The sequence below is a fragment of the Polaromonas sp. P3_B4 genome (assembly GCF_056402835.1).
This window is the reverse complement of the sequence record NZ_JBFUGQ010000001.1, coordinates 1,123,694-1,352,779: the sequence shown is the minus strand read 5'-3', so window position 1 is coordinate 1,352,779 and position 229,086 is coordinate 1,123,694. Positions and strand designations below refer to the sequence as shown.

Annotated in this window: 205 protein-coding genes and 2 tRNA genes (2 of these 207 only partly in view); 94 read left to right on the top strand and 113 right to left on the bottom strand. The window is 59.3% G+C overall.

The window, feature by feature from the left end; translation table 11 throughout:
- The 14 genes from AC1DVV_RS06515 to AC1DVV_RS06450 form a co-directional block, all read right to left on the bottom strand.
- Positions 1-287 carry the 5' end (the start) of a methionine adenosyltransferase gene (locus AC1DVV_RS06515; RefSeq protein ID WP_477707157.1) on the bottom strand. It extends 916 nt beyond the left edge of the window, so 287 of the gene's 1,203 nt are visible here — the first part of the coding sequence; its start codon is at positions 285-287; its stop codon lies beyond the left edge, outside the window.
- A 63-nt stretch (positions 288-350) separates the two neighbouring features.
- Positions 351-836, bottom strand: a complete 486-nt coding sequence (locus AC1DVV_RS06510; protein WP_477707156.1) for an NUDIX domain-containing protein — start codon at positions 834-836, stop codon at positions 351-353.
- 26 nt (positions 837-862) lie between these two features.
- Positions 863-1,897: a hypothetical protein gene (locus tag AC1DVV_RS06505; protein WP_477707155.1), complete on the bottom strand. Its 1,035-nt coding sequence runs from the start codon at positions 1,895-1,897 to the stop codon at positions 863-865.
- On the bottom strand, positions 1,875-2,789 hold the full coding sequence (locus tag AC1DVV_RS06500) for a phosphotransferase (protein WP_477707154.1): 915 nt from the start codon (positions 2,787-2,789) through the stop codon (positions 1,875-1,877). The genes AC1DVV_RS06505 and AC1DVV_RS06500 overlap by 23 nt, the downstream gene beginning before the upstream one ends.
- A gap of 68 nt (positions 2,790-2,857) precedes the next feature.
- Positions 2,858-4,837, bottom strand: a complete 1,980-nt coding sequence (locus tag AC1DVV_RS06495; RefSeq protein WP_477707153.1) for a carbamoyltransferase C-terminal domain-containing protein — start codon at positions 4,835-4,837, stop codon at positions 2,858-2,860.
- A gap of 173 nt (positions 4,838-5,010) precedes the next feature.
- A complete protein-coding gene (locus AC1DVV_RS06490) occupies positions 5,011-6,114 on the bottom strand; it encodes an inositol-3-phosphate synthase (RefSeq protein WP_477707152.1) in 1,104 nt (367 codons plus the stop codon).
- Positions 6,115-6,593: 479 nt separating this feature from the next.
- A complete protein-coding gene (locus AC1DVV_RS06485) occupies positions 6,594-7,592 on the bottom strand; it encodes a hypothetical protein (RefSeq protein ID WP_477707151.1) in 999 nt (332 codons plus the stop codon).
- 18 nt (positions 7,593-7,610) lie between these two features.
- On the bottom strand, positions 7,611-8,363 hold the full coding sequence (locus AC1DVV_RS06480) for a DUF6065 family protein (RefSeq protein ID WP_477707150.1): 753 nt from the start codon (positions 8,361-8,363) through the stop codon (positions 7,611-7,613).
- 18 nt (positions 8,364-8,381) lie between these two features.
- Positions 8,382-13,019: a non-ribosomal peptide synthetase gene (locus AC1DVV_RS06475; RefSeq protein WP_477707149.1), complete on the bottom strand. Its 4,638-nt coding sequence runs from the start codon at positions 13,017-13,019 to the stop codon at positions 8,382-8,384.
- A gap of 12 nt (positions 13,020-13,031) precedes the next feature.
- On the bottom strand, positions 13,032-14,291 hold the full coding sequence (locus AC1DVV_RS06470; protein ID WP_477707148.1) for an HlyD family secretion protein: 1,260 nt from the start codon (positions 14,289-14,291) through the stop codon (positions 13,032-13,034).
- Between the two features lie 99 nt (positions 14,292-14,390).
- Positions 14,391-18,971, bottom strand: a complete 4,581-nt coding sequence (locus tag AC1DVV_RS06465) for a type I polyketide synthase (protein WP_477707147.1) — start codon at positions 18,969-18,971, stop codon at positions 14,391-14,393.
- A gap of 43 nt (positions 18,972-19,014) precedes the next feature.
- Positions 19,015-22,293 carry a non-ribosomal peptide synthetase gene (locus tag AC1DVV_RS06460; RefSeq protein ID WP_477707146.1) on the bottom strand — a complete coding sequence of 1,093 codons (3,279 nt, stop codon included), beginning with the start codon at positions 22,291-22,293 and terminating at the stop codon, positions 19,015-19,017.
- Positions 22,294-22,319: 26 nt separating this feature from the next.
- A complete protein-coding gene (locus AC1DVV_RS06455; RefSeq protein ID WP_477707145.1) occupies positions 22,320-24,542 on the bottom strand; it encodes a peptidase domain-containing ABC transporter in 2,223 nt (740 codons plus the stop codon).
- A gap of 80 nt (positions 24,543-24,622) precedes the next feature.
- Positions 24,623-25,360, bottom strand: a complete 738-nt coding sequence (locus AC1DVV_RS06450; protein WP_477707144.1) for a 4'-phosphopantetheinyl transferase family protein — start codon at positions 25,358-25,360, stop codon at positions 24,623-24,625.
- Positions 25,361-25,897: 537 nt separating this feature from the next.
- Here AC1DVV_RS06450 and AC1DVV_RS06445 point away from each other — a divergent pair.
- Both AC1DVV_RS06445 and AC1DVV_RS06440 read left to right on the top strand, forming a co-directional pair.
- Positions 25,898-26,350 (top strand): helix-turn-helix domain-containing protein, encoded by a 453-nt coding sequence (locus AC1DVV_RS06445; RefSeq protein ID WP_477707143.1) that lies wholly within the window; start codon positions 25,898-25,900, stop codon positions 26,348-26,350.
- On the top strand, positions 26,347-26,496 hold the full coding sequence (locus AC1DVV_RS06440) for a hypothetical protein (RefSeq protein ID WP_477702940.1): 150 nt from the start codon (positions 26,347-26,349) through the stop codon (positions 26,494-26,496). Before AC1DVV_RS06445 ends, AC1DVV_RS06440 begins: the two co-directional genes overlap by 4 nt.
- An 818-nt stretch (positions 26,497-27,314) precedes the next feature.
- Here the strand turns inward: AC1DVV_RS06440 and AC1DVV_RS06435 are convergent.
- From AC1DVV_RS06435 to AC1DVV_RS06420, 4 genes are all read right to left on the bottom strand, one after another.
- Entirely contained in the window at positions 27,315-28,079 is a 765-nt protein-coding gene (locus AC1DVV_RS06435) for a hypothetical protein (protein ID WP_477702878.1), read from the bottom strand.
- Positions 28,080-28,815: 736 nt separating this feature from the next.
- Positions 28,816-29,823, bottom strand: a complete 1,008-nt coding sequence (locus AC1DVV_RS06430; protein WP_477707142.1) for an ATP-binding protein — start codon at positions 29,821-29,823, stop codon at positions 28,816-28,818.
- A gap of 50 nt (positions 29,824-29,873) precedes the next feature.
- Positions 29,874-31,991: a hypothetical protein gene (locus tag AC1DVV_RS06425; protein WP_477707141.1), complete on the bottom strand. Its 2,118-nt coding sequence runs from the start codon at positions 31,989-31,991 to the stop codon at positions 29,874-29,876.
- Complete coding sequence (locus tag AC1DVV_RS06420) at positions 31,948-32,616, bottom strand: hypothetical protein (protein ID WP_477707140.1); 669 nt, start codon at positions 32,614-32,616, stop codon at positions 31,948-31,950. The genes AC1DVV_RS06425 and AC1DVV_RS06420 overlap by 44 nt, the downstream gene beginning before the upstream one ends.
- A gap of 689 nt (positions 32,617-33,305) precedes the next feature.
- Between AC1DVV_RS06420 and AC1DVV_RS06415 the strand changes: the two genes are divergently transcribed.
- Positions 33,306-34,466, top strand: a complete 1,161-nt coding sequence (locus AC1DVV_RS06415; protein ID WP_477707139.1) for a hypothetical protein — start codon at positions 33,306-33,308, stop codon at positions 34,464-34,466.
- A gap of 217 nt (positions 34,467-34,683) precedes the next feature.
- Here AC1DVV_RS06415 and AC1DVV_RS06410 read toward each other — a convergent pair whose 3' ends face one another.
- Positions 34,684-36,831, bottom strand: coding sequence for a response regulator (locus AC1DVV_RS06410; RefSeq protein WP_457280950.1), 2,148 nt, complete (start codon positions 36,829-36,831; stop codon positions 34,684-34,686).
- Between the two features lie 32 nt (positions 36,832-36,863).
- Entirely contained in the window at positions 36,864-42,620 is a 5,757-nt protein-coding gene (locus AC1DVV_RS06405; RefSeq protein WP_477707138.1) for a HAMP domain-containing protein, read from the bottom strand.
- A gap of 200 nt (positions 42,621-42,820) precedes the next feature.
- Between AC1DVV_RS06405 and AC1DVV_RS06400 the strand changes: the two genes are divergently transcribed.
- The gene (locus AC1DVV_RS06400) at positions 42,821-43,639 is read left to right on the top strand and encodes a hypothetical protein (RefSeq protein WP_457282793.1); all 819 of its coding nucleotides are present in this window, start codon (positions 42,821-42,823) and stop codon (positions 43,637-43,639) included.
- A 111-nt stretch (positions 43,640-43,750) separates the two neighbouring features.
- Positions 43,751-44,656, top strand: coding sequence for a hypothetical protein (locus AC1DVV_RS06395; protein ID WP_477707137.1), 906 nt, complete (start codon positions 43,751-43,753; stop codon positions 44,654-44,656).
- 38 nt (positions 44,657-44,694) lie between these two features.
- Here the strand turns inward: AC1DVV_RS06395 and AC1DVV_RS06390 are convergent, their stop codons facing one another.
- Genes AC1DVV_RS06390 through AC1DVV_RS06380 form a run of 3 tightly spaced genes read right to left on the bottom strand, consistent with a single transcriptional unit; the run spans position 44,695 to position 45,678 of the window.
- Positions 44,695-44,880, bottom strand: a complete 186-nt coding sequence (locus AC1DVV_RS06390; protein ID WP_457282791.1) for a hypothetical protein — start codon at positions 44,878-44,880, stop codon at positions 44,695-44,697.
- A gap of 22 nt (positions 44,881-44,902) precedes the next feature.
- Complete coding sequence (locus AC1DVV_RS06385) at positions 44,903-45,256, bottom strand: hypothetical protein (protein ID WP_457282790.1); 354 nt, start codon at positions 45,254-45,256, stop codon at positions 44,903-44,905.
- Between the two features lie 11 nt (positions 45,257-45,267).
- Positions 45,268-45,678, bottom strand: coding sequence for a response regulator transcription factor (locus AC1DVV_RS06380; RefSeq protein ID WP_457282789.1), 411 nt, complete (start codon positions 45,676-45,678; stop codon positions 45,268-45,270).
- 343 nt (positions 45,679-46,021) lie between these two features.
- Between AC1DVV_RS06380 and AC1DVV_RS06375 the strand changes: the two genes are divergently transcribed.
- Entirely contained in the window at positions 46,022-46,291 is a 270-nt protein-coding gene (locus AC1DVV_RS06375; protein WP_477667352.1) for a hypothetical protein, read from the top strand.
- A 108-nt stretch (positions 46,292-46,399) separates the two neighbouring features.
- Positions 46,400-48,574, top strand: a complete 2,175-nt coding sequence (gene katE / locus AC1DVV_RS06370; RefSeq protein WP_477707136.1) for a catalase HPII — start codon at positions 46,400-46,402, stop codon at positions 48,572-48,574.
- Between the two features lie 15 nt (positions 48,575-48,589).
- Here katE and AC1DVV_RS06365 read toward each other — a convergent pair whose 3' ends face one another.
- The 3 genes from AC1DVV_RS06365 to AC1DVV_RS06355 all read right to left on the bottom strand — a co-directional run bounded on the left by AC1DVV_RS06365 (position 48,590) and on the right by AC1DVV_RS06355 (position 53,773).
- Positions 48,590-51,160, bottom strand: coding sequence for a penicillin acylase family protein (locus tag AC1DVV_RS06365; protein WP_477667355.1), 2,571 nt, complete (start codon positions 51,158-51,160; stop codon positions 48,590-48,592).
- Positions 51,161-51,258: 98 nt separating this feature from the next.
- Positions 51,259-52,191: an FHA domain-containing protein gene (locus AC1DVV_RS06360; protein WP_457282786.1), complete on the bottom strand. Its 933-nt coding sequence runs from the start codon at positions 52,189-52,191 to the stop codon at positions 51,259-51,261.
- Positions 52,192-52,333: 142 nt separating this feature from the next.
- Positions 52,334-53,773 (bottom strand): aldehyde dehydrogenase family protein, encoded by a 1,440-nt coding sequence (locus tag AC1DVV_RS06355; protein WP_457282785.1) that lies wholly within the window; start codon positions 53,771-53,773, stop codon positions 52,334-52,336.
- A 318-nt stretch (positions 53,774-54,091) separates the two neighbouring features.
- Between AC1DVV_RS06355 and AC1DVV_RS06350 the strand changes: the two genes are divergently transcribed.
- On the top strand, positions 54,092-54,397 hold the full coding sequence (locus AC1DVV_RS06350; protein ID WP_477660535.1) for a hypothetical protein: 306 nt from the start codon (positions 54,092-54,094) through the stop codon (positions 54,395-54,397).
- A gap of 158 nt (positions 54,398-54,555) precedes the next feature.
- Here the strand turns inward: AC1DVV_RS06350 and AC1DVV_RS06345 are convergent, their stop codons facing one another.
- The gene (locus AC1DVV_RS06345; protein WP_477689123.1) at positions 54,556-55,500 is read right to left on the bottom strand and encodes an LD-carboxypeptidase; all 945 of its coding nucleotides are present in this window, start codon (positions 55,498-55,500) and stop codon (positions 54,556-54,558) included.
- Positions 55,501-55,577: 77 nt separating this feature from the next.
- Between AC1DVV_RS06345 and AC1DVV_RS06340 the strand changes: the two genes are divergently transcribed.
- The gene (locus AC1DVV_RS06340) at positions 55,578-56,186 is read left to right on the top strand and encodes a trimeric intracellular cation channel family protein (protein WP_457282782.1); all 609 of its coding nucleotides are present in this window, start codon (positions 55,578-55,580) and stop codon (positions 56,184-56,186) included.
- Here AC1DVV_RS06340 and tadA read toward each other — a convergent pair.
- From tadA to guaB, 6 genes are all read right to left on the bottom strand, one after another.
- Positions 56,170-57,573 carry a tRNA adenosine(34) deaminase TadA gene (tadA, locus tag AC1DVV_RS06335; protein ID WP_477689122.1) on the bottom strand — a complete coding sequence of 468 codons (1,404 nt, stop codon included), beginning with the start codon at positions 57,571-57,573 and terminating at the stop codon, positions 56,170-56,172. The two genes, AC1DVV_RS06340 and tadA, sit on opposite strands and share 17 nt — an antisense overlap.
- Positions 57,574-57,637: 64 nt before the next feature.
- A complete protein-coding gene (locus AC1DVV_RS06330) occupies positions 57,638-57,865 on the bottom strand; it encodes a hypothetical protein (protein ID WP_457282780.1) in 228 nt (75 codons plus the stop codon).
- A gap of 1 nt (position 57,866) precedes the next feature.
- Positions 57,867-58,505 (bottom strand): FMN-binding negative transcriptional regulator, encoded by a 639-nt coding sequence (locus tag AC1DVV_RS06325; RefSeq protein ID WP_477667347.1) that lies wholly within the window; start codon positions 58,503-58,505, stop codon positions 57,867-57,869.
- Positions 58,506-58,585: 80 nt separating this feature from the next.
- The gene (locus AC1DVV_RS06320; protein ID WP_457282778.1) at positions 58,586-59,170 is read right to left on the bottom strand and encodes a 2'-5' RNA ligase family protein; all 585 of its coding nucleotides are present in this window, start codon (positions 59,168-59,170) and stop codon (positions 58,586-58,588) included.
- A gap of 13 nt (positions 59,171-59,183) precedes the next feature.
- Positions 59,184-60,803, bottom strand: coding sequence for a glutamine-hydrolyzing GMP synthase (guaA, locus tag AC1DVV_RS06315; RefSeq protein WP_457282777.1), 1,620 nt, complete (start codon positions 60,801-60,803; stop codon positions 59,184-59,186).
- 71 nt (positions 60,804-60,874) lie between these two features.
- Positions 60,875-62,344 (bottom strand): IMP dehydrogenase, encoded by a 1,470-nt coding sequence (gene guaB, locus AC1DVV_RS06310; RefSeq protein ID WP_477667345.1) that lies wholly within the window; start codon positions 62,342-62,344, stop codon positions 60,875-60,877.
- A 166-nt stretch (positions 62,345-62,510) separates the two neighbouring features.
- Here guaB and AC1DVV_RS06305 point away from each other — a divergent pair, with 166 nt between their 5' ends.
- Positions 62,511-63,050 (top strand): DUF4124 domain-containing protein, encoded by a 540-nt coding sequence (locus tag AC1DVV_RS06305; protein ID WP_457282775.1) that lies wholly within the window; start codon positions 62,511-62,513, stop codon positions 63,048-63,050.
- A gap of 45 nt (positions 63,051-63,095) precedes the next feature.
- Here the strand turns inward: AC1DVV_RS06305 and AC1DVV_RS06300 are convergent, their stop codons facing one another.
- Entirely contained in the window at positions 63,096-63,455 is a 360-nt protein-coding gene (locus AC1DVV_RS06300; protein WP_457282774.1) for an RnfH family protein, read from the bottom strand.
- Positions 63,442-63,888, bottom strand: a complete 447-nt coding sequence (locus AC1DVV_RS06295; protein WP_457282773.1) for a type II toxin-antitoxin system RatA family toxin — start codon at positions 63,886-63,888, stop codon at positions 63,442-63,444. The genes AC1DVV_RS06300 and AC1DVV_RS06295 overlap by 14 nt, the downstream gene beginning before the upstream one ends.
- Before the next feature lie 79 nt (positions 63,889-63,967).
- Here AC1DVV_RS06295 and smpB point away from each other — a divergent pair, with 79 nt between their 5' ends.
- Complete coding sequence (gene smpB, locus AC1DVV_RS06290) at positions 63,968-64,501, top strand: SsrA-binding protein SmpB (protein WP_457282772.1); 534 nt, start codon at positions 63,968-63,970, stop codon at positions 64,499-64,501.
- Between the two features lie 131 nt (positions 64,502-64,632).
- Positions 64,633-65,007, top strand: coding sequence for a COG4315 family predicted lipoprotein (locus tag AC1DVV_RS06285; RefSeq protein ID WP_457282771.1), 375 nt, complete (start codon positions 64,633-64,635; stop codon positions 65,005-65,007).
- Positions 65,008-65,016: 9 nt separating this feature from the next.
- Here AC1DVV_RS06285 and AC1DVV_RS06280 read toward each other — a convergent pair whose 3' ends face one another.
- The 12 genes from AC1DVV_RS06280 to AC1DVV_RS06225 all read right to left on the bottom strand — a co-directional run bounded on the left by AC1DVV_RS06280 (position 65,017) and on the right by AC1DVV_RS06225 (position 81,949).
- Positions 65,017-66,132, bottom strand: coding sequence for an enoyl-CoA hydratase/isomerase family protein (locus AC1DVV_RS06280; RefSeq protein WP_477689121.1), 1,116 nt, complete (start codon positions 66,130-66,132; stop codon positions 65,017-65,019).
- Positions 66,129-67,004, bottom strand: a complete 876-nt coding sequence (locus AC1DVV_RS06275) for a DMT family transporter (protein ID WP_477667342.1) — start codon at positions 67,002-67,004, stop codon at positions 66,129-66,131. Before AC1DVV_RS06275 ends, AC1DVV_RS06280 begins: the two co-directional genes overlap by 4 nt.
- Positions 67,005-67,225: 221 nt before the next feature.
- Positions 67,226-69,052: a translational GTPase TypA gene (gene typA, locus AC1DVV_RS06270; protein ID WP_457282768.1), complete on the bottom strand. Its 1,827-nt coding sequence runs from the start codon at positions 69,050-69,052 to the stop codon at positions 67,226-67,228.
- Between the two features lie 35 nt (positions 69,053-69,087).
- Positions 69,088-70,143, bottom strand: coding sequence for a tRNA pseudouridine(55) synthase TruB (gene truB, locus AC1DVV_RS06265; RefSeq protein ID WP_477667341.1), 1,056 nt, complete (start codon positions 70,141-70,143; stop codon positions 69,088-69,090).
- Positions 70,144-70,233: 90 nt separating this feature from the next.
- Complete coding sequence (rbfA, locus tag AC1DVV_RS06260; RefSeq protein ID WP_457282766.1) at positions 70,234-70,602, bottom strand: 30S ribosome-binding factor RbfA; 369 nt, start codon at positions 70,600-70,602, stop codon at positions 70,234-70,236.
- 61 nt (positions 70,603-70,663) lie between these two features.
- Positions 70,664-73,561 (bottom strand): translation initiation factor IF-2, encoded by a 2,898-nt coding sequence (infB, locus tag AC1DVV_RS06255; RefSeq protein ID WP_477649399.1) that lies wholly within the window; start codon positions 73,559-73,561, stop codon positions 70,664-70,666.
- 27 nt (positions 73,562-73,588) lie between these two features.
- Positions 73,589-75,115 carry a transcription termination factor NusA gene (gene nusA, locus AC1DVV_RS06250; protein ID WP_457282764.1) on the bottom strand — a complete coding sequence of 509 codons (1,527 nt, stop codon included), beginning with the start codon at positions 75,113-75,115 and terminating at the stop codon, positions 73,589-73,591.
- A gap of 32 nt (positions 75,116-75,147) precedes the next feature.
- A complete protein-coding gene (gene rimP, locus AC1DVV_RS06245; protein WP_457282763.1) occupies positions 75,148-75,750 on the bottom strand; it encodes a ribosome maturation factor RimP in 603 nt (200 codons plus the stop codon).
- A 458-nt stretch (positions 75,751-76,208) separates the two neighbouring features.
- Positions 76,209-77,852, bottom strand: coding sequence for an ABC transporter ATP-binding protein (locus AC1DVV_RS06240; protein WP_457282762.1), 1,644 nt, complete (start codon positions 77,850-77,852; stop codon positions 76,209-76,211).
- Entirely contained in the window at positions 77,852-79,006 is a 1,155-nt protein-coding gene (locus AC1DVV_RS06235; RefSeq protein ID WP_477667340.1) for an ABC transporter permease, read from the bottom strand. The genes AC1DVV_RS06240 and AC1DVV_RS06235 overlap by 1 nt, the downstream gene beginning before the upstream one ends.
- Positions 78,972-80,006, bottom strand: a complete 1,035-nt coding sequence (locus AC1DVV_RS06230) for a microcin C ABC transporter permease YejB (RefSeq protein ID WP_457282760.1) — start codon at positions 80,004-80,006, stop codon at positions 78,972-78,974. Before AC1DVV_RS06230 ends, AC1DVV_RS06235 begins: the two co-directional genes overlap by 35 nt.
- 140 nt (positions 80,007-80,146) lie before the next feature.
- Entirely contained in the window at positions 80,147-81,949 is a 1,803-nt protein-coding gene (locus tag AC1DVV_RS06225) for an extracellular solute-binding protein (protein ID WP_477667339.1), read from the bottom strand.
- A 107-nt stretch (positions 81,950-82,056) separates the two neighbouring features.
- Between AC1DVV_RS06225 and fabI the strand changes: the two genes are divergently transcribed.
- On the top strand, positions 82,057-82,866 hold the full coding sequence (gene fabI / locus AC1DVV_RS06220) for an enoyl-ACP reductase FabI (protein WP_457282758.1): 810 nt from the start codon (positions 82,057-82,059) through the stop codon (positions 82,864-82,866).
- A gap of 344 nt (positions 82,867-83,210) precedes the next feature.
- Here the strand turns inward: fabI and AC1DVV_RS06215 are convergent, their stop codons facing one another.
- A complete protein-coding gene (locus AC1DVV_RS06215) occupies positions 83,211-83,951 on the bottom strand; it encodes a GNAT family N-acetyltransferase (RefSeq protein WP_477667338.1) in 741 nt (246 codons plus the stop codon).
- Between the two features lie 163 nt (positions 83,952-84,114).
- Positions 84,115-84,474 (bottom strand): GFA family protein, encoded by a 360-nt coding sequence (locus AC1DVV_RS06210; RefSeq protein ID WP_477667337.1) that lies wholly within the window; start codon positions 84,472-84,474, stop codon positions 84,115-84,117.
- Positions 84,475-84,624: 150 nt separating this feature from the next.
- Here AC1DVV_RS06210 and AC1DVV_RS06205 point away from each other — a divergent pair, with 150 nt between their 5' ends.
- The gene (locus AC1DVV_RS06205) at positions 84,625-85,554 is read left to right on the top strand and encodes a DNA ligase (RefSeq protein ID WP_477667336.1); all 930 of its coding nucleotides are present in this window, start codon (positions 84,625-84,627) and stop codon (positions 85,552-85,554) included.
- Between the two features lie 148 nt (positions 85,555-85,702).
- Here AC1DVV_RS06205 and AC1DVV_RS06200 read toward each other — a convergent pair whose 3' ends face one another.
- The gene (locus tag AC1DVV_RS06200; RefSeq protein WP_457282754.1) at positions 85,703-86,128 is read right to left on the bottom strand and encodes a DUF3592 domain-containing protein; all 426 of its coding nucleotides are present in this window, start codon (positions 86,126-86,128) and stop codon (positions 85,703-85,705) included.
- 60 nt (positions 86,129-86,188) lie between these two features.
- On the bottom strand, positions 86,189-88,477 hold the full coding sequence (locus tag AC1DVV_RS06195) for an Orn/Lys/Arg family decarboxylase (protein ID WP_457282753.1): 2,289 nt from the start codon (positions 88,475-88,477) through the stop codon (positions 86,189-86,191).
- A 199-nt stretch (positions 88,478-88,676) separates the two neighbouring features.
- Here AC1DVV_RS06195 and AC1DVV_RS06190 point away from each other — a divergent pair, with 199 nt between their 5' ends.
- From AC1DVV_RS06190 to AC1DVV_RS06175, 4 genes are all read left to right on the top strand, one after another.
- Positions 88,677-89,102 (top strand): NfeD family protein, encoded by a 426-nt coding sequence (locus AC1DVV_RS06190; protein ID WP_457282752.1) that lies wholly within the window; start codon positions 88,677-88,679, stop codon positions 89,100-89,102.
- Between the two features lie 10 nt (positions 89,103-89,112).
- A complete protein-coding gene (locus tag AC1DVV_RS06185) occupies positions 89,113-90,030 on the top strand; it encodes an SPFH domain-containing protein (RefSeq protein WP_348045061.1) in 918 nt (305 codons plus the stop codon).
- Between the two features lie 25 nt (positions 90,031-90,055).
- On the top strand, positions 90,056-90,430 hold the full coding sequence (locus tag AC1DVV_RS06180) for a DUF2237 family protein (protein WP_457282751.1): 375 nt from the start codon (positions 90,056-90,058) through the stop codon (positions 90,428-90,430).
- A gap of 69 nt (positions 90,431-90,499) precedes the next feature.
- Positions 90,500-90,589: transfer RNA gene (locus AC1DVV_RS06175), tRNA-Ser, on the top strand.
- Between the two features lie 170 nt (positions 90,590-90,759).
- On the opposite strand, the gene AC1DVV_RS06170 is transcribed toward AC1DVV_RS06175, so the two are convergent.
- From AC1DVV_RS06170 to AC1DVV_RS06155, 4 genes are all read right to left on the bottom strand, one after another.
- Positions 90,760-91,890, bottom strand: coding sequence for a branched-chain amino acid ABC transporter substrate-binding protein (locus tag AC1DVV_RS06170; protein ID WP_457282750.1), 1,131 nt, complete (start codon positions 91,888-91,890; stop codon positions 90,760-90,762).
- 222 nt (positions 91,891-92,112) lie between these two features.
- Positions 92,113-92,457: a hypothetical protein gene (locus AC1DVV_RS06165; protein WP_457282749.1), complete on the bottom strand. Its 345-nt coding sequence runs from the start codon at positions 92,455-92,457 to the stop codon at positions 92,113-92,115.
- Positions 92,454-92,891 (bottom strand): DNA polymerase III subunit chi, encoded by a 438-nt coding sequence (locus AC1DVV_RS06160; RefSeq protein WP_477702604.1) that lies wholly within the window; start codon positions 92,889-92,891, stop codon positions 92,454-92,456. The genes AC1DVV_RS06165 and AC1DVV_RS06160 overlap by 4 nt, the downstream gene beginning before the upstream one ends.
- The gene (locus tag AC1DVV_RS06155) at positions 92,888-94,447 is read right to left on the bottom strand and encodes a leucyl aminopeptidase (RefSeq protein WP_457282747.1); all 1,560 of its coding nucleotides are present in this window, start codon (positions 94,445-94,447) and stop codon (positions 92,888-92,890) included. Before AC1DVV_RS06155 ends, AC1DVV_RS06160 begins: the two co-directional genes overlap by 4 nt.
- Positions 94,448-94,517: 70 nt before the next feature.
- On the opposite strand from AC1DVV_RS06155, the gene lptF reads away from it, so the two are divergent.
- The 6 genes from lptF to AC1DVV_RS06125 all read left to right on the top strand — a co-directional run bounded on the left by lptF (position 94,518) and on the right by AC1DVV_RS06125 (position 99,780).
- Entirely contained in the window at positions 94,518-95,642 is a 1,125-nt protein-coding gene (lptF, locus tag AC1DVV_RS06150) for an LPS export ABC transporter permease LptF (protein WP_457282746.1), read from the top strand.
- The gene (lptG, locus tag AC1DVV_RS06145) at positions 95,639-96,781 is read left to right on the top strand and encodes an LPS export ABC transporter permease LptG (RefSeq protein ID WP_457282745.1); all 1,143 of its coding nucleotides are present in this window, start codon (positions 95,639-95,641) and stop codon (positions 96,779-96,781) included. The genes lptF and lptG overlap by 4 nt, the downstream gene beginning before the upstream one ends.
- Positions 96,782-96,796: 15 nt before the next feature.
- Complete coding sequence (locus tag AC1DVV_RS06140; RefSeq protein ID WP_457282744.1) at positions 96,797-97,174, top strand: sirohydrochlorin chelatase; 378 nt, start codon at positions 96,797-96,799, stop codon at positions 97,172-97,174.
- A 90-nt stretch (positions 97,175-97,264) separates the two neighbouring features.
- Positions 97,265-98,209 carry a CysB family HTH-type transcriptional regulator gene (locus AC1DVV_RS06135; protein ID WP_457282743.1) on the top strand — a complete coding sequence of 315 codons (945 nt, stop codon included), beginning with the start codon at positions 97,265-97,267 and terminating at the stop codon, positions 98,207-98,209.
- Positions 98,210-98,320: 111 nt separating this feature from the next.
- Positions 98,321-99,496 carry a pyridoxal phosphate-dependent aminotransferase gene (locus AC1DVV_RS06130; RefSeq protein WP_477702602.1) on the top strand — a complete coding sequence of 392 codons (1,176 nt, stop codon included), beginning with the start codon at positions 98,321-98,323 and terminating at the stop codon, positions 99,494-99,496.
- 125 nt (positions 99,497-99,621) lie between these two features.
- Positions 99,622-99,780, top strand: coding sequence for a DUF3309 family protein (locus tag AC1DVV_RS06125; RefSeq protein ID WP_457282741.1), 159 nt, complete (start codon positions 99,622-99,624; stop codon positions 99,778-99,780).
- 171 nt (positions 99,781-99,951) lie between these two features.
- Here the strand turns inward: AC1DVV_RS06125 and hrpA are convergent, their stop codons facing one another.
- Together hrpA and AC1DVV_RS06115 are read right to left on the bottom strand one after the other, a co-directional pair.
- Positions 99,952-103,932, bottom strand: coding sequence for an ATP-dependent RNA helicase HrpA (gene hrpA, locus AC1DVV_RS06120; protein ID WP_477702601.1), 3,981 nt, complete (start codon positions 103,930-103,932; stop codon positions 99,952-99,954).
- Between the two features lie 119 nt (positions 103,933-104,051).
- On the bottom strand, positions 104,052-105,272 hold the full coding sequence (locus tag AC1DVV_RS06115) for a sensor domain-containing diguanylate cyclase (RefSeq protein ID WP_477702600.1): 1,221 nt from the start codon (positions 105,270-105,272) through the stop codon (positions 104,052-104,054).
- 238 nt (positions 105,273-105,510) lie between these two features.
- On the opposite strand from AC1DVV_RS06115, the gene argA reads away from it, so the two are divergent.
- The 5 genes from argA to AC1DVV_RS06090 all read left to right on the top strand — a co-directional run bounded on the left by argA (position 105,511) and on the right by AC1DVV_RS06090 (position 110,159).
- Positions 105,511-106,860: an amino-acid N-acetyltransferase gene (gene argA / locus AC1DVV_RS06110; protein WP_457282738.1), complete on the top strand. Its 1,350-nt coding sequence runs from the start codon at positions 105,511-105,513 to the stop codon at positions 106,858-106,860.
- A 71-nt stretch (positions 106,861-106,931) separates the two neighbouring features.
- On the top strand, positions 106,932-107,180 hold the full coding sequence (locus tag AC1DVV_RS06105) for a DUF1272 domain-containing protein (protein ID WP_457282737.1): 249 nt from the start codon (positions 106,932-106,934) through the stop codon (positions 107,178-107,180).
- Positions 107,177-107,809, top strand: coding sequence for a LysE family translocator (locus AC1DVV_RS06100; protein WP_477667326.1), 633 nt, complete (start codon positions 107,177-107,179; stop codon positions 107,807-107,809). The genes AC1DVV_RS06105 and AC1DVV_RS06100 overlap by 4 nt, the downstream gene beginning before the upstream one ends.
- 167 nt (positions 107,810-107,976) lie before the next feature.
- A complete protein-coding gene (locus AC1DVV_RS06095; RefSeq protein WP_477702599.1) occupies positions 107,977-109,683 on the top strand; it encodes a PAS domain-containing hybrid sensor histidine kinase/response regulator in 1,707 nt (568 codons plus the stop codon).
- Positions 109,680-110,159, top strand: a complete 480-nt coding sequence (locus tag AC1DVV_RS06090; RefSeq protein WP_477702598.1) for a response regulator — start codon at positions 109,680-109,682, stop codon at positions 110,157-110,159. Before AC1DVV_RS06095 ends, AC1DVV_RS06090 begins: the two co-directional genes overlap by 4 nt.
- Before the next feature lie 55 nt (positions 110,160-110,214).
- On the opposite strand, the gene AC1DVV_RS06085 is transcribed toward AC1DVV_RS06090, so the two are convergent.
- Complete coding sequence (locus AC1DVV_RS06085; protein WP_477702597.1) at positions 110,215-111,126, bottom strand: LysR family transcriptional regulator; 912 nt, start codon at positions 111,124-111,126, stop codon at positions 110,215-110,217.
- 124 nt (positions 111,127-111,250) lie between these two features.
- Between AC1DVV_RS06085 and gstA the strand changes: the two genes are divergently transcribed.
- Both gstA and AC1DVV_RS06075 read left to right on the top strand, forming a co-directional pair.
- Positions 111,251-111,859: a glutathione transferase GstA gene (gstA, locus tag AC1DVV_RS06080; protein WP_477667324.1), complete on the top strand. Its 609-nt coding sequence runs from the start codon at positions 111,251-111,253 to the stop codon at positions 111,857-111,859.
- Positions 111,856-112,953, top strand: a complete 1,098-nt coding sequence (locus tag AC1DVV_RS06075; protein WP_477702596.1) for an NAD(P)H-dependent flavin oxidoreductase — start codon at positions 111,856-111,858, stop codon at positions 112,951-112,953. The genes gstA and AC1DVV_RS06075 overlap by 4 nt, the downstream gene beginning before the upstream one ends.
- A 76-nt stretch (positions 112,954-113,029) precedes the next feature.
- On the opposite strand, the gene AC1DVV_RS06070 is transcribed toward AC1DVV_RS06075, so the two are convergent.
- The 5 genes from AC1DVV_RS06070 to AC1DVV_RS06050 form a co-directional block, all read right to left on the bottom strand.
- Complete coding sequence (locus tag AC1DVV_RS06070) at positions 113,030-116,218, bottom strand: error-prone DNA polymerase (protein ID WP_477702595.1); 3,189 nt, start codon at positions 116,216-116,218, stop codon at positions 113,030-113,032.
- A 7-nt stretch (positions 116,219-116,225) separates the two neighbouring features.
- Positions 116,226-117,671, bottom strand: coding sequence for a Y-family DNA polymerase (locus tag AC1DVV_RS06065; protein ID WP_477702594.1), 1,446 nt, complete (start codon positions 117,669-117,671; stop codon positions 116,226-116,228).
- Positions 117,631-118,476 carry a translesion DNA synthesis-associated protein ImuA gene (imuA, locus tag AC1DVV_RS06060; RefSeq protein ID WP_457282728.1) on the bottom strand — a complete coding sequence of 282 codons (846 nt, stop codon included), beginning with the start codon at positions 118,474-118,476 and terminating at the stop codon, positions 117,631-117,633. The genes AC1DVV_RS06065 and imuA overlap by 41 nt, the downstream gene beginning before the upstream one ends.
- Before the next feature lie 194 nt (positions 118,477-118,670).
- On the bottom strand, positions 118,671-119,471 hold the full coding sequence (locus tag AC1DVV_RS06055; RefSeq protein WP_457282727.1) for a hypothetical protein: 801 nt from the start codon (positions 119,469-119,471) through the stop codon (positions 118,671-118,673).
- 221 nt (positions 119,472-119,692) lie between these two features.
- Positions 119,693-120,199 (bottom strand): disulfide bond formation protein B, encoded by a 507-nt coding sequence (locus AC1DVV_RS06050; RefSeq protein ID WP_457282726.1) that lies wholly within the window; start codon positions 120,197-120,199, stop codon positions 119,693-119,695.
- A 246-nt stretch (positions 120,200-120,445) separates the two neighbouring features.
- On the opposite strand from AC1DVV_RS06050, the gene AC1DVV_RS06045 reads away from it, so the two are divergent.
- From AC1DVV_RS06045 to AC1DVV_RS06025, 5 genes are all read left to right on the top strand, one after another.
- A complete protein-coding gene (locus AC1DVV_RS06045) occupies positions 120,446-120,856 on the top strand; it encodes a VOC family protein (RefSeq protein ID WP_457282725.1) in 411 nt (136 codons plus the stop codon).
- 87 nt (positions 120,857-120,943) lie between these two features.
- On the top strand, positions 120,944-121,219 hold the full coding sequence (locus AC1DVV_RS06040; RefSeq protein WP_457282724.1) for a DUF2277 domain-containing protein: 276 nt from the start codon (positions 120,944-120,946) through the stop codon (positions 121,217-121,219).
- Between the two features lie 168 nt (positions 121,220-121,387).
- On the top strand, positions 121,388-121,873 hold the full coding sequence (locus AC1DVV_RS06035; protein ID WP_457282723.1) for a low molecular weight protein tyrosine phosphatase family protein: 486 nt from the start codon (positions 121,388-121,390) through the stop codon (positions 121,871-121,873).
- A 6-nt stretch (positions 121,874-121,879) separates the two neighbouring features.
- A complete protein-coding gene (locus AC1DVV_RS06030; RefSeq protein WP_457282722.1) occupies positions 121,880-122,317 on the top strand; it encodes a T6SS immunity protein Tdi1 domain-containing protein in 438 nt (145 codons plus the stop codon).
- A 364-nt stretch (positions 122,318-122,681) separates the two neighbouring features.
- Positions 122,682-123,212, top strand: a complete 531-nt coding sequence (locus AC1DVV_RS06025) for a hypothetical protein (protein WP_457282721.1) — start codon at positions 122,682-122,684, stop codon at positions 123,210-123,212.
- Between the two features lie 8 nt (positions 123,213-123,220).
- On the opposite strand, the gene AC1DVV_RS06020 is transcribed toward AC1DVV_RS06025, so the two are convergent.
- The 7 genes from AC1DVV_RS06020 to AC1DVV_RS05990 all read right to left on the bottom strand — a co-directional run bounded on the left by AC1DVV_RS06020 (position 123,221) and on the right by AC1DVV_RS05990 (position 129,826).
- A complete protein-coding gene (locus AC1DVV_RS06020; protein ID WP_477648612.1) occupies positions 123,221-124,309 on the bottom strand; it encodes a sulfate/molybdate ABC transporter ATP-binding protein in 1,089 nt (362 codons plus the stop codon).
- A gap of 11 nt (positions 124,310-124,320) precedes the next feature.
- The gene (cysW, locus tag AC1DVV_RS06015; RefSeq protein WP_477667321.1) at positions 124,321-125,331 is read right to left on the bottom strand and encodes a sulfate ABC transporter permease subunit CysW; all 1,011 of its coding nucleotides are present in this window, start codon (positions 125,329-125,331) and stop codon (positions 124,321-124,323) included.
- The gene (gene cysT, locus AC1DVV_RS06010; RefSeq protein ID WP_457282718.1) at positions 125,328-126,221 is read right to left on the bottom strand and encodes a sulfate ABC transporter permease subunit CysT; all 894 of its coding nucleotides are present in this window, start codon (positions 126,219-126,221) and stop codon (positions 125,328-125,330) included. Before cysT ends, cysW begins: the two co-directional genes overlap by 4 nt.
- 11 nt (positions 126,222-126,232) lie before the next feature.
- A complete protein-coding gene (locus AC1DVV_RS06005; RefSeq protein ID WP_477702749.1) occupies positions 126,233-127,240 on the bottom strand; it encodes a sulfate ABC transporter substrate-binding protein in 1,008 nt (335 codons plus the stop codon).
- The gene (locus tag AC1DVV_RS06000) at positions 127,237-127,836 is read right to left on the bottom strand and encodes an RBBP9/YdeN family alpha/beta hydrolase (RefSeq protein WP_457282716.1); all 600 of its coding nucleotides are present in this window, start codon (positions 127,834-127,836) and stop codon (positions 127,237-127,239) included. Before AC1DVV_RS06000 ends, AC1DVV_RS06005 begins: the two co-directional genes overlap by 4 nt.
- Before the next feature lie 19 nt (positions 127,837-127,855).
- A complete protein-coding gene (locus AC1DVV_RS05995; RefSeq protein ID WP_477671701.1) occupies positions 127,856-128,506 on the bottom strand; it encodes a peroxiredoxin in 651 nt (216 codons plus the stop codon).
- 387 nt (positions 128,507-128,893) lie between these two features.
- Positions 128,894-129,826 (bottom strand): LysR family transcriptional regulator, encoded by a 933-nt coding sequence (locus AC1DVV_RS05990; protein WP_477702748.1) that lies wholly within the window; start codon positions 129,824-129,826, stop codon positions 128,894-128,896.
- Between the two features lie 183 nt (positions 129,827-130,009).
- On the opposite strand from AC1DVV_RS05990, the gene AC1DVV_RS05985 reads away from it, so the two are divergent.
- From AC1DVV_RS05985 to AC1DVV_RS05935, 11 genes are all read left to right on the top strand, one after another.
- On the top strand, positions 130,010-131,521 hold the full coding sequence (locus AC1DVV_RS05985) for an ABC transporter substrate-binding protein (protein ID WP_457282795.1): 1,512 nt from the start codon (positions 130,010-130,012) through the stop codon (positions 131,519-131,521).
- Positions 131,522-131,597: 76 nt separating this feature from the next.
- Positions 131,598-132,515: an ABC transporter permease gene (locus AC1DVV_RS05980; protein WP_457282713.1), complete on the top strand. Its 918-nt coding sequence runs from the start codon at positions 131,598-131,600 to the stop codon at positions 132,513-132,515.
- 9 nt (positions 132,516-132,524) lie between these two features.
- Positions 132,525-133,436, top strand: coding sequence for an ABC transporter permease (locus AC1DVV_RS05975; protein ID WP_457282712.1), 912 nt, complete (start codon positions 132,525-132,527; stop codon positions 133,434-133,436).
- Positions 133,437-133,448: 12 nt separating this feature from the next.
- Positions 133,449-134,435 carry an ABC transporter ATP-binding protein gene (locus AC1DVV_RS05970; protein WP_477702747.1) on the top strand — a complete coding sequence of 329 codons (987 nt, stop codon included), beginning with the start codon at positions 133,449-133,451 and terminating at the stop codon, positions 134,433-134,435.
- Positions 134,432-135,292, top strand: a complete 861-nt coding sequence (locus tag AC1DVV_RS05965) for an ATP-binding cassette domain-containing protein (RefSeq protein WP_477702746.1) — start codon at positions 134,432-134,434, stop codon at positions 135,290-135,292. Before AC1DVV_RS05970 ends, AC1DVV_RS05965 begins: the two co-directional genes overlap by 4 nt.
- A gap of 55 nt (positions 135,293-135,347) precedes the next feature.
- Positions 135,348-136,751, top strand: coding sequence for a M20 family metallopeptidase (locus AC1DVV_RS05960; RefSeq protein WP_477667315.1), 1,404 nt, complete (start codon positions 135,348-135,350; stop codon positions 136,749-136,751).
- Complete coding sequence (locus tag AC1DVV_RS05955; RefSeq protein WP_477707135.1) at positions 136,748-137,935, top strand: M20 family metallopeptidase; 1,188 nt, start codon at positions 136,748-136,750, stop codon at positions 137,933-137,935. The genes AC1DVV_RS05960 and AC1DVV_RS05955 overlap by 4 nt, the downstream gene beginning before the upstream one ends.
- A gap of 779 nt (positions 137,936-138,714) precedes the next feature.
- Positions 138,715-139,116, top strand: a complete 402-nt coding sequence (locus AC1DVV_RS05950; protein ID WP_477667313.1) for a hypothetical protein — start codon at positions 138,715-138,717, stop codon at positions 139,114-139,116.
- A 47-nt stretch (positions 139,117-139,163) separates the two neighbouring features.
- Positions 139,164-139,547, top strand: coding sequence for a hypothetical protein (locus AC1DVV_RS05945; protein WP_477667312.1), 384 nt, complete (start codon positions 139,164-139,166; stop codon positions 139,545-139,547).
- A 191-nt stretch (positions 139,548-139,738) separates the two neighbouring features.
- Positions 139,739-140,521, top strand: coding sequence for a hypothetical protein (locus AC1DVV_RS05940; protein WP_477667311.1), 783 nt, complete (start codon positions 139,739-139,741; stop codon positions 140,519-140,521).
- Between the two features lie 866 nt (positions 140,522-141,387).
- On the top strand, positions 141,388-147,093 hold the full coding sequence (locus AC1DVV_RS05935; RefSeq protein WP_477707134.1) for a calcium-binding protein: 5,706 nt from the start codon (positions 141,388-141,390) through the stop codon (positions 147,091-147,093).
- A gap of 341 nt (positions 147,094-147,434) precedes the next feature.
- On the opposite strand, the gene AC1DVV_RS05930 is transcribed toward AC1DVV_RS05935, so the two are convergent.
- Complete coding sequence (locus AC1DVV_RS05930; RefSeq protein ID WP_477702712.1) at positions 147,435-148,340, bottom strand: LysR substrate-binding domain-containing protein; 906 nt, start codon at positions 148,338-148,340, stop codon at positions 147,435-147,437.
- 244 nt (positions 148,341-148,584) lie between these two features.
- Here AC1DVV_RS05930 and AC1DVV_RS05925 point away from each other — a divergent pair, with 244 nt between their 5' ends.
- Entirely contained in the window at positions 148,585-149,235 is a 651-nt protein-coding gene (locus tag AC1DVV_RS05925; RefSeq protein ID WP_457278534.1) for an FMN-dependent NADH-azoreductase, read from the top strand.
- A gap of 208 nt (positions 149,236-149,443) precedes the next feature.
- Positions 149,444-150,367, top strand: a complete 924-nt coding sequence (locus tag AC1DVV_RS05920) for a TauD/TfdA dioxygenase family protein (protein WP_477702713.1) — start codon at positions 149,444-149,446, stop codon at positions 150,365-150,367.
- Positions 150,368-150,678: 311 nt separating this feature from the next.
- Here AC1DVV_RS05920 and AC1DVV_RS05915 read toward each other — a convergent pair whose 3' ends face one another.
- On the bottom strand, positions 150,679-151,227 hold the full coding sequence (locus AC1DVV_RS05915; RefSeq protein ID WP_477702714.1) for an NADPH-dependent FMN reductase: 549 nt from the start codon (positions 151,225-151,227) through the stop codon (positions 150,679-150,681).
- Between the two features lie 332 nt (positions 151,228-151,559).
- On the opposite strand from AC1DVV_RS05915, the gene AC1DVV_RS05910 reads away from it, so the two are divergent.
- The 6 genes from AC1DVV_RS05910 to AC1DVV_RS05885 are packed head-to-tail and all read left to right on the top strand — an operon-like array spanning position 151,560 to position 157,576.
- On the top strand, positions 151,560-152,588 hold the full coding sequence (locus AC1DVV_RS05910) for an ABC transporter substrate-binding protein (RefSeq protein WP_477702715.1): 1,029 nt from the start codon (positions 151,560-151,562) through the stop codon (positions 152,586-152,588).
- Positions 152,585-153,439: an ABC transporter ATP-binding protein gene (locus tag AC1DVV_RS05905; RefSeq protein ID WP_457278541.1), complete on the top strand. Its 855-nt coding sequence runs from the start codon at positions 152,585-152,587 to the stop codon at positions 153,437-153,439. Before AC1DVV_RS05910 ends, AC1DVV_RS05905 begins: the two co-directional genes overlap by 4 nt.
- Entirely contained in the window at positions 153,432-154,271 is an 840-nt protein-coding gene (locus tag AC1DVV_RS05900) for an ABC transporter permease (RefSeq protein ID WP_477702716.1), read from the top strand. The genes AC1DVV_RS05905 and AC1DVV_RS05900 overlap by 8 nt, the downstream gene beginning before the upstream one ends.
- A gap of 28 nt (positions 154,272-154,299) precedes the next feature.
- Positions 154,300-155,652 carry an LLM class flavin-dependent oxidoreductase gene (locus AC1DVV_RS05895; RefSeq protein WP_457278543.1) on the top strand — a complete coding sequence of 451 codons (1,353 nt, stop codon included), beginning with the start codon at positions 154,300-154,302 and terminating at the stop codon, positions 155,650-155,652.
- A complete protein-coding gene (locus AC1DVV_RS05890; protein ID WP_477702717.1) occupies positions 155,652-157,253 on the top strand; it encodes an FAD-dependent oxidoreductase in 1,602 nt (533 codons plus the stop codon). Before AC1DVV_RS05895 ends, AC1DVV_RS05890 begins: the two co-directional genes overlap by 1 nt.
- The gene (locus AC1DVV_RS05885) at positions 157,250-157,576 is read left to right on the top strand and encodes a 4Fe-4S binding protein (RefSeq protein ID WP_477670794.1); all 327 of its coding nucleotides are present in this window, start codon (positions 157,250-157,252) and stop codon (positions 157,574-157,576) included. The genes AC1DVV_RS05890 and AC1DVV_RS05885 overlap by 4 nt, the downstream gene beginning before the upstream one ends.
- Before the next feature lie 201 nt (positions 157,577-157,777).
- On the opposite strand, the gene AC1DVV_RS05880 is transcribed toward AC1DVV_RS05885, so the two are convergent.
- From AC1DVV_RS05880 to AC1DVV_RS05855, 6 genes are all read right to left on the bottom strand, one after another.
- Positions 157,778-158,716, bottom strand: a complete 939-nt coding sequence (locus AC1DVV_RS05880) for a TauD/TfdA dioxygenase family protein (protein ID WP_477670795.1) — start codon at positions 158,714-158,716, stop codon at positions 157,778-157,780.
- A 198-nt stretch (positions 158,717-158,914) separates the two neighbouring features.
- Complete coding sequence (locus tag AC1DVV_RS05875; RefSeq protein WP_477702718.1) at positions 158,915-160,051, bottom strand: sigma-54 interaction domain-containing protein; 1,137 nt, start codon at positions 160,049-160,051, stop codon at positions 158,915-158,917.
- A gap of 24 nt (positions 160,052-160,075) precedes the next feature.
- Positions 160,076-160,870, bottom strand: coding sequence for a MetQ/NlpA family ABC transporter substrate-binding protein (locus AC1DVV_RS05870; RefSeq protein ID WP_477707133.1), 795 nt, complete (start codon positions 160,868-160,870; stop codon positions 160,076-160,078).
- Entirely contained in the window at positions 160,867-161,028 is a 162-nt protein-coding gene (locus AC1DVV_RS05865; protein WP_477707132.1) for a hypothetical protein, read from the bottom strand. The genes AC1DVV_RS05870 and AC1DVV_RS05865 overlap by 4 nt, the downstream gene beginning before the upstream one ends.
- 12 nt (positions 161,029-161,040) lie before the next feature.
- Complete coding sequence (locus AC1DVV_RS05860) at positions 161,041-161,706, bottom strand: methionine ABC transporter permease (RefSeq protein WP_457278549.1); 666 nt, start codon at positions 161,704-161,706, stop codon at positions 161,041-161,043.
- Between the two features lie 3 nt (positions 161,707-161,709).
- Positions 161,710-162,771: a methionine ABC transporter ATP-binding protein gene (locus AC1DVV_RS05855; protein WP_477702786.1), complete on the bottom strand. Its 1,062-nt coding sequence runs from the start codon at positions 162,769-162,771 to the stop codon at positions 161,710-161,712.
- Positions 162,772-163,024: 253 nt separating this feature from the next.
- Here AC1DVV_RS05855 and AC1DVV_RS05850 point away from each other — a divergent pair, with 253 nt between their 5' ends.
- The 10 genes from AC1DVV_RS05850 (at position 163,025) to AC1DVV_RS05805 (ending at position 170,155) form a co-directional block, all read left to right on the top strand.
- Positions 163,025-163,624, top strand: coding sequence for a DUF2239 family protein (locus tag AC1DVV_RS05850; protein ID WP_477707131.1), 600 nt, complete (start codon positions 163,025-163,027; stop codon positions 163,622-163,624).
- 188 nt (positions 163,625-163,812) lie between these two features.
- Positions 163,813-165,144, top strand: coding sequence for an MATE family efflux transporter (locus AC1DVV_RS05845; protein WP_477702787.1), 1,332 nt, complete (start codon positions 163,813-163,815; stop codon positions 165,142-165,144).
- A gap of 28 nt (positions 165,145-165,172) precedes the next feature.
- Positions 165,173-166,267 (top strand): acyltransferase family protein, encoded by a 1,095-nt coding sequence (locus tag AC1DVV_RS05840; protein WP_477702784.1) that lies wholly within the window; start codon positions 165,173-165,175, stop codon positions 166,265-166,267.
- Between the two features lie 168 nt (positions 166,268-166,435).
- The gene (locus tag AC1DVV_RS05835; RefSeq protein ID WP_457278553.1) at positions 166,436-166,942 is read left to right on the top strand and encodes a putative immunity protein; all 507 of its coding nucleotides are present in this window, start codon (positions 166,436-166,438) and stop codon (positions 166,940-166,942) included.
- 64 nt (positions 166,943-167,006) lie between these two features.
- A complete protein-coding gene (gene yidD / locus AC1DVV_RS05830) occupies positions 167,007-167,348 on the top strand; it encodes a membrane protein insertion efficiency factor YidD (protein WP_477707130.1) in 342 nt (113 codons plus the stop codon).
- Positions 167,349-167,419: 71 nt separating this feature from the next.
- Positions 167,420-168,064, top strand: coding sequence for a glutathione S-transferase (locus AC1DVV_RS05825; RefSeq protein ID WP_477667296.1), 645 nt, complete (start codon positions 167,420-167,422; stop codon positions 168,062-168,064).
- A gap of 74 nt (positions 168,065-168,138) precedes the next feature.
- Positions 168,139-168,561 carry a VOC family protein gene (locus AC1DVV_RS05820; protein WP_477689085.1) on the top strand — a complete coding sequence of 141 codons (423 nt, stop codon included), beginning with the start codon at positions 168,139-168,141 and terminating at the stop codon, positions 168,559-168,561.
- Positions 168,562-168,598: 37 nt separating this feature from the next.
- Complete coding sequence (locus AC1DVV_RS05815; RefSeq protein WP_457278557.1) at positions 168,599-169,219, top strand: HAD family hydrolase; 621 nt, start codon at positions 168,599-168,601, stop codon at positions 169,217-169,219.
- Between the two features lie 112 nt (positions 169,220-169,331).
- Positions 169,332-169,829, top strand: coding sequence for a hypothetical protein (locus AC1DVV_RS05810; protein ID WP_477667294.1), 498 nt, complete (start codon positions 169,332-169,334; stop codon positions 169,827-169,829).
- A gap of 59 nt (positions 169,830-169,888) precedes the next feature.
- Positions 169,889-170,155 (top strand): hypothetical protein, encoded by a 267-nt coding sequence (locus AC1DVV_RS05805; protein ID WP_477702908.1) that lies wholly within the window; start codon positions 169,889-169,891, stop codon positions 170,153-170,155.
- Between the two features lie 197 nt (positions 170,156-170,352).
- Here the strand turns inward: AC1DVV_RS05805 and AC1DVV_RS05800 are convergent, their stop codons facing one another.
- From AC1DVV_RS05800 to AC1DVV_RS05780, 5 genes are all read right to left on the bottom strand, one after another.
- Positions 170,353-170,985 (bottom strand): HAD-IA family hydrolase, encoded by a 633-nt coding sequence (locus AC1DVV_RS05800; RefSeq protein WP_477707129.1) that lies wholly within the window; start codon positions 170,983-170,985, stop codon positions 170,353-170,355.
- Positions 170,986-171,074: 89 nt separating this feature from the next.
- Entirely contained in the window at positions 171,075-171,803 is a 729-nt protein-coding gene (locus AC1DVV_RS05795; protein WP_477689081.1) for a class I SAM-dependent methyltransferase, read from the bottom strand.
- A gap of 117 nt (positions 171,804-171,920) precedes the next feature.
- Positions 171,921-172,310, bottom strand: coding sequence for a hypothetical protein (locus AC1DVV_RS05790; RefSeq protein ID WP_477689080.1), 390 nt, complete (start codon positions 172,308-172,310; stop codon positions 171,921-171,923).
- A 352-nt stretch (positions 172,311-172,662) separates the two neighbouring features.
- Complete coding sequence (locus tag AC1DVV_RS05785; protein WP_477702478.1) at positions 172,663-172,923, bottom strand: UBP-type zinc finger domain-containing protein; 261 nt, start codon at positions 172,921-172,923, stop codon at positions 172,663-172,665.
- 19 nt (positions 172,924-172,942) lie between these two features.
- Positions 172,943-174,682 (bottom strand): FAD-dependent oxidoreductase, encoded by a 1,740-nt coding sequence (locus AC1DVV_RS05780; RefSeq protein WP_477702479.1) that lies wholly within the window; start codon positions 174,680-174,682, stop codon positions 172,943-172,945.
- A gap of 199 nt (positions 174,683-174,881) precedes the next feature.
- Between AC1DVV_RS05780 and AC1DVV_RS05775 the strand changes: the two genes are divergently transcribed.
- On the top strand, positions 174,882-175,679 hold the full coding sequence (locus tag AC1DVV_RS05775; RefSeq protein ID WP_477702480.1) for an extensin-like domain-containing protein: 798 nt from the start codon (positions 174,882-174,884) through the stop codon (positions 175,677-175,679).
- 102 nt (positions 175,680-175,781) lie between these two features.
- Here AC1DVV_RS05775 and AC1DVV_RS05770 read toward each other — a convergent pair whose 3' ends face one another.
- Together AC1DVV_RS05770 and AC1DVV_RS05765 are read right to left on the bottom strand one after the other, a co-directional pair.
- Positions 175,782-176,930 carry a DSD1 family PLP-dependent enzyme gene (locus AC1DVV_RS05770; protein ID WP_477702481.1) on the bottom strand — a complete coding sequence of 383 codons (1,149 nt, stop codon included), beginning with the start codon at positions 176,928-176,930 and terminating at the stop codon, positions 175,782-175,784.
- A 32-nt stretch (positions 176,931-176,962) separates the two neighbouring features.
- On the bottom strand, positions 176,963-177,973 hold the full coding sequence (locus AC1DVV_RS05765) for an ornithine cyclodeaminase family protein (protein WP_477702482.1): 1,011 nt from the start codon (positions 177,971-177,973) through the stop codon (positions 176,963-176,965).
- A gap of 103 nt (positions 177,974-178,076) precedes the next feature.
- Here AC1DVV_RS05765 and AC1DVV_RS05760 point away from each other — a divergent pair, with 103 nt between their 5' ends.
- The 3 genes from AC1DVV_RS05760 (at position 178,077) to AC1DVV_RS05750 (ending at position 182,077) form a co-directional block, all read left to right on the top strand.
- A complete protein-coding gene (locus AC1DVV_RS05760) occupies positions 178,077-179,552 on the top strand; it encodes an MFS transporter (RefSeq protein WP_477702483.1) in 1,476 nt (491 codons plus the stop codon).
- A 229-nt stretch (positions 179,553-179,781) separates the two neighbouring features.
- Positions 179,782-181,071 (top strand): DEAD/DEAH box helicase, encoded by a 1,290-nt coding sequence (locus tag AC1DVV_RS05755; protein WP_477702484.1) that lies wholly within the window; start codon positions 179,782-179,784, stop codon positions 181,069-181,071.
- Between the two features lie 136 nt (positions 181,072-181,207).
- Positions 181,208-182,077, top strand: coding sequence for a trypsin-like peptidase domain-containing protein (locus AC1DVV_RS05750; RefSeq protein WP_477702485.1), 870 nt, complete (start codon positions 181,208-181,210; stop codon positions 182,075-182,077).
- A gap of 45 nt (positions 182,078-182,122) precedes the next feature.
- On the opposite strand, the gene AC1DVV_RS05745 is transcribed toward AC1DVV_RS05750, so the two are convergent.
- From AC1DVV_RS05745 to AC1DVV_RS05715, 7 genes are all read right to left on the bottom strand, one after another.
- Complete coding sequence (locus tag AC1DVV_RS05745) at positions 182,123-182,668, bottom strand: CcdC protein domain-containing protein (protein ID WP_477702486.1); 546 nt, start codon at positions 182,666-182,668, stop codon at positions 182,123-182,125.
- Between the two features lie 69 nt (positions 182,669-182,737).
- Positions 182,738-183,133, bottom strand: coding sequence for a type II toxin-antitoxin system PemK/MazF family toxin (locus tag AC1DVV_RS05740; RefSeq protein ID WP_477702487.1), 396 nt, complete (start codon positions 183,131-183,133; stop codon positions 182,738-182,740).
- A gap of 11 nt (positions 183,134-183,144) precedes the next feature.
- On the bottom strand, positions 183,145-183,627 hold the full coding sequence (locus AC1DVV_RS05735; RefSeq protein ID WP_477702488.1) for a hypothetical protein: 483 nt from the start codon (positions 183,625-183,627) through the stop codon (positions 183,145-183,147).
- A 23-nt stretch (positions 183,628-183,650) separates the two neighbouring features.
- A complete protein-coding gene (locus tag AC1DVV_RS05730; RefSeq protein WP_477702489.1) occupies positions 183,651-184,379 on the bottom strand; it encodes a hypothetical protein in 729 nt (242 codons plus the stop codon).
- A 48-nt stretch (positions 184,380-184,427) separates the two neighbouring features.
- Positions 184,428-184,910 carry an ankyrin repeat domain-containing protein gene (locus AC1DVV_RS05725; RefSeq protein WP_477702490.1) on the bottom strand — a complete coding sequence of 161 codons (483 nt, stop codon included), beginning with the start codon at positions 184,908-184,910 and terminating at the stop codon, positions 184,428-184,430.
- Between the two features lie 53 nt (positions 184,911-184,963).
- Positions 184,964-185,467, bottom strand: a complete 504-nt coding sequence (locus tag AC1DVV_RS05720) for a hypothetical protein (protein WP_477702491.1) — start codon at positions 185,465-185,467, stop codon at positions 184,964-184,966.
- A gap of 2 nt (positions 185,468-185,469) precedes the next feature.
- Positions 185,470-185,793, bottom strand: a complete 324-nt coding sequence (locus tag AC1DVV_RS05715) for a DUF6172 family protein (protein WP_477702492.1) — start codon at positions 185,791-185,793, stop codon at positions 185,470-185,472.
- A gap of 199 nt (positions 185,794-185,992) precedes the next feature.
- On the opposite strand from AC1DVV_RS05715, the gene AC1DVV_RS05710 reads away from it, so the two are divergent.
- Both AC1DVV_RS05710 and AC1DVV_RS05705 read left to right on the top strand, forming a co-directional pair.
- Positions 185,993-186,520: a hypothetical protein gene (locus AC1DVV_RS05710; protein WP_477702493.1), complete on the top strand. Its 528-nt coding sequence runs from the start codon at positions 185,993-185,995 to the stop codon at positions 186,518-186,520.
- A gap of 90 nt (positions 186,521-186,610) precedes the next feature.
- The gene (locus AC1DVV_RS05705; RefSeq protein WP_477702494.1) at positions 186,611-187,132 is read left to right on the top strand and encodes an N-acetyltransferase family protein; all 522 of its coding nucleotides are present in this window, start codon (positions 186,611-186,613) and stop codon (positions 187,130-187,132) included.
- Here the strand turns inward: AC1DVV_RS05705 and AC1DVV_RS05700 are convergent.
- The 4 genes from AC1DVV_RS05700 to AC1DVV_RS05685 form a co-directional block, all read right to left on the bottom strand.
- A complete protein-coding gene (locus AC1DVV_RS05700; protein ID WP_457278576.1) occupies positions 187,129-187,683 on the bottom strand; it encodes a DsbA family protein in 555 nt (184 codons plus the stop codon). The genes AC1DVV_RS05705 and AC1DVV_RS05700 overlap by 4 nt on opposite strands.
- 163 nt (positions 187,684-187,846) lie before the next feature.
- On the bottom strand, positions 187,847-188,095 hold the full coding sequence (locus AC1DVV_RS05695) for a hypothetical protein (protein ID WP_436154840.1): 249 nt from the start codon (positions 188,093-188,095) through the stop codon (positions 187,847-187,849).
- Positions 188,082-188,447 carry a hypothetical protein gene (locus AC1DVV_RS05690; protein ID WP_457278577.1) on the bottom strand — a complete coding sequence of 122 codons (366 nt, stop codon included), beginning with the start codon at positions 188,445-188,447 and terminating at the stop codon, positions 188,082-188,084. Before AC1DVV_RS05690 ends, AC1DVV_RS05695 begins: the two co-directional genes overlap by 14 nt.
- A gap of 355 nt (positions 188,448-188,802) precedes the next feature.
- Positions 188,803-189,714 carry a LysR family transcriptional regulator gene (locus tag AC1DVV_RS05685; RefSeq protein ID WP_477693606.1) on the bottom strand — a complete coding sequence of 304 codons (912 nt, stop codon included), beginning with the start codon at positions 189,712-189,714 and terminating at the stop codon, positions 188,803-188,805.
- 162 nt (positions 189,715-189,876) lie between these two features.
- Between AC1DVV_RS05685 and AC1DVV_RS05680 the strand changes: the two genes are divergently transcribed.
- The 3 genes from AC1DVV_RS05680 to AC1DVV_RS05670 all read left to right on the top strand — a co-directional run bounded on the left by AC1DVV_RS05680 (position 189,877) and on the right by AC1DVV_RS05670 (position 193,178).
- Positions 189,877-190,842 (top strand): hydroxymethylglutaryl-CoA lyase, encoded by a 966-nt coding sequence (locus AC1DVV_RS05680; protein WP_477702495.1) that lies wholly within the window; start codon positions 189,877-189,879, stop codon positions 190,840-190,842.
- Between the two features lie 25 nt (positions 190,843-190,867).
- Positions 190,868-192,076, top strand: a complete 1,209-nt coding sequence (locus AC1DVV_RS05675; RefSeq protein ID WP_477702496.1) for a CaiB/BaiF CoA transferase family protein — start codon at positions 190,868-190,870, stop codon at positions 192,074-192,076.
- A gap of 76 nt (positions 192,077-192,152) precedes the next feature.
- Positions 192,153-193,178 (top strand): Bug family tripartite tricarboxylate transporter substrate binding protein, encoded by a 1,026-nt coding sequence (locus AC1DVV_RS05670; protein WP_477694450.1) that lies wholly within the window; start codon positions 192,153-192,155, stop codon positions 193,176-193,178.
- A 134-nt stretch (positions 193,179-193,312) separates the two neighbouring features.
- Here AC1DVV_RS05670 and AC1DVV_RS05665 read toward each other — a convergent pair whose 3' ends face one another.
- The 3 genes from AC1DVV_RS05665 to AC1DVV_RS05655 all read right to left on the bottom strand — a co-directional run bounded on the left by AC1DVV_RS05665 (position 193,313) and on the right by AC1DVV_RS05655 (position 195,400).
- Entirely contained in the window at positions 193,313-193,528 is a 216-nt protein-coding gene (locus tag AC1DVV_RS05665; RefSeq protein WP_457278582.1) for a TOBE domain-containing protein, read from the bottom strand.
- 89 nt (positions 193,529-193,617) lie between these two features.
- Complete coding sequence (ssuE, locus tag AC1DVV_RS05660) at positions 193,618-194,217, bottom strand: NADPH-dependent FMN reductase (RefSeq protein ID WP_477647791.1); 600 nt, start codon at positions 194,215-194,217, stop codon at positions 193,618-193,620.
- A 142-nt stretch (positions 194,218-194,359) separates the two neighbouring features.
- Positions 194,360-195,400, bottom strand: a complete 1,041-nt coding sequence (locus AC1DVV_RS05655; RefSeq protein WP_477702497.1) for a sulfate ABC transporter substrate-binding protein — start codon at positions 195,398-195,400, stop codon at positions 194,360-194,362.
- Positions 195,401-195,546: 146 nt separating this feature from the next.
- Here AC1DVV_RS05655 and AC1DVV_RS05650 point away from each other — a divergent pair, with 146 nt between their 5' ends.
- Positions 195,547-195,819 (top strand): oxidative damage protection protein, encoded by a 273-nt coding sequence (locus AC1DVV_RS05650; RefSeq protein WP_457278585.1) that lies wholly within the window; start codon positions 195,547-195,549, stop codon positions 195,817-195,819.
- A gap of 150 nt (positions 195,820-195,969) precedes the next feature.
- On the top strand, positions 195,970-197,883 hold the full coding sequence (mnmC, locus tag AC1DVV_RS05645) for a bifunctional tRNA (5-methylaminomethyl-2-thiouridine)(34)-methyltransferase MnmC2/FAD-dependent 5-carboxymethylaminomethyl-2-thiouridine(34) oxidoreductase MnmC1 (protein WP_477702498.1): 1,914 nt from the start codon (positions 195,970-195,972) through the stop codon (positions 197,881-197,883).
- A gap of 88 nt (positions 197,884-197,971) precedes the next feature.
- On the opposite strand, the gene AC1DVV_RS05640 is transcribed toward mnmC, so the two are convergent.
- Both AC1DVV_RS05640 and AC1DVV_RS05635 read right to left on the bottom strand, forming a co-directional pair.
- A complete protein-coding gene (locus tag AC1DVV_RS05640) occupies positions 197,972-198,838 on the bottom strand; it encodes a response regulator transcription factor (RefSeq protein WP_457278587.1) in 867 nt (288 codons plus the stop codon).
- Between the two features lie 66 nt (positions 198,839-198,904).
- Positions 198,905-200,116, bottom strand: coding sequence for an ABC transporter substrate-binding protein (locus AC1DVV_RS05635; protein ID WP_477702501.1), 1,212 nt, complete (start codon positions 200,114-200,116; stop codon positions 198,905-198,907).
- A 266-nt stretch (positions 200,117-200,382) separates the two neighbouring features.
- Between AC1DVV_RS05635 and AC1DVV_RS05630 the strand changes: the two genes are divergently transcribed.
- From AC1DVV_RS05630 to AC1DVV_RS05590, 9 genes are all read left to right on the top strand, one after another.
- Positions 200,383-201,174 (top strand): sulfite exporter TauE/SafE family protein, encoded by a 792-nt coding sequence (locus AC1DVV_RS05630; protein WP_477667269.1) that lies wholly within the window; start codon positions 200,383-200,385, stop codon positions 201,172-201,174.
- Positions 201,175-201,218: 44 nt separating this feature from the next.
- Positions 201,219-203,030 carry a nitrite/sulfite reductase gene (locus AC1DVV_RS05625; protein ID WP_457278589.1) on the top strand — a complete coding sequence of 604 codons (1,812 nt, stop codon included), beginning with the start codon at positions 201,219-201,221 and terminating at the stop codon, positions 203,028-203,030.
- 20 nt (positions 203,031-203,050) lie between these two features.
- Entirely contained in the window at positions 203,051-203,446 is a 396-nt protein-coding gene (locus AC1DVV_RS05620) for a DUF934 domain-containing protein (RefSeq protein ID WP_457278590.1), read from the top strand.
- Between the two features lie 5 nt (positions 203,447-203,451).
- Positions 203,452-204,072, top strand: coding sequence for a phosphoadenosine phosphosulfate reductase domain-containing protein (locus AC1DVV_RS05615; protein ID WP_457278591.1), 621 nt, complete (start codon positions 203,452-203,454; stop codon positions 204,070-204,072).
- Positions 204,073-204,079: 7 nt separating this feature from the next.
- Positions 204,080-205,036: a sulfate adenylyltransferase subunit CysD gene (gene cysD / locus AC1DVV_RS05610; RefSeq protein WP_457278592.1), complete on the top strand. Its 957-nt coding sequence runs from the start codon at positions 204,080-204,082 to the stop codon at positions 205,034-205,036.
- 114 nt (positions 205,037-205,150) lie between these two features.
- A complete protein-coding gene (locus AC1DVV_RS05605; RefSeq protein ID WP_477707128.1) occupies positions 205,151-206,476 on the top strand; it encodes a sulfate adenylyltransferase subunit 1 in 1,326 nt (441 codons plus the stop codon).
- 91 nt (positions 206,477-206,567) lie between these two features.
- The gene (fdxA, locus tag AC1DVV_RS05600) at positions 206,568-206,897 is read left to right on the top strand and encodes a ferredoxin FdxA (protein ID WP_477693598.1); all 330 of its coding nucleotides are present in this window, start codon (positions 206,568-206,570) and stop codon (positions 206,895-206,897) included.
- Positions 206,898-206,976: 79 nt separating this feature from the next.
- Positions 206,977-208,080, top strand: a complete 1,104-nt coding sequence (locus AC1DVV_RS05595) for an NAD(P)/FAD-dependent oxidoreductase (protein ID WP_457278595.1) — start codon at positions 206,977-206,979, stop codon at positions 208,078-208,080.
- A 287-nt stretch (positions 208,081-208,367) separates the two neighbouring features.
- Complete coding sequence (locus AC1DVV_RS05590) at positions 208,368-209,666, top strand: purine-cytosine permease family protein (RefSeq protein ID WP_457278596.1); 1,299 nt, start codon at positions 208,368-208,370, stop codon at positions 209,664-209,666.
- Here the strand turns inward: AC1DVV_RS05590 and thiD are convergent.
- From thiD to AC1DVV_RS05575, 3 genes are all read right to left on the bottom strand, one after another.
- Positions 209,650-210,495, bottom strand: a complete 846-nt coding sequence (thiD, locus tag AC1DVV_RS05585; RefSeq protein ID WP_477667266.1) for a bifunctional hydroxymethylpyrimidine kinase/phosphomethylpyrimidine kinase — start codon at positions 210,493-210,495, stop codon at positions 209,650-209,652. The genes AC1DVV_RS05590 and thiD overlap by 17 nt on opposite strands.
- Positions 210,496-210,557: 62 nt before the next feature.
- The gene (locus AC1DVV_RS05580; RefSeq protein WP_477667265.1) at positions 210,558-211,112 is read right to left on the bottom strand and encodes a DUF4124 domain-containing protein; all 555 of its coding nucleotides are present in this window, start codon (positions 211,110-211,112) and stop codon (positions 210,558-210,560) included.
- Positions 211,113-211,240: 128 nt separating this feature from the next.
- Positions 211,241-211,316: transfer RNA gene (locus AC1DVV_RS05575), tRNA-Asn, on the bottom strand.
- A 296-nt stretch (positions 211,317-211,612) separates the two neighbouring features.
- Here AC1DVV_RS05575 and aat point away from each other — a divergent pair.
- The 3 genes from aat (at position 211,613) to AC1DVV_RS05560 (ending at position 214,019) form a co-directional block, all read left to right on the top strand.
- Positions 211,613-212,389 (top strand): leucyl/phenylalanyl-tRNA--protein transferase, encoded by a 777-nt coding sequence (gene aat, locus AC1DVV_RS05570; protein ID WP_457278599.1) that lies wholly within the window; start codon positions 211,613-211,615, stop codon positions 212,387-212,389.
- Positions 212,386-213,165, top strand: coding sequence for an arginyltransferase (locus AC1DVV_RS05565; protein WP_457278600.1), 780 nt, complete (start codon positions 212,386-212,388; stop codon positions 213,163-213,165). The genes aat and AC1DVV_RS05565 overlap by 4 nt, the downstream gene beginning before the upstream one ends.
- A 74-nt stretch (positions 213,166-213,239) precedes the next feature.
- Positions 213,240-214,019 carry an IclR family transcriptional regulator gene (locus AC1DVV_RS05560; RefSeq protein WP_457278601.1) on the top strand — a complete coding sequence of 260 codons (780 nt, stop codon included), beginning with the start codon at positions 213,240-213,242 and terminating at the stop codon, positions 214,017-214,019.
- Positions 214,020-214,094: 75 nt separating this feature from the next.
- On the opposite strand, the gene pbpG is transcribed toward AC1DVV_RS05560, so the two are convergent.
- The 7 genes from pbpG to AC1DVV_RS05525 all read right to left on the bottom strand — a co-directional run bounded on the left by pbpG (position 214,095) and on the right by AC1DVV_RS05525 (position 223,401).
- Positions 214,095-215,159: a D-alanyl-D-alanine endopeptidase gene (pbpG, locus tag AC1DVV_RS05555; protein WP_477707127.1), complete on the bottom strand. Its 1,065-nt coding sequence runs from the start codon at positions 215,157-215,159 to the stop codon at positions 214,095-214,097.
- A gap of 203 nt (positions 215,160-215,362) precedes the next feature.
- Positions 215,363-216,901 (bottom strand): 2-isopropylmalate synthase, encoded by a 1,539-nt coding sequence (locus tag AC1DVV_RS05550; protein ID WP_457278603.1) that lies wholly within the window; start codon positions 216,899-216,901, stop codon positions 215,363-215,365.
- A gap of 51 nt (positions 216,902-216,952) precedes the next feature.
- Positions 216,953-218,647 carry a 2-isopropylmalate synthase gene (gene leuA, locus AC1DVV_RS05545; protein WP_477689061.1) on the bottom strand — a complete coding sequence of 565 codons (1,695 nt, stop codon included), beginning with the start codon at positions 218,645-218,647 and terminating at the stop codon, positions 216,953-216,955.
- Positions 218,648-218,820: 173 nt separating this feature from the next.
- On the bottom strand, positions 218,821-219,633 hold the full coding sequence (gene pssA, locus AC1DVV_RS05540) for a CDP-diacylglycerol--serine O-phosphatidyltransferase (protein ID WP_457278605.1): 813 nt from the start codon (positions 219,631-219,633) through the stop codon (positions 218,821-218,823).
- Positions 219,634-219,876: 243 nt separating this feature from the next.
- Positions 219,877-220,893: a ketol-acid reductoisomerase gene (gene ilvC, locus AC1DVV_RS05535; protein ID WP_348050421.1), complete on the bottom strand. Its 1,017-nt coding sequence runs from the start codon at positions 220,891-220,893 to the stop codon at positions 219,877-219,879.
- A gap of 127 nt (positions 220,894-221,020) precedes the next feature.
- The gene (gene ilvN / locus AC1DVV_RS05530; RefSeq protein WP_011483239.1) at positions 221,021-221,512 is read right to left on the bottom strand and encodes an acetolactate synthase small subunit; all 492 of its coding nucleotides are present in this window, start codon (positions 221,510-221,512) and stop codon (positions 221,021-221,023) included.
- Positions 221,513-221,622: 110 nt separating this feature from the next.
- On the bottom strand, positions 221,623-223,401 hold the full coding sequence (locus AC1DVV_RS05525) for an acetolactate synthase 3 catalytic subunit (RefSeq protein WP_457278606.1): 1,779 nt from the start codon (positions 223,399-223,401) through the stop codon (positions 221,623-221,625).
- Positions 223,402-223,728: 327 nt separating this feature from the next.
- On the opposite strand from AC1DVV_RS05525, the gene AC1DVV_RS05520 reads away from it, so the two are divergent.
- The 6 genes from AC1DVV_RS05520 to AC1DVV_RS05495 all read left to right on the top strand — a co-directional run bounded on the left by AC1DVV_RS05520 (position 223,729) and on the right by AC1DVV_RS05495 (position 227,236).
- Positions 223,729-224,295 carry an RNA polymerase sigma factor gene (locus AC1DVV_RS05520; RefSeq protein ID WP_457279761.1) on the top strand — a complete coding sequence of 189 codons (567 nt, stop codon included), beginning with the start codon at positions 223,729-223,731 and terminating at the stop codon, positions 224,293-224,295.
- Positions 224,292-224,738 carry a DUF3619 family protein gene (locus AC1DVV_RS05515; RefSeq protein WP_477689060.1) on the top strand — a complete coding sequence of 149 codons (447 nt, stop codon included), beginning with the start codon at positions 224,292-224,294 and terminating at the stop codon, positions 224,736-224,738. Before AC1DVV_RS05520 ends, AC1DVV_RS05515 begins: the two co-directional genes overlap by 4 nt.
- 47 nt (positions 224,739-224,785) lie before the next feature.
- Positions 224,786-225,463 (top strand): DUF3106 domain-containing protein, encoded by a 678-nt coding sequence (locus AC1DVV_RS05510; RefSeq protein ID WP_477667261.1) that lies wholly within the window; start codon positions 224,786-224,788, stop codon positions 225,461-225,463.
- A gap of 73 nt (positions 225,464-225,536) precedes the next feature.
- A complete protein-coding gene (locus AC1DVV_RS05505; protein ID WP_457278609.1) occupies positions 225,537-226,094 on the top strand; it encodes an RDD family protein in 558 nt (185 codons plus the stop codon).
- A gap of 36 nt (positions 226,095-226,130) precedes the next feature.
- Positions 226,131-226,607, top strand: coding sequence for a diacylglycerol kinase (locus tag AC1DVV_RS05500; RefSeq protein WP_457278610.1), 477 nt, complete (start codon positions 226,131-226,133; stop codon positions 226,605-226,607).
- A complete protein-coding gene (locus tag AC1DVV_RS05495) occupies positions 226,604-227,236 on the top strand; it encodes an LOG family protein (RefSeq protein ID WP_477667260.1) in 633 nt (210 codons plus the stop codon). Before AC1DVV_RS05500 ends, AC1DVV_RS05495 begins: the two co-directional genes overlap by 4 nt.
- A 143-nt stretch (positions 227,237-227,379) precedes the next feature.
- Here the strand turns inward: AC1DVV_RS05495 and AC1DVV_RS05490 are convergent, their stop codons facing one another.
- Together AC1DVV_RS05490 and AC1DVV_RS05485 are read right to left on the bottom strand one after the other, a co-directional pair.
- Positions 227,380-227,718, bottom strand: coding sequence for a P-II family nitrogen regulator (locus AC1DVV_RS05490; RefSeq protein ID WP_007869659.1), 339 nt, complete (start codon positions 227,716-227,718; stop codon positions 227,380-227,382).
- A gap of 168 nt (positions 227,719-227,886) precedes the next feature.
- Positions 227,887-229,086 carry the 3' portion of an NAD+ synthase gene (locus tag AC1DVV_RS05485; protein WP_477689058.1) on the bottom strand. The gene runs 489 nt beyond the window's last position, so only the last 1,200 of its 1,689 coding nucleotides appear in the window; its start codon lies off the right edge, out of view; its stop codon occupies positions 227,887-227,889.

Genomic DNA, 229,086 nt, shown 5'->3' with positions numbered 1-229,086 from the left:
ACGGAGCCGACACTTCGGGTAACCTTTCCAAAAAAAAGAACGGTGTACGGGAGAATTAGTTCGCCAACACCCCAGGTTATTCTTGACTCCCCCCCAGCCAGAACCACTTTGTCAAACCAGTGATGTGCTACTCCTCCAAATGTCGCATGACAAAATTCTGAGTAACGCTGCGAAGCACGTTCAGCAATAGCATCGCATAGAGTATCAGGATGCCCGACGCCCTTTCGCTCAACGTGCTCGATAAATCGGTCAAAACTACGACCGGTGGACTCAAATTTAATACGCATAGAGTGACGGTTATTTCTGGCCTAAACCATGAGTTAGATTTAACGCTTTTCTAGTGCGTCGGATTAGGAATTAACACCTTCCACGAGAATAGGAGTCACCGGTATATCGCCAGAAGTCAGCTGCGCTAGAAGGACCAAAAAGTTACTAGGGAAAATGACGTCACCTCTATTTCGAAGGTCTTCAGCTACCCGCCATCGGCAATCGGTGATTCCTTCGCTACTTTTTTCTGAGGATAATTTCGGTCTACCAGGAACGCGCGCAAAGAAATACTTCTCTCGATATAAAGTTAATTCTCCCTTGCGCAAAAGCTCTCTCTCACGCAACCAGACTAATCGCGCAGCTTGCAACTCAAGTGTCGTCTCCTCCCGAAGCTCTCGAAGAGCCGCCTGTTCATCGGTTTCACCCTCATGAACACCCCCTCCCGGAGGGACCCAGTATGTCTTCACTCCTATCCGTGGGTCTGCCGCCTCTGAATCGTCGTAACGAACCAGCAAAACCTCATCGTGATCATTTAGCACAACGATGCGAGAGGCATTTCTTATTTTCATATAACACTCCTTGAACACTGATTGACCTACAAAATTGAACGCTCCGAGACAACTAAAGAACTTAGATCGCGGCCCAACCTATCCATGCAATCAAAACTGACGCGGCAGGAAAATCCTGGAATGAGCCGAGCCAATTCAGCGGTATGAGCTAGCTTTATCTTTATTTGTGAGGCAAAAGGCCGCAGACATTCGCTATGCTTGTCCACAATAGGTAAAAGATTTTGATGAAGCCGCTGTATCACTTCTGACTCTGTCAAACGAGAAAATCCGGGTGCGTGTTGTCCGTCGACAAAAGAAGGGAAAATCAGGTGCGTCAAATTCGCCTCCGAACACACCGTCGTCCCAAATAATTCAGCTAGTTCGTTAGGCCTAGCATGTAAGTATTGAGCATTGCTTGGGTCGGCATTGAAGGGATGGCTAAAACCTGCTGTGGAGGTTTTGTCAAGAAACGCGGCAATGTGCTGAAGACGCGCGGTATCAGCTCGAATAGAGACCGACCTCGTGGAGCCTACCCCAACCCACCCACCTTCACCTCTCTGAAGCACCCCTACATCGTCGTTCGCCACATACTGTGCACCTGATGCAAGCAAAGAAAGCATGGCAGTGGTTTTTCCGCTTCGCTTGCGTCCGATAAGAGCGATTCCCGCCCCCATGTAATTAACCATTGCACCGTGAAAAAACTGTCCACAACTGCCCGCAATCACAAGACGATACAGTGCACGGATCAATCTAACCACATGTTGCGCACGCCATTCTCGCGCCTCCGGACGCAGAATATTAATTACTCGGGATTTATAGTTAAGAGAATAAATACGCTCCGGCTCTCCTTTTATTTCGTGTCGACTAATTTCACCGGGATCAACGGAACTTTCGCCCGAAGCATCTATACGAAAGCGATGCGCTAGTGAAGGTACTTCTTCCTCTTTTATAGTCTTAAATAGTGGGCGCAAGAGCTTCGCAGCATTCTCGAATAGTACAAGGTCATTGGTCAGTATTTCCACCGCAACGGGATCGCGGTAAACAATAAATCCAAAAATTCTAGAGGGAACAGATTTGTTCATAAGCCTCTATTGCTCCATTAATAGCCCAAGGTTGATACCAAGTAAGTCCTGGTGTGCTGTGGCAACGAAATTTCTCGATATGAGCCTTACGAGGCAACAAGCTAATGGCAGCAGCTATAGGAAGAACTTTTTGTTCAGAATCTGTTAATTCAACTGCACTCAAAAACAGGCGGAGAGCGTTACGATCGAGGGAGAAACTACCGCGTGAACGTCGACAGAAAAAAAGTAATCCCGAACAGATGTCGTAAATTCTTGGGCGCTCGCTCAAGCTATCCCAGTCAATAACATCCCAAGTGGTTGCACCTATTTTCGACGCCGACACAATCACATTTTGTGTCTGAAATTCGCCGTGCGACAGCGTGACAGGTAAAGTAGAAAGCAGTTGAAATCCAGCATTGACGTCGTTCAATAACTTTGAAAATCTCTGCTCATCTTTACCTCCCACATCCAAGAAAAACTTTTGCACTATTTTCTCAGCGTCTTCAATTATTATCTTGAGATCAGATACCCAGTTGGTGCGAAGTTTTGTCTGAGTCTCATCAGATCCACATTTCAGATTCACTGGAATTCGATGCATTCGTTTAAGGAAGTCCGCGGCCAAGGGAATATGGTCAAAAGCTGGTGGACATAGCGGCATTCCTTCTAGAAACACAGATAAAGTCCAACTAGACTCTCGATCACCAAAAACATACTCACCGGTACGCCCCTTAATGAAGGTGCGGATGAGATTTCGGGCTTCTAGTTCCAGAAATGAGCGATTGGCAAACTTGATCCAATCGCCGTTTGGATCGTTCCGCGCTGCTTTAAGAACGAAATGACCATCGGCTGAGTTAACTCGCCAAAGGGAGTTGAATCCGCTGGTTGAAAGTTTTTTTATCTTTGGGGTTTTCACATCCCAATGTCGAAATAAAATCGACCGAGCCTCAGAAAATTCAGAATCTATTAATGAGGTCATGACAACTAAACTGACAAAAGTTGTTCAGCTGACAACAACTCCTTGGTCGCACGCAACAATGCACTGTGGGCCGTTGTGCCGTACTCCTTTGAGCGTTTCAGCTCAAGCTCGGCGCAGATTTCTGTAATCTTCCTAGCGTCAGCCGGCAGGGTTATATCAAAATGCTTCCGGAGCAAAGGCAACCGGCAGTAGGTCTGAAGGGCTCTAAGCGGCACTCCATTTGGGTTTCTACGTCGTACTTCGGACTCTCTCTCACTTAAGTCGCCGAGCAATTCCGCATAAGGTCTTTCGGGTTTCAGTTTTTCTAAAAATACATCTCTATAACGTAGATCCAAAAAAATCCGGTCACCATTGAGATAAATAATGGCAACATGCTTGGCTACAGCGAACTGTAGAACCCTTTCCAAGTCATTAATTATCGGTTCACCACGATCATTTAATGAAGTGTTCGCTAGCATTGGCACACCGGTCAGCCTATAAAAGGACCGAAGTACAGATAGAAGTTTTAGCGATGACCCGGAGGTAACGGTCTGCAGCCTGGCCGTACCGTCTAAGTGGACAACCGCGGGCACCAATTCATGCTTTTGACGAAGCACTTTCGAAGTCAGTAACATGTAAGGGCTAGCATCGGACTCCACGAACCAGTTTCTCACTTCCTCATCTAAGATAATTGGCGCTACAGGCCTCCACCACTGCCGTTGCTTAATCTCGTTGAGGATCTGACGTGTTTGGAGCGTACGAGGATCACCGATGAGGCTTCGATGCCCCAGCGCGCGAGGTCCAATCTCGCAACCACCATCGATCCAGATTATCGGTCCGGCGAGAATATCGCGGGCACACTGCTCAGCATCCATTGGCTGAATCTCAATGTAGTTCATCAAGGTGCTATCACGAGGACCTTGATGCCGCCTCGACAGAGGAGGACCGTAATCTGCTCTGTCTAGTTCGAATGCCGATTTGGGGTTATTTTTCCAAAAAAAATACAACGCAGCACCAAGGCTGATACCGGCATCATTTACACATGGAGGAGCAAGAAACTTCTTGAATCTGTAGCGCTCTAGAAGATACCGGTTTGTTGGACAGTTGAGGCCAAATCCACCTGCGATCGCGAGCGTCGTACGCTCCGGTATCAAATTCGACATCGCAATTAGCGCATCAACACTTCTCACTACTATCGCTATCGAAAGATCATGCAGTACCTTGACGGCCATGCTAATACGGTTCTCTCGCTCGGTAAATCGCAGATCAATATCCCGCACAGATATACCGCTGGTATCGTATTCAACAACTTCAATCGCATCCCATTGAGCTTCCAACCATTTCAAAATGGCGGGGAATGAATCTAAATCAACACTGCTAATTGGCGAGGCCTCAAACCGCGCCTCACTTGCGGTTTGAAGAGCCATCAGACTCCCCTCTTTCATAGAAAAGCGCTCACGCGCTAAGTACCAAAGTCGACCTGGTGAAATTAGAAGTGGGACTAGTTGAATCGCGCCATTTTTAATGATCGCCGCGGCGTATTCATTTTCAAATGATATGTCGCTATCAATTAGGCGATCGGGCCCACCGTCTAGTGCTAGCGCGAGGACGTCATCGTCAAGTGCTTCGCAACCATTCATTCCAATCGCTGAGAATAAATGACAAACCGTGTGATATGGGGTATTGGGAAATTCAGCCAGAGAACTGTAATTTTGAACGGTATCCAATCCCGGTGTTCCGAAAATTGCAACCACATCTTCGAGCTCAACTCCTTCATCCTTCAGTATCTTTCGAAGAAACTCCCGCCCTTGTGAAATGTCTTGGAATGGAACAGAGTGCTGTTTTTGCCCGGTTATTCGCTCTAGCTCCCAATATCTCAGAAGCTTAATTGAGCCGTCGCGCAACTCCCAGAGAGAAAGATTTTGATCATGACGTTGCCACCATTCAATAGCACGAGAAAGACCGTCGATGTGCAAATAGGCCGAAACATAAAGTCCATTCTTCATGACGTAGCACACCTATATCATTAGGAGTATTCAAGCTTAGCGCGATGGCGTCATATGCCTCATCGCATAGAAACCCATCGAAGGTTGAAAAATCCGAAAGGAGTAAAAATAGCAGGATCAATAGCTCGCTTTAATCGCGCAGCATTAATTCAGACGAAGAATTCAATCTCGTGCTAAGCCCTAGCTCTAATTGAAGTGGTTTCCACTTTCAATTCCAAGTCAGCCATCCACTGGTCCATCAAACTTCTTCCTTCTTTCTCCGGGTAAGACACAGGAGGGTGTTTAAAGAGATATCCGCTTGGCTCCGCAATAGATCCGTATAGATCATGATCAAGCGCAACTCTGGCACAGCGAATTGCATCAATTGCAACGCCTGCGGCATTTGGACTATCCTCTACTTCGAGTCTGGCCTCAAATGTATAGGCCATCCCAAGACAAGACTTCCCCTCAATGCGGATATAGGCCACCTTATGGTCTTCCAGTTGAGGGACATAATCCGATGGTCCCACACTCAGAGGGACTTCCATTCCAATAACAGATTGAACGGCAGACATTTTTGTATGCCGTTTCGATTTCGCGCGAGCGCGATTTGTCATATTGAGAAAATCGGTATTGCCGCCAATATTAAGTTGGTACGAGCGGCTAATCGATGCTCCTCGTTCAAGTAATTTGTCTGCAATGGCGCGGTGCAACATCGTAGAGCCCAGCTGACTTTTGATGTCGTCGCCAAGCAAAGGCAAGCGGTTCTGAACAAAACGCGCTGCAATATCGGGGTCGCATGAAATCATCACCGGATTGCAATTGACAAAAGCACATCCAGCGTCACATGCGAGTTCAGCATATAGGCGACTGTCCGTCATTGAGCCGACAGGGAGAAAGTTAACCACGATCTCCGCACCACTTTCTTTTAGTACTTTGATAATGGCCTCGGGAGTTTGACGAACGGCATCCGGGTGTACTCTGATCAACTCCCTAGTCTCATCACCTATACCGTCACTCAATCGACCAAGTGAAACTTTGGTGTGGGTTGTTGGGACGCTTACATACTGTGTTGTACAGTTTGGCGAAGCAGCGATTGCGTCGGCGAGATCCAGTCCAACTTTTCGCTCATCTATGTCGAATGCAGCGACAAACTCCACATCCGAGGCCTTATAGCCACAAATTTCCACGTGCATCAACCCAAGCATGGGAGAAGATGATTCACGAGCTTGCGACACAAGTTGAACCAAACTGCTTGAGCAGTTTCCTACACCTAACAAAGCTACTCTAATAGTCACGGCGCCCCCCTCAGGTTATCGTTTTGTTAATCCAATCTAACTGACTCAGCTAAGGAGAAAGTTGATCGGCAGGACCGTAACGGTCCCGCACTAAGCTAGCCGAGAACTTGGCTATAAACGTACGCCACCGGCCGGAGCAACTTCAATGCAATGGTTTTGTCCAGAGCCTGCAAGTCGCATAAATCCGCGGCCGGCCATGGAATCCCCGGCCGGAGCAACTTCAATGCAATGGCCCTGTCCAGAGCCTGCAAGTCGCATAAATCCCCGGCCGGCCATGGAATCACCGACCGGAGCAACTTCAATGCAATGGCCCTGTCCAGAGCCCGCAAGTCGCATGTATCCCCGGCCCTCCTTTTGTAGCGCCGAAGCTCTGTCGGCAGATACGGGCGCGTAAGTCGACGGAATAGCCGAGAGACTGAAAGTAGCGGACTTCGGCGAAGMATAAATTTGATGTCGTGCTGATGAAACCATAAGTACTCCTAGTATGAAATTGCAGTAAATAGCTTTTTAGTCGTCTCTGCTGATACGCCCGAGAAAGAGCGACTCCGCTTCAACGACCCCGGATACCCTCTATCGCACACCTCGCAAATGAGCTCGAGCATGGGTACAAATACTGGAGCAACTTGGTGTTTCTCTATTCGTTCCTCTATCGCATCCCAATCCAGCAGCTCATAATTATTTTGTATTAATAAAATTGCCTCAGCTAACTTGGATCCGTGACTTACCTTATTTAATGAAATAAGCGAATGACCAATAAGAGACAGGGTATACCAGATTCTGTCTACCAGCGCCATGGTCTTCACACTCTGGAGAAGCCCCACACTTGGTGCAGAATTTGACACTATTTCATCAGCACCAATATTTACATCTAAGCCACTAGCCAGATCGAATGTGATCACAATTTTTCCACAATTCAAATCGGTCCAAATTGGCCTTATCCACCTACCAATAGACGCCATTTCTAGCGGCGTTAAATCAATATTTTCCATTCTTGAAAATGAACCAGCATTGAAGTGATTCTCCAATGGAAAATCATCATTTAAAGGTTCGGACAATCGCCCGTTTTCAATGTCACATAACGCCCTATTAAAATCATTAGTTTCCAACCATTCATTAACTGAATTAATTGCAGCTGGTTCACACAATACGTCAATATCCCCATGAAGGCAAATCGATTTACCGTCAAATAAGCTCTCAGTAAACTCAAGTCCTTTGTGAATAATCACACCGTTACTGAAAGTACTAATTCCAGACAACAACTCTAAAACACTTCTGATTTGAGCCGAATGTGATTTTTGATATAGGGAGAATCGATCTGTGCTTTTACTAGTCAACCAACACAGTACCCCATCCAGTCGTTTTCGCTCTAAATGTCGGATGTGTCGCTTTCCCTTTTCCCATAGTTCCTCTCGTTCATTCTCAGTAAGGGAACTGTGACGAGCGGTGGCCACAAGAAGCTCCGGAACAAAACTTGTCATACATTCAGTCTTTCTTTTCTACGACTCATCCAATTCGCGAGAGTAAGTTCTAGAACAACGTGCGTAAGAGCCTTTTTTATCTTTACCAGGCAGATTAACGGCTGAATAGTACTGTCCCCATTGAAGCGGAGAAACTTCGGCCATTTCAGAAACCATAGTTACTTTCACTTCTGCTCTTGATAGGGCATGTGAACGATTAATCGGAACCACTTGAAACAACGGCTCATCCCTAGGTAGTAAGAGTTCCACATTTGGAGCGACGAAACGCAAAACACCAAGAATGGGGCCGTGCCACCAGTCCGTTTCAATCACGCCTTCAAGCATTTGGGCGCCCACTAATGGAGGGGTGTTAATTGGTCCACGTACGAGCGAGACTACTCCGGCGGGAGTTTTCATTGCATACCCGCATGTAATTTGAACGTGCCCATTTTCAGGGAAGGATGATAGAAAAGGCGGATGCAAATGTCGGCAATAAGTAGGCGCAAAATTGTCATACGCCTCCAGAGTCCCAGGAACCCTCACCTCCCCCAGCGGTATCCACTGTTCATCAGGGGGAAACCGAGCGTGTATGCGCTTGCCATCCCAAATGAGGGAAAGTCCCACGGGTGGAAAGAGTAACCATCCAAGAGCCGACGCAGTTATTAAAGGTGTGCAATAGCGGAAGGCACGTATTGGAACCGTGCCACCAAGCGAGCCATCGGCCGGAACAGGAGATATTAGGTTTGGTGAGACAGCCCAAAACTCCGTGCTATCTGAAATAGGATTTCTCATATGTATCTCGCCGCGAAGTTAACAATTAGTGCGCACTATCTCGACTACTCCGTCAATCACTTCTTTTGCAATTGAGGTCGAAATTCCGTCCGCGTAATATTTAAGAGACAAGCCTATCTCGGCCGCATTATTCGCCTCGTACGTCACGAGCGTCAGATCCCCGCTCGTTTGCCCGCTAGAAGAGGGAAAGTGAATAGGGCCATCTGCTATTTCGTTGTGGAAATAGAACGCACTAATAGGGGAACCATAGGACCGAGAAGGTCTTCCAGGAGCAGGGCCCCAAACAATCGCGGGTGGTGCCGTAGAGAAAGAAAGAGCCCGACGAAATTCTTCGACCACCATGCTCAGGTCACTCTCCAGAGAAGAATTTTCACTAAACCGCAAGTCCACGTAGAACTGCGATTGATATATACCGAGAGCATCCGCTAAGCTCCGTGCCGTTCTACGAGAAGATTGCATGGCAATTGGAACGTCCTTCCTGTTGGTTAGCCGCCCCAAAGTTAAGCCAAAGGCCGTTAGTAAAACTTGAGAAACGGAACACTCGTGACGGATCGAAAACTGCTTTAATCGTTGGACATCGACGCTTAAAAGCGTCCGGAACAATCGGTTCGCTCTCTTCGTAAAGAGTTCTGGTCGAATTTCCCCAAAATGCAAGATCGGGGAAATAATCTTCCCCTTTTCTCTCCAGTAATTTTCCGCTTCAGTGCTCGCCTTGTAGCGCTCTTCCTTTAAGTATTCTAAAAAACTTTTTTCTGGATTCACCTTTGCCTTAGCTAAATCTTGCATATTTCTTGAGTTAGCAATTTGACTAAAGCATCTACGCAAAATAGAACAGCACTCGTAATCAAAAAAAGTGTTATCTAGTCGAAATTGAAGGGCCCCGTACTTCGAATTCTTAAATGATTGCAAGTACGCCACGTCGTATAACCCGACCTGTCCTAAGCTGAGCGGTTCTCTCTCTCCTAATTCAAGCCCACTGTGATTTGTGAAACGAACCTCCACATTTACTGCGGAATCCCTAGGCGCGAGCAAAACATCGCCTCCATTCCATATCAAAACCATCCCCAATAAGGGGTGTCGATACTCCAGCTCATTTAGAACTTGATCAATACAATCTACCACCCTCCTCTCGGCTAAAGATATATGAAAAATGTGAGGCTGCAACGAAATAAGACTTGGGGAAAATTTACGCTGATTAAGGGTTAAATATTCCGCAATACCTATGGCATCGGCGCTATTTTTTATGCTGTCAAGTGCAGAACGTGTTGCGGTACTTCGAAGTTTTAAAGCTAAATCAATCTGAGAAGCCATTCCGCTGAGTGTGCTATGACGAAATAAATTTGAAAGATCTATACAGGTATCAAATCTTTTCTCGATTCGATCTAGAAGATCCAGTACCAGTAGGGAGTGACCGCCCAAAGAAAAAAAATCGGAATTTGAGAATATCGACCCCACCTTTAGCAGCTCCGCCCATATACTTTGCAGAGTCGCCTCCGTGGTCGTCAGTGAGTCAGTTAATAGTGGCTCCTCTCGAACGGACGAAGCTAAAGCGCCCTTCCGCGTGCTCACCCAATCAATCTTGGAATTAGCCGTAAGACATATCTTCGGCACTAGATATATGACGTCCGGCACCATATATTGAGGCAATAGTTCTCCCAGTCTCCGGCGTAAAATCTGAGCATCTATCCCACTCTTCGACTGAACAATAAATCCACTTAGACTGCTCGATCCGTCCTCTCGAGCCTCCTGTCTAACATGAGCACTTTCTACGCCTTCAAGTGAAGCCAAGGACGACTCAATCTCCTCTAGTTCAACCCTAAATCCTCTGATCTTAATTTGTCTATCGTTTCGACCAATGAGTTGTAGCGTGCCGTCGGCTTGGTAACGTCCAATATCACCGGTTCGGTAAAACCTGTGACTCTCTCCAAAGAACGACCTGACTACAAACTTCTCCTCAGTCAGTTCAGGCCGATTTAGATACCCGAGTGCAACACCAGACCCGCCAATCCAAATCTCGCCAATAGCACCAGATGGTGCAAGATTTCCACTTGAATCCACTATCAATACCTGAGTGTTTGCTATGGGACGACCCACAGAAATCACTTCAGATTCGCTAATTCTCTGAGACGTAGACCAAACTGTGGTCTCAGTGGGGCCGTAATAATTCCATGCACTCTGAGAAAATCGACACAAGAATGGGATCAACTTTCTACTGAGAGCCTCACCACCACAGATCGCGACACGCAGCGTCTGCACCACGCGTTTATTCAAGCTATTCTCGCGATCATTAGCTGCATTCAACATACTCCAAGTCGCAGGAGTCGCTTGCAGTATTGTTATTTTCTTTCTCTCTATAAAGTGGAGAAGACGTGGGGCATCCAAGGAAAGGGAGCGACTAGCCAAAACAAGCTGCGCCCCGCAACTCAGGGCCAGAAAGATATCCGAACCACCAAGGTCGAAGGAGGGAGAAGTCACAGAAAGTACAACATCCTTTGCGCCGATCGAATGCATATCCTCCATATGCTGAATTAGATTTACCAGCGACGAATGCGTTATCACGGCCGCTTTTGGCGCGCCCGTTGATCCGGACGTGTATATCGCATAAGCAGCGGAGGGGTCGAGACCGTAAGCACTCGACAGGCGATTGCGCTGGAGGCAAAAGTGAACGTTTTTTGTGAGAGCATCACACTTTTTCTCAACACCCACCAATGTCGATTTTAAAAAATTATCGTCAAACAGGATGGCAAATGGCTTTGCGTCCAACAACATCTCATTGAGCCGGTGATTGGGATGAACGGGATCTAATGGCAGGTATGCCGCGCCCGCGCCCCACACCGCAAGAATTGCTGTAACTAACTCAATCGAGCGGTCAAATATGACAGCGATCAGATCTCCACTTCGGACTCCAAACGTTTGCATGCGATCCGCAATAAGCAACACATCAGTCTTAAGGGCTCCATATGTGATTTTTCTATCCCCGTCATCTATCGCAATAAAATCAGGATACTTATCGGCCTGGGCAAGGAACAGCGTATAGAGCGTTAGCCGGCTATCAAAGGGAACCAATGTTTCAGCCTTTTGCCGTTGCAGCGCAATCCGATCCTCTGAGTTCAATATGTCAATTTGACCGAGCCTGTGATCCAGGCAAGTTTTAGCACTTTCCAATAGGCGTGCCATACACCCCAAAAAGTTGGCAATGGTCGCTCGACTAGTTTTCCCCTCGTCGTATTCCACGACGGCTTCAAAGCCTCCGCCCTCACTAGGATATATGTCCAGAGAAAGTCCATAACGCGGCGCGACCGTGTGTCGCCGTCTAGCTTTGAATGCTCGTCCTATACCAGTACGCGGAGCAGTGAATTGTTGTTTCTCCGTATGAAGTGCAAATAGCATCTGAAATATCGGGGATGACTCGTCATCGCGTGGTGGATTTAGCTCCTCAACTAAGCAATTGAAAGGCATTTCTTGGTGCGCAAGAGCACCGAACACAACCTTGTGCGTTGCAAGTAGATTTGTACGAAATGACTGACACAAGTCGATACTAATTCGGAGTGCTAAGGTATCCGCGAAACACCCAATTAGCGGAAAAAATTCAGCTGTATTCCGCCCGGCGACAGGGGTTCCGACACAAAACTCCTCTCTCCCACAAAATTTTGCAATAACCGCAGCGAAAGCGGTTAATAGAACTACATATGGAGTACTTTCTGTGGTTCGGGCAATCTCGGAAATTTCGCGCACCAAACTGGGTTCCACCGTCCATCTATATTGGGCTCCTTGACTTCTTTTAGGATCAAGAGCGACATCACTTGGCAAATGAATTTGGCTTGGTATCGCGCTAAATACGCCACGCCAATAGCTGAGCAACTTATGATAATTTCTCGGATTGAGCCGTTCATGCTGCCAGCGAACGTAGTCACCATACTGAAAAGTCAGAGCCTTCAAAGGTGACGTATGTCCGCGAAGAAGGGCGTCGTAAAGTATCACCAACTCTCTAAAAAAAACATTGACTGACCAGCCATCTGAAATGAGATGGTGCATGGCAACAATCAGGGTGAATTTATCAGCTGCAAGTTTGACTAAATGCGAACGAAATGCTGGCTCTCTTGAAAAATTGAAATCTTGTTTTGTTTCGTTTTGAACAAGCTTATCTAGTTCGGCGCCTTGCTCTGAATCCGGTAATCCGCTTAAGTCAGACTTCTCCAACCTTACCGAGCTAAGTTCCATGACTACTTGTAGTGGCGGCACCGCACTGTCATCAAAGATTGTTCGAAGTGGTTGATGTCGCGTTGCGACCGCTAAGATCGCACGCTCAAGAATTTCGACATCGATTTTGGCCGCAATGTCGCGGAGCAGTATCAATTTATATCTATTGCTTCCGGGCCTCAACTTCTCCAAAAACCAAAATCTGAGCTGAGCATGGGATAGTGGATAGGTTGTGCAATGTTGGGATTTAGGTGCGCTGTCAATAGGACGGGGACCAACCAAAAGATGATTCTTGAGAATTAGAAGAAGATTTTTTTCATTGTTCCAAACCTCATCTAATAGTGCTCCTTCGACCAGCCCGGAAGAGGTGGATACCACCAACTTTTCTCCATTGAGCGCTAGCCTGATACCCGCTGCTTTAAGCCTTGCAATCAGATCTCGCATGTTGGCTTGCATTGTGCTGCTCGGCTAAAGATAGCCACGTACCCCGAATACCGGCTCCAACACCCATTCGTACAAAGCTCTTTTGTCCAGAAGGATATCGGCATCAAGGACCATGCCATCGTGCAAAGATATCGGTTTAGCATAGGCATTCACTGTCTGGTGGTCTAATTTGACTCGTACTTTATAAAATGACGAGATCGCCGGATCCGCCGAAATTCTCAGCTCGCCGGGAGTTAAGGATGTCAAGGCGACCTCAGTAACCACCCCTCCGTACTCACCAAATTTTTGATACGGGTACGCCTCGTAACGAAGTAAAACGTGCAATCCAGCACTAACAAAACCAATACTCTTGCTCGGAACATGGAGTTCGGCTTCAAGGTCGGCATCCAAAGGCAAGATCGTCAGCAATGGTGCATCCTTGGAAGACAGCTGCCCCGCCACTGCCAATAGCGCCGTGACACGACCGGATTGAGGCGCCAGGATCATTAGTTCTCTTTTGGATTCGTTATCGACCGATAGGGTCTCAAGCTCCGCAATTGAACGCTCAATGCTAGCAAGTTGATTTTTTTCTTTCTCCGGCAAATTTTTCAACTCCACCGCTAATGCCGAATAGTCTCTATCCAAATTGGCGGCATCACGCCTCCGTTTATGCAGCTCAGAAATTTTTTGAAAATGAGCTTGTGCTTTTTCATCAGTTTGTTGCGGCGGAGCGAATCCTTGCGCAGTCAATTCTTGATAGCGTTTTGCAATTGACTCGCTAAGCGCCACCTGGGAGACATACGACTGAATCTCCAAACGGATTTCCGCGCGAGCACGCTCTAAATCGGCGATTCGACTGCTAAGCGCCATTCGTTCTTGCTCAAACATCGCGGTTGTTCGAAGTTTTTCCGCTTCCAAGCTGAGTTTCCGCAGGGATAGCTGGCGTTCGATAGACGACCGCGTCTCCCCTTTTGCTTGAGTATTCACGTCGACTGCTATTGCAACAAGCTGCTGTCCCCTTTGAATCACGTCCCCTTCACGAACAAGAATTTGGGCGACGACCCCGTCTTGCGGGGTGTAAACCTTTGCTGATCCGCTCGCATACAGCAAACGACCTCTAACACTCTCTCGTCGCGTATAGCTACACGTGGTCACAAGAACGGCGAAAGCTAATAGCAAAACAGTCGAGACCGTTGCACTCCATCGAAGCGAGATCGGTGGTACTAGCAAAACTTCTGAAGTACGCAGCTTCGAGTCTGCGTCACCCCCTATCTCAGCAATAGGCTCGGGAGAATCTTGCTGCATTTCAGGTCGAATTTTCGAGAGCAGAATAACAGTACGTGCAATAGGCGATCTTTGCGGTTACTCCGCCCTGATCCCTAACCGCAATGTATATGTGCGCATTCATTCGGCACCCGATGTGAGAGATCCTCCGAATATTTCGGCTAAATCTGCAGATGACAGGTTCCCCAGTTGTTTCAGTAGCACTGTCTCCGAACTCTCTTTTACCGTAGGGGCGGAAAATAAGTCTTGCAGAGAAAAATCCACATGAAACATCTCTCTTACTCGAAACGTAAGGCGAACAGCCATCAACGAATGGCCTCCGAGCGCGAAATAATTGTCATTTGCACCTACCTCAGATAAGCCCAATGCTTGAGCCCAAAGCGCTGCCATTCCTTGCTCGGTTTCTCCTAGAGGAGCCACATATTGGGTACCGATTTTTGGCCGAGGATGTAATGTTCGTACAGAAGTTTTTCTCGGTGAATCGAGAGGTATTGGTAACGTGGAAGCAGGAATACGTTTACCGGACTGAAACTGAATGGCAGACTTGGAGACGCATATCCGGGGTAGTCCAGAAGAGACCGCACGACAGAAAGCCTCAACCCCCTCTTGGCTAGATAACCCCCTGTTTAGCAGCTTCTGGCGCGACTCACTTGTCACCGGACGAGTATTGGAATAATTTATCGCCATGCCGATTTCTGACCAAGCGGCCCAATTAATTGACATCACTCGATTGGACTTACCGCTCAACGATAGAGCAAGCGCATCCAAATATGCGTTCGCTGCCACATATTCGATCTGACCTGCACCGCCCCGAATAGCAGCATTCGACGAAAAGAGAATGGTAAGAAGCGGCTCACGCCCTTTCAACGCACCTAGTATCGATCTGGCACCCTCGACTTTAGAAGCGAAGACCTCGCGCCCATCCTCTACCTTTCGAGAATTGAAGAGACCACCACCAAGAGCACCAGCCGCGTGGATTAACGCGGTAATCGCTCCGAAGGTGGTACAAATTTCATTGATCACAGTAGCAACCGCATCGCTATCTGCGATGTCTACCGTACGTGCTGCAATAGTGCCGCCAAGTTCCGCAAATTCATCGAGTTCATGAAATAGACTTGAATTCTCAACTCCGTCGCCTGAATTCCGAGCATCAGTCCAAGAAGATCTAATTGGAACTTCTCGGCGAGTGAGTAGTATCACGGTTGCTTTGTATTTTTCACATAAGAATTTAGCGATCGTTCGCCCTATGCCGCCGAGGCCACCAGTAATGACATAAACGCCATTTTCAACAAGGAGGTCAGCATTTTCGAAATTTGACTTTGGAAGCGGTTGTAGACTGGGAGTCCATGTGAATTTCCCGCGCAAAACCACATCATTTTCATCACGCCACCAATCGATTTCTTTTCTAATCCGATGAGAAAGAGCAGTGATATTTGTTTCCTGGAGAATGTTTGAAATATCTATGCTTCGGATCTCGGCCATTCTTGATTCTTGCGGAATGACGTTTCTAGGCCCCACAATATAAGCAGATTCCGGAACTATTGAATCCTCCTCGTTAATCTGGTGAAGCCCAGTTATGACGACGGTAATTCGCGAGTTTAGTTTTGGCTTCGTCGTCTCAATAGATTTCGCGATCCAAAGCAAAGCATAGAAATTAATCTGAAAATAAAAGCTATGAGTGCGCTCTTCAGGCATCGAGAGATCTAGCGGCCAGAGATAGAGAACGTTAAGAATTGAGCCATCCTCTGCTTCAACTGCAGACATCAATTGAACGTAGTCCGACTCCATTTCTGGATTGACGATATAACGGTTTCGGTCTTTTTTTTCAAATTTCTTGCCTCTCGATGCAATGAAAACTTTCTTGCCTTCACTCGTCAAATTGGTTTCCAAGACCTGAGCCAGACCAATTTGGTCTTCAAAAATTAACCAGGCGCCTGAGGGCTGATTAATCTCGCTTACCGGTTTCTCATCTTGTAAGCGCCGATAACCCACGGCATATAGCTTCGGTTTGACTTGAGGTGAGGACGTATTGCTCTGTCGAGCCCCAATCTCACCAGAAGCGTATGCGGCAGTCGGACGCTCAATCCAATGCCGCTCGTATTTGAATGGATAGCCCGGCAACCTAACTCGTCCAACCTCTTCATCAGCGCGGTAGCGTTGCCAGTCGAGTTTGACGCCAAGCTCCCAAAGCTTCCCAATAGCCAACGCTAGACTCTCTTCCTCATCGCCGGCCTCGCGCCCTCCACACAGAGAAGATATGACGATAGCTTCACTAGTAACAGGATTATGTTGGACCAAGCGCATTGACGCGCTGGTTCCGATATCTAAGAGAGCTGTGGGATTGCAGCGCATGAGCTCCTGCAAGCAATCCTCATAATTGACAGGCATTCTTATATGCTCGGCCCAATAGTCGAAACTTGTCGCTTGAGCTTCAGTCATCCAAGTTCCTGAAACCGTTGAGAGTATTGGTATCAGGGGAGAAGATAGCTGGAAGCCAGACATGATTTCTGAAAATTCCTCCACGGCATCCGCCATAAATCGAGAGTGGAAAGCGTATGAGGTATTAAGAGGCACGAATCCAATCCTCTCCAAAACAAGCCTGTTTCTGAATTCGGTGATCAAACTCACGGGCCCAGCAACTACACAAAGCTCTGGTCCATTTATTGCCGCGATATCTAGATCCAGTTTCCAAGCAAGGAAGTACTCTCGGCACTTCCTCGGACTGAGCATCACCGATAGCATGGCTCCACCAGGCATTTTCTGCATCACTTTGCTGCGGGCAGAAATGATATGCAAGGCATCCTTGAGGGAAAAAATTCCCGCCACCGTCGCAGCCGTGTATTCACCAAGGCTGTGTCCCAGTAAATATGAGGGGCTCACGCCCCAGGTTCGCCAAAGTTGTGCCAGCGCAATACACATCGCAAATGTCGCCGGTTGCGAAACCGTGGTTCGAGACAACTGCTCAGTACGATCTTGGAAATCTCCCGTTCCGTAAAGAATCTCTCGTATGTCGACTTGAAGTTCTTGTTGAAAAAAGTCGGAACAGTAATCGAAGGTTTCTCGAAAAGTTCTTTCCGTGCGATACAACGAGCTGGCAGCACCAATCGCCAAGCTACCTTGACCTGGAAACATGAAGGCGACAGTCGGCGCACCATTAACTTCGTACCCTGAGGTAAATGTCGGTGGATGCTCCGCGTCGCTACCGCTGAGTAGCGCAAAGCTTCTGTGTGCAAAGTGCTTTCGACCGACCTGCAAGGTATAAGCCACATCGCTAGATAAGTGCGTACGAGTATCTAAGTGATTTATCAGACGAGTTTTTGCGCTATCTGTCTGCTCAGGTGATCTAGCCGATACCGGCAATATTTCATACTTACGCTGAGTTTTGGTTCGCGCCAAGGGTGCTGGCGGACTGCAAACAATTACATGTGCATTCGTACCGCCTATACCGAATGAACTAACTCCTGCATATCGAGTACCTTCGCCGCTCGGCCAGTCCATTAGCTCTTTATTTATAAAGAAAGGACTTTTCTCCAGCTGAATCTGCGGATTAGGAGATTGAAAGTTTGGTTGTGCTGGAATTTTTCCCGTACCAACAACATAGGCGGTCTTAATCAATCCGGCAATTCCAGCAGCACACCCTAGATGCCCTATATTGGCTTTCACCGCACCGAGTGCGCATCGCTGAGAACCCGCAGAGCCGAAAATTTCGGACAGAGCAGTAAATTCGATCGGGTCGCCCAATTGCGTTGCTGTGCCGTGCGTCTCAACGAATCCAATGTGCTCAGGAAGAACTTCAGCTCTCGCTTGTGCTCGGGCAATAACCTCGCGCTGCCCATCAACACTAGGTGCGGTGTATCCGGGTTTTTGAGAGCCGTCGTTATTAATTGCTGTACCACGAATGACTGCGTGAATTGAGTCTCGATCTCGTATAGCATCCTTTAAACGTTTTAGAACCACGATTCCTACTCCGCTACTGAACACCGTGCCCCGTGCGTCTCTATCAAAAGGTCGGCATTTCCCGTCTGGAGAGAGTATTCCTCCCTGTTGAAATACGTAGCCCCTAACCTCTGGCACCGCAATGGATACTCCGCCAGCGAGCACAATGTCAGAATCTCTCGCAAGCAAACTTTGCACCCCCATATGCACGGCTACGAGCGACGTGGAACATGCAGTTTGCACGGTGACAGCTGGCCCCGATAGATTTAGCTTGTAGGCAACGCGTGTCGCCAAATGATCCTTGTCACTGGCAAGAGCAAGCTCGAAAGTGCTCTGCCCTTCCAAAGTTTCTCCATATGGCGCAATATTGTTAGAGAAGTACTGGTTGTATCCATTCCCACCAAAAACACCAATATGGCCTTCTTTCCACCCGGCATAACCGGCCTCTTCCATTGCCAGCCAGGCGTACTCCAAGAAGATCCGGTGTTGCGGATCCATCGCATCGGCTTCTAACGGCGAGTAGCCAAAGAACTCGGCATCAAAACCAGAAATATTCTGCAGGGTACCGCGGGCCCGCACGTAACTGGCGCTATCTAGTCGGCTAGATTTAACACCCGCCAAACGTAATTCAGCTTCTGTGAACTGTCGGATGCTCTCTTTGCCAGCTAGCAAATTTTCCCAATATTCATCGGTTGTAGATGCTCCGGGAAACGAACCAACCATGGCAATAATTGCCACAGATTGATCGTCAATTTCTGATTTCATGCTGCTCCCTCTTATTACGAATGGCGCGGATGTCACCGAAGTATCAAGACATAATAAAATCGTGAAACGATGAGATAGTTGGATAACGCAGTAGGTCTACTAACGTAAATACCTTAGGAAGACGCCCATCCAGTATTGAAAACATTTCTGCGAACAAAAGAGAATGGCCGCCTACATCAAAGAAATTGTCGTCGCGCTCGACCAATCGCCCACCTAAAACCGCAGCCCACGCCTCGGCAATCAACTTCTCGGCGACGCTGGAATATGATTTCGGGGATTGTGAAAGCTCTTTAGCTATCGCTGGCCGGGTCTTTGGTAGTGCGTGGCGATTTAGCTTTCCGTTTGGAAGTAGCGGAAGGCTCTCAACTAGGAGAATTTCGCTTGGAATCATGTGTTCTGGTAACTTGGACCGTAGGAATTTCCTCAATTGAGTCGCGCTTATGTCGCTGATGAGTACGCAATATCCAAGTAGTTTTTTACCTAATCCGTCGTTTTCATCTTCAAAGATTACAGCGCATTGAGAAACGTGGGAATGAGCTGCGAGCGTTGACTGAATTTCCAGAAGATCAACTTTCATTCCTCGAATTTTTACCTGCCTATCTGCCCGACCAACAAACTCTATTGCGCCGTCCTCAAGGCGGCGACCCAAATCACCAGTCCGATACGACCAAAAGCCAGAGCGCATGGGATCTTGCGAGAAAACTTTCTGTGTTTGCTCAAGATCGTTATGGTATCCAAGGGCGACATGGCGACTCTTAATCACAATTTCGCCGGTCGCTAGTAAACCGACCTCTTGGCCTTGGCGATTCAATAAAACTACTTCAGTTTGTTCAACTGGAAATCCCACAGGAAGGGTTCCACCTCCTGGCACATAGTTTCTATTCATAGGATATTGAAGAGCCAATGTAGACTCAGATGGTCCTAGCCCGTTTACAAGCAATGCACTATCGACAAAGTGAGCTTTGAACAACTCAAAATCACCGACTAAAGCTTCTTCGCCTCCAAGAACGACAGCTCTAACGTCAAAAAACTTGAAGTCCGGCCCACGCGCTTTAGACAGATATCGAAATGTTGTCGGAGTCGGATGAAGAACCGTCACTTTTTGATCCGAAATCACTTTTGCTGCTGCTGGAAAACCAATCTCGCGAATACGCAATGGCACTATCGCGGCGCCAGTGAGTAGCGCTCCGAAAATATCCATGATGCCAGCATCAAAGCCGAACCACGCGAGAAGACTTACCCGATCTCTAATTTGGAGATCGATAGATTTGGCATAAGTCAACGCGTGATGTACCACATTGACATTACTCTGGACAACCCCCTTGGGGCGCCCGGTCGATCCTGAAGTAAAAAGGATATAGGCCCTTGCATTAGGGTCTACCAAATGATGGTCAACATTCGTCTTGGAGTTCGATCCGTGGGAAAAATCCCCAAGATTAATGACCTGTATCGTAGATCCAAACATCCGCTGCGCGTTAGCCGCGAAAGCATCAGATGCTAAGACGATGCTAAGTTCACACGCCTTAGCTATTTCAATTAATTTCTCTTCGGGGTGTGTAGGATCTATTGGAACAAAATAGCAACCAGCGGCGAGTGCCCCAAGCATTCCGGTGATAGCAAATGCATCGCTATTACTCATTACCCCGATTGCGCGCGGTTGACTTCCAATGCAACGAGCTAGGCATTTTTTAATCGCCTCTTTCCGATCGCGTAGTTCACCATAAGTTATTACCGAGTCTGCATCGATGATTGCAGGCTCATTAGCAGCACATAAAACTACTCGCTCAAATGCCTCATTAATCGAGCCAGAGACCACCGGTGGTGCGTCAGGGGAATATGGCGCATAGCGCGAAACCACCGGCCTTAGCGGTAGGTAGTTAGATATTGGCAAGTCCGGATTTTCTACTACCTCATCTAGCAAATCCAACAAGCGATTTAAGAAAACGTGAATGTAGTTCTCCTGAAATACTTGCTTGTTATAGACCGCAGTTATAGATGCCGAATCCAAGTTCGATGCCAAAAATAGCGTTAGATCAAATTTCGGTGTGAATTTTTCCTTGGAAATAGCTATCGAACTTAGTTCGGGAAAAGATTTCACCAATTCTGGCAGTTGATATCTATTCAAAAATATCTGAAATAGAGGCCTTTGAGCTTCGTTTCTCAATGGCCTCACCTCAGCAAGTATCTTGTCGAGTGGCACGCTTTGATTCTGAAGCGCATCTATCACAACTTTTTTAACGCGCTGTATCAGTTCCCTGAATGTAGGCTCACCCGAGATATCCGTTCGAAGGGGCAACGGATTTATAAATGGCCCAATAAGATACTCAAACTTCGCCTGCGTCCTTCCTTCGAAAGGCGCCCCAATTACTACATCATCGGCGCCGCAATAACGCCCTACAAGGACATTCAGAGCAGTCAGTAGGATTGCAAACTGGGTTGTCTCCTCATTTGCAGCCAAAGCGGCTGTACCAGCAGCTGTGCTTAGCTTGAGGGCGACTTTGGTTCTTGCGCCAGTACCTTGTGAGATCTCTTCCGACGTCAGGCTACGCTGCGTCTGCATCTGCATCTTGGGTAGATCTTTTAACTGCGCTTTCCAATAGACCATTTGCTGCTGAGCATCCGCAGTCCTTAGCCAATCATCCTGCCACTTTACGAAATCGGCATACTGTGCAGGAAGAGAAGGAAATACCGGAGCTCTATTCTCCAATGCGGCGTGGTAGGCCTCACCTAACTCCTGAAGAAATAAGGGAAGGGATGCTCCGTCGCACACAGAGTGATGCAGGGAGAAGGCCAAAATAGACTCTGTGTTATTTAGGCAAATAAGCAACCCTCTCAAGAGCGGCGGTTCTTCGAGGATAAACGGCTGCGCATGGAACTCTCTCACTGCCTGATTCATCTCCTCATATCTTTCACTCCCTAGTGAGCTATCGCCAAGCTCGAGGATACGCAGTTCAGGCACCAGGTTATCTACCACCTTCACACTGGGCCTGCCCGCGATGTTGGGGAATGCGCTTCTTAGAATTGCATGTCGCGTAACTACTGCTTCTAGACCAAAGCGCAAGGCCTTGATATCGGGAGAGCCAGAAAATCGATAGGCCAGGGAAACGTTATACGCAGATGAGCCAGGTTTTAGCTGCTCATGCAACCAGATTGCGCGTTGCGCATAAGAAAGAGTGCTACTTACTTCCCCGCTATCGAGTACGGGACTTTTTTTGATTTCTGAATTTTTAAGCTTTAGTCTTGCCTTTTCAAGCAATGCGCGTTGCTGCGTAGAGCTCAATGAAGCAATCATTTGACGTTTTTTTTCTTCGTCCAAAAACATCCTTTGGCCCTCCTATTGACGCACGGTTAATCTCTAGACGAGACTTTGTTCAGAGCTCCATTAATGGAGGCACCAAGATATTCTCCATTCAACGATCTTTTAACCTCTTCATCTACTTTTCCAGTAGGGATCAGGTTCGTCGTATTGTCTCTAGACGGCTCTTTATTTTTTTCTAATTTGCCATTAATTAGCTGAAAATGTCTATCAAATTTTTCGTGACGCGTGCGTTCACTACAGTAAATAACAGTGGTTCCGGCGTCCCGCAATCTTTCCAAAATAGCCGTTTCGATTTTCTCGTTAACAAGCGAAAAAGCTTCGTCGAGGATGACTACTTCTGGAACTCTATAAAGCACTCTAGCTAACTGCAAAAGTTGAACCTGAGAACCAGTTAGAGGACGGCCACCAGACTTAATCTGCGTTTCAAATCTACGCGGAAGGGAATACATTTCTTTTTCAAGCTCGACAAAACTGATGCATTCGGCAACGCGCTTCAAATCAAAGTTACGCTTATGCCCTGCTACGTTCTCGGCGATTGTTCCGGAGAAAATGCGGTCCCCGTCGATAACGCCTCCTACGCGCTCACGGAACCTCAACCATCCCATTTGTCGTGCAGATATATCATCCAAATAGATCTCGCCTGCAGGAACGGAAACACCCAGTAGCATTCGACACAGAGTAGTTTTTCCGTTCCCTTGAATAAGCACGAGCTCACCACGCTTTAATTTAAAAGATACCCCATCAATTACGTTTGTCGGAGCATCGGGGTATTTGTAGCGCAAACTCTTTACCTCAAATACCCCTTCTCCATTTTGAAGAGAGTCGGAAACCGTAGGCGTCGGATCCGGCTCAGGGCGCGCAAGAATAATGTCAGATAACCGCCCCCCCTGCAATTCGAGTAATTTAAATTCAAATATCCGATCAATGAAATCGCCGATACGACGCATGAAAAGATCCTGATACGCAACCAATGCCAATAGCATTCCGATGCTCAGCTTCTTGTCTATTACTTCGATCGCGCCAAAACCAATTACAAAAACGGAGGCTAAACCGAAAATAAAAAGGCGAGCTAATCTAAACGCCCATTCCAATCGGGCTCCAGCAAAATCAGCATTTTTCTCGGCAACGATGAGACCGGTCCATCGCGCTATCCATTCGTTACTATTATTCAAGGTACGAATAGACGATATGTTTTGAATCGATTCGATAAAGGTGGCTTGCTGAGCAACGTGAGTAGTGATGCTCAGATAGGCAAACTGCCGCCGTATCTTATACAGAGATGCCCGGCCAATTGCGTATATTAATGCCGCAGCAATTCCGATGAGGGAAAGAGGAGCGCTGTAAAGAAGCATCATCGTGAATACCCCCAAAACTAGGCATCCGTCGAGCAATGCCTCCAAAAATCCAACAGTAAGTGTGGATTGAATCAGGCTAATTACACCGAATCGGCTGAGAACATCAGCCAAATTTCTCCTCTCGAAATATGCGATAGGGAGTTTCAGCAAATGACTATAAACATTTGCCAACCATTGCACCGAGAAGGTTGTTCCAAGGACCAATACAGCCCAACTGCGCATACCCTCGATAGAGATCCTCAGCAACAGCAAAAGTGTGAAACCGAAGATTAAAACGCCGATCAGCTCCTTGTCGCCCGCTGGCAAGGCTTGATCAGTCACGAACTGTATTAGCAGTGGAGATAGAAGGGCTGCTATTTCTACAAAAACCGCAAGCAGAAAAATTAACGCCAGTGAACGCTTGAGGCCGATTACCTTACCAAGAATGTCGCGCCACCGAATACGAGGGCGAGGCTTATTTTCGGTGAAATTCCAAAGTGGCGTCAGCTCGTAGATCTCACTTGTGAGGAGCTTCAACTCTGTAGTTTTGCAGCGGTATTTTTTGCCGATCACAGGATCCCAAACCCACGCCCCACCGCCCTTCGGCTCAACAACTACGAATCTTTCATCATTAAATCTAACTACAAATGGATGACCAAATTTCATCACCTCTTGTATGCCGGCGGCCGGTACCCTTAAATTAAGACCAAGCTCCCTAGCGACACGAACAAGCTTGTCATAACTGCTAGGAGTTTTTTCCGAAAAGTTAGCTCTTATCTGGTCGATGTTCGGTTCGCCTTTGTAATATTCACACAACATTACAAAGCACGCAACCGGAGCGTCGCTTGATGATGTACTTCGGATCAGCCGCATCCGCCGCATAAATCCTATGTTTAAATCATCAAGGCTTAGTTGCATATGCTCTCGAACTTAAGATGCATCAATTGAAAAAAAATTTTTGCAACCGACTTCTTTATCGTGCAAAAAGGTCGTCGTAACTAAAGTGGCTCCTCTTTAAATTCTATTTTTTCTTCCCATTTAATCCCTGCCCATACGTGCTCAAAAATTATTCTGTAATTTCCTCTGAGACGCATTCTTCTGGGGAACTGAACAGTTAAATTTATTTTTAACTCAATTTCAAATATTTGAGCAGCATTATCCAATTTCACGATTTCTGCGTCTAAAAAATAGAAATTTATCCCGCAAATTGGATTTAAGCACTTAAAAAGCGCTTCTTTCGCCGAAAATCCAATGAGGCGACCATGCTCAACCGATGAGATGAGTTGCTTTTCTTCTGCTGAAAAGCAGAAGGTTAATGCTTCAAGCGCACTCTTGGATTGTGTTAGAGACTCAACGTCAATACCTATTGAGACCGGGGTATCCTTAACAGGACAAACTGCAACCCAAATAACATGCTTGCTATGTGCGATCGAGCCGGTCACCTTAGCTGGCCAAATAGGCCGTCGCCCTTCGGAAGGAATCCATTTTCCTGCCAAATTCACACCGCACTCGGAAATTAGGGCATCAGCAGCTAACCGACCAAGGATGTACTCGTACTGCCTAACAGGAATAGAACGATGAATGGCCTCGGGTAATTCACCCCTAAATATGGCCCGTGCAATTTCAACTTGATCGATTCTTTTTGACAGCACGACATGCCTAACACTCGTCGACCAAGGGAGAGGCGTCAGATCTAATACCTCTGAAAGCTCGATCAAAGCATCACGCGACGTCATAATCGGCACTTTGTGAGTTGCACTGACGCCCTGTCGTTGACTGAGAAGTAAGCCGATATGACCTCAGAAACGGTTATACGAATCCACTGATTAGCAACAGCTATTGCATTCCGAAATCATAGCTGAATCAAAAAACCAGTTTTGTGAATATTTGCATCGATAACGATTTGTTATTGGCGTCAAAAATTAATCTTTAACGCTTACTTAACTTGAGTTTTTTTTGAATTCAGCAAAGGATTTTTTGGGGTATAGAACAAATTACTACCAATAGGTGTCTTGATAGCTCTAACGGTCGTTTGACTTTTTTGCGCCCACATTAACGAGGCGGACCCTAGTAGTAAAAGTCTCTAAGAAACCGTTGATAGCTGAAGGTGTTACCTTGTTAATGGAAGTCTGCTCTTAAAATAACCATATTTTCTTATGGTATAACCAACTTCCTATCCTAATATCCTACAATTAGAGGGGAGTCGGCAATACAGGCATCGCAAATTACAACTATTGCGCTGCCTGTATTTCAACCAAAGAACGGAGTGCATCATGGCTAATATTGCGGAGATTCTTAGAACTGAAATTTCAAGGTTGGCTCGCAAGGAACTTCAAAATGAACTTTTGCCGGTCAGGCAGGCATTAACGCAAAGTCGCACAGGTGTTGCGAGCTTGAATCGCCGGGTCGCTGCGCTGGAAAAGCAACTTACCGCAACATTAAAAGCAAAGGCGAAGTTGCCAAAGGTAGTTCCTATCCATGAAGAAGAAGCCTCGGGTTCGTTGCGGTTCAGTTCGAAGGGGTTAGCCTCGCTCAGACGGCGCCTTGGCATCTCTGCACCCCAATTAGCTGCTCTACTATCAGTTTCGGCACAGTCCATATATAAATGGGAAAGTGGGCAAACGCGTCCGAACGCCAGTCAACTTCCGGCGATCGCGGCACTAAGGAAGATGGGTCGAAAAGCTGTTGCTACCCAACTTGCTGACATTGAATCCCGTGAGTCTTGACTGAGCACCAAGATGAGTTCGTCACCGGCCAGCTCGGCAGCTTTGCGCTCGCAGCCAAAAAACTCCTTGATTACCGGGATGCCGTGGTGGAGCAGTTCATCCGCATTGTTGAATTCCGTCGAAATCTGACCCACTTAGCGCAGTAATTTCCATCCAAAAAACTGACCCACGTAGGACGCCGCGCAACGTAGCCTGCGCCGAGGCGCCGCTGTTTTTTCACATACGTTGCGCTTTTAGTCAGTCTCTACCAGGAGGCGAAATTAGGAGCGATAGACGTGGCCGCTTAAACAGACCTCTTGTGTCGCTCAATACAAGTTTGCAGCACCTCGTTCGTATCTCGTTGCCACCAATTCTGCGTCGAGAAAATTTCAACTTCACTGTATCCATGAAATCCGGCTTCTTCATCCATCGCCGGATCGCTTGTATCTGAATGACACCGTCGCCCATCATCCCCCGATCAGTAGGAAGATCGGCTGTGGGTGACCTCCGCCGGCACGTCTACAGAAAGTGTCACAGCTCATGCATGGCGCGGTATGCTGCAACTCTTGCAGCGTCGTTTTTCATAAATCTTGGGCTGGACATCTATGAAACCTTGGGTCTGCGGGCTGATCTGCGCAGCCCTTATCGTTGTCGGTGTTGTCGTGGCGCTCGCCATAACGCTTTGGTAGATTTTTTGCGCCTTACGCTTCGGTTGCAACACAAGGCAGCACCGACCCTCGGCGCCGTAAGTTCAAGGTCAACTAAACAAACACGCAACTGGTAATACATCAAGGCCAGCGCAGGGGTACGCATTAGTGCCCCACACGTTCCGCCCGTTCGTAAAGCGCGCGGGCTTTTCCGGGTTGGTCGACGCATTGAGGAAGCCGTAGGAGGTGGCCTACCATACGAGAGGCGGATCCGCCTTCAGCGCAATTCAACAAGCAGAGTGAAATCTGAGCGCTAACTGGGATGGCAATGATTGCAATCAGGCCTTGCGCCCCTTTAGCATGTGCTTTCTCGGCCAAGCCAAGTCTAATAGCCGGCGCTGAACAGGATTCATGTTGTAGTCCGAACTCCGATATGCGGGTTCCGGAATCAGGCGATCCAAACGATTAAATCGCCACAGTTCGTCCGCCCCAACAGGATCTTCAGAAACATAGACCAGATCGCTCTTCCAATAGCGCTGAGCCAGACGCCGGATGCTCTGCTCCGTTGCCCGAGAGCGGATCCGAACGCGCAACCCTGAAGGCTCCTGTGTGATATGCCAGCTAGGCGCGAACTCTATGGCATGCGGAAGATCGATCCAGCTTACCGATGACAAAGGCGTATGGTCCCGGTACCAGATTAGCAACCAGGCAAACATACCCAGCATTTCCAACTGCATAAGCCGATAGTCCAGTTCAGGAATGTTCGGTTCGCTGTCACCGTAGCGAACCATTTGCTTCCCATAACAAGCCCTACCCTTTTCAGTCAGGCTTCCCAGCTGAAGCTCAAGGACCGTACTGGCCTCCTGTACCAGGTCATAGGCGACGGCCAGTTTGTAAAGAGCGGCGGCGATTACAGTCGCTTGAGAATTTAGCCGCAAACCGAGCGGCCAGCGTCCCAGGCGGTTTGCCAGCCTTATTGCCTGTATTTCATGTCCGCGGCAAAGTTGGGTCAAAAATATCAGCACACGCTCCGCCGCGAGACCGGTGTTGAAGCTGTCGGTAGCATCGACATCCCCTCGTGTGTGCGTGGGGACAATCAGCATGTTGTCCTCCTTAAATCTCGGCCATTGGCAGTCGAAGGGTTCTGCCCACACTGCCACTCTTTGGTACAGCCTCGACACTGCGGGCGTACTGGGCTTGAGCATACGGGGACGAAGCACAGCAAACATGTGCCGATGAGAAGCACTGCTCTCGCTTTTGCTGAGTACTACTCGGCGATTGCCCATTATGGAATCAGCAATTTGGGCATCTTTTCGGTCGGTACTGAGCGCAACAGTTCGGGTTAGCGGAGCGAAGCAGCGGAGGCATTCAAATGGATTGTCCAGGCAGGATCGGAAAGTAGGATAAATCAGCTCATCGCACACGGGGCAACAATCCTGCAACAGGCAGTTGTGCAAAGGGCATCGCGATACGCCGACATGCTGAAATACTATGCTGTGGTATCCGAGATCTAAACATCGTGGACAGTAACGGAGCGCGCGATGAACTACGGAATGATCTGAGTTATTGCCAATATCCTGCCCCTGCAACCGGCATACCTGCTCGGTTGTCAGACCCAGGCCATCAGCAATTTCTTTGACACTAATTGGATGAGCTGATTGTTCAGAAATAACAGGGTAATTCATCAGCTTCATTGAGAGTGGACTGCAAGAACCCAAGGACTCAAGGTAATTGGAGATTCCATAAGAGGTCCAGTAGCCATAAAGCGACTCGTTCTTCAGCTCCGTATTTATCCGAGGAGTCTGATGCGGTGCGCCAGGAGGTAGGCTAGGTCTCATTTCAGCCTACATCAAGGTTGGTTTTCATATCCTTGGTCTTGGTGGCTCTGTCCACGTAATAGGAAAGAACTCCCCAGAAACCAGAATCCTTTATCGCAGTGACCGCCATGGCTGTCGTAAGCATGTGAACTGGAATGTTCTCATCAATGGCGCGGTACAACAGGCTTAACGCGCTGGAGCGCAGATACTGCATAGGCAAGCGCAGGCCGGATTCAATCGTCTGCTCTTTCATGAGAATCTGCATAGCTTCTTCAAACAACGGCGCAAGGTTCTGGAGACGCCAACCACCGGCATACGCATCAGGAAATGTCTTGGCAAGCACGAAACCCTTCTCTTCAAGCGCCATGATGTCAAACGACTCGAGAACATCCTTGATTTCCGATGGATCGATGCCCCGGTAGCGATGCTCTACAGAGAAAAATCTGCCGACCAACTGCATGCCGTTGATTTCGTTCCATGACTTATGCGCGTTTAGCAATTCAGGCTGTCCAATGATCAAGAAAAATGGACGGATACCTAATTTTTCAAGGATTTTGTACCAGTGGATCAAATAGTTGAACTGCATGCCGTGCAGATTCTGGGCGTCGTCAACAATGATAAGTAGGCGTTTTGAACCATTGGCGCACGCCAGGTCAAACATGTGTTTATGCAATCGGCTCCGTAGAAGTGCCAAGTCTCTGCCAGCGACGCGTTTACAGTCCGACTGGATTGCCATGTCTTGTGTGAACGCCCATTCATTTTGCTTTTTATCTTCTTGAAGCAAGACGGTCCAGTGGAGAATGGCGATGGGGTACCCCAGAAGTTCTGGCAGTAAAGCACTCAGATACCAACAGGCACGTGTCTTGCCATTGAGCTGTTGGCCATAGACCGCCCCACCTGGCAGACCTAGTTGGATCCAACGGGTAACTCGCACCGCAAGCCGCTCGACCTCGGGAGTCCACACCGTAGAGTCCGGAAGGATGATGCTGGGGCAAGGCTCGGAATCCACCGTAGGTTCTTCAACAATCATGCTTCTCTCGAAAAGTAATTAAATCTAGGGCGCTACGCAATGCGACCTCGTCACCGCGGCGGCAAAGGAGAGCGCTTGGAAAGCAAAAAGCGCTTGGGCTGAACGGGTGCAACGGATGTTTGCTCTGCCGGCAGGTGGCCTATCCGCTTGACCGAGATGGTGCCCGCCTTGGAAACCCGGCCATCGTTAGCGGCGCTCTCCAACGTGCGCACCGGCAAAATTCCTAATGGTTTACTTGCCGAAGAGAGTTCTTGCCACTCATGGCATGCCACAGTCATACCCATGGACATTTCAAAGTCCTGCCGAGTGAGGTATTCAACGAGATTGGTCAGCCGTAGCGCGTCCGTCCTGTCCATAGGCGCTCTCTTGCGAAGATGATTGAATAGCGCTTCCAGCGGCCGGTCATCGGCACGCACGTCGAGCAGGCCATCGCGTTTGAGTTTTCCGAAAAGCAGACGGATGCGCTCATCGTGCGGAAAGGTGCCCCAATGGCCTACAACTTGAACGGCGCCGAATTCTGTTCCGTCTGGGAAATAGAGGAACACGGTTCGCAGGTTTTTGCTGTCCCTTCGGACATACATGGTCTTGTTCTTCAGGTCAAAGCGCTGCGACAAGGCGCTACTGGTGTAGCGCTGGTACTTAAAATTAAAATACGGCCTTCGCCCATTCGATTTATCGGCCTTAATCGTGACCTTGACAGGCCGGGAGAAGAAGTGTGGCTTGCGTTTATCAGCCGCCAGATAGGCTGGCTTGAGAGCGCCGCTGGCCAGTTGGCGACGCAAGCGCTCAAGCGAGCTGATGTGATGGGCGCCAGCACTGGGAAGCGCATTCTCATTCATGCAATAGACGTCCATCAGTTGCTCAAAAATTCCCGTATGAACAAGGCGATCAACCGGGACATCGCTACTCTCACGAAGAGGATCCCCCGGGCCGCTTCCCGTGCTACCGGGAATTTGGTGCTCTATTCGCCCAGCCTCCAGGGCAAACTTGCTTTCAATATCCGGCCGGTCACGGGGACTGTGTGGTTTTCCGAGGATCACTTTCGCACCGAAAAGGTGGGCAACAACGTGCTGAACATCATCCGCGAGGTGAGCGAGTGCATTGTCCAGATATACGGCGGAAGGAATCGCGAACCGAAGTCCTTCTATAACCACTGCAGGGTAGCCAGCGCCCTCCTCCGGCTTTAGACCTTCTATCGTGCGGCGCACCGGCTCCGGACCGTTGACGCCGTCCCATAGAAGCCGACAAACATCACTTGCAGATACCTGAGCGGCATAAACTTGGCGATGAGCAAGGTTCGCGCTCGTTCCGCGATGAATCAAGCGCAGCACCGAAAACCGCCGAAGTTTGACTGACTCCCAATCTCCTAAGTTGTTTGGAATGATGTATTTGGCAGTGAAATCAGGAGTATGTGCATCAATCACCCATGCACCATAGCCGGCGGCCTTTCGATCAGCCTGGCCGTCACCTTCCCCGTAACCCGCCAAGCCTCCGGCCGCCGCCCCATGCTCTATGGTGATAAACCGCGTGGCGTATTGCGGCATGTAGTCGGTGTCAATCCAAGACCGCAAAGGGCGCCGTGCCCGCTCTTCAGTATTGAAGGGATATTCGTCATCGTTAACACCCTCCTCACTGCAAAATCGTAGGAAGGCTTTATGGATGGAGCGAAACATCAGACGGTTCGGACGCAACCCCTTGAGGCCATATCCATTGAGGTAGTTAACCAGCTTTGTAGTAATACCAGGATGGTTCTGCAGCAGCTGACGAAAAGCGCCAGAAAATCCACCCTTCCCACCTTCTACTGTGGATAAGGGAGCTACGCGAACCGGAGAGCAGGAAAAATAGCCTTTCGCAAATGCCCTACAGCCCAAAATCTGTCCGTCTTCAGCCAGCAAAAAGCATCTTTTCCATATCCTGGTGTACCTGCGCTCCCCAACCCCCGCGATGGCAACTACATCACTCATTGCGCGGCCTTCCAAGTAGGCCACCGTTGCGTCACGCAATCTTCTGTAGCGCTCAGCGACCACGCCGGAGAGCTTCGAATCATCAAACGATGGCCACGTGCTGATGTCCTGATAACAAGTCGGCAAAGTTTTCCTGCCACCCGTGTACGCAAAGACAGGTTTAACCCTTTGGGCCTTTGATGGTGATTTTGGTGTCGATGCCATAGGGCACCTCCGCGATGTTGATGGTTATCTTGTCTTGGCGATAAAGCGAAAACAGGACGGTATCGATTACTTCCGCCGAATGAGGGCGGTGAGCTAAGTCTTTAGCAAGATCAAGACGAGTAGACGCGCCTTGGTGAAGACTGTGCAGGACGTCGTGTACGGTGATCAGAAAATACCCGCCGTGCTGCACCAGGTGTTGCCGCATGGTGTCGAGATTTTCCAGAAGCACAGAGTTGGCTCGAATTTCCTCTCTGGTGCGTAGGCACGGGGTGAATCTATAGACAGAGCCAGCCTTCTGGAGCACTTCCCAGCGACTCTCTACCTTTGTAGTTCTTTCGGTCACCACTAGATCAGCAATGCGGATGCGGTCTTTGAATGTTGTGAGGGTGTGGATGACGGAAGGCTTAACCTTTCCGCGTTCCAGGATGTTGAACCCGGAGACTCGGTCAAGGCACTCCACGGCACCTGGGCAGAAAGCACGCAACAGCCAGTTGTCTGCTTGTAAAGTGGTACCGAACTCAAGAGGCTTTCCAGTGAAAGGATTGAGCATCCTGACCAAGCCTCCGCGGTGGGTTTTATAGCGGGTGTTGAGGCCGCCGTAACGCTGGTCACGCGCGGCCCACATGTGCCTTCTCCGACATTGATGCCGCGCGCATCAATGTGTGACTCAGCGTTACAGGGCTCGACAGGGTGATGTGGTCCATGTTGAAATCCTTAATGTTCGGGCAAAACGTGCATCGCGTTTTGCCTACGCTGCAACCGCAGGACGCACGGTTGAGATAAGGACCGAGCCAACTGCTTGACAGTCGGCTGGAGGACGTTCAAAATGGGCTCATCGGTCTTTATCGATGGCTTCTTTGAAGCCTGCCCCTACGGGCAAGCAACGGCTCGACGCTACAACGTCGGGCCGTTTGTCTTCGTGCCTGGTCCAGGGAATGATCAGGACGTCATCGATACCTCCTTCCTCTGGTGTGGTCGCATTTCGCCCCTCCCGGCCGCGTGTTGTCGCTGGGTTGCGAGCCAAAGCGCTACATCTGTCGATAGGGCAAATTTTCCCCGCCTGCGCTCAATCGAAAAGACCGCCACAGGCACCGTGTTTCGCGCTACAGCTTGGCGGAAAGCTCCGCTGGTGGGATACCCCAGCGCCGCTGTCAATGCTTTGCCCCACATCATTGGTCCGTGGGCGGCAAATAGGTCTCGCTCTAAGGCGCGAGCAAGCTCGCACAGTGCTGCAGTTGAGTCGGCTTTCATGGCGTCATGCGAGGTCATTGCCAAATGGTAGGCAGGTCCACACGGCTAAGCAATCCGGTAAATTTGCGACCTAAATTACCCCTGCAAAATCCTGTTGATCACTCGCAAGCCTTTGATTTTGAAGATGTATTTTCGGGATGTCTTGAATTAGTCGAGGAGTTCTGTCGGCCCTTGGATGTTGACCTCACGGATATTGCCGGCTCTATCAGAGCGCTGATCGCAAAAAACTTTTTTGGCTGCGTGAGGCGTACTGTCAATAAGACGACCTATCACAGCATGGAGCGCATGCTTAACAGCCCCACATGCCATAAAAATCGCGATGGAAAGTGGGATACCACCAAGCAGTTCCGCGGCTACCACAGGGGTGACCATGTGCCTAGAGCCAAGAAAATTTCCCAAGTCGAAAAGCTCACTCGTACGAAATTTAGGCCTGAAATAAACCAAGTTCTATGGACAGCGATCGACGTGACAGTGCCGCTTGAGAAACCGCTGTATAGGCTGTTCCGGCGTTTACCGCCCAGGATTTCACTACCAGCTAGACAGTGCTCTAGAGATATGACGTCCTTGATGCGGGGAGCGAAAATCCCCGATCATGCGATATATACCTCGTGCTCACAGCTCATGCTTCAAGCTGGCTTACCTGCTCTTGCTGCGCTCACTTTGCTTTTGAGAAAGGCGCACCAAAATCATCAGCAGGACGTTGCATCGACGGTTGCATGGTTTATTTTCAGAATGCTTCTTGTCTTAGGCGAAGAGCTGCAACAGCGCGGAATTGCTCATTTGCTGTACGAGTTCTATCTGAAAAACATATTTCTTCTCTATAGTCAGAGGGTGTTGTACGAGAATGCTCTGGGAATGGCTCAAGCATCACAACTGTTGAACCTGCTTGCCTTCGCCACTTCTAGCAGAGCCGGAAGGATCAAACTCACTTTTGACCAGCGGCTATGGGAGATGCGTCGCATTCTTAACGGAGGGTATGGCTACGCTTTTTTACAAGCCTTTACGCCTGCGTTCGGGCCCAACTCAATCACTGCGACACCGGACGAACTCGTGAGATTCAGGCTTCAAATAGGTGTTGGTGCGCGTGCCTGGATAACGATCCTGAGACTCATTGAGAAAGCCGCAATTCCATTGGTCTTCGATCCCGAGTTCATTGATTTGGATCTAGATTTCAGCATCTTTCTCAATAATCAGTTGCCATGGGGGCGCTGCAGCTCGGGGTAACTGCGGGCCACAATCAAAACCTCTTTATGAAAAGATGGTCACCGCAATCCACCTTAGGTGGAATTCGGGTCACATTGCCTTCTTGTGAGCGAGCTCGGGCTAGCGAAACTGCTGTCTGCCCCGTGAACACTTTGACCCTGGCGCAGAAACAAACCCAGCCAAATCAACGACTTACGAGTAATTGAAGCGGGTCAGACTCACAGCAGTCGTCCACGAGCTATTGTTCGCCCATGGCTTTTGTTTCCACTCGCGGCAGGCTCACCATAGCCAGGAGAGATTCGATGTCCGCGGGTTTCACCACATGATGATCAAAACCCGCTTGTTGGGAGCGCAACCGGCTTTCGGCTTCGCCGTAGCCGGTCAAGGCAATCAGCAGCGTTGTTTTCGATTCCGGGCGACTGCGCAGCTGGCGGGCAACCTCAAAGCCGTCCAGGCCGGGCAAACCGATGTCGAGGATGACTACGTCCGGCACGAATTCCCGGGCGATATGGAGCGCTGACGCACCATCATTCGCGATCCTCACATTAAAACCTTCCAGTTCCAGCAGCACTTGCAGCGTTTCTGCGGAAGCCGATAAATCGTCGACTACAAGGACTTTTCGGGGAACGGCAGCCACCGGTTTGGCGGCCGCCGGCGCAGCCACCACGGGAAGACCGGCATCGTTGCCTGAAATCCTCGCCGGAAAATAAAGGGATATCCGGCTTCCCATGCCTTTGCCTTCGCTATAAGCCTCTACTTTGCCGTTGTGCAACTCGACCAAATGCTTGACCAGTGTCAAACCGATACCCAGGCCCCCTTGCGCGCGGTCCAGGGCCTGGTCGCCCTGGGCAAAGAGGTCGAATACATGCGGCAGGAATTCGGGCTCAATGCCCTGGCCGTTGTCTGATACGAACAGGGTGACGCCCTCCTCCTGCAGCGAAGCGTTCAGCTCGATCTTTCCATGCTGATCCGTGAACTTGGAGGCATTGTTCAGCAGGTTGGAAAGTACTTGCGACAAGCGCACCAAATCGCCCTGGAGCACCACGGCTTCAGCTGGAAGACGGACAGTCAATTCCTGATTCCTGGCTGCCAGCAGCGGGCTGCTGGCCTCCACTGCATGCTCGCACAATGTCGAGAGCAGGACCGGCTCCATATGAACCGTCACCTTGCCCCTGACGATCCGCGAGACGTCCAGAAGATCATCGATCATTCGTGACATGTGATCGACCTGCCGGGCAATGACATCACGCGCCCATGCAACTTTCGGGTTGACCACATGGGAACTGTGGATGATGTGCACTGCGTTCCTGATCGGAGCCAGCGGATTCCTGAGCTCGTGCGCCAGCATGGCAAGGAACTCGTTCTTGCGGCGATCCGCTTCCTGAACCAGCGTATAGAGTCTGGCGTTTTCCATGGCAATAGAGGCACGGCCCACCACCTCGCTGAGCAGGGCAGCATCCGCCTGCGCAAAACCGCCGACCTTGCCGAACAGGATGAGTGCGCCCAACATCTGCTCACGCGCGACCAGCGGGCAAATCGCCATCTCCTCATGGTCCGCCGGCAGCTCCGGCCAGGCAGGCTGTGGGGCTACCGCGGAGGCCGTGGACGCCGCGCACAGCTCCGTTGCGGGCAGAAACGCTATTTTCCGCGAGAGCATGGCGCTGCGGACCGTCGCCGCCATGGAGGCGCTCAACTCGCGATGGCATTCGAGTACGACAGGGCCCGCAGAGGGATCCGGGCCGCCCGCAATCTTGAGGCAGCGGCAGTGCAGGTCGCCATGGCTGTCCAGCAGGGCGACTGCAGCCATGGCGCCCAGGCCCGGTACGGCGATATCCGCCAGCGCTTGGGCAGTGGCATCGATATTGAGGGACATGGACAGGCGTTGGCTGGCGTCCGACAGGAAGGCGGCGCGCCGCGTGGCATCCTCTGCCGCGGTGCGTGCCGCCTCGGACCGCGCCAGCGCCTCGCGCTCGACGGCCTGCTGCTGAAGCTGCCGGTTCATGCGGTGAAGGTCGACGAAAACCTTGACCTTGGAACGCAACACGCCAGGCACGACGGGCGACGAGATGTAGTCCACCGCGCCCAGCGCGTAACCCTTGGCGGCCTGTTCCTCGTCCACATAGGCCGTGATGAAAACAATGGGCGTTTGCGCCGTCTTCTTGTACTGCCGGATCATGCTGGCGGTCTCCAGCCCATCGATGTCGGGCATGTTGACGTCCAGCAGGATGACCGCAAACTCCATCTGCAGGATGAGGCGCAGAGCCTCCCGGCCCGAGCGGGCGCTGACGATGTTTTGCCCCAGTTCTTCCAGGATGCTGTTCATGACAACGTGCTTTTCCGGCAGGTCGTCGACGATCAGGATATTGACCAGGTCCGGATTCAGCATGTTTGCCGGCTCCTGCGGCATGAGGACGGCGCTCACCGGGGCAACCAGGCACGCAGCACGGCCAGCAGGTTTTCCGTATTGACGGGCTTGGAGAGATAGTCCCAGGCGCCGGCCTCTATGCATTTCTCGCGGTCCCCCTTCATGGCTTTGGCCGTGACCGCGATCATGGGCAAGGTCTTGCCGGCCGGCAGCTTGCGAATCTCCTGCATGGTGACCAGCCCGTCCATCACCGGCATCATGATGTCCATCAGTACCACGCTGAGCTGCGGATCGGAGGCAACTTTGGCGATGGCATCGTGGCCGTTGTCAGCCCAGACGATGTCCATGCCCTGCCCCTCCAGCACAGTGGCCAGAGCGAAGATATTGCGCATGTCATCGTCGACGATCAGCACCCTTTTCCCCGCGAGTGACTTGTTGGCATCGTGGAAGTTTCTCAAGGTGCTGCGCTGCCTGTCCGTCATGCGCGCCTCGCTTACATGCAGGGCATGCAGGGCCAGGTCTATCACCCGGGGGACGGACCTGGCTTCGCGGAAAAAGTAGCCGTCGTGTGACTGCCAGGCGGGCTGAAGCTGTGCATCGATCATGCCTTCACGCCAGACCACCACCTGCAGCGGCCCAAGCACCAAGGCTGCGGGCGAGGCATTTCGCAAGCGGTCGAACCCGTTCGCCAGTGACGCCTCATCAATCACGGCGCATTCGAAGCGGGCGAAGTCCTCGGGTTTGACGTCCGCCAGTGACGGCACCGCAAGGCACTGAACATGGCTGCCGCCCAGCAGGCTGGTGACCTCGGCACGCAACGCTTCGTCCTTCAGGGCAACAACCACGTGCCGCACCGGGCGCGACACATAACGGTGCAGCTGATCCAGCATTTCGTCGAGAACTTCCCTGGCGGGGATCGGTTTCTCAATGAATGCCATGGCGCCGGATCGATAGGCGCGCTCCTTGGAATCGTCGGTGGAGATCACGCAAACCGGAATGTGCCTGACGCTGAAGTCCTGCTTGATGCGCTCGAGCACGCGCCAGCCCTCCATGTCGGGAAGATGCATGTCCAGCGTGATGGCCGAAGGCTTGAACTCGGCGGCAAGCGTGAGGGCGCGGGCCCCCAGCGACGTCACCAGGCCCTTGAACCCCTTGGCCCTTGCGGCATCAAGCAAAAAGCTGGCAAAGGCCAGGTCGTTCTCCACAATCAGGAGCACAAAGTCGCCCGGCTGGATGGTGTGCCGGTCATCCGCAGCCTCATTGGCCGCAGAGTGCGTGTCCAGAGACAGAACGGAATCATCGAAGGCGACTTCCATCTTCTCGAAACCCAGGCGGCTGATCGGCGCGGCCGGCTCGAAGCGCTGCTCGGCGCTGCTGCCCTGCTTGCGCGCGGCGCGCGTGGAAGCGTAGACCAGCGGCAGGTAGAGCACAAAGCTGCTGCCTTCTCCCGGCGCGCTGGACAGGCGTATTTCGCCGCCCAGCAGGCGCGAGAGTTCGCGACTGATGGCCAAACCCAGACCGGTGCCGCCGTACTTGCGGCTGGTACTGCCGTCAGCCTGCTGGAAGGCTTCAAAGATGATCTGCTGCTTGTCGGCGGAAATACCGATACCTGTGTCAGTAACGGAAAACGCCAGCACCTGCTGCGCGCGGTTGAGTTCCTCATTGTCCGGACTCCAGCCGGTAAAGGCTTCTTCTATCGCCAGGGCCACATGACCCTGGTGCGTGAATTTGAAGGCGTTCGACAACAGGTTTTTGAGAATTTGCTGCAGGCGCTTGACGTCGGTCACCATGGAAACCGGCAACTGCAGCCCGGTAGTGATCAGGAAATCCACATTCTTGGCTTCGGCCACATGGCGGAAAGTGCGCTCGACGTACATCTGCAGATCGGACAGCCGCAGCTCGTTCACGTCCACCACCACCGTGCCCGACTCGATCTTGGACAAATCCAGGATGTCGTTGATCAGCATCAACAGGTCGTTGCCGGAGGAATGAATGGTCTTGGAAAACTCCACCTGCTTGTTGGTCAGGTTGCCTTCCGAGTTCTTGCACAGCTGATCGGACAGGATCAGCAGGCTGTTCAGCGGTGTGCGCAGCTCATGCGACATATTGGCCAGAAACTCCGACTTGTACTTGGACGTGAGCGAAAGCTGCTTGGCCTTTTCTTCCAGTGCCTGCCGGGCTTGTTCGACCTCCTGGTTCTTGCGCTCCACCTCGTCGTTCTGCTGGACCAGCAGATGGGCCTTTTCCTGCAGTTCCTCGTTGGTCTGCTGCAGTTCTTCCTGCCGGCTTTGCAGCTCCTGCGCCAGGGACTGCGACTGGGTCAACAAGTCCTCTGTACGCATATTCGCTTCAATCGTGTTGATCACGATGCCGATACTCTCCGTGAGTTGGTCCAGGAAAGCCTGGTGGGTTGGGTTGAATCGCTCGACCGAGGCGAGTTCCACCACACCGCGGACCTGGCCTTCGAAGATGATGGGCAGCACCAGGATGTCCATAGGCGCCACTTCGGTGAGGCCGGACGATATCTTGAGGCCCTGCGGTAGCGAGGACGTCAACAGGATCTTTTGTTTGTCGAAAGCGCACTGGCCTATCAGGCCCTGGCCCAAGTCGATTTCCTTGCCGTAAGCGCCCTGCCCTTCGGAGGCGTAGCTGGCCATGAGACGCAGGCGCGGCCTCTCGTGCGTGTAGCTCAGCACATAAAACTCCGCCTGCTGCGCGCCAACCACCGGTGCCAGCTCCGAGAGAATCAGATGCCCCACGGCCACCAGGTCTTTCTGGCCCTGCAGCATCCGGCTGAATTTGGCGAGATTGGTTTTGAGCCAGTCCTGCTCTGTGTTGACCTGGGTCGTGTCCTTGAGGTTGCGGATCATTTCATTGATCGTGTCTTTCAGCGCCGCCACCTCACCGAGTGCCTCGACAGTGATGGACCGCGTCAGGTCACCTTGCGTTACGGCAGTGGCCACCTCGGCAATGGCGCGTACCTGGGTCGTCAGGTTGGCAGCCAGCTGGTTCACGTTCTCCGTCAGGCCTTTCCAGGTGCCGGCGGCTCCGGGCACCTTGGCCTGGCCACCCAGCTTGCCTTCCACGCCGACCTCGCGCGCCACTGTGGTTACCTGATCGGCGAAGGTGGCCAGGGTGTCAGTCATGCCGTTGATGGTATCGGCCAGCGCGGCGATCTCGCCCTTGGCTTCCACGGTCAGCTTGCGCTCCAGGTCGCCGTTGGCCACGGCCGTCACCACGCGCGCAATGCCTCGCACCTGGCTGGTCAGATTGCCAGCCATGAAGTTCACGTTGTCAGTCAAATCCTTCCAGGTACCGGCCACGCCCTGCACGTCGGCCTGCCCGCCCAGTTTGCCTTCGGTGCCCACTTCTCGTGCTACCCGCGTCACTTCAGAGGCAAATGACCGAAGCTGATCCACCATGGTGTTGATGGTGGCCTTGAGTTCGAGGATTTCGCCCTTCACGTCCACCGTGATCTTCTTGGAGAGGTCACCGGCGGCCACGGCCTTGGTCACGTCGGCAATGTTTCGCACCTGTGATGTCAGGTTACCGGCCATGAAGTTCACGTTGTCGGTCAGATCCTTCCAGGTACCGGCCACTCCCTGCACGTCGGCCTGCCCGCCCAGCTTGCCCTCAGTACCCACCTCGCGCGCCACMCGYGTCACYTCMGAGGCAAATGAYCGMAGCTGATCCACCATGGTGTTGATGGTGTTCTTGAGCTCCAGAATCTCGCCCTTCACGTCCACCGTGATCTTCTTGGAAAGGTCACCGGCCGCCACGGCGGTCGTCACCTCGGCAATGTTCCGCACCTGTGCCGTCAGGTTGGAGCCCATGGAGTTGACCGAATCGGTCAAATCCTTCCAGGTGCCGGCCACGCCCTGCACGTCGGCCTGMCCGCCCAGCTTGCCYTCRGTACCCACCTCGCGCGCCACACGCGTCACCTCCGAGGCAAACGATCGCAACTGATCCACCATGGTGTTGATGGTGTTCTTGAGCTCCAGAATCTCGCCCTTCACGTCCACCGTGATCTTTTTGGAGAGGTCGCCCGCCGCCACAGCCTTGGTCACCTCGGCGATGTTGCGCACCTGGCCGGTCAGGTTGGAGCCCATGGAGTTGACCGAGTCGGTCAAATCTTTCCACGTGCCGGCTACACCTTGCACATCGGCCTGGCCGCCCAGTTTGCCTTCGGTGCCCACTTCTCGTGCCACCCGCGTCACTTCAGACGCAAAAGACGAGAGCTGGTCCACCATGGTGTTGATGGTGTTCTTGAGCTCCAGAATCTCGCCCTTCACGTCCACCGTGATCTTCTTCGAAAGATCACCGGCCGCCACAGCCGTCGTCACCTCGGCAATGTTGCGCACCTGGCCGGTCAGGTTGGAGCCCATGGAGTTGACCGAGTCGGTCAAATCTTTCCACGTGCCGGCTACACCTTGCACGTCGGCCTGCCCGCCCAGCTTGCCCTCAGTACCCACCTCGCGCGCCACACGTGTCACTTCAGACGCAAAAGACGAGAGCTGGTCCACCATGGTGTTGATGGTGTTCTTGAGCTCCAGAATTTCGCCCTTCACGTCCACCGTGATCTTCTTGGAGAGGTCACCGGCGGCCACAGCTTTGGTCACGTCGGCGATGTTTCGCACCTGTGATGTCAGGTTACCGGCCATGAAGTTCACGTTGTCGGTCAGATCCTTCCAGGTACCGGCCACGCCCTGCACGTCGGCCTGCCCGCCCAGCTTGCCCTCAGTACCCACCTCGCGCGCCACCCGTGTCACTTCAGAGGCAAATGACCGAAGCTGATCCACCATGGTGTTGATGGTGTTCTTGAGCTCCAGAATCTCGCCCTTCACGTCCACCGTGATCTTCTTGGAGAGGTCACCGGCCGCCACGGCGGTCGTCACCTCGGCAATGTTCCGCACCTGTGCCGTCAGGTTGGAGCCCATGGAGTTGACCGAATCGGTCAAGTCCTTCCAGGTGCCGGCCACGCCCTGCACGTCGGCCTGCCCGCCCAGCTTTCCTTCGGTACCCACCTCGCGCGCCACCCGCGTCACCTCGGCCGAGAAGGTTCCGAGCTGCTCCACCATCTTGTTGATGATCATGGCCGTACGCAGGAACTCACCTTCCAGCGCCTTGCCTTCTGCTTCGAGGGCCATGCTCTTGGACAGATCGCCCTGGGCGACGGCACCAATCACACGCGCCACCTCGCTGGTCGGATGAACCAGATCCGCTATCAGGGAATTGATGGATTCGGCAGAGTCGCGCCAAAAGCCGGAGGCATCGGGCACAAATGCGCGCTCTTTCAGGCGGCCCTCCTTTCCGACCACCCGGCTCAATCGCTCCAGCTCCCGCGCCATCCGGACATTCTCGGAAACCACATCGTTAAATGCATCTGCAACCTTGCCCGGTACACCCGTCCAGTCCTGCGGCAACGACGCATGCACATCGCCCTTCTTAAGGTCGGTCAACGCTGCGAGAATAATTTTTGTCTGATCCGCTGCCGTATCGGCGTCATCAAGCACGGTATTAATCGCGACAGCATTTTCCAGCCAGAAGCCGGATAATTTTTCTTCCGGCAGACGGCGACTCACTCGCGCCGTAGAGCGGGATTTGGCAGCAAGTCCCTTGCAGCGGCTGGTGGTCGCCGCCGTCATAGCCGACAGCTGATTGAATTCAGCGGCGATCTTTCCGTAGACGCCTTCCCACTCCGTCGGCAGTGTGACTGCGAGTTCGCCCCGCCGTAGTGCGCTGAGGGATTTGAGAATGAACTTGAGTTCGGTGTCGCGCTCCACCACGGCCAGCTTGGCTAGTGCCTCCATATCATTCATCCTGTATTGAAGGTAACGTTTTGTAGAAACGGCTGACGAGATTACTCGCGAACATTCAGAATGACAACACAAAGCCCTCACTATTTACCGAAGGGCGCGGCAATCTGCAGCATGCCTGTCACAACCTTTCATCTGTAGGTTTTGGCTTACATACCCCTCCGTTCTAACGCTGTATATTTTGAAGTTACGCCTTGAAAATATCGCAGCAAGATGTATTCAAAAAGCGGCGCGGCCCTGCAGCCAACCCTGCAGTTTTCTGGAGCATTTTCGACGGCACGATCACCATGAATGTTCAATTCCACAGCACATCAATCCAGGAAACGGCATTGGAAAGATGCGTGACGGAGGCGGCGCAATACGCACTCCTGCGGCGGCTCGCTCCCGTGATCCGTCACAATATGGCGGGTACGCTGCAACCGATTGCCATGGTTGCGGCCATGCTGGAAAGGCGACTCCAAAAAACAGACACAGATCCGGAAACGCTGCTGCGAAATGCACGCGACATCGTGGCGCTGTCCAAAGAGGCAGCTGCATCCTGTGTTGATTTGATGGGCTGGCTTGCCCCCCGGGAAAACAAGTCAGTCAAAGCCGGAAAAGGCATTGCGGAGTGTCTGGGCATGGTGGCAACCCAGCTCTCGTTCAAGGGCATTTCCATTGTCGACAACACCAGCCAGGTCGATGTCGAGCTGTCCCAGTCGGCGCTGCGCAATGTGTTAACTGCCGCGATCATTACCCTGACCGACACGGCCACCGGACCCAGGGCACTGCTCATGGAAACTGAATTCACCGATGGTTTCTTTTCCGTTCAGGCTTCATTGAATGAGCCGAATGCGTCCGCGCCTGCGCGGGTGCCTGAGAAGTCGTCGTATCGGCAACTTGAATGGCATGACCTGGAAGCATTGGCGCTGCGGGAAGCCGTGCGTCTGACTCGTACGGAAAATCGGATTGCGCTGCTATTTGAAACATCCCCAACAACGCCGGACCGGCTGGCCGAAGTGGCACAAGCCTGACCAAATCCTTTTGGGCTCCCGCTTCCTCCCTTCCTCCTTCTTTTCGGCGATAAATGTAGGACGATGGAGCATATGACCCAATTGCCTGTTTTCCACTGGCACACTGAGACCATGAGCAGCTTTCAAACCCTCGTGGTCGCCTGTTGCCTGGCATTCGGCACATCCCTGCTGCCGGTTGCCGCGCAAGCGCAGCAAGCTCCCGCTGTTTCGGCGGAACCCCACGCTGCTGCCCTGCTAGAAAAGCATGTGGCATTGGCCGGGCAGCTTTCGCAGAACGCCTTCCACAGGCCGCTTTTTCTGGAGTCTTCAGAAGGCACCAACACGGTCAGTGGAAGTGCATATGCTGTACTGAATTCCCCTTTCAATACGGTTAGCGCCACGTTCAAAAGTCCCAATCGCTGGTGCGAAATGCTGATGCTCCACATCAACACCAAATACTGCCACGCCAGTTCGAACAGCAGCCCCAGCACTCTGAAAATGAACATCGGCAAAAAAACCGCGCAGCAGCTGGAGGACGCATTCGCGTTGCAATTCAACTATCGGCTGACCGCCAGTTCTTCCGACTATCTGGGTGCCCAACTCAACGCCGACAAAGGTCCGCTGGGAACCAGCAACTACCGAATCGAATTGCAGGCAGTTGCACTACCTGGTGGAAAAACCTTCATCCATTTGGGTTATTCCTATGGCTACGGCATCACCAGCCGCCTGGCCATGCAGGGCTACCTTGCCACCGTGGGCAATGGAAAAGTGGGATTCACCCAAATACGGCAAGACCAGAACATGACGCATGTAGGCGGAATGCGCGGCGCGGTAGAGCGCAACACCATGCGTTACTACCTGGCGATCGAAGCCTACCTCGCCGCTGTGGACAAACCAGCCGCGCAGCAACTTGAAGCGCGCATGCTGCATTGGTTTGATGCCACGGAACAGTACGCACGGCAGCTTCATGAGGTAGACAAGAACACTTATCTCACCATGAAAAGGGCTGAGTACCAGCGGCAGCAGGCCGCCCTGTAAGCTATTGCGCTGAGTGCCCGCGCGAGCTGGAGCTGTGTTTAAACCGCCTGCGGTGGCACGTTTGTCGCCGGCTCGCGGATCGGTAGCGTCGGCTCCAGCGGTGGATCATTGACCTCAGGGGGCGTGCCTGGCGCAGGAGGAATAATCACCGGCGGCACCTCGGTGGGAACATGGATGCCAGGGGTGCCGGGACTGGGTTCCGGAACGGGAACATGAAGTCGCATAGGATGCTCCGGGGCCAGGGAGTTATCTGATCCAGCGTGGCAAGTGCGAACCGGCGCGGCGACGCAACTGTGATCGCAGCATGATCATGGCCAAGGCGCCGGCGGCGGCGGCCATCAATGCCGAACGGCACGGGTATTCCGCGACCTGGGTTCGAAAAGAACCCATAAGAGGGGCCCGCTTGTCGCCGGCCCGGACTGCCGGCGGCCGGGTCACCTGGGCGTCGGACGGAAAACCGCCTGTTCCATGGACTTGCTCCGCCAATACTGCCTCTTCGGCGGACGGAAAAATATCTTCCGACAACTTGCGTTGACCTGCACCGGAACGGTAAACAGGGTCCTCTGTGGACTGGCCGGTTAACACTGCAGATTCGTTCATGCCGTCCTCCTTCAGGCTCGCTGGAGCGCGGATTCGTCATTCGCAACCTGGTCCAGTTTTTGGCTTTGAGTCACGCAGTAAGCAAGCAGGCAGTCAATTTCAGTCGATTTGTCAAATACCGCATCGACACCCAACTCCGCACAGCGCCTGCGCATTTCGGGTGTTGCGTAGTTACTGAATACCACTATTTTTTGAAGCGGCCTGCGGGCGCGGCAAGCCTGCAACACCCCGAGACCGCTACCTTTCTTGAGAAAGAGGTCGACGATGGCCAGATCCCATTGCGCGTCGTTGCGCGTCAACCACTCTGCCCCCTGCTCTTCAGAATCAGACGTGCCAACCGCTTCCACCGGAGCGAGTTCTTCCAGCGTACTGATCAGGTTTTCGCGGATGGTCGGGTTGTCCTCTACGACATAGGTTTTCATTTTTGGCAACGTCATCGGCGTATCCCCGTCTGTAACTGGGCATGGATGTCTTTCATGGCTGCAAATTTAAGCGAAGCGTCTTCCGGTTTCTGCCGGAGGGACGAGCATGCCCGTGTAGGAGAAAAGGCCAGCGCGCCGCCAAGGCGCCTGAAACCTGACGTCCACATGAACACTTTGCACACGCTAAAACGGTAAGCCATGTCTTACGCAAGGAGAAGAAAGGCCTTACAGGGTGCGCCGGCATCCGGCTACCGGATATGGATCTGCCGGCCCGTATGGTCTATGCACCAGACAACGACACCGGGACACAACCGGTGGAGCGCAAACCACACGGGGAATCACCATGAAACTGATGGGCGGACTTTTGGCAGGCATGGCAGCAGGATTGCTCACCGCCTGGCGAATTCATGCAAGCCCCCGGGGTATCGACCTCGTCCATGCATTTCTCACCGCGCTTGTCTGCGCAGCAAGCCTGTTTTTGTGTTCAATGCTGTTGCCCGATGGCCTTGCCGACGCACTTCAGGAACTCATGGGCTGGTGCCTGGCCGGCACCGTTGCCGCACTGGCACTGCTGGCCTGCGTGAAGGGGCTGGAAGGTTTACTCGATACGTGACGGCCATATTTGCGCCGGCCAAACCGCCGGCCCGCCTGCGACAGAAAGCTCCAGGTGCACTCTCATTTCACCGCCCCCGACGCCCTCTTTTAAGAAGAAAGATTTTTCATGCCGCCATCCAAGCGCAACGCTATCAACCCTGGCCGAAATGCGGAAGGTGCAAAAGACAAAAAGTCGCAGCTTGAGGGGTTCTCCACCGGCCCGGCCGCGGCCCTGACCACCAACCAGGGCCTGCAGATTCCGGACAACCATAACTCGCTGAAGGCGGGCGTGCGCGGCCCTACCCTGCTGGAGGATTTCATCCTTCGCGAAAAAATCACCCATTTCGACCACGAACGCATTCCGGAACGCGCCGTCCATGCACGAGGCTCCGCTGCACATGGGTACTTCAAACCCTACAAGTCGATGGTGCAATACACCAGCGCTGCCTTTCTCCAGGACCCGGACGTGGAAACGCCGGTATTTGTGCGGTTTTCTACCGTGGCCGGCTCCAGGGGCTCGGCGGATACTGTGCGTGACGTGCGCGGGTTTGCCGTGAAGTTTTACACCTCCGAGGGAAATTACGACCTTGTCGGCAACAACATTCCCGTTTTCTTTATCCAGGATGCCATCAAGTTTCCGGACCTGATCCATGCGGTCAAGCCGGAGCCGCACCATGAAATGCCCCAGGCGGCCAGTGCCCACGACACGTTCTGGGATTTTGCTTCGCTGATGCCTGAAACTACACACATGCTGATGTGGGCCATGTCAGACCGCGCCATACCGCGCAGCCTCCGCATGATGGAGGGCTTCGGTGTCCATGCATTCCGTTTTATCAATGCCCGCGGCGATTCGCACTTTGTGAAGTTTCACTGGAAACCCAAGCTCGGCATTCACGGACTGGCATGGGATGAAGCCCAGAAGATTGCCGGCAAAGACGCTGACTTTCACCGGCGCGACCTGTGGGAGGCTATCGAAAGCGGCAATTTTCCCGAATGGGAACTGGGCGTTCAAATCGTGGACGAAGGCAAGGAGGACGAGCTGGGGTTCGACATCCTGGACCCGACCAAACTGATTCCGGAAGAACAGGTGCCCGTGCAGATCATCGGGAAGATGGTGTTGAACCGTAATCCCGACAATTTCTTTGCTGAAACCGAGCAGGTGGCATTCCACCCCGGCCACCTGGTGCCGGGCATCGATTTTTCCAATGACCCTCTGCTGCAGGGCCGCCTTTTTTCCTATACGGACACGCAGCTGTCACGCCTGGGCGGCGCCAATTTCCACGAGATTCCGATCAACCGCGCCGTCTGCCCGATGCACAACTTCCAGCGGGACGGCATGCACCGCCAGGCGATCAGCAAAGGACGGGTAGCGTATGAGCCCAATACGCTGGGCAATGGGACAGAGTTCAGGATCGATGGCGGAGCGCATGGCTTCCAGTCATACCCAGAACAGGTAGAGCCACCCAAAATAAGGCGCCGCAGCCCTTCATTCGACGACCATTTCTCCCAGGCGGCACTGTTCTGGAACAGCCAGAGCGCGGTGGAAAAAGACCATATCGTTGCGGCATTCCGGTTTGAGCTCTCCAAGGTGGAGGTCCCTGAAATACGCCAGCGCATGGTGGACAACCTGGCCCATGTGGACCTGAAACTGGCAACCCGTGTGGCAACCCCGCTGGGCATCAATCCGCCGGATCCCAAGGCTGCATCCGGCCGGCTGGGTTTCCGGGACTACCGCATCACCAGCAAGATCGAGGAAGACCCGGCATTGCGCATGGTGGGCCGCACCGGCGGCAGCGTCAAGACACGCAAAGTGGCCATCCTGGTAGCGGACGGCGTCGAAGCCGCAGCCCTCAAGCGCATCCAGCAAGACCTCCTGGACGCCGGTGCGCTGTGCAAACTCGTCGCGCCGCACCTGGGCACGGTCAGCACCTCGTCCGGCCGGCAGCTTGCGGTGGACCATACTTTCACGAATATGCCCTCCGTGATGTTCGACGCGGTGCTGATCCCCGGGGGAGGCGACAGCATAGGCACCCTGGCCGCCATGGGCGAAGCTGTGCATTTCGTGCTGGAGGCCTACAAGCATTGCAAAACGATTTGCGCCATCAACGACGGCGCCCAGCTGTTAAGCACCCTGGGTTTCAGTCTGGGCAAAGACCCGGAGCTGATCCACGTGCCGACGCCGGGAGTCCTGATAGCCGATGCACGCAAAGTGACTGAGGGGCAGGTTTCCCAAGACTTCATGGCAGCCATCGCCCAGCATCGCCACTGGGACCGGCTGAATGTCGACGCCATCCCGGCGTGAGACTTCGAAGCCCGTTCAGGGACTCAGCGTGAGCCGGTGCACGTAGGTTGACGGGTTCATCTGCAACGGCCGGTATTGCACTGCGGCCCAGCGGTCCTTCATGTCGCGATAGCGCCCGGAAAACACCAGGCCGCTTTGCCCCGTCTGGTAAATGAAGCGTGAGTTCTCCAGGTCTGCGAGGTCATACACGGCCCGCAAAGAAGCGGCCTGCCTGTTGGCGAAAGGCGTCGCGTCCCCGGTCGCCCAGTACTGCCCCACGTTGACGGTAAAGGTATCGCCACCGGTGGGAACGCGGACATCAAAGAACTTAGCGAGCCAGGGCACGTTGCCAAATGGCTTGTGGGCAGACAGCGCGAAGTGCGCCCTGCCCCAGCTCCAGGCCTCTACGTCGTTCCCATAGGCTGCCTGGAGGCGATCCAGCGCCCGGTTCAGCGCAGCAGCAGACTGCGCCGCACAACCAGCGGTGCCGCACCATCCGGTGTCGTTACTCTCGAGAATGTCTTCCAGCGTGCTCCTGAAATGGCGCTTGCCGTAAAGGGCCTTGAACGTGGGCTCACCCAGTTTTGCACCGATGGTGCCCCGTGTCAGCTCGTCTACCCAGGCGGCAAACACCAGAGGTTCCGCCTGGTCGGCGCGCATGGTCCCGTCAAATCCCGCCATCTTGCGGCGTACTGCTTCTGCCAACGGATGGGCGGAAGACTGCGACAGCGTTTCCTGCAGGAAAGGCAAGAGCCGCACCGTGGCCGCCGAGTACTGGTCACCCTGTATTTTTTGCATGGACTCCATGGTGTGCCTGGGTGTGGCAGCCAGCAACTGTTCAATGCGGTTGTAGCGGTAAGGCACGGTCCAGTCCTGCCCGATGAAGAAGGGATAAGCAGGTGGCGTAATGCGCTGGTTCGCCGTAGACCACCAGCCCTTGGCCTCAATCGCCGGATTGGCGGCCTCGGGCGTCTGCGCATAAGGCACCCAGCCTGCCCAGTCGTAGCGCGCCTCCCACCCGGGGGACGGCGCGGTCCCGAGGATGTCGTTATCGGGTTTTCGCAGCGGTACCTTGCCGACCGCCTTGAAACCGGTTTGGCCGAAGACATCCGCGGTCACGACGTTTTGCATGGGCGAGTGATAGGCCGAAAATGCCGCAAGCAACTCCTGGGCAGACTGTGCCCGGTTAGCGCGCAGGCCTGCCAGCACGGTCTGGTTGTCGGCATCCAGGGCACTCCAGCGCAACGCGATCACATATTTGCGGATATCAAGCAGGTCGGCGTGCGACTTCTGGACATCGCTGAGAACGGGGCCGTGGCGGCTTTCTCGCACATTGAGCACCACATCGGGTTGACCCTTCACCTTGATCGTCTCGCTACGAACCTTGAAGTCCTCCCAGGCCGTGTCGGCGTTTGCGCCGCCAGCATGGGGTACGCGGTACTGCTGCGCATTGGCAGGATTAATCTGCTCCAGGTACAAATCCTGCACATCCGGGGCGGTGTTGGTGAAGCCCCAGGCCACCTTCCCGGTATGCCCCATCACCACAAAGGGCAAGCCGGGCAATGTCGCGCCGATCACGTCCAGCGCCGGCGCGCTACCGCCGTTCGCTGTCTTGCCTTCGGATGCCTGCAGCCGCGCGAAATACCAGACAGCCGGCGCAGACAGCCCCAGATGCGGGTCGTTGGCGAGCAGCGGCTTGCCGCTGTCGGTGTGGGAGCCCGCCACCACCCAGTTATTGGAGCCTTTGCCCCCTACGTTACCGAGTGCCAAGGCCCAATCGTTGATGTTCGAAGCCAGGGCTGCGACGTCCAGTGGTCGATTTTCAGCCTCAAATAGCCTCCTAGACCTTGACTGACGGGCGCTGGAAGCTATCTTTTTAGTAGCATCCGGGAGGTCGGACCGGTAAACGCCCAAGCCCGCATACAGCTTGGAAAAGTCCACTTTCGAGGCAGGCTGTTCGCCTGGGTAAGGCGGAAACAACTGCTGGAGTTCTGCGGGCTTCAGCAGCCGGGCCGCCGACAGGCGCGCGAACTCGGTGCCCCAGTTGCCGCCGAGGTCCAGCGCCATCATCAGCGACCATGCGACGCTGTCAGTGGGAGACCAGGCTTTGCCGGAAAGGCCTCCAGGTTTGACGCCCACGATATGGAACTCGGGAGACAGCGCCTGCGAAGAGCCTTGATAAAAAGCATTGATGCCGTCGCTGTAGGCCTGCATCGCATCGCGCCCCTCGGCCGGAAGGTTCTGCCATTGGCGCTCGGCGGCCTGCACAACACCCAGGGTGCGCAGCAACTTGTCGGTGTCAAGTGTGGCCGGGCCAAACACCTCGGACAGCTCACCGTGCATAACCCGCCGGTTGAACTCCAGCTGCCAGCCACGCTCCTGTGCATGGACATAACCAAGGGCAAACCAGGCGTCGTGGGGCGACTGGGCCTTGATGTGGGTGACATCCGCGGTGTCACGGGCAACCGATACGGGGCCACGCAAGCCCGCGGTCTGGAGTTCACCGTCGAGTGTCGGGAAGGTCCGGTAAATATAGAAACCCGCCACGGTGGTTGCGATCAGCAGCAACACCAGCAGCGCAGCAGAAATGCGTTTGAACCAGACCATCATGTTCCATCGGGTGATACGGATAGCGCAGCCAGGTGCCCATGGCGATGAGCAGTTGGCATGCCAGGCAGAATCTGGTCGGCCCTGCCGGAAAGACGCTATTTTGTTTGAAGATGGACTTTGCCGTCAGCAAACTTGAAACTGACGGTAGGCACCGTGAAGTCTTCAAAGGGAGCGCCCAGAGCAATCTCACCCTCTTGCAGCAACACACATTCCTGTCGGCGCAATGCCACGACAGCTGCGCTGTCGGAAAATCGCACCCAGGTGCCGTAACTGCTGACATCTTCAAGGTAAAACTTGCCGGCACGCCATTCAATTCTGGCGTGCCTGCGGGAAACGCGCGGATCTTGAACCACAAATTGCGCGTCGTGGTCTCGCCCCAGGAAAATCGGCAGCTCACCCGAGGCGAACTCGGTATTGATGTCCAGCCAGCACAACTCGATCGACGCCAGAGCCAGGGGCTGCGGGGCCGAGTGCGCCGTCAGGCTGGAAGGTACGGTAAATGATTCGGTCATGACTTCTGCCTGCCATTCGATGCGGTGGACCAGGCAGGCTTCGGTGCGGCCACGAATGTCCATGGCGCCAAGATTTCGGGAGCGTACGAGTGTGTCGGCTGGCAGCTTTTCGATGACGGCTTCGGTCGCGAGTATCTGGTCCGGGCCGGACAGATCGCTCAACCGGGAGGCCACATTGACGGCGTCGCCGAAGCAATCGCCGTCCTGCTCGACAATTTCACCCCGTGCCACGCCCAGCTGCAGCCGCATCTTGAGGTGCTCGGGCCAGTTCCGGATACGGTCGCGGTGAACCCGCTGCAGCTCGGTTACGGCGTCAACGGCGTCTGCGTTGTCTGGAAACACCACCAGCACACCGTCGCCCAGGTATTTCACAACGTGGCCGCGATAGGCCACGCTGACCTTGCCTATCCACTGCGTCAAACGTGTGATGGCCTGAGTTGCCTTGGCATTGCCCAGCGATTCAAAAACCCCGGTGCTTCCGGTGAGATCGGCAAAAACGACGGTGACTTCTGCCATAGGGTCTATGTAACTGCTTGTAGCTATCTTGCGCAATTAAAACATAAGCATGATTACGACAAGAAGAAATTGCGTGCCAAGACCCGCAACTGTAACTAAATGTTTTAATCTTCCATCCATCAGCAGCGTTGAACCAGGCGGCTCAAGCCACGGCGGCTTTTAGCTGAATGGCCTTGAATTCCAGAAATTCTTCAAAACCATAAACGCCGTTTTCGCGGCCATTACCCGATTGTTTGTAGCCACCAAACGGCGCCTGACCGTTGAAAGGTCCGCCATTGATATCCACCTGTCCCGTGCGCAAGCGGCGCGCCACTTTCATGGCCCGTTCGTCGGTGCCGCCCCACACCGCACCGCCAAGACCGTAAATGGTGCTATTGGCAATCGACACCGCCTCGTCCTCATCGTTGTAGGAAATAACGACCAGGACCGGGCCGAAAATTTCTTCCTGTGCCAGCGTGTCAGTTGCCTTGATCCCCAGGATGGTGGGTTGGACAAAATAGCCCTGCGCAAAATCAGGCGCCTCAGCACCGCCGGCAATCACATCCGCACCTTCTTCAATGCCGGTTCGGATAAAACCGAGGACGCGGTCACGCTGGGCTGCACTGACCAGCGGTCCGAGTTTGCTGGTTTCCACCAGGCTGGGGCCGATACTGAATTTCGCGACAGCTGCCTGTGCGAGCGCCTTGGCTTCCTCGTAGCGCCCGGCCGGCACCAGCATGCGGGTGTGGGCCGAACAGGTCTGGCCGCTGTTGAGCATGCAGGCCGATACAGTGCCTTTGACCGCAGCTTCGAAATTTGCATCTTCCAGGATGACACTGGCCGACTTCCCGCCGAGCTCGAGCGCTACCCGCTTGACCGACTGGCTGGCCAGTTCGCTCACACGTTTGCCTGCCCGGGTAGAGCCGGTAAAGCTCAGCATGTCGACTTCGGGATGCGTTGCCAGCACCTCGCCCACCACGGGGCCTACACCGTTGACCAGGTTGAACACACCGGGCGGCAGGCCGGCCTCATGAATGATTTCAGCCAGGATCATGGCGTTGACCGGGGCGATTTCGCTGGGCTTGAGCACCACGGTGCAACCTGCCGCCATGGCGGGGGCGATCTTGAGTGTGATCTGGCTGAGCGGGAAATTCCAGGGCGTGATGCACCCCACGACACCGATCGGCTCGCGTACCACGAGCGAGTTGCCGACCTGCTTTTCCCATTCGAACTGGCGGGCCACCTTGGCAAAGTTTCCCCAGTGCCATGCGGGCCCTCCTACCTGGACGGCCCGGGCCATCTTCAGGGGCATGCCCACCTCGCGCGCAATGGCCACGGCCAGGTCTTCGATGCGGGCCTTGATGCCGGCGGCCACCTTATCCAGGTAAGCAGCGCGCGTCTCGACGGGCAACGTAGACCATCCGTCAAACGCAGCCCGGGCCGCCAATACCGCAGCTTCTGCTTCCCCGACCGTACCGGACGGCACGGTTGCCATCACCTCTTCGGTACTGGAATCATGGACAGGAAGGGTCTCCGAAGACTGGGCTTTGACCCATTGTCCGTTGATGTAATGCGCGGGATAGGCGGTCATTGTGGTGTTCATGTTGGGTCTGGCTGGGGCTGAAAAGTTGAGCGAATGGTGGAAGGGTGACTTTTGTCTACAGCTGAAACTTAATGTAAGTCTAAAGATTTAAACGCTGTTCAATACCAGAATCGACTTGACATCTAGTTACTAACTCCTTGATTCATTTGTTGTTTTGCGTTAACCATTTCACACAAAACGTCTTGCAAATGAACCGCCGCAGTCTTAATCTAACAGAACAAACCGTTCCTCGGGAACGTGAACAAATACCCTACGGATGCCCGGTAGAAAGTTGTGAGACACATGCGCTGGTTAAAACCGAATCTGAAAAGCAGTTTCATGGCTTTGCTGGGCACTGGTGAAGTCACTGCTTCCGTTCTGGAAGACCGCACCGAAGAAATCCGCCAATTCATCCTGGATGAGCTTGGCGAGTTTGGTGAAAAGCACTACCCCAAGATCACGCGCCGCGTGCGCTACGCCCAAGACGTTCAAGGCCTGTGGTACACACGCGGCGACATCATGGCGGTGCTTGCTGCCATGCATGGCGAAACAGTTGCCCGCGAAAAAGTCAGCCGTATCAGCGACAAATTCAAGGGCATGCTGCCGCGCGGCCTCAGTTCCCGGTCCAGCCCCCTGACAACCTGACCTTCCAGCTTTCAGTTTTTTCGCTTTTTCCGCCTGTTTTTTCCGTTTTCTTCCTGGCCTCCAAGGCTATTTTTAAACCAGCTTCGTGCTGGTTTTTTTTTGCCCTGAACATCGCCGCCGGCAGTCAAGCTCAGCCAGGGCCAGCGTTTTAACGCCGGTTAGTGCTGGTGGCCCCAGAGCAGGAAGGCATCCCGGTCTTCTACCACCAAGGTGGTTTTGCAGCCCACCGGCAGCAGCACCTTGGTCGGCACGTGGCCGAACGGCAGGCCGGTCAACACGTGTGCCTTCACCTGCCCTTGAAGCCAGGCGATGGCGGTATCCAGCTTGAAGCCCTTGTCATTCGGCGCCAGCTTGTAGTTGGTGAACTGGCCAAAAACGATCGCCTTCTGCTGCGCCAGAATGCCGGCTTGCAACAGCTGCGTGAGCATGCGCTCCACCCGATAAGGGTGTTCGCCGACATCCTCAACAAACAGGATGCCGCCTTTGACGGCCGGCAGATAAGGCGTTCCCACCAGCGCAGACAGGATGGCGAGGTTACCACCCCAGAATACTGCGTCTTTAATGGTGAATCCGGCTCCAGCCTTTGCACCACGAGCGGAAGAAGCTATTAAATTCATAGCAGACTTGGGCAACTGCCAGCCGGTGCCTTCGCCCTGCCCCGTGATCAGGTCGTCAAAGCAGGCTTCCATGATGTCGTCAGGTGCTTCCGCGCCAAAGTCATCTAACGAAGGACCTGCCCAGGTCATCGCGCCGGTTTTGGCCAGCAAGGCCATCTGAAAGGCCGTGAAGTCGCTCAGGCCCACAAAACGCGTGCCTCCGGCAGCAGCTTTGGCGACCGCCTTGTAGTTGATCTTCGGCAGGATGCGGGTGAGGCCGTAGCCGCCGCGGGAGATCAGGGCGATGTCGGCCCCACTGGCTGCCGCACGGTGAATAGAGGCAAGCCGGGTTTCGTCGTCGCCGGCAAAACGCTGATGCTGCGCCAGTGCGTCGGTATCGATTTCAACTTCATGCCCCTGGGACTCGAGGCGCTTCACGCCACGCTTGAAACCTGCTTTGTCGCGCACCGCGCTGGAAGGGGAATAGATGTAGATATGTTTTTTCACGGATGCAAGTATCCCATCCCGCGAAGGACTTCGCCCCTTCCCTGCCGCGGATAGCAGCAGGTATAAACGGGTCAACCATGTTCCTTTACCTGCTTGACCTCTTCGGCGTTGCCGTGTTTTCAGTGAGTGGCGCACTGGCGGCAGGACGCCTGCAGCTTGATTTGCTGGGCGTGCTGGTCCTGGCCTCGCTGACGGCCATCGGCGGAGGCACCCTGCGGGACTTGCTAATGAACCGGCACCCGGTGTTCTGGATGGCCGACCCCACCTACCTGCTGGTGATCTGCGCGGCGGCACTGGGCACAGTGCTTTATGTGCAGCTCCTGCCGATTCCTGCGCAGGCCCTGCTGGTGGCCGATGCCTTCGGCCTGGCCCTGTTTGCCCTTTCAGGTGCGCAGCTGGCCGAGGCAGCGCGGCTGTCGCCCATCATCGTGGTGTTGATGGGCACCATGACCGGTGTGGCCGGCGGCGTGATGCGCGACATCTGCAGCAACCAGATCCCCCTGCTGCTGCGCCAGGACATTTATGCCAGCGCGGCGATTGCCGGAATTGTGCTGTACCTGGCTCTGAAGACGCTGGGCCTGAAACCCTCCTGGGCGTTCAGTATCGGGCTGGTGGCCGTGGCAGCGCTGCGGCTGAGCGCTATCTTCCTGGGCTGGCACTTGCCGGTCTTCAAGCTGGCGGGCTGAAAAAACGCGCGGCTTGCTGCGCAATCGGCTCACCGTGCTCTTGCACAAAGTGGCCGGCCCGCGGCAGCATCACGGGCTCGCCGCAACCGCGGATCAGGGCTTGCAGTTCTTTCATAACGGGCGGGCCCAGCACCGGGTCTTGCGCACCCACCACCATCCATGTCCGGCCGGTCCAGTCGTTGTGCCAGAAGGCGCGCGCCTGGCGTGAAATGGCCGCGCCGTCAGCATCAGGTGCATCCGGCACCATGGGCGGGAACGCGCGCAGCGCGGCGCGATGCCCTTTGTCCGGGAACGGCGCGTTGTAGGCCGCGCACTCTGCGGGGCTCATCTGCAGGTTGCCGCGCGCAAAAAGGCGCGCCACATCAAACTCGGGGTTCCTGGCGCACATCTCGCGCCAGGCCACAAAGCCTGCAGGCAATGGAGCATCCCCGGTGCCCAGCATGGTGTTCATGACCAGCAGGCCTTTGTAGCGATGCTGCGCGGCCATCGGCAGCGTCAGGCCCAGCAAGCCGCCCCAATCCTGCACCACCAGCACTACGTTCTGCAGATCCAGTTTTTCCACCAACTCGAGCAGTATCTGGCGATGGGCGCTGAAGCTATGAAAGCTGTCCTTCTTGGGCTTGTCACTTTTGCCAAACCCGACCATGTCCGGGGCAACAACGCGGTGCCCGGCTTGCAGCAGCGGCGGGATCATCTTGCGATAAAGATAGCTCCAGGCCGGGTTGCCGTGCAGGCACAGAAAGGTCAGGCCGCCTCCTTCGCCCTTGTTCCCACTGTCGCCTTCGTCGAGGTAATGCATGCGCAGCCCCTGCAGCGCCGGCAGGTCGCTCACATAACGGGGCTGCCAGGGGTAGCCCGGCAGGGCCTCAAACGCGACGTCGGGCGTGCGCAATGCATCGTCACGCAGCGGATGGGCCAGCCGTGATGCCTCGCGCTGCTCATCCCTGCGCCGGCGAAAAAACTCCTGCAGCAGTGCGCTGCATTCCGCAGCCAGCACCCCGCCCTGCAGGTGGGTCTGGTGGTTCAGCCGGGACTCGGAAAACAGGTCGATGACCGAGCCGGCGGCGCCGGTCTTGGGATCGGTCGCGCCGAACACCACGCGTTTGAGCCGGGCATGCAGCATGGCGCCGCTGCACATGGCGCAAGGTTCCAGCGTCACAAACAGTTCGCAATCGTCCAGCCGATAGTTACCCAGCGCCTGGGCCGCCGCACGCAACGCCACGATCTCGGCATGTGCTGTCGGGTCGTGCCCGTCCACCGGGGCGTTACGGCCCGTGGCAATGATCTCGCCACGCCGCACCACCACTGCGCCCACAGGCACTTCACCCGACCCGGCTGCCTGACGGGCCTGCGCAAGCGCCTGCTGCATGAAGATGATGTCATTCATTTGCTATTATTTTCATAGCTGCTTGCGCTCGTCCTGCAAGGGCCATAGCCTGTTTCTTATTGAATTACTTGTCGTCCTGCGACGGCCGGGGCTGCTGCATCAGGCTTTCCACGGACTGTTTGACCTGCTGCTGCACTTGCCGGCTTTGTTCTTGCGGCGTGGCGCCGCCAGAGACTGCAGGCACGCCGGCCGCCGGTGGGCCGGCCAGTTGGCTGCCCAGCTGCTTCTTGACCAGGAACCCCACGATGGCCAACACGACCAACAAGCTCACGATGCTGAACATGGCGCGCATTTCAGGCCTCCGTTGACGTGTTGCTTGTGCCGGCCATGCCCAGGCGGGCCATCCAGTTGGCCAGGCCGCGCTCGTTTTCATTGCCGGCCGCGTAAATGGCCTTCATCGCTGCGTGGGACTCGGGCCTGTGCTGGTTGATCTTGACCTTGCATTGCAGATCGGTCACCTGCAATTCAAAGGCCACAATGCCGGCCAGCATTTTGTGGGCAAACTCTTCGCCCAGGCCACGCCATTGCTCGGCGTAAGGTGGCTCATGGTCGCCAATCAGCTTTTTAAGCAGGCGGTCTTTTGCCAGGGGATCTTCGATCAGCGTGGCCTGCACGGTGCAATGCACGGCCAGGTAGTTCCAGGTCGGCACCCGCGCCAGATCCGGGTAGACCTTGGGCGACAGGTAGGCATGAGGCCCGAGAAAGGTGGCCACGGCCTGCGGTCGTGCCTGCAGGTAGCGCCAGTGCGCATTGGGCTTGGCTACATGGCCCAGCAGCACCAACTGATCGCCGCGATCTTCCAGATGCAAGGGCAAATGCGTGACATACGGAAGACCAGCGTCATCGACACTGATCAAGCTGGCAAAGGGGTGTTCCTGGATCAGCGCCGCAGCCTTTGCGCGGTCGCCTTTGAATTGGGGCGGCATGTACATGGGCTGAAGCATAGGCCAAAAAACGGATTTGGCGGCGGCTTGATCAGCCGGAAATTTCCCCGGAATCTGTTACCGCGGGCTCAGGGGCGCAATGGCCAGCGGGCCAGTGGAACGTGCAGCGTCTGGCCGATCAGGCTGCGCACAAGGATAAACTCGCCGGCCGTCCAGGTGATGGGCTCGACCACTTGTTCGGCCACCGCGCGGTCGTCATAGAGCAAAGTGACATGGGGCGTGTAGGCCGGTTTCGCCCAGCGCCCCAGCCCGGCCTTGGTCATCTCAATGCCCAGCGCCCGCTGGAACGCCATCAGGTCGGCAAGGCCAGCGTCACCGCGCAGGACAAAAGGCCGGTTGCGCGGAGAACTGGAGAAACTTGCGGCCCGGTCAAAGGTGACAGAGAACGGCTGCGATTTGACCGCAGCGGCAGCTTGGCCCGCCATATCGACAACGCCTTGGGGCAGGCCCGCGTAATCGCCCAGATGGTGGAGCGTGATGTGAAAGCGCCCGGTTTTCAGCGGTGCACCATGCAGGCCGTGTTCTGTCCGCAATTGCCGGGCACACTGCGCAATACGCTCGGCGGTCTCAGCATCAGGAAAGAGCGCGAAAAACAGCCGGTCCGTCGGCGCCGGCGTGTCATCAAAGCCGGGTAATGCGGATTGCCCGGACATGGGTCTCAGCTCCTCATTCCCACTCAATCGTAGCCGGCGGCTTGCTGCTCACGTCGTAGGTCACGCGGTTGATGCCGCGCACTTCATTAATGATGCGGCCCGAGACCTTTTTGAGCAGCGCGTAAGGCAGCTCGGCCCAGTCGGCCGTCATGAAGTCGCTGGTTTGCACCGCGCGCAGGGCCACCACGTAGTCGTAAGTCCGGCCGTCGCCCATCACGCCCACGCTTTTCACCGGCAAAAACACGGTGAAAGCCTGGCTGGTGAGGTCGTACCAGGTTTTACCCGTCGCGGCATCCTTGAAGTTGCGCAGCTCTTCGATGAAGATCGCATCGGCACGGCGCAAGAGGTCTGCATACTCCTTCTTGACTTCGCCCAGGATGCGCACGCCCAGGCCGGGGCCGGGAAATGGATGGCGGTACACCATGTCGTGCGGCAACCCGAGAGCGACGCCCAGTTCGCGGACTTCATCCTTGAACAACTCGCGCAAAGGCTCGAGAAGCTTGAGACCCAATTGCTCAGGCAGGCCGCCGACGTTGTGATGGCTCTTGATGGTGACGGCTTTTTTGCTTTTGGCGCCGCCGGATTCGATCACGTCGGGGTAAATCGTGCCCTGGGCCAGCCATTTGGCGCCCTTGTGGCCGCCGGTGCCGGCCTTGAGCCGGGCCGCTTCGGCCTTGAACACCTCAACGAACTCGCGGCCGATAATCTTGCGCTTGGCTTCGGGTTCGCTGACGCCTGCCAGGTGGCCGAGGAACTGGTCGCTTGCATCGACACGGATCACGTTGGCGTGCAGCTTGCCGACAAACATCTCCATGACCATGTCGCCCTCGTTCAGGCGAAGCAGGCCGTGATCGACGAACACGCAGGTCAGTTGGTCGCCGATAGCGCGGTGGATCAGCGCCGCAGCCACTGAGGAGTCAACACCACCGGAAAGGCCCAGGATGACTTCCTCGTCACCCACTTGCGCGCGGATTTTCTCGACCGCCTCGCTGATGTAATCGCCCATGACCCAGTCCTGGCGGGTGCCGCAGATGCCCAGCACGAAGCGTTTGAGGATGGCGTTGCCCTGCTTGGTGTGCGTGACTTCGGGGTGAAATTGCACCGCGTAAAAACGGCGGTCTTCATCGGCCATGCCGGCGATGGGGCAGGAATCGGTCGAGGCCATGAGCTTGAAGCCCGGCGGCATTTCGGTGACCTTGTCGCCGTGGCTCATCCAGACGTCGAGCATGCCCTGGCCTTCGGGCGTGGTGTAGTCGGCGATATCCTTGAGCAGGGCGGTGTGGCCGCGGGCCCGCACGTCGGCGGAGCCAAACTCGCGTTTGTGGCCGCCTTCGACCTTGCCGCCCAGCTGGTGCGCCATGGCCTGCATGCCGTAGCAGATGCCCAGCACCGGCAAGCCCAATTCAAACACCGCTTGCGGCGCCTTGTCGGTGGTTTCTTCGTAGATGCTGGCGTGGCTGCCGGACAGGATGATGCCCTTGAGCGTGCCGTCTTTGGCGTATTCGCGAACCCAGTCGTCGCTGACGTCACAGGGATGAACTTCGCAAAATACATGGGCGTCGCGCACGCGGCGGGCGATCAGCTGGGTGACCTGGGAGCCGAAATCAAGAATGAGTATTTTCTGGTGCTGCATGAGGGTGTTACTCCAAGGCAAAAAAAGAAAAAGGCGTCTGGTTCATCAGACGCCTCAGGCCGCTTTCAGGCTCAATCAGCCCGGTAGTTCGGCGCTTCCTTGGTAATCTGCACGTCGTGGACATGGCTTTCGCGGATGCCGGCGGAGGTGATCTCCACGAACTCGGCCTTGTCTCGCATGTCCTCGATGGTGGGGCAACCGCAGTAGCCCATGCTGGCCCGCAGACCGCCGGCCATCTGGAACACGATGGCGACCATGGAGCCCTTGTAGGGCACGCGGCCTTCAATGCCTTCGGGGACCAGCTTGTCGGCGTTCGGGTTGCCGGTGCTGGACTCCTGGAAATAACGGTCTGCGCTGCCTTGCTGCATGGCGCCAATGCTGCCCATGCCGCGGTAGCTCTTGTAGCTGCGGCCCTGGAACAGGATCACTTCACCCGGCGCTTCTTCGGTGCCGGCGAACATGCCACCCATCATCACCGTGTTGGCGCCCGCCGCGATGGCCTTGGCGATATCGCCGCTGTAGCGGATGCCGCCGTCTCCGATCAACGGAACGCCGGTGCCGCGCAAAGCCGTGGCGACGTTGTCGATGGCCATGATCTGCGGCACGCCCACACCCGCAACGATGCGGGTGGTGCAGATGCTGCCGGGGCCGATGCCGACCTTGACGCCGTCGGCGCCGGCTTCCACCAGTGCCAGCGCCGCAGCGCCGGTGGCGATGTTGCCGCCAATCACATCAACTTTGGGGTAGTTCTGCTTGACCCAGCGGACCCGGTCGAGCACGCCTTTGCTGTGGCCGTGGGCGGTGTCCACCACAATGGCGTCGACGCCGGCTTTGACCAGCGCCTCGACGCGTTCTTCGGTACCCTCACCCACCCCGACAGCGGCACCCACGCGCAGCTTGCCGTGCAAGTCACGCGCGGCATTCGGAAAGGTTGTCTGTTTGGTGATGTCCTTGACGGTGATCAGGCCCTTGAGCTCGAAATCGTCGTTGATCAGCAGCACACGCTCGAGGCGGTGTTTGTTCAACAAGGCCTTGGCGTCGGCCAATGAAGCGGTTTCAGAAATGGTGATCAGGCGCTCGCGCGGTGTCATGATGGTGCTGACCGGCACATCCATGCGGGATTCGAAGCGCATGTCGCGCCCCGTGACGATGCCGACGACCTTGCCCCCATCAATCACGGGAAAGCCGGAAATGCCGAGTTGCTCGCTGAGTGCCATGACCTGGCGCACAGTATGCGTGGGGGTGATGACCACCGGATCGCGCAGCACACCGCTCTCGTAGCGCTTGACCTTTGCAACCTCGGCGGCCTGCTGCTGGGGCGTCAGGTTTTTGTGAACAATACCTATGCCGCCTTCCTGCGCAATGGCAATGGCAAGCCGGGCTTCGGTGACCGTATCCATCGCTGCCGACACAAGCGGCAGATTCAGGCGGATATTTCGGGAGAACTGGGTGGAAAGTGAAGTGTCCTTGGGCAGGACCTGGGAGAACGCTGGCACCAACAATACGTCGTCGAAGGTGAGCGCTTTGCCGAGTAGGCGCATAGGGATGGCTCCAAAAACACGATTGTACCCTTGTCGTCACACGCCGTCGGTACTTACCCCTAGCATCCCTTCACGGCCTTCGCCCCTGTGTGCCAAGTGGTTGTAAAAAAGCCGCTTTACCCTTCAGCCGCAAGAAAACCGGACGGCACGGCGCTACACTGGTGAAATGCACTTCAAATCCGTTTTTCGCCCCCTCCTGCTGGCGCTCGCCTGCGGGTCATTTTCGCTGACAGCGTTCGCCCAATGGCAGTGGATCGACAAAGATGGCCGCAAGGTCTACAGCGACCGTTCGCCGCCCGCCGAAATCCTGGAAAAAAACATCCTGAAGCGACCGGGTGGCATGGCGCGAACGGCAGCGGCCCCTGATCCCGCCCCAAGTGCAGCCGATCCGGCTGCCCCGGCAGCGTCTGCGCCCGCCGGTAAAGCCAGTGCGCCCAAGCTGTTGTCCGGCAAGGACAAGGACCTTGAGGCCAAGAAGAAGCAGGCTGAGACAGAAGAAGCCGCCAAGAAGAAGGCCGAGGAAGAGAAAATAGCCAAAGCCAAGGCCGAAAATTGTGACAATGCAAAGCGCAACATGGCGACATTGCAATCGGGCGTACGCATCACTGCCGTCAATGGCAAAGGTGAACGGGAAGCTATGGACGATACGAAGCGCGCAGCCGAAGTCAAGCGCGTCCAGGAAGCCATTGATAGCAGCTGCAAATAACAAGCAGCTTCTGCGATGTTCGCCAAACATCGCTGGCGGCCACGGCTAATATCCGGCTTTCGCCCCCGCTCTTTTTTTAGCGAACAGCCCGGCGCTTTTGGCGCCCTGCCGGCTGAAACGTTCGCGGCGCGCAACCTTTGGATCCACCCGAAGACCGCGGTAGACCTCAACCCTGTCATGGTCATGCAGCGCATGCCCCAGGGTGGTTTTACGGCCCCAGATACCGACGACCGGGTGGCCGCCCTGCCGCAACTCCGGGAATTCATCAAAAAGCCCGGCCGCAGCAAGCGCCTGCGCCACCGTTGTGCCCGCCGCCAGCTCCAGCACCCACTCGCGAACCTGCCGCGGCGCCGCTGAATAGACCAAGGTGACTTTGAGCGGCGCGCCGCCCTCAGGCTTCGCCATAAACGTCTTCAGCCCTTTTGACAAAGGCATCCACCAGGCTTCCCGCTATTTTTTCGAAGACGGGACCGACCAGCGCCGCCAGCGCGGCATTGTCAAAGTCATAACGCAGCGTGAAATCCACCTTGCAGGCTCTTTCATCGGCCTTGCCGACAGGCGTGAAATCCCAGTGGCCGTCGAGCTTTGAAAACGGGCCGTCGACCAGTTTCAGGCTGACCTTCCGGTTTTTTTCGTGTGTGTTGCGGGTGGTGAAGCTTTGCGTCAGCCCGGCCAGCGAGATGCCGACCTTCGCTGTCATGCCGCGCGCGTCTTCCTCCAGCACAGCGGCCTGGTCACACCATGGGAGAAACTCGGGATACCTGGCGACATCAGTGACCAGCCCAAACATTTCGGCGGCGCTGTACCAGATTAAAACGGACTTGTGAACGGTTTTCATACAATCGAGGGCTGGGCGCAATTGTATTAGCCACTTCGCGGGCACTGTACTTTTCAGATTTCGCCCTTACCTTTTATCCATGGCCACCAAAGAAGCATCCTCCTCCAAAAAAACGGCCGCAACGCCCTCTGCCAATCTCTCACCCAAGGCAGCGGCGGCCGCCGTGCGCATTGCCGACAATAAAAAGGCGCTTTTCAATTACCAGATTGAAGAGCGCTTTGAGGCGGGCATGGTGCTTGAAGGCTGGGAAGTGAAGTCCCTGCGCGAAGGCAAGGTCCAGCTTACCGACGGCTATGTCGTTATTCGCAACGGCGAACTCTTCATCATCGGCTGCCAGATCAACCCGCTGGGCACGGCGTCCACTCATGTGCGTCCCGACTCGGTGCGCACCAAGAAGCTGTTGATGCACAAGGAAGAGATCCGCCGCCTGATCGGAAAGGTCGAGCAAAAAGGTTTCACGCTGGTGCCGCTGAACATGCACTGGAAAGCCGGCAAGGTGAAATGCGAGATCGGCCTGGCCAAGGGCAAGGGTGAGCACGACAAGCGCGACACCATCAAGGACCGTGAAGGCAAGCGCGAGGTCGAGCGCGCGATGAAGTCCCGCAACCGCTAGGGCTTGCTCCAAAACGCGGCGTCCGCCGCTTGCCCTTCTCCGGGAATCGTGGAAGTATGTTTCGAGTAAGCCCGGGTCTGCCGGTGTTTATGCTTGTGCAGCCATCCGCTGTTATTCACCGGAGCTTTTCCATGAAATTCCTGACGACCGCCTTGTTGACCGCCGCCCTGCTGGGCGGCTGCGCCTCCACGACATCAAAACATCCCGCCACCGTCGCCGATGGCGTGCTGGTCGGGCCCAACGGCATGACGCTTTACACCTTCGACCGCGACACCGCCGGTAGCGGCAAGTCGGTCTGTAATAGCCAATGCGCGGCCAACTGGCCGCCCCTGGTGCCCACTGCGACAGCCCAGCCGCTGGGCGACTACACCATCATCACCCGTGATGATGGCAGCCGGCAGTGGGCGATAAAGGGCAAGCCGCTGTACTACTGGGTCAAGGACGCCAAGCCCGGGGACAAGACCGGCGACAACGTCATGAATGCCTGGCGCGTCGCCCGTCCCTGAGCAAACGACTCAGAGCCCGCGCAGCGGGTGTTCGTCCGCCGTCCAGGGGCTGGCGAAAAAAGCCTGGGTCATTTCCGGCTTCACGTCTTCGATGCGCGCGGGCATCCACTGCGGCTTGTAGTCCTTGTCAACGGCCAGCGCGCGTATGCCTTCTACCGTTTCGCTGGCTGCGCCGGGACGCAGGTGAAAGCATTGGTACACCATGTCGCGCTCCATGCGCAGGTCGTCGGCCAATGTCATGGTGCGGGCGCGGCGGATTTGCTCCAGTGTCACATGCAGCATCAGCGGTGAACGTTTGCGCAGCGTGGCGGCGGTCTTCAGCGCCCAAGGGTCGGTTGAAGCTTCCAGCGCATCCACGATGTGTTTGACCCGTGCCAGTGAAAAATAGGCATCAAGATGGCCGCTAACCGAAACAGGACGGGCGCTACCAGCTATCAATTCAGTAGCAATCCACTGCTTAGCCCCAGCGGCTGATGCGAAAGCCCGGCCGCCCAGGGCTTCCCAAAGTGCCGGCAGGCGGGCGGCTTCCAGCTTGACGTCCGCCAGACCGTAGCCGATGGCTTCATCTGCACCGATCACGTCACCCGTGAGTGCCAGGTACTCGCCGGCGTGGCCCGGGCAGCGGCTCAGGAAGTAGCCACCGCCGACGTCCGGAAACAGGCCGATGTTTGTTTCCGGCATGGCCATTTTGGTGTGCTCGGTGACGACGCGCACCTTGGCGCCCTGGCTGATTCCCATACCGCCGCCCATGACCACGCCGTCCATAAAGGCGATGTAGGGCTTGGGATAGTTGTGGATCAAGTGGTTGAGCGCGTATTCCTCGGTGAAGAAGTCCTCCAGCGCGGAATCGCCCGCGAACACCGCCTGATGGAAAAAGCGGATGTCGCCGCCCGCGCAAAAACCGCCGAAGAGGCTCTCGGGCGTGCCGGGCTGGCCCTTTTTGTTGGTGCCGCGTATCGCCACCACATGAACCTCAGGGTCGTCGCGCCAGTCCAGCAAGGCGGCGGACAGGTCGCGGATCATGGCCAGCGACAACGCATTGAGCGCCTTGGGACGGTTCAGGGTGATGAGCCCGGCGCTGCCGCGACGCTCGACCAGCACATCGTTTCCACTGACAGTATTCATGCCCGCTGCCTCCATCCGACCAGTTCATTGACCACCAGCGCACCTATAACCAGCGCGCCGCCTGTCAGCACGCTCGCGCCGGGCACCTCACCCGCGCCGAACCAGGCCAGCAAAATACCAAAAATCACTTCCAGCAGCGCCAGCAGGGCGACTTCCGGCGCCTTGAGAACGCCGGCGCACATCACCGACAGCACGCACGGGATGGCCAACTGAACCAGGCCCAGCAAGGCCAGCAGGCCGACGTCATGTGGCGTGGCGGAAAACGGGAACGACAAGGGCAAGGTGGCCAACGATGAGATCACCGCCCCCACCAGCACGGCAGGCACCAGGTCGATGTTCTTGCCGTGGGCACGGCTGTGCTGCACCACCGTCCAGTTGCTGGCGCTCGCCAGCGGCACCATCAGGGCTACCAGCGTGCCGCCCAGGTGACTGGAAAGGTCCATCTGCCCGCCGTACATCCACGCAATACCGGCGCCCGCCATGGCAATGGCCAGCCAGGTGCGGCCGGGAATGCGGTGACCGATAAACGCGCGCGCCAGCAAAGCCGTGATGAAGGGGCTGACCGCCATCGTCACCAGCACATTGGCCACCGTGGTGAGCGTCAGCGCCACCATGAAAGCCGTGAACATCACGCTCCAGCAAAAGCCGGAAATCCAGAGTGCCGAGCCGCCGTTGCGGATTTTGGTGAACACCGCCCTGCCCTGCCACAGCGGCAAGATCACCAGCAAAGAGACCACGGTGAAAAAGCTGCGCCAGAACGTGACTTCAAAACTGCGGGCCGATTCGAGGTGACGCGTGACCACACCCGCAATCGACCACATCATGGTCACGAAGATCATCAAAAAAACAGCTTTGGAATGCGTGAGTTTCATAGGCTGGTTATCAATTCAGGCGGCTATGCGTACACAAAAAAGTTAAAAAGGCCGCTGGAGCTTGCACACACAGCGGCCTGGTTTCCAGCGATTCACCCCGCAACCCGGTGGGTCCCTGTCCCATTCCAGCAGGGGCCGCGGGACCGGCTTTGCCGGACCGCAGGCGCAGCGGCCACCTCGGGGGGCAGCGCATTACACGAAGTGAAAAGCGTGGGGGCTCATTAAGACCTGCCTGCGCGCTTGCGATCGCTCTCTTTGAGGTGGCGCTTGCGCAGGCGAACCGACTTGGGCGTGATTTCAACCAGCTCGTCGTCCTCGATGAACTCAACGCCGTATTCGAGCGTGAGTTCGATAGGCGGCGTGATCTTGATCGCGTCTTCCTTGCCGCTGACGCGGAAGTTGGTCAGCTGCTTGGTACGCGTGGCGTTCACCACCAGGTCGTTGTCGCGGCTGTGGATGCCGACGATCATGCCTTCATACACCGGGTCATTGGCACGCACAAACATGCGGCCGCGGTCGTCCAGCTTGCCCAGGGCGTAGGTGAAGATCTCACCGTCGTCCATCGAGATCAGCACACCGTTTTTACGGCCGCCGATTTCGCCCTTGTGCGCTTCGTAGCTGTCGAAGATGTTGGAGATCAGGCCGGAACCACGCGTCAGGTTCAGGAACTCGTTGGTAAAGCCGATCAGGCCACGCGCCGGGATGCGGTACTCAAGGCGCACACGGCCTCGGCCGTCCGGCTCCATGTTCACCAGTTCGCCCTTGCGCTCGCCCAGTGCCTGCATCACGCCACCCTGGTGCTGATCTTCGATGTCGGCCGTGACCAGCTCAATAGGCTCGTGCTTTTCACCGTTGACGTCCTTCATCACGACGCGCGGCTTGGACACCGCCATTTCGAAGCCTTCGCGGCGCATGTTTTCCAGCAGGATGGTCAGGTGCAACTCGCCGCGGCCCATGACTTCAAAGATGCCTTCTTCGTCGGTCTCGCTGACGCGCAGGGCCACGTTGTGCTGCAGTTCTTTTTGCAGGCGGTCCCAGATCTGGCGGCTGGTGACGTACTTGCCTTCGCGGCCGGCCAGAGGGCTGGTGTTGACGCAGAAATTCATGGTCAGAGTCGGTTCATCGACCTTGAGCATGGGCAGCGGCGCGGGGTTGGTCGGGTCGGTGATCGTCACGCCGATACCGATGTCGGTCAGGCCATTGATCAACACGATCTCGCCGGGGCCGGCTTCCGTGGCCTGCACGCGTTCCAGGCCCTGGAATGTCAGCACCTGGTTGACGCGGCCTTTGACGGCCTTGCCGTCCGGGCCTTCCATGACCACCACATCCATCATGGGCCTGATCGTGCCCTGGCTGATACGGCCGACGCCGATGCGGCCGACGAAGGTCGAGAAATCGAGAGCGGAAATCTGCAATTGCAGCGGCGCAGCGGGGTCGCCCTTTTGCGCAGGCACATGCTTGAGGATGGTATTGAAGAGCGCCGACATGTCGGGGCCCCACTGCTCGTTCGGCGGGCCTTCTTCGAGTGACGACCAGCCGTTGATGCCGGAGGCGTACACCACGGGGAAATCGAGCTGCTCGTCGGTGGCGCCCAGCTTGTCGAACAGGTCGAAAGCGGCGTTGATGACCTTGTCGGGGTTGGCGCCCGGCTTGTCGACCTTGTTGACCACCACGATGGGCTTGAGGCCCAGGGCAAGTGCCTTCTTGGTCACGAAGCGCGTCTGGGGCATGGGGCCTTCCTGCGCATCGATCAGCAGCACCACGCCGTCGACCATGGACAGCGCGCGCTCCACTTCACCGCCGAAGTCGGCGTGGCCCGGGGTGTCGACGATGTTGATGTGCGTGCCTTCCCAGGTCACGGCGCAGTTCTTGGCCAGGATGGTGATGCCGCGTTCTTTTTCGATGGCGTTGTTGTCCATCACGGTGTCGACCACTTTTTCGTGCTCGGCGAAGGTGCCGGACTGACGCAGCAGCTGGTCAACCATGGTGGTTTTGCCATGGTCAACGTGGGCGATGATGGCGATATTGCGGATTTGGTTATGGCTCATGGTTGGCTTTCAGGAAGACTCGAAACGGTACGGGGTTAATGTTGGAAAGAAGAAGCCGCAACGCCTGTGGGCGCGGCAGCGAAATCGGGTGTGGAGCGTTCAGCCGGCGTTCTGGCGGCTTGCAAAATGTCCTGTATTTCAATCGGGCTCAGCAAACGCTGCGGAATCAATTCGTCGGCCGTGACATGGGCCGAGCCCAGGAACGCCGGCGGCTCGGTGCCATAGACCTGCACCAGCGGCGCATCGGCGCCCCACTGCCCGGGTTCGCCCCGGCGGCGCAAACCACTTAAAAACCGCCCTGCATTGTCGGCGTCCAATGTGACAGACGGGTACGCCGACACCAGCGACTGCGCCGGCAGCAGGCAGGCTTCGCGCTCGGGCTCGGTCATGGCTTCCAGGGCAGGCAAAGTCACGCACTGCTGCGCCGTGTAGCCGCCGGTCTCCAGCCGCCTGAGCGATCCGAGATGCGCGCCGCAGCCAATGGCTTCGCCAATGTCTTCACCGAGCGTGCGGATGTACGTTCCCTTGCTGCAGGTCACTATGATTTTGATAGCTGCTTGCGCACGACTGTCCTGGGTTGCAGCCATATTCAGCTTGAAAATCGTGATGTTGCGCGCTTCCCGCTCCACCTCTTGCCCCTTGCGGGCGTACTCATACAGCGCTTTGCCGTCTTTCTTGAGCGCCGAGTACATGGGCGGAACCTGTGCTTGCGGGCCAGTGAAACGTTCCGTCAGTGACTCCAGCAAGGCCGGCGTGATTTCGGGCACGGGCCGGGTCTCAATCACGTCGCCTTCGGCGTCGGCCGTGGTGGTTTTCTGGCCCAGCAGCAGCACCGCTTCGTACGTCTTGTCGGCGTCGAGCTGGATCTGGCTGAACTTGGTGGCCGCGCCAAAACACAACGGCAACACGCCGGTGGCCAACGGATCGAGCGTGCCTGTGTGACCGGCCTTGTCGGCGCGCAGCAGCCATTTGGCCTTCTGCAAGGCCTGATTGCTCGACAGGCCCAGCGGCTTGTCGAGCAGCAGCACGCCGTGCACGGGACGTCGCTGGATTTTCTGGCCCTTCGAAGGGATGGAAGAAGTTTGCGTCATAGTTTCCGACAGGCTCAACGCACGGGCTGGCCCGGGCGCGTCGTTGGCACCGTTGTCCCTGAACCTGTCATCAAGGGGAACGGCGCGAACTCAGTCGTCTTGCGCGCGGGAGGAAACCGCCTTGGCAATCAAGGCGTTCATGTCGGCCGCACGTTCGGTCGTGCGGTCGAAGTGGAAATGCAGCGTCGGCACGGTGTGCGTCATCAACCGCTTGAAGAGGCCATTGCGAAGGAAACCGGCGGCCTGGTTGAGCGCTTCTTCGCACTCTTTCGGGTCACCGACAAGCACACTGAAAAACACTTTCGCATGCGCATAGTCGGCCGTCACCTCGACGGCCTGCACGGTCACCATCCCGACCCGGGGGTCTTTGAGTTCGCGCGCGATCAGCTCCGTCAGATCGCGCTGGATCTGATCGGCGACGCGAAAACCGCGATTCGGGGTGGAAGATTTTTTACGCATGTCAAAAAAATGGTGAGGTCTGCGGAAAGGCTGGCAGCCAGGGGCTGCCGGCCAGCCGGGATCAGACTTCCAGTGTCCGCGCCACTTCCCTGATTTCAAAGAATTCCAGAATGTCGCCAACCTGGATATCGTTGTAGTTCTTGATGTTCAAACCGCACTCGAAGCCTTCCTTGACTTCCTTGGCGTCGTCCTTGAAGCGCTTGAGCGAGTCGAGTTCGCCCGTGAAGACGACCACGTTCTCGCGCAGAAGGCGCAGGCGCGCGGTGCGGCGAACCACCCCGGCGGTGACCATACAGCCGGCGATCGAGCCGATCTTGCTGACCTTGAACACCTGGCGAATCTCGGCATTGCCGATGACTTCTTCCTTCTTGTCCGGTGTCAGCATGCCCGACATCGCGGCGCGAAGTTCGTCCACAGCGTCATAAATGATGTTGTAGTAGCGAATGTCCACGCCGTTGTTTTCGGCCTGCTTGCGGGCCTGGGCATCGGCGCGGGTGTTGAACCCGATCACCACGGCCTTGGAGGCGATCGCCAGGTTGACGTCGGACTCGGAAATGCCGCCGACACCGGAGTACACGAGCTGGACCTTGACCTCTTCGGTCGAAAGCTTCAGCAGCGACTGGGCCAGCGCTTCCTGCGAGCCTTGCACATCGGCCTTGATGATGATGGGCAACATCTTGACTTCGCCGGCGCCGATATCGGAGAACATGTTCTCCAGCTTGGCGGCCTGTTGCTTGGCCAGCTTGGTATTGCGGAACTTGCCGGCACGGTAGGTGGAGATCTCACGGGCACGGCGCTCGTCGAGCATGACCATGAATTCATCACCGGCTTGCGGCACTTCCGTCAGACCCTGAATTTCCACGGGAATCGACGGGCCTGCCGTTTTGATCGGCTTGCCGTTTTCGTCCAGCATGGCGCGCACGCGGCCATAGGTCGAACCGGCCAGCACCACGTCGCCGGCTTTCAGCGTTCCCGCCTGAATCAGCACGGTCGCCACGGGGCCACGGCCCTTGTCGAGGCGGGCTTCGATCACCAGGCCCTTGGCCAGTGCATCCACCGGCGCCTTGAGTTCAAGCACTTCTGCCTGCAGCAGCACCTGTTCGAGCAAGGCATCGACACCGGCGCCGGTATGGGCAGAGACGCCGACAAACGGAACGTCGCCGCCGAACTCTTCGGGAATCACTTCTTCGGTGACCAGCTCGCCCTTGACGCGCTCCATGTTGATACCAGGCTTGTCGATCTTGTTGATCGCCACCACGATGGGAACACCGGCCGCCTTGGCATGCTTGATGGCTTCCTTGGTCTGCGGCATCACGCCGTCGTCGGCCGCCACCACCAGAATCACGATGTCGGTCGCCTGGGCGCCGCGGGCACGCATGGCGGTAAACGCCTCGTGGCCCGGGGTATCCAGGAAGGACACCATGCCGCGCGGGGTTTCCACGTGATAGGCACCAATGTGCTGGGTGATGCCGCCCGCTTCGCCGGAGGCCACTTTGGCGCGGCGGATGTAATCGAGCAGTGAGGTCTTGCCATGGTCGACGTGACCCATGACCGTCACAACCGGCGCACGCGGCAACAACTCGGCCTGCTGGCCTTGCACGTCTTCGTCGGCAAAGGCTTCCGGGTCGTCCAGCGAAGCCGTCACGGCCTTGTGGCCCATTTCTTCCACCACAATCATGGCGGTGTCCTGGTCCAGCGGCTGGTTGATGGTGACCATCTGGCCAAGCTTCATCAGGTGCTTGATCACTTCCGATGACTTCACGCTCATCTTGTGCGCGAGTTCGGCCACGGTGATCGTCTCAGGCACGTGCACTTCAATGACCTTGAATTCGGTCGGAGCCACGAAGGTGGATTCCGGACGTGCTTCACGGTCATTGCGGCGGCCACGCGGGCCGCCACGGAAATTGCCACGGCCGGGCACAACGGGTGCGCCACGGCTTGGAATGCCCTTCTTCTTGGCGGCGTCGTCCTTCCATGTCGAAGACAGGTTCTCCGACTTGACTTCCTTCTTGCCAGCGGCACCAGGGGCACCCGCAGCGGCCGGCGCACCCGGTTTGGCCGCGGCACCCGGCGCGCCGGCCGGCTTGTGCAGCGTGCCCTTGATGGCGGCTTTGGGATCGACGTGGGGCACCAGAACGCGCTTGGGCGCGGACATCATGGCGCGAATGCCGGCAGCTTCTGCTTCAGCCTTGCGGCGGCGGTCCTGGAGCTCTTGCGCCTTCGCCGCGTCGGCCTGGAATTCGGCGGTGGCTTTGGCCTTGGCAGTTGCAGCGGCAGCCGCGGCATCGGCAGCCTTCGTGGCCTGTACGGCCGCAGCGGTTTCAGCGGCCTTGGTGGCTTCGGCCGTTACCGGTGCAGCGTCCTTGGCTTTTCCGGCCGGCTTGGCCTTTTTGACCACAGCCTCGGCAGCCGCGGCGGCCGCCTGGGCGGTTTGCTCGGCGGCCAGGCGCTCCTGCTCGCGCGCAGCATCCTTGGCGTCCTGCTCTTCGCGAAGACGGCGTTTTTCAGCAAGCTCCTGCTCCTGGCGGCGCAGCAGTTCTGCGTGGCGGCTGGCTTCTTCTTCGCGGCGAATCAGCTCGGCATCGTCAATGACGGGAGGTGCCGGCGGAGCGGCCACTTCAGGCTGCACTTCTTCCGCAGGCTGGTCGGAGCCGTCGTCACGCTTGATAAAGGTACGCTTTTTACGCACTTCCACCTGGATGGTGCGTGCCTTGCCGGTGGCATCGGCCTGCTTGATCTCGCTGGTGGATTTTTTCACCAGGGTGATCTTCTTGCGCTCGGCCGTGACGGTGCCATGGCTGGCCTGCAGATAGCCGAGAAGCTTCTGCTTGTCCGCTTCGGACAAGGGGTCGCTGGCTTGCGCCTTGGCGACACCCGCGCTGGTCAATTGCTCGATCAGGGTGGCGGGAGATTTATTGAGTTCAGCTGCGAATTCAGCGACGGTAGTGGTACTGGACATATGTTTTTTTCCTGCTGGCCTCCATGATCATTGCTCTTGGGCCGCTGCAGGTGCAGGGGTGTCAGCGGCAGCGGGTTCATCGGTAAACCAATGGGCGCGTGCGGTCATGATCAGGGCTTTGGCTTCGTCCGAAGACTGGCCGGTGATATCGGTAAGTTCGTCCACGGCCAGATCGGCCAGGTCGTCGCGGGTATGGATACCCGCTTCTGTCAGTTTGGCGATCAGCTCTGGCGTGAGGCCTTCGACGTCGCGCAGGTTCTGCGACACGCCTTCGGCATTTTCTTCCTTGGCGATTTCCATCGTCAAGAGCGCATCTTTGGCGCGCGTGCGCAGCTCATTGACGGTGTCTTCGTCGAAGGACTCGATCTCCAGCATTTCCTGCAGCGGCACATAGGCCACTTCTTCGAGACTGGTGAAGCCTTCGGAGATCAGGATGTCGGCGATTTCCTCGTCCACGTCGAGCTTTTCCATGAACAGCTTGCGGCTGGAATCGGTCTCGGTGGCCTGCTTTTGCGCAGACTCATCGGCCGTCATGATGTTGATCTTCCAGCCGGTCAGCTCGGCGGCAAGGCGCACGTTCTGGCCGCCGCGGCCGATCGAAATCGCCAGGTTTTCTTCGTCGACGACGACATCCATGGCGTGACGCTCTTCGTCGACCACGATGGACGACACGTTGGCCGGGGCCAATGCACCAATCACGAACTGGGCCGGGTCTTCGCTCCACAGCACGATGTCCACGCGCTCGCCGGCGAGTTCGTTGGTCACGCCGTTGACGCGGGTGCCGCGAACGCCGACGCAGGTGCCGATCGGGTCGACACGCTTGTCATGCGACAGCACGGCGATCTTGGCGCGGGAACCGGGGTCACGGGCGCAGGATTTGATCTCCAGCAGGCCTTGTTCGATTTCAGGGACTTCCTGGCGGAACAGCTCGATCATGTACTCGGGCGCGGTGCGCGAGAGGATGATGGGCGCGCCGCGCAAGGTCGTGTCCACTTCCATGATCATGGCGCGAACGCGGTCGCCGGAGCGCAGATTTTCCTTCGGGATCATGTCGGAACGGCGCAGGCGGCCTTCCACACGGCCGGATTCGACGATGATGTCGCCCTTGTCCATGCGTTTGACGGTGCCGACAAAAATCTTGTCGCCGCGCGACATGAAGTCGTTGAGAAGCATTTCGCGCTCGGCGTCGCGGATTTTCTGCAGAATGACCTGCTTGGCCGCTTGCGCGCCAATACGGCCGATCGGCAGGCTTTCCACCGGCTTTTCGATGTAGTCGCCTTCTTCGATGTCGGCGATTTCGTCGCGTGCGTCGCTGACCAGCTCTTCGGCTTCAGGGTTCTGCAAGCCGGCTTCGTCAGGCACCACCAGCCAGCGGCGGAAGGTTTCGTAATTGCCGCTGTCACGGTCGACGGCTACGCGGATGTCCACTTCGCCTTCGTAGACCTTCTTGGTGGCCGAGGCGAGCGCGAGCTCGACGGCGCCAAAAACGACGTCACGTTCCACATTCTTTTCACGCGAGATGGCATCAACCAACATCAACAGTTCGCGATTCATTTCACAAGCCTGCCTTTCTTCATTTCTTGAAATTAATTCTCTGCGGAGGGCTCGGCACCAGGCGTTATTTTGGGTTTACGCCCCTTGAAATCAACCACGGGCGCGAGGCGCGCCTGTTGAATCTCATCGAGGGTAAAACCCAACGCCTGCAGCGGTGCGGGAACCTTCTTCTTACTGACCTTCTGGCCGGGTTTGACGGCCGGCTCGTCGCTCCACACGATCTGCCAGCCTGCCACGCCGTCCGCGGCCACGACACGCTCGAGCGTGCCGCGAAACTTCTTGCGGCTGGCCGCGACGGTAGAACCGGCGCTGGCAGCCACGCCAATGGGAGCCTTGAGGGTGATGTCGATCAACTCACCGGCAAAACGCTCAAAATCTTTTTCGTTGCGCAAGGGCCTGTCGATGCCGGGGGAACTGACTTCCAGCCGCGCATATTCGGCGCCTTCGACTTCCAGGACAAACTGGAGCTGGCGGGTGACTTTTTCGCAGTCCTCGGCATTGATGAACTGTTCGGCACCCTTGACGTAGGGCATGTCGATCGTGACGCGCAGCAAACCACCGCCGGTGCGTTCGATCTCGACCAGCTCGTAGCCCAGCCCTGTCACAGTTTGCTCAATCGTCTCTTGCAATGCCATTCAGTCTCTTAAACCCGCTCTAAATCCGTATGTTCAAAAACAAACGCCCAAAAAAAATGGGCGGTGAAAACCCGCCCATTTGGTCGTGAAGCTCTTATTGTAACGTGCTGCGCTCTTCGATGCAAACAATTTCCGTGCCTGACGCACTAGAGAACGCCTGCATCGCCGATGTAAATCCTTCTGGTTACGCCCCCGCCCTGCTCATTGGAACAGGCCTGATGGGCGGGCTAGGGCACATTCCTTTCGGTTAACCATTCCGGCGTCACCACTAGAAAGAAGCAGAGTGAAAACGGATGCATCGCTGCGTGAAAGTCCAAATGACACCTCCTCCTCACGCTTCCTTGAAAAAGATTTATGAATCCAATAAAATCAATTAAATCATATGAGTTTTTAATTTAGTTAAAGTAATTTATGAAGATTTTTTGTGATCTCTACCGGGCCGTGGAGATGCACAACGTTCAAGCCGCAGTGACCAGAACCCGTGTATATGGATGCCGCGGCGTATCCAGCACTTCGCTCAGTGAGCCTGACTCCAGCACGTCGCCGTCCTTCATCACCATGACCTCGTGGGCCATGGCGCGGATCACGTCGACGTCATGCGTGATCAGCAAATAACTCAGGCCACGCTCGCGCTGCAGTCTTTGCAGCAGTCCCAGCACCTGTTTCTGGATGGTCACGTCCAGCGCGCTGGTGGGCTCATCCAGTACCAGCAGGCTGGGGTTGACGATCAGCGCGCGCGCAATGGCCAGCCGCTGGCGCTGCCCGCCTGAAAATTCGTGTGGATAGCGTTGTAGCAAACCCGGAAACTGGGCCTCGGTCATACCGACATCGGCCAAGGCCTGCAGCGCCCGTTCGCGCCGCCCGGCCGGAGCCAGCTTGGGCTCATGCACCGTCAGGCCCTCCTCCACAATGGCTTCAACGGTCATGCGGGGTGACAGGGAAGAAAACGGGTCCTGAAACACCACCTGAACGGCGCGGCGGATGGCTTTGTTGCGTGCCGCATCCCGGCTCCAGGCCTGGCCCGCCGCCTGCAGCTGCCCTGAAAAAGGCAGCAAGCCCAGGCTGGCCAGCGCCAGGGTGGATTTTCCGGATCCCGACTCACCGATCACGCCCAGCGTTTTGCCCGGGGGGATATGAAAGCTGGCGTCTTTGACCGCCACAAATTCGGCTTTTTTAAACCATCCGCGTATGCCTGGAATGGAGACCGGATACCCCACACGCAGGCTTTCCGCGCGCATGGCCGGCGCCGCGCCCGCTTGCGCGCCGGTGCCGGCCGCCAGCCCGTCCCGCTGGGGCTTGCTGTCGATCAGTTTGCGCGTGTAGGGGTGCTGGGGCCGGGCGAAAACCTCCGCCACGGCGCCCTGCTCCACGATGTGGCCGTTTTCCATCACCGCCACGCGGTCGGCAAACTTGCGCACGAGGTTCAGGTCGTGGGTGATCATCAGCACCGCCATGCCGTTGCGCTGCTGCAGCTCGCCGAGCAGGTCCAGGATCTGGCCGCGCAGGGTGACGTCCAGCGCCGTGGTGGGTTCGTCGGCCAGCAGCAATCTGGGCTGGCAAGCCAGCGCCATGGCAATCATGGCCCGCTGCCGCTGGCCGCCCGAAAGCTGGTGCGGGAAAGAGTTTGCGCGTCTCTCAGGCTCGGTGATGCCCGTATCTGCTAGCAATTTGATAGCTTCTTGCGCACATTCTGCGGGGGTCAAACCCTGTTTTAGCTGAAGAACTTCGGCAATCTGGTTGCCAACGCTGAACAGGGGGTTCAGTGCTGTCATGGGCTCCTGAAAGATCATGGCGATGTCACGGCCGCGAATCCCCCGCAAGGACTGTTCCGGCAAGGACAGCAAATCCACGGGCGCCCTGGGCGGCGCACCGCTGGCAGCCCGATCTGCCGCATCGATGCCGGTAAAAACAGCCTTGCCACCGACCACGGCGTTTTGCGCCAGCCGTAGCAGGCTCAGCGCCGTCACCGTCTTGCCCGAACCCGATTCGCCCACCAGCGCAAGCTTTTCGCCAGGTGCGATGGAAAAATCGATGCCGTGGACAACGGATTTTCCTGCGAATGAAATCTGCAGGTTTTTGACATCAAGGAGCGGTGGTGTCATCAGTCGGCCTTCCTGGGATCCAGGGCATCGCGCAAGGCGTCGCCCATGAAAGTGAGGAGCAGCAGCGTGATCACCAGCACCGCGAAGGTAGACAGCGATATCCACCACGCATCGATGCTGTTCTTGCCTTGCGACAGCAATTCACCGAGCGAAGGCGTGCCCGGCGGCACCCCCAGCCCCAGGAAGTCCAGCGAAGTCAGCGCCAGAATCGCGCCGCTCATGCGAAACGGCAGGAAAGTCACCACAGGCGTCAGGCTGTTGGGCAGGATGTGGCGCCAGATGATGCTCAGGTTACCGACGCCCAGCGCACGCGCGGCGCGCACGTAGTCCATCTGCCGGTTGCGCAGGAACTCGGCGCGCACATAGTCTGACAACCCCATCCATCCGAACAGGCTGAGCAGGATCAGCAACAGCGCCACACTGGGCGCGAAAACGGCGCTGAAGATGATCAGCAGATAGAGCTCCGGCACGGAGCCCCAGATTTCGATGAAACGCTGGAACAACAAATCGGTCTTGCCACCGAAATAGCCCTGTAGCGCCCCCGTCAGCATGCCGAGCAGCACACCGGTGACCGTCAGCGCCAGCGCAAACAATACGCTGACCCGAAAGCCGTAAATCAGCTGGGCGAGCAGGTCGCGGCCCCGGTCGTCGGTGCCCAGCAGGTTGGCGCGCGTCGGCTTCGAGGGGTTGGGCTCTTTCGCAAAATAATTGAGTGTGTTGGGCCCATAGGGGTTGAGCGTGTACAGCGCGAAGTTGCTGCCACGCGCCAGCCGTTCCTGAATATAAGGATCGAGGTAATCCGTGGTCGTGTCGAAATCACCGCCAAAGGTTTTTTCGCTGTAGTCCTTCACCATGGGGAAGTAATAACCGCCTTCATAACGCACCAGCAGCGGCCGGTCGTTCGACACCAGCTCGGCAAACAGGCTCAGCACCACCAGCGTGCAAAACACCACCAGGCTGTAAAACCCCAGCTTGTTGCGCCGGAACCGCCTCCACGCACGCCGCGCGGGCGAGTTGGAAACGTACTTTTCTTGTACAGCGTCGCCGCGGACCGGGCTTTGCCCGTCCGCAGGAGGCGTCCCCTCGGGGGGAAGGCCGCCGGAGGTGGCTTCAGGGGGGTTAATCGAACCGTACACGCGGATCCACCCAGACATAAGACAAATCGGAAATCAGCTTGGTGAACAAGCCGATCAAGGTAAATAAGTAGAGCGTGCCCAACACCACCGGGTAGTCGCGCCGGATGATGCTTTCATAGCTGAGCAGCCCCATGCCATCCAGCGAGAACAGGGTTTCGATCAGCAGCGCACCGGTGTAGAACGAGCTGATAAAGGCCGCCGGGAAGCCGGTGATGAGGGGGATCAGCGCATTGCGGAAAATATGCTTCCACAGCACCTGGCGCTCACCCAGGCCCTTGGCGCGGGCCGTCAGCACGTATTGCTTGCGGATTTCCTCCAGGAAGGAGTTCTTGGTCAGCATGGCCGTAACTGCGAAGCTGCCCAGCACCATGGCCGTGACCGGCAAGGTGATATGCCAGAGGTAATCGGTGATGCGCGCACCCCAGCTCAAAGTCTCCCAATTGGGCGAGGTCAGGCCGCGCAACGGAAACCACTGCAACTGGCCGCCGAAGATCACCAGCAGCGCGACACCCAGCACAAAGCCGGGAATGGCATAGCCGGTCAGCACCAGCAATGTTGTGACGAAATCGAAACGCGAGCCGGCACGCACCGCCTTGGCGACGCCCAGTGGCACAGCCACCAGGTAGCTGATGAAAAAGGTCCACAAACCCAGGCTGATGGAAACCGGGAGCTTTTCCTTGACCAGTTGCCAGACCTCCTTGTTGTGGAAGAAGCTTCTGCCAAGGTCAAAGCTCAAAAACTGCTTGAGCATCAGGTAAAAGCGCTCGGGCGCCGGCTTGTCGAAACCATAGAGCGCCTTGATCTGCTCGACGCGTTTCGGGTCGACGCCCTGCCCACCCCGGTAGCTCAGGCCGCCACCCTCGGCGCCGCCTCCACCGCTGGGGCCGGCCTTGGCCTCGGCCATGTATTGCTCCACCGGCCCGCCCGGCACGAACTGCGTCACCACAAAGGTGATCAGCAACACCCCGAACAAAGTCGGGATCATCAAAAGACAGCGTTTGAGAATGTAGGCAAACATGGTCGATCAGCCCCTCTCAAATCCAGCAGGCGCAGCGGAACTGGCTTCGCCAGGCCGCAAGCGCCGCCCCCTACAAGGGGGGAAGGCGCTACGCGAAGCGAGCGTCCGACGGGGGTGTTCAATTTGCTCGACGGGGGTATTCATTGCTTGGCCCACCAGGTATCGATGATCCAGGTCTCGCCTGGCGCATAGGGTGGCATCTGGCCCGGCATGGCAAGGCGGCGTGCGTTATAGACCACGCGATGGGTGCCGGCCGTCCATTCCGGCAGCAGGTAGTGGCTGTGCGCCACGATGCGTTCCAATGCACGGCAGGCGGGCAACAACTCGGCCTTGGTTTTGGCGCTGGTCATTTTGGTGATCATGGCATCAATCGCGGGATTGGCGGCTCCGCTGAAGTTACCCGACTCCTCAGTGGCGGCGGCCTTGCTACCGAACATGTCGGCGAACTCCTGACCCGGGTTGTTGGTGCCACCGTAGGCGATGGAGATGATGTCGAACTCGAATTTATCGAGGCGCTGCTGGTAGAGCGCGAAGTCGACCTGCCGGAAGTTGAGCTGGATGCCGAGCTTTTCGAGGGCGCGTATCCAGGGCGAAATCGTGCGCACACCGCCCTCGTTGCTATCCAGGTATTCCAGCACCATAGCCTCGCCTTTGGCGTTGCGCAGCTTGCCGTCCCGAACCTCCCAGCCGGCTTCCTTCAGGAGCACCTGGGCACGGCGCAAATTGGCGCGCAGCGAGGAGTCGCCGTCAGTACGCGCCGGCACGTACATGGTGCCGAATGCCGCTGTGGGGATGTCCTTGCGCCAGGGTTCCATCAAAGCCAGCTCTTCGGGCTTCGGCAGTCCGGTGGCCTGGCAATCGGTGTTTCCGAACAAGCCGGTCACGCGCTGGTAGGCGTTGTAAAACAACTGGCGGTTCATCCACTCGTAGTCGATCGCCAGTCCCAGAGCTTCCCGCACGCGCGGGTCCTTGAGCTTTTCACGCCGGGTATTGAGCACATAGCTCTGGAAACCCGTGGGCAGGCTGTGCTTGAATTCCCCCTTGACGAGTTCACCGTTGTCAAAACGTTTGCCCGTCAGGCGCCGCGCCCAGTCGCCGGCCGAGAAGAACCGCATGATGTCGAACTCGCCGGCCTTGAGCGCCTCAAGCCTGGCAGTGTTGTCCTTGTAAATCTTGACGGTGACGGTGTCGAAATTCTCGGTGCCTACCCGCACATTGAGCTTCTCACCCCAGTAGGTCTTGTCGCGTACATAGCTGATGTCTTTGCCGAAGATCACCGGGCCGATGCGGTAAGGCCCGCTGCCAATGGGGATGTCGGTCACGACCTCATTGAAGGGCTTGGCCTTACCGGTGGCGTCCATGCCCCACTTGCGGCTGAACACCGCCATGCCGCCCACTTTCAACGGCAGTTCGCGGTTCGGCTTCCTGAAACGAAAGCGCACCGTCCGCTCGTCCACCACCTCGCAGGCTGCGACGTCTTCGAACACGGTCTTGTAGGACGGCGAGGTATGCGGGCCCATCAGGGTGTCAAAACTGTATTTGACGTCGGCCGCCAGCACCGGGTCGCCGTTGTGAAAGCGCGCTTCCTTGCGCAGGCGGAAGGTGGCCGTGAGCCCGTCAGCCGACACCTCGACGTCTTCGGCCAGCAGCCCGTAGCCTGAGGCGGTTTCGTCCATCGCCCCCGTCAGCAGCGTGTCGAACATGAAGCTCGACAAATAGGCCGGCGCCGAGCCTTTGATCGTGAAGGGGTTGTATTTGTCGAAGGTTGAGTAACGCAGGTTGCTGACCAGGCGCAGGTCCCCGCCTTTGGGTGCTGCCGGGTTGACATAGTCGAAGTGGGAAAACCCCGCGGGGTACTTGAGATCTCCCCAGAGCGCATAGCCGTGCGCGGCCCATGACGGTGATGAAAGACCCAGCAGGACCCAAACCAGCAAACTTCGCATGCGACAATTCTGCACTACTTAAGCTGGCAAGATTCCGGCGCGCAGACGTTGCGCCCTTGTCCCTTGCCCCCCCTTCCCCCGCGAACTACCTACTCTGGAGCACCTGCATGGCCACCAACACCGGATTCCTCACTGGCAAAAAACTGTTGATCACGGGGGTCCTCTCGAACCGGTCCATCGCCTACGGCATCGCCAAGGCCTGCCATGCCCAGGGCGCCGAGCTGGCTTTCGGCTATGTCGGCGAGCGCTTCAAGGACCGCATCACCGAGTTTGCTGCCGACTTTGACTCCAAGCTGATTTTTGACTGCGACGTGGGCGACGACGCACAGATCGACAAGATGTTTGCCGACCTCTCCAAAACCTGGCCGACGTTTGACGGCTTTGTGCACAGCATCGGCTTTGCGCCGCGCGAGGCGATCGCCGGCGACTTCCTGGAAGGCCTGTCGCGCGAGGGCTTCAAGATCGCCCACGACATCAGCGCCTACAGCTTCCCGGCGATGGCCAAGGCGGCCCTGCCCTACCTCAACAAAAAGTCCGCACTGCTCACGCTGACCTACCTGGGCGCCGTGCGCACCGTGCCCAACTACAACACCATGGGCCTGGCCAAAGCCAGCCTGGAAGCCTCGGTGCGCTACCTGGCCGAATCGCTGGGCCCCAAGGGCATGCGCGTCAACGGCATCAGCGCCGGCCCGATCAAAACCCTGGCTGCCAGCGGCATCAAGGGCTTCGGCAAGATTTTGAGCGTGGTTGCCGAAGCCTCGCCAATCCGCCGCAATGTGACGATTGAAGACGTCGGCAACGTCGCCGCCTTTTTGTTGAGCGACCTGGCCGCAGGCGTGAGCGCCGAGATCACCTATGTGGACGGCGGCTTCAGCCACGTGGTCGGCGGTATTGCCGAGCCGGCAGCCGAAGCCTGAAGGCTTTCGCGCCCGGCTGGCTTGCCGGGCGGCGCGCACATGCGGCAAGTTGCACTCTTGTCTCGCATGGCGCGCTATGAAATAGATAGCTGCTCGCGCATGACCCTATTGGTCTGGAGGCCAAATATGTGCACGAAAGACGGCTTCCAGGTGCTGCAAAGCCGTTTTTTTGAGGCAAGACGGGGCAGCAAGACAGCCAAATTCGATCAAATCAGGCCTGAAAATAACAATAAAGCAGGCTCTAGCCTAATAGCCGCCAGCGCGAGCAGCTATAAAAATCATAGCGCCTTGCCGCATCCAGTATCCCGCACACACCCAATTCCGCACCGCGTCTGGATCAAGGTTCAGCCCTGGGTCCAGTAGTCATAGCGCCAGACCGTTTCAAAGCCCGCCCGCCGGTAAAGCGCCCGCGCCGCGGCATTGCCTTCTTCCACCTGCAGGAATACACGCTCAATGCCCCGCTGCATGGCCGCTTCGGCCATCGCGGCCAGTACCCGGCCTGCCAACCCCTTGCCGCGATGTGCCGGGTCGGTTCGCATGCCGTGGACACTGGACCACCCGTGGCTGAACGCCGCCGCGCCAGCCGCAATGGCCTTGCCGCCTTCGCGCACGCTGGCAAACACTGAATCGCGTCCGCGGCCGAGCGACCTGACGCGGCTGGCACCGTCCACAGGATCAAAACCCTCGGCCAGGAACAACGCGGCCCAGGCCTCGTCCGGCGTGTTGGCTGTTTCAGCCAGCGCCTGCGCCGACACAGCGCGCATGGACTTGACCTGCGCCACTTCCACCAGCACCGGTTTGCCTGCCGTGTAGCCACGCGCGCCCAGTTCGCGGCGCAAGGCATCAAAGCAGGCCTCATTGGCCAGCCGGAAGACCGCCCGCTTGCCGCGCGCACGGTACAGCCCTTCAATGCGATCGATCACGCCGTCGGCGGGCGGCTGATGCAGCAGGGGCACGGCACTTTTGGCCCGGCTGACCGTTCCGCTGTCGAAGGGCAGAAGCCAGCCCTCAATTTCAAGCTGCTCCTCGGGCGAGACAGCCGCCACGGTGGCGCGCTCGATATTTTCAATGTCGCTGGAAGTCATGGTGTCGGTAAAAATGCCGGGCTGGCTGGCCCAAGGGAATCAAACAGCAATGAATACAGGCCGGGAATACCGGCCCCAGGGGTACGGGCGAAGTGGCAGATTATTGCGTCCGCCAGGGTCCGGGAATACAGGATCCGGGGGTTCCAGGAAGAGCTAGGAAGAACTAGGAAGAGCGCCCATCGAAATTCGTCACCTTGATGGTGTCCAGATCGATTCCCTCGAGGCAGCGGACGTTGATAGCTGCAATGCGATTACCGGCCGGGTCCGTTCCTTCGCCATAGGGATGAATGCCACAGGTGGGACAAAAACGGTGGCTGATCACATGCTTGTTGAACTGATAGTTGCTGGCATTTTCGTCGGGGGTCAGCAAACGGAGCTGGTCATGCGGCACAAACCACAGCAGCGCCCCTTTGCGCTGGCAGATGGAGCAGTTGCAGGCCAGGGCGCTGCTCGGCTGGCCGTCGACCTCAAACGCGACTTTTCCACAATGGCAACTCCCTCTGGAAGTCTTTTTTTCTGTCATAAGTTGATTCCTCTCATGGCCATTGCAGCCTTCATGGTTGACGGGGTTGCGCGGGCAACACAGGCGCCCACAGAACGCTTGCACCGCGCAAATTTGAACTATAAACTGTACATTCATACAGTTATAAGTCAAGAAAAAACAGGGAGGCCCATGCGGCAACACATCACCCGCTCCGGCGAGCGGGCCAACACGGTCTTTTTTCGCCTCAAAACGCTTCACTGGCTGCTGGCACTCGCCGGCTTGCTGGCACCAGCGCTTCCGGTGCTTTCGGCATCCGCAGCTGCGCAAGCGCCGCCGCTGATGCTCGCCAAGGTGTACCAACCCGGCGTCTCCCTTCAGGATTATTGGGTCAGCGAAAAATTCGACGGCGTGCGCGGCTACTGGGACGGAGAACAGCTGCTCACGCGCGGGGGTGAACGCATCGCCGCGCCGGCCTGGTTTACCGCAGGCTGGCCCAAAACACCCCTGGACGGCGAGCTGTGGGCGGGCCGTGGCCAGTTTGCCAGGGCGGTGTCTACCGTGCGCCAGCAAACCCCGGACGACGCTGCCTGGCGGGCCATGCGCTTCATGGTGTTTGATTTGCCCGCGCAAGGCGGCCCGTTCAGCGAGCGGATCCCGGCCCTCAATGGCGTGGTGAGCCGCATCGACCAGCCCTGGGTGCAGGCCGTGGCGCAATCGAAGGTGGCAAGCCACGCCGCCTTGCAGGCGTTACTGGCCACCACCGTGAAGCGCGGCGGCGAAGGCCTGATGCTGCACCGCGGCGCGTCTTTCTACAAAAGCGCACGCAACGACGACCTGCTCAAGGTCAAGACCCACGAAGACACCGAAGCCCGCGTGGTGGCGCATGTTCCCGGCAAGGGAAAGTACGCCGGCATGCTGGGCGCGCTGCTGGTGGAAATGCCCGGTGCCGACGGCAAACCAGGGCGGCGCTTCAAGCTGGGCACCGGGCTCAACGATGAGCAGCGCCAGAATCCACCGCCCGTCGGCAGCACCGTCACCTACCGCTTTCGCGGACTCAATGACAGTGGCCTGCCCCGGTTTGCCAGCTTCATGCGGGTACGGGAAGACCAGCGGCTTTAAAGGTGGGCCTGCAAGCCGGCGCGCCGCCGGCAACCAACGTGAGTCGGCCTTGCGCCCAACGCACCTGGTGGGAAAAATGGCCTGTGGCGCCCCCTAGTCATGCGCCCCCAGCTACAAAAAATATAGCAAACGCTCCGGGGAGGCGGCCTTATTTTTTCTGGCTCGCCAGCAGGCCGAGGCCTGTGTAGCCCAGGCTGGCGATGACGAAGAACCAGCCCACCCACTTGAGGAAGGATGATCCGCCGGCTTCCTGCGCAAACCCCACCTGGCTCGGGTTATTTGGCATGTAGTAGATGCTCACCGGCTTGCCCGCCGCGAAATCCTTCAGCACGGCCTCAGGGAACGAGCGCTTGATCACCATGGGTTGCCCGGCTTCGGTGCGGAATTTGAGCTCTGCCGTGTAGATGGTTTGGCCGCTGCGGGAAAAACTCTTGTACTCCTTGATCGGCTCGACCACCGCCGTCTTGCCGCTGGCCATAAGGAGCCGCAACTCGCTGTCTCCGCTGGCCTGCACGCGCAGGAACACTGCGCCGACGATGACGCCGAGCACTCCGAAGAGAATCGTCTTGAACATGCCGCCTCCCAATAAATATGGGAGGGACTATAGCAAACGAAAGTACCCGTTTATTCCTGCCTAGCGTTTGACGCAATCCGCGTAGTAGCGCGTCTTGCCCTTGGCATCCACCTGTTCCACAAGGCCGTGGATGTCTGTTTCAAAGCCTGGGCACTGGGCGTTGAACTCGCGCGAGAACTTCAGGTAGTCCACGATTTTCCGGTTGAACACCTCGCCCGGTATCAGGAGCGGAATGCCCGGCGGGTACGGCGTGACCAGGCCCACGGTGATGCGGCCTTCCAGGTGGTCGATTTCAACCCGTTCCGTCGTGCGATGGGCAATGTGGGCGTAGGCGTCGCTGGGTTTCATGGCGGGGGCCAGGTCGCTCAGATAGACCTCTGTGGTCAGGCGAGCGATGTCGTACTTGGCATACAGCGTATGGATATGCTGGCACAGGTCGGCCAGGCCCATGCGCTCGTATTTGGGGTACTTCTGGCAGAACTCCGGAAGGATCCGCCACATCGGCTGGTTCTTGTCGTAGTCGTCCTTGAACTGCTGCAGCGCCGTCAGCAGCGTGTTCCAGCGGCCCTTGGTGATGCCGATGGTGAACATGATGAAGAAGCTGTAGAGGCCGGTCTTCTCGACGATCACGCCGTGCTCGGCCAGAAATTTGGTCACGATGCTGGCCGGGATGCCGGTTTTGGCAAACTTGCCGTTCAGGTCAAGGCCGGGCGTGACGATGGTGGACTTGATCGGGTCCAGCATGTTGAAACCGGTGGCCATCTGGCCAAAGCCGTGCCAGTTGTTGGCGCCGTTTTTGGCCGTCTTGGCACTGCGGGATTCACCCTTGATGATCCAGTCCTGCGACTCGCCGATGCCCTCTTCGACCAGCTTGTCCGGCCCCCAGACCTTGAACCACCAGTCGGTGCCGTATTCCTCGTCGATCTTGCGCATGGCGCGGCGGAAGTCCAGCGCCTCGGCAATGCTTTCCTCAACCAGTGCCGTGCCGCCGGGTGGCTCCATCATGGCGGCGGCCACGTCGCAGCTGGCGATGATGCTGTATTGCGGCGAGGTGGACGTATGCATCAGGTAGGCCTCGTTGAAGAGGTGCCTGTCGAGTTTGGTGTTCTGCGAATCCTGCACCAGCACGTGACTGGCCTGGCTGATGCCGGCCAGCAGCTTGTGGATGGACTGCGTGGCGTACACCACCGCATTTTTTGGCCGCACGCGGCTCTTGCCCATGGCGTGATAGCTGCCGTAGAAGGGGTGGAAGGCGGCGTGCGGCAGCCAGGCCTCGTCAAAGTGCAGGTTGTCGATGTAGCCGTCCAGCATGCCCTTGATGGTTTCGGTGTTGTAGAGCACGCCGTCGTAGGTGGACTGCGTCAGCGTCAGCACACGCGGCTTGACCTTGCTGCTGTCCACACCCTTGAGCAACGGATTGGCGTCGATCTTGGCGCGGATGGCTTCCGGTTCAAACTCGCTCTGCGGAATCGGCCCGATGATGCCGAAATGATTGCGCGTCGGCTTCAGGAACACCGGAATCGCACCCGTCATGATGATGGAATGCAGGATGGACTTGTGGCAATTGCGGTCAACGACCACCACGTCACCGGGCGCCACTGTGTGGTGCCACACCATCTTGTTGCTGGTCGAGGTGCCGTTGGTCACGAAGAAACAGTGGTCGGCATTGAAGATGCGCGCGGCATTGCGCTCGCTGGCGCCGATCGCGCCGTCGTGGTCCAGCAACTGGCCTAGCTCTTCCACCGCGTTGCAGACGTCGGCGCGCAGCATGTTCTCGCCAAAAAACTGGTGGAACATCTGGCCGACCGGGCTTTTCAGGAAAGCAACGCCGCCCGAGTGGCCCGGGCAGTGCCAGGAATAGGAACCGTCTTCGGCATAGTCGAGCAGTGCCTTGAAAAACGGCGGCTGCACGCCTTCCAGGTAGCTCTTGGCCTCCCGCAGGATGTGGCGCGCCACGAACTCGGGCGTGTCCTCAAACATGTGGATGAAGCCGTGCAGTTCACGCAGGATGTCGTTGGGGATGTGGCGCGAGGTCTTGGTCTCGCCATAGACGTAAATCGGCACATCCAGGTTCTTGCGGCGTACTTCCTCGATAAAGGTGCGCAGGTTGAGCACGGCCGGGTCGAGGTCGGGGCCCGGCGAAAACTCTTCGTCATCAATCGACAAAATGAAGGCGCTAGCCCGGCTTTGCTGCTGGGCGAACTGCGAGAGGTCACCGTAACTGGTCACCCCCAGGACCTCGAAGCCCTCGGTTTCAATGGCCTGGGCCAGCGCTCGAATACCCAGTCCGGAAGTGTTTTCGGAGCGGAAGTCTTCGTCAATGATGACAATGGGAAAACGGAATTTCATGGCTTGGGCTGGAGTTCATGGTCGCCCTGAACCTGTCGGAGGGCATGGGAAACGCTCAGAGGGCATAGACAGGTTGAGCCCGGGCGGTGAGAGGAAGCTTTTTCCAAGCAGCGAAGTGTAAGGACATATTGTTGCGCTACGCTTGTCTTGGGGTCTAATTGCCCCAAAATGTAGCGGATGACCGACAAAAGGAGGATGCATGAGTGAATCGACTATTTGGTGGCTGCTGGCGGGGGCCGCAGTGGCGGTGGAGCTGGCCACGGGAACGTTTTACCTGCTGATGGTGGCTTTGGGCATTGCAGCGGCGGCCATTGCCGCGCATTTGGGCGCCTCGACGTCCATGCAGCTTATTGCAGCGGCCGTCGTGGGCTCGGCCACCGTGAGCATTTGCCACCTTGTTCGCAGCCGCGGGCCCAGGGAGCTGCCGGCAAGCACCAACCCGGACGTCAACATGGATGTCGGCGAAACCGTGCAGGTGGACGCCTGGCAGGCGGACGGCACGGCGCAGGTCCGCTACCGCGGCGCGCAATGGGCTGTGGTTCAGGCGGAAGGCGGAACACCTTCTGCTGGAACCCACCGCATCCGGGAAGTCATTGGCAGCAAATTAATCGTAGAAAAAACCTGAGGGAGTCAGCATGTCGTCTTATGTAGCACTGGTCATTTTTATCGTCGCGATGATCTTCGTCATCCGCGCCATCAAGGTCGTACCCCAGCAAAACGCCTGGGTGAAGGAGCGCCTCGGAAAATACGCGGGCACATTGACCCCCGGCCTGAACTGGCTGATTCCCTTTGTCGACCGCGTCGCCTACAAGCACAGCCTGAAAGAAATCCCGCTCGACGTCCCCAGCCAGGTTTGTATTACCCGCGACAACACGCAGCTGCAGGTCGACGGCATCCTGTATTTCCAGGTCACGGACCCGATGCGGGCCAGCTACGGCTCATCCAACTACATCGTGGCCGTCACACAACTGGCCCAAACCTCGCTCCGCTCGGTGATCGGCAAACTGGAGCTCGACAAAACCTTTGAAGAGCGCGACATCATCAATGCGCAGGTCGTTGCCGCCATTGACGAAGCCGCCCTGAACTGGGGCGTAAAGGTGCTGCGCTATGAAATCAAGGATTTGACGCCGCCCAAGGAAATCCTGCACGCCATGCAGTCGCAAATCACTGCCGAGCGGGAAAAACGCGCGCTGATCGCCGCCTCTGAAGGCCGCCGCCAGGAGCAGATCAATATTGCCACCGGTGAGCGCGAGGCATTCATTGCCCGCTCCGAAGGGGAAAAGCTGGCCGCCATCAACAACGCCCAGGGCGAAGCCGCCGCCATCATGGCTGTGGCCGACGCCAACGCCAAAGCCATTGAGCTGGTGGCCGCTGCCATCCGCCAACCTGGCGGTGAACAAGCCGTGCAGCTCAAGGTTGCGCAGCAGGCGGTAGAGGCCTACTCGAAGGTGGCGAAGGACGCCAAAACGACATTGGTCGTGCCCAGCAACATGACTGAAGTCGGTGCGCTCATCAGCTCGGCCATGAAAATGGTGCAGGCCAACAAGGTATAACGACGGGCTTTTCGCAGGCAAGACCATGAGCGCAAAAAACGTACTGGGCACGGATTTGGTGCCCTGCTCCTATGACCCGCTGACCGGCTATTTTCGGGACGGTTGCTGCAACACGGATGCGTCGGATGCGGGGTCCCACCTGGTATGCGTTCGCGTCACGCGTGAATTTCTGGCTTTTTCCGCCAGCCGCGGCAACGATCTTTCCACGCCGCAGCCTGTGTACCGCTTTGCGGGCCTTCAGCCGAATGACCGCTGGTGCCTGTGTGCCAACCGGTGGCGCGAAGCGCTGGAGGCCGGCTTTGCACCGCCTGTCGTGCTGGAGTCGACGCACAGCAAGGCGCTGGAATTCGTCTCCCTGGCCCAGCTGGAAAAGCACCGGTTCCAGGACGCACTCCACTGAGCCTGTTGCGCTTCGGGTGCAATTCCTGCCTCCGTCTGTTCGCAGCACTGCTATAATCGAAGGCTTCGCGGAAGGGTGGATGAGCGGTTTAAGTCACACGCCTGGAAAGCGTGCGTAGGGTTAAACCTACCGCGGGTTCGAATCCCGCCTCTTCCGCCAAACAGTCTCGTCGCCGTGAGTTTCCACACGGTGGCAAAAACTCCTAAAAGCCCAGCTTGCTGGGCTTTTTTGTGCCCGCTCCACTTTCGGCGCCTCATTTCCGGTCTTCCCGGGTTTTTGCCGGGCAAAAAAAAGCCACCTTGCGGTGGCTTTTTTCTTGCGGTGAACGATTAGTTCAGAGCAGACTTCTTGCCGTCTTTGTAGACGTACAGGGTGATAGCGGGGTTCTTCAGTTCGCCATTGGGTTCAAAAGCGATCGTGGTGGTCACGCCCTTGAAATTGGTTTTAATCAGCTCAGGGGTGTAAACCTTTGGATCCCAGGATCCGGCGCGCTTCATGGCATCAACCAGAACGAAGGTCGCGTCATAGGTGTACGGGCTGTAAACCTGGAACTGCTTCGGATACTTGGCTTCGTAGCGCTTCATCCAGGCTTCGCCGCCTGGCATTTTGGCCAGCGATGCGCCGCCTTCAGCGCAAACCACGTTGCCGATGGTCTTGGCGCCTGCAGTCAGCTTGGCAAGTTCTGCGGTGCAGATGCCGTCGCCGCCGAAGTACTTGACGTTGCCCATGCCGAGTTGTTCCATCTGGCGCAGCATTGGGCCGCCTTGTGGGTCCATGCCGCCGAAGAAGATCGCGTCAGGTGCTTTGGCCTTGATGGCGGTCAGGATGGCCATGAAGTCGGTAGCCTTGTCGGTGGTGAACTGCTCGTCAACCACGGTCATGCCTTTTGCCAGGGCCGTTTTCTTGAACACTTCAGCAACGCCCTGGCCGTAAGCCGTACGGTCGTCAATGATGGCGACTTTCTTCAGCTTCAGCGTGTCGGCAGCATAAAAAGCCAGGCCAGCGCCAAGGGCGTTGTCATTGGCAATGATGCGGTAGGTGGTTTTGTAGCCTGGCTTGGTCAGGTTGGGGTTGGTTGCAGCGCCCGTGACGTGGGGAATGCCGCAATCGTTGTAGACCTTGGAAGCGGGAATGGTGGTTCCGGAATTCAGGTGGCCGACCACGCCGGCGACTTTGGAGTCGCACAGCTTTTGTGCAGCGGCGGTGCCCTGTTTTGGATCAGCGGCGTCATCTTCAGCAACAATTTCAAACTTGACCTTTTTGCCGCCGATGACCACGTTTTGCGCGTTCAGGTCTTCGATGGCCATGCGCACGCCGTTTTCATTGTCTTTGCCGTAATGGGCTTGCGAGCCGGACAGCGGCGCCACGTGACCGATCTTGATCACTGCGTCTTGGGCAGAGGCAAAACCCGCTACTGCAGCGAGAGCAGCCACTACTGTCAGTTTTAATTTCATTTGCATAAAAAACACTCCGATTAGGAAATTACCGTTAAAGGTTGAGAACAATTTTTTTACTCAACGGGGCCGAACATAACGCAATTTCCGGGCCCGCACCATAGCAACGTCCCTAGGTTAAATTCCGATAAGGGGGTTTACCCGGGGAGCAGATTGCCTTATGTGAACTTGTGTTTCAAGGGTTGGGCACAGCGAAAAAGCATCTGTGCAGACAGCCGCTCGCGCATCCTATGCGTCCGTGTTTGGCGGTGCCGCTTCGTGCTTCAAAGCCTGGCTCACAGATTGACGGACAACGTCCTCAATTTCTTCGCGCAGACGTGGAACCAGGGTTTGCGTGTGCTCCAGGATAAGTTGCCCTACGACCTCCCGCAAACGCCGCTCAAGAACCAGGTTCACCCGCTGCAGCACGCGTTGCACCATCTGCTCCTGAAGCTCTGCAGAAGCGGTAGACGGCGGCACCGGCAAACCAGTCCTGGCTGGTTCAGGCGGCGCAGCCGGCATCGGTGCAGGCATGGGCCGCACGACTTCCGTCAGCGTCGGCACAAACCGCGGCGGTGCGGGCGGGCGGTTCATGCGCCCTCCCCGGCCGTCGCAAGGTCATGGCGTTTCATGGCATAGCCCCTGTCGGTGTAGTGCTTCCACCGGCTTCGCGCTGCAAGACGGTCATCGTCGGCCTGCGCCACAACTTCGATAAAACGTTCGAAGCGTTCAAATTCGGCGGGAATGCCATGCCCCAGATTGACCAGTACGCCGTAATGCGAGCAGTCCTTGAGCGACTCGGCCAGCACCACCGGCGTTGCCGCCAATGTACTTTGGGGGGCGCCCGCACGGCAATGCGGCACAAATTCCGCAGGCGAAAAACTCCAGATCAACTGGTCCAGTTCCGCCAGCACCGCCGCATCCCCCGTCACCACAACGCTGGCGCCGCTCAGGTAGGCCTTGCGAAGTAACCGGCAGCTGTAGGCCAGCTTGTCCGGCACATTGAAGTGAAAGGCGATTTCGGTCATGCCCGGGTTTTGGATGCGGATTTGCGCCTGGAAACTGTTTTGGCTTTTTTGCCCGATGCTTGGGCCGAAGTCCCTGCCCTGGCAGGCACCACCTGGTCCAGCAGGTAGTCCAGCAGTAGCGGCACCGGCCTGCCGGTCGCACCTTTGGCGGCTCCGCCTTTCCAGGCCGTACCGGCAATGTCCAGGTGCGCCCATGGAAAACTGGCTGTAAACCGCTGCAGGAACTTGGCCGCGGTCACCGCACCCGCGGCACGCCCCGCCACGTTGGCGACATCTGCAAAATTGGTCTTGAGTCCTTCGGCATAATCGTCATCCAGTGGCATCCTCCAGCACAGGTCCAGGGACGATTCGCCTGCCGTCGACAACGCCTCGGCCAAGGTGTCGTCGCTGGAGAAAAGCCCGCTGCGCACGCCGCCCAGGGCAATCACGCAGGCGCCGGTCAGCGTCGCGATGTCCACCACCGCCCGGGGCTTGAAGCGCTCAGCGTAGGTCAATGCGTCGCAGAGCACCAGCCGCCCTTCGGCGTCGGTGTTCAGGATCTCAATGGTCTGCCCGCTCATGCTGGTCACCACATCGCCGGGCTTGATGGCGCGGCTGCCCGGCATGTTTTCGCAGGCGGGAATCAGGCCTACCACATTGAGCGCCGGCCGCAGCTCTGCCAGCGCCCGGAAGGTGCCCAGAACGCTGGCGGCACCGCACATGTCGAACTTCATCTCGTCCATTTCGGCCGCGGGCTTGATGGAGATACCGCCCGTGTCAAAGGTGATGCCTTTGCCAACGAGTACGACGGGCGCCTCGGCCCTGGCCGCCCCCTCATAGCGCAGCACGATAAAACGTAACGGCTCGGCCGAACCCTGCGCCACGGCCATGAAGGAGCCCATACCGAGTTTGGCGACCTCTTTGGGGCCCAACACCTCCACCTTGATGCCGCGCAGCTTGCCCAGTTCCCTGGCAGCGCCGGCCAGAAGCGTCGGTGTCGCGTGGTTGGCCGGACGGTTCGCCCACTCCTTGGCAAATTCAATGCCCTTGATCAGCGCTGCGCCTTTGTCAATGCCGGGTCGCGCGATTTGGGCACTTGCGGCGTCATTCACGGCAACCACCACCCGTTGCAACCTGCCGGGACCGGCTTTTGTGTTCTTGGCGGCTTTGGACTTGGTGGTAGCGTAGGTATAAGTGGCATCACCGCAAGCGACCACGGCCGCGCGCACGGCTTCAGCTCGAAGACCGCCCACGGCACCGAAGCAAATGGTCAGGTGCTGCACGTTTGCAGCCTTCAGGGCGCCCAGGCCGGCACTGACGGCGGTACGAACGTTTTTGGCGCTGGCATCCCCGACGCCCGCCAATACGACCCGCCTGGCAGTAATGCCGGGAGCGCGGTACGTGCTCAGGAGCTTGCCCGGCTTGGCCTCAAAGTCCCCCGACTTGATCGCCAGCGATGCGAGCACCGAAAGAGGGTCATTGCCGGAGCCCGGATCCTGGGGTACGAGAACCAGCAGCGCGTCGGTTTTTTCACTGCAAATACGGGTGGGTGTCAGTGTTTTGAGTTCAAAGTCCATAATTCAGGGTCTGGTAAATAAACCAAAGTAAAACAAAAAATAAAACGAAGCCAAGGCAGATATTCAGTCAATGTTATTCCAATCCACGATTCGCAAAGAGCTGGCACGCAGTTTTGGGGCCACGCTGGTCGTCCTGGTCACCATCGTGATGACCATTGTTCTGATCCGCACCCTGGGCCAGGCATCGCGCGGTTTCATCAATCCGCAGGACGTCATGCTGTTCATGGCCTACTCGGCGCTGGGACGCCTGCCGACCATCCTCACGCTGTCGCTGTTTATTGCGATGGTCAGTACCTTGTCGCGCATGTACCGCGACAGCGAAATGGTGGTGTGGTTCACCAGCGGTCAGGGCCTGTCGGGTTTTCTGCGGCCGCTTTTCCGTTTTGCATGGCCTGTCCTGCTGGTCATCACGCTGATGGCTCTTTTTGTTTGGCCCTGGACCAACCAGCAAACCAAAGACATGCAAAGCCGCTATGAGCAGCGCGGCGACCTTGACCGCATTGCCCCTGGCCAGTTCCAGGAATCCTCCAGCGGCAACCGGGTTTTCTTCATCGACCGCGACCTGGCGGGCGAGCGCTCCAGCAACAACGTCTTCATCGCTGCGACCGAAAAGGGCAAGAGTTCCATCACCACGGCCCGCTCGGGCCGCATCGAGGCCAGAGGTGACGCGCAGTTCCTCATGCTCGAAAACGGCCAGCGCCTGGAAAACGTGATCGGGCAATCGGCGCTCAAAATCAGCGACTTCGAAGAGTACGGCACCAAAACCGGCGATAACAATCCGCTGACCGAAAACGCACCGGAAGCCAAACTGCTGTCCACCCGCTCCCTGATCAAGGCGCCGACCCGCGGCAACCTCAGCGAGCTGGCGTGGCGGCTGGGGCTGGCGCTGGCATCCATCAACTTTGTCGTGCTGGCGGTGGCCCTGGCCAGCGTGAATCCGCGCGGTGGCCGCAGCGGCAACATGATCTTTGTGCTGCTGACGTTTGTGGTCTACAACAACCTGGTCAACCTCGGGCAAAGCTGGATTTTTGTGGGCCTCATCAGTTTCAGTAACTTCCTGCTGGCGCTGCATGGCGGCGTCCTGCTGCTGGCCCTGGCCTGGCTATCCAAGCGGCAGTTCAACTGGACGCTGCGGCCCGCCCGGCGCATCAACCGTACACCGCTGGCCGTACGTGACAGTGAAAGCCACGCATGAAAACCATACGCCGCCTGATCTACGGTGAAGTGCTGGCTGCCATCGCCCTGGTGGCACTGGGCTTCCTGGCCCTGTTCTTCTTTTTTGACCTGGTCGATGAACTGCAATACCTCGGCAAGAGCAGCGGCATCAACGCAGCCGATATCTACCAGATCAGGCACGCATTGTTGTATGTAGGCCTGCTGATTCCCAATCATTTGTACGAGCTGCTGCCGATCTCCGTCCTGATCGGCACCATCTTTGTGATGGCCCGGCTGGCACAGAGCTCCGAATACACCATCCTGCGCACCAGCGGACTCGGCCCCTGGCGCGCGCTGAAGTTGCTGCTGGTCCTGGGGGCGCTGTTCGTGGTGTTCAGTTTCGCCGTGGGCGATTATGTGGCGCCTGCCAGCGAACGGGCCGCACAGCTGCTCAAGGCGCGCTACCAGAACAAGATCACCATCGGCCAAACCGGTGCCTGGCTGAAGGAAAAGCAGGCCTACAACACCTTTGTGGTCAATGTGAGGGCGCTTACTCCCGACAACGAAATGCAGGGTGTGCAGATTTTCGAGTTCAACAACAAGGGACTGATCGTCTCCACCACACAGGCGCCGCTGGCAGCGTTCACCGCCGGCGATGCCTGGGAATTGAACCAGGCCACGCGCGCAGAGTTTGATGTTCCAGCCGGCGCCAGCAGCGCCGCCAAACCCGGAGGCAGCGCCAAGGTCAACCGCACAGTGCTAAAGAGCTTTCGCTGGCCTACCGAAATCAGCGCTGAAATGGTTTCGGTGGCGCTGCTCAAGCCTGAGCGCATGGGCACCATTGACCTGTTCAATTACGTCCGTCACCTGGACGCCAATGGGCAGACCGCGCAACGCTATGAAATAGAGTTCTGGAAAAAAGTCTTTTACCCGCTCAGCTGCCTGGTGATGGTGATTCTGGCGCTGCCTTTTGCCTACCTTCACTTTCGCTCCGGCGGCATCGCCGGCTACGTGTTCGCCGGTGTGATGATCGGCATCAGCTTCTTCCTGCTCAACAACGTGTTCGGCTATATCGGCAACCTGCGAAACTGGCAGCCCTGGCTTGCGGCTGCCACGCCAGGCCTGCTTTATATGGCCGTCTCGCTGGGCGCGTTTGGCTGGCTGGTGCTCAGGCGTTAACGGACGCTACCGTTCATGACGTCCCTGGCCCATACGCCGCGCGGCATCATCCTGCTTGCCCATGGCTCGCGCGACCCGCAGTGGCGCGACCCCATTGAGGCGGTTGCCGCTCAAGTCCGTCTCCGCGAGCCCGGCACCCCTGTCAGTTGCGCCTACCTGGAGCTCTGCCCACCTTCATTGCCTGAAGCCGCTACAAATTTAATAGCTTCTGGCGCCCGCCATATAAGGGTGTTTCCGCTTTTCTTTGGTATAGGCAAGCACGCCCGGGAAGACTTGCCGCTGCTGGTCGAACGCGTCAGGTTGGCACATCCAGGCGTAGAAGTCGAGCTTCTGCCTGCAGCCGGGGAATACCGCGAATTGACCGCACTTATGGCCAGCATTGCCTTGTCATAACCGTGGAGGCATGGCGCATCGGTACGGCGGTTGGGCTCCTCTTTAGCGTAAAACAGGCATAATAAAACCAATAATTAGCCTGAATTCGATATGAACCTTCACCAATTCCGCTTCGTCCAGGAGGCCATCCGGCGCAACCTGAACCTGACAGAGACCGCCAAGGCCCTGCACACCTCGCAGCCCGGCGTATCCAAGGCCATCATCGAGCTTGAAGAGGAACTCGGCGTCGAAATCTTTGCACGGCACGGCAAACGCCTCAAGCGCGTGACGGAACCCGGGGAACACGTCCTCAAAAGCATTGAACTCATCATGCGCGAAGTCGGCAACCTGCGCCGCATTGGCGAGCAGTTTTCTGCCCAGGACAGCGGCACCCTCTCCATTGCCACCACCCATACGCAAGCCCGTTATGTGCTTCCGCAGCCCGTTGCCAAGCTGCGTGAAGCCTTTCCCAAAGTCAATGTCAGCCTGCACCAGGGCTCTCCCGACCAGGTGGCGCGCATGGTGCTTGATGAGGTGGCCGAAATCGGCATCGCGACCGAATCATTGACGCAGTACGAAGACCTGGTGACCCTGCCCTGCTACGAATGGCAGCACATGCTGGTCATTCCTGTTGACCATCCGTTGGCCAAAAAAGACAACATCACGCTGGAAGACCTGGCGCAAGAACCCCTGATCACTTACCACCCGTCTTTCACCGGCCGTACCAAGATCGACCTGGCGTTTGCCGCCAAGCGCCTGCAGCCGCGCATTGCGCTCGAGGCGATTGACTCCGACGTCATCAAGACCTATGTGCGCCTGGGACTGGGCGTGGGCATCGTCGCAGAAATGGCCATCAAGGAAGACGGCACCAACAGCGACCTGATTGCCATCGCGGCCGGCCCGCTGTTCGGTATCAACGTAGCCCGCGTGGCCTTTAAACGCAGCGCCTACCTTCGCAATTTCGTCTATAAATTCGCCGAACTGCTCAGCGACAAGCTGGACCGCGCCCTGATCACCAAGGCCATGGCTGGCCGTGTCAATGACTATGAGGTTTGACTCCCCCCCGTGGCGGGCTTCGCCCGCCTCCCCCTCAGGGGGCGCCGCAAGCGGCCCGGCAAAGCCGGTTCCGCCGCGGCCGCTTGCAAAAGAAACACATCCAGCCCAATCATGACCATGATCCTCGAACGAACTCCAGATCTCAAAACCAAGCTGCCCGCTGTCGGCACCACCATCTTCACGGTGATGTCCACACTGGCTGCTGAAAAAGGCGCTGTCAACCTGGGCCAGGGATTTCCTGATTTTGAGTGTGACCCACAGTTGGTCAACGCCGTCACGGACGCGATGACAAAAGGCCTGAACCAGTACCCGCCCATGACGGGCGTTCCGGCGCTGCGCGAAGCCATCTCGGCCAAGGTGGCCAAACTTTACGGTCACCGCTACGACGCCAACACCGAGATCACCATTACCGCGGGCGCCACGCAGGCCATCATCACGGCCATCCTGGCTGTCGTTCACCCCGGCGACGAGGTCATCGTGCTGGAGCCCTGCTACGACAGCTACGTGCCCAACATCGAGCTGGCCGGTGGCGTCGTGGTGCGCGTTCCCCTCACGCCCGGTACCTTCCGGCCCGACTTCGACAAAATTTCCGCAGCGATCACATCCAGGACACGGGCGATCATCGTCAACTCGCCCCACAACCCGAGCGCCACGGTATGGACCGAGGCCGACATGCTCACGCTGCAGGACATCCTGGCGCCCACTGACGTCCTGCTGATCAGCGACGAAGTCTATGAGCACATGGTGTTCGATGCGGCCCAGGGACGCATCCATCAAAGCGCCGCACGTTTTCCCGGCCTTGCCGCGCGTGCGTTCATTGTCAGCAGCTTCGGCAAGACTTACCACGTCACCGGCTGGAAGGTCGGCTACGTGGCCGCACCCGCAGCACTGACCACCGAGTTCCGCAAGGTGCACCAGTTCAACGTCTTCACCGTGAATACCCCTGTGCAATACGGGCTTGCCGCGTACATGGCCGATACGCAGCCTTACCTGGACCTGCCGGCCTTCTACCAGCGCAAGCGCGACCTCTTTCGCGAAGGCCTTGCCAAAACCCGCTTCAAGCTGTTGCCCAGCGAAGGCAGCTACTTCCAGTGCGTGGACATCTCCGACGTGAGTGACCTGGACGAAGCCGGGTTCTGCAAATGGCTGACCACTGAAATCGGCGTGGCGGCGATTCCCCTGTCGGCGTTTTACGGCAACGGCTTTGACCAGCGCGTGGTGCGGTTCTGTTTTGCCAAAAAAGACGAAACATTGAACACGGCGCTGCAGCGCCTGGCCAAGTTGTAAACGCGGCAAGCCTCGCATGTAAGCCAAGGCTGTCAGTATTTGCCGACGGCTGGACAGGCGTTCATCCTGCTTGTTTGCGCCCCGCACCGGGAAAGAATCACTTCACATAACAAGGAGTGCTTCAAATGTCCCTATCCCTTATCCTGCTGATCGTTCTTATTCTTATCCTGGTCGGCGCTTTGCCTACCTGGGGCCACAGCCGCAGCTGGGGTTACGGGCCCAGCGGGGGTGTCGGCCTGGTGGTGTTGATCCTGGTCATCCTGCTGTTGATGGGACGCATCTAGTCCGCACCTTCCGTTGGTGATTCACCAGGAAAAATGGCCTTGCATTGCAAGGCCATTTTTTTTGCGCTCCCATCTCACAAGCCTGTTTCAACTATTCAGTTGCTGCCACGCTTTTTAGCGGCGGCATAACAAGCCTTCGGCAGTTGTTAGCCTTCGCTGAAAGGTCTGGACTCAGCTATTGAGCTGAGTCCAAACCTTTTCTAACCGCTTAATGCTGACCGGCTGCGGTGTGCGCAGCTCCTGCGCAAAAAAGCTCACACGCAGCTCTTCCAGCAACCAGCGGAATTCCTGCATGCGCGCATCCACCGCGCCTTTTCGCTCAGCCACCAGCCGCCAGTAACGCTGCTCCTGCGGTCGCAACTCGGTCATCCGTGCGGCATCACGTGCCGGGTCGGCACGCCATTTTTCCAGCCGCAACGTGATGGCCTTGAGGTAGCGTGCGAAATGCTGCAGTTGCCCATAAGGTGTGGCCGTCAGAAAGCGTTTGGGTACGAGGCGCTGCAGTTGCTGGGCGGCATCTGCCGCGGCTTCGGCGGCATTTTTCGTGTCCTTGATCTTGCGTTGGGCCACAGCGAACTCGGTCAGGATGCCGGCAGCCAGCCGGGCCACCTCGCTGGCAATCAAGGTCAGGCGCCCTCGCCCATCGTCGATGCGTTTTTTGAACTCGGCTTCGTGCGTCGGCAACGGGTCGAGCAAAAAGGCACGGTCCAGCGCCACTTCGATGATCTGCTCGCGCAATTCCTCCAGCGTACCGCCGCCGGAATTGTCGGCTGCGCGGCCCACCAGCATGTAGCTGGTAGCCGTTTTCTGCAGCTCCGGCAGGTTCTTTTCCAGGTACTTCAGCGCATCCTTGATTTGCAGGGAGAACAGCCGGCGCAAGCCGGCGCGGTGCTTCGCGGCCGCCACGTCGGGTTCGTCAAACACCTCGATCGTCACCGCATCGCCCAAATCAATGAGCGCCGGAAACCCTATCAGCGTCTGCGAACCCTTGCGGATTTCCATCAGCTCCGGCAACTCGCCAAAGCTCCAGCTGGTGTAGCGCTCCGGCGCTCTGGGTGCTATCTTTTCAGGAGCTGCTTGCGCACGTCCTGATTGGGCCGGAGGCCGATTTGATACTGAATTTTCGGTGGATACCGTCTTTTCGGACCCAGATTCGGGTGCTTTTGCCAGGTTTTTGAGTCCCGCCAGCGCCTGGAAGGCACCCCGTGCCTGCGAGCCCAGTTCGCCCTTGAGCGCGCCCAGGTTGCGGCCCGCGCCCAGCTGGCGCCCGTGCTCGTCGACCACGCGGAAGTTCATGAACAGGTGCGGGGGCAGCATATCCAGCTTCATGTCATTGCGCTTGACGTCCAGCGAGGTCGCATCGCGCACCAGCTTGAGCACCGCATCGGTCAGCGAGCCGCTGCCGAACACCTCGGGTTGCAACAGTTGCTCCGTCATGCGGGCGGCGGTATCGGGCAACGGCACCAGCCGCGAGCGCGGGCGCTGGTGCAGCGTCTTGATCAGCGCCTGCACCTTGTCCTTGAGCATGCCCGGCACCAGCCACTCGCAGCGCTCTTCATTGACCTGGTTGAGAGCGAACAGCGGCACATCCACCGTCACGCCATCGCGCGCGTCGCCGGGTTCGTGCAGGTAAGTGACCCAGCAATCCACACCACCCATTCGCAGTGTCTTGGGAAACGACTGCGTAGTGATGCCGGCAGCCTCATGCCGCATCAGTTCTTCACGCGTCAAGAGCAGGAGCTGCGGCTGCTTTTTGACTTCCTCCTTGTACCAATGTTCGCAACTTGCACCACTGTGTACGTCAGCCGGGAGTTGCTGGTCATAAAAAGCGTAGATCAGTTCCTCGTCCACCAGCACGTCCTGGCGCCTGGCTTTGTGTTCCAGATCCTGCACCTGCTGGATCAGCTTCAGGTTCGCCGCGAGGAAAGGCAGCTTGGTGTCCCAGTTCCCGGCCACCAGTGCTTCACGGATGAATATCTCGCGCGCCGTGACCGGGTCTACACGGCCGAAATTGACGCGCCGCCCGTTATAGACCACCAGGCCGTAAAGCGTGGCACGCTCCAGCGCCGTCACCTGCGCAGCCTTTTTCTCCCAGTGCGGGTCCAGCAGCTGCTTGGCTAAAAGATGCCCAGCCACCTGTTCTATCCAGGCCGGGTCAATGTTGGCAATGCCACGGCCAAAAAGGCGTGTGGTTTCCACCAGCTCGGCCACCACAATCCAGCGGCCCGGCTTTTTGCTCAGGCGTGCGCCGGGGTGGCGGTAGAACTTGATGCCGCGTGCACCCAGGTACCAGTCTTCCTCGTCGCTCTTGCAGCCGATGTTGCCGAGCAGGCCGCACAGCATCGATAAATGAAGCTGCTCATAGCTGGCAGGCTTGTCGTTCAGGACCCATTTCTGTTCGCCCACAACCGTATGCAGCTGCGAATGGATGTCGCGCCATTCACGCACGCGGCGGATATTGACGTAGTTCTCGCGCAGCAGGTTCTCATACTGGCGGTTTGACAGTTTATGGTCGGTGCCGTGGCCGCCACGCGCGTCGCCCAGCCATTTCCACAGCTTCAGGTAACCACTGAACTCGCTCTTCTCATCATCGAACTTGGCATGCTGCTGGTCGGCTTGGGCCTGTTTGTCCATGGGGCGGTCGCGCACATCCTGCACACTGAGCGCACTGGCGATCACCAGTACCTCGTCGAGCGCGTTGCGGTCCTTGGCTTCCAGAATCATGCGGCCCACGCGGGGGTCCAGCGGCAGCTTGGCCAGCGTGCGGCCGACGCCGGTGAGCTCGTTGTCTTCGTCCACCGCGCCCAGCTCGGCCAGCAGCTGGTAGCCGTCGGCAATGGCGCGGCGCTGCGGCGGCTCGATAAAGGCAAACTCTTCCACATTGCCCAGGTGCAGCGCCTTCATGCGCAAAATCACCGAAGCCAGCGAACTGCGCAGGATTTCAGGGTCTGTGAAAGGCTGGCGGCCCTGGAAGTCCTTTTCGTCGTAAAGGCGTATGCAAATGCCATCGGCCACCCGGCCGCAGCGGCCTGCACGCTGGTTGGCCGCGGCCTGCGACACCGGCTCCACCATGAGCTGCTCGACCTTGTTGCGAAAGCTGTAGCGCTTGACGCGCGCCGTGCCCGCATCCACCACGTAGCGAATGCCCGGAACAGTCAGCGAGGTTTCGGCCACGTTGGTGGCCAGCACGATGCGCCGCCCACTGTGGCCGTCAAAAATGCGGTCCTGCTCGGCCTGGCTCAGGCGCGCGAACAGCGGCAGCACCTCGGCGTTGCGCGTCAGCGGCTGGTGCGCCAGGTGCTTGCGCAAGTGGTCAGCCGCCTCGCGGATCTCGCGCTCTCCTGGCAGGAAAACCAGGATGTCGCCTGCGCTGTGCGGGCTCAGCCAGAGCTCGTCGACTGCGTCAGCAATTGCATCGTTCAGGTCGTGCTCGCGTGACTCCTCAAACGGCCGGTAGCGCTGTTCGACGGGAAACATGCGGCCCGACACCATGATGACCGGCGCCGGAATTTTTGACCCCCACGCTCCGCGCTGCGCGTCGTCGCTGCCCCCCGAGGGGGCGTCGCCCGGCTTGGGGCGGCCCGGCGCCGGGGCGGCAGAAGCAAAGTAATCCGCAAACCGCTGCGCATCAATCGTCGCCGAGGTGATGACCACCTTGAGGTCGGGCCGGCGCGGCAGCAGCTGGCGCAGGTAGCCCAGCAGAAAGTCGATGTTCAGGCTGCGCTCATGGGCCTCGTCGATGATGATGGTGTCGTAGGCTTTGAGCAGCGGGTCGGTCTGCGTCTCGGCCAGCAAAATGCCGTCGGTCATCAGCTTGACGGAAGCGTCGCGCGAGAGCCGGTCCTGGAAGCGCACCTTGTAGCCCACCACGTCGCCCAGCGGCGTTTTCAACTCCTCCGCGATGCGCTTGGCCACGCTGGACGCGGCAATACGGCGCGGCTGGGTATGGCCTATCAGTCGGCCCTGTCCGGCCGGGTAATTGAGCTTGCCGCGCCCCATGGCCAGCGCAATCTTGGGCAGTTGGGTGGTTTTACCCGAGCCAGTTTCGCCACAGACAATGATGACCTGGTGGGCCGCCATGGCGGCGGTGATTTCGTCGCGTTTGCCCGAAACGGGCAGCGACTCTGGAAAGGTAATGGCGAGGGGAGACAAGGATGGAGGCGAAGAAAAAGGCAAGCAGAGCAGGATAAAAGCGGCAGCAGCGCTGCCAGAGCGCTCAATTATCGGGTGTTCCAGCCCGCAGCGGACCGGCTATGGTTATGGCGCCGCGATCAGGCCGCCAGCACAGGCAAGTCGACGGTTTCCCCACTGGTCTCGTCAAACCACGCAATGCGGCTCGGGTAGCTCAGCGCGGTGCGCGACATGCCTCGCCCTATGCTCACTGCCGAAGAGGCGCGCGCATCGGATTTGGAGACCCGCAGCACGCCAAGGCCGACCTCGGCAACCCAGCGCGTCTGCTGGTTCCCTACCAAATCACCCTCCAGTGTGGTGTTAAGCACCACCGGCCGCGCCAGGGCGGCCTGGACCCTGCGCGCCAGGTGGATCAGCTGGCCGCTGTCATGGCAATTGCGCATCAGCAGCAAAAACCCGTTCTCTTCCAGGCGCCCCATTTCCACATGCGCGGGTACGGTGCGGCGCAACCGGCCGGCACATACAAACAGTGCGTGGTTGGCGGCCGCATGGCCATAGAGCTTTTCCAGCACATAAAGATTGGCCACCGACACCACAATCACGCCCAGCGGCACGGGTTCATCGCGGTAACGCCTGAAGGCCGCCTCCAGCATGTTGCCGGTTTCGCTGTGCGAGCGCATGCGTGTGACCGGGTCGTAGCTGGGGCCGTGTGCCATGGCCCGGTTCAACTCGATCAGGTAGGAATAACGGGTCCAGAGCACAGCCGCCATGGTGGCCAGATAACACGTGCCGGCGACAGCGGTCACCGCGTGCACCTGCCACGGCACATGGGCACGGTCCAGTGCCACCCAGCTCAGCCCCGCAATGGCCACCAGCATGAAGGAGACGCCCGAGACGGCCACCCAGGCCAGGCGATCCCCCCGCACGGCGCTGCGAAGACTGAGCGCCATTGCCACCAGCCCCAGAAAACACGCCACCGCCAGGCTCAGCGCCAGGGCGTGGCGCGGGCTCAATGCCCAGCCAGCCGCGATACTCAGAAGAGCCAGGCTCGCCAACCAGGGCAAGGCGCGCCGGGCCGAGTCCGGATTGCGCAGGATGCCAAGAATGGAAAACAGCAGGTAAGCCAGTAGCGCAGAGACCACGCTGGCCACATGGGCCAGGAAACGGTCCAGAAGATCGGCGTTCTCGATCGGCAATCCGCCCAGGAAGGCCACCACAAAAAACGTCGAGGCGATTGCCGAGACAGCCGCATTGACGGCAATGCGCCGCAGGGACCGGATATAGGCAAATGCTGAACCGGCCAGCATCAGGCTGGCTGACCCGAAATAGCAGCCCCAAAACCCGATCGCGTATTTGTCCATGAACCCGAACCATACCCCGCCGCCCCTCATTAAGCAAACCCTCAAATGCAGTACGCCGGCAAAAAGCACACCCTCGCCAAAGCCGGCATTTGCATCCCTCAGGCCGGCTGTGTCTCCCTTACACTCACTGGACTTTTTCCGTTTACCGGGGAAACAGCGCCCAGGGAGACCGCTTGCCACCTTCCGCGCCGTCCCCGGCTGCCCTTGACCCGCCACAACCGATCCCGAAAGCGCGCCCATGTCTGCCGTCTTCAATTTCACCTTTGTGCCCTGGTTCCGTTCAGTCGCACCCTACATACACACCCACCGCGGTAAAACGTTCGTCGTAGGCATTGCAGGCGAAGCGATTGCGGCGGGCAAGCTCCAGCACATTGCCCAGGACCTGGCACTGATCCAGAGCATGGGCGTGAAGATCGTGCTGGTGCACGGCTTTCGCCCGCAGGTCAACGAGCAGCTCAAGGCCAAGGGGCACGCCGCAAAATATTCGCACGGCATGCGTATCACGGACGAAGTCGCGCTCGACTGTGCCCAGGAAGCCGCCGGCCAGCTGCGCTATGAGATTGAGGCGGCCTTCAGCCAGGGCCTGCCCAACACCCCCATGGCCGGCTCCACGGTACGGGTGATTTCGGGCAATTTCATCACCGCGCGGCCGGTCGGCATCCTCGACGGTGTGGACTTCAAACACTCGGGCCTGGTGCGCAAGGTGGACACCGCCGCCATCGGCCGTGTGCTGGATTTCGGCGCCATGGTGCTGCTCTCGCCCTTTGGCTTCTCACCCACCGGCGAAGCCTTTAACCTGACCATGGAAGAAGTCGCCACTTCGGTGGCCATCGCCATGCAGGCCGACAAGCTGATCTTCCTGAGCGAAATTCCCGGTATACGCATCCACCACGACCAGCCCGAAAGCGAAGACAACCCCATCGACACCGAGCTGCCGCTGGCCGCCGCCGAAAAACTGCTGGCCACCCTGCCCAACGGGGAACGCCCCACCGACACCGCGTTTTACCTGCAGCACTGCGTCAAGGCCTGCAAGGCCGGCGTGGAACGCAGCCACATCCTGCCCTTCGCGGTAGACGGCGCGCTGCTCCTGGAAATCTATGTGCACGACGGCATCGGCACCATGGTGATCGATGAAAAACTCGAAGAACTTCGCGAAGCCACGGAAGACGACGTGGGCGGCATCCTGCAGCTGATCGAGCCTTTTGAAAATGACGGCACGCTCGTCAAGCGCAGCCGCACCGAAATCGAGCGTGACGCCGCCAACTACAGCATCATCGAACACGACGGCGTGATCTTTGCCTGTGCGGCGCTTTACCCCTACCCCGAAGCCAAAACGGCTGAAATGGCGGCGCTCACCGTGTCGCCGCAAAGCCAGGGCCAGGGTGACGGCGAGAAAATCCTCAAGCGTATAGAGCAACGCGCCCGCGCCGCCGGCCTGCAAAGCATCTTTGTGCTGACCACCCGCACCATGCACTGGTTCATCAAGCGCGGCTTTGTGCAGGTAGACCCAGACTGGCTGCCCGAAGGCCGCAAGCGCAAATACAACTGGGACCGCAAGAGCCAGGTGCTGGTCAAGAAGTTGTCATAGGGGCTTTCCCCTTGAACGGTTTTTCTTTAGCATCCGGTGACTCCCGTCCCATCTACACAGGAAACCCCAGCATGCTCCAGCTCCGCCCCAACTGCGAATGCTGCAACCGCGACCTGCCCGCCGAGTCGCCCGATGCCCGCATCTGCACCTTTGAATGCACGTTCTGTGTTGACTGCGTCACCACCAAGCTCAAAGGGGTCTGCCCCAACTGCGGCGGTGAATTCACCACGCGGCCGCGCCGCCCGGCCGACATGCTGGCCAAGTACCCGCCTTCGAAAGAGCGTGTTTTTAAACCTCAGGGTTGCGGAGCCGCACCATGAACACCGCCACCCTGCTGCTTTTTTCCATCGTGGCACTGGTGGCTATTGCCACGCCCGGCCCCACCGTCCTGCTGGCGCTGGCCAATGGTTCGCGCTACGGCGTGCGCCGCTCCGTGCCCGGCATGCTGGGGGCCGTGGTGTCCGACTTTGTGCTGGTAGGCGCCGTAGCTCTCGGTCTGGGTGCGCTGCTGGCGGCCTCCGAGTTCTGGTTCTCGGTGCTCAAGTGGGCAGGCGCGGTCTACCTGGCCTGGTTGGGCATTCGCCTGCTGCGCTCACGCGGCGGATTTGAAATCCCCGCCGAAGGCACTGCCGGCACGCAACACGGCAGCCGCGCAATTTTCATGAAGTCCTTCCTGGTGGCCGTGACCAACCCCAAGGGTTACCTCTTTTGCTCAGCCCTGCTCCCGCAGTTCATTGACCCGGCTGCGGCCCAGGCACCGCAATACCTCGCCATTTCGCTGGTATTCGCCGGCATCGATTTTTCCGTCATGTTCGGCTATGCCTTCATAGGCGCACGCGCAATACGCCTGCTCAAGGCCTCGGCCACACGCTGGATAGACCGCGCTTGCGGCGGCGCGCTGCTGGCGCTGGCGGGCTCGCTGGCGTTCTACCGCCGGGCAAACAGCTAGGGTCGCACGGCCCCGCTATGTGCGCTGGCGCACGGACTTTTCAGGCAAGACCTGTACACTGCCGGAGTCTTTGCAAAGACTTCACTTATCCCCGGCCAGGATTCTGGAAGCGCCGCCCATAGTCGGCGCTTCGCAGGGTCGTCGTTACTTTTACAGAAACATGGCCCATGTCACCTATTACCAGCCTGAGCGTTCTTGACGCCATTGCCAAAGCCGATGGCATAGAGGTCAAGCGCCAGGAAGCACTGCTCAAGACAGGCGCATTGCAGACGGCCATCCTGACGAGCGAAAATTTCTCGATCATCGCAACCGACGAAAAAGGCATCATCCAGCTCTTCAACGTCGGTGCCGAACGCATGCTGGGTTATATGGCGGCTGAAGTCGTCAACAAGATCAACCCCAGCGACATCCATGATCCGCAGGAAGTGATGGCCCGGGCCCAGGCGCTGAGCCTGGAGCTCGCCACCACCATCACGCCGGGTTTCGAGGCGCTGGCCTTCAAGGCCTCGCGCGGCATCGAAGACATTTACGAGCTGACCTATATCTGTAAAGACGGCAGCCGCTTTCCGGCCATCGTGTCCATCACCGCATTGCGCGACGATTTCGGCACCATCATCGGCTACCTGCTGATCGGCACCGACAACTCGGTACGCAAGCAGGTCGAAGTGGCCCTGAAGGAAGCGATGGCCGTGGCCGAAAAAGCCAATCTCGCCAAATCGGATTTCCTGTCCAGCATGAGCCACGAGTTGCGCACACCGCTCAGCGCCATCCTCGGATTTGCGCAGCTGATCGAGTCCGGCACGCCACAGCCCACGCCCTCGCAAAAACGCAGTGTGGACCAGATCCTCCAGGCCGGCTGGTACCTGCTGGAATTGATCAACGAAATCCTGGACCTGGCATTGATCGAGTCCGGCAAGCTGTCACTGTCGCTGGAACCTGTGTCGCTGGCCGAGGTCATGCTTGAATGCGAGACCCTGATCGAGTCACAGGCCGGCAAACGCGGCATTACCGTGACGTTTCCGAAATTCCCTGTGCCCTGCTTCGTGAATGCCGACCGCACCCGGCTCAAGCAGGTATTGATCAACCTGCTGTCGAACGCCATCAAGTACAACACCAGCAGCGGAACAGTCGTACTCAACTGCGTGGATCTGCCTCAAAAGCGCATCCGCATCTGCATTGAAGACACGGGCGAAGGCCTGAATCCGGCCAAGATCGATCAGCTTTTTCAGCCTTTCAACCGCCTGGGCCAGGAGGCCAATACCGAACAGGGCACAGGCATTGGCCTGGTGATGACCAAGCGACTGGTCGAGTTGATGGGTGGCGTCATCGGCGTGGAAAGCGTTGTCGGAAAAGGCAGTGTGTTCTGGATTGAAATGGACGTGACCGACGAAATTGCACTGCGAACAGAGCTGGCAGCCCTGGCACCGATCCTGCAAAGCCAGGTGGCTACCGATCCACGTGCCCATACACTTCTGTACGTAGAAGACAACCCGGCCAACCTGATGCTGGTGGAAGACCTCATCGCGCGCCGCTCCGACATCCGGCTGCTGTCCGCCCGTGACGGCATCAGCGGCATCGCGATGGCCAAGGCCTCGCAGCCGGACATCATCCTGATGGACATCAATCTGCCGGGCATCAGCGGCATCAAGGCATTGCAAATTCTGTGTGCCGATCCGTTGACGGCACACATTCCGGTGGTGGCGCTCAGCGCCAATGCCATACCCCGCGACATTGAAAAAGGCATGGAAGCCGGCTTCTTTCGCTACCTCACCAAGCCCATCAGGATCAATGAATTTATGGAAACCCTGGACCTGGCGCTGGCATTTTCCAAAACAAGGTCCACGCAGGCCCCCGTGCCGGAAAAAACCGCATGAACACCGAATTCGACATCCTGAACGGCAGTATCCTGGTGGTGGACGACCAGCCCGTCAATGTGCTGCTGCTGGAGCAGTTATTGGCAGGCACCGGCTACACCCGTGTTCGTTCAACCATGAACCCGCTGGAGGTAGCCGCGCTGCACGCGGAGCACCATTACGACCTGATCCTGCTCGACCTGAAAATGCCCGGCATGGACGGCTTTCAGGTGATGGAAGCACTCAAGGAAGACCCGCACGACAAATACCTCTCTGTCATCGTACTGACCGCGGAGCCGGCCCACAAGCTGCGCGCCTTGCAGGCCGGCGCCAAGGATTTCATCAGCAAACCGTTTGACCTGGTCGAAGTCAAGACGCGCATCCACAATGCGCTGGAAGTGCGCCTGCTGTATAAAAAGCTGGAAAACTACAGCAAGCTACTGGAGCTGGCCATGCAGCAGAGCACCGCAGAAACCGACGAAGCGCGAAGCCGCTAATAGCGTCTGGCTGGACCAGGCGGCCAGGCCCATCCCTCTAGTCTGCGGCCCGCATTTACTGCTTGAGCTTTTCAAGCAGGAAGTCGATGAACAAGCGCACCCGCAAGGGCACGTGCCGCCCGTGCGGGTATAGCAATGAAAACGGCCGTGACCGCCCCGCAAAGGGCTGCAACACCTCTTGCAGCCGGCCCTGGCGCAAGTCTTCTTCGACGATAAAACGGTAAGTCTGCAGCAGGCCCGCGCCATGCCGGGCCAGCGTCACCCCGCCCAGCAGGTCTTCCGAGCAGCAATATCCACCGCTGGTTGCCACCTCCAGCTCCTTGCCTGCATCGCTGAACAGCCACGGAATTTTCTGACCGCTGCTGGGCAACAAAAACTGGATGCAGTCATGCTGCTGCAAGGCCTCCGGCGAGGTTGGGGTTCCCGCCTGCTGCAGGTACGAGGGCGCAGCCACCACCACCAGTGCGGCATCTTCCAGCTTGCGCGCGACCAGGCCTGAGTCGGGCTGTGCGCGCCCGCGTATGGCCAGGTCGTAGCCCTCGTCGGCAAAGTTGACATTGCGGTTGCTCAGGTTGACCTCAACCTGCACTGCCGGATAAAGAGCCCGAAAAGCCGGCAGCAGCGGCAGTACACGGTAGTGCCCGTAAGGCGTGGGCAGGCTGATGCGCAGCACGCCGGCGGGTACCAGTTGCTGGCCCGTGGCTTCGCGCTCGGCTTCCACCAGTTGCCCCAGGGCCTGCCGCGCCTGCTCAAAATAAGCGCGGCCGGCTTCGGTCAGCCGTATCTGCCGCGTCGTGCGCGTGAAGAGCCGCACACCCATCCTTTCCTCCAGGCGCGACACCGAGCGGCTCACAGCGGCAGGCGTGAGGCCGGCACTGGCTGCCGCCACAGTGAAGCTGCTGAGCTCCGCCGCAAGGCAAAAAAGCTCAATGCTTCCCAGCTGAAGATCATCGAATTGACGGCTCATGGCTTTGATTTTCTGTGGATTATCTATTACGCCATGTAACTTATGAAGTTAATCAACCTCCATTTATCTCGCCAGACATCATCAATAGCATGGGACCTTCCCAACTAACTTGATCAAGGAACCCATGAAACTGTTTTTCTCTCCCGGCGCCTGCTCACTGGCACCCCACATTGTTCTGAAAGAAACGCAGCAGGCCTTCAAGCTTGAAAAGGTTGACACAGGCACCCACACCACCGCAGACGGAGCTGACTATTACGCCATCAACCCCAAGGGTGCGGTGCCCGTGCTGGAGCTTGAAAACGGCGAGCGCCTGACAGAAGGCCCCATCATTGCCCAATACCTTGCCGACAAGGCAGGCCGCGCCGACCTGCTCCCGGCCGCCGGCAGCATGGACCGCTACCGCGTGATGGAGTGGCAGAACTACATCACCTCGGAGCTCCACAAAACCTTCACGCCGCTCTTCAACCCGGACCTGGACAGCAGCGCCAAGAAAACCCTGGCCAGCGTTCTGCGCAAAAAATACGAATGGGTCAACACCCAGCTGCAGTCCAAAGACTATTTGCTCGGCCAGTCCTTCACTGTGGCCGATGCCTACTTGTTTGCCGTCACAGGCTGGGCCAAGTACGTGTCGCTGGACCTGGCGGACCTGAAGCACCTGCAGGATTTCCTGGCACGTGTCGCCGGCCGCCCCGCGGTGCGCGAGGCCCTGAAGGCCGAAGGGCTGCTGGCATGAGCCGCTGGAAAACCACAGCCCTGACCCAAAGGCTGGGCTTGACGGCGCCGATTGTGCAGGGCCCCTTCGGAGGCGGCCTTTCCTCGGTTGCGCTGACCGCGGCGGTCTGCGAAAGCGGTGGGCTGGGCTCATTTGGCGTGCATCACCTGACAGGCGCGCAAATTGAAGAGACCGCGCAGGCCATACGCCTGAAAACAAAACGTCCTTTCGCCTTGAACCTGTGGGTGCCGCATGAAAAGAGCGAGGACCCGCCGCTCACAGATGCGCAGTTCGAGCAGCACCTGGCGCTGCTCACGCCCTACTTCAAGGAACTCGGTGAACCCCTGCCAACCCGGCCGGAGCGTTTCAGTCCGCGCTACGAGGACCAGGTGCAGGGCCTGCTGGCAGCCCGGCCCGCGGTTTTCAGTTTTGTATTCGGCATTCCGTCGCCGGAGATCCTGCGCCAATGCAAGGCGCTTGATATCGTGACTGTGGGTGCCGCCACAACGCCTGAAGAAGCGATAGCGCTCGACAACGCCGGCGTCGACATGGTGGTGGCAACCGGCTTTGAGGCAGGCGGGCACCGCGTGTCCTTTCTCCGCCCGCCCGAAAACTCGCTCACCGGCACACTGGCGCTGATCCCTCAAGTGGTCGACGCGATCAAGGCGCCGGTCATTGCGGCAGGCGGCATTGCCGACGGGCGCGGCATTGCAGCAGCCCTGGCGCTGGGCGCCCAGGGTGTGCAGATTGGCACGGCTTTTCTGGCCTGCGTCGAATCATCCGCCAGTGACATCCACCGCCAGAAGTTATTCAGCGCCGACGCCAGGCACACCGCCCTCACCCGCGCTTTCAGCGGGCGCCTGGCGCGCGGCATTGAAAACCGCTTCATGAACGAGTTGAAGGCGCACGAAGGCCACATTGCGCCCTACCCGGTCCAGAACTGGCTGACAGGCCAGCTCAAACCAGCTGCCATTGCCCAGGGCAGAACCGACTTGATGTCGCTCTGGTCCGGTCAGGCCGCACCCCTGCTCAGGCACCGGGATGCGAGCTCGCTGATGCAGGCGCTGCAGCAGCAAACCGACGACGCGCTAAAACGGGTTGCCGGGTCAGTCTGACCCTCAAGCAGGATTTGTCTGATGACAGTGCATGATGATGGATTGACTGAAGGTGCCTGTTTGAGGTGCAGTCACCTCAATGAAAATCGCGACTCGATGTGCCCAGCCGCCCCAGCAGCGGCGTGAGGTCTTCGAGCCGGTGCGCCACCAGGTTGCGCACCGCGCCGTAACCTTTGGTGCTGCCGCGTTCTTCACTACGCTGCCATATACCGTACACCGCCAGCAGCCGGGCGTGCAGCACCTCACCGCGTTGCGCCTCGCGCAGTGATTTCCAGATGATCACATTGACCGGCCCGGTTTCATCCTCCAGCGTGACGAAGATGGTGCCCTTGGCAGTTTGCGGCTGCTGGCGCACGGTGACGATGCCGCAGCCGGCCACCTCTTCGCCGTCGGGCAAGGCATTGAGCTCGCTGGCGCTCAGCAGGCCCCTGCGTGACAGCCGTTCCCGCAGCAAGGCCACCGGGTGGCGCCGCAGCGTGAGGCCGGTGGCCTGGTAGTCGAACAGGATGTTTTCGCCCTCGGGTGTGTCGGGCAAGGCCAGCGGTGTTTCGTGCGTGGGCACCGATTTGAGCAGGCGTGGCGCCAGTTTGATGGCCGAAGCCTCCCAGACCTGCTGGCGCCGGTGTCCGGCCAGCGGCAGCAGGGCATCGGCGGCGGCCAGCGCGTTGATTTCGAGCGTACCCAGCTGGGCGCGCGACACCAGGTCTTCCGTCGAAGTGAAAGGCGCTTGCGCCCGCGCCTCCACCAGCCGCAGTGCAGCTTCTTTGCGCAAACCGGCCACCAGGCGCAGGCCCAGGCGCACCGCCGGCTGCGTATCCGCAGGCAGCACACCCTGCGGCTCCAGCGTGCAGTCCCATTCACTGTGCATGACGTCTACCGCGCGCACCTCCACCTGGTGGCGGACAGCGTCTTGCACCAGCTGGGACGGCGTGTAAAAGCCCATGGGCTGCGAATTGACCATGGCCGCCAGAAAGCAGGCCGGCTCGTGGCGCTTGAGCCGGCAGCTCACGTAGACCAGCTTGGCAAAGCTGGCGGCGTGGCTTTCCGGAAAGCCGTAGTCGCCAAAGCCCAGGATCTGGCTGAAGATGCGCTCCGAAAATTCAGTGCTGTAGCCGTTTTTGACCATCGCATTGACAAGGCGGCCATGAAACCGGTCTACCCCGCCCTTGCGCTTCCAGGCCGCCATGGAGCGGCGTAAATCGTCGGCCTCCCCGGGCGTGAAGTCAGCGGCGATCATCGCAATCTGCATCACCTGCTCCTGGAAGATCGGGATGCCCAGCGTGCGTTCCAGGGCCGGGTTCAGCGCCGGGTATTCCGGCACGACGTCTTCGCCCCGCCGCTTTTTATCGCGTGCCTTCAGGTACGGGTGCACCATGCCGCCCTGGATGGGCCCCGGCCGCACGATAGCGACTTCCACCACCAGGTCGTAGTAATTGCGCGGCTGCAAACGCGGCAGCATGGACATCTGGGCCCGGCTTTCAATCTGGAAAACACCCACCGTGTCGGCTTCGCAGATCATGTCGTAGGTGGGTGTGTCGTCCGGCTCGATCTGGTGCATCTCCAACTGGCTGCCCCGCGTCTGGTTCACCAGCGCCAGGCAGCGCCGTATGGCCGACAGCATGCCCAGCGCCAGCACATCCACTTTCAGCAGGCCCATGGCCTCCAGGTCGTCTTTGTCCCACTGGATGATGCGGCGGTCTTCCATCGAGGCCGGCTGCACCGGCACCAGCCGCGTGAGCTTGCCCTGGGTGAGTACAAAACCACCGACATGCTGACTCAGGTGGCGCGGAAAGCCAATCAGCTGCGCCGACAGGTCAAACCATTGCAGCACCGGCCCTTCCCTGCCCTCCAGCCCGGCTTCCTTGAGTTTTTCCTGCAGCACCTCGCTGCCATCAAACCAGAAATGCTCTTTAGCGAACAGGTCAATCAGTTCAGGCGCCATTGCCAGCGCCTTGCCCACATCGCGGATCGCGCTGCGCGGCCGGTAGCTGATGACGGTGGCGGCAATGGCGGCGCGGTCGTGGCCGTATTTGCCGTAGATGTACTGGATGACTTCTTCACGCCGTTCATGTTCGAAGTCCACGTCGATGTCGGGCGGTTCACTGCGCTCGCGGCTGATAAAACGCTCAAACAGCAGCTTGCTTTCCGCCGGGTTGACAGCCGTGACGCCCAGGCAAAAACACACCACCGAATTGGCCGCCGAGCCACGTCCCTGGCAAAGGATTTCCTTTTCTCTCGCAAACCGCACGATGTCGTGCACGGTGATGAAGAACATCTCGTATTCAAGTTCCTCGATCAGCGCCAGTTCGAAACCCAGCTGCCGCCTGATCTTGTGGGGAATGTGATGCGGATAGCGTGTATGGGCGCCCTGCCAGGTCAGCCGCCGCAGCCACCGCGAAGGCGTTTCGGCCGCCGGCACCATGTCTTCCTGCGGGTAGCGGTACAGGTTGCGGATCTCATCGAGATTGAAATTGCACCGCGCCGCCACTTCCAGCGTGGCACGCAACAGGCTGGCGGGGTAAATCTCGGCCAGGCGCATGCGCGGCCGCAAATGTGCCTCGGCATTGGGCTGCAGCGCAAAGCCGCATTCGTGCACCGGTTTGCCCAGCTTGATGGCGGTCATCACATCGTGCAGCGGCTTGCGTGAGCGCTTGTGCATCAGCACATGGCCGGCCGCCACCAGCCGTATGCCGGTGCGCTGCGCCACCTCCTGCAGCTGCTGCAGGCGCAGCGCGTCGTCCAGGCCCTGCAGCAGCTCCACCGCCAGCCAGGCATTGATACCAAAAAGGCCTGCAGCCCAGGCGCAATGAGCGCAAAGCGCTTCTGTATTGATAGCACTCGCACCTGCTTCATGCAGGGGCGCGAGCAAAATTTCGCAATCCCCCAGCCGGGAGAAATCCGTTTCGCCCAGCGCGACGCGGTAGCTGCCTTTTTCCACCACGTCACCGGCCTTGCGCGCTTCGGTGATGAACTCGCACAGGTTGCCCCAGCCTGCCGCGTTGTGCGGCAGCACCACCAGCCTGAAGGCATCGGGCGCCTGCACCAAAAATTCCGCGCCCGGCAGCAGCTTGAGGCCCATCTCTTTTGCCACCTCATGCGCCCTGACCACCCCGGCCACCGAACATTCGTCGGTGATGGCCAGCGCCTTGTAGCCCAGCTCGGAAGCGCGTTCGGCCAGTTCCTGCGCGTGCGAGGCGCCACGCTGGAAGCTGAAGTTGCTCAGCGCGTGCAGTTCGGCGTAATCGGGAAGCGCGTAGGCAGGCATGCGGGCCTCAGGCAAAAAAGCCGTGCAAATACCAGGTGCGTTGCCGGCCGGCCTGGGCGGCAGAGCCCAGCCTTTCGCTGTAAACCCACAGCAAGCCGCCCTGCTGGCTGCGGTAGATGTAGTAGTCGCGAAACGCCCACGGTTTTTCACACAGGCCCGGCTCAGCGCTGCGGTTGTCGCGATCAGCCAGCAACCATTCGGCAGCCTCCAGCCGCTGCGGCCCGGCCAGGCGCGTCAGCTTGCCCTGGTACACCGGGCTGTTGCCTGCAGCTTGCAGCTTCAGCGGCTCGGGCAGCAGCCAGGCAGGGTACAAGGCTTCAGCCCGGGCTTCTGGAATGTGGGAAGTGGCTTTTCTTAAACCTTTTAGGCCTCTGGCGCCCGATGGCTTTGCGCAAGCAGCTATTGATTTAATAGCGCTTCTGGCGCTCACCCAGCGCTGCATCAGCTCGGGCCGGTGGTCGCAGCAAGGTTGCCAGGCTTGCACATTGGCATCACCCAGGCGGGCGCTGAGCCGCTCGACCAGCTCCACCACGCTGTCGCCCTGCCGGCGCGCTTCCATCAACAGGCTGCCGGTGGCGGCTGCCGAATCGGCCAGCAGCTCGGTGGCCAGCGACTGCAGCGTCAGGCTGTGCACCGGCGCCGGCAGCTTTTGCTGCGCCAGGTGCTCTGAGATGAGGCGTGCCATGTGACGCAGGTCTTGTGCGGGCTGGGCGGTGCGAATCTCGAGCTCGCCGGTCGGAGGCACATCGCGGCGTTTGTCCAGGTGCCAGATGATTTTCAGGGCGCAGAGCCCGCTCTGCCGCCCCAGCAGCCAGGCGTGCAGGTGAACCAGCAGGCGCTCAACGCCCGCCATCAGCGCGGGGCCATGGGTGACCAGTGCATTGAGCTCCAGTTTTTCCTCAAAGTGTTCGGGCAGCACTTGCCACTCATAGTCGTCGGCTACGGTGCCGCGGGCGCGGTCCAGCGCCTCCAGCAGCTCGGCGCCAAAACGCCGCGCCACGCCGTCACGCGGCAGGCGCAGCAGGTCGTCCCAGCTGCGGCAGCCAATGCGCTCCAGCACACCGAGGTGCGGGCGTGCGGCCGTCAGAGTGTGCATGGGCAGGTCGGCCACGCGTTTCTTCACCACGCCAGCTTGGCCTTCCCGCATCCGAAGACGCCCTAGCGCTATCAAAGATGTAGCACCTTGCGCACGTTCTATAAGGGCAACAGCCTGATTTGATTCAAAAAACAGCTCAATTTTCTGCGCCAGCAGCTGCATCAGCCGCGCCAGCCCGCCAAACAGGCGCAGGCTGCCCGTCACGTCCATCAGCACCGCTTCGTCGACCAGCGCCACGCGCGGCGTAAAACCCAGCGCCAGGCTGGCCACCGCCCGCTGCAATGCAGCGGCGTCCTCGCCCCACTGCTGCACCGCGTCAGTGGTGATCGAGATGCGCAATGCGATCCAGCAACGCATGGATGGGGCTCCGGGGTGAAGTAACAGGCAGCGACACCAGCGACGGCAGCAGGATGGGGGCAAGCTCTTCCCGCTTTTGCCGGGCCCTGTCGCGACTGGCTGCCAGCAGCGCTGACAGCCGGGCGGGCCGGGTGTCGAGCAGCACCGGCGCAGCCAGTGGCGGGCCGCGGCGCTTGAGCACGTGGACCAGCAGATTGCCGCCCTCCTGCACAGCGCCTTCCAGCAGCAGGCGCAGCGGCGCGGGTGACGATTCGTGTTGGGCCCGCAGCGGCCGGAACACAAACAGCAGCTTGTGGTGCGCATGCGCGGCAATCTGCAGGCGGCGCAGGTGGGCACTGCGCGCATCCGGCAGCCAGGCCAGCACGGCGGTCACGTCAGCGCACTGCAGCGCCTCTCGCGTGGCCCAGAGCAGCGAAGGCGCGTCACCGGGCTTGCCGTGAATGCTGATGAGCCGCCGCATGTCGATCTGGCGCGCGCCCAGCGCCGGGCCAAACGGCAGATAAGGCGCACCGACCAGCGCCGTCAGTTGCGCGCCAGGCTCATCCGGTGCGGCGGGCTGGTTGAGGGCCCGGGCCAGGCCGGGCGCCAGCAAACCCCATTCCTGCTGGCCCGCCTGCGGCAGCAGCAGTTCAACCAGCGCGCCCTGCGGCCAGCCTCCTCCTGGCAAGGCCAGGTCGAGCGCCGCATAACCTGTGGCCACCGTCTGCACACTCGCGCTGCCCAGTTCGCCGGCCCGCCAAACCTGGGCATTCAGGGCGTCGGCAAAGTCCGGCAAAGCGCTGGGCATTGCGGTAAGGGTGGGCATGGAAGGTGGTCCGGATCAAGCTGGATATACTGTATTTATGTACAGTATATGATCGATTCGATGCCCTGCCAACCTGCATGAAACCCGGGTACCCCAGTCGAGAATTATTCACCCCGGAGCCACCGGGAAAACCGGCACCTCCCTGCAAATCAGGATGCAGCGCGCTTGCCGGCGGTACCGCTGTTCTCGCGCGTCTAGAGTTTGGGCGGGAGTGGCCGGCCCACGTTGTGGGCGCCCTTGTCGGCCGCCTCCCAATACGCCTTGTCCAGCGTGCCGGGGTGGTTCTTGACCGGGGTGCCGACCGGCACATTGCCAGGGCGCTGAACGCCCTCCACCGAATAGGTTTTCAGCTTGGGCTTCTCGGTGGTGGAGGGGTTGAGCTCATGAAACTCGTGCGCCACCTTTGAAGGGTTTTGGGGAGACAACTTTTGGCCACGAACACTCGCCAGCGTTTCAATGTGCGTCATGCACCGCGTCGTGTAGGGGTCGGGTGCCTCACCGAACAGGTGAAACACGCCGTGCTGCTGACGTTCGCTCGTCATCTGCTTGAGCTTCCAGAGCTCGAACACCGACACCTTTGCGCGCATCGCCTCCTTGGAGTCATAGCGGTATTCCCGTCCCTTCTTGCGATCGCTTTCTGGGGCCGGACGCGCCAGGAAGCGGTCCCTGTGCTCGGTCGGTGTATGGCTGCCATAGGCCAGGTTCGAGTAAGGCTTGGACTCGTCTATGCCGGTCAGCTGGTTCACGGCGCCAAACTTTGGCAAATCTGTACGGGGTGGGCCACTGCCCATCCGGAAATCTTCGTAATGACCCCACGAACCCCGTCCGTATTTGACGGTCATGTGTTCCGGCTGTTGTGGATTCGTCGTGTTTCTCCACGTGGAGAACTTGACCGGCACCACCGGCTGGTTTCCCAGGAAATAGGCACTGGCAGCGGCACCGGCACTCGCCAGGACCGGGAAGCCAAAGCGCGATAACACCCTTCCTGCTGCCATGGGGACCATCCTTGTGCCGCAGCGCGGCAATGTTGATGAGCTGACCTTCCGGTAAAACCGGCGACTGGATATTCAGTCTAGTCATGGCGCGCGGCTGGCGCCATCCCCTTTTTCAGGTGAAAAATTACATGCTTCGGCTATGGGTGCGTCGCTGCGGCCCTCAAGCTCGCAGCATGAGCTGGCCGGGGGCAATGCGCCGCCAAACTGGCGATGTGGTCGATTCAGCGCTTGCGCGCCTGGCGTGCGATCAGCAGCAAGCCCACGACCGCAATAGCCACAAAACACAGGAAAGACCAGTTGGCAATCGAGCCGCCCAGAAAGGTCCAGTCGATCTTGGTGCAGTCGCCGCTGCCCTTGAAGATCATGGGAATGGCGCGTTTGAGCGGAAAGGTTTCAATCATTCCGTAAAAGTCGCGGCCGCAAGAGGCAATTTCAGGCGGATACCACTGCAGGAAACTTTGGCGCGCCGCCACAAAAGCACCAAAACCCGAGAGCAGCACCATCAGGCCTGAACCGGCGATCAGCAGGCCCCGGCTTTTGGCGATGGCCGTCACGCCCGCCACCACCGCCACCAGCACCAGCGCATACCGCTGCACGATGCACATCGGGCAAGGCTCCAGGCCTACCACGTGCTGCAGGTACAGGCCAAAAGCCAGCATGGCCACGCAGGCCACGGCGATCAGCGCCAGCATGCGGCGCGGCATGGCGTCGAAATACGTCAAAAACATCAGGGAGCCCTCTTTTTTCTGGATGAATTATGAATTGTCCAGGGGTTCGGGCGTTTGGTGCCGGATAAGTTCCCTTCGGCGATACATGCAGGGCAGATTCTTCGCCGCTTACCCATCCCTGTCGCTCCCGCCCCCTGGTCCCCTCTCGCCCTAATTTGCCAGCGTTTGTCCTACAGATGGGCAACCCCGGCGGGCGTAGATTTTCAGGACGTCAGTTTTTTTGAAGATCCCAGAAAGGACCCCATGATGGAAATACACCGAGGACGACTCATCGACCATGTTCACCTGCGCGCCCATGACCTCACGGCCAGCAAGCGCTTTTACCGCGCTGTGCTGAAGTCACTGAACAAAGAAAGTGCCATCCAGGAAGCCGACGACCATTTCTCAGGCGACGAGTTGTGGATAGACCAGGCCGACGGCCCCACCTCGCATGTTCATCTGGCTTTCCGGGCCAAAGACCACGCAGAGGTCAAAGCCTTCTACGAAGCCGCCCTGGCCGCAGGCGGCACCGACAACGGCGCGCCAGGCGAACGCAAATACCACCCCGGCTACTACGCCGCCTTTGTGCTGGACCCGGACGGCAACAACATCGAAGCGGTGTACCACGGGCCTTTTGTGGCGTCGGCTGAGTCGGTGGTGATCAAGCCTGCGGAGTAGATAAAACCAAGACGGGCGAAGGGGTTGCGGCTGGCGGCAAAATGCACTTTGGAATGATTTCCAAGTCTTTTGCTTCAAGGAGCTGCCATGTGCCGCAACATCAAGACCCTGTTCAACTTCGAGCCGCCGGCCACGGAGCTGGAAATCCGCGACGCTTCGCTGCAGTTTGTGAGGAAGCTCAGCGGGTTCAGCGTGCCCTCCAAGGCGAACGAAGCCGCATTCGATCGCGCTGTGGAAGAGGTGGCAGCCTCTGCGCGGGTTCTCATCCGCTCACTGGTGACCAATGCCGAGCCTCGCAACCGGGAGGTGGAAGCAGAACGGGTGCGTGCCAGGTCGGCGCTGAGGTTTGGCGCGAGTCAGTAAACGAGGCGCTCTTTTCAAGGTCTCAGCTCATACCGCTGGAATCAGCTCCGGCCGCACGGTAGCGTCTATCACGATGGTGGCTCAGCTTCCCATTGGGTTGGCTGGAGGCTCGTCGCTCCATAAAAAGACTGATATAAATCAGCTCTACAAAAACAAGTATGAGCGCGCATGACGACCAAAGACGATTTGCCGAGGGAGAAACGCTGGAAAGACCTGTACATCCGGTCAAAGAAAGTTGCGCGTGCAGAGCAATTGGGCCTCGATTACCCTCGCACAACTGCAAAGCAACTTGTGCAGAAGGAAGAAACCGCCCGCAGCACTGAACGCCTGAAGGTATTGTTCGTTTGCAGCCGTAATCAATGGCGAAGCCCGACAGCAGAACAACTCTGGCGCAAACACCCCCAACTGGTAACTCGCTCGGGTGGTACGAGCCCTAATGCGCGCCATACGGTTTCAGTCGATGACATCCGTTGGGCTGACGTGGTTCTCGTCATGGAAGAAAAACACAAATCAAGACTGACCTCGGAGTTCACACGACTGCTTGACGGCAAATCTGTTCATGTTCTTGATATCCCTGACGACTACAAGTTCATGGACAAGGAACTGATAGAAATGCTCGAGCAATGTGTTCCAAGCATCCTTGGCATCGAGTGACAGACGATGGATCTACTCGAGGAGATCAAGGAGTCCTGGTACTGGGTTGGTCTCGATCCACTACAGCTTGTCGCCGAAAATGACTTTGGCAATCTACTGATAAAGGATCATTCAGGTCGCTACTGGCGCCTATGCCCCGAGGACTGTTATTGCGAAATCGTGGCTTGGGATGAAGCTTCTTACGACACGCTCGTCAATGATCCGGAGTTCAAGAAAGACTGGTTGATGGCAGCTCTGGTCAGGATTGCGAATGAAAAGCATGGCCCTCTCGTTGACGGGCGTAAATACTGTCTGGTGGTGCCTGGAATCCTGGGCGGGGCTTACGACATTTCCAATATCAAAACTGCCCCACTGTCCGAGATTGTGAGACGGTCCGGCGACCTTTCAAGGCAAATACGGGATTTGCCGGACGGTGCCAAGATCCGGTTAAAAGTGGTTGATTAGAGGTCGCATCGGAAGAGTCCACAGCGCCCCTCCACAAACACCTTCGCCTTGCGCGGCGTCACCACCAGCATGTCGCCTTCGCGCAACCGTTGCGGCGCCTCTTCGACATCACAAAACCCAGATAGAGCCTGTCAGTTGATGATTTTTCAGGCACAGTGATGCCTGAATGTGCTCTCACCATTTATCCGACAAGGGAAACTTGAGCGGCGACTTTGGCAAAATCAATGCCGGCTCATTTATTCAACATAGTGGGTCAACTCCATGTCAGTAAACAGTTTTTTCAAGTTTGGCGCGCCGTTTTATTTCGCAGGCCGCCACGTTATTCTGCGGTTTTGCGGGATATATCAGAGTTAGGCGTCGCAGAATGCGCTTCCGCACTTTTCTTGTGACTGGAGTTGAAGTCCTCGAGCTTGGAGGGCAGCACTGGCAAAGCAATGCCTGGCCTCCAGAACACTGGCGAGAACATAAGGGTCGCTTTCGCTTGTTCACGATAGCGATCGATGAGCAACTTTCCAGCGCGCTGAAGTCCAAGAACTACGGCGGTCTTGTCGAAGGAATTGTTGTAGCTCTTGAAGTCGCCTCCTTTGACCAATGGCCAGAGACCACGTTCACGAAGATAAACACGCCTCCTTCGTTCAAAACCAAGAGTAGAGACCTTTGGTGCTATGCCAAGCTCGACTGGATGAGTATTCAGAACCTCACCCTCAAGCAGCAATTCAAGGCGTACACCGAAGCAGTCATCGAAGCACTTGATCGAATCAACATCGCCAAGCGCAAGCCCAAGGGATTTCTCGCAGAGGATTGCTCAAAAGATCTGCGTCATATCCTGGGAACCTTGAAAGCGTCAACTCTCACACGGTCCGGTCGACTCAAGGATGACGCGAGCAATGCCTAATTCAGGCGTTACCCCTCCACAAACACCCTCGCCTTGCGCGGCGTCACCACCAGCATGTCGCCTTCGCGCAAGCCCATCTCGGCAAATTGCTGCGAGGTCATCTGGGCTTCGATGATCGAGTCGCCCGAGACGTTGCCCTTTTGTTCGTAGCCTTCGGCGGGAATCAGTTCCAGCCGCGCGATCGGGCCGATCACGATGGCGCGTTCCAGGTGGGCGACGATGCCTTCGGCGCCTGGGGCATAGCGCTGCACATCCAGGTCGTGCGGGCGCACATAGGCAAAGGCCTTGGCGTCCTGCGCGCCGGCGTGTTCGGGTGAGTTGAGCCGCAGGCCTTCAAGCTGCACTTCGCCTTCGTGCGCGCGGCCGTGGAACAGGTTCACGTCACCGAGAAAGCCGTACACAAACGGGCTGGCCGGGTGGTCCCACACCTCTTGCGGGGATCCGATCTGCTCGACCTTGCCCTGGTTCATCAGCACCACGCGGTCGGCGACTTCCAGCGCTTCTTCCTGGTCGTGCGTCACAAAAATGCTGGTGACATGCAGGTCGTCGTGCAGGCGGCGCAGCCAGCGGCGCAGCTCCTTGCGCACCTTGGCGTCGAGTGCACCGAAGGGTTCGTCGAGCAGCAGCACCTTGGGTTCCACCGCCAGCGCGCGGGCCAGGGCAATGCGCTGGCGCTGCCCGCCCGAGAGCTGCGACGGAAAGCGCTCAGCCAGCCAGTCGAGTTGCACGAGGTTGAGCAGCGAATGCACTTTTTCCTTGATCTGCGCTTCGCTGGGCCGCTGGCCGCGCGGCTTGACGCGCAGGCCGAAGGCCACGTTTTCAAAGACGGTCATGTGGCGGAACAGGGCGTAGTGCTGGAAGACAAAACCGACCTGGCGCTCTCGCACATGCACGTCGGTGGTGTCTTCGCCGCTGAAGAGGATGCTGCCGCGGTCAGCGGTTTCCAGCCCGGCAATGATGCGCAGCAGCGTGGTCTTGCCGCAGCCCGAGGGGCCAAGCAAGGCGACCAGTTCGCCGGATTGAATGTCCAGGCTGACGTCGCCCAGTGCCTGGAAGTCGCCAAAATGTTTGCTGACGTTGCGGATTTCGATGCTCATGATGTTTTCCTTTAGCGAGCGGCTGCCACGGCGGCCCCGTCAACGGGACTCTGCGGGCGCTCAGGCGGCAAATCGGCCGCGGCTTTCATTTCTGCTTCGTGGCGCCATTCGGCCACCGACTTGATGACCAGCGTGACCAGCGCGAGGATGGCCAGCAGCGATGCCACGGCGAATGCAGCCACCGACTGGTATTCGTTGTACAGAATTTCCACATGCAGCGGCAACGTGTTGGTCTGCCCGCGGATGTGGCCCGACACCACCGACACCGCGCCAAACTCTCCCATGGCCCGTGCGTTGCACAAAATCACGCCATACACCAGGCCCCATTTGATGTTGGGCAGGGTCACATGCCAGAAAGTCTGCCAGCCGGTAGCGCCCAGCACGATGGCGGCCTGCTCTTCGTCGTTGCCCTGCGCCTGCATCAGCGGAATCAGCTCACGCGCGATGAACGGAAACGTCACGAACACGGTGGCCAGCACAATGCCGGGCACGGCAAAGATGATCTTGATGTCATGCGCCAGCAGCCACGGCCCGAACCAGCCCTGCGCACCGAAGATCAGCACGTAGATCAGGCCAGCCACCACGGGCGACACGGAAAACGGCAAGTCAACCAGCGTCGTCAATACCGATTTGCCGCGGAATTCGTACTTGGCAATCGCCCAGGCCGCGGCCACGCCAAACACCAGGTTCAGCGGCACGGCAATCGCCGCGGCAATCAAGGTGAGCTTGATGGCCGACCAGGCGTCGGGCTCCTGCAGCGCGGCAATGTAGGCGCCAAAGCCCTTGCGCAGGCCTTCGGTGAACACGGCGGCCAGCGGCAGGATCAAAAACAGGAACACAAACAGCAACGCCACCGTGATCAAGGTGTAGCGCACCCAGCGTGCTTCGGTGGTGCCGGCGGTGACACGGCGTTTAATGGAGGAGGAAGCAGTCGAGCGCAGCGAAGGGCCGCCCCGAGCAAGCTCAGCCCCCTCGGGGGGCAGCGCAGTACGCGAAGCGACAAGCGTGGGGGCCTGTTTCATGCTGGGGCTCCCGCGTTTCGGCGCTGCCAGGCCTGCAGGCCGTTAATGACCAGCAGCAGCACAAACGACACCAGCAGCATGACCACCGCCACGGCAGTTGCGCCGGCGTAGTCGTATTGCTCCAGCTTGCCAATGATGATGAGCGGCGTGATTTCAGAAATCATGGGCATGTTGCCCGCGATGAAGATGACCGAGCCGTATTCGCCGATCGCCCTTGCGAACGCCATGGCAAAGCCAGTCAGCAAGGCAGGCGTGATGTGCGGCAGGATGACCTTGGTGAAAATCTGCAGGCGCGTGGCGCCCAGCGAGGTGGCGGCTTCTTCGAGTTCTTTCTCGGCGTCTTCCAGCACTGGCTGCACCGTGCGCACCACAAACGGCAGGCCGATGAAAATCAAAGCGATCACCACCCCAGCCGGCGTAAATGCCAACTTGATGCCCATGGGTTCGAGGTACTGACCGATCCAGCCGTTGCCGGCCAGTAAAGCCGTGAGCGAAATACCGGCCACAGCGGTCGGCAAGGCAAACGGCAGGTCCACCAGCGCATCGACGATTTTTTTGCCCGGGAATTTGTAGCGCACCAGCACCCAGGCCAGCAGCAGGCCAAACACCAGGTTCACGAGCGCAGCGATCAGCGATGCCCCAAACGTGAGTCGGTAAGACGCCAGCACGCGTGGCGATGTCACCGCGGTGACGAACTGGTCCCAGCTCAGCGTGAACGTTTTGAAAAACAGCGCGGAGATCGGGATCAGCACGATCAGGCTCAGGTACAGCACGGTGTAGCCCAGCGTGAGGCGGAAACCGGGCAGCACGCGCTTTGCGGCGCGTTTGCTACCCGCAGGAACACCCGGCACCACCGCGGAAGGCGGTGCCACAGAAGACAAGGCAGTCATGGTGGTGCGGTCTACTTGACGGTGTACAGCTTGTCGAACTGGCCGCCGTCGTTGAAGTGCACTTTTTGCGCTTCACCGAGGCTGCCGAATACGTCTTGCACCGTGAAGAGCTGCAGCGGCTTGAAAGTACCGGCGTATTTTTTCAGGATGGCCTGCGAGCGCGGGCGCAATGCATGGCGTGCGGCAATTTCCTGGCCTTCGTCTGAGTAAAGGTAGTTCAGGTAGGCCCTGGCCAGATCGGCCGTGCCCTTCTTGGCCACGGTGCGCTCCACCACCGCCACCGGGTTTTCCGCCACGATGCTGATGGACGGGTAGACCGCGTCCACCTTGCCTTCGCCGAATTCCTTGTTCACCGACAGCACTTCAGACTCAAAGGTAATCAGCACGTCGCCGATATTGCGTTGCAGGAACACGGTGGTCGCGTCGCGCCCGCCCTTGCCCAGCACCGGCACGTTTTTGTAGAGCTTGCCGACAAACTCGGCGGCTTGCGCATCGGTAGCGCCCTTCTTCTTGGCATATCCCCATGCGGCCAGGTAAGCATAGCGGCCATTGCCGCCGGTTTTCGGGTTCACCAGAATCACCTGGATGCCGGGCTTGATGAGGTCGTCCCAGTCCTTGATGCCCTTGGGGTTGCCGTTGCGCACCAGGAACAGCATGGTGGACGTGGTGGGTGATGCGTTGTCCGGAAACTTCTTCGTCCAGTCTTTGGCGACCACGCCGGCGCCGGCCAGGAAGTCGACGTCGGTCGAGGTGTTCATGGTCACCACATCGGCGTCCAGGCCATCGGCCACAGAGCGTGCAATGGCACTGGAGCCGCCGTGCGACTGGTCGATCTTGATGTCTTTGCCTGCGGTCTTTTTGTAGTGGGCAATGAAAGCGGCGTTGTATTCCTTGTAAAACTCGCGCGCCACGTCATACGAGCCATTGAGAAGCGTTTGTGCCGAAGCCGTGCCGGAGAACGAAGCGCCCGCGGCCAGTGCCAGCGTTGCAAGCGCGATTTTTATTTTTGAAGAAGTCATGCCGTTTCCAGGGATCCAAAAGAAGAAGACGAAGAATTTGCCGAAGAAGAAAAGTCAAGACGGGGCGCCGTCAGCGATGCATCACCTGCCAGCGACTGCAACAGCGCAATGCCCAGCGGCCATTCGCCGTGGCCCGACTCCACATTGATGTGGCCGGCGTCCTGCATGCGCACAAATTCGCTGCCCCAGGCGCGGGCATAGGCACCGGCCAGGCGCACCGGGCAATACGGGTCGTTGCTGCTGGCCACCAGCACGCTGCGGTAAGGCAGCTTCTGGTAGGGCACGGGCGCAAAGTCGCTCAGCACGGCGCGGCGCTCCGGGTCCGCCGGCGCCACCAGCAAGGCGCCATGAATACGCTCTGCCGCCTCCGGCGGCAGATGCGTGGTGGCAATGCAGCCCAGGCTGTGCGCCACGATCACGACCGGCTCGTCCTGCAGCACGATGGTGTTGGCCAGCGACGCGACCCAGGCCTTGCGCGAAGGCGTGATCCAGTCGTCCTGGCGCACGCGCACCGCATTGCTCAGGCGTTCGGCCCACAGGCTTTGCCAGTGGCCGGGGCCCGAGTCACGCCAGCCAGGGACGATGATGAACCGCACTTCGCGTGAACCCGTCTGATTACTTGTTGGGTTGCGGCGTGACGCGCAGGTACGGCTTGATGGCCTTGAAGCCCTTGGGGAAACGCTGGGCAAGTTCAGCCGGGTCTTGCAGGCTGGGCACGATGATCACGTCGTCGCCGTCTTTCCAGTTCACCGGCGTGGCCACCTTGTAGCCGTCGGTCAGCTGCAGCGAGTCGATGACGCGCAGGATCTCGTCGAAGTTGCGGCCCGTGCTGGCGGGGTAGGTAAACGTGGTGCGGATGGCCTTTTTCGGGTCAATGATGAACACGCTGCGCACGGTGGCCGTGGGGCCGGTGCTCAGGGCGTTCGGGTGAATCATGTCGTACAGGTTGGCCACCTTGCGGTCGGCATCGGCCAGGATGGGGAAATTCACCGTGGTGTTTTGCGTCTCGTTGATGTCGTTGACCCACTTGCCGTGGGATTCCAGCGCATCCACGCTGATGGCGATGGGTTTGACGTTGCGTTTGGCAAATTCACCGCTCAGGGCCGCGGTTTTGCCCAGTTCGGTGGTGCAGACGGGTGTGAAATCTGCTGGGTGCGAAAACAGCACCACCCAGGAATCGCCTGCCCACTGGTGAAAGGAAATCTTGCCGGCGGTGGAGTCCTGGGTGAAATCGGGGGCGGTGTCGCCGAGTCTGAGAGTGGTCATGCTGTGCTCCTTGATTGCTGATCAAAGCATTGTGGGGAGCAAGCGTTAAAACTCAAAAGAATATATCGCTCTTAATTTATCTCAATAATCGAATAACGATTCGAGAAATTGATGTTTTCGGTGCTATGTTTTTGATAGCTTCTGGCGCATGCTGTTATTGGGCTAGCGGCTATTTTTGTGCTTGATAGCCGTGCCGGAGCCAGCCTGGCAGCATCAAAACACAGCCCAACCATCCTCGCCCAAGGTGTTTTTGAGGCATTTTCAAGTATAAAAACGGCCTCCAGCCCAATAACAACATGCGCGAGCAGCTATGTTATTGATAGCAATTCGGCACAGAGTTCTTGTGGCACCGCCCTGCACCGGCAAGCCTTCCCGGCAATTGGCAGCTCAGGCCGGTGAACCCGACAGCTCTGTTTTCAGATGCGCCAGAAAGGCCTGCGCCGCCCGCGACAGCGTGCGGCCCGTCGCCGTTTGCACTTCCACATTGCGCAAATCCAGGCCACGGTCACGCAGGCGTATGCACGCAAACTCGCCGCGCTGGACCTTGTAGCGGACCGATATTTCGCCCGCAATGGTGACGCTTTCCGGGTAATGGCGCAAAAAGTCGTTCAGGCTGGTGATGTAGTTGCTGGTCAGCACCGGCGACACGGTCAGGCCCTGCAGGCTGCAGGCGATGTCAAACAGCTGGCGCACGGTGGTGTTTGCTTCCGGCAGCACGATCGGGTAGACCAGAAGCTGCTTCAGGTTGATCTGTTTGAACTGGGTCAGCGGGTGGTCAAAGCGCATGGCCGCCATCACCGGCGACGGCTGCACGTGCTCTACCTGGATGCCGCTTTCGGGAGTCCGGCTCATGGTGAGGCCGATGTCGGCATCCCCATGCAGGACGCGGCGTGAGCATTCCGCCGGGGGGTGCGCACCCAGGTGAAACTGGATGCCAGAATGCTTCTTCATGAAGTCGCTGATGGCCTTGGGCAGGAACTCCATTGCAAAACCTTCGGTGCAGGCCAGGCGCACCCGCCCGCGCTGCATGCCTTGCAGCGCCTGGATCTCATGCACCACACGCTCCGAGTCGTGTGCCGATTTGAGCGCGTGCACGGCCAGCATCTCCCCGGCGGCGCTGGGCACCATGCCCCTGGGACGACGGTCAAAAAGCGTTGCACCCAGCAGGTCTTCCAGGTGCGCTATGTGGCGGCTAATGGCAGACCCCGCCACATTCAGGCGCTGGGAGGCTTCGCTGATGGAGCCGCAGCGCACGACCTCCAGGAAGTAGCGCAGCGCGGTGTCCTGCAATTGACGGGCAACCTGGGGAGAAAGGGTCATGGGCGTCGGGTGGTGGCGGAGCGGCCAGGGCATGGGCAGCCAGAGCATTGCTGATTTGGCAACGCAATCATACATATTCTCTAATGCATGGAATGGTCTTTCGGTCTGGTTCTTGCGCAGAATGAGCCGTCTCTACTCCCCACGCCATGACGAAGGACTTTTATGAAGCAATTTTTCACCACGATGGTGCGTCAAAGTTTTGTGCTTGCGGCCTTCGGTGCAGGCCTGACTGCAGCCCATGCCGGCAAAGCCAACGACACCCTGGTTTACGCCTCGGACAGCGAGGTTGAAAACGTCAGCCCGTACCACAACAACATGCGTGAAGGCGTGATCCTGGCCAACCTGGCCTGGGACACACTGGTCTACCGTGACCCCAAAACCGGTGAGTTCAAACCCCAGCTGGCCACCGCCTGGAAATGGGAATCCGCCACCGCGTTGCTGGTCACCCTGCGCCAGGGTGTCACCTTCCACAACGGTGACAAGTTCAGTGCCGACGATGTGGCCTACACCTTCAATGTGGTCACGGCGCCGGAGGCCAAAATCGCCACGCGCCAGAACACGGGCTGGATCAAAAACGTCGAAAAGCTCGGCGACTACCAGGTCCGCATCAATTTGAAGGCGCCGTTTCCGGCCGCGATGGACTACCTGGCCGGGCCCACGCCGATCTACCCCGCCGCTTACATGAAGAAGGTGGGCCTGGAGGGCTACAGCAAGGCGCCCATTGGCACCGGTGCCTACAAGATCACCGCCGTGGTGCCAGGCCAGGGCGTGACCATGGTGAAGAACACGGCCTACTTCAAGGACAGCCCGGCGGGCCAGCCGAATATCGGCACGGTGAAGTTTGTGGTGATCCGCGACCCGGAAGCGCGCGTGGCCCAGCTGATGACGGGCGCGGTGGACTGGATCTGGCGCGTGCCGTCCGACCAGGCCGAGTCGCTCAAGTCCAGGCCCAACACCACCGTGCTGAGCGGTGAAACCATGCGCGTGGGTTTCATGTCGATCAACAGCAACGGCACCACGCCGGAAGCCCTGCCCTTCAAGGACATTCGTGTACGCCAGGCCGTCAACCACGCCATCAACCGCAAGGGCCTGGCCGACAGCCTGGTGCGCGGCGGCAGCCAGCCGGTGTATTCGCCGTGCTTTCGCACCCAGTTCGGCTGCGAAACCGAAAAAGAGGTGAAGTACACCTACGACCCGGCCAAGGCCAAGGCACTGCTGGCGGCCGCGGGTTACCCCAACGGCTTCGACACCGACCTGTGGGCTTACCGCGAGCGTGAATATGCCGAAGCCATGGTGGGCGACCTGCGCAAGGTGGGCATACGCGCACGCCTGCATTTTGTGCAGTACCCGGTGCTGCGCACCGAAATCTACTCGGGCCGCGCGCCGCTGACCTTCCAGTCCTGGGGATCGTTTTCCATCAACGATGCGTCCGCGTTTGTCGGCAACTACTTTGAAGGCGGCCCGGACGACACGGCCAAAGACCCGCAGGTGATTGCACTGCTGAAAACCGCCGACAGCACGGTTGACAAGACCGAGCGCAAGAAGAAATATGCGCAGGCCCTGCAGCGCATCAGCGAGCAGGCCTACATGGCGCCCATGTTCTCCTACTCCACCAACTACGCCTTCACGCCGGACCTCAAATTCACGGCGCATGCGGACGAGCTGCCGCGCTTCATCCAGGCCAGCTGGAAGTAGCCACGATGGCCCGGCCGTGCGCCGCATGGCTGGGCTGACCCGCGCAGTCCGCTAACGCAACAACCGGGGCATTCCCATGCTGCAATACATATTCCGCCGCTTTCTGGTGGCCCTGAGCGTCATGCTCACGGTGGCCGTCGTCAGTTTCATGCTGCTGCACCTTTCCGGCGACCTGGCGGCCTCCATCGCCGGTGCCGAGGCAAACGCCGCAGCCGTCGAGGAAGTGCGCGTCCAGTACGGCCTGAACCGCCCCATCACCACCCAGTTTTTTGACTGGCTGTGGGGCGCGCTGCACCTGGACTTCGGGCGTTCGTTCTTCTTCCAGAACACCGTGATGGAACTCATCGGCGAGCGCCTGCCCATCACGCTCAAGCTGGGTGCCGTGTCCCTGCTGCTGGCGGTGTCGGTGGCGATTCCGCTGGGCGTGCTGGCCGCCGTCTACCGCGACACCTGGATAGACCGGCTGGCCTTGATGGTGGCGGTGGTCGGCCAGGCCATGCCCAACTTCTGGTTTGCGCTGACGCTGATCCTGCTCTTCGCTGTCGGGCTGCACTGGTTGCCCGTTGCGGGCAACACCACCTGGCAGCACTTTGTGTTGCCGGCCATTGCGCTGGGCTACTACGCCATGCCGTCGCTGATGCGCCTGACGCGCGCAGGCATGCTCGACGTGCTGGGCGCGGACTACATCCGCACTGCGCGCGCCAAGGGCCTGAGCCCGGCACGCGTGGTGTTCAAGCACGCCTTGCGCAACGCCATCATTCCGGTTGTCGCCCTTGCGGCCGTGGAGCTGGGCTTCATGCTGGGCGGCTCGGTCGTCATTGAATCGGTCTATTCCATGCAGGGCCTGGGCCAACTCGCCTGGGACTCCATTTCGCGCAACGACTACCCCGTGGTGCAGGCCGTGGTGCTGATCATCGCCGTGTTCTACATCGGGCTGACATTCCTGGCCGATGTCTTCAACGCCGCGCTCGACCCCCGCATGCGCACACGCTAGGACATCACCATGAACGCACCTTCCCTGACCGTTTCCGCCGCGCCGGCGCTGCCGCTGCCGCCCGTCCCCGCCTGGCGCCGCAGCCTGCGGCGTGTGCTGGGCCACCGCGGCATGACGCTGGGCAGCATCCTGCTGGGCCTGGCCGTGGTGGCCGCCCTGTTCGCGCCCTGGCTCAGCCCGCATGACCCGTATGCGCAAGACGTGACCCAGCGCCTGATCCCGCCGTTCTGGCACGACAAGGGCAGCTGGGAACACGTCTTCGGCACCGACAAGCTCGGCCGCGATTACCTCAGCCGCCTTTTGTACGGCGCCCGCGTATCGCTGGGCATCGGGCTGGTCGCGGCACTGGTGTCCGGGCTGATCGGCACCACCATGGGCGTGCTGGCGGGCTATTTCGGCGGCCGCGTCGACGCCGTGGTCAGCTACATCATCACCACCCGGCTGGCCATGCCGGTGGTGCTGGTGGCGCTGGCCACAGCTTCCCTCATCGGCGGCTCATTGCAGGTGGTCATCATCCTGCTGGGCCTGTTGCTGTGGGACCGCTTCGCCATCGTCACGCGCTCGGCCACGCAGCAGCTGCGCGACGCCGAATTCATCGCCGCCGCCAAGGCGCTCGGCGCGTCCACGCCCTACATCCTGGTGCGCGAACTGCTGCCCAACCTGATGGGCCCGCTGACCGTGGTGGCCACGCTCGAGATGGCGCACGCGATCTTGCTGGAATCCACCCTCTCCTTCCTGGGCCTGGGCGTGCAGCCGCCCACGCCGTCGTGGGGGCTGATGGTGGCCGAAGGGAAGGCCTACATGTTCTTCCAGCCCTGGGTCATCCTGGTGCCCGGCGTGGTGCTGGCCCTGCTGGTGCTGGCCATCAACCTGGTGGGCGACGGCCTGCGTGACCTGACCGCGCCCGACGGCCGCAACTGAAAGGGAACCCCCATGGACATTTTGCTGGACGTGAAAAACCTGCGTGTGGACCTGCCGACACCGGGCGGCATGCTGCATGCCGTGCGCGGCATCGACTTCCAGGTGCGGCGCGGGGAAATGCTGTGCCTGGTCGGCGAGTCCGGCTGCGGCAAGTCGATGACGTCGCTTGCACTGATGGGCCTGCTGCCGCGCAAGGCGGTGCGCAGCGCCGACCACATCCGCTTTGACGGCGTGGACCTGCAGGGCCTGCCCGAGCGGGAAATGTCCGCGCTGCGCGGCTCGCGCATGGCGATGATTTTCCAGGAGCCGATGACGGCGCTGAACCCGTCGTACACGCTGGGCGACCAGCTGTGCGAGGCGCTGCGCGCACACCGCAAGGTCAGCATGGCCGAGGCGCGTGAGCGTGCGCTGTACCTGCTCGAACGCGCGGGCGTTCCGCAGGCCGCAGACCGTTTGCGGCAGTACCCGCACCAGCTATCGGGCGGCCTGCGCCAGCGCGTGGTGATTGCCATGGCCCTGATGTGCGAGCCGGACCTGATCATTGCCGACGAGCCCACCACCGCGCTGGACGTCACCATCCAGGCGCAGATCCTGCGGCTGATCCGCGAGCTGCAAAAAGAGTTCGGCACCGCGGTGGTCTTCATCACCCACGACCTCGGCGTGGTGGCGCGCATCGCAGACCGCGTGGCCGTGATGTATGCGGGCGAGGTGGTGGAAACCGCGCCGGTGGCCGAACTGTTCGCCCACCCCGCACATCCCTACACCCTCGGGCTGCTCAACTGCATTCCGGTGCGCGGCAAGACCCTGCCCGGCAGCCGCCTGCAGGCCATCCCCGGCGTGGTGCCCAGCCTGGTGGGCAAGGTAGAGGGCTGTGCGTTTGCCAACCGCTGCAGCCAGGTACAGGCAGGCTGCGCCGCCACCCCGCCCTATGTGGCGCTGGACGCGGAGCATGCCGTGCGCTGCGTCGCGGCTTCACCCCTGCTGGCGGAGGCCGCATGAACCCCACCACCCCTTTGGCAACGCCCCCGGGCGGCAGCGAAGACATTGCGCTGGAGCTGTGCGCACTCAGCCGCGTCTTCAAACTCAAGCGCGGGCTGTTCACAGCGCCCGGTGAAATCAGGGCGGTGAATAACGTCTCCCTGCGCATCCGCAAGGGCGAAACCCTGGGCCTGGTCGGGGAGTCCGGCTGCGGCAAAAGCACCCTGGCCAAGATGCTGCTCGGGTTGCTGCCGCCCACCTCCGGCAATGTGCTGGTCAACGGCAAGGAAGTCGACAGCAGCCAGCGCCGCGCCCTGGCGCGCCACATCCAGCCCATCTTCCAGGACCCGTATTCGTCGCTGAACCCGCGCCGCACGGTGGCAGAGATCGTTCGTGTGCCGCTGGCCCTGCACCGGGTGGGAACCGCCCAGGAACAGCAGCGCAAGGTGCGCGAGATGCTCGACCTGGTCGGCATGCCCGAGCGCACGCACAGCCAGTACCCCAACCAGCTTTCGGGTGGGCAGCGCCAGCGCGTGGCGATTGCGCGGGCGCTGGTGCTGCGCCCCGACATCCTGATTTGCGACGAGCCGACTTCGGCGCTTGATGTGTCGGTGCAGGCGCAGATCCTGAACCTGCTGATGGACCTGAAGGCCGAGTTCGGGCTGACCTACTTCTTCATCAGCCACGACCTGGGCGTGGTCGAACACCTGGTGGACCGCGTGGCCGTGATGCACCGCGGCGCCATCGTCGAGCTGGGCACGCGCGAACAGGTCTTTGCCCGGCCCGAGCACCCCTACACCCGCATGCTGCTGGCCTCTGCCCTCACGCCCGAGCCCGGACTGGGGGTGCCGGACATTGCCAGCGAAGCCATCGCCTGACGTTTTACCCATCGATTTCAACCGCGCAATTTCCCTTCAATTTCAAGGACCTCTCATGAGCCGTACCCAAGCCGTGGCCCAGACCCTCGCCTGTTTCGACGACGGGCGTTTCCAGCAAACGCTGGACCGCCGTGTTGCCTACAAAACCGAAAGCCAGGACGCTGCCAGCGGCCCCATCCTGCACGCCTATCTACAGGACGAAATCACGCCCAAGCTCAAGGAGCTGGGTTTTGCCTGCCGCATCGTCGACAACCCGGTGCCGGGCAAAAGCCCTTTCCTGCTGGCCGAGCGCATCGAGCCCGGCGCCGCTTTCACCGTGCTGACCTACGGCCATGGCGACGTGGTGCGCGGCTACGACGCCCAGTGGCGTGAAGGCCTGAGCCCCTGGAAGATCGTGGTGGACGGCAACCGCTGGTACGGCCGCGGCACCGCCGACAACAAGGGGCAGCACACCATCAACCTGACCGCGCTGGAACAGGTGCTGGCCGTGCGCAGCGGGCGCCTGGGCTACAACGTGAAAATCATCCTGGAAATGGGTGAAGAAGACGGCTCGCCCGGCCTGAACGAAGTGTGTGCCCTGCACCGCGATGCGCTGGCGGCCGACCTGTTCCTGGCCTCCGACGGCCCGCGTGTGTCGGCTTCGCGCGCCACGCTGTTTCTCGGCTCGCGCGGCGTTTTCAACTTCGACCTGCACCTCAAGCTGCGCGACGGCGGCCACCATTCGGGCAACTGGGGCGGCCTTTTGCGCAACCCCGGCATCCGCTTGGCCCATGCGATTGCCAGCCTGGTGGACGCGCGCGGCCGCATCCTGGTGCCCGGCCTGCTGCCCACCGCCATTCCGGCCAGCGTGCGCACCGCGCTGCAGGACATCGAGGTCGGCGGCGGCCCGAACGATCCCGAGATCGATCCCGACTGGGGCGAGCCGGGCCTCTCGCCGGCCGAGCGCGTGATCGGCTGGAACAGCCTGGAGGTGCTGGCCTTTACCACCGGCAACCCGGCCATGCCAGTGCATGCCATTCCGGCCGAGGCACGCGCGCACTGCCACATGCGTTATGTGGTGGGCAGCGACCCGGCGAGTTTTCTGGCGCACATCCGCAAGCACCTGCTGGCCCACGGCTTTGACGATGTGGAAGTGCGCGGCACCGACGTGAACATGGCCGCCACCCGCCTCGACCCCGACAACGCCTGGGTGCGCTGGGGCATGGCTTCCATCGAGCGCAGCACCGGCCGCCGCCCGGCCCTGCTGCCCAACCTCGGCGGCTCGCTGCCGAACGACGTGTTTTCTGAAACGCTGGGCCTGCCCACGCTGTGGGTGCCGCATTCGTACCCCGCCTGCTCCCAGCACGCCCCCAATGAACACATCCTGGTGGACACCACCCGTGAGTCGCTGCAGATCATGGCCGGCATGTTCTGGGACCTGGCCGAAGAAGGCGCCGGCGTGATGGAGGAATGCGCATGAGTGCCGCGATGATCACCGCGATGACCGCCGTACAAGCGCCAGGCTGCGCCGCCACCGAATGGCTGGCCGGCCAGCGCCCCGCCATGCAGGCGGCCCTGGCCACGCTGGTCGACATCGACTCCAGCAGCCACGACAAGCCGGGCACCGACCGCGTGGCCCAGGCCATGGCAGGCTGGCTGCAAACCGCGGGCATCAGCGCCGAACACCGCGGTGATGTCGCCAAGGGTGACGTGCTGCTGGCCCGACTGCCGGGCGCGCAAGCAGCGGCAGCGCCGGTGGTGTTAATGGGCCACCGCGACACCGTGTTCCCCACCGGCACCGTGGCCCAGCGCCCCTGGCGCGTGGACGGCGAGCGCGGCTACGGCCCCGGCGTGTCCGACATGAAGTCCGGCCTGGTGCTGCAATGCTTTGTGATGATGGCGCTGCAGAAGCTGCCGCCGCTGCCATTCCCTGTGCTGGGCCTTTTCACGGCCGACGAAGAAATCGGCTCGCAAAACGGCCGCATCGCCATCGAAACCCATGCGCGGGGTGCGCGGGCAGTCTTCAACTCCGAACCCGGCCGCGTCAGCGGCAACCTGGTCACCGAGCGCAAGGGCGGCGCCACCTTTTTGATTGAAGTCACCGGCCGCGCCGCCCACTCGGGCATGAACCACGCCGACGGCGCCAGCGCCATCGGCGCCCTGGCGCAACTGGTCACCGCCTTGCATGCCTTGACAGATTACAGCTGCGGCATCACCACCAATGTCGGCCTGATCAGCGGCGGCATGTCGACCAACACCGTGGCGCCCGCCGCGCAGGCCAAGCTGGACGTGCGCTTTCGCACCCTGCCCGAGCGCCAGGCGGTGTTCGCCAGCATCCACGCCCTGGCCGCCACGCCCGGTGTGCCGGGCACCACCATTCGCATCACACAAATGTCGGAGTCGCTGCCCCTGGAGCCCGAAGCCAGCAGCGACCTGATGCAGCGCTACAAAACGAGTGCGGCGCAGGTCGGTTTCGACGTTGCCGGAGAAGCCACGGGCGGTTGCTCCGACGCGGGCTTCACCGCCTCGCTGGGCATTCCTACGCTGTGCGGCGTTGGCCCGGTGGGCGCGAAAGCGCATACCGATGGCGAATACTGCTGCCTCGATACGCTGGTGCCGCGTGCGCAGGCGCTGGTCAAGACGGTGTTGAGTTTGGCGGCTTGAACTGGCTAGCCGCGGCGATGTGACAAGCAACGGGTCAGCGCAAGCGCTCCTGTTTTTATAGCTTCTCGCGCTTTCCCCAATTGGCTTGCAGGCATATTTCTCATGAAGAATTGGGCTTTCAGTGGCTGACTACCGGTCCCGCCAGCGTTAAGAATGGGCATTGAGGCATCTGCCCACGACTGGTTGTAAGTAACGTAGAGATGGAGTGATCCCCTCGGGTCAGACTTCAGCGCAACTCAACAAGGTGATGAAAGATTTTGTGGCGACCTAACGATGGACGCCATTTGCTTCTGCGCTCAATTCTCTCGAAAAGGCGCCGTCTGCTCTAAGCGGCCGCGGTGTGGGCTGTTCATGTTCAGTTGTTGTGCCGTAGGTGAATTTTCACTATCGCGTGTAGGTTACCTCTGCCCGGTCCGCACCAAGCCGCTTGATTAAAACGTTTGCTGAACTTCCTCTGCGCTAACTAATGAAAACGACTTGTGGCGGCCAGACGACGAGTGCGATTTAATTTGGTTTGCCGGAGCCGTTCAACATAAACTGGCAGTGGCTACCAATAAATAACGAATGGGCAGGGAGTGTATGACTCAGGCAGAAGCAGCTGTGGCGAAGGAGACGCCAGCGCGCGCACAAAGAACCAATAAGACAAGTTGTATTGCCGCTGTTTGTGTCGCCAATGTGTCTACTTGCGCTGCAGCCTTCGGTTTGCTTGCCCTACGCCCGTTCGCCCGTTTTCATCGGGGGACCATCTACTCGGCCAATCCGGGTTTTCGGCTTGGGTGATGGCTTTCACCACCGTAACCAAACTCGAAACCATCGTGCCCATCGCCGCGGCGCGTGAGACAAACTTTAGAAAACTCGTGGGCCAGGGCTATATCTCCGGCCATGCCACGCAAGACAAAACCCATGAGCGCATGGACGCTGGGCCGTTGCCGACATTCACAAAGCCGATGCCCTTGTCTTCCAGCGTGACTTCGGCCGTGACCTGTGCGTCCTCAGGCACGACGATCATAAAAGCTTGTGCTTCGGTGACGCCGCCGCCTGTGGTGTGGATGGCAAGTTGCTTTACCACAGCCGAGGTCAAACTCAAAACCTTTCTCTACACCCGCTATGGCACCGTGCAAGCCCAAGTTAATCACGTGACAGCCGACGCGGTTTCAGTCCGGTGGAGCGCTCCACACTAGGGGCAGATTTCAGCGATTCACATCTAAAAATTACGAAGAACTCCGCAATGACAATCGGCATTAAAAAGAAGAAGCCAAAAATATTGGGCATACCAGCCGGAGTGATTGTTGGCCTATGTGTATTGGGATATGTCGTTTCACTAAATGGAGTTCATGACGAAATGATCGTATTTCCTCTAATATTTTTTCCAATGCTTGCCACCATTGGTGTTGCTGCGATCGCAAATTTGGCATTCTGGTTTGCAACCGGAAGCACACCAAATAAAGACTCGCCTGGCTCGCCGACAAACGATGAACGTTTGTTAGAGGCCGCGCAACGCCCTGATCGTTTCTGGCTTGTGGCGTGCTATCGCTACCTTCAGCCCATCACGATGGTCGGCGCGGGGTACATAGCAATCTGTCCAGTTATCGGTGTTGTTATTTTGAAGTAATAGATTTGGAGAATGAGTTTCCCAAGAGTCTATTCGCGTCGATACGGCTAGTGTTGATTCAATCGTAGACGTTGCCGCAGAGGAATGGAGGTCAATAGGTGTGACACCGTAAAAGAATTCAAATTTCAGGTATGTGCATGATCAACCTTTAAGAGTTACCGTTTAATACCAATAAATCACGGGGAGAAATAATGAACAAATCCATATCAAATCTCTTGTTGCTTAGGCAACTGCCCATGTGGCTAACCTTTAGCATCTTGGTCTCTTTGGTCGCTCCGGTCTTTGCGGTGGACGCTCAGCAACTAACGCCCCCAACCAAGAGTCGGCCACCGGCGGGCACGCCCTTACCTCCCGCTAATCCTGATATTGCCAAAACATGGCAACCGGAAGTTCGACAAACCGTCGAGGGCGCCATTGCGCTTTTTGGTGCAGAACGCCGTCAAGCGGAAGATCTACCAAGTATTGCTGAGATTGGGCGCGTGCTTGGTGCTGAACTGGTACCGCTCACTCTTGCAAAAGGAATTCCAGACGTCTATGCCGCAGCTTGGCGTATCCGCGGGCTTTCAGTGAGCCCGCCGTGGCCCATTGATACAGAGTTTCGCTTCGGCGACCCACGCAAAGGTGGTCCTCTATTGTGGAAATCGTTTCGATACAGTAGCCGCCCCAAAGCATACAGCTACGTCCTGGATATTCCCTTTGAAACCCAAAAATTCTGTCTAGATCCCTACGAGTTGGCCATCTACTTCGGTGCTGATTTTTCCGGAATGGATGGAGGACCACATAACACCACTCATTACCCGCCCAAGTACGAGTGGGAAATGTTCGCCCGTGCCAAGTCAGGTCTGTACTTCTCCAACAAAGGGTTCCACATCTATGTGGACACCAATGTGGTTGATGGGCAGCTTATCGACGCGCGTTGCGTGAAAGTTCTTTCAATTTCAAGCCAAAGATTTTCTGAGAAAGGCGCCAAATGACGACGCTCAATGCCAATGCACTAGCCAACCTGCGCGCCTCCAGCAGCGGCGTACCCGCCTTCTTTGTAATGCAGCTTGAGGGACTATTGAACAACCCCGCCATGACATCGCTTGAAGGGTTGCGCCAGGAACTCAATGCCGGAACGGCTACTATTCGATTACCTGTTCCAGGCGAGGTGATTCCCGCCGGCGCGCATGCTTTTTACGACAACAACAATAGCATGGTCATACAGGCTCAGTATCTACAGCGCTACTCCCAGCTACCTCAGGCGATTGACGACATCGCTCATGAGTTTCGACACCATGAGTTGAAACGTGATCGAGACGACGCCTATCGAATGCTGCAAAACCCCTCCAATTCTTTGTCTATCCGAGCGGATGAATTCCTAAAAGCAATGCTCGATGATGAAACAGCAAGCCGCCTAGCAGGCTACAGGGCCTTGAAGGAGCTGCCTACTGAGTACGCAGGGCAAGCACAGCGCCTGCTAGCTACAAATGAGTTGTACCGAAAATTCGCGGAGTTGGAAGCGTCAGGTAAAACGGATGCCCAGCTTATTGATGAATCACGCAACGTCATGGCCGGCTATGACAGTCGACGATATATCGACAGCTTTTTGAGTGAAGTAAAAACCAGGTTAGCGTTAGATATCGATGAGGTTCAGGCGCTACGCACCCAGTTGAATACGACTTATCCCAACGTACTGGGATATACCGAAACCGAGGAGTATTTCGCCGACGGTAGTAGCCAATACACCATTGAGCATTCTGACGGCTCCACTGAAAAATGGGTTTATGACGCAGCAGGAAAGCTTTACTCTTCACCGGATTATTCCCTTGCGGACTGGATGCTTTCTTCGTTGAAAGACTTGTCATCCGAATTGAATACGTTTTTTCTATCGGCCCGCAACCTAATCATCCGCCGTGACCCCTTAGTTCTGGACCTGGACGGCGACGGCCTAGAACTCTCAGCCGCCAGCGGTTCCACTCTCTTCGACCACAACGCCGACGGCATAAAAACCGGCACCGGCTGGGCCCGGCCAGACGACGGTCTCCTCGTGCGTGACCTCAACGGCAACGGTACCATAGACACTGGCCGGGAGCTCTTTGGCGTAGACACCATCAAGAGCAACAACACACTGGCCACTGACGGCTTCGATGCCTTGCGTGACCTGGACGCCAACGGCGATGGCTTTATCACCAGTGCAGATGCTGCATTTGGCGAACTCAAGATTTGGCAGGACGCCAACCAGGACGGCATTACCCAAAGCGGCGAGCTCAAAACCCTGACCGAGCTCAACATCACCAGCATTGGGGTCAACGGCAGCAGCGCCGGCCCACAAGCGGGGCAAGTGATTAACAACAACACCGTGGCCCTGAGCGCCACCTTTACCCAGAATGGCCAGACGCATACCGTCGGTGCGATCGACCTCGAGACCAATAACTTCTTCACCGAGTTCCCACCCGAAGTGGTGGACGAAGCCGGCAACCCCGTTCCCATCACCGAGCAAGCCCGGGCATTGCCGCAGATGAATGGTTCTGGAATGGTGCGCAACATGCAAGCCGCAGCCAGCATTGACGGTGATTTTGCGACAGCGTTGCAAACCTATGCAGAAACTACCACGCGTACTGGGCAGCGCGGGCAGCTTGATGAGTTGATCAAGAAGTGGTCTGAAACGTCGAGTTTCGCGCCGAGCATGTTGAGCACCGGTGGAGTCAACATCGTCTACACCATGCCTGCAGGCGTGTCGGTAGCGCATTTCATCACCATGATCGAGGTGCTTGAAAAATTTAACGGTAGCCGTTTCTATGGTGACCAGAACGGCGGGCCAAGGCCCGCAGGCTACGCGATCCAAGCTGTGACGGAACCCAGCACAGGCAACATCACCTATACCTATATCGTCAGCCCCCCAGCCCAGCAGGTCGCGTTGCTTCAGCAGGCCTACGACGCATTGAAAGAAAGTGTGTACTCCGCACTTGTTGTTCAGACGCGGTTGAAGCCCTACCTCGACAGCATTGAGCTGGCGATTGATGAGACCGGCGTTCATTTCGATACCACCGCTGCGCAGGCCATGGCCAACACCCGGGCTGTGAGTGACACGTACAACACAGCCATCGACCTGGTTGAGTTGCACAAGTACGCCTCCGCCACGGTTAAAGCAGTGGGCTGGGAACCTTATTTCACGCTTCAGAGCATTCTTGAAAACAACACCAGCACGCCTGAAATTCAGGCCATGCTTGCGGCGGAGCATGTTGCCGTACTGGGAAGCGGCGATACCAACCACGCGGTGCAGGACAACGCAAACTGGGCGGTGGTTGGCAGTGCCGGCGCCAACGTGATTTCTGGCGGCGGTGGCAACGACGAGTTGTATGGCGGCGCCGGCAATGACACCATCAATGGCGGTGCGGGCGTTAACCTGCTGGATGGCGGTGACGGTGACGACGTGCTGTACGCCGACCAAACCTCTACCTCCAACACCCTGATCGGCGGTGCCGGTAATGACACGCTGAGCGCGTTTTACTATGGCCCGAACAACAACGTGTTTGAAGGCGGAACCGGTGATGACAACATCGTCGGCACGTGCTTTACAGACACCTACAAATTCAACCTGGGCGACGGCCACGACACCATCCAGGAAAATCAGTCAATCAGCCCAACGCCAGTCGACAAGTTGATCTTTGGTGCAGGCATACTGGTCAGCGACATCAGCAGCTACCGGGTGGGCAACGACATGGTCTTTGCCCATGTCAATGGCACCGACAAGATTACGGTGACAGGCTGGTTTGCCGACATCGGCTACCAGATCGAGCGGGTCGAGTTTGCTGACGGGACGGTGTGGAACTCGGCTGACCTGACGGTTGCAGGCCTGATCGTCACCGGCACGGCCGGCGACGACGTCATGACCGGCACCCCCATGGGCGATACCTTGCTTGGCATGGGCGGTAACGACACCATTACCGGTGCTGCCGGCACAAACATTCTGGACGGTGGTGATGGCGACGACGTGCTGTACGGAGAGCAAAACTCCACATCCAACACCCTGATTGGCGGTGCGGGGAATGACACGATGAGTGTCTTCTACTATGGCCCCGGCAACAATGTATTTGAGGGCGGTACGGGCAACGACACCATCACTGGCGGCTGCTTTGTGGACACCTACAAATTCAATCTGGGTGATGGCCAAGACACCATCACCGAGAACCAGTCGACGGGCCCCACACCAATCGACAAGCTGGTCTTTGGCGCCAACATACAGGCTGGCGACATCAGCAGCTACCGGGTAGGTAACGACATGGTCTTTGCCCATGTCAATGGCACCGACAAGATTACGGTCATCGGCTGGTTTGCCAATTCCGGTTACCAAATCGAACGGGTCGAATTTTCGGATGGAACAATCTGGAATTCGGCCGACCTGACGACTGCGGGACTCATCGTGACCGGCACCACCGGTGACGACGTCATGACCGGCACGGTCATGGATGACATTCTTCACGGTGGCGCCGGCAACGACGACATCCGCGGGGGCGCAGGCGTGAACATCCTCGACGGCGGTGACGGCGATGACGTGCTGTACGGCGAGCAAAGCTCCACCTCCAACACCCTGATTGGCGGCGCAGGCAATGACACCTTGAGTGCCTTCTACTACGGCCCGAACAACAACGTGTTTGAGGGCGGTACAGGCGACGACACCATCAGCGGTACGTGCTTTACAGACACCTACAAGTTCAACCTGGGCGATGGGCAGGACACCATCACCGAGAACCAGTCCAACTTCAGGCCGACTGACACGCTGGTGTTTGGCGCAGATATTCTGGTTGCAGACATCAGCTTTGTTCGCGTGGGCAACGACATGGTCTTTGCCCACGCCAATGGCACCGACAAGATCACCGTCAAGGGTTGGTATGCCGATTCGGGTTACCAGATCGAGCGGGTCGAGTTTGCTGACGGTACTGTGTGGCTGGAGCCGGCCCTGACCTCGGCCGGGCTGGAAGTTACCGGTACGGCCGGTAACGATGTGATGACCGGCACGGTCATGAACGACATCATTCACGGTAGCGCCGGCAACGACGACATCCGCGGGGGCGCAGGCGTGAACATCCTGGACGGGGGCGACGGCGACGACGTGCTGTATGGCGAGCAAAGCTCAACCTCCAACACCCTGATTGGCGGCGCAGGCAATGACACCTTGAGTGCCTTCTACTACGGCCCGAACAACAACGTGTTTGAGGGTGGCACAGGCGACGACACCATCAGCGGTACGTGCTTTACAGACACCTACAAGTTCAACCTGGGCGACGGGCAGGACACCATCACCGAGAACCAGTCCAACTTCAGGCCGACTGACACGCTGGTGTTTGGCGCAGATATTCTGGTTGCAGACATCAGCTTCGTTCGCGTGGGCAACGACATGGTGTTCAGCCACGCTAATGGCACCGACAAGATCACCGTCAAGGGTTGGTATGCCGATTCGGGCTACCAGATCGAGCGGGTCGAGTTTGCTGACGGCACTGTGTGGCTGGAGCCGGCCCTGACCTCGGCCGGGCTGGAAGTTACCGGTACGGCCGGTAACGATGTGATGACCGGAACTGTCATGAACGACATCATTCATGGTGGCGCCGGCAACGACGACATCCGCGGAGGCGCAGGTGTAAACATCCTCGACGGCGGCGACGGCGACGACGTGCTTTATGGCGAGCAGAGTTCCACGTCCAATACCTTGATTGGCGGCGCCGGTAATGACACGCTGAGCGCTTTTTACTACGGCCCGAACAACAACGTGTTTGAGGGCGGCACAGGCGACGACACCATCACCGGCACGTGCTTTACAGACACCTACAAGTTCAACCTGGGCGACGGGCAGGACACCATCACCGAGAACCAGTCCAACTTCAGGCCGACCGACACGCTGGTGTTCGGCGCTGGCATTCTGGTTAGTGATATCAGCTTGGGTAGGTCAGGCAATGACATGATCTTCCGCCATGCCAACGGCACCGACAAGATTACGGTGACAGGCTGGTTTGCCGATACCGGCTACCAGATCGAGCAGGTCGCGTTCGCCGATGGCACGGTCTGGGATTCTGCCTATATGGCCAGTATGTCCGGCCTGACCCTGACGGGAACCGGCACTTTGCAGGGGTCACAGTACGACGACGTACTGACCGGCACGGGTGCCTTGGGACACCTGATCGGCGGTGCCGGCAACGACTTGCTGACCGTGCCGCACTACAGCGGCGCGATTGCTGCCAATACCTATGAAGGCGGCACAGGCGACGATACGCTCATTGGCAGCTATGCAGGCGACACCTACGTTTTCAACCTGGGTGATGGCCACGATAGCATCACCGATGATGTGCGCTTTTACCCCAATGCGGCTGCGCCAGATTATTTCGCTGCGCATCCGGACGACGAAGGCTACCGGGATACGCTGGTGTTCGGTGCAGGCATTGCCCAGCAAGACGTAACCGTCTCGCGCACCGGCAATGACGCTGTCTTCACGCTCAATAATGGAGCAGACAGCATTGCCGTCAAGAACTGGTATGACGGCACCATCTTCAACAAGCTGGAGAAAATTGAGTTTGCCGACGGCAGCAGCTGGTCTGCGACAGATGTGGAGCAAATCCAGACCCATGGCGGCTCGGTGTCAGCGGGCAACGATGCGCCGTGGGCCCTTCAGTCCATATCAGCGCAGCAGGCCCGGGAAGACGCAGCCTGGAGCCTGGCGGTACCCCAAAATGCTTTCCGTGATTTTGACGGTGATGCGCTTGTCTACAGTGCAGCCTTGGCGGACGGCACGGCGCTGCCAAGCTGGCTGAGCTTTAATGCCGCTAACCGTACTTTTACCGGCACGCCTGGAATGGGCGACATCGGGGCCCTGTCCTTGAAGGTCTTTGCAACCGACACCTCGGGCGCATCGACCCATATTGGTTTTGCGCTGAACGTATTGGAGGGCCTTGGACTCAATCTGGCAGGGACTGGAACGCTACAAGGCAGCCGGCATGACGATGTGCTCACAGCCATGGGTTCCGAAGGATATTTGCGGGGTGGCGCAGGTAATGACTTGCTGACTGTTCCACATTACGACGGTGTCAAGAACAACAACATCTACGAAGGTGGTACTGGAGACGACACGCTGATAGGCAGCTATGCGAAAGACACGTATATCTTCAACCTCGGCGACGGGAGCGACACCCTTACGGACGACGTGCGGTTCTACCCCAATGCGGCTGCGCCTAACCAATACCTGGCCAACCCCAACAACCCAGGCTACCAGGACAATGTGGTTTTCGGCAGCGGCATCACAGATGACCAGCTCTGGTTCCGACAAACCGGAAACGACCTCGAGGTGTCAGTCATCGGTACGACAGACAAGATCACGGTGAAAGACTGGTACGCCAGCGTGTTTAACCAGATCGAAGTCTTTCAGGTGAGCGATGGGCATGCCTTGCTCAACACCCAGGTGCAAAACCTCGTGCAAGCCATGGCATCGTTCAGCCCGCCGGCAGCAGGTGAGACCACTTTGCCAACCAGCTACCAGAGCAGCCTGGCGCCGGTGATTGCTGCCAACTGGCAGTAAATAGCGTTGAATCACATTGCTCGCTGAAATCGCCCGACGGCTTCCGCCCGGTTGCCGTCGGCCGTGATTCCCGGCGGGCCCGGGCGCTATTATTTTTGTAGCTGCTGGCGCTTATCCCTGTTGGCTTGCAGCCATTTTTCTCATGAATAAACAAGCTTTCGGGGCACTATTTCCGGCCTCAACCTGCACCCGCAGGTCCCAAATCGCCTGTTTTTTGCCGTTTTGACAGCTTTTCTGACTATCAAAACTGCCTTCAGCCCAATAAGGACAAGCGCAAGCAGCTATTAAATTCATAGCGCCTTACTTGCACTCGCGGCCGGCTAATCCGCCAGGCCAGGCCATCAAACCAGCTCTTCACCCCGCATCCGCTCCCCCAGAAAGTCCAGAAAGCTCCGCACCGCCGGAATCTGCCCACGCCGCGAAGTGAACACCGCATGCGCCACGCCGGGGCGAAGCGCCCAGCCTGGCAGCACGGGCACCAGCAATTGCGCCTGCTGCTCTACCGCGCTCAGGGATTCGGGCAAAAAACTCATGCCGGTGCCGGCCAGCACGGCCAGCTTCAGGGTTTGCAGGTCGTCGGCCACATAACGCGGCTGGTGCTGCAGCACAAACTCTTTTCCGTCGGGGCCCATCAGCGTCCACGACGCCCGGCCGTCCACCCAGGACATGGCGACGGTGTCGAGCTTGTGCAGGTCTTCCGGTTTTTCAGGCGTGCCCTGGCGCCTCAGCAAATCCGGGCTGGCCAGCAGGCGCCCGGAGCCGGAGCCCAGGTTTTTCACGATCAGGCTGCCGCTGTCTTCCAGCGTGGGCCGCACGCGCAGGGCAATGTCGATGCCCTCTTCCACCAGGTCAATCACCCGGTTGGTCACGCGCATGTCGACTTTCACGTGGGGGTGAAGCGCCATGTAGCGCGGCACCAGGTAGCCCACCGTGCTTTGTGCCAGCGTCACCGGGCAGGTGATGCGCAGCGTGCCGCGCGGCTCGACCTGCATTTGCGCCACGGCTTCCGATGCGGCCAGCGCCTCGTCGCGCATGGCGCTGCAGTGGCGCAGGTAAATCTCTCCGACCTCGGTCAGTGAAAGCTTGCGGGTGGTGCGCTGCAGCAGCCGCGCGCCCAGCCGCGCCTCCAGCTCGGCTACGCGGCGCGACAGGCGCGACTTGGGCAGCCCCAGCGCCCGGCCGGCGGCGGCAAAGCCGCCCCGCTCCACCACTTCGGCGAAGTACAGCATGTCATTGAGGTCTTGCATGGGAAAAGTCCTTTCGTCGCCTTTACTCGCCTTGCGCCCAGGTGCGATGGCGCCAGATCGAAGGCATTTTGTGATTTTGCGGTGTTTATTGTCTCATTAGTAGAACGATAAGTCGCATTATTGCCAACTTATCAAATACTCGACTCATCCGCACAATCTATCCCATGGCTGCGGTTCAAGGTGAACACGGCCTGAAAACCGGTTTATCCCACCCGATCAATCACTTCAATTCAAGGAATTCACCATGACCAAGCTTCTTCACATCGACTCCAGCATCCTTGGCGGCAACTCGGTTTCCCGCCAGCTCACGGCCCAGATCGTGGCCTCATGGCGCGCCGCCAACCCCGGCACCGAAGTCAGCTACCTCGACCTGGCAGCCGACACACCTTCCCACCTCTCCGCCGAATCGCTGGGTTTCCGCATGCCTGCCGGCACCGCCCTGAGCGACGTGCAAAAGCGCGAAAACGCCGTGTCTGAAGCCCTGGTGACGCAATTCCTGGCCGCCGACGTGATCGTTGTGGGCGCACCGCTCTACAACTTCGCAATTCCCAGCCAGCTCAAGGCCTGGATCGACCGCATTGCGCAAGTCGGCCGCACCTTCAAGTACACCGACAAAGGCCCCGTGGGCCTGGCCGGCGGCAAGACGGTGATCGTGGCGTCCGCCCGCGGCGGCGTCTATTCAACCAGCGACGCGATGACAGCCCTGGAACACCAGGAGAGCTACCTGAAGGTGGTGTTCGGCTTCTTCGGCATCACCGACGTGCGTTTTGTGCGCGCCGAAGGCCTGGCCATGGGCGAAGCCGCCAAGGCTGCCGCACTGGAAGCTGCGCAGATTGAAATCGTGACCCACACGCAAAAGCCTGCCAACCAGGAAAAAGCCGCACTGGCGGCCTGAGTTACTGCTTCCCGGCACCGCTGCCGGAACACTGCACAGAAAAAAGCCCGCAACCGCGGGCTTTTTTTGTTTCCGCCAGCGGGTGCGGCCAGGCCGGGCAGAATTTAAAGTAATTAACAAAGGACAATCAGGTAGTTCGCTTTGAACAGCGACGCCTCTACATTTATTAGGTAACCGGCGCAGCCGGACGCAGCTGAGAAAGGTGAAGATGACAGCGACTTTGGCTTCGAACGACGGCGCAAGCGCGGCAGCAACAACGCAGCACGCCCCCCACACCCCTTCTTCCATCGAGATCCGGCCTTTTGACGCCCCGCTGGGCGCCGAGGTGCTGGGCATGGATTTGTCCACACCGCTCACCACAGCTGACTTCTGCCGCATCCACCGCGCACACCTGGACCACCACGTGCTGGTCTTTCGCGACCAGCGCATCACGCCGCAGCAACATGTTGATTTCAGCCGCCGCTTTGGGCCGCTGCAAATTCATGTGTTGAAAAACTTCCAGTTGCAAAACCACCCTGAAATCCTGATCGTCTCCAACATCAAGGAAAACGGCGAACCCATCGGCCTGGGCGACGCCGGCCATTTCTGGCACTCTGACCTGTCATACAAAGACAAGCCCAGCCTGGGCTCATTGCTGCATGCCCAGGAGCTGCCCTCCGAAGGCGGCGACACCCTCTTCGCCAACCAGCACACCGCCTGGGACACCCTGCCCGCCGCGCTAAAAACAGCCGTTGAAGGCCTGCGTGCCGAACACACCTACCTCGCCAAATACGAAGAGCTGCGCAGCCGCAACCCATGGCGGCCCAAGCTCACACAAGAGCAGGTTGAAGAGGTCAAGCCGGTGGTTCACCCGGTGGTGCGCACCCACCCCGAAAACGGCCGCAAGGCGCTTTTTGTCAGCGAGCATTTCACCACCCGCATCCTGGGCATACCCGAGGACGAAAGCAAAGCGCTGCTGGGCGAACTGTTCGAACACACCTCACGCCCCGAACTCATCTACCGCCACCAGTGGCAACCACACGACATGGTGTTCTGGGACAACCGCTCAGTCACCCACCTGGCAGCAGGCACCCCCGACCACCTGCGCCGCAAGCTCTACCGCACCACCATCGAAGGCGACGCCCCGTTTTAAACGAGAGCTTGCGTCCGGTATTCGGATTGCGGTTTTAGGTATTCGGGTTTCAGGTATTCCTTGCCCCCACCCCTTCTGTATGCGCCGAGGAGCGGAGGTCCAGACGGATCAGGGATCGCGATTGTCTGAGCCGAAGGCGAGTTCGAGCGAGACCCCGGCTGGACCGAGCACCGCAGGTTGCCCGCAGCGCAGCGAAGGGACGCAGACAGCAGGGTCGCCTTTTCTTTGGTGACTTTCTTTTGGCGAAGCAAAAGAAAGTTACTTGCCGCCGGGCAACCCCGGCCAGCCGCCCTCAGCAAAAAGCATGACGCTCAGGCGTGCTTCTTAACCCACCCCACATAAGCATCCACCCACCCCTGCAAAAACTTGCGGCTGCCTTCACTGATGACGCCATCAGCGTCGTACAAACCTTCCTTGTTGTGGACAAAAGCCTCTGGTTGGCCCAGCGTAGGCACATTCAGGTAGGCCAGGATATTGCGCAGGTGCTGCTGGGCAAGCGCGGTGCCAATGGCGCCAACCGATGCCCCAATCACGCCGGCAGGCTTGCCGTCCCATGCGCTCTGGCCGTAAGGGCGTGAGGCATGGTCAATGGCATTTTTCAGCACACCGGGAATCGAGCGGTTGTATTCGGGCGTGACAAACAGCAGGCCCTGCGCCGCCTTGATCTCGCCCTTGAGCCGCTTCACCTCTGCCGACGGATTCCCGTCGTCGTCCTGGTTGTAGGGCGGCAGGTCGTCAATGCGCACATGGGTAAAGCTGAAGTCCGCGGGAAACAGCTTTTCAAGCGCACTGGCGAGTTTTTTGTTGAACGAATCCTTGCGGATGCTGCCGACGACGACGGCGATGTTGTATTGGGCCATGGGGTTCTCCAGGAAGGTGAGGATGAAAGGGTTTGATCAGCGAATGCGCGAATTCGCAAAAGGCATTCCCGGTTTTAAATCAATTCACCGCCGCGCGCTGTAGGACTTCAGGACAGAAATACCCCAAGGTTCCGCAGCGCTGCCCGCTTCCCGTCAACACGCCAGGCCGCCTCTGCGCAAAACCAGACAGCACCCCAACAGCCGACTGCCCGGGATGCAGCAACAAAGCAACCCGGACGCCCTGAAAACCCCGAAATCACCCCTGAATCAGCCCGAAATCACTGGCATGGATGCTGCGATGTTGAGCCTGTCAACCACTCACTCCTCACGCCATGAATATCACTCGCTTCCTCGGTCTCACAGCTTTGTCGTTTGGCCTCCTGTCCACTCAAGGCCATGCCGCACCCCCACCTGAACGAACCGAAATCCGCTACCAGGGCTGGGCCGGCCAGGTCACCTGGATTGAGTTGGCCGAAGACCTGGGCTACCTTGCGCCGCTCAAGGCCAAATGGGTGGGCAACACCATCAGCGGCCCGCAAGACATCCAGAGCGTGGTCACCGGCGATGTCGACCTGGGCGGTGCCTTCAACGGCTCGGTCGTCAAGTTGCTGGCCAAGAAAGCGCCCATCAAGGCGGTGCTGGGCTACTACGGTGTCGATGAAAACACCTGGAGCGGCTACTACGTCAAGGAAGACAGTCCGATCAAATCCGCACGCGACCTGATCGGCAAAAAAGTTGCGGTGAACACGCTGGGCGCACACCATGAGTTCATGGTCCGCGAATACCTGGAACGCGCCAGGCTCAGCGAAGCGGAAGCCAAGCAGGTGACGCTGGTGGTGACGCCGCCAGTGACCGGTGAACAGGCGCTGCGCCAGGGTCATGTCGAAGTCACCACCTTGGGCGGTGTGCTGCGCGACAAGGCGCGGGAGCGCGGCGGCATACGCCCGCTGTTCACAGACCGGGACCTGTACGGCAACTTCACGGCAGGCTCCATCGTTCTGCACAACAAGTTCATCGAACAGAATCCCAACACCAGCCGCCACCTGGTGTCGGCCCTGGCGCGCTCCATCGAATGGGCGCGCAACACACCGCCGGCTGAGGTTCGGGCGCGCTTCGTGAAAATCATTGACGGCCGCAAGCGCGCCGAAAGCGCCGACACCATCCAGTACTGGAAAAGCACCGGCGTGGCGGGCACAGGCGGCGTGATCAAGGACAAGGAGCTGCAGATCTGGATCGACTGGCTGGTCAAGGACGGGCTGCTCAAACCCGGCCAAGTCAAACCCACAGACCTGTACACCAACGCGTTCAACCCTTATTCCAATGCTTCCAACAGCGGCGACAAGCTGGCGGTGGCCAAATGAGCGCCGCAAAAATTCGCTTTGAAAACGTCAGCAAGGAGTTCACCGTTCGCGCGGACGACGGCGGCGCGGCCAAACGATTTGTTGCCGTGCACGACGTGACGCTGGACGTGCGTCCGGGCGAATTCCTGGTGCTGGTCGGGCCCAGCGGCTGCGGCAAGTCCACCCTGCTCGATTTGCTGGCCGGTCTGGCGCTGCCCACCAGCGGCCGCGTGCTGATTGATGGGCAACCCATCACCGGCCCGGCGCGCGACCGCGGCGTGGTGTTCCAGCAATACGCCCTCTTCCCCTGGCTCAGCGCACTGGACAACGTGGCCTTTGGCCTGGAAGTCGCGGGTGTCGGCAAACGCGCCCGGCGCGAGAAGGCCGCGCACTACCTGGAGCTGGTGGGCCTGACCGACTTTGCCAACCGCTTTCCGCATGAGCTTTCGGGCGGCATGAAGCAGCGCGTGGCCATTGCGCGCAGCCTGGCTTACGAACCGCAGGTGCTGCTGATGGACGAACCTTTTGCCGCGCTCGACGCGCAGACACGCGAAACGCTGCAGGAAGAGCTGGTCGAAATCTGGCAACGTACCGGCAAGACGATTGTGTTCATCACGCACGGCATCGACGAAGCCGTGGTGCTGGGCCAGCGCGTGGCGATCATGACCACCCGGCCGGGCCGCATCAAGCAGATCGTGGACATCCCCGAATCCTTGCGCAGCGGCACCGACGACGTGCGCTCGCTGCCGTTGTTCGGCGAGCTGCGGCACGAAATCTGGTCGCAGCTGCATGACGAGGTGGCGTCTGCCCGCCGCGAGCGCCGCGCCCGTATTTCCTCACAACCCATCCTCAAGGAAATTGCCCATGTCTGATATTGCCCTGAACGCAGGGACCGCCCCGCTGGCCCTTCACACGCTGCCGCTCTGGAAACGCCTTCAGGCGCAAGTTGCCAATGCCACCTGGCGCTCCGGCCTGATCGTGGCGCTGGCCCTGCTGTGGGAATTGGCGCCGCGCCTGGGCCTCACCGACCCAACCTTCTTGCCGCCACTCAGCGAGGTGCTTGCCGCCGGCTGGACATTGGCACTGAACGGCCAGCTGTGGGAGCACACCTCCATCAGCCTGGCCCGTTCGCTCGGGGGCTTGTTGCTGGCCATCGTGTTCGCCATTCCGCTGGGGCTGGCCATCGGCTGGTACCGGCGCCTGGGCAACACACTCAACCCGCTGATTGAGCTGCTGCGCAACACGGCACCGCTGGCATTGCTGCCAGTGTTCCTGCTGCTGCTGGGCATTGGCGAGGTGTCCAAGGTTTCCATTGTGGTGTATTCGTGCGCCTGGCCCCTGTTGCTCAACACCATCTCGGCCGTGCGGCAGGTGGATCCGCTGCTCGTGAAATCGGCCCGCACCATGGGCGTGACACCGCGCCAGCTGTTCCTGAAGGTCATCCTGCCGGCTTCCGTGCCGACCATGTTCGTGGGCATACGCCTGGCTGCGGCTTCGGCCATGCTGGTGCTGATCGCCGCCGAGATGGTGGGTGCCAAGGCCGGGCTGGGCTACCTGATCATCTACGCCCAGTTCAGTTTCCTGATCGCCGACATGTACTTCGGGATCATCGCCATCACAGCCATTGGGGTCACGCTGAACTTCGCGCTGCAGGCGCTGGAGCGCCACTTCACCGCGTGGAAGCCTGCTTCCACCCACAGCTGACTCCTTTACCCACAGAAAGACATCCCTCATGACTCAACGCAAACTTCGCCTGGGCGCATTCATCATGGCCACAGGCCACCACATCGCGGCCTGGCGACATCCTGGTTCCCAGGTCGATTCAGGCGTCAACATCGACCACTACATCGAGGTGGCCAAAACCGCCGAGCGCGGCCTGTTCGACCAGGTGTTCGTGGCCGACAGCCCGGGCGTGGCATTCCACGGCACCGACGAAGCCTTCAGCCGCCAGGGCCGCGTGTCCTACTTCGAACCGGTCACTTTGTGGGCGGCCTTGTCGGCCGTGACAAAACACATCGGCTTCGTGGCGACGGCTTCCACCACTTATGAAGACCCCTTCCTGCTGGCGCGCAAGTTCGCCTCGCTGGACCACATCAGCAAGGGCCGCGCGGCCTGGAACGTGGTGACCACGGGCGCCGACAACGTCTACGGCAATTTCGGGCTCGACAAACACCCCGACCCGGAGGTGCGTTATGAGCAAGCCCATGAGTTCATCGACGTGGTGAAGGGCCTGTGGGACAGCTTCGAGGACGACGCCTTCATCCGCAACCCCGAAACAGGCAGCTACTTTGACCCGGCCAAGCTGCACGAGATCAACCACCACGGCAAATACTTCAAGGTGCAGGGTCCGCTGAACCTCGAGCGGCCGCCGCAAGGCTACCCCGTCATCGTGCAGGCCGGTTCTTCCGAACCTGGGCGCGAACTCGCGGCGGCCACCGCCGAAGCCATCTTCACGGCCTGGACCAGCCTGGCGGAAGCGCAGGCCTTCTACCGCGACGTGAAAGGCCGCCTGGCCAAGTACGGCCGTCGGCCTGAGCAGTTGCTGATCCTGCCTGGCATCTCGCCCGTGATCGGCCGCACGCAGGCCGAAGCTGAAGCCAAGTGGGCCGAGCTGCAAAAGCTCATTCACCCTTCAGTGGGGTTGAACACCATTGCTCAATTCTGGCCCGGCGAAGACCTCACGAAGTGGGACCTGGACGCCCCGCCGCCCTACATTCCCGAACCGCCCAAGGGCCAGAACAGCCGCGCTCACGTGGTGCTGGAGCTGGCGCGGCGCGACAAGCTCACCGTGCGCCAGCTGTATGAATACCTGGCGGGTGCACGCGGCCACTGGGTGGTAGTGGGCACACCAGAGACCATCGCGGACAAGATCCAGGAGTGGTTTGAAAACGGCGCCGCCGACGGCTTCAACGTGATGCCGCCGGTGCTGCCCGAGTCGCTCAACGATTTTGTGGACCTGGTGATCCCCGAGCTGCAGCGCCGCGGAATTTTCCGCACCGAATACGAAGGCAGCACGCTGCGCGAAAACCTCGGCCTGGACCGGCCCGTCAACCAGTTCGCCGTCAAGGCCCAGAAGGTGGCGTGATGGGAAGCCGCGACCTCAACTTCACCGCCCTCTCGAACGCTGCAGGCGCCCGGCAGCACGATGCCGACGTGCTGGTCATAGGCGGCGGCCCGGCCGGAACCTGGGCCGCCATCAGCGCCGCAGCACGGGGCGCCAAGGTGGTGCTGGCCGACAAGGGCTACTGCGGTACCTCGGGCGCCACGGCGCCTTCGGGCACAGGCGTCTGGTACGTGGAACCGCAAGGCACGCAGCGCGAAGACGCCAAAGCCAGCCGTTACGACAAGGGCGGGCAGCTGGCCGAACATGCGTGGATGGACCGCGTGCTTGAGCAGACCTACGCCAACATGCAGCAGCTGGCCGAATGGGGCTACCCCTTCCCGATTGGCGAAGACGGCGAGCAGCGCCGCACCTCGCTGCAAGGCCCCGAGTACATGCGCCTGATGCGCAAGCGCGCCAAAGAGGCAGGCGTGCGCATCCTCGACCACAGCCCGGCGCTGGAACTGCTGGTGGACGAACAAGGCACCGTGTGCGGCGCCACCGGCCAGCAGCGCCAGACGCTGGAGCCCTGGGTGGTGCGGGCCGGCGCCGTGGTGATTGCCACCGGCGGCTGCGCTTTCTTAAGCCGCGCACTGGGCTGCAATGTGCTGACCGGCGACGGCCACCTGATGGCCGCCGAGGCGGGTGCCGATTTTTCGGGCATGGAGTTTTCCAATGCCTACGGCCTGGGTGCGGCCTTTGCCTCGGTCACCAAGTCGCTGTTCTACCAATGGGCCACCTTCTACTACGAAGACGGCAGCGTGATTGAAGGCGCAGGCTCGGCTTTCGGCCGCAGCCTGATTGCCAAAACATTGCAGACCCAGCGTGTGTTCGGCCGTTTGGATAAAGCCGACGACCAGGTGAAAGCCTGGATGCGCACCGCCCAACCCAACTTCTTTTTGCCCTTCGACCGCGCAGGCATAGACCCTTTTACCCAGCGCTTCCCCGTGACCTTGCGGCTGGAGGGCACGGTGCGCGGCACCGGTGGCCTGCGCATTACGGGCCGCGACTGCGCGACTTCAGTGCCAGGCCTTTATGCCGCCGGGGACGCCGCCACACGTGAGCTGATCTGCGGCGCCTTTACCGGCGGCGGCAGCCACAACGCGGCCTGGGCCTTGTCGTCCGGGTTCTGGGCCGGTGCGGGCGCAGCGGGCTTCGCACGCTCCAACGGGCACAGCGCCGCACGCGCGGTGCTGCGCGCCGGCGGCGTGGGCCTGCAGGGCACGGGCAGCGAACACATCGACAGCGAAGTCCTGATCCGGGCCGTGCAGGCCGAAGTGTTTCCATATGAGCGCAACTGGTTCCGCGCTGGTGATGTGCTCGAAGACTCACTGTCGCGGCTCGACGCGTTGTGGCTGCGCCTGCGCCAGGCCGCACCGGCCGACAGGCAACAGGCGGTTCGCACACGCGAAGCCGCCGCGCTGCTGGCCCATTCGCGCTGGATGTACCGCAGCGCCCTGGCCCGCAACGAAACGCGGGGCATGCACCGGCGCCAGGAGCACGCCGCGCCCGACCCCACGCAACGGCACCGCCTCATCAGCAACGGGCTCGACGAAATCCGGGTCAGCCAGGAAGTGGTCGCATGATCGAGCTCATCAGCGCTTCGCAGTGCACCGGCTGCAACATCTGCGTGACGGCCTGCCCCACCAACGTGTTCGACGCCGTGCCCGGCGGCCCACCGGTCATCGCGCGCCAGGGTGACTGCCAGACCTGTTTCATGTGCGAGCTGTACTGCCCGGAAGACGCGCTGTTTGTCGCTCCCAGCGCCGATGAGTCCGTGCAGGTGAATGAAGAAGCCTTGCGCCACGGCGCCCTGCTCGGCAGCTACCGCAAAGCCGTCGGCTGGGGCGGTGGCCGCAAGTCGACCGCTTCGGACGACCACAGCTACCACCTGCTGCAGAGAGCCTGAGCCTCAACCCATCGCCACCATATGCTATTTATTTGATAGCTGGTGGCGCGCATTTTCATTGGCCTAGCGGCCATTTTGATTGCTCAAAATGCATCAAGACGGCCATTTTTTTGCTCGAAAGCACAAAAAAGCCGGCGCGAAGCCGGCAAAAATGGCCGGCCGCACTGGCAGCACGGCCATGCCACACGAAAGATCAATCCATCAGGCAGCCACGGCCTCGGCAGGCACCACCGGTTGGGTGACCTTCGGTGGCTGCGCCTGGCCACCATGCACGCGTGAGCGGCGGCCGTCCACGCTGATCGGCACGTCGCCGGCCAGCGTGACGCGGCGCACGATGCGCTTCTGGTCGCCGTAGTCGTTGATGGCGTAGTGCTGGGTGGCACGGTTGTCCCAGATCACCACATCGCCCTGGATCCAGCGCCAGCGCACGGTGTTCTCAAGACGCGTCACATGGCTTTGCAGCACCGACAGCAGGTGTTGCGAATCGGTGCTGGAATAACCCACCAGCTTTTTCGCGAAATGGCCGAGCACCAGTGTGCGCTCGCGCGTTTCGGGGTGTACGCGCACCACCGGGTGCTCGGCTTCATGCAATGTGCGGGTGAAAACCTCGCGGTAATGCCGCAGGCCTTCGCTCGACACTTCGTCTTCGCTGCGTGAGGCGGCGTAGTCGTAATCGTTGCCATGAATCACCCAGAGCTTTTCGGCCAGCTCGCGCAACGCGGGCGGCAGGCCCTGGTAAGCCAGCGCCGTGTTGGCCCACACCGTGTCGCCGCCGGCGGGTGGGATCACCACGCCGCGCAGCACCGATATCTTGGGCGGGGCCACGGCGAAGGTCACGTCGGTGTGCCAGGAGTTGGCACGCCCGCCGTGTTCCGAGTCCAGCTCAAGGATGAAACCCGTGCCCTGGCGCACCGGCACCGTGGGGTGCGGCACCGGCTCGCCCAGGCGCTTGGCAAACGCCTCCTGTGATGCGTCGTCCAGATGCTGCTGGCCGCGAAAGAACAGCACCTTGTGCTTGAGCAGCGCCTGGTTCAGCGCGGTGATGGTGGCGCCTGGCAGGTCGGCAGACAGGCGCAGGCCGCGCACCTCGGCGCCAATGCGGCCGGCGACCGGGTGAATATCCACGGGCAATGTTGTCATGAAGAAGCTCCTTGTGTCATGAAAGAAGCAGACGTCAACAACGACGCTGCCTGCAGACTTCTACGCATGACCTGTGCCAGTGAAAAGCGGTGGTTGGGAGGTGTTTTTTTGCGGTATTGCTGCCATAGCAGCAGCCTGCCAAAAGCGACTGCAGAAAACTGTTGAACGGCTGCTGCGAACGCAGCACGGACTTTTCGGCTACAGCGGCGCGAAGGCGGAACTGCTCTCTTCAGCATGTGCGGCTTGTGCAGACCTGTCGAGCAAGCCATGGCGCTTGAGCAGGGTGCGCAGCACGTTGCGCGAAAGGCCCAGCAGATGCGCAGTCTGCACCTGGTTGCCATGGCAGAACTCGAACGCCGTCTTCACCAGCGTGGCCTCGACGGCGTCAAACAGTTCAGGCTCGGCCTGGTTCATGCGTTGCAGCAGCACCTCGCGCAAACTGTCTGGTGCAGCGCCCTGCACCATGGGGGTTGAAACCTGTTCTACGGAAGCAGGTGCCGGCAATGCAGCAGGTGCCGCGCGGGACGCCAGGCGCGCAGAGCGGTGGATGCCCTGCAGGTCCGCGACATGCAGCGTTGCGGCCGGCGCGACGATGAGCGCGTAGTGGATGACGTTTTCCAGCTCGCGGATATTGCCGGGCCAGTCATGGGCCAGCAGGGCCTGCTCTGCCTCGGGCGAAATGCTGGCATCCCTGATGCCCAGGCGCGCGGCGTAGCTCGCCAGGAAATGTCGTGCCAACGGCAGGATGTCGCCGGGCCGCTCAAACAGCGGGCGCAGCTCCAGCGTGGCAACACTCAGGCGGTAGTAAAGGTCGGCGCGAAAGTGGCTGGCGTTCACCGCGTCGCGCAGGTCGACGTTGGTTGCGGCAATCAGGCGCACGTCCAGCGCAATCGGCTTGCGCGAACCGATGCGCACCACCTGGCGCTCCTGCAGCACGCGCAACAGCTTGACTTGCAGGCTCAGCGACAGGTCACCAATTTCGTCAAGGAACAGCGTGCCGCCGTCGGCCGCCTCAAACCAGCCGGCGCGGGCGTGCGCAGCGCCGGTGAAAGCGCCGGTTTCATGGCCAAACAGTTCGGCATCGATCAGCGTCTCGCTGAAAGCGCCGCAATTGACGGCCACAAAAGGCCCGCTGCGTCCGCTGCCCTGGTGAATCCGGCGCGCCAGCAATTCCTTGCCGGTACCGGTCTCGCCAATGATCAGGACCGTGGCTTCGGTCGGCGCGACCTGGTCGACGCGCTCCAGCAAGGCCAGCGAGCCGGGGTCTTCGAACACCAGCGCCTTGGCGCGAATCGACAAGGCGCCGGCATTGGGAAGGGTCAGCAACCGGCTCATGCCTTGCGCTCCGCCTGGCTACGCTCAGAACCCGGGCAGCACAGCGCCCTTGAACTCGGCCTGCACGTACTTGCGGATTTCTTCCGAGTGGTAGGCCTTCACCAGCTTGGCCACCCAGGGCTTGTCTTTGTCCTGCTCACGCACGGCCAGCAAGTTGACGTACGGCGACTTGGCGGCTTCCTGGGCAATCGCGTCCTTGGGGTTCAGCCCGGCGGAGAGCGCGTAGTTGGTGTTGACGGCCGAGGCGTCCAGGTCGTCCAGCGAGCGCGGCAGCTGTGCGGCGTCGAGCTCCACAAACTTCAGCTTCTTCGGGTTCTCGATCACGTCGAGCGGTGTGGCCTTCAGGCCTGCTTCGGGCTTGAGCTTGATCAGGCCCTTGTCCTGCAGCACCAGCAACACACGGCCGCCGTTGGTCGGGTCGTTGGGGATGCCGAAACGTGCGCCTTCCTTCAGCTCGGCCAGGCTCTTGACCTTTTTGGAATAGAGGCCGATCGGGAAGTTGACGGTGTAGCCGACGTTGACGATCTTGTAGCCGCGGTCCTTGACCTGCTGGTCGAGGAAAGGCTTGTGCTGGTAGCTGTTGCCGTCCAGGTCGCCGGCGGCCAGCGCGGCGTTGGGCTGGATGTAGTCGCTGAACTCGACGATCTGGATCTTCAGGCCGTCTTTTTCGGCGATCTTTTTGACCTGTTCAAAAATCTGCGCGTGCGGGCCGGCGGTGACACCGATCTTCAGCGGCTTGTCTTGCGCCAGCACGGCGCCGGAAAAGGAGGCAGCCAGCGCGAGCGCGACGGCGGACTGGATGAGGGTGCGTTTTTTCATGGTGTTTCCTTTTTTGAAGATGAATGAATCTGTTTTTTTGCCCTGAAGGTCAATTTGAGGGCCATTTTTAAGAAGTAAATCGGGCTCAAGCCCAATGGGAACATGCGCGAGCAGCTATCAAAAGCGTAGCAATCAACATCGCCGCGCATGGCTGTCATGGATGGATGGGGTCATCTGTGGCTCAACCTGCGCACAGCCCAGTCGCCCAGGCTTTGCACCGCCTGCACAAACAGGATGAGCACCAGCACCACGGCCAACATGACTTCCGGCAAGAAGCGCTGGTAGCCGTAGCGGATGCCCAGGTCGCCCAACCCGCCACCGCCGATGGCGCCCGCCATGGCCGAGTAACCCGTGAGGCTCACGAAGGTGATGGTCAGGCCCGCGACGATGCCGGGCAATGCCTCGGGCAGCAGCACCTTGAAGACGATCTGCCGTGTGGTCGCACCCATGGCCAGCGCGGCTTCGATAAGCCCGTGGTCGACTTCGCGCAGCGAGGTTTCCACCAGCCGCGCAATGAACGGCGCCGCCGCGATGGTGAGCGGCACCACAGCAGCCGCCGTGCCGATGGAAGACCCGGTGATGAAGCGCGTCAGCGGAATGATGGCCACCAGCAAAATGATGAAGGGCGTGGAACGCACCGCATTGACAAGGCCGCCGACGACGCGGTTCACGCCAGCGTTCTGCAGCACACCGCCCTCGTCCGTCAGCCGCAAAAACACCCCGAGCGGAATACCGATAAGCGCGCCGACCGCGCCCGAAATTCCCACCATGACGATGGTCTCCCATAACGAGCTGACAAAGAGTTCGAGCAGGGCTTGTGAAAAGTTGCTGAACACGGCTTAAACCCCTCCGCCCACGGCCAGCTCACCGCCGACCTGGTCTACATGAACACCGGCGCCGCGCAAATGCGCCACCGCCGCGTTGAGCTGCTCGCGTGCGCCGCGCGCAAACACTGCCAGCGAGCCGAAGGGCTTGCCCTGAATCTCATCGACCTGCCCGTGCACGATGGAGAGATCTATGCCGAAGCGGCGGATCACGTCCGACAGCAAGGGGCGATCCGACTCGTCTCCCGCAAACGCCAGCCGCAAAAGCTGCCCTTCTTCGGGGTGCTCGGCGCTCATCAGGGTGCGTATGCGCGCCAGCACGCTGTCGGGCAAATCCTGCGGCACGATCTCGGCGATCAGGCTGCGCGTGGTTTCGTGTTGCGGGCGTGTGAAGACGTTCATCACCGGGCCGCTTTCAACAATGCGGCCGGCGTCAATCACCGCCACGCGGTCGGCCACCTGTTTGATCACCTGCATCTGGTGCGTGATCAACACGATGGTGAGGCCGAATTCCTTGTTGATCTGGCGCAGCAGGCCGAGGATGGAGCGCGTGGTTTCCGGGTCCAGCGCCGAAGTAGCTTCATCCGACAGCAACACCTTGGGCCGGTTGGCCAGCGCGCGCGCAATGCCCACACGCTGCTTTTGCCCGCCGCTGATCTGTGCCGGGTAGCGGTCTGCCAGGGCGCTCAGGCCGACCAGGTCCAGCAAGGGCTCAACACGCGCCTTGATGTCCGCTGCCGACAAACCCGCAATCTCCAGCGGCAAGGCCACGTTGCCGTACACGGTGCGCGACGACAGCAAGTTGAAGTGCTGAAAGATGATGCCGATGTCGCGCCGGGCTACACGCAGTGCTTCGCCGTTCAGCGAAGTCAGTTCCCGGCCGCCCACCAAGACCTGGCCGGCCGTCGGCCGGTTCAGCAGGTTGACCACGCGCACCAGCGAGCTTTTGCCCGCACCGCTGCGGCCGATGATGCCGTAGACCTCGCCCGGGTTGATGTGAAGGTCGACGCCCCGCAGTGCTTCGACCGGGCCGCTGGGGCCCTTGTAGGTTTGAAAAATACCTTTGAGCTCGATCATGAAAATTCGCTAAACCTTGTCGCCCCTCACGGTTCTTGTGAAAACGTGTGAGGCTCTTTTTTGAACAGGACGCGAATTTAGCCGAGCTTTCCCCAAACTCAAAAGAATATTAAATAGACTAGTTAGATCATTAATTAGCTATAGAACCAGATTTACAGGCATTTACGCATTTTTCAGCCAAAACTTGATCATTTATACCCGGATGATATAAACTCCTCATTTGACCCGGACAAAATTAACCGTAAATGACTTTATGACCTCTACCATGATCGCCACGCCCCGCACCCTGACGGCCTTCGCCGGTTTCCAGCGCATTGCCTCGGGCCCTCGCCGCGAGCTGCTCGCGCAGTTGCGCGCTACGCCCCAGCCGGCCGACATCCTGCTTCGCATATTCAACGATGCCAACGGGGAACGCCTGGACCTTGACCTGCGGCCCGACGCCGTGGATGCGCCCGACGACACGCCGCCCGACCTTCCCGCCGCCGAACACGAAGCACCGGTAACGCGTCCTGTGGGGCGCCCCCGGCTGGGGGTGGTTGCGCGTGAAGTCACCTTGCTGCCGCGGCACTGGGAATGGCTGAGCCGCCAATCCGGCGGTGCTTCGGTTGCGCTGCGCAAGCTGGTGGAAGAAGCGAGCAGGGCCAACGAGGCACGCGACGCGGTACGGGTCTCCCGCGAAGCCGCTTACCGCTTCATGGCGGAAATCGCAGGCGACCTGCCCGGCTTCGAAGAAGCCACCCGCGCCCTGTTTGCCGGCGACCGGTTGCGTTTTGCCAGCCTGGTCGAGCCCTGGCCTGAGGACGTGCGAACCTACCTGGCGGCACTGGCCGCAGCCAGTTGGAGCGCCGCATGAAGCCGCCGGATCTTTCCGCCCTTGATCACCGGCTTGAAACCGAAGTGCGTGAGGGCGACGTGCGCGCGGCGGGCGAAATCGCGGCGCCACCGATTTCCGTAGCAGACGCGGCTCCGCCGCTGGCAACACAGCCCGCGGCGGCGAAACCCGCTTCGCACACCCGGCCCGCATTGAACGACGGTGTGCCGATGTGGAAGACCTTTGCCGCCTTCCTCGGCCCCATGCTGCTCAGCAACATCCTGCAGTCGCTGTCGGGCACGCTGAACAACGTGTATGTCGGCCAGATGATCGGCGTCGGCGCACTGGCGGCGGTGTCCAGTTTCTTCCCCATCCTGTTTTTCTTCATTGCCTTCACCATCGGCCTGGGCGCTGGCGCCTCCGTGCTGATTGGCCAGGCCTGGGGAGCGCGCGACACCGGCAAGGTCAAGGCGATTGCGGGCACCACCCTCAGCGTCGGCCTGATTTTTGGTTTGCTCGTCGCGCTGTTCGGCGGTATCTTTACCGGGCCCTTGCTCAGGGCACTGGGCACACCGGCCGACATCCTGCCGGACGCCACGCTCTATGCCCGCATCATGATGATGGCAGGGCCCGGCCTCTTCGTCTACCTGCTGGCCACCGCCATGCTGCGCGGCGTGGGCGATACGGTCAATCCACTCTACACGCTGGGCATCTCGACCCTGGTGGGCCTCGCCGTTACACCGGCGCTGATCCGCGGATGGTTCGGCCTGCCGCAGCTGGGGGTGGCCAGCGGTGCAGTGGCTTCGGTGCTGTCGATGGTGACTGCCACGGCCTGGCTGGCCTTCAGGCTGCGGCGCATCCACAGTCCCTTGGCACCTGATGCGGAATTTGTACGCCACATGCGCATCAACGGCGGCATCCTCAAGACCGTGCTCAAGATCGGCGTGCCCACCGGTGTACAGATGATCGTCATTGCGCTGGCTGAAGTCGCCCTGCTCTCGCTGGTCAACAGTTATGGATCCAACGCCACAGCGGCCTACGGCGCCGTCAACCAGGTAGTGGCGTATGTGCAGTTTCCGGCGATTTCGATTGCCATCACCGCTTCGATCCTGGGTGCGCAGGCGATCGGCGCGGGCCGCACCGACAAACTGGGCACCATCGTGCGCACCGGTTTGCTGATGAACCTGGTGCTGACCGGCTCACTCGTGCTGCTGGGGTACTTGTTCTCGCGCCACCTGATGGGCTTTTTCATCACCAGCGAACCGGTGATTGAGGTGGCGCAGACGCTGCTGCACATCATGCTGTGGAGCAGCGTCATCTTCGGCATGGCCTCGGTGCTCTCGGGCATCATGCGCGCCAGCGGGTCGGTGCTGGTGCCCACGGGAATCGCCATCTCCTGCATCGCGCTGGTGGAGGTGCCCGTCGCCTGGCTCATGAGCCACCGCATCGGCATCAACGGCATCTGGGTGGCCTACCCGGTCACCTTCATCGCCATGCTGGGTCTGCAAACGGCTTATTACCGGCTGGTCTGGAAGAAGAAGTCGATCAGGCGCCTGGTCTGAGCCCGTCATTTCCTGATTGATCCACACCATGACACACACACACCGCAACGCCACCGTCGACATCGCCAGGGGCATCGGAATCATCCTGGTGGTGCTCGGGCACAACAGCCTGGTACTGGAAAACAAGGGCGAGCTTTTCCGGGTGATTTACGCGTTTCACCTGCCGCTGTTCTTTTTCCTCTCCGGCCTGTTCCTGAAAGACTCCGATTCCTTGCGCAAGTTTGCGCTGTCGCGGGCCGATGCGCTTCTCAAGCCCTACTTTGTGGTGCTGGGGCTGGTGGGCATCCTGATGGCGCTTGATTCCGACATGGTTCCCACCGCCGACACAAGCGCCTCTGATTATTTTTTCGGCGTGTTGTATGCCACCGCACCCACCATTGCGTGGGCGCCGCTCTGGTTTTTGCCGCACCTCTTTGTCGCGTCGGTGGTGGCCATGGCCATCCTGCGCGCCACCAGGGCCGTTGAACACCGCGCACGCTGGGTTTTTCTGGCCGCCTCGATGCTGCTGGCCGCGGGCATCCGCTGGATTGGGAGCTTCTGGCAAATCGACACGGCCAGCCTGCATTTCATGGGCCTCGCCCGCTTGCCAGGGCTGCCCTGGAGCCTCGATTTGACCTTCATCAGTTCGGCCTGCCTGCTGTTCGGGTTTCTGCTGCGCGAACAGGTCATGGCCGTGAAATTCAACGCCATCAGGCTGCTTGCCGCGGCCATTGCCTTTGCGGCGCTGCACTACCACTTCAACGAGACCATGGACCTGAACCTGCGCATCTACGGCGAGCCGCTCATTGCGACACTGCAGGCCGCGCTGGGCATTTACATGGTGCTTTGCATCTCTGCACTGCTGGCGCGGTATCCGCGGCTGCAGCGCCCATTGACCTACATAGGCTCCGGCAGCCTGCTCATCCTGGTGTTTCATCCCGTCGCGCAGGGACGGGCCTTCCTGCTGCTTTCCCGCTTCAGCCACAACGACTACCTGGTTGGGCCGGCAAGCCTGGCTGCGGGCATCGCGTTGCCGCTGCTCGTGCTGGAAATTGCGAAACGCCAGCGGTACCTGGCCGCATGGTTGCTGCCGCGCAAGTTCGGGCCCCCAGTCCAGCAAGCGGCCGCAACCAGGTCGCCATAACCACGCGACCCGGGCTGCTTGCCCTTGAGTGTGATCACCACGTCCACCCGGCGTTTACGCGCACGCCCTTCTTCAGTGGCGTTGTCGGCCACCGGCTGCGACTTTCCATAGCCTTTCACCGCCAGGCCTGCGGGAGGCGCTACGATAGCTTCTCCCGGGAGATGTTTCATGAACGAGGAACTTTCACGTCTGGCAGCTGCGATCAACGTTAGCGAACCGCAGCATGAACCGCTTCGCCTTGCCTTTGGGCTGGCCTGCGCACAACGCGCAGAACACCTGCTCGAAAACCCGGAAGCCATCCGTTGCCTGGCGGTCCTTCGGTCTTTCGTCGAAGGAAAATCAGACCGCCCCGCCCTGGCGCAGGCGGCACAGGAAATTGCAGCGGTTGCCAATAGCCACAGGGGCTCCAACTCCATTGATGGCTCGGCCCACGCAGCGGTTTCGGCCACCTATGCCGTGGCCAATGCCCTTGCCGGCCGTGCCCTGGAAGCTGCAGGCTACGCGGCATATGCGGCTGTCTATGGTTATGGCGGCTATGCAGTCACTGACCCATCGGCTTTTGAAGGGGAGTTCGCCTGGCAGGTTGAAAAATTCAAGAGCCTCGCCCACACCTTCACGGCGCATTGCGCGCAGGATCCGCATTTCATAGAATCGGCTCGCAACCTGTCTCCCTGAGATGGGCCGCTCATACAAAAAAAGTTTGGCATGGTCCACGACAATGCCGCCCCGGGAGGACGTCATGCTTCGCTACATCGCAGCCGGTTCCATCAGTGGTTACCAGCGGTATGTCTCGCCCCACAAAGGCTATTGCTGCGCCCATCGCGCACATACGGGGCATTCCTCGTGCTCCGAGTTCGCGCGCAAGATCGTGCTGCGGCATGGCGTGATTGCCTTGCTTCGCGCGCTGCCCCGCCAACTGCAACGGTGCCGCAATGCTTATGCAGTCCTGCTGGCGGCTGCGATCGCAGCAGCAGCAGCCCCGGAACAAGACCCCAAAAAAAAGAAGGACCCGAATTCATGCGGCGACTCTTGTAGCCCCACCGACTGCATTGATCTGGACTGCGGCGGCTGCGATTTTTGACGCGTCAGCGACGCTGGCTCCATGGCTTTAACATAGCGGCTCCCATTACCACCAGTTCTGCCGGAGCCCCCATGCAACTTATCGGAATGCTCGACTCGCCCTACGTTCGCCGCGTAGCCATTTCCCTGCAACTCCTCGGCCTGCGCTTTGAACACCAGTCGATCTCGGTGTTCAGCACCTTCGAAAAATTCCGGCAGATCAACCCGGTTGTCAAAGCGCCCTCCCTTGTGTGTGACGACGGCACGGTGCTGATGGACTCCACCTTGATCATTGACTACGCCGAGGCGCTGGCCGCCCAGCAGGCACCACCCAGGAGCCTAATGCCGGCGGCCATTGCCGAACGCCAGCAGGCGCTGCGCGTGATTGGCCTGGCCATGGCCGCCTGTGAAAAAAGCGTGCAAATCATCTATGAACGCAACCTGCGCCCCGCTGAAAAGTTGCACCAGCCCTGGGTATCACGCGTGACGGGCCAGTTGCTGGCGGCCTATGGCGAGCTGGAATCAGAACTCCAGCGCAAACCGCTGGCTGCGACCAGCGGCACCATGGGTCAGGACGGTGTGACCGTGGGCATTACCTGGCACTTCACGCAAGCCATGATTCCAGAGGTGGTAAACGCCGCCGACTACCCGGCCCTGTGTGAATTCTCTGCCCGGGCTGAGCAACTGCCTGAGTTCATGGCAGCACCGCACGGAGACAGTATTTATCGCCAGGAATAGACTTCATACGCCTGGCAAGCCTTGATATCAGGGGCGCATGTTTGAGACACATCAACCCAATATAAGGAGTTCCCATGAAGCCACGGATTACGGTCATCACTGTCGGCGTTGATGATCTGGAAAGATCGCTTCGCTTCTACCGCGATGGCCTTGGCCTTCAGACAGAAGGCATTATTGGTGCCGAGCTCGAACATGGCGCCGTGGCATTCTTCGACTTGCAGGCGGGCCTGAAGCTCGCCCTCTGGCCGCGCAAAAGCATTTCCCATGATTCGGGTGTTCCGCTGGAGAATGCCAGCGTAACCGAATTCACACTGGGCCATAACGTCTCTTCGAAAGCAGAAGTTGATGCCGTCATGGCGCAGGCCAAAAAAGCGGGCGCCGTAATCACCCAGGAAGCACATGACACCGCCTGGGGCGGCTACGCTGGCTATTTCCAGGATCCAGATCGGCATCTGTGGGAGGCGGTATGGAACCCCCAGTGGTCAGCCGGCGATTGAAGCGTAGCGCATACCAAAAATACAACTCATCCATCCCATGACTACACACAAAATCCAGGCCCTGCTGTTTGATCTCGGCGGCGTGCTGATCGATGTCGATTTCAACCGCGTGCTTGAGTACTGGCAGCCTATTTCCCGGTTGTCCCTTGAAGAACTGAAAGCCACCTTCAGCGCCGATCTGCCTTATCAGCAGCATGAACGCGGTGAAATCACGGCAGCGCAATACTTCGCGCACCTGGCCGCGAACCTGGAGTTGCAGGATGATCCGGTGCGCATCGCCGAAGGATGGAACGCCATTTTCGGCGGCGAAATCACCGAGACTTTCAGCCTGGTGCAGGAAGCCCGCGCCCATCTTCCGTGCTACGTTTTTTCCAACACGAACGCCGCGCACCAGGTGGCGTGGACAGCGCTCTACCCCCGCCTGGCGCAGTCATTCGAGCGAATTTTTGTGTCGTCTGAAATAGGTTATCGCAAGCCCGAGCGCCGGGCCTTTGAATACGTCGCTGACGCGATGGGCGTCCCCCTGAACGCCATCCTGTTCTTTGACGACCATCCCGACAACGTCGAAGGCGCAAGGGCCGCCGGGCTGCAGGCGGTCCATGTGCGGGGGCCGGCGGATGTCAGGGCTGCGCTTCAAACCATAGGTTGTGTGAAATAGGTATTTTTCCAAGGCAAACAACGAGCGGCTTTTAATCCGCTCCGTTTGCACCGCGACGCGAATCACGGCAACTAGAATCAAGCGTAGTCCGCGCACCATTAAAATTCATAACATGAAACTTAAACTCATCGCGCCTGCCCTTCTCCTTGTCGTACTTTCCGGATGCGCTAATTACAAGCCTGTCCCGGAAGGCTATACCGGCCCCGTCGCAACCGTCGCTGACAGCGGCTTTGCAGAAGACGGCAGCAAGGCGCAGCTTTTCGTGCTTGATGGCGTGGATGGCAACCGCATTGCAAACAGCTTCGGGGCAAGCGCCAGCGCCAGCCACGGACGGGGCTTCGCATTGACCACGTCAATCGTCGAAAGGCAAGTTCCGGCAAAACCAATGAAAGTCTCCCTGCGCGCCAGCCACACCACGGCAGCACCCATACAAGCCATCGCGAGCCAGATGGCGGGAACCTTCTTTTCGGTTGAAGGCGTGGTGGATTTCACGCCGCAGCCCAATGGAAAATACGTGGTGAAAGGTGAGCTCAAGAAAGAGTCCTCTTCGGTATGGATTGAAGACGCCGACACCCAGCTTCCTGTCACTGAGAAAATCGTCAAAAAATAGGCAGTTAGGGCCGCTCGTCGGCAGTGGACTCGCCGGCCGTAGGCCGCTAGGATGGCTGCATGGTCACAGAATCCGAGCCAGCTCCAGGCCCCACCCCGGAGCTTTCCGAAGAAAAGGTCAATGAGGCACACGACGCCTGGTGCCGGGCCTACGTGCACGTTTGGGCCGACCTTTCAAAAGGCGTTTATGACAAGGACGCGGTGGAAAAAGCAGCCGACGAGCATTGGCAGCGCAGCCCGAAATCCAGCCCGGTGATGGTGGCCACGACGGAGTTCACCAAGACCACCAAGGCGGCGCCACCGCCCGCTGCTATTCCGAGCAATTAAAGTCGTAAACATACCGATCTGCGCGCGGCTTGGTGCACGCGAAGCAAAGACACCAGCAGCCGGTTAGGACTGGTCACGCTGCGGCTGGCGGAAATTGGCAGACAGAGAGGTTTTTTTACGGCCTCAACGTTTGCGATGAGAGGCGTGACCCGGCTTGCCAGAGCATATCCTCTCGATTGAAGGGTTGGACGTCTGGATCACTGGGATCCATGATCTACGAACACGCCGAAGCCAGCTAATTGACGCTGAAGCGAAAGTGCGCCGTCTATTCCGAAGAAAACCGCAGCATTCAGGCCCGCGCGTTTCGCAGCTTCAACATTTTCGGCTCGATCGTCCAGAAACAACACGTTGCTTGCATGGCAGCCAAGTTTTGCAATCGTTTTCTCAAAGAATTCAGGCTTCGGCTTGGCTGCACCCAGGAAGCACGAGTAGAACTCACCGTCGAACAAGGACTGGTAGTCCAGAGTTTCAGACATGTGCTTCGCGCGAAGGGATTGCTGGTTGCTTGCCACGTGGCACCCAAAGCCGGCGCGGCGCAGAGCTTGAACTGTTTGCATGACATCGGCGTGCACTTCGATAGCGTGAAGTGCATTCAGTGTTTCCGAAACCATGGCAGCGCGTTTCCACTTGGCTAGTTTCTCTTCAAGTCGTTCCACGAAGCCCGTTGTTGATTCGAGAACCTCGGTTTCGGCTTCCAGTATGTCGTTCACAAGTGCTTCAGCTTGCATCTCATTTTCGAGTTCAAGCAGGGACTTGAGGGCAGCGTGCCAGCCTCTCGTCGGGTACTGGAGAACGCCGTCGGCATCGAAGAGAATGTTTTCTATGGCCATTGGAGAACTCGCAGATGCTGCAGAACGGGGGAGACGCTCAACGTTTGACTTAAGCGGCGCGCCGTAGGCACGCCCGCTTGAAGGAAGGGTTAGACGCTTTGTGCGACAAGGCGAACCATGCCTCTCATTCCAGCCTCGCGACGGACGTTGAACCCGTTTGACTGGAGGCTAGCGACTAAGTGCTCAGGTGACAACCGGAGCTTTCGGTAGTTACTGACCCGAGCTTGCCAACCTTCCGGTGTGCGCTGGTGAAGAATGTCGTGGACTATGACAGTCTCGGGCTCATACTCAAGGAAGCAGGTAAGGATGCGAGTGTCGTCGCTCCTTACGTGGATGAAGCGCTGGTCTCCGATGAGAGGAAGCGAGTAGTCTCGGAACGAGACTACGAACATGCCACCGGGCGACAGTTCGACGGAAGCCCTTTCAATGAGGCTCTCGACGGCACTGAGTTCAGGCAAATGGGTGATCGTGTCTCCCATGCACAGGATCGCGGACGGCGCTTCTGTAATGTGGCTTTGAAATGCCAGCAAGTCATCGTTGACCGCCTGAATAGGCAGGTTGCCACCAAGTTCCGCAAGCGAACGCAGAAGTTCAGCCGAAGTGTCGATTGACGTTACTCGCGCGCCTCTTTGCGCGAGTGGGATGGAATGCATGCCAAAGCCTGCACCAAGATCGAGAACGACGGCCCCGTGGGTGAGCGGTAGGTTCAACGCTTCAATCTCGGCGGTACCAGCCTGCAGCGCTGCCTCAGAACCGCCAGCCATCCAAACGTAGATTGGGCTGAGGTGGTTTGCGTAGTGTTCGGCGATGGTGGTCATGCGGTCAGTTGACAGCGTTTAACGTTGGAGTTCAGCGGCTGCCGGAGGCAGTCCGCTGCAATGACGGGTTATGCGTCATCGCGCAGTGTGCGAGCCGATGCTTGAGGAATTGCGTTGTCATTCCTTGCCTATGTCTTTGATGGGCAGTGTGAATCGATCGGCCGCTTTACCCCACTGAACATGCCAAGTATTGCCCGCTTCCTGATCGAGAAGAATGAAGGTGTAGATATTGCTCGTAGGGTACAGAGTGAAACGCCCGGCCTTTCCGACAGAGGCAAGTGGGTCAGGATTCAGCGGCTCAATGAATCTGTGATCCTTATCTCCCCATTGCACTTGCCAGATTCTCCCGTCGCGCGTGTCCAGCTTCAAGAGAGTGAATACATTTTTGGTGCCGAACAACCGGTAAGGCGCGTCCGGGTTTTGCGTTGGTTCAAGGCGGACTTCCTGCGCAAGCACATGGGACGCGAAAAGCAACAATGTTGCAGCGATAGCCATTAGGCGTTTCATAGCAGATGCCTCCAAGGTGATTCATCTGACCCATATGTTTGATCATGACGCATAACGCAATTTATACCGCATATGGGTGCGATATAACGTGGCAACTCCACCCACAAAACCTGCTTCCATTGCCCGCTCCATATGACTTTCCTGCTCCATTAAATATAGCGACAAACCCGGCGCCATCATGACTGACCAATGCCAGATTTCCACCCGTTCACGTCAATGCAATTAGGTCGATCAGCTAAAAAATCATCTTCTCTGGAAGACGGTAGCAGCCATTTTCCGCGGATGCGACCATCTGTCGCAGCGCTCATTAGAACTCTTGTTTACGACTTTAGTTACACGAAATAGCTGCGCCCTAGCCCACCTGCAACTGGTGTTCATAACACCACATCCAGCTTTCCCCCGGTTCGAATGACTGGATCACCGCGTGCCCTGTGGCTGCATGGTGTTTGCTGGCGTGCTGGTTCTTGGAATCGTCACAGCAACCGATATGGCCGCAGTGCACGCAGAGCCGCAGATGCATCCAGGTGTCGCCCATCTTCAGGCATTCTTCACAGCCCCTTGCATTGGGCGAATGAATCTCCGCAGGAACGTGGGTGCAGGGTTTGATGCGCATGTGAATCTCCAGAATTTCGTCAGGCAGCAACAGCCGTACGCTCCATCGCCGCCAGGTGCTGGTGGATCATGGCCACCACTGCAGCGCCCTCACCTATCGCGCCGCCCACGCGCTTGACAGAGCCGCTGCGCACATCGCCAATGGCAAAAAGGCCCGGAATGTTCGTTTCCAGCGGAGCGGGTTTGTAGTCGGAGTGCTTGCAGGTCACGGCCTCCCCGGTGCGGACAAAGCCGTGTGCATCAATGGCTGCGCCGCAACTCGTCAGCCAGCTGGTTTCCGGATCGGCGCCGACAAACAGGAACACGTTGCGCACATCCGCCGCGTGTTCGGTGCCGCTCTTGCGGTTTCGCCAGGTCACACCGGAAAGGCCTGTGCCGCCATTGCCGTCGCCATCATCATCATCGCCGTGCAGCTTCACCACCTCGGTGTGCGGCAGCAGCTCGATGTTGGGTGCGGCTTCAATGCGGTCTATGAGGTAGCGCGACATGCTGGCGGCCAGGCTGGGGCCGCGCACCAGCATGTTGACCTTGGCCGCATGCTGCGACAAAAACACCGCCGCCTGGCCGGCCGAATTGCCGCCGCCCACCAGCACCACGTCGGTCTGGCTGCACATTTTTGCTTCCAGCGCAGAAGCCCAATACCAGACACCGCGGCCTTCAAATTCTTCAAGGCGCGGTACCTCAGGACGGCGGTAGCGGGCACCGCTGGCCACCACCATGGTCTTGGCGCGCAACTTGCGGCCGTCGGTCAGCTTCACCTGCAGCTCGCCCCTGATGGCCTTGTGGGCACAGTCCAGCGACTGGGCCTGCGCGGGGATCAGCATTTCCACACCAAACTTTTGCGCCTGCACATACGCACGGCCGGCCAGCGCCTGGCCCGAAATGCCGGTAGGGAAACCCAGGTAGTTTTCAATGCGCGCACTGGCGCCTGCCTGCCCGCCGTAGGCGCGGCAGTCGAGCACCAGCACATGCAGGCCTTCCGATGCGGCGTATACCGCTGTGGCCAGCCCGGCGGGCCCGGCGCCCACCACGATCACGTCAAACAGCTCGTCGTGCTCTTCCGTGTCGACCATGCCGATGCAGCGCGCCAGCTGGTTTTCGTCGGGGTTCACCAACACCGAGCCATCCGGGCACACCGCCAGCACATCACCCGCGGCCACACCGTATTGCTCCATCAGTGCGGCGGCGCCTGCGTCCTGGGCGATATCCACCACATGGTTGGGCTCGCCGTTGCGGTTCAAAAAGCTTTGCAGGCGCACCACACCGGCCGAGTTGGGCTGGCCGATCAGCACCGGGCCGCTGGCGCCGGCTTCGATCAAGGCCACGCGCCGCAAAATCAGCGCGCGCACCAGCCGTTCGCCCAGGTCGGCTTCGGCAATGATGAGCGCACGCAACTGGCCGGGCGGTACCAGCAGGGCTTCGACATCTTCTTCGGCATGGCCGTCCACCAGCGCGTTCTGGCCCGACAGCTGGCCGACCTCGGCCAGAAACTGGCCCGGCCCCTGGTTGACGATGGGCACCACATGGCCGAGGCCGTCGCGCTGGGTGATGGTGACCGACCCCTTGAGCAGCACAAACATGCCGGGGCCGGGCTCACCGGCAGCAAACAGCCTCTCGCCTTTCTTGAACTGCAACACCTTGCCGAAGCGCTGGATGCGTGCAATTTCAGCGGCGCTGAGCACCGGAAACATCTGGTGGTGCCGGCTGGTGTCAGCGGCCAGCGGGGATTGGGCTGGGGTGTGGGTTGCGTTGTCGGCCATCAAAATACTCCGTTAAGCCTGTTGCCCGCGGCTTGTACGCGCGGGCTTTGGCATCAGTCAGACGATGCCATTAAACGACGAATTGCATGTCGAATCCTCCTGCAGCAGTCGGGATTTCGGCGCAAGAGAACAAATCCGGCCATCTTGGGCTAGCAGGCCTGTACGCTCATGGCTGCACCCCCGCTTATCAACGAACACCATGCCCCTTCCCCCAGACTCCGGCCTTCCGCCCGACGCAGCGCCTGCCAAGCGGCTGCGCTGGGGCCGCTGGGTATGGCTGGCCGCATGGAGCGGCCTGCTCACGGCGGCGTACGGGGTTTACAGCGGCGCCCTGCAGATTCCCACGCACATCAACCCGTGGGCGCCACTGGAAGTGACGGCGCCGCCCAACATGCTGACCTTTTACAAACTGTCACGTGCCCGCAACGACCCTGCTCGTTGCCTGGCCGCGCTGGCAAGCACCGGCATGCAGTACGACGAATTGCCCGACCGCAGCACGGGCGACGGCTGCGGGTTCAGCAATGCGGTGCGGCTGCGCACGGCGCCGGTGCGCATAGGCGCGGCCCTGCCGCTCAGTTGCCCCATGGCGCTGTCGTTCTTCATGTGGGAAAGAAATGCGCTGCAGCCAGCCGCGCAGCTGCATTTTGGCCAGCGCGTGGCGGGCATTGACCACCTGGGCAGCTATGCCTGCCGCAACATCAACGGCGGCGGCGAAGGCGCGCCGCCCAATGCACCGGCCCGTGCCCGCAGCCGCCATGCCACCGCCAATGCGCTGGACATTTCTGCCTTCACACTGGCCAGCGGCAAGCGCGTCACGGTGCTGAAACACTGGCCCGACGAAGACGACGCTGCGCCGCCCGGGCCCGAGGCGCTGCTGCTGCGCGACGCCCACAAAGGGGCCTGCAAATACTTCAAGGGCGTACTGGGCCCTGACTACAACGCCGCGCATAAGGACCACTTCCACCTGGAGACCGGCGGCTACAGCATGTGCAAGTGAGTCAGCTCAAGGAATTCTCAAGAAAAAAAGGCCTGAAGCCCAATAGATGATTGCGCGAGCAGCTATGCTTTTAATAGCATCCGGCCACATGGAAGCCAGAGATCACCAGCCGTGCAATCGGCTCCAGGTCGCCAGCGCACCGTCTTCCGCTAGCGCGTGATATTCCGGATACTGCGCGCCAGTAGCGCAGGCGTGGTTGGGCAAGATGCGCAGCTGTGTGCCGATGGGAAAGCGCGCGGCAATGTCGGTGTCGGGCGCGCCTTCATGCGACAGGATGCCGTGCTCCTGGTTGGCGCCGCTGAGGACATACCCCGGCAGCACCGTGCCATCCGTGCGGCACACCTGGCCGTAGCCAAAGTCATGCTGCTGCTTTTGCGTACCGCGGTCGCGGCTCATGGCCATCCAGCCGGCGTCCACAATGGCCCAGCCTTTTTCGGGCTGGTGGCCGATCACGGTGGTCAGCACGCTGAGCGCGATGTCGTCTGCCCCGCACACGCCGATGTTGTGCATCACCAGGTCAAAAAACACATACACGCCGGCGCGCACTTCCGTGACGCCTTGGAGCTGCGCAGCTGACAGCGCCGTCGGCGTGGAGCCCACGCTGACAACAGCGCACGGAAAACCCGCAGAGCGCACGCGTTCGGCAGCTTCCACACAGGCGGCGCGCTCCTGCTCGGCCATCGCCACCAGCGCTTCGGGGGTGTTGAGGTCATAGCTCGAACCAGCATGCGTCATCACGCCGCCCAGCTGCATGCCGCCTTCGTGCAGCGTGCGGGCAACGTCCAGCAAGGCAGCCTCGCCGGGCTTGATGCCGGAGCGATGGCCGTCGCTGTCGATTTCTATCCAGACTTCAAACTTCTCACCGTGCTCACGGCCAAAAGCGGCAATGGCGGCGGCCGACGCCGCGCTGTCGGTGATGATTTTCAAATCACAGCCCTGGCGCCGCAGGGCCAGCGCCTGCGGCAGCTTGGTGGCGACCATGCCGACCGCGTAGAGGATGTCGGTGAAACCGTCGGCATGGAATTGCGCGGCCTCCTTGAGTGTGGAAACGGTAATGCCCTGCGCACCCGCGGCCATCTGCGCACGCGCGACGGGTGTGCATTTGCTGGTTTTGACGTGCGGCCGGAAGCGAACGCCCAGCGCGTTCATGCGTTGCTGCATGCGCGCGATGTTGCGCTGCATGCGCGGCAGGTCAATCAACGCGGCGGGCGTGTCGAGTGTGGCCAGGGGGTTGGGCTGGTTGGCGGTCAAGGGAATCTCCAGAACGTAAGGGCGTCAAACTATTACCAGGGCCAGGCAATGCTTTGGCCCTTGCCGGCAAGGCGCGCGCGCTGCTCCAGCAAGCGGGCGACCGTGAGGTCTTGCAGGGCGATGCCGGTCATGTCGAACACGGTGATGTCGCCGGCGCCGCGCACAAAGGCCGCCTTGCCCGACAGCACATCGCCGATTTCAGTGCACGCGGTTTCGGGCGCCCATTGCAGCTCGCCGATGCTGCGCGATTGGGCGGCGTCGTCCACAAACACGCGCGCCCTGGCGAGCAAGCCTTCGGGCAGCTCACGTTTGCCTTTGGTGTCGCTGCCCACGGCATTGATGTGGGTGCCGGGCCGGAGAGCAGCCAGCTCGAACAACGGGCCCTTGCCGGTGGTGGCCGCGATCACCACATCGCTTTGGGCCACGGCGGCATTCACGTCTGCCGCGTGCGAGATGGCGCAGGGGCCACCCGCAAACATCGCTTCAAACGCCGCCTTGGGCAGGCCACTGGCCGTGGCGTAAAACACCTGGCGCAGCCCGGGCAACTGGCGAAGGGCATAGCGCAGTTGCGCCTGCGCCTGCACGCCGGTGCCGAAGACGCACACCGTGCGGCTGTCCTGCCGCGCCAGTTCCAGGCCCAGGCCACCCGCGGCGCCGGTGCGCTCGGTGGTGACGGCGTTGCCGTCAATCAGGCAGGTCGGCCGGCCTGTGGCGGGGTCGAGCAGCATGATGGTGGCCTGGTGGGCGTCGGCGCCCCGCGCAAGGTTGCCAGGCCAGAAACCGGCCGCCTTGAAGCCCAGCAGCGACTGCGCACCCACGTCACCCGACTTGATGCCGAACACGCCGCCGGTGGCCAGCCTTTCACGCACCAGGGAGAACACGCGGCCCTCCCCCTGGCTGTGGAGCACAAAGGCTTCGCGCGTGGCCTCCAGTACATCGGCGGGCAGCAGCAGGGACTCGACCGCGTGTTTGTCCAGCAGCAGGAGTTGGGCATCAGCCGGCCTGCTTGCCTTTGACGGCAGGGAACTGGCAGGATGGGGCATGGGTGGCTGCGCGAGGTGTATCGTCATCTGGAAATATTATCTATTATCAGACATTTTGTCAAATCAAAGAATCACCTCCCAACCAGTTACCGCAGGAGACCCCATGCCCGCCAACCCGCACGCCCCTTGTGACGAAGGCATCATCCGCGCCCAAGGCGGCGACTGCGGCAAGACGGCGCACCCCAAGCTGGCGCTGGCCGCCACCGTGCTGGGCTCTTCGATGGCCTTCATCGACGGCTCGGTCGTCAACATCGCCCTGCCCGCCATCCAGCGCGACCTGGCTGGGGATTCGGCCAGCGGGCTGGCCGCCATGCAGTGGGTCATCAACGCCTACCTGCTGGCGCTGGGCTCGCTGGTGCTGGTGGGCGGCTCGCTCGGCGATCGGTTTGGCCGCCGCAAAATCTTCATTCTCGGCATTGCCATTTTTACGGCCGCCTCGGTGGCCTGTGGCTTTGCCCCTGGGCCACTCGCGCTGATTGCTGCGCGCGCCATTCAGGGTGTGGGCGCGGCGCTGCTGGTGCCGGCCAGCCTGGCCATCATCGGCAATGTGTTTGAGGGCGAAGCGCGCGGCAAAGCCATCGGCACCTGGGCCGCGTGGGCCGCCATTACCGGCGCGGCAGGGCCGGTGCTGGGCGGCTGGCTGGTCGATGCCGTGTCGTGGCGGTCCATCTTCTTTCTGAATGTGCCCATGGCGGTGGCCACCGTGTGGCTGGCGCTGTACGCCGTGCCTGACAGCCGCGACCCCGAGGCGCCGCAGCAGCTCGACTGGCTGGGCGTGTTGCTGGTGGCCAGCGGCCTGGGCGCGCTGACGTACGGCCTCACGCTGGCGCCCGAGCGCGGCTGGCAGGCCATCAGCGTGCTGGGCCCGTTTGCGGCGGGCGTGGTTCTGCTGGTGGCGTTTGTCTACGCGCAGGCGCACACGCGGGCGCCCATGATGCCGCTGGGCCTTTTCAAGTCGCGCGACTTTGTCGGCACCAATTTGCTGACGCTGCTGCTGTACTTTGCACTCAGCGGTGCGCTGTTCTTTTTGCCTTTTGTGCTGATTGGCGCCTTTAAATATTCCGCCACCGCCGCAGGCGCCACGCTGCTGCCGCTGTCGCTGCTGCTGGGATTTTTGTCACCGGCTACCGCCAAATTCACAGAGCGCTTCGGCGCGCGGCGCATGCTGATGGCCGGCCCGGCGGTGGCGGCTGCGGGTTTTGCGCTGCTGGCCCTGCCCGGTGTGGGCTGGTCTTACTGGGCGGGTTTTTTTCCGGCCATGGTGGTGATGGGCCTGGGCATGACGATTGCCGTGGCGCCGCTCACCACCACGGTGATGAACGCCGTGCCGTCTACCCACGCAGGCATTGCCTCCGGCATCAACAACGCCGTGGCGCGCGTGGCCGGCCTGCTGGCGGTGGCGGTGCTGGGCGTGGTGTTTGCCGCCAGCCTGGGCGGGCCGCTGCAGGCCGCTTCACCCGAGGTGCTGGTGGCCGCGTTTCGCTGGGTGGTGCTGGGCTGCGTGCTGTGCGCGCTGGGGGCATCGGCCTGTGCGCTGCTGTTTCTGGCGCCTGTGCAGCAACCAGGGCCAAATTCTTGAGCAAATAGTGGCTGTAGCCCAATAGGAACTTGCCCGAGCAGCTATATTTTTCATAGCAGCCTCTTGGGCCAGGCAGGTGCGGAAGGCAATGCGGCTAACACCCACCACCCAAATACAGCCTTGAAGAAGGCCCGAGGCTTAAACTTGGGGCTTCAGACGGCAGCGCACCGCCTCACCGCACGCGCCCTGCGCGCGGCCCTCCCCCTCTTCTCTCCTTCACACTTTCCCCATGCCCTTTAGCTCACTCGGTTTTACGCCCTCGCTTTTGCCGCTGCTGCTGCGCGCCCTGGAGGAAAAAGGCTACACCGCGCCCACCCCCATCCAGTCCGCCGCCATTCCGGCCATTCTTGAAGGGCGCGACGTGCTCGGCTCTGCCCAGACGGGCTCCGGCAAGACGGCGGCTTTTTCGCTGCCGCTGCTGCAACAGCTGGTCAATTCACAAGCCACTAACACCGGTCAGCACCGGCCCGTGCGCGCGCTGATTCTTGTACCCACACGCGAACTCGCCGCGCAGGTCGGTGAGGCCATCGTCAGTTTTGCCAAATACCTGCCGAAGCGGATCAAGGTCGCCATCGTGTTTGGCGGCGTGTCGATCAACCCGCAGATGATGAACCTGCGCGGCGGCGCCGACATCGTGGTCGCCACGCCGGGCCGCCTGCTGGACCTGATTGACCACAACGCATTGACACTGGGCAACACCGGCACCCTGGTGCTCGACGAAGCCGACCGCCTGCTGGACCTGGGCTTTGGCGAAGAGCTGAACCGCATCCTCGCCCTGCTGCCGGCCAAGCGCCAGACATTATTTTTCTCAGCCACCTTCCCGCCCGCCATAGAAGCGCTGGCAGCCAGCCTGCTGCGCAACCCGCGGCGCATTGAGGTGGAGGCCGTGGTGCAGGCCGTGCCCGACATCACCCAGCGCGCCATCGAAGTCGACGCCCCCCGCCGCACCCAGTTGCTGCGCCATCTGGTGCAGACCGAAAAGTGGGAACGCGTGCTCGTCTTCGTCGCCACCAAACACGCCGCCGAAATCGTGGCCGACAAGCTGCGCAAAGTCGACATCGAAGCCGAACCCTTCCACGGCGAACTCAGCCAGGGCAAACGCACCCAGGTGCTGCAAGACTTCAAGATCAAGGCCGTGCAGGTGGTGGTGGCCACAGATGTCGCCGCACGCGGCATCGACATTGCGCAGATGCCCGTGGTGGTGAACTACGACTTGCCGCGCTCAGTGACGGACTACACCCACCGCATAGGCCGTACCGGCCGCGCTGGTGAATCAGGGGTTGCCGTGAGTTTTGTGAGTGCGGCGACCGAGGCGCATTTCAAGCTGATTGAAAAACGCTTGAATATCAAAGTCCCACGCGAGCAGGTCGCGGGTTTTGAGCGGGTGGAGATGGCGGCTGTGAACCCGGTGGACCCTGCGGGGACGGGCGGGGTCAAGGGAAAGCGGCCAAGCAAGAAGGATAAGTTGCGGGCAGCATCTGAGAAAGTAACGGCCGTGGTTAAAGCGCCAGACTGCTAATCCGTAGGTCCAAGTCGAAGAGCCAGAGGAATTAGCCATTCAGCAAAATTAGTGCTAAAGACGCAAGACGAAGCCAAGTTACAACTATTTATCGCAGCTGTTTTTTTGAGTTGTTCCCGCTCTTCATAATGGCAAGATGACATATTCCACGACACCTTCGTTCGGCGAGAGCCCTTTAGTCTCCCCAGTGGGCCGGGTTGCCGCGAGAGTCCTTGCAATAGATAACCAAGGTACCGTTCTCGCAAGCGGAACATGCGTAAGGATTGGAGTTGGCTTATATCTTTCCGCGAAGCATGTCATCGAAGATTTTGTCGACTCCTTCGGACACAAAAAATTCCATTTAAATTGTTCAATCTGGGTCGTTCATTTATATGACGATGGAGGTATGGAAATATGGGCCCTAACGAATGCATGGACTGGGACTAATACTGATATCTCCGTATTACGGGCGATCCTTCATATCAGCAACAAAAAAACTTTGGACGGGGTTAACACAGTTGGCCTAGACCTAGCGCCGCCCCCTATCGGGAGTCGAGTATCGGCATACGGATTTTGTGAGAGCAAAGGTACTTTGCAAGTTGAGAGAGACACCATTTCTCTAGACCTTTGGGGAACCCCCACCACAGCCATCGGAGAAATACGCGAAATCCATGATCAAACACGTGATCAATATTTACTTAATTTCCCATGTTTTAGGGTGAACGCACGCTTTGACGGCGGCATGAGTGGTGGCCCAATATTCTCCGACAACGGTTCAATTTGTGGAGTGGTGTGCAAGGGCTACCACCTGGAGGACTCGGAGTTCGAGTCCATTTCTTATGGGGCTACGCTTTGGCCAGCGCTTTGTGTGCCGATCACGGTGGATGTGCGTACTGGGACGCCATGCGAACCCTATTGCTTACTAGATCTCGCTCACACCGGATATATCCATGTGACAAATGCTCATCAGCTTCAAGCTACAGCATTTAATGGAGGGTTCTCGGGCATCTACACACCGGACGCGTGAGTCATTCGAGCGATAAATGACGTATAAATTTTGGGTGCTGAGAGCTTAAGCCTCTCGCCCCAACGCCTCACGCTCCCTCTTGGCCCTCAGAACACGGAATCGCCAACGCACAAGACCGATCGCGTAGCTGATGTAGTAACCCGCCAGCAGCCCAAAGACAGCGAGCGTGAGCGGACTGCGTGCGAAGTCGCCCATTCCGTGCTGCACCGTCGGTTCTACCGCATAGATTTCGAACAGGCGATAGGCGATGCGACCGACGAACAGCAGTGAAAGCGCAATGCCCAGGTGAGCGTTGGGCGTGTAGAACAGCCCTTGGGGTGTTGGCTCGAAGCGCGTCTTGCTCAACCCGAAGACACCGAGCAATGCGCCTAGGCCCAGCCCACCGGCCAGCCACAAAAGCCGTTCGAGGTGTTCATGCGCGGCAAAGCCAAGCAACACAAGCAGGACGGGAAAGATGGCCAAAGTGACCCAGGGGCGGATCCTCGACAGGCGTTGACGCCCGACCATGCGGCGAAAGCGCGCGTAGACGCGCCACACGATCAATGGAAGAAGCACAAGCAATGTGATGGTGGAGGAACTCGGCGCTTGCATGGTGTTGGCCTTCAGGTAGCGAACAAAGGGCACAGGCGGCAGAAATTGCCTGACACGGTGCTCCCGGGACTATCGATGGAGAAACGATGCCTGCAGAAACCGCATACCCGCCAATATCTGCTGAACCCGCTCACCGGATAGCGTGCCGATGTGCGCACCCAGACGTGTTTTGTACACGGAAGACACCTGCGACACAACCACCACGCTTTGCTTCTCCAGACTCCCCTCACCGGGCTCCAGCAAGACATTGCCTGGCTCCGTGGCACGGTTCAGGTTGGAGGTCAGTGCGCAAACAACGACAGTGCTGATGCGGGAGCGGTTGAACACGTCCTCTTGTACAACGACATGGGGATGCGGGGAGCCCGGGATGGAGCCGCGTGAGGGATCCGCTTCTATCCAGAACACATCACCCTGCTTGATGGTGTCGGGGTAAGGGCCTTGTGGGGCTTCGGGGTCTCTGTCCATATGCTGGTTGCTCATCCCGGAGCGTTGGCGTTCACGGATAGTGCCTCAAGAAAGTCACGTTCGCCCACGTCACCCCACCACGGGACAGAAACTACGCCACCAAGTTCGCAGAGTTGGCGCAGCAATGCAAGCAAGGACTGGATTTCCTCTGACCCCCAATCGGAGCCCATCCGGTAGTCGAAAGCAAGGGTGTCCGTAAACACGAAGACACCCAGATTCGGGATTTTCTGGTCGGACCCGGCGATACCGCCTAGTACGACATGAAACGCCTCAGCCGCTCCAGATACAACAAGGGCTGCACTTTCCGGACCGGAAAACGGCACATCGGCTTGCGACTCCGTAAGCCAAAGATGCCCACCATCAGCCGTGACGTTCTGTGCACCACGATCATGGAGATGCTGAAAAGCCAAAAACATCTGCGAGGAATCGCTGAACGTCACTTCTATTTCCGGAAGTGATCCGTCATCGGTTTCGAAGTACTTCGACAGGTTCATACAACGCTTAAAGTGAAGTCCAATCAACGGCTGGCCGGGCCTCCACTCCCTCCTGCCCTGGCCTCCAGTTCAGCCCAGGGAATATTGCAATAGCTTTCGGACTCCGGCCACTCTTTCGGATCCAGATCAAGATCCATCGTCTCGCCAGCTTCCAGCACCTCGCCGGAGAAATTCTTGCTGATGACCCAGTCTGCCCTGGGCGCCTTGACCATGACCAGTGCGGACTTGGGCACAAAGCGGCTTTTCAGCGGATCATCCCCCTGAAGCGCCAAGTCCTGGCTCTCATGATCAAAGAGCGTGAAAACCTTGTTGTCTACGGTACGCAGGAAATAGATGAATCCACCGTGTTCCTGCTCCTGGAACCGCTTGGCTTCGATGAAGACATAGTGCTCCTCGGCAACCAACGCTGCATCGATATCGGCCTGCAACTCCGGACGATAGTCCTTCCAACCGGAAATCCATCGAACGCTGGAGACGACCGCAAAGACGGCGGTGAGCAATATTGCGACTCCCCAAATCCAGATTGCGGCGGGACCGCGCGTGCCGAAATCAGCATCGGACAGTTTGCGCGCGAGCCAGGCAAAGCCCAGCCAGATGACAACGGTGGCTAGCAAGCTCGCAGCCCACATAACCAGCGCATTCTCAACACCCTGCTTCCAGCGACGTGCCGCTGTGGGTGCCTTCGCAAGCGTCTCCCGCAGGAAGGTTTGCTCAGCCTCGGTCGCAGGGCGCTGAACTATGCGACTAGGCATGGGAAGGATTCAATGCACAGCCCCACGCCGGCAATAAGCGGTTAGAGGTCAAGGGGTCGCTCCTGCATCGATCAATAGTTTTGATATCTTGCCGTGGCCTGCTTGACGCGCCTGGGCCAAAGCGGTGTCGCCCCACTTCGAAACTTCATTGAGGCTCGCACCCGCTTTGACAAGAAGTTTCACGGCACGAATATGGCCACGGCTGCTTGCCTGCATCAGGGGGGTCTGCATGTCCCCATCCCGGCTGTTCACGTTGCCGCCTGCACCCAGAAGAAGTTGAAGTATTTCCGTCCGGCCGTGGTATGCGGCGAATGTCATAAACGTTGGGGATGCCCGGCTGTCCTTGCGGAGGTTGGGATCAATCTTGCCGGCAATCAGCGCTTTGACTTGCACTGCATCATTGCGCTCGATGGCTCGCATCATTAAGTCGTAGTTGTCGGCTGCAACAACCACAGACGCGAAAAACAGGCCGAACAGCAAAAACACGAATCGCTGCAGGCGCTTTTGACTACGGCTCAATCTGGTCAACATTTTCTGCTTTCGAGAATCAACCCTGAATGGGCCCTCTTGCGAGAGCGGCTCCCCTAGGGTTGAGCGCTTTTAGGCATATCCGGCTTGGGCACATCCTTCACCCGCACATAGTATTCACGAAGATGAAGACTCTGTGAGTTATCTTCGCCGCCTGCGTACACCCACAGCAAGTCTGGGCCTATGAAGTTATAGACAATGATGGTGTCCCTGCCGGTCACGACCGCAACGGTTTTGATTGCCACCGAATCTGAAGCAGCGCCCAGGACACGGTACGGATGGGTTTCGCGAAAGCCTGTCAGTGGCCTCTTTCGGCCCTCCTGCGTTTTCGTCTCCAGGTCCGGCAGCTCGGAAGTCATGGCCTCTGCCGTAAAGGTCAGGGTCATATGACCCATGAGCTGCGAAAGAAACAGGGCCGTCTTGCTGTCAAGCTTTGCGCGCTCGTTATTGAAGCGCATGCTGATATCGGAGTCAGACTTCCACTGGCCGACAAGATTCGGGTCCGCATTTGCTGAGGCGGCGCATGCGGCCATCAGCAGGATTGCAAAGAGTCTGCGCATGCTTATTCGACGTCAGCGAAATCGTCATCACCCTCATTGCGCGCACGGGGCACCTTGACGCCGCCCTTGGCCACCACTTCCACATAGAACTGCGGCGCGCCGTCTTTCACGATCTCGTCAATCGACTTGATGAGGTCTGCCACCGGCACGTCTGCAGCCGCCGCATCACTCGCGCCCGACTTGCAGTCAAAGTCCCAGTAGTCCACGCCCTTGGGCAGGGCTTTGGCGCGTTCGCGTTTGAGGTATTTGCGGATGTCGTGTTTGGCGGCATCGAGCAGGCGGTCGCGGTTTTTGCCTTCGATGTTGAGCTGGTAGGTTTTTTTCATGAGTACTTCTGGTCTAAAAAGTGGCGCGCTGCGGCCACGGTGTACTACCGATTATCGGGCCGTGGCCGGGCAAGCCGAAAAGTCATAGGCAAAAGCGGCGTCACCGGCAACAATCTGCGCGGCATGGCGTTTGCATGGGTACCCATGCCAGCTTGTTCAACCCCACGTCCCTCACCTGGCAGGGCACAAGGAGATTCCGATGATCTATGGTTTGACCTACCTCGGTGTGATCCACACCGCCATCAGCCTGGTGGCCGTTACGGCTGCCGTGATGGCCTTCTTTCGCGACAAGGAAATCATCGCCGCGTCCACACTGGGCAAGGTCTATATCTGGACCACGGTAGTCACCTGCCTCACCGGCTTTGGCATCTTCCAGCATGGCGGCTTTGGCAAGCCCCATGCACTGGGCATCATCACCTTGCTGGTGCTGGGCATTGCCTGGGTGGCGGGCACCACCAAGGTGCTGGGCCGTGCCGCGCCGTATGTCGAAACGCTGGGCTATTCGATCACCTTTTTGTTCCACATGATCCCGGCCATCACCGAGACATCGACACGCCTGCCGCTGGGTGCGCCGCTGCTGCCCAACGCTGATGCGCCCGAACTCAAGGCCGCCACGGGTGTGCTTTTGCTGATCTACGTGATTGGTGCGGCGTTCCAGGTGCGGCGCATACGGGCGCGCCATGCCGCGCAGGCGGGCACCCTGCCCGGCTCCGCAACCGCCGGCTGAAGCCCGGCAAAATACCTGCATGCGCTACGCCCGCTGGGGCTTGAAGACCAGCGAGCGGAGCAACGCCCAACATCCATCCACAAAGTTCCCATGCATCCCGTCCTCTGCACCGAAGAGCGTCACGCTTCCCAGATCCTGGCCATCTTCAACGAGGCGATCGTCAACTCGACGGCGCTGTATGACTACAAACCACGCGCACCCGAAACCATGGTGACCTGGTTTGCCACCAAGCGTGCCAACGGTTTTCCTGTGGTCGGGATGGAAGACGAGAGCGGCAAGCTGCTGGGTTTTGCGAGCTACGGCACCTTCCGCGCGTTTCCGGCGTACAAGTACACGGTCGAGCATTCGGTCTATGTGGAGAAAGACAGCCGCGGGCTGGGCCTGGGGCGCAAGCTGCTGGAGGCGATTGTGGCCAGGGCTGAAGCGCAAGGCATGCACTTGCTGGTGGGAGCGATTGACCTGGACAACGCTGTGAGCATTGCGCTGCACAAGCGCCTGGGCTTTGAGCACAGCGGCACGATCAAACAGGCGGCTTTCAAGTTTGGCCGCTGGCTGGACTTGGCGTTTTTGCAGAAGACGTTGGTGACGCCGCTACAGCCTGTTGACGGTTAAGTCTGTTGGCTGGTCAACACTTTGTCGATGGCCTCATGCAGATGCTGCAGCCCAAACGACACATCACAAAACACGCCGTTGACGTAAAACGCCGGCGTTGAGCGCACGCCCAGGTGGCGGCCGCTTTGCATGTGCTCCTGCACGCGCTGCAGGTAGACGTGGTCGTTCATTTCGTTCTGGTAGCGGGCCATGTCCAGCCCGGCCTGGGCTGCATAGTCGAGCAGGTGCTTGTCTTTGAGGTGATGCTGGTTGGTAAACAACAGCTCGTACATGGGCCAGAACTTGTGTTGCGCGCCGGCGGCTTCTGCCGCTTCGGCGGCCAGTTCGGCATGGGGGTGCACTTCGCGCAGCGGAAAGTGCCGGAAGACAAAACGCAGCTGGCGCCCGAAGTGCGGCAGCATCACCTTCAGGGCGCCGTAGGCCTGAAAGCAGGACGGGCATTCGAAGTCGCCGTATTCCACGACAGTGACCGGGGCCGACGCCGGGCCATGGATATGGTCGATGGCGTCGTCGGGTTCGAGAAACGGGTCGGGTTGGGACGAATCGGCCATGAAAATCACCTTTTGCTGTGTGTTCAGAAGTTGAAAAACGTCTTCAGCACAGTATGCGCCCGGGTGTGCGCGGCGATCAAGGAGCCGTACGGCCCCATCGGCGTTGTGGGTAGCCGTGGATAGCCAGGTAGAGGCCGGCGGTTGCCGGCCCCGCGGTTCAGCTTCAGGCCTGGTTGGCGGCGTTTTCGAGGGCTTCGTCGAGTGCCTTGCACGAGGGCGAGCACACGGCCTGGGACTTGCCCAGCACTTTACGGGTGCCCATCAGGGAGCGGGCGCGGTGCTTGCCGCACATGAAACACGACATCGTGGCAGCGCCAAATGACGTGGTGGCAGCAAACGGTGAGCCCGACACCTTGGACTTGTAGCGCAGGCCGTCAGCGAGTACGGCGGTTTTGGCGTCAGCTCTTGCCATGGTTGGGGTCTTCCTTCAGTTGGGGGTTGATGGGTTTCATGGCCTTTTCAATGGCCTCTTTGGCCTTTAGCTCGGCAGCGAGCGAGGCGTCCAGCGCAGACCGGCACAGGCCCGCGTACTGGTAATTGACGTTTTCATACAGCTCTGCCGCAGCCGGGTGCGTGTCGAGCAGCGCGCCCAGCGCCATGCCGGGTTCCACATCGCCCAGTTCGTTGACCAGGTGCAGCACCACGGAGCGGTACTGCTCGGCACCCACCGGCACCGCGCTGTGCTCAAGCCGTTCCAGCAGCTCGGCCAGTACGTGGGTGACCGTGAGGTCGGTTTTGTGGGGATGGGGTTGGGTGGCGTTCATGCAGTGAATTTGGGGCTTCCTTCCCCTAAATCAAGCACTTTGCGGACCAGGTAACCGCCCTTCGGCGGTTGCTGGCCCCCTTTCGGGCTAGCCTGGATCAGCCCTGCGCGCTATATTTTTTATAGCTGCTCGCGCTTGTCTGCTGTGGGTTGGAGGCCTATTTTACCTCTAAACGGCAGGCCCGGAAGCTTTCCCCGGGCTTCCAGAGGCCATTTGGCGTGCCTGCAGGTGTTACCAAACGTCTTTTGAACGCTGTTTAATGGATAAAAAGTAGCTGCAGGCCAATGCTGGTAAGCGCAAGTAGCTCCTGATTTGATAGCACCCGAAATACCGCGCAGAGCGTCTACGGTACTTTTCACCCTCCATCGGGCAACCCTTTTGCCGCCAGATGGGCCACCAGCAGCCTGGCCGCCGCCGACAAACCCGCCTCATCCCGAAAGCAGATGGCAAAGCGCCGCTGGGCCCAGGGGTCGGCGAGCGGCATCACACGCAGGCCATAGGTGGCGGCATAAGGCTCAGCCACCTCGCGCGGCACCACGCTGATGGCCAGGTTGGCGCGGACCACACGCAAGGCGGCCTCGAAGTTGGACACGATGACGCGGTGAACAACGACCTTGCCCTTGAGCGCCGCAGCCCGCAAGAGCAGCACCTGCACAGCGCTGTGCGCGGGAAGGCTGACATGCTCGAAGTCGAGCGTCTGCTCAAAGTGCAGGGTTTTCTCGCCTGCCAGCGGGTGCGACGGGTGGGTCACGATGGCCAGGTGATCGGTGCGGTAGCTGCGCGACTGCAGGCCGCTCAGGTCGGCGGCGTCCCAGCAGATGCCGACCGAGGCCACGCCCTCCTTGATGCCGCGAATCACATCGGGGCTGACGCGCTCTTCCATGTCGACCTGGATGTCGTGGTGCGCCGGCTCCTGCAAAAAAGCCGCCACATCGTCGGCCAGGGACTCGGCCATGACAGAAGCCGTGGCCAGGATGCGCACCTGGCCGCGCACGCCCTGGGCATAGGCGGCCATGTCGCGTTCAATGCGCTCGGCGCTGGCCAGCATGGTGCGCGCGTGCTCCAGCAGGCTTTCGCCAGCAGGTGTGGGCTCCACACCGCGGCGGCGCCGCACCAGCAGCGGCGTGCCGACGGTGTCTTCGAGCTGGGCCAGCCGCTTGCTGATGGCCGAGCCGACGATGTTGGCCTGCTCGGCCGCGCGGGCAATGCTGCGCGCATCACACACTGCCGCGAACAGCCGCAGCGTGGTCATGTCGAGGTCTCTCATGGGCGGCTCCTGGGTACACGTACAACTCGCCTGGAAAAGCGGCGCAGATTTGATATTCCCAAGCGGAACGTCAGTGCTTCCAAAATTGACCAATCAAACCCTTTGGGAAATTCTAAACTGCAGCTGCACCCCGAAAATGAACAGACGACAACGGAGACCACAGTGAACCTGCCTTCAAGGCCTGCCCTCCCCCGGCAGGCAACGATTCGTGAAGTCGGCCCGCGTGACGGCCTGCAAAGCATTGCCGCCGTGATGCCGACCGCGCACAAGCTGGAGTGGATCCAGTCGGCCTACGACGCCGGCCAGCGCGAAATCGAGGTTGGCTCGTTTGTGCCGGCGCGCCTGCTGCCGCAGCTGGCCGACACCGCCGAGCTGGTGGCCTTTGCCAAAACACTGCCCGGCCTGGTCACGTCGGTGCTGGTGCCCAACCTCAAGGGTGCCGAACGCGCCATCGAATCCGGCGCCGACCTGATGCTGCTGCCGATTTCGGCCAGCCACGCCCACAGCCTGGCCAACCTGCGCAAGACGCCCGATGAGGTGGTCGAAGAAATCGCCCGCATCCGCGACCTGCGTGATGCCTCGGGCTCGCCCATCGTGATTGAAGTCGGCATGAGCACCGCCTTTGGTTGCACGCTGCAGGGCCGGGTCGAGCCGTCCGAGGTGCTGCGGCTGCTGCGCGCCGTGCTGGACGCCGGTGCCGACCGCGTGGGCCTGGCAGACACCGTGGGCTACGCCGACCCGGAAATGGTTCGCCTGCTGTTTGAGCAGGCTTTTGAGGTGGCCGGTGAGCGACTCAACTGCGGCCACTTTCATGACACCCGCGGCCTTGGCATGGCCAACGTGTATGCCGCGCTGCAAACCGGCGTGACGCGCTTTGACGCTTGCCTGGCCGGCATAGGCGGCTGCCCGCATGCGCCCGGCGCCAGCGGCAACGTGGCCACTGAAGACCTGGCCTATATGCTGGCCAGCATGGGCATTGAAACCGGCATTGATTTTGACAAGCTGATGGCGCTGCGCACCCGGGTGGCGGGTTGGCTTGAAGGCGAAATCCTGCACGGCACGCTGTGGCGCGCGGGCCTGCCCAAAACCATGCGCGCATCTGCTGACCCCACCGCCGCTGCGGCCTGAATTATTTTTTCTTCCGGAACACTGCATGCAACCCATCCCCGAATCCACCACCCCACAGCCGCTGGCCGGCCTGCGCGTGGTGGAGTTCACCCACATGGTCATGGGCCCCACCTGCGGCATGGTGCTGGCCGACATGGGAGCCGAAGTCATCAAGGTCGAACCCATTGACGGCGACCGGACCCGCCGCCTGCTGGGCGCCGGCTCGGGCTTCTTTCCGCTCTTCAACCGCAACAAGAAAAGCATCGGCATTGACCTGCACGACCCGGTGGGCGCCGAAGTGGCGCGCAAGCTCTGCGCCAGCGCCGACGTGGTGGCCGAAAACTTCAAGCCCGGCACCATGGCCAAGTACGGCCTGGACTACACCGCGCTCAGCGCCGTCAACCCGCGCATTATTTACGTCAGCCACAAAGGTTTTTTGCCCGGCCCCTATGACCACCGCACCGCGCTTGACGAGGTGGTGCAGATGATGGGGGGCCTGGCCTACATGACGGGCCGGCCCGGCGACCCGCTGCGCGCCGGCACCAGCGTGAACGACATCATGGGCGGGCTCTTCGGTGCCATCGGGGCGCTGGGCGCGCTGATCCAGCGAGGCATTAGCGGCAAGGGCATGGAAGTGCAGTCGGCACTGTATGAAAACAATGTCTTCCTGATGGGCCAGCACATGCTGCAGTACGCCATGACAGGCAAACACCCGGCCCCCATGCCCGCGCGCGACAACCCCTGGGCGGTGTACGACGTGTTCACGGTCAGGGACGGTGAACAGATCTTCCTGGCGGCCGTGAGCGACGCGCAGTGGCAGATCTTTTGCACCGTGCTGGGCTTTCCCGACCTCAAGGCCGACCCGGCGCTGGCCACCAACAACCAGCGCGTGGCGGTGCGCCCCGCGTTGCTCAAGGACCTGGCGGCGCGGCTGGCCCCGCGCAGCGCTACCGAGCTTTCAGCCGTGATGGAAAAAGCCGGCCTGCCGTTTGCGCCCATCCGCAGGCCCGAGGATTTGTTCGACGATGAGCACCTGCTGGCTACCGGCGGCCTGGCCGACGTGCGCCTGCCCGATGGCCCCAAGGCCGGCCAGATGGTAAAAACCACCCTATTCCCCATCACCATGCAAGGGGAGCGGCTGGGGGTTCGCCTGCACCCGCCCACGCTGGGTGAGCACACCCGCGAGCTGCTGGCAGGCCTGGGCTACAGCGCGGGTGAAATGGATGACCTGCACCGGCAAGCTGCAGTCAGTTGAGGCAGTGAGTTGACCCTGCCAGCCGATTTGCGCGACTCACGACAATGAAGGAGACAAAATGACCCCCAAGATGAAGATGATCCGCAGTACCGATACCTCAGCCTTGAGCAACCAACCCGCGACCCGGCGCCAGGCCCTCTGGGGACTGGGCGCCCTTTTTGCCGGCGGCGCTTTCCTGGCCATGCCGCGCAGATTGCTGGCCCAGACTACCGACAAGGTGGTGCGCTTCATCCTGCCGGTGGGCGCCGGCTCGGGCGTGGACACCATCGTGCGAGCGGCCAGTGTTGCGCTGGGCAAGGCGCTGGGCAACCCGGTGGTGATTGAAAACCAGCCCGGCGCAGGCGGCATTGTCGGCACGTCCGCGCTTGTGAAGGCTGCCCCCGACGGCATGACGCTGAGCGTGGTGTCCAACAACCACGTGATCTACCCCAGCGTCTACAAGTCGCTGCCGTTCGACCCGGTGGCCGACATCACGCCCATCACCGTCATTGGCACCACGCCGATGGTGCTGGTGGTGAACCCCGCCAAACTGCCGGCCACCAACGTGAAAGAGCTGGTCGCCCTGCTCAAGGCCAAACCCGACGCCTACAACTATGCGTCGTCGGGCAACGGCACCATCCTGCACCTGGCTGCGCAGATGTTTCTGGACGAAGCACAGGTCAAGGCCAAACACATTCCCTACAAGGGCGTGGGCCCCATGGTTGCCGACATGATCGGCGGGCAGGTGGACATGGGCGTGCTGGCGCTCCCTGCCGTGCAGGCGCACCTGAAGAGCGGCGCCTTGCGCGCCATCGGTGTGGGCGGCAGCGCCCGTTCACCCGCGGCGCCCGACATTCCGACCATTGCGGAACAAGGCCTGCCCAACTACAACATGGAAGGCTGGTTCGCGGTGATAGGCCCCGCGAAGCTGCCGGCGGCCGACGTCAAACGCATCCACGACGCGGTGGTTGCCGCCTATGCCACGCCCGAAGTGAAGGAAGCCATGCTCAAGCAGGGCAACACCATCAACCCCGGCAGCCCGGAAGCCGCCGCGCAGTACTTTCGCAGCGAACTGGTGAAGTACGCGCAGCTGGTGAAAAAGGCGGGCGTCGAACTGCAGTAAGGCACACGCACAGGCGGCCGCCCTGCTGTTCATCACAACGGGACGGCCCTGGATTTGCTATGGTTTTAATAGCTGCTTGCGCCCGTCAATAAAGCGCCAGGCAGCAATTTGGCAATCAACCCGCGCTGGCAGGCCTACAGCTTGGCAATGGACACCTCGGTCGACTTGACCAGCGCTACCACCTCGCTGCCGACGGCCAGTTCGAGCTGGTCGACCGAGCGCGTGGTGATGACCGAGGTGACGATGCCCCAGGGCGTTTCAACGTCGAGTTCAGACACCACGTCGCCGCGGATGATTTCCTTGATTTTTCCGCGGAACTGGTTGCGGACGTTGATGGCTTGGATGGACATACAGGTTCTCCTGGAACTTGGGTAAAAAACGTTGAACTGAAAATCGATGAATTCAATGGCCTGAATTCAGCACCGGCGGGCGGCTCAGCTCAGACGCTACATCGCACCCGCGAAAAATGCACCGGCTCGAAGCCCGTGGTGGCCGGCATCCGGAAGCTTTCCGCCAGCAGGGTCAGCACCGCATCATCCAGGCGCACGGTGATCTCGGGCCCCACTTCATAGCGCTTGTCGGCCGACTGCGGCACCTGCGAATCGGTGGCGTATACGCCCGGCAGGATGTGGCGGGCCGCCAGCGCCTGCAGCACCGGGCGCAGGGCGTAGTCCAGCGCCAGCATATGGTGCGGGCTGCCGCCGGTGGCCAGCGGCAGCACGGTTTTTTCCTTCAGCGCCGTTTGCGGCAGCAAATCCAGCAGCACCTTGAGCAGGCCGCTGTAAGCCGCCTTGTAAACGGGCGTGGCCACCACGATGGCGCGCGCACGGGCAATCTGGTCAATCGCCTTGACGATCGCCGGATGACCCCACTCAGCCAGCAGCAAAGCCTGAGCCGGCAGCTCACGGATGTTCAGCCGATCGACCACCAGGCCACCCCGCAGGGCCAGCCTGTCGCTGACGGAGTCGAGCAGCGCTGCCGAACGGGATTGCTCGGAAGGGCTGCCGGCAATGAGCAGCACGGATTGTTGTACGGACATTAGTGAGATTGCTTTCTAATTTGCTTGAGGACGCGGCGACGTATCACCCCATATCTACCAGTGCCGGCGCGGAACCGGCTCAGCCGGGCCGCAGCGGGCGCCCCCTGGGGGGAGGCGGCCAGAGGCCGCTTCGGGGGGAAGCCTACTTCCTTGTATAGATCTGATCGAACGAGCCGCCGTCAGCGAAATGCTCTTTGTCCGCCTTGGCCCAGCCGCCGAAGGCCTGGTCGATGGTGAACAGGTTCAGCTTGGGAAACTGCTTGGCGTACTTGGCAATGGCTTTCTGCGAAACCGCCGGGCGGTAGAAGTTCTTGCCGGCAATGTCCTGGCCTTCTTCCGAATAAAGGTACTTCAGGTATTCCTCAGCCACCGCGCGGGTGCCCTTCTTGTCGACGTTCTTGTCGACCACGGCGACGGCGGGCTCGGCCAGGATGCTCAGCGACGGCGCGACCACGTCGAACTTGGCGCCGAATTCCTTTTCAAGCAGGTAGGCTTCGTTTTCCCAGGCGATCAGCACGTCGCCCTGGGCACGCTGGGCAAAGGTGATCGTGGAGCCGCGGGCGCCGGTGTCCAGCACGGAGACATTGCCGTACAGCTTGGCAACGAACTCTTTGGCTTTGGCATCACTGCCGTATTTGCGCTTGGCAAATTCCCAGGCGGCCAGGTAGTTCCAGCGGGCGCCGCCCGAGGTTTTGGGGTTGGGCGTGATCACGGTGATGCCGGGCTTGATCAGGTCATCCCAGTCCTTGATGCCTTTGGGGTTGCCCTGACGCACGGCCAGCACGATGGTCGAGGTGTAGGGCGACGAGTTGTGCGGGAGTTTCTTTTGCCAGTCGGCCGACAACCAGCCGCCGTTTTTGACCAGCGCATCGGTGTCGCCGGCCAGGGCCAGCGTGGCCACGTCGGCGTCCAGGCCATCAATGATGGAGCGGGCCTGCTTGCCGGAGCCGCCGTGCGACTGCTTGATGGTGACATCCTGGCCGGTCTTGGCTTTCCAGTATTTGCTGAAGGCCGCGTTGTATTCGACATAAAGCTCACGGGTTGGGTCATACGAGACGTTGAGCAGCGTGACGGGCGCTTGCTGGGCCTGGGCGGTCAGCAGTGACCCTGCCAGCGTCAAACCCAAACCGGCCGCCACGGCAGTGCGGGTGGAAACATTGATAAAGTTGCGGCGTGAAGTCATGGTTGCTCTCTTTTTCCAAAAAATTGCGTGTAAATGCGAACAAAATGGATTCTGGAAGCAGACCTTAGAAACTGGAACGAATAAAAAATCAGTTCTTTATTCCACAAACATCCTTAGACACCCTAGCCCTACGAAAGAACTACCCCATGGCACGCCTCGTCAAATGCATCAAACTCGGTAAAGAAGCCGAAGGCTTGGACTTTCCGCCCTACCCCGGCCCGCTGGGCAAGCGCCTTTGGGAAGAAGTCAGCAAGGAAGCCTGGGCGGAGTGGATGAAGCAGCAAACCATGCTGGTCAATGAAAACCGCCTGAACCTGGCCGATGCCCGCGCCCGCCAGTACCTGGCCCGCCAGATGGAAAAACACTTCTTCGGCGACGGCGCCGATGCCGTCCAAGGCTACGTTCCCCCGACTCAATAAGGCCCCCACGCTTGTCGCTTCGCGTACTGCGCTGCCCCCCGAGGGGGCCGCTGCGCCTGCGGCCCGGCAAAGCCGGTTCCGCGGCCCCGGCTGGCCTGAAACCGGGGACCACACGCCTGTCACTAACAATGAAACTTGCATTGGTCGGCCATGGCTGAGGTGATCGAGTGGCTGGACGACGGCACAGCCGGCGGCAGCCCCTACAGCCCGCGCTTTGGCGACCGCTACCGCAGCGAGCTGGGCGGCCTGGACCAGGCTAAAGAAGTCTTCCTCAAGGGCTGCGGCCTGCCCGAAGCCTGGGCTGGCCAGCCACAATGGACTGTTCTTGAAACCGGCTTCGGCCTGGGCCTGAATTTCCTCGTGACCTGGGCCGACTGGAAGGCCGACCCAGAGCGCCCCGGACTGCTGCATTTCGTCTCGACCGAGGCCTTTCCGGCCAGCGCCGAAGACGTATTGCGCAGCGCCCGAACCCACCCTGAACTACTTCCCTTCGCCGAACAGCTGCAGCGCCAGCTGTGGGGCCTGCTGCCGGGCTTTCACCGGCTGGTGTTTGAAGGCGGCCAAGTCTTGCTGACGCTGTGCATCGGCGACGCCAAGGCCATGCTGCGCGAACAATCGTTTGAGGCAGATTCGGTCTACCTGGACGGTTTCAGCCCGCAGCGCAATCCGGACATCTGGGACGTGCACACCTTCAAGGCGGTGGCCCGCTGCTGCCGGCGCGGCACGCGAATCGCCACCTGGACGATTGCACGCAGCGTGCGCGACGCCTTGGCGCAATGCGGATTTGTGGTCAACAAGGTGCCGGGCATTCCGCCCAAACGCGACAACCTGCAGGGTGAGTTCAACCCGGCGTGGGAACCTAAAAAAGCGCAGCCCTCGCCCGCTCGCCGGCTGCCCGGGCGCTGCGTGGTGATTGGCGCCGGCCTGGCCGGCGCGGCTGTGGCGGCCAGCCTGGCGCGTCGCGGCTGGCAGGTCGTGGTGCTGGACGCAGCCGAAGAGCCCGCCACCGGGGCGTCCGGCCTGCCCGCCGGCTTGCTGGCGCCGCATGTCTCGCCCGACGACAACCCGCTCTCGCGCCTGTCGCGCCATGGCATTCGCGCCACGCTGCAGCAGGCCGAGGCAATGCTGCAGGCCGGCGACTGGGGCCGCACCGGCGTGCTGGAGCATGCGGTGGAGCACCCACGCAAAAGGCCTGAGGCCTGGCAAACGGACTGGGCCGACGCCGCTGGCGACTGGACAGGGCCAGCCGACGCCGCCCAGCTCAGGCAATGCGGCCTGCCGCCGGATACGCCCGCGTTGTGGCATGCGCGGGCCGGCTGGATCCGGCCGGCCGCCCTGGTCGACGCCTGGCTGGCTGGGCCGGGTGTGCAATCGCACGGCCGATCAGTGGTGAGCCGCCTGAACCAGGCCTCGGGCCAGTGGCAGGTTCTGGATGCGCAGGGCCGGGAGTTGGCCCGCGCCGAACTCGTGGTGCTGGCGGCCGGTTATGCCAGCCTCGAACTGGCTGCCGGCGCCGCAACGAACAAGGCTGGTGACCTTGCACTGCAGGCCATCCGGGGCCAAGTGAGCTGGGGCCTGCATGAGCCCGGCGCGGCCAGCGCACTGCCGCCCTTTCCCGTGAACGGCCATGGCAGCCTGGTGCCCGCGGTGCCCCTGCCCAGCAAGGCCGGCGGCCTGGCCTGGGTCATGGGCTCCAGCTTTGAACGCGACAACACCCAGGCCGAAACGCGGCCCCAGGACGACCAGCACAATTTCAGCCGGCTGCAAACCCTGCTGCCGCAAACCGCCCGTGCACTGGCCGCACAGTTTGAGCCCGGGAAGGTTCAGTCCTGGGCGGGTGTGCGCTGTGCCACGCCCAGCCGCTTGCCCGCACTGGGCCCGCTTGAAGAAAGCCCGGGCCTGTGGGTGTGCAGCGGCATGGGCTCGCGCGGGCTGACGTTTGCCGCGCTTTGCGGGGAATTGCTGGCGGCGAAGCTGCACGCCGAACCTTTGCCGATTGAACAGCGGCTGGCGGAGGCGCTGATGCCGCAGCATGCCCTGCCCGCGCTGATCGTCAATATTTGAGATTTTTAAGCCAAACAGGGCTGAAACCAAGGGGGAACGGGCGCAAGCAGCTATCAAATAGATAGCATTCAGGGCGTAATGAGCGCCTTCACTCCACGCTGCGCAGCAGGCGTTTGAGCTTTCCGGGGTGCAGGGGTTTGCGCAGGCTGCCGCGCGCGCCGCCGAACCATCCGCGCACGGTGTCCAGCGGGGAGAGACGGTTGCCGGTCAAAATCAGATAGGCGATGGCAGGGCGCGATGCCTCCACCCGCTTGACCATTTCCCAGGGCTCAATGTCGGGGAGCTCCATGTCGAGAATCACCAGCTTGTAAAGATGCGTGTCAATCAGCTTGAGCGCTTCGGTGCCGGTGGTCGCCTCGTCTATCTTCACGAAACCGGCCATGGCCAGCCTGGCACGCAGGTAAAGACGCGCGTCGCGATCAGCATCCACCACCAACACTTGAGGGCGCTCCGGCAGGGGCTCCGGGGCTTCCAGCGGCGCCGGCGCGGTAGGCGCCTGCGAATCAAAGTCGAGATCGAGGTCCAGCAGCGCGGTGGATTCGGACAGCAGGTCGAGATCCAGGTCCTTCTCACCACGCGTTTTGCCCGGCGGCAGAGCCTGCGCGGCCTGCCGCCGTTCAGCGGCCAGCAATTCGTCCATGCCGTCAATCACGGCGGTCCACTGCAGCGGGCGTGGAATCACCAGGCGCGCCCTGGCCGGCGGGTTGTCGCCGATCCAGATCAGGGTGAAGTCGTCATTCGCGGGGTTGGCCAGCTCCAGCGCAGCTTCCCAGCTGTCGCCGTCAATCAGCGCCATCAAGGCCTCTTCGGGCGCGTCGGGCGTCCAGGGGGTGTAGGCGATAGGTCGTGTTTCGGAAATGCGAAACACCGCGTTCAGGGCATGACGCTCAACGTCATCAAACCCGAACACTTTTACAAAAACCCGCTTGACAGCCTCACCACCCGTATTCGTCATTGCGCCCGATTATGGGGGGATCGCCGGGGAGGCTTCAAGGAATTCAGCACCTGCGTTGTCAAAACGTCACTTCATGGCCGCGGCGGGCCTGCGGGCCTTGACATACGCATCGCTTGGCAAATAGGCCTTGCCGTCGGCATAGCGCCATTGCACCATGGTGCCCTTGTGGCCGCGCAGGTCCAGCCTGCCCACATAGGCGCCCATGGTGGACTGGTGGTCAATGGCGCGGAATTCGGCGGGGCCGAAAGGCGTGGAGAATTTCAGGCCACGCAGAGCCACCACCAGCTTTTCGTTGTCGGTGGAATTGGCCCTGCGGATGGCGGCAAAAATCGCCTGCATGGTGGCGTAGCCCACCGCCGAACCGACTTTGGGGTATTCGTTGAAGCGGCGATAGTAGTTGGCGGCAAAGCTGGCATGCTCGCGGGAGTCGATCTGGTCCCACGGATAGCCGGTGACGATCCAGCCTTTCGGCGTATCGTCTTTCAGCGCATCCAGGTACTCGGGTTCCCCCGAAAGCATCGACACCACCGGCATGCGGGGAAAAATGCCGCGCTGGTTGCCCTCACGAACCAGCCTGGCGAGGTCGGCGCCGAAAGTCGCGTTGAAGATCGCCTCGGGTTTTGCCTGCATGGCCGCCTGCAGCGTCGGGCCGGCTTCTATCTTGCCCAGGGCCGGCCACTGGTAACTCACAAACTCGACGTCCGGGCGCCTGGCTTTCAGCAACTCCTTGAATACAGTGACTGCGCTCTGGCCGTATTCGTAATTGGGGGCAATCGTGGCCCAGCGTTTGGCCGGCAACCTGGCTGCCTCTTCGACCAGCATGGCCGCCTGCATATAAGTACTAGGCCGCAGGCGGAAGGTGTAGCGGTTGCCTTGCTCCCAGACAATGGCGTCGGCCAGCGATTCGCTGGCGATAAACACCCGCCGGCTGGCCTGGGCATGGCCGGCCAGCGCCAGCCCGACGCTAGAGTAAAACCCTCCCGCCAGCACATCCACCCTTTCCTTTGAGGTCAGCTCGACGGCCTGGCGCAGGGCTTCTTCGGGTTTGCCGGCGTCATCGCGCGAGATGACTTCGATCTTGCGCCCCAGCAGACCACCAGCCACATTGATTTCCTCGACCGCAAGCTGCCAGCCTTGCCGGTAAGGCTGGGCGAACTGGGGAATGGCGGAGTAGCTGTTGATTTCGCCGATCTTGATGGGAGGTTTCGGGCTGCCCTGGGCGAGCGTCACCGCCGTGGCGCAGGCCAGAAACAAACCGCCCATCAGGGCGGACTTCATCAATTTCACGGGTTTTCTCCAAAAATGGGCAATTCGGTTCGTGCGGCAAGCCCAAAACCGGGCAGCTCATCCGAAAGAGCAGGGACTGTACCAGCGCTTTGTGACGGGTCGGCTGGTGAACGGCCAACCTGAATGCAAGCCTTATGCCGCCAACACGAAAAAACCGTTCGAAACCCGCATATTTATTGGCGAATAAGCTTATCTGCATAACGGCAGAACAAATGTGTAGTTTGTTTTTATAAGTCGCGCACTTACATTCTCCCGCTATGCATGAATTTGCCTTTGTATTTGCTGGTTTTGCCGTCGGCCTGGTTGTGGGTTTGACAGGGGTGGGCGGCGGCTCGCTGATGACGCCGCTGCTGATCTTCTTTTTCGGCATCAAACCGCACCTTGCCATCGGCACCGACCTGCTGTTTGCGGCCTTTACCAAGATGGGCGGGACCGTCAGCCTGGCCCGCGCCCGGGTGGTGGACTGGAAAATCGTCGGGCAAACAGCAGCCGGCAGCATTCCGGCGGCCCTGGCCACCCTTTATATGTTGCAGCGCATGGGCCCGGCCAACCCGGCTACGCAAGCCATCATGACCACCACCCTCGGCCTGGCGTTACTGCTGACGGCTGGCGCCACGGCCTACAAGGTGCTGCGCGGCAAGGCCGCCCCGACCACCATCGCGCCCGAACTCATAGGCCAGGCCACGCGTGCGCGCCACTGGTCGCTGCCGCTGCTGTTTGGCGCGGTCATCGGCACGCTGGTCACTTTGACGTCAGTCGGCGCGGGTGCCATCGGCGTGATCGTGCTGATGCTGCTCTACCCCACCCTGCCGCTGCCGCGCATCGTGGCGGCCGACATCGCCCACGCCGTACCGCTGACGCTGGTGGCCGGCCTGGGCCATGCCTCCATCGGCTCGGTAGACTGGCCGCTGCTGATCAAGCTGCTGGCCGGCTCCCTGCCCGGCATCTGGCTGGGTTCGCACCTGGTGCACAAAACGCCAGACCGCGTGATCCGCTCGCTGTTGTCTGTGCTGCTGGCCTATGCCGGCGTGAAACTGATTTCGATCTGACCCGCTCCTTATAAAAATCCCACGACGTTTGAATCCCGACAGCCATGTACCAATACACAGAATTTGACCGCGAGTTTGTCAAGGCCCGCGCCAACCAGTACCGCGACCAGCTGACCCGCTGGCAGGCAGGCCAGTTGCCTGAAGACGAATTTCGCCCCTTGCGCCTGCAAAACGGCTGGTATGTGCAGCGTTACGCGCCCATGCTGCGCGTGGCCGTGCCTTATGGCGAACTATCCAGCGCACAGGTGCGCGTGCTGGCCAAAATCGCCCGCGAGTACGACCAGCCCAACGCCGCGCTGTTCAACGAAGCCCAGTCCAAACAGGACAAGCTCGGCCCCGTGAACCTGAAAAACGGCCTGTCGGTCAGCTCCAAGCTGACCACCGGCTACGCCCACTTCACGACGCGCCAGAACATTCAGTACAACTGGATCCCGCTCGACAAATCCGCCGAGGTAATGGACCTGCTGGCCAGTGTCAGCATGCACGGCATCCAGACCAGCGGCAATTGCATCCGCAACATCACCAGCGACGAGCGCGCGGGCATCGCCGTCGACGAAATTGCCGACCCGCGTCCCTTCGGCGAAATCTTGCGCCAGTGGAGCACGCTGCACCCCGAGTTCGCCTTCCTGCCGCGCAAGTTCAAGATCGCCATCAGCGGCGCCCGCGAAGACCGCGCCGCCACCGCCTGGCACGACGTCGGCCTGCATCTGATCCGCAACGCCGAAGGCGAGCTGGGCTTCAAGGTGCTGGTGGGCGGCGGCATGGGCCGCACGCCGGTGATCGGCACGGTGATCCGCGAGTTCCTGCCCTGGAACCAGATCATGAATTACCTGGAAGCCGTGGTGCGCGTGTACAACCGCTATGGCCGCCGCGACAACATCTACAAAGCCCGCATCAAGATTCTGGTGAAAGCCGAAGGCCAGCGCTACATTGACGACGTCGAGGCCGAATACAAGCAGATCCTGGAACACGATGGCGCGCCGCACACCATCACGCAGGAAGAACTCGACCGCGTGACAGCCTGCTTTGTGCCGCCTGCGCTCAATTGCGACCGCAAGAGCGCCGATACAAAAATTGCCAACATCCTGCGCGCCGCCGCCGAAGACGACGTGGAGTTCGGCCGCTGGCTGCAGCGCAATGTGGCCCCGCACCAGAACCCCGACCTGCGCGCCGTGACGCTGTCGTTCAAGCGCCTGGGCCAGGCGCCCGGCGACGCGACGGCCGACCAGCTCGACATCGCCGCCGATCTGGCCGACCAGTTCAGCGCCGGTGAAGTGCGCGTCACGCACGACCAGAACCTGCTGCTGCCCTGGGTGCGTTGCGACGAGCTGCCCGAACTCTGGCGCGCCGCCCGCAAGGCCGGTTTTGCCAAGCCCAATATCCACCTGCTGACCGACATGATCGCCTGCCCCGGCGGTGATTTCTGCTCGCTGGCCAATGCGCGCTCCATCCCGATTGCCGAAGCCATCACCGAGCGCTACCAGGACATGGACGAGCTGCACGACCTGGGCGAGATCGACCTGCACATCAGCGGCTGCATCAACTCCTGCGGCCACCACCACAGCGGCCATATCGGCATCCTGGGCGTCGACAAGGACGGCCTTGAGTGGTACCAGGTGTCGTTGGGCGGCTCCGATGGTTCCACGCTGAGCGGCGCCTCGGTGCCTGGCAAGGTGGTGGGCCCTTCGTTCACCGGCGCCGAAGTGCCGGAAGTCATTGAAGCAGTGCTCGACACCTATCGCCAGCTGCGCGAAGACGGCGAAACGTTCATTGCGACTTTCCGCCGCGTCGGCATCGAACCCTACAAGGCCGCCGCCAAGAATGCGCGCTTTGCCCCCAACACCGTCGCGCACTGAACACTGGAAAGGAAATCACGATGAAATTACTGCCTTTCAGCGAACAAAGCGGCGCCGAACAACCCGGTACCCTGGTCCTTGCGAACGATGCCGATCCATTCGAGATCACACTCGACGGCATCGCGCGCATTGACCTGCACTTCCCGAAGTTCACCGATGGCCGCGCCTACAGCCAGGCCTTCCTGCTGCGCCGCCGCCGCGAGTTCAAGGGTGAAATCCGCGCCACCGGCGACGTACTGGTGGACCAGCTCGCCCAGATGGAGCGCAGCGGCTTTGACACTGCCGTGCTGCGTGCTGACCAGGACATGGCCGTTGCCCAACGTGTGTTGAGCAGCTACCCCGGCTACAAAGCAGGCAAATACCAGGGCGATGCGGTAGACGTGCAACCCCACTTCAAGGAGGCGGCTGCCGCCTGAACACCATGAGCCTCGACCTTGCAAAAATCAACGCAGAACTCGGCCACAACGCACAGGGCCTGGTGGGCTGGGCCGTGGGACTGGGCCGGCCTGCCATCGTCACCACCAATTTCCGCCCCTTCGAGGCGGTGATACTGCACATGGTGACGCGCGCCAATCCCCGCGTTCCCGTGGTCTGGATGGACAACGGCTACAACACCGAGGCCACTTACCAGTTCGCCGACGAAGTGACCAAGCTGCTCAAGCTGGACCTGCATATTTACCTGCCGCGCCGCTCCCGTGCGCACCGCGAGGCGGTGGAAGGCCTGACCCCGGCGCTGGACGATCCACGCCATGCTGCCTTCACCGAAGAAGTCAAACTCGAGCCATTTGCCCGCGCCCTGCGTGAAACCGCGCCCCAGGTCTGGTTCACGGCCTTGCGCGCCACCGACACCGCGGTACGCGCCCAGATGGACCCGGTCAGCGTCAACCCCGACGGACTGATCAAGGTCGCGCCGCTCCTGCACTGGTCGTCCAAGGACCTTTACCAGTACTGTGAGATCAACGGCCTGCCCAACAATTTTGACTATGTGGACCCCACCAAGGGCGAAGACAACCGCGAATGCGGCCTGCACCTTGCGCACTGACTGACCTATGAACGCCCGCACACCATCCCACCTGCTGCCAGCCGACCCGGCGATCTCCATCGCGCGGCTGTCCAACTCCCATCTCGATGCGCTGGAAGAGGAAACCATCTTCATCCTGCGCGAAGTAGCCGCCGCCTTTGAGCGCCCGGCCCTGCTGTTTTCGGGCGGCAAGGATTCGCTGGTGATGCTCAAGTGCGCGGAAAAGGCCTTCGGCGTGGGCCGCATCCCCTACCCGCTCCTGATGATCGACACCGGCCACAACTTCCACGAAGTGACCGACTTCCGTGACTTCCGCGCCAAAGAGCTGGGCGCCGAGCTGATCGTGCGCAATGTCGAAGACTCGATGAAACGCGGCACGGTGCGCCTGGCCCACCCAGGCGAATCGCGCAATGTGCACCAGTCGGTCACGCTGCTTGAGGCGATTGACGAATTCCGCTTTGACGCCCTGATTGGCGGCGCGCGCCGCGACGAGGAAAAAGCCCGCGCCAAGGAGCGCATCTTTTCGCACCGCGACAGCTTCGGCCAATGGCAACCCAAGGCCCAGCGCCCTGAGCTCTGGACGCTGTTCAACACCCGGCTGCAGCCCGGCGAGCACTTCCGGGTGTTCCCGATCTCCAACTGGACAGAACTCGACGTGTGGCAGTACATCGAACGGGAGCAAATCGCACTGCCTTCGCTCTACTACGCGCACCAGCGCAAGGTGGTCGAACGCAAGGGCCTGCTGGTACCGGTGACGGACCTCACCCCGGCACGCGACGGGGAGCAGATCGTTGAAAAGACCGTGCGTTTCCGCACCGTCGGCGACATCACCTGCACCTGCCCGGTCGACAGCCCGGCCGCCACGGCCGCCGAGATCGTGATCGAAACGCTGGCCGCCGACGTGAGCGAGCGCGGCGCAACGCGCATGGACGACAAGACCTCCGACGCTTCGATGGAAAAGCGCAAGAAAGACGGGTATTTTTAGTTCTCCCCCGGACAGGCTTCGCCTGCTCCCCCCAGGGGGCGGCGCCTGCGGACCGGCACAGCCGGACCCGCGGCCCCCACTGATAAAGACCTTGCCACCATTTTTGAGACTGAGATGACCACAAGTACCCACACTACTGATTTGATAGCTGACGGCGCACAGCCAGAAACGGTTGCAGGCCAAAATGACCTGAAACCTGCGTTGAAATTCATCACCTGCGGTTCGGTCGACGACGGCAAAAGCACTCTGATCGGCCGCCTGCTGGTGGACAGCAAGGCCGTGCTGCAGGACCACCTGGCCGGCGTGCAGCGCCAGGGTGAAACCGACCTGGCATTGCTGACGGACGGCCTTTCGGCCGAGCGCGAGCAGGGCATCACCATTGACGTGGCCTACCGCTATTTCGCCACTGAAAGCCGCAAATTCATCATCGGCGATGCCCCTGGGCATGAGCAATACACCCGCAACATGGTGACGGCCGCCTCCAGTGCCGACGCCGCCGTCGTGCTGGTGGATGCGACCAAGCTCGACTGGAAAAACCCCGCGCTGGAGCTGCTGCAGCAAACCCGCCGCCATTCGCTGCTGGTCAACCTGCTGCGCGTGCCGTCCATCGTGTTCGCCGTGAACAAGCTCGACGCCGTGGAAGACCCAACGCTGGCTTTCAGGAACATTCAAGCAGCGCTGGCAACATTCGCCCGGGCCGCGAAAATCCCGGTGAAAGCGACCGTTCCCGTGTCTGCCCTCAAGGGCTTTAACGTGGTGGACGCCCAGCCCGGCTGGTGCGGTTATGAAGGCTTGTCGCTGCTGCAGTTGCTGGAACACCTGCCCGTCACGCCGGCCGAGACCACCGAAGCCTTTGCCTTCCCGGTGCAATGGGTTGAAAAGTTTTCGTCCTCATCCGATACCTCCCAGGGCCGGCGTGTCTTCTGGGGCCGCGTTGCCTCGGGCGGCGTACAGCCGGGCCAGAGCGTGACCATACTCCCCAGCGGCAAGACGGCCGTGGTGGCCCAGGTGCTGGACCATGCCCGCCAGCCCAAGGCCATCCTGGCCGGCCACAGTGCAGGCATCGTGCTGGACCGGGAAGTCGATGTGTCGCGCGGCGACTGGCTGCTGGCCACGGATACCTTTGAGCCCTCACGGGATATCTCGGCCACCGTGGCCTGGATGGACGATGAGCCGCTGGTCGCCGGGCGCATCTACTGGGCGCTGCACGGCCACCGCTGGGTCAAGGCCAAGGTCAAACGCATCGTTCACAAGCTCGATGTCAACACCCTCGCCGAGGAAGACGCCAGCGAGCTGCCGCCCAATGCCATCGGCCATATCGAGCTGAGCCTGCAGGAACCGCTGGCCACCCTTCCTTATGCCCGTTCGCGCATGCTGGGCTCGCTGGTCCTGGTGGACACCGCCTCGAACAAGACTTCAGGTGCCGTGCTGATCCTTTGACCAGGATCAAGCCCCGCTATCCTCACTGACTTAACCCTGCTCACGGAATCCTCTTAAAATTGAGGGTTTCCACCGATTAGCCCCAAATAACATGACTCACATCGTCTCCGAATCGTGCATCCGCTGCAAATACACCGACTGTGTGGATGTCTGCCCCGTGGATTGCTTCCGGGAAGGCCCCAACATGCTGGTGATCGATCCGGACGAATGCATCGACTGCGCCGTCTGCATCCCCGAATGCCCGGTCAATGCCATCTACGCCGAGGAGGACGTGCCGGCCGACCAGGTTTCGTTCATCCAGCTCAATGTGGAATTGAGCCGTGCCGCGGGCTGGAAAAGCATCACCAAGCGCAAGGATGCGCTGCCCGATGCCGAGGAATGGAAAGACAAGACGGGCAAGCTGTCCGAATTGGTCCGCTAAGCCGGTTCATCCGGCCTGAAGCCACCGGCACCTCGCCCTCCCCGGGCCGCCACGCGCTTTGCAAAGCGCCCCAGGAACCATGGAACCTCAACTGAACCAAGAAGTGATCAATACCGCAGCGCAGCACGACGGTCCCATCGAAACCGATGCGGTGATTGTGGGCGCCGGGCCCGTAGGCCTGTTTCAGGTGTTTGAGCTGGGGCTGCTTGAGATCAAGGCCCATGTGATCGACTCGCTGGCCTACCCGGGCGGCCAGTGCATTGAGCTTTACCCCGACAAGCCGATTTACGACATTCCGGCCGTGCCCGTCTGCACCGGCAAAGAGCTCACCGACAACCTGCTCAAGCAGATCGAGCCCTTTGGCGCGACGTTTCATTTCGGCCAGGAAGTCAGCGTGGTTGAAAAGCAGCAGGACGGCCGCTTCTTCGTCGAGACCTCCAAAGGCACGCGCTTTCTGACCAAAACGATTTTTATCGCGGCAGGTGTGGGTGCCTTCCAGCCCAAGCTGCTGCGCGTCGAAGGCCTGGAGAAGTTCGACGACAGCCAGCTGTTCTACCGCGTGAAAAGCCCGGCCGACTTTGCCGGAAAAAACCTGGTGATTGTGGGCGGCGGTGATTCGGCGCTTGACTGGACGCTGAACTTTGTCGCCGAAGGCCCGAACAAGGCCGAGAGCGTGATCCTGATTCACCGCCGCGACGGCTTCCAGGCGGCGCCTGCCAGCGTGGCCAAAATGCGCGAGCTTTGCGACGCCTACGAAATGCAGTTCATCGTGGGCCAGATCACCGGCTACGAAGAAAAAGAAGGCAAGTTGACCGGTGCCAAGGTCACGGGTTCCGACGGCGTCACGCGCGTGGTGCCGCTGGACGTGCTGCTGGTGTTCTTCGGCCTGTCACCCAAGCTGGGGCCGATCGCCAACTGGGGCCTGGACATCGAGCGCAAACAGCTCAAGGTGGATACCGAGAAGTTTTCCACCAATGTTCCGGGTATCTTTGCCGTGGGCGACATCAACACCTATCCCGGCAAGAAGAAGCTGATTCTGAGCGGCTTCCATGAGTGCGCGCTGGCAGCCTTTGGCGCGGCTCCCTTGATCTTCCCGGACAAGAAGATCCACCTCCAATACACCACGACCAGCCCGAAACTGCACAAGGTGCTGGGCGTTGAATCTCCGGTGTTTGACGACTGAGCCGAGCTGGCTCGCTTCCACCTGAAAGCCCGCCGCGTGCGGGCTTTTTGTTGCCTGTACGGCTTACGCAATAGGCCCGCCCGGAATCGCCCTACAATTTGGCTGGCGTCTACACAGGCGCTTTCGCTGGGGGTGTTGCTGCAATTCGTCGTGCGAGTTGCGGCGGCTGAGAAAGTCCCTTTGAACCTGATTTGAGGTAATCCTCGCGCAGGGAAGCATGTTCCGGATGCCCGCTGTTCTTGCGGGCTTCAAGCAGGCCGACCTGGCATCGATGATCGGAACTGCTGATGACCACGACTTCTACTTCTGCTGCCGCCGGCAACACCGCGCTTGCGCCGTTGCCCTCCAGCGACCGCCTGTTCGGCTGGAGCGACCATGCCGCACTGTGGCTCAGCCTCGGGGTGGGCCTGCTGGTCATGCAGATCGGCGCCTACCTGGTACCGGCCGTTGGCACCCAGACAGCCTTGACGGTAATCGTCTGCGGCTCGGTACTTGGCGCCGGCTTGCTGGCCTGGACGGCCAGGATCGGCTGCGACAGTGGGCTTTCCAGCGCCGGGCTGATGCATGCCACCTACGGCAGCAGCTTTGCGCGCCTGCCGGTGCTGCTCAACATTGTGCAGCTCATCGGCTGGACCACGTTTGAGCTTGTGGTGATGCGCGACGGAACAGTGGCTATTGCGCGCCAGTCCGGCAACTTTGCAGGTGCCTTCTGGCCGCTTCTGGCCACTTTGCTGTGGGGCGCGGTGCTGCTGGCGCTGCTGTCGGGCTCCATGGTCAAGCTGGTGCGCAAATTCATAGGCCGCTACGGCTTGCCACTGGTCATCGCCTCGTTGCTGTGGCTGAGCTGGCAATTCCTGGCCAAGGCCAATGCCCAGGGCCTGAGCGCGCTGTGGATGCGGCCAGGCGAAGGCGGCATGAGCACGCTGTCCGCACTCGACCTGGTGATCGCAATGCCGGTGTCGTGGTTACCCCTCGTGGCCGATTTCGCGCGCCATGGACGCGATGGCAAAGCCGCGCTGCGCGGCACCTGGATGGGCTACGCCGTCGCCAATATCTGGTGCTATGCGCTGGGCGTGCTGGTCGCCATCACCGCACCCAGCACCGACCTGGTCGCCGCATTGCTGCTGGCGCAAGGCGGCCTGATCGCGCTGGGGCTGATCCTGATCGACGAGGTCGACAACGCGTATGGCGATCTCTATTCGGGCTCGGTAGCCGGCCACAGCCTGAAACCTGCCTGGAGCGTGCGGCGCTGGGGCGTGGGGCTGGCACTGCTGTGCACCGCGCTGGCACTGGTGCTGCCCATGCACAGCCTGGAGCCTTTTTTGCTGATGCTCAGTTCGGTGTTTGTACCTTTGTATGGCGTGATCCTGGCACGGCTGGCCGGCACGGCCGATATCGCTTCGCTGGTAGCCGAACGCAAGGTGAACCCCAGCGCCGTCGCGATCTGGGTGCTGGGCATTGCCTGCTATCACCTGTGCGCCAAGTTCGCGCCGGATTGGGGAGCGGCTTTGCCAACACTGGTGCTGACCTTTGTGCTGGCACGCCTCACCCGCGCCGGAAATCCAAGCCCTAGCGCAGCAGCTTAAGCCGCATCGCGATGGGCGCGTGGCCGTGGTTCAGCGGTCCGCCACCGGCACCTGTACGCACCCGCGCACCGGCCTCCAGCGCCGCGCGCACATAGGCACGTGCGAGCTGCACGGCCTGCAGCAGTGGGTGCCCCAACGCCAGGTGCGCGGCAATCGCAGACGACAGCGTGCAACCGGTGCCGTGGGTATTGGGGCTGGGAATGCGAGGCCCGCGCATCCAGTGCAGTTCGCCACTTTGCGTGGCCAGTAAATCGCTGACCACATCGCCGGGCAAATGCCCGCCCTTGAGCAGCACGGCGCGGGCGCCCTGCGTCAGCAACTCCTGTGCGGCGGCCTGCATGGCCTGCTCATCGCCCAGCGGGCGGCCCACCAACAGCGAAGCTTCGTCGAGATTTGGGGTGACCACCATGGCACGCGGAAACAGCTCCCGCACCAGTACCGCAATGGCCGGGTTGTCGATCAGCACCGCGCCGCTGGTGGCGACCATGACAGGGTCCAGCACCACATTCTGCAACGCATGCCGATCGATCGCCTCGGCCACGGTCTGTACGATGTCGGGCGCGTGCAGCATGCCGATCTTCACCGCATCCGTACCTATGTCTTCGATGACAGCGTCGATCTGGTCGCGCAGCATCTGCGGCGGCACGCCATGGATGGCGCGAACGCCGCGCGTGTTCTGGGCCGTCAGCGCGGTGATGGCCGTCATGCCGTAGCAACCCAGCGCGGCAAAGGTCTTGAGGTCAGCCTGGATGCCGGCCCCGCCGCCGCTGTCGGAACCTGCAATGCTCAGCACGCGGGGGTATTCGTGGTCGAAAACGGTTTCAGTCATGGATGCGGTCATTCGTTTTCCGTGGCCTTCAGGAACACGCGCAAATTTAAGCAGCGGTGCCACTAGCGGCAAAATGCCCGGACATCATTTTGGGCAACGTCACGATCATATTTGTCCGTGGGTTGCCCATTGCGGTGCCTTACAGCGCCGCTAAGGACGTCCCGAGCCAGCGCGCAGCGTGACGCATCGGTGCCATCTTCTTTTCCCCCGGAGAGCGATTTAGGCGGTTTTGGCGTGGGCGGGCTGTCAGCCTCCTTCTCCGGCACCAGGCGTGGTGGCGTTTGCTTGTTTTGCCCACGCAAGTATTCGGCTGAAGGTTTGGCTATTGGAGAGGGTGCTGGCTGAGGCGGCAGCTTCACTTCATCTGCCCTGGCCGCGCCGGCATCATCCTTTCGCGAAGAATAATGCGTTTGCCCCTTCGCATCTACCCACTTATAGACTTGCGCATGACTGGCTGACACAAATAGCAAAGGCACCAGGAAGGCGCCGAATATCCGCTGCTTGATGTTGGAGCTTTGCATGTTGTCCATGGTCCGGAAGTGATCAACTTTGAACTGGACAGGCGGATATAGTTGATCCGGTCCTGCTCGTTGGCTTGCGTGTCCGAAGATTTTCATGATCACGATGGTACTAGGTACCTACCCGGCGATTGATCACTCCGCGGCAGAACACGAGGCTGGAAATTACATTCGCAACGCCTGAAAAGACAAAAGGCCCGCACTTGCGTGCAGGCCCTTGAATTTATTGGCTCCTCAACCTGGGCTCGAACCAGGGACCTACGGATTAACAGTCCGGCGCTCTACCAACTGAGCTATTGAGGAATACAGCCTTAGATTATAGCGTCAATTTTCTGGCTTTTTGAGCTCGCGGCATTCTGCCAATGCCGTTTCTGCTGAATGGCGAGCGGCCGGCCCCGCACGGGCAAAAAGCACAAAGCCCTATTGGCCCCTGACCCTTGTTTGATATGCGCAAGCAGCTATCAAATCAATAGCATCTCTATGAATCACTGATCTCGGCAACGCGTTGGCCATGTCGCGGTAGCCTGCTCGGCTACCATTTGCGCATGTCCTTCACGGCCCACTGTTTTAATGGCTTTATGACTGTCCATTTTTAAACCATGGGTAAACTCCCGCGCCCCGTGCCCTGGCTTGCCGCCGGCGAAAACTTTCCCTCGCTGGATACCGCGTGGGGACCTCATGACCCGGCACCCGGTTTGCTGGCGGCTGGTGCAGCGCTGGATGTGCCGACCCTGGTCCATGCGTATTCGCAGGGCATTTTCCCCTGGTACAGCCTCGGCCAGCCCGTGCTCTGGTGGAGCCCTGACCCTCGCATGGTGCTGCAGACTCGCCACTTCAAGCTGCACCGGTCGCTGCGCAAAACGGTAGTTCGTTTTCAGGAACAGCCTCGCTGCGAAATCAGGTTCGACAGCGCCTTTGAGCGCGTCATCGACGCCTGCGCCAGCAAGCCGCGTTCCGGCCAACCCGGTACCTGGATTGTTCCTGACATGGTGCAGGCCTATACCGCTCTTCATGAGGCAGGCCATGCGCACAGCGTGGAGACCTGGATCGACGGCGAGCTGGCGGGTGGCCTGTATTGTGTGAATCTGGGCCGCATGGTGTTTGGCGAATCGATGTTTGCGCACCAGACCGATGCATCCAAAATCGCGCTGGCGGCACTGGTGGCTTTTTGCCGTGAACATCACATCACCATGATTGATTGCCAGCAAAATACCCATCACCTGGCGTCCCTGGGCGCGGGGGAAATCAGCCGGGCGGAATTTGTTGCCCACCTCGGGCAAAGCGTGGGTAAAACGGGACCCGGCTGGCGCTTTGAGCCCGTATACTGGAATCAGATACTGACGACGGGAACGAAGGGAACCCTGGACCTACCGTGACACATCTCAAAGACCTGCCACTGCAAACCTTGCAGTTCTACGCAACGGCGCCCTACCCGTGCAGCTATCTGCCGGGCAAGCAGGCCCGCTCGCAGGTTGCCACACCCAGCCACCTCATCCACAACGACGCTTATTCGGACCTGGTGACCAACGGCTTCCGGCGCAGCGGCATGTTCACCTACCGCCCCTACTGTGATGGGTGCCAGGCCTGCGTCCCGCTACGGGTGCCTGTTGGCAGCTTCAGCCCGAACAGCAGCCAGCGCCGCGCCTGGAAGCGGCACCAGACGCTGCAGGCCCGCATCCTCAAGCTCTGCTTCATGCCGGAGCACTACCAGCTCTACCTGCGTTACCAGAACGGCCGCCACGCAGGCGGCGGCATGGACCATGACAGCATTGACCAGTACACACAGTTTCTCCTGCAAAGCCGCGTGAATTCGCGCCTGGTTGAGTTTCGTGAAAGCCTGCCTGACGGCGAACCGGGCGCCCTGAAGATGGTGTCCATCCTTGATGTGCTGGAAGACGGCATTTCCGCGGTCTATACGTTTTATGAGCCGGATGGCCGCGCAAGCTACGGCAACTACAGCGTGCTGTGGCAGATCGAGCAGGCCCGGCGCCTCGATTTACCCTATGTGTACCTGGGCTACTGGATCGCGGAAAGCCCAAAAATGAATTACAAGGCCGGATTCAGGCCCAACGAAGTGCTGATCGACGGGCAGTGGGTGCTGTCCGCAGAGCCTGCGGTAGAAAATACAGGCAGGTCATCCGACCAGGCATAGGCATAGGCCAACCAGGCACCCCATCCAGCGCATCGGGATTTCACAGGGTAAAATTTGCAGCAGAAAGCCTGCAAATGAAAAAGCCCGACTCAGCCCTTCCCGCCACGCCGACCGTTCAGGTCATTGAAAGGATGTTCACGCTGCTCGAAATCCTGGCGAACCGCGAGGAAGCGCTTTCGCTCAAGGAAATCAGCGAGAAGTCGGGGCTCCACCCCTCTACCGCACATCGCATCCTGAACGATCTGGCCACGGGTCGTTTTGTGGATCGCCCCGCAGCGGGCAGCTACCGGCTGGGCATGCGACTGCTGGAGCTGGGCAACCTCGTCAAGGCCCGTCTGGACGTCCGCGACGCTGCGCTGCTGCCCATGCGCGAGTTGCACAAGCTCACACAGCAACCGGTCAACCTGAGCATGCGCCAGGGCGATGAAATCGTGTACGTGGAGCGAGCCTACAGTGAACGCTCCGGCATGCAGGTGGTGCGGGCCATCGGGGGTCGTGCGCCGCTGCATTTGACGTCTGTGGGCAAACTGTTCCTCGCGTTTGACGACCCGCAGCGCCTGCGGACCTACGCGACGCGCACCGGCCTGCCGGGGCAGACACGCAACAGCATCACGCAGCTGCCAATTCTGGAACGCGAGCTTTCCAAAGCGCGCCAATACGGCATCGCACGCGACAACGAAGAACTGGAGTTGGGAGTGCGCTGCATGGCTGCAGGTATTTACGATGACCAGAACCAGCTGGTAGCGGGCTTGTCGATTTCGGCCCCGGCCGACCGGCTGGACGAACACTGGCTGCCCAAGCTGCAGGCGACTGCGAATGAGATTTCAGCCGCACTGGGCTACAAACCCAAGTAAAAATAGGCTGCAGCCCAATCAGGTCGGGCGCAAGCAGCTATCAATACAATAGCAGGCTGCGCACCTCGGGAATGCTCAGCCGTTTACCTGCTTGATGGAAGTGCTGACATTCACCTTGGGTTCGGCCACCGGATTCGACTCCACCCAGCGGCGTACACGTTCGGCATCACCCAAGCGGCTCAGCTTGCCGGCGGAATCCAGAAACACCATGATCAGTTTGCGGCCCGCGATTTTGGTCTGCATGACCAGGCACTGGCCGGCTTCAGAGATGTAGCCGGTTTTTTGCAGGCCGATATCCCAGTCGGGATTCTTCACCAGGCGATTTGTATTGTTGTACTGCAGCGTGCGGGTGCCGACAGCGACTTGATAACCCGTCGACGTGGAGAGCTCGCGCAGCATCGGGTCGCCATGTGCAGCGTTGACCAGCGTCGCCAGATCCTGCGCACTGGACTGATTGCGGCTGGAAAGGCCGGTGGGTTCTACATAGCTGGTGTCCGTCATGCCCAGCATTTTGGCCTTGGCGTTCATCAGGCTGACAAACGTGCCCATGCCACCGGGATAGGTACGGCCCAAGGCGTGCGCAGCGCGGTTCTCGCTGGACATCAGGGCAAGGTGGAGCAGTTCACCACGCGTGAGCGTGGTGCCGACCTTCAGGCGTGAACTGCTTCCCTTTTCGGTGTCAACGTCGTCCTGCGTGATCGTGATGAGCTCATCCATGGGCAGCTTGGCGCCGCTGACGATGACGCCGGTCATCAATTTGGTGAGGGATGCGATCGGCAACACAGCATGATCGTTCTTGCTGAACAGCACTTCACGTGTGTCCTGGTCGATCACCAGCGCAACGCTGGACTTCAGTTCAAGGGGATCTTGCGAGCCGTGCAAACCGGCAATCTGACCGAAGGATGGTTTGGCCGGAATGGACACGCGGATGATGCTTCTGCGTTTTGTACCTGCAACAAAACGTACGCTCTTGCGTGTGGAAATAACTTTTTGGGAAACCGACGCCTTGGACGAGGCGTGCTGCTTTTTGACAATGGTTTTTTTGGCGGTTGCCGCATTCGCGGCTGGTACTGCAAAGGCGGCGATCAGGGCCATGAATCCAACGATTTTTAATGCGCGATTGAAAATCTGATGAGACATGATGGTCTTGCCTGCGTGGATTGCAATGAATGGGATGGCTGGAGTGTATACAAATAGAAAAAGTCACGCAATATCAAAAACTTGCGCGACTTTCCTAAAAATACAATCACTTTGTGACGTTTTTAACGCCTGAAGCCCCATCTGCACCCAGATTCAACGCTAAGTCATTGAATACAAAGGATTTTATTTTCCGAATTGTTACATCATCCCTGTGCCGCCACGCGGTCAGCTTTACTTTGGAGCTTGTTCAACGCGCTCAAATAGGCTTTTGCCGATGCCACCACAATGTCGGGGTCGGCGCCCACACCATTCACCACCCGCCCGCTGTTCTGCAAGCGCACCGTGACTTCTCCCTGGCTTTCCGTCGACCCGCTGATGGCGTTCACGGAGTAAAGCACCATTTCCGCACCGCTTTTGACGTGTGACTCGATGGCTTTGAGGGAGGCATCAACAGGGCCGTTGCCGTCGGATTCGCCTTTGACTTCCTTGCCGGCCACAGTGAAAACGACGCTGGCCTGGGGACGTTCGCCGGTTTCGCTGTGTTGCGACAGGGACACAAAGCCGTACTGCTCGTTGTCGTGGGAAGCGCTTTCATCGCTCGCCAACGCCAGGATGTCTTCGTCAAAGATCTCGCTCTTGCGGTCTGCGAGCTCCTTGAATTTTGCGAAGGCATTGTTGATGTCCGCTTCGCTTTCCATGGCCACGCCCAACTCCAGCAGGCGCTGTTTGAACGCATTGCGTCCACTCAGCTTGCCCAGCACGATCTTGTTGGCGCTCCAGCCCACGTCTTCGGCGCGCATGATTTCATAGGTGTCGCGCGCCTTGAGCACGCCGTCCTGGTGGATGCCCGAGGCATGCGCAAACGCATTGGCGCCGACCACGGCCTTGTTTGGTTGCACCACGAAGCCCGTGGTTTGGCTCACCATGCGGCTGGCGGCCAGGATGTGCTGCGTGTCTATACCGAGTTCGAGGCCAAAGTAATCTTTGCGGGTCTTCACAGCCATGACCACTTCTTCGAGCGAGCAATTTCCGGCACGCTCACCGAGTCCGTTGATGGTGCATTCCACCTGCCGCGCGCCGCCAATCTTCACACCGGCCAGAGAGTTGGCCACGGCCATGCCCAGGTCGTTATGACAGTGCACGGACCAGACAGCCTTGTCGCTGTTGGGTATGCGTTCGCGCAAATTTTTGATGAAATTGCCGTAGAGCTCGGGGATGGCGTAGCCCACGGTGTCCGGCACGTTGATAGTGGTCGCGCCTTCCTTGATCACGGCCTCCAGCACACGGCACAGGAAGTCCGGATCTGAACGATAACCGTCCTCAGGACTGAACTCGATATCACCCATCAGGTTTTTGGCAAAGCGCACGGAGAGCTTGGCCTGCTCGAATACCTGATCGGGTGTCATGCGCAGCTTTTTCTCCATGTGCAGGGCGCTGGTCGCCAGAAACAGGTGCAAACGTCCCGAGGCCGCGGGCTTCAGGGCCTCGGCGGCGCGTGAAATATCCCTGTCGTTGGCGCGTGCCAGCGAGCAGATGGTGGAGTCCCTCACCACCTCCGCAATAGCCTTCACGCATTCGAAATCACCATTGGAACTGGCGGCAAACCCGGCCTCGATCACATCAACCTTCAGGCGCTCCAGCTGGCGGGCAATCCGCAGTTTTTCGTCCTTGGTCATGGAGGCGCCGGGCGACTGCTCGCCGTCGCGCAGAGTGGTGTCGAAAATAATGAGTTTGTCAGTCATGGTGGGATTCCTGATGCGTTGGGCGCTCTGTGTTTTGAGGGATCTGAGCGGTTAACCCGTAATGGTAGCAACGCATGCAGGCTGGCTGGCCTTGCTGCGCTGCAGGCCCGAGACTATGGCCTTGAGCGATGCGGAGATGATGTTGCCATCCATACCGACGCCGAACAGCGTCTGGTCGTTGATCCGCAGTTCCAGGTAGGCCACGGCCTGCGCGCTCGCCCCCGCCCCGATGGCGTGCTCGTGGTAGTCCAGCACGCGAACCGTGTGGCCTGTCGCCGCAGCCAGTCCGGCCACGAAGGCATCAATGGGCCCGGTGCCTGTGCCCTCAACGGCGTGACGTCTGCCGCAAAGCTGAACCTCGGCCTTGATGTGGAAGGACTCGCCGCCGGCTTTTCCGGTTTCCTCAATCACCAGACGCTGCGGTGCGGCTACGGTCTGTACGCCGTATTCCTTCTCAAACAGCGCAAAGATGTCTTTGCCGGTCAACTCCTTGCCGGTCGCATCCATCACCGATTGCACCACCTGGCTGAACTCGATCTGCAATCGGCGCGGGAGCTCGAGGCCGAACTCGCTTTCCAGCAGGTAGGCGATGCCGCCCTTGCCTGACTGACTGTTGACGCGGATCACGGCCTCGTAGCTGCGGCCCAGGTCCTTGGGATCGATGGGCAGGTAGGGCATGTCCCATATATCGCCTTCTTTGCGTGCGGCAAAGGCTTTCTTGATGGCGTCCTGGTGGGAGCCCGAGAAAGAGGTGTAGACCAGATCGCCTGCATAAGGATGGCGGGGATGCACGGGCAACTGGTTGCAGTGCTCCACTGTGCGGCGTATCTCGTCGATTTCAGAGAAATCCAGTCCGGGCGACACGCCTTGGGTGTAGAGATTGAGCGCGATATTCACCAGGTCCACATTGCCGGTGCGCTCGCCGTTGCCGAAGAGACAGCCTTCAATCCGGTCGGCGCCCGCCATCAAGGCCAGCTCGCCGGCCGCGGTGCCTGTGCCGCGATCGTTGTGGGGATGAACCGAGATCACGATGGCGTCGCGCCGAGCCAGGTTGCGGTGCATCCACTCCATCATGTCGGCAAAAATATTCGGCGTGGAATGCTCCACCGTGGACGGCAGGTTGATGATGCATTTGCGCTCGGGCGTCGGCTGCCAGACCTCGGTCACGGCATCGACAACGCGCTTGGAAAACGCCAGCTCGGTGCCCGACCACATCTCGGGTGAGTACTGGAACGTCCATTGCGTTTCAGGCTGCGCCGCAGCCAGTTGCTGGAAGAGCCGCGCATTGTCGGTCGCGAGCTGGACAATCTCGTCCTCATTCATGCCCAGCACCACGCGGCGCATGACCGGCGCGGTGGCGTTGTAGAGGTGGACGATGGCTTTTTTGGCGCCCTTGAGCGACTCGAAAGTGCGGCGGATCAACGGCTCGCGCGCCTGGGTCAGCACCTGGATGGTGACATCATCGGGAATCAAATTCCCGTCGATGAGCTGGCGGAGAAAGTCGAATTCAATCTGGGACGCGGATGGAAAGCCCACCTCGATTTCCTTGAAGCCGATTTTCACCAGGGTGTGGAACATCCTGAGCTTGCGGGAAATATCCATTGGCTCGATCAACGCCTGGTTGCCATCCCGCAGGTCCACGCTGCACCAGATGGGCGCTTGCGTCAGCACGGCGTCGGGCCAAGTGCGGTCGGCCAGTCGAACTGGCGCGAAGGATTGGTATTTGCTGGAAGGTGTTTTCAACATGGTCATCTCGTCAACCCCAAAGATTACAAAAAACCAGCAACCCAAAGAAAAACGGCCCGTTGCTGGTGCAAACGGGCCGTTGAATCAGGTGTACGCGTGCGCTACCGTCTCCGCCCGTTGGCAGATAGCAGTAGTGCTAGCGAAATTTGTTTCATACGGTCAATGTACCACAATTATTTGTGAAGGCCGCGCTCGTCGGGTTCGTCGGTGGACGTCGAGATCACGCTGGTCTGCTGGCCCTTGGCCTTACGCCAGCCGTACAGCACGTAGCCCGAAAAACCGTACAGCACAAACAGGCCGAACATCACGGTCGGTGGATGGATATTGATAACGGCGATCCCAAGCGCAATCAACACAATGGCCGCGAAAGGCACGCTGCGCTTCATTTGCACGTCCTTGAAGCTGTAGAACGGCACATTCGTGACCATAGTGAGGCCCGCATAGAGCGTGAGGCCGAAGGTCACCCAGCGCACTTCCAGTCCACTGACTCCCGCATCGGTCATCAGCCAGATAAAGCCGGCCACCAATGCCGCCGCGGCGGGCGACGGCAGACCCTGGAAGAAACGTTTGTCAACCACGGCCGTGTTCACATTGAAGCGAGCCAGACGCAACGCCGCGCAGGCGCAGTAAACAAAGGCGCCTATCCAGCCCCAGCGCCCCAGGCTGGTCAAGGCCCAGACGTAGGCGATCAACGCCGGTGCGGCGCCGAAAGACACCATGTCCGAGAGCGAATCCATCTGCTCGCCGAAAGCGCTTTGCGTGTTGGTCATCCGGGCGACGCGGCCGTCCAGGCTGTCGAGAATCATGGCGCAAAACACACCGATGGCGGCCTGGTCGAAGCGCCCGTTCATAGCCATGACGATGGCGTAAAAGCCGCCAAACAGGGCGGCCAGCGTGAATAAATTGGGCAATATGTAAATGCCCTTGCGTCGCTTGCGTATCACCACCGCTTCGGTAGGGAACGCCGAATCTTCACCATCATGCATAAAAACACTCCTGAGGCACAACTGGTGCGCGCAAACAGCTATCAAATTCATAGCATCTGTAGATGCCATCCAGAAGCCGGGCCTCCTTGAAGGAATAAGCCGTCGACTCAAGCCGCCAAGGATACCAAGATCGGCCCCGGCAGAAACCTTCACCTCATCCCATCCAGTCTGCCCTGGTCAGAAAAAAAGCCGCGCAGGACCTTTGCGCGGCTTTTTGCAGGACAAAGCCCTGACGGGCTTGGATCAGTTGCGGGTCTGGTCGACCAGCTTGTTTTTCGCGATCCAAGGCATCATGGCGCGCAGCTTTTCGCCCACGATTTCGATCTGGTGCTCGGAATTCAGGCGGCGGCGGCTCAGCAGGGTTGGCGCGCCGGCCTGGTTTTCCAGCAGGAAGCTCTTGGCATATTCACCCGTCTGGATGTCTTTCAGGCACTTGCGCATCGCGTCTTTCGTGGCCGAGGTCACGATGTTCGGGCCTGTCACGTATTCGCCATATTCTGCGTTGTTCGAGATCGAGTAGTTCATGTTGGCGATGCCGCCTTCATAGATCAGGTCAACGATCAACTTGAGCTCGTGCAGGCATTCGAAGTAGGCCATTTCGGGGGCGTAGCCGGCTTCCACCAGTGTTTCGAAGCCGGCCTTGATCAGCTCAACGGTGCCGCCGCACAGAACGGCCTGTTCGCCGAACAGGTCGGTTTCGGTTTCTTCGCGGAAGTTGGTTTCAATGATGCCGGCTTTGCCGCCGCCATTGGCCATGGCATAGCTCAGGGCCAGGTCGCGGGCCTTGCCGGACTTGTCCTGGTGCACTGCGACCAGGTGAGGCACACCGCCACCCTGGGCGTAGGTATTGCGCACCGTGTGGCCGGGTGCCTTGGGGGCGACCATCCAGACGTCAAGGTCGGCGCGCGGAATCACGGCGCCGTAGTGCACGTTGAAGCCGTGGGCAAACACCAGGGAAGCACCCTGCTTGATGTGGGGAGCCACGTCGTTCTTGTAAACCGCGCCGATCTGTTCATCGGGCAGCAGGATCATGACCACGTCAGCGGCCTTGACCGCGTCCGCGACTTCAGCGACCTTCAGGCCGGCCTTTTCGACCTTGGGCCAAGAAGCGCCGCCCTTGCGCAGGCCGACGACCACTTTCACGCCGCTGTCGTTCAGGTTTTGCGCGTGCGCGTGGCCCTGGCTACCGTAGCCGATGATGGCGACTGTTTTGCCCTTGATCAGGCTCAAATCACAATCTTTGTCGTAAAAAACTTTCATGTTTCTCTCCAGAATAGGTATTGGCGAAAATGCCCTTCGACAGGCTCAGGGCGAACGGTAAACGCATATCGCCACTCAAAATCCGTTCGCGTTGAGCCTGTCGAAACGCGCGCACGGACGACTTAAATCAAACCCGCAAAATCCGCTCTCCACGGCCGATGCCGCTGGAGCCGGTTCGCACCGTCTCAAGGATCGCGCTGCGGTCTATGGCTTCCAGAAACGCATCGTTCTTGGACTGGTCCCCAGTCAGCTCGATGGTGTAGCTTTTCTCCGTCACGTCGATGATTCGCCCGCGGAATATATCAGCCATGCGCTTCATCTCTTCGCGCTCCTTGCCGACCGCGCGCACCTTGACCATCATGAGTTCACGCTCGGTGTAGGAGCCTTCGGTCAGGTCGACAACCTTGACCACTTCGATCAGGCGATTCAGGTGCTTGGTGATTTGTTCGATGACGTCGTCGGAACCGGTGGTCTGTATCGTCATGCGCGACAGGCTCGGGTCCTCCGTCGGGGCGACGGTCAGGCTTTCGATGTTGTAGCCGCGCGCCGAGAACAGGCCGACCACGCGGGAAAGAGCGCCCGGCTCGTTTTCCAGCAAAACTGCAATGATGTGTTTCATAAGAAGATTCCTCTTTTCGCTGCCCTCCCCTGCGCACGGTAATGCGCAGGCTCGGCAGACAATAGATTCGTCAGGTGACGGTGAATGAATGGGTGTGGTTGGCGTGGGGCCTAGAGGTCTTCCGACCCCAGCAGCATTTCGGTAATGCCCTTGCCGGCCTGTACCATCGGGAACACGTTTTCGGTCGGGTCCGTGCGGAAGTCCATGAACACCGTGCGGTCCTTGAGCTTGCGGGCTTCGCGAAGCGCCGGCTCCACGTCCTGCGGTTTTTCGATCAGCATGCCGACGTGACCATAGGCTTCGGCCAGCTTCACGAAATTGGGCAGCGCGTCCATGTAGCTGCTGCTGTAGCGGCCTTCATAGTCAATTTCCTGCCACTGGCGCACCATGCCCAGGTAACGGTTGTTGAGCGAGACAATCTTGATCGGGGTGTTGTACTGCAGGCAGGTGGAAAGCTCCTGGATGCACATCTGCACCGAGCCTTCGCCCGTGATGCAGAACACTTCCGAGTCGGGCTTGGCCAGCTTGATGCCCATGGCATAGGGAATACCGACGCCCATGGTGCCCAGGCCGCCTGAATTGATCCAGCGGCGCGGCTCGTCGAACTTGTAGTACTGCGCGGCCCACATCTGGTGCTGCCCCACGTCCGACGTGATGTAGGTATCCGCGTCTTTGGTCAGCTTCCAGAGCGTTTCGACTACATGCTGGGGCTTGATGACGTCGCCTTTGCCCATGCTGTACTTCATGCAGTCGCGTTTGCGCCAGCCTTCAATCGTGTCCCACCAACCGCCCAGCGCGTTCGCGTCAGGCTTGAGGCCGGATTCCTTGATCATGGCAATCAGTTCGGTCAGTACATCCTTCACGTCGCCCACGATTGGAATGTCGACCTTCACGCGCTTCGAAATGCTGGAAGGATCGATGTCGATGTGGATGATCTTGCGTTCGTTCTGCGCGAAATGCTTGGGGTTGCCAATCACGCGGTCATCAAAACGCGCACCTACCGCCAGCAACACGTCGCAATGCTGCATCGCGTTGTTGGCTTCTATGGTGCCGTGCATACCCAGCATGCCGAGGAATTTTTTGTCGCTGGCCGGATAGGCGCCCAAGCCCATCAAGGTGTTGGTGCAGGGGTAGCCCAGCATGTCGACCAGCGTGCGCAGTTCTTGCGAGGCATTGCTGAGCAACACGCCGCCGCCGGTGTAGATATAGGGCCGTTTGGCCGCCAGCAGCAATTGCAGGGCCTTGCGGATCTGCCCGCCATGGCCTTTGCGCACCGGGTTGTAAGAGCGCATCTCAACGGTTTGCGGATAGCCGTTGTAAGGCACCTTGTTGAAGGACACGTCCTTGGGGATATCAACGACCACAGGGCCGGGCCGGCCGCTGCGGGCGATATGAAACGCCTTTTTCAGGGTTTCGGCCATGTGCCGCGCATCCTTGACCAGGAAGTTGTGCTTCACGATGGGCCGGGTGATACCGACGGTGTCGCATTCCTGGAAGGCATCCAGCCCGATGGCGTGGGTAGGAACCTGTCCCGTGATGATGACCATCGGGATGCTGTCCATGTAGGCGGTGGCAATGCCGGTCACGGCGTTGGTCACGCCCGGGCCGGAAGTGACCAGCGCCACGCCCACCTCGCCTGTGGCGCGAGCATAGCCGTCGGCTGCGTGCACAGCGGCCTGCTCATGACGCACCAGGATATGCTGGATCGAGTCCTGTTTGTAGACGGCGTCGTAGATATGCAGGACTGCACCGCCCGGATAACCCCACATGTATTTGACGCCTTCAGCCTGAAGGGACTTCATGAGGATTTCCGCGCCGCGGAGTTCTTGAGAATTTGTTTGTGCAGACGCAGCTGCCGCGGAAGCGATTTCCGCTTTGGAGATTTCCATGATGAACCTTTGTGAATTTCTCTAACGAAATACCTTGGGTGCCTCTTCGCCCACTCTTGTGAAGCAGCGTCGAGACTTGAGGCCAAAACCATGAGCGGAAACATAAACCGCCGAGTCATGACCCGTTTGCCTTTTGAATTGCAGGCCGTATTATGACATTTCGCGTTGCGCAATGGCTGCACGCGGTGAAAAATCGCAGCCGGGACCGGCCGGGATGCGATAATTTTCCAGCTGTATCCTTGGACACATGCCTTATCGGCATCGGCCCTGCGAGTACCCGCAGACCACCACCCTGTGCAGCGCTGGACGAACCGGAACCCCACACCGTTGGCAACTGAACAAGAACTCTCGGATTTCCTGAAAAGCGTTGAAAAACGGGCTTTCAAGCGCAGCATCTACCACGTGCGGGATGAAGAAGCGGCCCTTGACATCGTTCAGGACAGCATGATGAAGCTGGCCCAGCACTACGGCGACAAGCCTGCGGCCGAGCTACCCATGCTGTTCCAGCGCATCCTGGCCAACACCACGCTGGACTGGTTCCGCCGCCGCAAGACCCGGAACGCGCTTTTCTCCAACATGAGCGACTTTGAATCGCAGGGAGAAGACGGAGATTTCGATCTTCTGGAAACTTTAGAGAGCCTTACCAACTCAGAGGGTACAGAGAGCGCCCAGGATGCTACTGAGCGGGCGCAAATATTGCATGAGATCGAACTGCAGGTAAAGGAATTGCCGGGCCGTCAACGGGAAGCCTTTCTGATGCGTTACTGGGAGGAAATGGATGTCGCTGAAACAGCAGCCGCCATGGGCTGTTCGGAGGGCAGTGTCAAAACACATTGTTCCCGTGCAGTTCACGCCCTCAGCAAAGCCCTGAGTGCCAAAGGTATAAAACTATGACTAACTCACTACAAAAAAGAGCCGAAATCCTGCAGGACCGCTTTGGCCTGAAGACCGCGTCCTACCTGTCCGCAGGAGCTGCAGACCTGCCTTACGACATTTCCGAGCGCCTGCGCGCCGCACGCGCCCAAGCTGTTTCAAAACGTAAAGCCGCCAAAACACAAACCGCCACCAGCGTCGTCGGCGTTGGCACAAGTGCCGCCCTGTCATGGGGATCTGATGACGGCCTGAGCTGGTGGGCACGGATTGGTTCGGTCCTTCCCCTTGTTGCACTGGTTGTCGGCCTGCTGGCCATCAATTCGATCCAGAACGATAACCGCGCCCAGGAACTGGCAGAAGTCGATGTGGCGTTGCTTACGGACGAACTCCCGCCCGCTGCTTTTGCCGATCCGGGTTTTGTCCAGTACCTCAAAACCACACGCCAAGTCCCCACGGCCCAATGATCCCGCGCGCAATCTCCCGACGCGCCCCATCGGTCGATGGCCGCTCAATGCGGTTGAGGCTGCAATGGCTGTCGTTCGGGCTTGTGACGGCTACCCTGCTGGCCTGGCCCATTCTGGGCCTTGCACAGGCGCCTAAACCCGTAGCCCCAGCCAGCGCAGCTGTGAAGCCGCCTGCCGTTCCTGCCAAGCCCGTCGTGGCCAAACCGACCTGGGCCGAACTCACGCCCATGCAGCAGCAGGCGCTCAAACCGCTGGCTTCAAGCTGGGATACCGTCAGCGAGGCGCAAAAGCGCAAATGGCTGGAAATCTCCAAAAATTACCCCTCACTCGCACCGGAAGGGCAGGCTAACCTGCACAGCCGCATGAATGAATGGGTCACCTTGAGCCCCCAGCAGCGTGCGCAAGCCCGGCTGAACTTCGGCAAGACCAAGGAACTCTCCAAGCAGCTCACGCCTGAAGAGAAAAAAGCCAAGTGGGAGACCTACCAGGCCCTCAGCCCCGAAGAAAAGCAGAAGCTGGCCGCCAAGGCCAGTCCAAAGCCTACCGGAGCGGCAACAGCGGTGAAACCAGTGGCGCCGCAAAAGCTGGCGCCCGTGACACCGCATCCGGTCAAGGCAGCCAGCAAACCTGGCCCTAAAATCACTGCTTTGCAACCTGCCTCAGCTGCTACGCCCGCCGCGCCGTCCGCAAGCGGTGCCGCAACAAGCGCTACGCCCCAACGCTAAACGCTACCCGCAGCGGCTGGGCTTGGCCCATGCCTGCTGCCGTTCACTGTGGCCAACCTTTATCGCGACATCTTTGACAGTCACAGACACCCTCCCCATTCCGTCCATTCCCCGCCGCATGGCCTGCTGGATGTACGAAGGCATGCTGATGTTCGGCGTGGTTTTTCTGGCCGGTTACCTTTTCAGCACATTGAGCCAGACCCGAAATGCCCTGGACAATCGCCATGCCCTGCAGGCGTTCGTGTTTGTGATTTTCGGTATTTATTTCGTCTGGTTCTGGGCCAAAGGTCAGACCCTGGCCATGAAAACCTGGAACATCCGCGTAGTCGACGTCAACGGTGAACCCGTCACCCAGAAACGCGCCCTGCTGCGTTATGCGCTGAGCTGGCTCTGGTTTCTGCCACCCCTGGCCGTGAGCTGGGCAATGGCGCTGCCAGGACGGGAAGGCGCTGTACTGACGCTGGGATGGGTCGCCATCTGGGCCATCCTGGCGCGCTTTCATCCGCAAAAACAGTTTTGGCACGACGCCTGGGCAGGCACGCGGCTCATCACCTGGGTCGCACCCGAAAAACCCGGGCGCAAGGCCAAAAACAAGGCCGGTATCGCCAGTACTGCGCCCCATCAGCCCTAACATCAATGTGCCATAAAGCTGCGCGACAATGGCACCATGTCAGAACAAGTTCCGTTTCCCATGTCTGTGCCAGCGCCGCCATCTGATGCTGATGTCGCTCCTGCTGGCGCCACCTCCCGAGTGGGCTCCAATGAGCCCGTCAACCCCCAAAAACACCGCAAGGGCCTGAGCCGCGTCTGGCACGCCACGGGCTATTCCGTTGCCGGCCTGCGCGCAGGCTGGCACGAAACCGCTTTTCGCCAGGAAGCGATCGCATCGATTGTGCTGATCCCCGCCGCTTTCTGGCTGGGCCGCAGTTGGGTCGAAACGGTGCTCCTGGCCGGCACGGTCATCCTCATCATGATCGTGGAACTTCTCAACACGGGCATTGAAACCGCCATCGACCGCATCGGCCCCGAATGGCATGACCTTTCCAAGCGCGCGAAGGACATGGGCAGCGCCGCCGTCCTGCTCAGCCTGCTGTTGTGCGCCGGTACATGGGCCCTGGCGCTGTTCCAGCGATTTGCCGCATGAATGCAAGCATCAACAAAGTGACCGATATCTCCAAACCCGCCTCCAAACCTGCTTTTTCCATCTGCGTTTATTGCGGATCCCGTCCCGGCAACCAGCCCGAATTCGCCGCCATTGCCGCCTTCGTCGGCACCTGGATAGGCAAGCGCGGCGGGCAACTGGTCTACGGCGGCGGCCGCAACGGCCTGATGGGCATCATGGCCGACGCTGCGCTGGCGGCCGGCGGGCGTGTTGTGGGAATCATCCCCAAGGCACTGGTAGAGAAAGAATGGGCCCACACCGGATGCACCGAGCTGCACATCGTGGAAAACATGCATGAGCGCAAATACCTGATGGCCGAGCATGCCGATGCGTTCCTGGCATTGCCTGGCGGCATCGGTACGCTGGAGGAGTTTTTTGAGGTATGGACCTGGCGCCAGCTTGGCTACCACGACAAACCGGTCGGCCTGCTCAACATGAACGGCTACTACGACGCCCTGCTGGCGTTCCTGGCCTCTTCGGTGAAAACCGGCTTCATGAATGACTGGCTGATGGACCTGATCCGCACCAGCAGCGACGCGGAATCACTGCTTGAAACGCTGGTACAGGCAGCCGGCATGACGCCAGGCAACACCCGCCTCGACCAAATCTGAGAACACCCCCGGGGTCCCCTCCCCATACCAGCCGGGGCCGCGGGACTGGCTTCGCCAGACCGCAGGCGCAGCGGCCCCCTCGGGGGGCAGGAAGCTACACGCAGTGAGCGACCGTGGGGGCCTATTTAAGCGTGGGGGCCTATCTAGACCGCCGCTTCGTCTTCTTCCCCGGTGCGGATGCGCACCACCCGCTCGACGCTGGTGATGAAAATCTTGCCGTCGCCGATCTTGCCGGTGCGCGCAGCACGCACGATGGCATCCACGCAGCGTTCCACGTCTTCGGTTTTCACCACGACTTCGACCTTGACCTTCGGCAGAAAATCGACGACATACTCGGCGCCACGGTACAGCTCGGTGTGGCCCTTCTGGCGGCCAAAACCCTTGACTTCAGTGACGGTCAGGCCGGTAACACCGCATTCGGCCAAGGCCTCGCGGACTTCTTCGAGTTTGAAGGGCTTGAGGACGGCGGTAATTTGTTTCACTGAATATCTCCATTCGTTCTAAATATCGTCAAAAAGGCATTTAGCGGCGTACGACGTGCAAGTGACTTCACCAGCAGGGGCCGCGGGACTGGCTTTGCCAGACCGCAGGCGCAGCGGCCCCCTCGGGGGGCAGCGCATTACACGAAGTGAAAAGCGTGGGGGCCCTATTCACTGCCGAAATTTGCTGGTAATAGGATAGCGCCAATCCTTGCCAAAGCTCCTGTGGGTGACCCTGATACCCACGGGCGCCTGGCGGCGTTTGTACTCGTTGATCCTGATCAGCTGGGCCACGCGCACGACCAGCGCGCGGTCAAACCCGGCAGCGGCGATGGCGTCCACGCCCTGATCGTTCTCCATGTAGCGCTCCAGGATGGCGTCCAGCACCTCGTAGGGCGGCAGGCTGTCCTGGTCGGTCTGGTCGGGCCGCAGCTCGGCGCTGGGCGGCCGCGTGATGATGCGCTCGGGAATCGGGTTGCTGCCCGTGCCGTACGGGTCGTTTTCGTTGCGCCAGCGCGCCAGGCGAAACACCGTGGTCTTCAGCAGGTCCTTGATGACCGCAAAGCCGCCGGCCATGTCGCCGTAGAGCGTGCAATAACCGGTCGCCATTTCGCTTTTGTTGCCGGTGGTCAGCACGATGGAGCCGAACTTGTTCGACAGCGCCATCAAAAACACGCCGCGGATACGCGCCTGGATGTTTTCCTCGGTGGTGTCTTCCTTCAGACCCTTGAACTCACCAGCCAGCGACGCCTTGAAGGCTTCGAACTCCGGCACGATGGAAATCTCGTCGTAGCGCACCTTCACGCGCTCAGCCATTTCGCGCGCATCAATCCAGGAGATGTCTGCCGTATAGGGCGAAGGCATCATCACCGCGCGCACCTTGTCGGCGCCCAGCGCATCCACCGCGATCGCCAAGACCAGGGCCGAATCAATGCCGCCCGACAGCCCCAGGATGGCACCGGGAAAACCGTTTTTACCGAGGTAGTCGCGCACGCCCAGCACCAGCGCGTCCCACAAGTCCGCCTCGTGGCTGCGTTCAGGCACCGTGCTTGCTATTAATTTAATAGCTGCTTGCGCTCGTCCCGCCTGAATTACAAACAGATTTTCCTTGAAACTTTCAGCCCTTCCGGCCAGGGCGCCATCGGCCTGCAGCGCAAAAGACGCCCCTTCAAAAACGATTTCGTCCTGCCCCCCCACCAGGTGCGCATAAATCAGCGGCAACCCGGTGGCTTGGGCCCGGACCTGCATCATCTGCTCACGTTCGCCGCCTTTGCCGACGTGAAACGGCGAGGCATTGATGACCGCCAGCAGTTCGGCACCCGCTTCCCTGGCCAGGCGTGCCGGCTCTTCAAACCAGGCGTCTTCGCAAAT

Excerpts from the sequence above, each read along its gene's own strand:
- AC1DVV_RS06510 (WP_477707156.1), bottom strand. The coding sequence starts at position 836 with ATGAAAATAAGAAATGCCTCTCGCATCGTTGTGCTAAATGATCACGAT.
- AC1DVV_RS06505 (WP_477707155.1), bottom strand. The coding sequence starts at position 1,897 with ATGAACAAATCTGTTCCCTCTAGAATTTTTGGATTTATTGTTTACCGC.
- AC1DVV_RS06495 (WP_477707153.1), bottom strand. The coding sequence starts at position 4,837 with ATGAAGAATGGACTTTATGTTTCGGCCTATTTGCACATCGACGGTCTT.
- AC1DVV_RS06485 (WP_477707151.1), bottom strand. The coding sequence starts at position 7,592 with ATGACAAGTTTTGTTCCGGAGCTTCTTGTGGCCACCGCTCGTCACAGT.
- AC1DVV_RS06480 (WP_477707150.1), bottom strand. The coding sequence starts at position 8,363 with ATGAGAAATCCTATTTCAGATAGCACGGAGTTTTGGGCTGTCTCACCA.
- AC1DVV_RS06475 (WP_477707149.1), bottom strand. The coding sequence starts at position 13,019 with ATGCAAGCCAACATGCGAGATCTGATTGCAAGGCTTAAAGCAGCGGGT.
- AC1DVV_RS06470 (WP_477707148.1), bottom strand. The coding sequence starts at position 14,291 with ATGCAGCAAGATTCTCCCGAGCCTATTGCTGAGATAGGGGGTGACGCA.
- AC1DVV_RS06465 (WP_477707147.1), bottom strand. The coding sequence starts at position 18,971 with ATGAAATCAGAAATTGACGATCAATCTGTGGCAATTATTGCCATGGTT.
- AC1DVV_RS06460 (WP_477707146.1), bottom strand. The coding sequence starts at position 22,293 with ATGTTTTTGGACGAAGAAAAAAAACGTCAAATGATTGCTTCATTGAGC.
- AC1DVV_RS06455 (WP_477707145.1), bottom strand. The coding sequence starts at position 24,542 with ATGCAACTAAGCCTTGATGATTTAAACATAGGATTTATGCGGCGGATG.
- AC1DVV_RS06450 (WP_477707144.1), bottom strand. The coding sequence starts at position 25,360 with ATGACGTCGCGTGATGCTTTGATCGAGCTTTCAGAGGTATTAGATCTG.
- AC1DVV_RS06445 (WP_477707143.1), top strand. The coding sequence starts at position 25,898 with ATGGCTAATATTGCGGAGATTCTTAGAACTGAAATTTCAAGGTTGGCT.
- AC1DVV_RS06435 (WP_477702878.1), bottom strand. The coding sequence starts at position 28,079 with ATGCTGATTGTCCCCACGCACACACGAGGGGATGTCGATGCTACCGAC.
- AC1DVV_RS06430 (WP_477707142.1), bottom strand. The coding sequence starts at position 29,823 with ATGATTGTTGAAGAACCTACGGTGGATTCCGAGCCTTGCCCCAGCATC.
- AC1DVV_RS06425 (WP_477707141.1), bottom strand. The coding sequence starts at position 31,991 with ATGGCATCGACACCAAAATCACCATCAAAGGCCCAAAGGGTTAAACCT.
- AC1DVV_RS06420 (WP_477707140.1), bottom strand. The coding sequence starts at position 32,616 with ATGTGGGCCGCGCGTGACCAGCGTTACGGCGGCCTCAACACCCGCTAT.
- AC1DVV_RS06410 (WP_457280950.1), bottom strand. The coding sequence starts at position 36,831 with ATGCTGAATCCGGACCTGGTCAATATCCTGATCGTCGACGACCTGCCG.
- AC1DVV_RS06395 (WP_477707137.1), top strand. The coding sequence starts at position 43,751 with ATGAGCAGCTTTCAAACCCTCGTGGTCGCCTGTTGCCTGGCATTCGGC.
- AC1DVV_RS06390 (WP_457282791.1), bottom strand. The coding sequence starts at position 44,880 with ATGCGACTTCATGTTCCCGTTCCGGAACCCAGTCCCGGCACCCCTGGC.
- AC1DVV_RS06385 (WP_457282790.1), bottom strand. The coding sequence starts at position 45,256 with ATGAACGAATCTGCAGTGTTAACCGGCCAGTCCACAGAGGACCCTGTT.
- AC1DVV_RS06380 (WP_457282789.1), bottom strand. The coding sequence starts at position 45,678 with ATGAAAACCTATGTCGTAGAGGACAACCCGACCATCCGCGAAAACCTG.
- AC1DVV_RS06375 (WP_477667352.1), top strand. The coding sequence starts at position 46,022 with ATGAAACTGATGGGCGGACTTTTGGCAGGCATGGCAGCAGGATTGCTC.
- katE (WP_477707136.1), top strand. The coding sequence starts at position 46,400 with ATGCCGCCATCCAAGCGCAACGCTATCAACCCTGGCCGAAATGCGGAA.
- AC1DVV_RS06365 (WP_477667355.1), bottom strand. The coding sequence starts at position 51,160 with ATGGTCTGGTTCAAACGCATTTCTGCTGCGCTGCTGGTGTTGCTGCTG.
- AC1DVV_RS06360 (WP_457282786.1), bottom strand. The coding sequence starts at position 52,191 with ATGGCAGAAGTCACCGTCGTTTTTGCCGATCTCACCGGAAGCACCGGG.
- AC1DVV_RS06355 (WP_457282785.1), bottom strand. The coding sequence starts at position 53,773 with ATGAACACCACAATGACCGCCTATCCCGCGCATTACATCAACGGACAA.
- AC1DVV_RS06350 (WP_477660535.1), top strand. The coding sequence starts at position 54,092 with ATGGCTTTGCTGGGCACTGGTGAAGTCACTGCTTCCGTTCTGGAAGAC.
- AC1DVV_RS06340 (WP_457282782.1), top strand. The coding sequence starts at position 55,578 with ATGTTCCTTTACCTGCTTGACCTCTTCGGCGTTGCCGTGTTTTCAGTG.
- tadA (WP_477689122.1), bottom strand. The coding sequence starts at position 57,573 with ATGAATGACATCATCTTCATGCAGCAGGCGCTTGCGCAGGCCCGTCAG.
- AC1DVV_RS06330 (WP_457282780.1), bottom strand. The coding sequence starts at position 57,865 with ATGCGCGCCATGTTCAGCATCGTGAGCTTGTTGGTCGTGTTGGCCATC.
- AC1DVV_RS06325 (WP_477667347.1), bottom strand. The coding sequence starts at position 58,505 with ATGTACATGCCGCCCCAATTCAAAGGCGACCGCGCAAAGGCTGCGGCG.
- AC1DVV_RS06320 (WP_457282778.1), bottom strand. The coding sequence starts at position 59,170 with ATGTCCGGGCAATCCGCATTACCCGGCTTTGATGACACGCCGGCGCCG.
- guaA (WP_457282777.1), bottom strand. The coding sequence starts at position 60,803 with ATGCAGCACCAGAAAATACTCATTCTTGATTTCGGCTCCCAGGTCACC.
- guaB (WP_477667345.1), bottom strand. The coding sequence starts at position 62,344 with ATGCGCCTACTCGGCAAAGCGCTCACCTTCGACGACGTATTGTTGGTG.
- AC1DVV_RS06305 (WP_457282775.1), top strand. The coding sequence starts at position 62,511 with ATGCACTTCAAATCCGTTTTTCGCCCCCTCCTGCTGGCGCTCGCCTGC.
- AC1DVV_RS06300 (WP_457282774.1), bottom strand. The coding sequence starts at position 63,455 with ATGGCGAAGCCTGAGGGCGGCGCGCCGCTCAAAGTCACCTTGGTCTAT.
- AC1DVV_RS06295 (WP_457282773.1), bottom strand. The coding sequence starts at position 63,888 with ATGAAAACCGTTCACAAGTCCGTTTTAATCTGGTACAGCGCCGCCGAA.
- smpB (WP_457282772.1), top strand. The coding sequence starts at position 63,968 with ATGGCCACCAAAGAAGCATCCTCCTCCAAAAAAACGGCCGCAACGCCC.
- AC1DVV_RS06285 (WP_457282771.1), top strand. The coding sequence starts at position 64,633 with ATGAAATTCCTGACGACCGCCTTGTTGACCGCCGCCCTGCTGGGCGGC.
- AC1DVV_RS06280 (WP_477689121.1), bottom strand. The coding sequence starts at position 66,132 with ATGAATACTGTCAGTGGAAACGATGTGCTGGTCGAGCGTCGCGGCAGC.
- AC1DVV_RS06275 (WP_477667342.1), bottom strand. The coding sequence starts at position 67,004 with ATGAAACTCACGCATTCCAAAGCTGTTTTTTTGATGATCTTCGTGACC.
- typA (WP_457282768.1), bottom strand. The coding sequence starts at position 69,052 with ATGAGCCATAACCAAATCCGCAATATCGCCATCATCGCCCACGTTGAC.
- truB (WP_477667341.1), bottom strand. The coding sequence starts at position 70,143 with ATGACGCAAACTTCTTCCATCCCTTCGAAGGGCCAGAAAATCCAGCGA.
- rbfA (WP_457282766.1), bottom strand. The coding sequence starts at position 70,602 with ATGCGTAAAAAATCTTCCACCCCGAATCGCGGTTTTCGCGTCGCCGAT.
- infB (WP_477649399.1), bottom strand. The coding sequence starts at position 73,561 with ATGTCCAGTACCACTACCGTCGCTGAATTCGCAGCTGAACTCAATAAA.
- nusA (WP_457282764.1), bottom strand. The coding sequence starts at position 75,115 with ATGAATCGCGAACTGTTGATGTTGGTTGATGCCATCTCGCGTGAAAAG.
- rimP (WP_457282763.1), bottom strand. The coding sequence starts at position 75,750 with ATGGCATTGCAAGAGACGATTGAGCAAACTGTGACAGGGCTGGGCTAC.
- AC1DVV_RS06240 (WP_457282762.1), bottom strand. The coding sequence starts at position 77,852 with ATGACACCACCGCTCCTTGATGTCAAAAACCTGCAGATTTCATTCGCA.
- AC1DVV_RS06235 (WP_477667340.1), bottom strand. The coding sequence starts at position 79,006 with ATGTCTGGGTGGATCCGCGTGTACGGTTCGATTAACCCCCCTGAAGCC.
- AC1DVV_RS06230 (WP_457282760.1), bottom strand. The coding sequence starts at position 80,006 with ATGTTTGCCTACATTCTCAAACGCTGTCTTTTGATGATCCCGACTTTG.
- AC1DVV_RS06225 (WP_477667339.1), bottom strand. The coding sequence starts at position 81,949 with ATGCGAAGTTTGCTGGTTTGGGTCCTGCTGGGTCTTTCATCACCGTCA.
- fabI (WP_457282758.1), top strand. The coding sequence starts at position 82,057 with ATGGCCACCAACACCGGATTCCTCACTGGCAAAAAACTGTTGATCACG.
- AC1DVV_RS06215 (WP_477667338.1), bottom strand. The coding sequence starts at position 83,951 with ATGACTTCCAGCGACATTGAAAATATCGAGCGCGCCACCGTGGCGGCT.
- AC1DVV_RS06210 (WP_477667337.1), bottom strand. The coding sequence starts at position 84,474 with ATGACAGAAAAAAAGACTTCCAGAGGGAGTTGCCATTGTGGAAAAGTC.
- AC1DVV_RS06205 (WP_477667336.1), top strand. The coding sequence starts at position 84,625 with ATGCGGCAACACATCACCCGCTCCGGCGAGCGGGCCAACACGGTCTTT.
- AC1DVV_RS06200 (WP_457282754.1), bottom strand. The coding sequence starts at position 86,128 with ATGTTCAAGACGATTCTCTTCGGAGTGCTCGGCGTCATCGTCGGCGCA.
- AC1DVV_RS06195 (WP_457282753.1), bottom strand. The coding sequence starts at position 88,477 with ATGAAATTCCGTTTTCCCATTGTCATCATTGACGAAGACTTCCGCTCC.
- AC1DVV_RS06190 (WP_457282752.1), top strand. The coding sequence starts at position 88,677 with ATGAGTGAATCGACTATTTGGTGGCTGCTGGCGGGGGCCGCAGTGGCG.
- AC1DVV_RS06185 (WP_348045061.1), top strand. The coding sequence starts at position 89,113 with ATGTCGTCTTATGTAGCACTGGTCATTTTTATCGTCGCGATGATCTTC.
- AC1DVV_RS06180 (WP_457282751.1), top strand. The coding sequence starts at position 90,056 with ATGAGCGCAAAAAACGTACTGGGCACGGATTTGGTGCCCTGCTCCTAT.
- AC1DVV_RS06170 (WP_457282750.1), bottom strand. The coding sequence starts at position 91,890 with ATGCAAATGAAATTAAAACTGACAGTAGTGGCTGCTCTCGCTGCAGTA.
- AC1DVV_RS06165 (WP_457282749.1), bottom strand. The coding sequence starts at position 92,457 with ATGAACCGCCCGCCCGCACCGCCGCGGTTTGTGCCGACGCTGACGGAA.
- AC1DVV_RS06160 (WP_477702604.1), bottom strand. The coding sequence starts at position 92,891 with ATGACCGAAATCGCCTTTCACTTCAATGTGCCGGACAAGCTGGCCTAC.
- AC1DVV_RS06155 (WP_457282747.1), bottom strand. The coding sequence starts at position 94,447 with ATGGACTTTGAACTCAAAACACTGACACCCACCCGTATTTGCAGTGAA.
- lptF (WP_457282746.1), top strand. The coding sequence starts at position 94,518 with ATGTTATTCCAATCCACGATTCGCAAAGAGCTGGCACGCAGTTTTGGG.
- lptG (WP_457282745.1), top strand. The coding sequence starts at position 95,639 with ATGAAAACCATACGCCGCCTGATCTACGGTGAAGTGCTGGCTGCCATC.
- AC1DVV_RS06140 (WP_457282744.1), top strand. The coding sequence starts at position 96,797 with ATGACGTCCCTGGCCCATACGCCGCGCGGCATCATCCTGCTTGCCCAT.
- AC1DVV_RS06135 (WP_457282743.1), top strand. The coding sequence starts at position 97,265 with ATGAACCTTCACCAATTCCGCTTCGTCCAGGAGGCCATCCGGCGCAAC.
- AC1DVV_RS06130 (WP_477702602.1), top strand. The coding sequence starts at position 98,321 with ATGACCATGATCCTCGAACGAACTCCAGATCTCAAAACCAAGCTGCCC.
- AC1DVV_RS06125 (WP_457282741.1), top strand. The coding sequence starts at position 99,622 with ATGTCCCTATCCCTTATCCTGCTGATCGTTCTTATTCTTATCCTGGTC.
- AC1DVV_RS06115 (WP_477702600.1), bottom strand. The coding sequence starts at position 105,272 with ATGGACAAATACGCGATCGGGTTTTGGGGCTGCTATTTCGGGTCAGCC.
- argA (WP_457282738.1), top strand. The coding sequence starts at position 105,511 with ATGTCTGCCGTCTTCAATTTCACCTTTGTGCCCTGGTTCCGTTCAGTC.
- AC1DVV_RS06105 (WP_457282737.1), top strand. The coding sequence starts at position 106,932 with ATGCTCCAGCTCCGCCCCAACTGCGAATGCTGCAACCGCGACCTGCCC.
- AC1DVV_RS06100 (WP_477667326.1), top strand. The coding sequence starts at position 107,177 with ATGAACACCGCCACCCTGCTGCTTTTTTCCATCGTGGCACTGGTGGCT.
- AC1DVV_RS06095 (WP_477702599.1), top strand. The coding sequence starts at position 107,977 with ATGTCACCTATTACCAGCCTGAGCGTTCTTGACGCCATTGCCAAAGCC.
- AC1DVV_RS06090 (WP_477702598.1), top strand. The coding sequence starts at position 109,680 with ATGAACACCGAATTCGACATCCTGAACGGCAGTATCCTGGTGGTGGAC.
- AC1DVV_RS06085 (WP_477702597.1), bottom strand. The coding sequence starts at position 111,126 with ATGAGCCGTCAATTCGATGATCTTCAGCTGGGAAGCATTGAGCTTTTT.
- gstA (WP_477667324.1), top strand. The coding sequence starts at position 111,251 with ATGAAACTGTTTTTCTCTCCCGGCGCCTGCTCACTGGCACCCCACATT.
- AC1DVV_RS06075 (WP_477702596.1), top strand. The coding sequence starts at position 111,856 with ATGAGCCGCTGGAAAACCACAGCCCTGACCCAAAGGCTGGGCTTGACG.
- AC1DVV_RS06070 (WP_477702595.1), bottom strand. The coding sequence starts at position 116,218 with ATGCCTGCCTACGCGCTTCCCGATTACGCCGAACTGCACGCGCTGAGC.
- AC1DVV_RS06065 (WP_477702594.1), bottom strand. The coding sequence starts at position 117,671 with ATGCGTTGCTGGATCGCATTGCGCATCTCGATCACCACTGACGCGGTG.
- imuA (WP_457282728.1), bottom strand. The coding sequence starts at position 118,476 with ATGCCCACCCTTACCGCAATGCCCAGCGCTTTGCCGGACTTTGCCGAC.
- AC1DVV_RS06055 (WP_457282727.1), bottom strand. The coding sequence starts at position 119,471 with ATGGCAGCAGGAAGGGTGTTATCGCGCTTTGGCTTCCCGGTCCTGGCG.
- AC1DVV_RS06050 (WP_457282726.1), bottom strand. The coding sequence starts at position 120,199 with ATGTTTTTGACGTATTTCGACGCCATGCCGCGCCGCATGCTGGCGCTG.
- AC1DVV_RS06045 (WP_457282725.1), top strand. The coding sequence starts at position 120,446 with ATGGAAATACACCGAGGACGACTCATCGACCATGTTCACCTGCGCGCC.
- AC1DVV_RS06040 (WP_457282724.1), top strand. The coding sequence starts at position 120,944 with ATGTGCCGCAACATCAAGACCCTGTTCAACTTCGAGCCGCCGGCCACG.
- AC1DVV_RS06035 (WP_457282723.1), top strand. The coding sequence starts at position 121,388 with ATGACGACCAAAGACGATTTGCCGAGGGAGAAACGCTGGAAAGACCTG.
- AC1DVV_RS06030 (WP_457282722.1), top strand. The coding sequence starts at position 121,880 with ATGGATCTACTCGAGGAGATCAAGGAGTCCTGGTACTGGGTTGGTCTC.
- AC1DVV_RS06025 (WP_457282721.1), top strand. The coding sequence starts at position 122,682 with ATGCGCTTCCGCACTTTTCTTGTGACTGGAGTTGAAGTCCTCGAGCTT.
- AC1DVV_RS06020 (WP_477648612.1), bottom strand. The coding sequence starts at position 124,309 with ATGAGCATCGAAATCCGCAACGTCAGCAAACATTTTGGCGACTTCCAG.
- cysW (WP_477667321.1), bottom strand. The coding sequence starts at position 125,331 with ATGAAACAGGCCCCCACGCTTGTCGCTTCGCGTACTGCGCTGCCCCCC.
- cysT (WP_457282718.1), bottom strand. The coding sequence starts at position 126,221 with ATGACTGCCTTGTCTTCTGTGGCACCGCCTTCCGCGGTGGTGCCGGGT.
- AC1DVV_RS06005 (WP_477702749.1), bottom strand. The coding sequence starts at position 127,240 with ATGACTTCTTCAAAAATAAAAATCGCGCTTGCAACGCTGGCACTGGCC.
- AC1DVV_RS05995 (WP_477671701.1), bottom strand. The coding sequence starts at position 128,506 with ATGACCACTCTCAGACTCGGCGACACCGCCCCCGATTTCACCCAGGAC.
- AC1DVV_RS05990 (WP_477702748.1), bottom strand. The coding sequence starts at position 129,826 with ATGACCCTTTCTCCCCAGGTTGCCCGTCAATTGCAGGACACCGCGCTG.
- AC1DVV_RS05985 (WP_457282795.1), top strand. The coding sequence starts at position 130,010 with ATGGTGCGTCAAAGTTTTGTGCTTGCGGCCTTCGGTGCAGGCCTGACT.
- AC1DVV_RS05980 (WP_457282713.1), top strand. The coding sequence starts at position 131,598 with ATGCTGCAATACATATTCCGCCGCTTTCTGGTGGCCCTGAGCGTCATG.
- AC1DVV_RS05975 (WP_457282712.1), top strand. The coding sequence starts at position 132,525 with ATGAACGCACCTTCCCTGACCGTTTCCGCCGCGCCGGCGCTGCCGCTG.
- AC1DVV_RS05970 (WP_477702747.1), top strand. The coding sequence starts at position 133,449 with ATGGACATTTTGCTGGACGTGAAAAACCTGCGTGTGGACCTGCCGACA.
- AC1DVV_RS05965 (WP_477702746.1), top strand. The coding sequence starts at position 134,432 with ATGAACCCCACCACCCCTTTGGCAACGCCCCCGGGCGGCAGCGAAGAC.
- AC1DVV_RS05960 (WP_477667315.1), top strand. The coding sequence starts at position 135,348 with ATGAGCCGTACCCAAGCCGTGGCCCAGACCCTCGCCTGTTTCGACGAC.
- AC1DVV_RS05955 (WP_477707135.1), top strand. The coding sequence starts at position 136,748 with ATGAGTGCCGCGATGATCACCGCGATGACCGCCGTACAAGCGCCAGGC.
- AC1DVV_RS05950 (WP_477667313.1), top strand. The coding sequence starts at position 138,715 with ATGGCTTTCACCACCGTAACCAAACTCGAAACCATCGTGCCCATCGCC.
- AC1DVV_RS05945 (WP_477667312.1), top strand. The coding sequence starts at position 139,164 with ATGACAATCGGCATTAAAAAGAAGAAGCCAAAAATATTGGGCATACCA.
- AC1DVV_RS05940 (WP_477667311.1), top strand. The coding sequence starts at position 139,739 with ATGAACAAATCCATATCAAATCTCTTGTTGCTTAGGCAACTGCCCATG.
- AC1DVV_RS05930 (WP_477702712.1), bottom strand. The coding sequence starts at position 148,340 with ATGCAAGACCTCAATGACATGCTGTACTTCGCCGAAGTGGTGGAGCGG.
- AC1DVV_RS05925 (WP_457278534.1), top strand. The coding sequence starts at position 148,585 with ATGACCAAGCTTCTTCACATCGACTCCAGCATCCTTGGCGGCAACTCG.
- AC1DVV_RS05920 (WP_477702713.1), top strand. The coding sequence starts at position 149,444 with ATGACAGCGACTTTGGCTTCGAACGACGGCGCAAGCGCGGCAGCAACA.
- AC1DVV_RS05915 (WP_477702714.1), bottom strand. The coding sequence starts at position 151,227 with ATGGCCCAATACAACATCGCCGTCGTCGTCGGCAGCATCCGCAAGGAT.
- AC1DVV_RS05910 (WP_477702715.1), top strand. The coding sequence starts at position 151,560 with ATGAATATCACTCGCTTCCTCGGTCTCACAGCTTTGTCGTTTGGCCTC.
- AC1DVV_RS05905 (WP_457278541.1), top strand. The coding sequence starts at position 152,585 with ATGAGCGCCGCAAAAATTCGCTTTGAAAACGTCAGCAAGGAGTTCACC.
- AC1DVV_RS05900 (WP_477702716.1), top strand. The coding sequence starts at position 153,432 with ATGTCTGATATTGCCCTGAACGCAGGGACCGCCCCGCTGGCCCTTCAC.
- AC1DVV_RS05895 (WP_457278543.1), top strand. The coding sequence starts at position 154,300 with ATGACTCAACGCAAACTTCGCCTGGGCGCATTCATCATGGCCACAGGC.
- AC1DVV_RS05890 (WP_477702717.1), top strand. The coding sequence starts at position 155,652 with ATGGGAAGCCGCGACCTCAACTTCACCGCCCTCTCGAACGCTGCAGGC.
- AC1DVV_RS05885 (WP_477670794.1), top strand. The coding sequence starts at position 157,250 with ATGATCGAGCTCATCAGCGCTTCGCAGTGCACCGGCTGCAACATCTGC.
- AC1DVV_RS05880 (WP_477670795.1), bottom strand. The coding sequence starts at position 158,716 with ATGACAACATTGCCCGTGGATATTCACCCGGTCGCCGGCCGCATTGGC.
- AC1DVV_RS05875 (WP_477702718.1), bottom strand. The coding sequence starts at position 160,051 with ATGAGCCGGTTGCTGACCCTTCCCAATGCCGGCGCCTTGTCGATTCGC.
- AC1DVV_RS05870 (WP_477707133.1), bottom strand. The coding sequence starts at position 160,870 with ATGAAAAAACGCACCCTCATCCAGTCCGCCGTCGCGCTCGCGCTGGCT.
- AC1DVV_RS05865 (WP_477707132.1), bottom strand. The coding sequence starts at position 161,028 with ATGACAGCCATGCGCGGCGATGTTGATTGCTACGCTTTTGATAGCTGC.
- AC1DVV_RS05855 (WP_477702786.1), bottom strand. The coding sequence starts at position 162,771 with ATGATCGAGCTCAAAGGTATTTTTCAAACCTACAAGGGCCCCAGCGGC.
- AC1DVV_RS05850 (WP_477707131.1), top strand. The coding sequence starts at position 163,025 with ATGACCTCTACCATGATCGCCACGCCCCGCACCCTGACGGCCTTCGCC.
- AC1DVV_RS05845 (WP_477702787.1), top strand. The coding sequence starts at position 163,813 with ATGTGGAAGACCTTTGCCGCCTTCCTCGGCCCCATGCTGCTCAGCAAC.
- AC1DVV_RS05840 (WP_477702784.1), top strand. The coding sequence starts at position 165,173 with ATGACACACACACACCGCAACGCCACCGTCGACATCGCCAGGGGCATC.
- AC1DVV_RS05835 (WP_457278553.1), top strand. The coding sequence starts at position 166,436 with ATGAACGAGGAACTTTCACGTCTGGCAGCTGCGATCAACGTTAGCGAA.
- yidD (WP_477707130.1), top strand. The coding sequence starts at position 167,007 with ATGCTTCGCTACATCGCAGCCGGTTCCATCAGTGGTTACCAGCGGTAT.
- AC1DVV_RS05825 (WP_477667296.1), top strand. The coding sequence starts at position 167,420 with ATGCAACTTATCGGAATGCTCGACTCGCCCTACGTTCGCCGCGTAGCC.
- AC1DVV_RS05820 (WP_477689085.1), top strand. The coding sequence starts at position 168,139 with ATGAAGCCACGGATTACGGTCATCACTGTCGGCGTTGATGATCTGGAA.
- AC1DVV_RS05815 (WP_457278557.1), top strand. The coding sequence starts at position 168,599 with ATGACTACACACAAAATCCAGGCCCTGCTGTTTGATCTCGGCGGCGTG.
- AC1DVV_RS05810 (WP_477667294.1), top strand. The coding sequence starts at position 169,332 with ATGAAACTTAAACTCATCGCGCCTGCCCTTCTCCTTGTCGTACTTTCC.
- AC1DVV_RS05805 (WP_477702908.1), top strand. The coding sequence starts at position 169,889 with ATGGTCACAGAATCCGAGCCAGCTCCAGGCCCCACCCCGGAGCTTTCC.
- AC1DVV_RS05800 (WP_477707129.1), bottom strand. The coding sequence starts at position 170,985 with ATGGCCATAGAAAACATTCTCTTCGATGCCGACGGCGTTCTCCAGTAC.
- AC1DVV_RS05795 (WP_477689081.1), bottom strand. The coding sequence starts at position 171,803 with ATGACCACCATCGCCGAACACTACGCAAACCACCTCAGCCCAATCTAC.
- AC1DVV_RS05790 (WP_477689080.1), bottom strand. The coding sequence starts at position 172,310 with ATGAAACGCCTAATGGCTATCGCTGCAACATTGTTGCTTTTCGCGTCC.
- AC1DVV_RS05785 (WP_477702478.1), bottom strand. The coding sequence starts at position 172,923 with ATGCGCATCAAACCCTGCACCCACGTTCCTGCGGAGATTCATTCGCCC.
- AC1DVV_RS05780 (WP_477702479.1), bottom strand. The coding sequence starts at position 174,682 with ATGGCCGACAACGCAACCCACACCCCAGCCCAATCCCCGCTGGCCGCT.
- AC1DVV_RS05775 (WP_477702480.1), top strand. The coding sequence starts at position 174,882 with ATGCCCCTTCCCCCAGACTCCGGCCTTCCGCCCGACGCAGCGCCTGCC.
- AC1DVV_RS05765 (WP_477702482.1), bottom strand. The coding sequence starts at position 177,973 with ATGCCCCATCCTGCCAGTTCCCTGCCGTCAAAGGCAAGCAGGCCGGCT.
- AC1DVV_RS05760 (WP_477702483.1), top strand. The coding sequence starts at position 178,077 with ATGCCCGCCAACCCGCACGCCCCTTGTGACGAAGGCATCATCCGCGCC.
- AC1DVV_RS05755 (WP_477702484.1), top strand. The coding sequence starts at position 179,782 with ATGCCCTTTAGCTCACTCGGTTTTACGCCCTCGCTTTTGCCGCTGCTG.
- AC1DVV_RS05750 (WP_477702485.1), top strand. The coding sequence starts at position 181,208 with ATGACATATTCCACGACACCTTCGTTCGGCGAGAGCCCTTTAGTCTCC.
- AC1DVV_RS05745 (WP_477702486.1), bottom strand. The coding sequence starts at position 182,668 with ATGCAAGCGCCGAGTTCCTCCACCATCACATTGCTTGTGCTTCTTCCA.
- AC1DVV_RS05740 (WP_477702487.1), bottom strand. The coding sequence starts at position 183,133 with ATGGACAGAGACCCCGAAGCCCCACAAGGCCCTTACCCCGACACCATC.
- AC1DVV_RS05735 (WP_477702488.1), bottom strand. The coding sequence starts at position 183,627 with ATGAACCTGTCGAAGTACTTCGAAACCGATGACGGATCACTTCCGGAA.
- AC1DVV_RS05730 (WP_477702489.1), bottom strand. The coding sequence starts at position 184,379 with ATGCCTAGTCGCATAGTTCAGCGCCCTGCGACCGAGGCTGAGCAAACC.
- AC1DVV_RS05725 (WP_477702490.1), bottom strand. The coding sequence starts at position 184,910 with ATGTTGACCAGATTGAGCCGTAGTCAAAAGCGCCTGCAGCGATTCGTG.
- AC1DVV_RS05720 (WP_477702491.1), bottom strand. The coding sequence starts at position 185,467 with ATGCGCAGACTCTTTGCAATCCTGCTGATGGCCGCATGCGCCGCCTCA.
- AC1DVV_RS05715 (WP_477702492.1), bottom strand. The coding sequence starts at position 185,793 with ATGAAAAAAACCTACCAGCTCAACATCGAAGGCAAAAACCGCGACCGC.
- AC1DVV_RS05710 (WP_477702493.1), top strand. The coding sequence starts at position 185,993 with ATGATCTATGGTTTGACCTACCTCGGTGTGATCCACACCGCCATCAGC.
- AC1DVV_RS05705 (WP_477702494.1), top strand. The coding sequence starts at position 186,611 with ATGCATCCCGTCCTCTGCACCGAAGAGCGTCACGCTTCCCAGATCCTG.
- AC1DVV_RS05700 (WP_457278576.1), bottom strand. The coding sequence starts at position 187,683 with ATGGCCGATTCGTCCCAACCCGACCCGTTTCTCGAACCCGACGACGCC.
- AC1DVV_RS05695 (WP_436154840.1), bottom strand. The coding sequence starts at position 188,095 with ATGGCAAGAGCTGACGCCAAAACCGCCGTACTCGCTGACGGCCTGCGC.
- AC1DVV_RS05690 (WP_457278577.1), bottom strand. The coding sequence starts at position 188,447 with ATGAACGCCACCCAACCCCATCCCCACAAAACCGACCTCACGGTCACC.
- AC1DVV_RS05685 (WP_477693606.1), bottom strand. The coding sequence starts at position 189,714 with ATGAGAGACCTCGACATGACCACGCTGCGGCTGTTCGCGGCAGTGTGT.
- AC1DVV_RS05675 (WP_477702496.1), top strand. The coding sequence starts at position 190,868 with ATGCAACCCATCCCCGAATCCACCACCCCACAGCCGCTGGCCGGCCTG.
- AC1DVV_RS05670 (WP_477694450.1), top strand. The coding sequence starts at position 192,153 with ATGATCCGCAGTACCGATACCTCAGCCTTGAGCAACCAACCCGCGACC.
- AC1DVV_RS05665 (WP_457278582.1), bottom strand. The coding sequence starts at position 193,528 with ATGTCCATCCAAGCCATCAACGTCCGCAACCAGTTCCGCGGAAAAATC.
- ssuE (WP_477647791.1), bottom strand. The coding sequence starts at position 194,217 with ATGTCCGTACAACAATCCGTGCTGCTCATTGCCGGCAGCCCTTCCGAG.
- AC1DVV_RS05655 (WP_477702497.1), bottom strand. The coding sequence starts at position 195,400 with ATGACTTCACGCCGCAACTTTATCAATGTTTCCACCCGCACTGCCGTG.
- AC1DVV_RS05650 (WP_457278585.1), top strand. The coding sequence starts at position 195,547 with ATGGCACGCCTCGTCAAATGCATCAAACTCGGTAAAGAAGCCGAAGGC.
- mnmC (WP_477702498.1), top strand. The coding sequence starts at position 195,970 with ATGGCTGAGGTGATCGAGTGGCTGGACGACGGCACAGCCGGCGGCAGC.
- AC1DVV_RS05640 (WP_457278587.1), bottom strand. The coding sequence starts at position 198,838 with ATGACGAATACGGGTGGTGAGGCTGTCAAGCGGGTTTTTGTAAAAGTG.
- AC1DVV_RS05635 (WP_477702501.1), bottom strand. The coding sequence starts at position 200,116 with ATGAAGTCCGCCCTGATGGGCGGTTTGTTTCTGGCCTGCGCCACGGCG.
- AC1DVV_RS05630 (WP_477667269.1), top strand. The coding sequence starts at position 200,383 with ATGCATGAATTTGCCTTTGTATTTGCTGGTTTTGCCGTCGGCCTGGTT.
- AC1DVV_RS05625 (WP_457278589.1), top strand. The coding sequence starts at position 201,219 with ATGTACCAATACACAGAATTTGACCGCGAGTTTGTCAAGGCCCGCGCC.
- AC1DVV_RS05620 (WP_457278590.1), top strand. The coding sequence starts at position 203,051 with ATGAAATTACTGCCTTTCAGCGAACAAAGCGGCGCCGAACAACCCGGT.
- AC1DVV_RS05615 (WP_457278591.1), top strand. The coding sequence starts at position 203,452 with ATGAGCCTCGACCTTGCAAAAATCAACGCAGAACTCGGCCACAACGCA.
- cysD (WP_457278592.1), top strand. The coding sequence starts at position 204,080 with ATGAACGCCCGCACACCATCCCACCTGCTGCCAGCCGACCCGGCGATC.
- AC1DVV_RS05605 (WP_477707128.1), top strand. The coding sequence starts at position 205,151 with ATGACCACAAGTACCCACACTACTGATTTGATAGCTGACGGCGCACAG.
- fdxA (WP_477693598.1), top strand. The coding sequence starts at position 206,568 with ATGACTCACATCGTCTCCGAATCGTGCATCCGCTGCAAATACACCGAC.
- AC1DVV_RS05595 (WP_457278595.1), top strand. The coding sequence starts at position 206,977 with ATGGAACCTCAACTGAACCAAGAAGTGATCAATACCGCAGCGCAGCAC.
- AC1DVV_RS05590 (WP_457278596.1), top strand. The coding sequence starts at position 208,368 with ATGACCACGACTTCTACTTCTGCTGCCGCCGGCAACACCGCGCTTGCG.
- thiD (WP_477667266.1), bottom strand. The coding sequence starts at position 210,495 with ATGACTGAAACCGTTTTCGACCACGAATACCCCCGCGTGCTGAGCATT.
- AC1DVV_RS05580 (WP_477667265.1), bottom strand. The coding sequence starts at position 211,112 with ATGAAAATCTTCGGACACGCAAGCCAACGAGCAGGACCGGATCAACTA.
- aat (WP_457278599.1), top strand. The coding sequence starts at position 211,613 with ATGGGTAAACTCCCGCGCCCCGTGCCCTGGCTTGCCGCCGGCGAAAAC.
- AC1DVV_RS05560 (WP_457278601.1), top strand. The coding sequence starts at position 213,240 with ATGAAAAAGCCCGACTCAGCCCTTCCCGCCACGCCGACCGTTCAGGTC.
- pbpG (WP_477707127.1), bottom strand. The coding sequence starts at position 215,159 with ATGTCTCATCAGATTTTCAATCGCGCATTAAAAATCGTTGGATTCATG.
- AC1DVV_RS05550 (WP_457278603.1), bottom strand. The coding sequence starts at position 216,901 with ATGACTGACAAACTCATTATTTTCGACACCACTCTGCGCGACGGCGAG.
- leuA (WP_477689061.1), bottom strand. The coding sequence starts at position 218,647 with ATGTTGAAAACACCTTCCAGCAAATACCAATCCTTCGCGCCAGTTCGA.
- pssA (WP_457278605.1), bottom strand. The coding sequence starts at position 219,633 with ATGCATGATGGTGAAGATTCGGCGTTCCCTACCGAAGCGGTGGTGATA.
- ilvC (WP_348050421.1), bottom strand. The coding sequence starts at position 220,893 with ATGAAAGTTTTTTACGACAAAGATTGTGATTTGAGCCTGATCAAGGGC.
- ilvN (WP_011483239.1), bottom strand. The coding sequence starts at position 221,512 with ATGAAACACATCATTGCAGTTTTGCTGGAAAACGAGCCGGGCGCTCTT.
- AC1DVV_RS05525 (WP_457278606.1), bottom strand. The coding sequence starts at position 223,401 with ATGGAAATCTCCAAAGCGGAAATCGCTTCCGCGGCAGCTGCGTCTGCA.
- AC1DVV_RS05515 (WP_477689060.1), top strand. The coding sequence starts at position 224,292 with ATGACTAACTCACTACAAAAAAGAGCCGAAATCCTGCAGGACCGCTTT.
- AC1DVV_RS05510 (WP_477667261.1), top strand. The coding sequence starts at position 224,786 with ATGCGGTTGAGGCTGCAATGGCTGTCGTTCGGGCTTGTGACGGCTACC.
- AC1DVV_RS05500 (WP_457278610.1), top strand. The coding sequence starts at position 226,131 with ATGTCAGAACAAGTTCCGTTTCCCATGTCTGTGCCAGCGCCGCCATCT.
- AC1DVV_RS05495 (WP_477667260.1), top strand. The coding sequence starts at position 226,604 with ATGAATGCAAGCATCAACAAAGTGACCGATATCTCCAAACCCGCCTCC.